The organism is Pseudidiomarina salinarum, from assembly GCF_000753715.1.
Taxonomy (GTDB): domain Bacteria; phylum Pseudomonadota; class Gammaproteobacteria; order Enterobacterales; family Alteromonadaceae; genus Pseudidiomarina; species Pseudidiomarina salinarum.
Genome location: NZ_JPER01000001.1, coordinates 805,468 through 1,036,153, shown reverse-complemented (window position 1 = coordinate 1,036,153; position 230,686 = coordinate 805,468). Strand labels below are relative to the sequence as shown.

At 51.9% G+C, this 230,686-nt stretch carries 216 protein-coding genes, 7 tRNA genes and 1 pseudogene (2 of these 224 running past the window's edge); 139 read left to right on the top strand and 85 right to left on the bottom strand.

The window, feature by feature from the left end:
• On the top strand, positions 1 to 1,401 hold the 3' portion of the coding sequence (pgm, locus tag IDSA_RS04965; protein WP_034774705.1) for a phosphoglucomutase (alpha-D-glucose-1,6-bisphosphate-dependent). Its footprint begins 240 nt before the window's first position; 1,401 of the gene's 1,641 nt are visible here — the last part of the coding sequence; the start codon falls outside the window, past its left edge; the stop codon is at positions 1,399 to 1,401.
• On the opposite strand, the gene IDSA_RS04960 is transcribed toward pgm, so the two are convergent.
• Positions 1,398 to 2,699 carry an MFS transporter gene (locus IDSA_RS04960; protein ID WP_034774703.1) on the bottom strand — a complete coding sequence of 434 codons (1,302 nt, stop codon included), beginning with the start codon at positions 2,697 to 2,699 and terminating at the stop codon, positions 1,398 to 1,400. The genes pgm and IDSA_RS04960 overlap by 4 nt on opposite strands.
• Positions 2,700 to 2,819: 120 nt before the next feature.
• Here IDSA_RS04960 and IDSA_RS04955 point away from each other — a divergent pair, with 120 nt between their 5' ends.
• Together IDSA_RS04955 and hda are read left to right on the top strand one after the other, a co-directional pair.
• Positions 2,820 to 3,920, top strand: coding sequence for a DUF2066 domain-containing protein (locus IDSA_RS04955; RefSeq protein WP_034774700.1), 1,101 nt, complete (start codon positions 2,820 to 2,822; stop codon positions 3,918 to 3,920).
• Positions 3,917 to 4,594 (top strand): DnaA regulatory inactivator Hda, encoded by a 678-nt coding sequence (hda, locus tag IDSA_RS04950; protein ID WP_034774696.1) that lies wholly within the window; start codon positions 3,917 to 3,919, stop codon positions 4,592 to 4,594. Before IDSA_RS04955 ends, hda begins: the two co-directional genes overlap by 4 nt.
• On the opposite strand, the gene IDSA_RS04945 is transcribed toward hda, so the two are convergent.
• The 3 genes from IDSA_RS04945 to arsC are packed head-to-tail and all read right to left on the bottom strand — an operon-like array spanning position 4,591 to position 5,911.
• Positions 4,591 to 4,974: a DUF2069 domain-containing protein gene (locus tag IDSA_RS04945; protein ID WP_034774693.1), complete on the bottom strand. Its 384-nt coding sequence runs from the start codon at positions 4,972 to 4,974 to the stop codon at positions 4,591 to 4,593. The two genes, hda and IDSA_RS04945, sit on opposite strands and share 4 nt — an antisense overlap.
• 11 nt (positions 4,975 to 4,985) lie before the next feature.
• Positions 4,986 to 5,561 (bottom strand): NAD(P)H:quinone oxidoreductase, encoded by a 576-nt coding sequence (gene wrbA / locus IDSA_RS04940; protein WP_034774690.1) that lies wholly within the window; start codon positions 5,559 to 5,561, stop codon positions 4,986 to 4,988.
• Positions 5,558 to 5,911, bottom strand: a complete 354-nt coding sequence (gene arsC / locus IDSA_RS04935; RefSeq protein WP_034774687.1) for an arsenate reductase (glutaredoxin) — start codon at positions 5,909 to 5,911, stop codon at positions 5,558 to 5,560. The genes wrbA and arsC overlap by 4 nt, the downstream gene beginning before the upstream one ends.
• 46 nt (positions 5,912 to 5,957) lie before the next feature.
• On the opposite strand from arsC, the gene IDSA_RS04930 reads away from it, so the two are divergent.
• Positions 5,958 to 6,422: a TlpA family protein disulfide reductase gene (locus IDSA_RS04930; RefSeq protein ID WP_034774686.1), complete on the top strand. Its 465-nt coding sequence runs from the start codon at positions 5,958 to 5,960 to the stop codon at positions 6,420 to 6,422.
• Here IDSA_RS04930 and bepA read toward each other — a convergent pair whose 3' ends face one another.
• Positions 6,423 to 7,859 carry a beta-barrel assembly-enhancing protease gene (bepA, locus tag IDSA_RS04925; RefSeq protein WP_232221260.1) on the bottom strand — a complete coding sequence of 479 codons (1,437 nt, stop codon included), beginning with the start codon at positions 7,857 to 7,859 and terminating at the stop codon, positions 6,423 to 6,425.
• A gap of 141 nt (positions 7,860 to 8,000) precedes the next feature.
• Here bepA and IDSA_RS04920 point away from each other — a divergent pair, with 141 nt between their 5' ends.
• A complete protein-coding gene (locus tag IDSA_RS04920; protein WP_034774684.1) occupies positions 8,001 to 9,077 on the top strand; it encodes an AI-2E family transporter in 1,077 nt (358 codons plus the stop codon).
• 5 nt (positions 9,078 to 9,082) lie between these two features.
• Here the strand turns inward: IDSA_RS04920 and bcp are convergent, their stop codons facing one another.
• A complete protein-coding gene (gene bcp / locus IDSA_RS04915) occupies positions 9,083 to 9,550 on the bottom strand; it encodes a thioredoxin-dependent thiol peroxidase (RefSeq protein ID WP_034774683.1) in 468 nt (155 codons plus the stop codon).
• Between the two features lie 165 nt (positions 9,551 to 9,715).
• Here bcp and dapA point away from each other — a divergent pair, with 165 nt between their 5' ends.
• The 3 genes from dapA to purC are packed head-to-tail and all read left to right on the top strand — an operon-like array spanning position 9,716 to position 12,426.
• Entirely contained in the window at positions 9,716 to 10,591 is an 876-nt protein-coding gene (dapA, locus tag IDSA_RS04910; RefSeq protein ID WP_034774682.1) for a 4-hydroxy-tetrahydrodipicolinate synthase, read from the top strand.
• A gap of 13 nt (positions 10,592 to 10,604) precedes the next feature.
• On the top strand, positions 10,605 to 11,672 hold the full coding sequence (bamC, locus tag IDSA_RS04905) for an outer membrane protein assembly factor BamC (RefSeq protein ID WP_034774678.1): 1,068 nt from the start codon (positions 10,605 to 10,607) through the stop codon (positions 11,670 to 11,672).
• Positions 11,673 to 11,712: 40 nt separating this feature from the next.
• Positions 11,713 to 12,426 carry a phosphoribosylaminoimidazolesuccinocarboxamide synthase gene (purC, locus tag IDSA_RS04900; RefSeq protein ID WP_034775047.1) on the top strand — a complete coding sequence of 238 codons (714 nt, stop codon included), beginning with the start codon at positions 11,713 to 11,715 and terminating at the stop codon, positions 12,424 to 12,426.
• On the opposite strand, the gene IDSA_RS11985 is transcribed toward purC, so the two are convergent.
• From IDSA_RS11985 to IDSA_RS04885, 4 genes are read right to left on the bottom strand one after another with little or no spacing between them, the layout of a single operon-like run.
• The gene (locus IDSA_RS11985) at positions 12,423 to 12,578 is read right to left on the bottom strand and encodes a DUF2897 family protein (protein ID WP_084694038.1); all 156 of its coding nucleotides are present in this window, start codon (positions 12,576 to 12,578) and stop codon (positions 12,423 to 12,425) included. The two genes, purC and IDSA_RS11985, sit on opposite strands and share 4 nt — an antisense overlap.
• Positions 12,566 to 13,291, bottom strand: a complete 726-nt coding sequence (locus IDSA_RS04895; protein ID WP_034774676.1) for a M15 family metallopeptidase — start codon at positions 13,289 to 13,291, stop codon at positions 12,566 to 12,568. The genes IDSA_RS11985 and IDSA_RS04895 overlap by 13 nt, the downstream gene beginning before the upstream one ends.
• On the bottom strand, positions 13,285 to 14,421 hold the full coding sequence (gene dapE / locus IDSA_RS04890; RefSeq protein ID WP_034774674.1) for a succinyl-diaminopimelate desuccinylase: 1,137 nt from the start codon (positions 14,419 to 14,421) through the stop codon (positions 13,285 to 13,287). Before dapE ends, IDSA_RS04895 begins: the two co-directional genes overlap by 7 nt.
• Positions 14,418 to 14,774 carry a Spx/MgsR family RNA polymerase-binding regulatory protein gene (locus IDSA_RS04885; RefSeq protein ID WP_034774672.1) on the bottom strand — a complete coding sequence of 119 codons (357 nt, stop codon included), beginning with the start codon at positions 14,772 to 14,774 and terminating at the stop codon, positions 14,418 to 14,420. The genes dapE and IDSA_RS04885 overlap by 4 nt, the downstream gene beginning before the upstream one ends.
• A 182-nt stretch (positions 14,775 to 14,956) precedes the next feature.
• Here IDSA_RS04885 and yfbV point away from each other — a divergent pair, with 182 nt between their 5' ends.
• Complete coding sequence (gene yfbV, locus IDSA_RS04880) at positions 14,957 to 15,370, top strand: terminus macrodomain insulation protein YfbV (RefSeq protein WP_034774670.1); 414 nt, start codon at positions 14,957 to 14,959, stop codon at positions 15,368 to 15,370.
• Between the two features lie 25 nt (positions 15,371 to 15,395).
• Here yfbV and xthA read toward each other — a convergent pair whose 3' ends face one another.
• On the bottom strand, positions 15,396 to 16,208 hold the full coding sequence (xthA, locus tag IDSA_RS04875; protein WP_034774668.1) for an exodeoxyribonuclease III: 813 nt from the start codon (positions 16,206 to 16,208) through the stop codon (positions 15,396 to 15,398).
• Between the two features lie 163 nt (positions 16,209 to 16,371).
• Between xthA and IDSA_RS04870 the strand changes: the two genes are divergently transcribed.
• The 4 genes from IDSA_RS04870 to IDSA_RS04855 are packed head-to-tail and all read left to right on the top strand — an operon-like array spanning position 16,372 to position 21,394.
• A complete protein-coding gene (locus IDSA_RS04870) occupies positions 16,372 to 17,439 on the top strand; it encodes a patatin-like phospholipase family protein (protein WP_034774666.1) in 1,068 nt (355 codons plus the stop codon).
• 12 nt (positions 17,440 to 17,451) lie between these two features.
• The gene (hemH, locus tag IDSA_RS04865; protein WP_034774664.1) at positions 17,452 to 18,555 is read left to right on the top strand and encodes a ferrochelatase; all 1,104 of its coding nucleotides are present in this window, start codon (positions 17,452 to 17,454) and stop codon (positions 18,553 to 18,555) included.
• Positions 18,548 to 20,014, top strand: coding sequence for a phospholipase D family protein (locus IDSA_RS04860; RefSeq protein ID WP_198024035.1), 1,467 nt, complete (start codon positions 18,548 to 18,550; stop codon positions 20,012 to 20,014). Before hemH ends, IDSA_RS04860 begins: the two co-directional genes overlap by 8 nt.
• Before the next feature lie 24 nt (positions 20,015 to 20,038).
• Positions 20,039 to 21,394: an MBL fold metallo-hydrolase RNA specificity domain-containing protein gene (locus IDSA_RS04855; RefSeq protein ID WP_034774660.1), complete on the top strand. Its 1,356-nt coding sequence runs from the start codon at positions 20,039 to 20,041 to the stop codon at positions 21,392 to 21,394.
• Here IDSA_RS04855 and IDSA_RS04850 read toward each other — a convergent pair.
• From IDSA_RS04850 to IDSA_RS04840, 3 genes are all read right to left on the bottom strand, one after another.
• Complete coding sequence (locus tag IDSA_RS04850; RefSeq protein ID WP_034774659.1) at positions 21,391 to 22,767, bottom strand: SLC13 family permease; 1,377 nt, start codon at positions 22,765 to 22,767, stop codon at positions 21,391 to 21,393. The genes IDSA_RS04855 and IDSA_RS04850 overlap by 4 nt on opposite strands.
• Positions 22,754 to 26,284, bottom strand: coding sequence for a putative bifunctional diguanylate cyclase/phosphodiesterase (locus IDSA_RS11800; protein ID WP_051986068.1), 3,531 nt, complete (start codon positions 26,282 to 26,284; stop codon positions 22,754 to 22,756). The genes IDSA_RS04850 and IDSA_RS11800 overlap by 14 nt, the downstream gene beginning before the upstream one ends.
• A gap of 139 nt (positions 26,285 to 26,423) precedes the next feature.
• Entirely contained in the window at positions 26,424 to 27,035 is a 612-nt protein-coding gene (locus IDSA_RS04840; RefSeq protein WP_157980773.1) for a YceI family protein, read from the bottom strand.
• A 141-nt stretch (positions 27,036 to 27,176) separates the two neighbouring features.
• On the opposite strand from IDSA_RS04840, the gene IDSA_RS04835 reads away from it, so the two are divergent.
• Positions 27,177 to 27,377 (top strand): sll1863 family stress response protein, encoded by a 201-nt coding sequence (locus tag IDSA_RS04835; protein ID WP_051986067.1) that lies wholly within the window; start codon positions 27,177 to 27,179, stop codon positions 27,375 to 27,377.
• On the opposite strand, the gene IDSA_RS04830 is transcribed toward IDSA_RS04835, so the two are convergent.
• The gene (locus IDSA_RS04830; RefSeq protein ID WP_051986066.1) at positions 27,374 to 28,576 is read right to left on the bottom strand and encodes a cation:proton antiporter; all 1,203 of its coding nucleotides are present in this window, start codon (positions 28,574 to 28,576) and stop codon (positions 27,374 to 27,376) included. The two genes, IDSA_RS04835 and IDSA_RS04830, sit on opposite strands and share 4 nt — an antisense overlap.
• A 258-nt stretch (positions 28,577 to 28,834) precedes the next feature.
• Between IDSA_RS04830 and IDSA_RS04825 the strand changes: the two genes are divergently transcribed.
• The 7 genes from IDSA_RS04825 (at position 28,835) to IDSA_RS04795 (ending at position 36,590) form a co-directional block, all read left to right on the top strand.
• The gene (locus IDSA_RS04825) at positions 28,835 to 29,593 is read left to right on the top strand and encodes a mechanosensitive ion channel domain-containing protein (RefSeq protein ID WP_232221259.1); all 759 of its coding nucleotides are present in this window, start codon (positions 28,835 to 28,837) and stop codon (positions 29,591 to 29,593) included.
• Positions 29,594 to 29,709: 116 nt separating this feature from the next.
• Positions 29,710 to 30,393 carry a GntR family transcriptional regulator gene (locus tag IDSA_RS04820; protein ID WP_034774656.1) on the top strand — a complete coding sequence of 228 codons (684 nt, stop codon included), beginning with the start codon at positions 29,710 to 29,712 and terminating at the stop codon, positions 30,391 to 30,393.
• Between the two features lies 1 nt (position 30,394).
• The gene (prpB, locus tag IDSA_RS04815) at positions 30,395 to 31,276 is read left to right on the top strand and encodes a methylisocitrate lyase (protein WP_034774655.1); all 882 of its coding nucleotides are present in this window, start codon (positions 30,395 to 30,397) and stop codon (positions 31,274 to 31,276) included.
• Between the two features lie 40 nt (positions 31,277 to 31,316).
• Positions 31,317 to 32,441 carry a bifunctional 2-methylcitrate synthase/citrate synthase gene (gene prpC, locus IDSA_RS04810; RefSeq protein ID WP_034774654.1) on the top strand — a complete coding sequence of 375 codons (1,125 nt, stop codon included), beginning with the start codon at positions 31,317 to 31,319 and terminating at the stop codon, positions 32,439 to 32,441.
• Between the two features lies 1 nt (position 32,442).
• Entirely contained in the window at positions 32,443 to 35,034 is a 2,592-nt protein-coding gene (gene acnD, locus IDSA_RS04805) for a Fe/S-dependent 2-methylisocitrate dehydratase AcnD (RefSeq protein WP_034775043.1), read from the top strand.
• A 3-nt stretch (positions 35,035 to 35,037) separates the two neighbouring features.
• Entirely contained in the window at positions 35,038 to 36,228 is a 1,191-nt protein-coding gene (prpF, locus tag IDSA_RS04800) for a 2-methylaconitate cis-trans isomerase PrpF (RefSeq protein WP_034774652.1), read from the top strand.
• Positions 36,228 to 36,590, top strand: coding sequence for a YchJ family protein (locus IDSA_RS04795; protein WP_084694036.1), 363 nt, complete (start codon positions 36,228 to 36,230; stop codon positions 36,588 to 36,590). The genes prpF and IDSA_RS04795 overlap by 1 nt, the downstream gene beginning before the upstream one ends.
• Here the strand turns inward: IDSA_RS04795 and IDSA_RS04790 are convergent.
• The 3 genes from IDSA_RS04790 to IDSA_RS04780 are packed head-to-tail and all read right to left on the bottom strand — an operon-like array spanning position 36,587 to position 39,108.
• Positions 36,587 to 37,555, bottom strand: coding sequence for a hypothetical protein (locus IDSA_RS04790; protein ID WP_126760525.1), 969 nt, complete (start codon positions 37,553 to 37,555; stop codon positions 36,587 to 36,589). The two genes, IDSA_RS04795 and IDSA_RS04790, sit on opposite strands and share 4 nt — an antisense overlap.
• A 35-nt stretch (positions 37,556 to 37,590) precedes the next feature.
• The gene (locus IDSA_RS04785) at positions 37,591 to 38,553 is read right to left on the bottom strand and encodes a hypothetical protein (RefSeq protein ID WP_034774648.1); all 963 of its coding nucleotides are present in this window, start codon (positions 38,551 to 38,553) and stop codon (positions 37,591 to 37,593) included.
• Positions 38,554 to 38,577: 24 nt separating this feature from the next.
• Positions 38,578 to 39,108: a hypothetical protein gene (locus tag IDSA_RS04780; RefSeq protein WP_034774646.1), complete on the bottom strand. Its 531-nt coding sequence runs from the start codon at positions 39,106 to 39,108 to the stop codon at positions 38,578 to 38,580.
• 199 nt (positions 39,109 to 39,307) lie between these two features.
• On the opposite strand from IDSA_RS04780, the gene IDSA_RS04775 reads away from it, so the two are divergent.
• Together IDSA_RS04775 and IDSA_RS04770 are read left to right on the top strand one after the other, a co-directional pair.
• The gene (locus IDSA_RS04775) at positions 39,308 to 39,739 is read left to right on the top strand and encodes a hypothetical protein (protein WP_034774644.1); all 432 of its coding nucleotides are present in this window, start codon (positions 39,308 to 39,310) and stop codon (positions 39,737 to 39,739) included.
• Positions 39,740 to 39,785: 46 nt separating this feature from the next.
• Positions 39,786 to 40,058 (top strand): TFIIB-type zinc ribbon-containing protein, encoded by a 273-nt coding sequence (locus IDSA_RS04770; RefSeq protein ID WP_034774641.1) that lies wholly within the window; start codon positions 39,786 to 39,788, stop codon positions 40,056 to 40,058.
• A 24-nt stretch (positions 40,059 to 40,082) separates the two neighbouring features.
• On the opposite strand, the gene IDSA_RS04765 is transcribed toward IDSA_RS04770, so the two are convergent.
• A tRNA-Val gene (locus tag IDSA_RS04765) sits at positions 40,083 to 40,159 on the bottom strand.
• 161 nt (positions 40,160 to 40,320) lie between these two features.
• The gene (locus tag IDSA_RS04760) at positions 40,321 to 40,542 is read right to left on the bottom strand and encodes a hypothetical protein (RefSeq protein WP_034774639.1); all 222 of its coding nucleotides are present in this window, start codon (positions 40,540 to 40,542) and stop codon (positions 40,321 to 40,323) included.
• Between the two features lie 95 nt (positions 40,543 to 40,637).
• Between IDSA_RS04760 and IDSA_RS04755 the strand changes: the two genes are divergently transcribed.
• Entirely contained in the window at positions 40,638 to 41,108 is a 471-nt protein-coding gene (locus tag IDSA_RS04755; RefSeq protein WP_051986065.1) for an Rrf2 family transcriptional regulator, read from the top strand.
• Here IDSA_RS04755 and IDSA_RS04750 read toward each other — a convergent pair.
• From IDSA_RS04750 to IDSA_RS04735, 4 genes are all read right to left on the bottom strand, one after another.
• Positions 41,035 to 42,234, bottom strand: coding sequence for a vWA domain-containing protein (locus tag IDSA_RS04750; RefSeq protein WP_034774637.1), 1,200 nt, complete (start codon positions 42,232 to 42,234; stop codon positions 41,035 to 41,037). The two genes, IDSA_RS04755 and IDSA_RS04750, sit on opposite strands and share 74 nt — an antisense overlap.
• Before the next feature lie 3 nt (positions 42,235 to 42,237).
• On the bottom strand, positions 42,238 to 43,071 hold the full coding sequence (locus IDSA_RS04745) for an AAA family ATPase (protein ID WP_034774635.1): 834 nt from the start codon (positions 43,069 to 43,071) through the stop codon (positions 42,238 to 42,240).
• Positions 43,068 to 43,454, bottom strand: coding sequence for a DUF6746 family protein (locus IDSA_RS04740; RefSeq protein ID WP_232221258.1), 387 nt, complete (start codon positions 43,452 to 43,454; stop codon positions 43,068 to 43,070). The genes IDSA_RS04745 and IDSA_RS04740 overlap by 4 nt, the downstream gene beginning before the upstream one ends.
• Before the next feature lie 106 nt (positions 43,455 to 43,560).
• A complete protein-coding gene (locus IDSA_RS04735) occupies positions 43,561 to 44,616 on the bottom strand; it encodes a DUF3080 family protein (protein ID WP_034774633.1) in 1,056 nt (351 codons plus the stop codon).
• Between the two features lie 17 nt (positions 44,617 to 44,633).
• On the opposite strand from IDSA_RS04735, the gene IDSA_RS04730 reads away from it, so the two are divergent.
• Positions 44,634 to 45,269 carry a riboflavin synthase gene (locus tag IDSA_RS04730; protein WP_034774631.1) on the top strand — a complete coding sequence of 212 codons (636 nt, stop codon included), beginning with the start codon at positions 44,634 to 44,636 and terminating at the stop codon, positions 45,267 to 45,269.
• A gap of 6 nt (positions 45,270 to 45,275) precedes the next feature.
• On the opposite strand, the gene IDSA_RS04725 is transcribed toward IDSA_RS04730, so the two are convergent.
• Complete coding sequence (locus IDSA_RS04725; protein WP_034774630.1) at positions 45,276 to 45,485, bottom strand: zinc ribbon domain-containing protein; 210 nt, start codon at positions 45,483 to 45,485, stop codon at positions 45,276 to 45,278.
• A 98-nt stretch (positions 45,486 to 45,583) separates the two neighbouring features.
• Positions 45,584 to 46,498: a DMT family transporter gene (locus IDSA_RS04720; protein ID WP_232221257.1), complete on the bottom strand. Its 915-nt coding sequence runs from the start codon at positions 46,496 to 46,498 to the stop codon at positions 45,584 to 45,586.
• 99 nt (positions 46,499 to 46,597) lie between these two features.
• On the opposite strand from IDSA_RS04720, the gene thrS reads away from it, so the two are divergent.
• From thrS to IDSA_RS04685, 7 genes are all read left to right on the top strand, one after another.
• On the top strand, positions 46,598 to 48,514 hold the full coding sequence (gene thrS / locus IDSA_RS04715) for a threonine--tRNA ligase (protein WP_034774628.1): 1,917 nt from the start codon (positions 46,598 to 46,600) through the stop codon (positions 48,512 to 48,514).
• Between the two features lie 19 nt (positions 48,515 to 48,533).
• Positions 48,534 to 49,076 (top strand): translation initiation factor IF-3, encoded by a 543-nt coding sequence (gene infC / locus IDSA_RS04710; RefSeq protein WP_051986063.1) that lies wholly within the window; start codon positions 48,534 to 48,536, stop codon positions 49,074 to 49,076.
• 76 nt (positions 49,077 to 49,152) lie between these two features.
• Positions 49,153 to 49,350, top strand: a complete 198-nt coding sequence (rpmI, locus tag IDSA_RS04705) for a 50S ribosomal protein L35 (protein ID WP_034774613.1) — start codon at positions 49,153 to 49,155, stop codon at positions 49,348 to 49,350.
• Between the two features lie 15 nt (positions 49,351 to 49,365).
• Positions 49,366 to 49,722 carry a 50S ribosomal protein L20 gene (gene rplT, locus IDSA_RS04700; RefSeq protein ID WP_034774610.1) on the top strand — a complete coding sequence of 119 codons (357 nt, stop codon included), beginning with the start codon at positions 49,366 to 49,368 and terminating at the stop codon, positions 49,720 to 49,722.
• A gap of 103 nt (positions 49,723 to 49,825) precedes the next feature.
• On the top strand, positions 49,826 to 50,806 hold the full coding sequence (gene pheS, locus IDSA_RS04695) for a phenylalanine--tRNA ligase subunit alpha (protein WP_034774607.1): 981 nt from the start codon (positions 49,826 to 49,828) through the stop codon (positions 50,804 to 50,806).
• Between the two features lie 15 nt (positions 50,807 to 50,821).
• On the top strand, positions 50,822 to 53,209 hold the full coding sequence (pheT, locus tag IDSA_RS04690; RefSeq protein ID WP_034774604.1) for a phenylalanine--tRNA ligase subunit beta: 2,388 nt from the start codon (positions 50,822 to 50,824) through the stop codon (positions 53,207 to 53,209).
• Between the two features lie 4 nt (positions 53,210 to 53,213).
• Positions 53,214 to 53,510 (top strand): integration host factor subunit alpha, encoded by a 297-nt coding sequence (locus IDSA_RS04685; RefSeq protein WP_034774601.1) that lies wholly within the window; start codon positions 53,214 to 53,216, stop codon positions 53,508 to 53,510.
• 21 nt (positions 53,511 to 53,531) lie between these two features.
• On the opposite strand, the gene IDSA_RS04680 is transcribed toward IDSA_RS04685, so the two are convergent.
• The 3 genes from IDSA_RS04680 to IDSA_RS04670 form a co-directional block, all read right to left on the bottom strand.
• Entirely contained in the window at positions 53,532 to 54,203 is a 672-nt protein-coding gene (locus IDSA_RS04680) for a ChrR family anti-sigma-E factor (protein ID WP_034774598.1), read from the bottom strand.
• Complete coding sequence (locus tag IDSA_RS04675) at positions 54,196 to 54,816, bottom strand: sigma-70 family RNA polymerase sigma factor (protein WP_034774595.1); 621 nt, start codon at positions 54,814 to 54,816, stop codon at positions 54,196 to 54,198. The genes IDSA_RS04680 and IDSA_RS04675 overlap by 8 nt, the downstream gene beginning before the upstream one ends.
• Positions 54,817 to 54,878: 62 nt before the next feature.
• Positions 54,879 to 55,478 carry an LON peptidase substrate-binding domain-containing protein gene (locus IDSA_RS04670; protein WP_034774593.1) on the bottom strand — a complete coding sequence of 200 codons (600 nt, stop codon included), beginning with the start codon at positions 55,476 to 55,478 and terminating at the stop codon, positions 54,879 to 54,881.
• Between the two features lie 171 nt (positions 55,479 to 55,649).
• Between IDSA_RS04670 and IDSA_RS04665 the strand changes: the two genes are divergently transcribed.
• Genes IDSA_RS04665 through IDSA_RS04620 form a run of 10 tightly spaced genes read left to right on the top strand, consistent with a single transcriptional unit; the run spans position 55,650 to position 64,083 of the window.
• On the top strand, positions 55,650 to 56,588 hold the full coding sequence (locus tag IDSA_RS04665; protein ID WP_034774590.1) for a YbgA family protein: 939 nt from the start codon (positions 55,650 to 55,652) through the stop codon (positions 56,586 to 56,588).
• The gene (locus IDSA_RS04660; RefSeq protein ID WP_198024034.1) at positions 56,585 to 57,997 is read left to right on the top strand and encodes a cryptochrome/photolyase family protein; all 1,413 of its coding nucleotides are present in this window, start codon (positions 56,585 to 56,587) and stop codon (positions 57,995 to 57,997) included. The genes IDSA_RS04665 and IDSA_RS04660 overlap by 4 nt, the downstream gene beginning before the upstream one ends.
• Positions 57,998 to 58,023: 26 nt before the next feature.
• Positions 58,024 to 58,509, top strand: a complete 486-nt coding sequence (locus IDSA_RS04655) for a nuclear transport factor 2 family protein (protein WP_051986062.1) — start codon at positions 58,024 to 58,026, stop codon at positions 58,507 to 58,509.
• Positions 58,506 to 59,222 (top strand): SDR family NAD(P)-dependent oxidoreductase, encoded by a 717-nt coding sequence (locus tag IDSA_RS04650; RefSeq protein ID WP_034774588.1) that lies wholly within the window; start codon positions 58,506 to 58,508, stop codon positions 59,220 to 59,222. The genes IDSA_RS04655 and IDSA_RS04650 overlap by 4 nt, the downstream gene beginning before the upstream one ends.
• 12 nt (positions 59,223 to 59,234) lie before the next feature.
• Positions 59,235 to 60,515: an NAD(P)/FAD-dependent oxidoreductase gene (locus tag IDSA_RS04645; RefSeq protein ID WP_034774585.1), complete on the top strand. Its 1,281-nt coding sequence runs from the start codon at positions 59,235 to 59,237 to the stop codon at positions 60,513 to 60,515.
• Positions 60,505 to 61,254, top strand: a complete 750-nt coding sequence (locus IDSA_RS04640) for a DUF1365 domain-containing protein (RefSeq protein WP_232221256.1) — start codon at positions 60,505 to 60,507, stop codon at positions 61,252 to 61,254. Before IDSA_RS04645 ends, IDSA_RS04640 begins: the two co-directional genes overlap by 11 nt.
• 28 nt (positions 61,255 to 61,282) lie before the next feature.
• Complete coding sequence (locus IDSA_RS04635; RefSeq protein ID WP_034774583.1) at positions 61,283 to 62,521, top strand: SAM-dependent methyltransferase; 1,239 nt, start codon at positions 61,283 to 61,285, stop codon at positions 62,519 to 62,521.
• Positions 62,512 to 63,063 (top strand): DUF2878 family protein, encoded by a 552-nt coding sequence (locus IDSA_RS04630; protein ID WP_051986061.1) that lies wholly within the window; start codon positions 62,512 to 62,514, stop codon positions 63,061 to 63,063. Before IDSA_RS04635 ends, IDSA_RS04630 begins: the two co-directional genes overlap by 10 nt.
• Positions 63,029 to 63,565 carry a chalcone isomerase family protein gene (locus IDSA_RS04625; protein ID WP_051986060.1) on the top strand — a complete coding sequence of 179 codons (537 nt, stop codon included), beginning with the start codon at positions 63,029 to 63,031 and terminating at the stop codon, positions 63,563 to 63,565. Before IDSA_RS04630 ends, IDSA_RS04625 begins: the two co-directional genes overlap by 35 nt.
• Positions 63,562 to 64,083 (top strand): DUF3833 domain-containing protein, encoded by a 522-nt coding sequence (locus IDSA_RS04620; RefSeq protein ID WP_034774580.1) that lies wholly within the window; start codon positions 63,562 to 63,564, stop codon positions 64,081 to 64,083. Before IDSA_RS04625 ends, IDSA_RS04620 begins: the two co-directional genes overlap by 4 nt.
• A 40-nt stretch (positions 64,084 to 64,123) precedes the next feature.
• On the opposite strand, the gene IDSA_RS04615 is transcribed toward IDSA_RS04620, so the two are convergent.
• Positions 64,124 to 64,483: a hypothetical protein gene (locus IDSA_RS04615; protein WP_034774577.1), complete on the bottom strand. Its 360-nt coding sequence runs from the start codon at positions 64,481 to 64,483 to the stop codon at positions 64,124 to 64,126.
• Positions 64,484 to 64,580: 97 nt separating this feature from the next.
• Between IDSA_RS04615 and IDSA_RS04610 the strand changes: the two genes are divergently transcribed.
• From IDSA_RS04610 to IDSA_RS04595, 4 genes are read left to right on the top strand one after another with little or no spacing between them, the layout of a single operon-like run.
• Complete coding sequence (locus IDSA_RS04610) at positions 64,581 to 65,336, top strand: Nif3-like dinuclear metal center hexameric protein (RefSeq protein WP_034774574.1); 756 nt, start codon at positions 64,581 to 64,583, stop codon at positions 65,334 to 65,336.
• Positions 65,333 to 66,109: a methyltransferase domain-containing protein gene (locus tag IDSA_RS04605; protein ID WP_034774572.1), complete on the top strand. Its 777-nt coding sequence runs from the start codon at positions 65,333 to 65,335 to the stop codon at positions 66,107 to 66,109. The genes IDSA_RS04610 and IDSA_RS04605 overlap by 4 nt, the downstream gene beginning before the upstream one ends.
• A complete protein-coding gene (locus IDSA_RS04600; protein ID WP_034774570.1) occupies positions 66,102 to 66,968 on the top strand; it encodes a diacylglycerol/lipid kinase family protein in 867 nt (288 codons plus the stop codon). Before IDSA_RS04605 ends, IDSA_RS04600 begins: the two co-directional genes overlap by 8 nt.
• A gap of 35 nt (positions 66,969 to 67,003) precedes the next feature.
• Positions 67,004 to 67,876, top strand: a complete 873-nt coding sequence (locus tag IDSA_RS04595; protein WP_034774569.1) for an NAD(P)-dependent oxidoreductase — start codon at positions 67,004 to 67,006, stop codon at positions 67,874 to 67,876.
• Between the two features lie 64 nt (positions 67,877 to 67,940).
• On the opposite strand, the gene IDSA_RS04590 is transcribed toward IDSA_RS04595, so the two are convergent.
• The gene (locus IDSA_RS04590) at positions 67,941 to 69,296 is read right to left on the bottom strand and encodes a DUF1329 domain-containing protein (protein WP_034774568.1); all 1,356 of its coding nucleotides are present in this window, start codon (positions 69,294 to 69,296) and stop codon (positions 67,941 to 67,943) included.
• Positions 69,297 to 69,525: 229 nt separating this feature from the next.
• Between IDSA_RS04590 and IDSA_RS04585 the strand changes: the two genes are divergently transcribed.
• Both IDSA_RS04585 and IDSA_RS04580 read left to right on the top strand, forming a co-directional pair.
• Positions 69,526 to 70,656 carry a YCF48-related protein gene (locus tag IDSA_RS04585; protein ID WP_051986059.1) on the top strand — a complete coding sequence of 377 codons (1,131 nt, stop codon included), beginning with the start codon at positions 69,526 to 69,528 and terminating at the stop codon, positions 70,654 to 70,656.
• A gap of 19 nt (positions 70,657 to 70,675) precedes the next feature.
• On the top strand, positions 70,676 to 73,012 hold the full coding sequence (locus IDSA_RS04580) for an efflux RND transporter permease subunit (RefSeq protein WP_034774567.1): 2,337 nt from the start codon (positions 70,676 to 70,678) through the stop codon (positions 73,010 to 73,012).
• Positions 73,013 to 73,023: 11 nt separating this feature from the next.
• On the opposite strand, the gene IDSA_RS04575 is transcribed toward IDSA_RS04580, so the two are convergent.
• Positions 73,024 to 74,634, bottom strand: a complete 1,611-nt coding sequence (locus IDSA_RS04575; RefSeq protein WP_034774566.1) for a GMC family oxidoreductase — start codon at positions 74,632 to 74,634, stop codon at positions 73,024 to 73,026.
• Positions 74,635 to 74,636: 2 nt separating this feature from the next.
• A complete protein-coding gene (gene sbcB, locus IDSA_RS04570) occupies positions 74,637 to 76,070 on the bottom strand; it encodes an exodeoxyribonuclease I (RefSeq protein WP_034774565.1) in 1,434 nt (477 codons plus the stop codon).
• 219 nt (positions 76,071 to 76,289) lie between these two features.
• Here sbcB and IDSA_RS04565 point away from each other — a divergent pair, with 219 nt between their 5' ends.
• Genes IDSA_RS04565 through hrpA form a run of 3 tightly spaced genes read left to right on the top strand, consistent with a single transcriptional unit; the run spans position 76,290 to position 81,574 of the window.
• Positions 76,290 to 77,294, top strand: coding sequence for an isoaspartyl peptidase/L-asparaginase family protein (locus tag IDSA_RS04565; protein WP_034775033.1), 1,005 nt, complete (start codon positions 76,290 to 76,292; stop codon positions 77,292 to 77,294).
• 54 nt (positions 77,295 to 77,348) lie between these two features.
• A complete protein-coding gene (locus IDSA_RS04560) occupies positions 77,349 to 77,768 on the top strand; it encodes a CBS domain-containing protein (RefSeq protein ID WP_034774563.1) in 420 nt (139 codons plus the stop codon).
• A 41-nt stretch (positions 77,769 to 77,809) separates the two neighbouring features.
• A complete protein-coding gene (gene hrpA, locus IDSA_RS04555; RefSeq protein WP_269623722.1) occupies positions 77,810 to 81,574 on the top strand; it encodes an ATP-dependent RNA helicase HrpA in 3,765 nt (1,254 codons plus the stop codon).
• Here the strand turns inward: hrpA and IDSA_RS04550 are convergent.
• The 6 genes from IDSA_RS04550 to ubiG form a co-directional block, all read right to left on the bottom strand.
• Positions 81,564 to 81,833, bottom strand: coding sequence for a GrxA family glutaredoxin (locus IDSA_RS04550; RefSeq protein WP_034774560.1), 270 nt, complete (start codon positions 81,831 to 81,833; stop codon positions 81,564 to 81,566). The two genes, hrpA and IDSA_RS04550, sit on opposite strands and share 11 nt — an antisense overlap.
• A 107-nt stretch (positions 81,834 to 81,940) precedes the next feature.
• Entirely contained in the window at positions 81,941 to 82,201 is a 261-nt protein-coding gene (gene yfaE / locus IDSA_RS04545) for a class I ribonucleotide reductase maintenance protein YfaE (RefSeq protein WP_034774559.1), read from the bottom strand.
• 7 nt (positions 82,202 to 82,208) lie between these two features.
• Positions 82,209 to 83,339 carry a class Ia ribonucleoside-diphosphate reductase subunit beta gene (gene nrdB, locus IDSA_RS04540; protein ID WP_034774558.1) on the bottom strand — a complete coding sequence of 377 codons (1,131 nt, stop codon included), beginning with the start codon at positions 83,337 to 83,339 and terminating at the stop codon, positions 82,209 to 82,211.
• 17 nt (positions 83,340 to 83,356) lie between these two features.
• Positions 83,357 to 85,699 (bottom strand): class 1a ribonucleoside-diphosphate reductase subunit alpha, encoded by a 2,343-nt coding sequence (nrdA, locus tag IDSA_RS04535; protein ID WP_034774556.1) that lies wholly within the window; start codon positions 85,697 to 85,699, stop codon positions 83,357 to 83,359.
• Positions 85,700 to 86,027: 328 nt separating this feature from the next.
• Positions 86,028 to 86,687 carry an HAD family hydrolase gene (locus IDSA_RS04530; RefSeq protein ID WP_034774554.1) on the bottom strand — a complete coding sequence of 220 codons (660 nt, stop codon included), beginning with the start codon at positions 86,685 to 86,687 and terminating at the stop codon, positions 86,028 to 86,030.
• Positions 86,681 to 87,394 carry a bifunctional 2-polyprenyl-6-hydroxyphenol methylase/3-demethylubiquinol 3-O-methyltransferase UbiG gene (gene ubiG, locus IDSA_RS04525; protein ID WP_034774553.1) on the bottom strand — a complete coding sequence of 238 codons (714 nt, stop codon included), beginning with the start codon at positions 87,392 to 87,394 and terminating at the stop codon, positions 86,681 to 86,683. Before ubiG ends, IDSA_RS04530 begins: the two co-directional genes overlap by 7 nt.
• A 154-nt stretch (positions 87,395 to 87,548) precedes the next feature.
• Between ubiG and gyrA the strand changes: the two genes are divergently transcribed.
• The 11 genes from gyrA to IDSA_RS04470 all read left to right on the top strand — a co-directional run bounded on the left by gyrA (position 87,549) and on the right by IDSA_RS04470 (position 99,233).
• Positions 87,549 to 90,179 (top strand): DNA topoisomerase (ATP-hydrolyzing) subunit A, encoded by a 2,631-nt coding sequence (gene gyrA, locus IDSA_RS04520; protein ID WP_034774551.1) that lies wholly within the window; start codon positions 87,549 to 87,551, stop codon positions 90,177 to 90,179.
• 6 nt (positions 90,180 to 90,185) lie between these two features.
• On the top strand, positions 90,186 to 91,274 hold the full coding sequence (serC, locus tag IDSA_RS04515) for a 3-phosphoserine/phosphohydroxythreonine transaminase (RefSeq protein ID WP_034774550.1): 1,089 nt from the start codon (positions 90,186 to 90,188) through the stop codon (positions 91,272 to 91,274).
• A 16-nt stretch (positions 91,275 to 91,290) separates the two neighbouring features.
• Positions 91,291 to 92,406, top strand: coding sequence for a histidinol-phosphate transaminase (gene hisC, locus IDSA_RS04510; protein WP_034774548.1), 1,116 nt, complete (start codon positions 91,291 to 91,293; stop codon positions 92,404 to 92,406).
• A gap of 2 nt (positions 92,407 to 92,408) precedes the next feature.
• Positions 92,409 to 93,701, top strand: coding sequence for a 3-phosphoshikimate 1-carboxyvinyltransferase (gene aroA, locus IDSA_RS04505; RefSeq protein ID WP_034774547.1), 1,293 nt, complete (start codon positions 92,409 to 92,411; stop codon positions 93,699 to 93,701).
• A gap of 116 nt (positions 93,702 to 93,817) precedes the next feature.
• Entirely contained in the window at positions 93,818 to 94,522 is a 705-nt protein-coding gene (gene cmk, locus IDSA_RS04500; protein WP_034774546.1) for a (d)CMP kinase, read from the top strand.
• Between the two features lie 108 nt (positions 94,523 to 94,630).
• The gene (gene rpsA, locus IDSA_RS04495; protein ID WP_034774545.1) at positions 94,631 to 96,310 is read left to right on the top strand and encodes a 30S ribosomal protein S1; all 1,680 of its coding nucleotides are present in this window, start codon (positions 94,631 to 94,633) and stop codon (positions 96,308 to 96,310) included.
• 67 nt (positions 96,311 to 96,377) lie between these two features.
• Positions 96,378 to 96,659 (top strand): integration host factor subunit beta, encoded by a 282-nt coding sequence (locus IDSA_RS04490; protein ID WP_034774543.1) that lies wholly within the window; start codon positions 96,378 to 96,380, stop codon positions 96,657 to 96,659.
• A 72-nt stretch (positions 96,660 to 96,731) separates the two neighbouring features.
• Positions 96,732 to 96,989, top strand: coding sequence for a lipopolysaccharide assembly protein LapA domain-containing protein (locus tag IDSA_RS04485; protein ID WP_034774542.1), 258 nt, complete (start codon positions 96,732 to 96,734; stop codon positions 96,987 to 96,989).
• Complete coding sequence (gene lapB / locus IDSA_RS04480) at positions 96,989 to 98,146, top strand: lipopolysaccharide assembly protein LapB (protein WP_034774541.1); 1,158 nt, start codon at positions 96,989 to 96,991, stop codon at positions 98,144 to 98,146. Before IDSA_RS04485 ends, lapB begins: the two co-directional genes overlap by 1 nt.
• Positions 98,147 to 98,845: an orotidine-5'-phosphate decarboxylase gene (gene pyrF, locus IDSA_RS04475; RefSeq protein WP_034774539.1), complete on the top strand. Its 699-nt coding sequence runs from the start codon at positions 98,147 to 98,149 to the stop codon at positions 98,843 to 98,845.
• An 85-nt stretch (positions 98,846 to 98,930) separates the two neighbouring features.
• The gene (locus tag IDSA_RS04470) at positions 98,931 to 99,233 is read left to right on the top strand and encodes a ComEA family DNA-binding protein (protein ID WP_034774538.1); all 303 of its coding nucleotides are present in this window, start codon (positions 98,931 to 98,933) and stop codon (positions 99,231 to 99,233) included.
• A 40-nt stretch (positions 99,234 to 99,273) separates the two neighbouring features.
• Here IDSA_RS04470 and rrtA read toward each other — a convergent pair whose 3' ends face one another.
• Positions 99,274 to 99,873 carry a rhombosortase gene (rrtA, locus tag IDSA_RS04465; protein ID WP_034774536.1) on the bottom strand — a complete coding sequence of 200 codons (600 nt, stop codon included), beginning with the start codon at positions 99,871 to 99,873 and terminating at the stop codon, positions 99,274 to 99,276.
• Positions 99,874 to 99,982: 109 nt separating this feature from the next.
• On the opposite strand from rrtA, the gene ggt reads away from it, so the two are divergent.
• Positions 99,983 to 101,731: a gamma-glutamyltransferase gene (ggt, locus tag IDSA_RS04460; RefSeq protein ID WP_034774535.1), complete on the top strand. Its 1,749-nt coding sequence runs from the start codon at positions 99,983 to 99,985 to the stop codon at positions 101,729 to 101,731.
• 8 nt (positions 101,732 to 101,739) lie between these two features.
• Here ggt and msrB read toward each other — a convergent pair whose 3' ends face one another.
• On the bottom strand, positions 101,740 to 102,930 hold the full coding sequence (gene msrB, locus IDSA_RS04455) for a peptide-methionine (R)-S-oxide reductase MsrB (protein WP_051986058.1): 1,191 nt from the start codon (positions 102,928 to 102,930) through the stop codon (positions 101,740 to 101,742).
• Positions 102,931 to 102,940: 10 nt separating this feature from the next.
• Complete coding sequence (locus IDSA_RS04450) at positions 102,941 to 103,669, bottom strand: DUF1499 domain-containing protein (RefSeq protein WP_051986057.1); 729 nt, start codon at positions 103,667 to 103,669, stop codon at positions 102,941 to 102,943.
• Between the two features lie 149 nt (positions 103,670 to 103,818).
• On the opposite strand from IDSA_RS04450, the gene IDSA_RS04445 reads away from it, so the two are divergent.
• From IDSA_RS04445 to IDSA_RS04420, 6 genes are read left to right on the top strand one after another with little or no spacing between them, the layout of a single operon-like run.
• The gene (locus tag IDSA_RS04445) at positions 103,819 to 106,197 is read left to right on the top strand and encodes a TonB-dependent receptor (protein WP_126760526.1); all 2,379 of its coding nucleotides are present in this window, start codon (positions 103,819 to 103,821) and stop codon (positions 106,195 to 106,197) included.
• A 22-nt stretch (positions 106,198 to 106,219) separates the two neighbouring features.
• Positions 106,220 to 108,385, top strand: a complete 2,166-nt coding sequence (locus IDSA_RS04440; RefSeq protein WP_034774533.1) for an FAD-dependent oxidoreductase — start codon at positions 106,220 to 106,222, stop codon at positions 108,383 to 108,385.
• On the top strand, positions 108,370 to 109,461 hold the full coding sequence (locus IDSA_RS04435; RefSeq protein WP_034774532.1) for an ABC transporter substrate-binding protein: 1,092 nt from the start codon (positions 108,370 to 108,372) through the stop codon (positions 109,459 to 109,461). Before IDSA_RS04440 ends, IDSA_RS04435 begins: the two co-directional genes overlap by 16 nt.
• Entirely contained in the window at positions 109,458 to 111,050 is a 1,593-nt protein-coding gene (locus IDSA_RS04430; RefSeq protein ID WP_034774531.1) for an ABC transporter permease family protein, read from the top strand. Before IDSA_RS04435 ends, IDSA_RS04430 begins: the two co-directional genes overlap by 4 nt.
• On the top strand, positions 111,050 to 111,706 hold the full coding sequence (locus IDSA_RS04425) for an ATP-binding cassette domain-containing protein (protein WP_051986055.1): 657 nt from the start codon (positions 111,050 to 111,052) through the stop codon (positions 111,704 to 111,706). The genes IDSA_RS04430 and IDSA_RS04425 overlap by 1 nt, the downstream gene beginning before the upstream one ends.
• The gene (locus IDSA_RS04420; RefSeq protein WP_034774520.1) at positions 111,699 to 112,334 is read left to right on the top strand and encodes a CDP-alcohol phosphatidyltransferase family protein; all 636 of its coding nucleotides are present in this window, start codon (positions 111,699 to 111,701) and stop codon (positions 112,332 to 112,334) included. The genes IDSA_RS04425 and IDSA_RS04420 overlap by 8 nt, the downstream gene beginning before the upstream one ends.
• On the opposite strand, the gene IDSA_RS04415 is transcribed toward IDSA_RS04420, so the two are convergent.
• From IDSA_RS04415 to metG, 4 genes are read right to left on the bottom strand one after another with little or no spacing between them, the layout of a single operon-like run.
• Positions 112,303 to 113,115 (bottom strand): sterol desaturase family protein, encoded by an 813-nt coding sequence (locus IDSA_RS04415; protein ID WP_034774519.1) that lies wholly within the window; start codon positions 113,113 to 113,115, stop codon positions 112,303 to 112,305. The genes IDSA_RS04420 and IDSA_RS04415 overlap by 32 nt on opposite strands.
• On the bottom strand, positions 113,116 to 113,487 hold the full coding sequence (locus IDSA_RS04410) for a histidine triad nucleotide-binding protein (RefSeq protein ID WP_034774516.1): 372 nt from the start codon (positions 113,485 to 113,487) through the stop codon (positions 113,116 to 113,118). It abuts the gene before it with no gap.
• Between the two features lie 49 nt (positions 113,488 to 113,536).
• Entirely contained in the window at positions 113,537 to 114,727 is a 1,191-nt protein-coding gene (locus tag IDSA_RS04405; RefSeq protein WP_034774514.1) for a class I SAM-dependent rRNA methyltransferase, read from the bottom strand.
• The gene (metG, locus tag IDSA_RS04400; protein WP_034774511.1) at positions 114,728 to 116,761 is read right to left on the bottom strand and encodes a methionine--tRNA ligase; all 2,034 of its coding nucleotides are present in this window, start codon (positions 116,759 to 116,761) and stop codon (positions 114,728 to 114,730) included.
• 120 nt (positions 116,762 to 116,881) lie between these two features.
• Between metG and apbC the strand changes: the two genes are divergently transcribed.
• Positions 116,882 to 117,931, top strand: a complete 1,050-nt coding sequence (apbC, locus tag IDSA_RS04395) for an iron-sulfur cluster carrier protein ApbC (RefSeq protein ID WP_034774509.1) — start codon at positions 116,882 to 116,884, stop codon at positions 117,929 to 117,931.
• Positions 117,932 to 117,955: 24 nt separating this feature from the next.
• A complete protein-coding gene (gene dcd, locus IDSA_RS04390; protein WP_034774506.1) occupies positions 117,956 to 118,546 on the top strand; it encodes a dCTP deaminase in 591 nt (196 codons plus the stop codon).
• Positions 118,547 to 118,567: 21 nt separating this feature from the next.
• Here the strand turns inward: dcd and IDSA_RS04385 are convergent, their stop codons facing one another.
• Positions 118,568 to 121,240 (bottom strand): M14 family zinc carboxypeptidase, encoded by a 2,673-nt coding sequence (locus tag IDSA_RS04385; protein WP_034774503.1) that lies wholly within the window; start codon positions 121,238 to 121,240, stop codon positions 118,568 to 118,570.
• 27 nt (positions 121,241 to 121,267) lie between these two features.
• Positions 121,268 to 122,227, bottom strand: coding sequence for a uridine diphosphate-N-acetylglucosamine-binding protein YvcK (yvcK, locus tag IDSA_RS04380; protein ID WP_051986054.1), 960 nt, complete (start codon positions 122,225 to 122,227; stop codon positions 121,268 to 121,270).
• 37 nt (positions 122,228 to 122,264) lie between these two features.
• Here yvcK and IDSA_RS04375 point away from each other — a divergent pair, with 37 nt between their 5' ends.
• From IDSA_RS04375 to IDSA_RS11795, 6 genes are all read left to right on the top strand, one after another.
• The gene (locus tag IDSA_RS04375) at positions 122,265 to 123,689 is read left to right on the top strand and encodes a protein adenylyltransferase SelO (protein ID WP_034774501.1); all 1,425 of its coding nucleotides are present in this window, start codon (positions 122,265 to 122,267) and stop codon (positions 123,687 to 123,689) included.
• 212 nt (positions 123,690 to 123,901) lie between these two features.
• Positions 123,902 to 124,780, top strand: coding sequence for a DUF4382 domain-containing protein (locus tag IDSA_RS04370; RefSeq protein WP_232221255.1), 879 nt, complete (start codon positions 123,902 to 123,904; stop codon positions 124,778 to 124,780).
• Positions 124,781 to 124,929: 149 nt separating this feature from the next.
• Positions 124,930 to 125,397 (top strand): DUF192 domain-containing protein, encoded by a 468-nt coding sequence (locus tag IDSA_RS04365; RefSeq protein ID WP_051986052.1) that lies wholly within the window; start codon positions 124,930 to 124,932, stop codon positions 125,395 to 125,397.
• 16 nt (positions 125,398 to 125,413) lie between these two features.
• A complete protein-coding gene (locus IDSA_RS04360; RefSeq protein ID WP_034774500.1) occupies positions 125,414 to 127,087 on the top strand; it encodes a M28 family metallopeptidase in 1,674 nt (557 codons plus the stop codon).
• Positions 127,088 to 127,170: 83 nt separating this feature from the next.
• Positions 127,171 to 127,731, top strand: a complete 561-nt coding sequence (locus tag IDSA_RS04355) for a YgjV family protein (RefSeq protein WP_034774494.1) — start codon at positions 127,171 to 127,173, stop codon at positions 127,729 to 127,731.
• A gap of 55 nt (positions 127,732 to 127,786) precedes the next feature.
• Positions 127,787 to 128,125 (top strand): hypothetical protein, encoded by a 339-nt coding sequence (locus tag IDSA_RS11795; RefSeq protein ID WP_051986051.1) that lies wholly within the window; start codon positions 127,787 to 127,789, stop codon positions 128,123 to 128,125.
• On the opposite strand, the gene IDSA_RS04345 is transcribed toward IDSA_RS11795, so the two are convergent.
• From IDSA_RS04345 to IDSA_RS04335, 3 genes are read right to left on the bottom strand one after another with little or no spacing between them, the layout of a single operon-like run.
• On the bottom strand, positions 128,122 to 128,637 hold the full coding sequence (locus IDSA_RS04345; protein ID WP_034774492.1) for a DUF2937 family protein: 516 nt from the start codon (positions 128,635 to 128,637) through the stop codon (positions 128,122 to 128,124). The two genes, IDSA_RS11795 and IDSA_RS04345, sit on opposite strands and share 4 nt — an antisense overlap.
• A gap of 57 nt (positions 128,638 to 128,694) precedes the next feature.
• Positions 128,695 to 131,802, bottom strand: coding sequence for an efflux RND transporter permease subunit (locus IDSA_RS04340; protein ID WP_034774490.1), 3,108 nt, complete (start codon positions 131,800 to 131,802; stop codon positions 128,695 to 128,697).
• Between the two features lie 3 nt (positions 131,803 to 131,805).
• Positions 131,806 to 132,957, bottom strand: coding sequence for an efflux RND transporter periplasmic adaptor subunit (locus tag IDSA_RS04335; protein WP_034774485.1), 1,152 nt, complete (start codon positions 132,955 to 132,957; stop codon positions 131,806 to 131,808).
• Between the two features lie 153 nt (positions 132,958 to 133,110).
• Here IDSA_RS04335 and IDSA_RS04330 point away from each other — a divergent pair, with 153 nt between their 5' ends.
• Positions 133,111 to 133,554, top strand: coding sequence for a hypothetical protein (locus IDSA_RS04330; protein WP_034774484.1), 444 nt, complete (start codon positions 133,111 to 133,113; stop codon positions 133,552 to 133,554).
• A 15-nt stretch (positions 133,555 to 133,569) separates the two neighbouring features.
• On the opposite strand, the gene IDSA_RS04325 is transcribed toward IDSA_RS04330, so the two are convergent.
• A complete protein-coding gene (locus IDSA_RS04325; protein WP_034774483.1) occupies positions 133,570 to 134,586 on the bottom strand; it encodes a zinc-binding alcohol dehydrogenase family protein in 1,017 nt (338 codons plus the stop codon).
• Between the two features lie 106 nt (positions 134,587 to 134,692).
• Between IDSA_RS04325 and IDSA_RS04320 the strand changes: the two genes are divergently transcribed.
• On the top strand, positions 134,693 to 136,063 hold the full coding sequence (locus IDSA_RS04320) for a M28 family metallopeptidase (protein ID WP_034774481.1): 1,371 nt from the start codon (positions 134,693 to 134,695) through the stop codon (positions 136,061 to 136,063).
• A 23-nt stretch (positions 136,064 to 136,086) separates the two neighbouring features.
• Positions 136,087 to 136,677 carry a YqaA family protein gene (locus IDSA_RS04315; RefSeq protein WP_034774480.1) on the top strand — a complete coding sequence of 197 codons (591 nt, stop codon included), beginning with the start codon at positions 136,087 to 136,089 and terminating at the stop codon, positions 136,675 to 136,677.
• On the opposite strand, the gene IDSA_RS04310 is transcribed toward IDSA_RS04315, so the two are convergent.
• The 3 genes and pseudogenes from IDSA_RS04310 to IDSA_RS04300 all read right to left on the bottom strand — a co-directional run bounded on the left by IDSA_RS04310 (position 136,662) and on the right by IDSA_RS04300 (position 139,637).
• Positions 136,662 to 137,675: an ArsA family ATPase gene (locus tag IDSA_RS04310; protein ID WP_034774479.1), complete on the bottom strand. Its 1,014-nt coding sequence runs from the start codon at positions 137,673 to 137,675 to the stop codon at positions 136,662 to 136,664. The genes IDSA_RS04315 and IDSA_RS04310 overlap by 16 nt on opposite strands.
• A gap of 11 nt (positions 137,676 to 137,686) precedes the next feature.
• Positions 137,687 to 137,959: a cory-CC-star protein gene (locus IDSA_RS04305; RefSeq protein WP_034774478.1), complete on the bottom strand. Its 273-nt coding sequence runs from the start codon at positions 137,957 to 137,959 to the stop codon at positions 137,687 to 137,689.
• Positions 137,956 to 139,637: pseudogene (locus tag IDSA_RS04300) on the bottom strand (carbon starvation CstA family protein). The gene IDSA_RS04305 and the pseudogene IDSA_RS04300 overlap by 4 nt, the downstream one beginning before the upstream one ends.
• Before the next feature lie 110 nt (positions 139,638 to 139,747).
• Here IDSA_RS04300 and IDSA_RS04295 point away from each other — a divergent pair.
• The 3 genes from IDSA_RS04295 to IDSA_RS04285 are packed head-to-tail and all read left to right on the top strand — an operon-like array spanning position 139,748 to position 144,411.
• Entirely contained in the window at positions 139,748 to 141,574 is a 1,827-nt protein-coding gene (locus IDSA_RS04295) for an ABC transporter ATP-binding protein (RefSeq protein WP_034774476.1), read from the top strand.
• Between the two features lie 21 nt (positions 141,575 to 141,595).
• Positions 141,596 to 143,002: a DUF2868 domain-containing protein gene (locus IDSA_RS04290; protein WP_034774475.1), complete on the top strand. Its 1,407-nt coding sequence runs from the start codon at positions 141,596 to 141,598 to the stop codon at positions 143,000 to 143,002.
• Positions 142,999 to 144,411, top strand: a complete 1,413-nt coding sequence (locus tag IDSA_RS04285) for a GTPase/DUF3482 domain-containing protein (RefSeq protein ID WP_034774473.1) — start codon at positions 142,999 to 143,001, stop codon at positions 144,409 to 144,411. The genes IDSA_RS04290 and IDSA_RS04285 overlap by 4 nt, the downstream gene beginning before the upstream one ends.
• Here the strand turns inward: IDSA_RS04285 and IDSA_RS04280 are convergent.
• Positions 144,402 to 144,950 (bottom strand): YaeQ family protein, encoded by a 549-nt coding sequence (locus IDSA_RS04280; RefSeq protein ID WP_034774471.1) that lies wholly within the window; start codon positions 144,948 to 144,950, stop codon positions 144,402 to 144,404. The genes IDSA_RS04285 and IDSA_RS04280 overlap by 10 nt on opposite strands.
• Before the next feature lie 100 nt (positions 144,951 to 145,050).
• Here IDSA_RS04280 and IDSA_RS04275 point away from each other — a divergent pair, with 100 nt between their 5' ends.
• Positions 145,051 to 146,922, top strand: coding sequence for a DUF885 domain-containing protein (locus IDSA_RS04275; RefSeq protein WP_034774468.1), 1,872 nt, complete (start codon positions 145,051 to 145,053; stop codon positions 146,920 to 146,922).
• Between the two features lie 30 nt (positions 146,923 to 146,952).
• On the opposite strand, the gene dbpA is transcribed toward IDSA_RS04275, so the two are convergent.
• The gene (dbpA, locus tag IDSA_RS04270; protein WP_034774466.1) at positions 146,953 to 148,338 is read right to left on the bottom strand and encodes an ATP-dependent RNA helicase DbpA; all 1,386 of its coding nucleotides are present in this window, start codon (positions 148,336 to 148,338) and stop codon (positions 146,953 to 146,955) included.
• Positions 148,339 to 148,506: 168 nt separating this feature from the next.
• Between dbpA and IDSA_RS04265 the strand changes: the two genes are divergently transcribed.
• Positions 148,507 to 149,019 (top strand): DUF1772 domain-containing protein, encoded by a 513-nt coding sequence (locus IDSA_RS04265; protein ID WP_051986050.1) that lies wholly within the window; start codon positions 148,507 to 148,509, stop codon positions 149,017 to 149,019.
• Here IDSA_RS04265 and IDSA_RS04260 read toward each other — a convergent pair.
• A complete protein-coding gene (locus tag IDSA_RS04260; RefSeq protein ID WP_034774464.1) occupies positions 149,000 to 150,337 on the bottom strand; it encodes an MBL fold metallo-hydrolase RNA specificity domain-containing protein in 1,338 nt (445 codons plus the stop codon). The genes IDSA_RS04265 and IDSA_RS04260 overlap by 20 nt on opposite strands.
• A gap of 104 nt (positions 150,338 to 150,441) precedes the next feature.
• Between IDSA_RS04260 and IDSA_RS04255 the strand changes: the two genes are divergently transcribed.
• The gene (locus IDSA_RS04255) at positions 150,442 to 151,038 is read left to right on the top strand and encodes a biliverdin-producing heme oxygenase (protein WP_034774460.1); all 597 of its coding nucleotides are present in this window, start codon (positions 150,442 to 150,444) and stop codon (positions 151,036 to 151,038) included.
• Entirely contained in the window at positions 151,038 to 153,110 is a 2,073-nt protein-coding gene (locus IDSA_RS04250) for a sensor domain-containing diguanylate cyclase (RefSeq protein ID WP_034774458.1), read from the top strand. The genes IDSA_RS04255 and IDSA_RS04250 overlap by 1 nt, the downstream gene beginning before the upstream one ends.
• Positions 153,111 to 153,153: 43 nt before the next feature.
• On the opposite strand, the gene IDSA_RS04245 is transcribed toward IDSA_RS04250, so the two are convergent.
• The 3 genes from IDSA_RS04245 to IDSA_RS04235 all read right to left on the bottom strand — a co-directional run bounded on the left by IDSA_RS04245 (position 153,154) and on the right by IDSA_RS04235 (position 155,175).
• Positions 153,154 to 153,230, bottom strand: a tRNA-Pro gene (locus IDSA_RS04245).
• A gap of 84 nt (positions 153,231 to 153,314) precedes the next feature.
• On the bottom strand, positions 153,315 to 154,916 hold the full coding sequence (locus IDSA_RS04240; protein ID WP_034774456.1) for a DUF3413 domain-containing protein: 1,602 nt from the start codon (positions 154,914 to 154,916) through the stop codon (positions 153,315 to 153,317).
• Positions 154,917 to 154,929: 13 nt separating this feature from the next.
• On the bottom strand, positions 154,930 to 155,175 hold the full coding sequence (locus IDSA_RS04235; RefSeq protein WP_051986049.1) for a DUF1414 domain-containing protein: 246 nt from the start codon (positions 155,173 to 155,175) through the stop codon (positions 154,930 to 154,932).
• 53 nt (positions 155,176 to 155,228) lie between these two features.
• Between IDSA_RS04235 and yejK the strand changes: the two genes are divergently transcribed.
• Entirely contained in the window at positions 155,229 to 156,269 is a 1,041-nt protein-coding gene (yejK, locus tag IDSA_RS04230; protein WP_034774453.1) for a nucleoid-associated protein YejK, read from the top strand.
• A gap of 71 nt (positions 156,270 to 156,340) precedes the next feature.
• Here the strand turns inward: yejK and cspD are convergent, their stop codons facing one another.
• Positions 156,341 to 156,553 carry a cold shock domain-containing protein CspD gene (cspD, locus tag IDSA_RS04225; RefSeq protein WP_034774451.1) on the bottom strand — a complete coding sequence of 71 codons (213 nt, stop codon included), beginning with the start codon at positions 156,551 to 156,553 and terminating at the stop codon, positions 156,341 to 156,343.
• Between the two features lie 227 nt (positions 156,554 to 156,780).
• Here cspD and clpS point away from each other — a divergent pair, with 227 nt between their 5' ends.
• Both clpS and clpA read left to right on the top strand, forming a co-directional pair.
• Positions 156,781 to 157,095, top strand: coding sequence for an ATP-dependent Clp protease adapter ClpS (gene clpS, locus IDSA_RS04220; protein ID WP_034774449.1), 315 nt, complete (start codon positions 156,781 to 156,783; stop codon positions 157,093 to 157,095).
• A 27-nt stretch (positions 157,096 to 157,122) separates the two neighbouring features.
• Positions 157,123 to 159,396 carry an ATP-dependent Clp protease ATP-binding subunit ClpA gene (gene clpA, locus IDSA_RS04215; RefSeq protein WP_034774448.1) on the top strand — a complete coding sequence of 758 codons (2,274 nt, stop codon included), beginning with the start codon at positions 157,123 to 157,125 and terminating at the stop codon, positions 159,394 to 159,396.
• 51 nt (positions 159,397 to 159,447) lie between these two features.
• On the opposite strand, the gene infA is transcribed toward clpA, so the two are convergent.
• The 4 genes from infA to ald form a co-directional block, all read right to left on the bottom strand.
• Entirely contained in the window at positions 159,448 to 159,666 is a 219-nt protein-coding gene (gene infA / locus IDSA_RS04210) for a translation initiation factor IF-1 (RefSeq protein WP_008489926.1), read from the bottom strand.
• Between the two features lie 108 nt (positions 159,667 to 159,774).
• Positions 159,775 to 160,485 (bottom strand): leucyl/phenylalanyl-tRNA--protein transferase, encoded by a 711-nt coding sequence (gene aat, locus IDSA_RS04205; RefSeq protein WP_034774446.1) that lies wholly within the window; start codon positions 160,483 to 160,485, stop codon positions 159,775 to 159,777.
• Positions 160,486 to 160,510: 25 nt separating this feature from the next.
• Positions 160,511 to 161,470, bottom strand: coding sequence for a thioredoxin-disulfide reductase (gene trxB, locus IDSA_RS04200; RefSeq protein WP_034774444.1), 960 nt, complete (start codon positions 161,468 to 161,470; stop codon positions 160,511 to 160,513).
• Between the two features lie 52 nt (positions 161,471 to 161,522).
• A complete protein-coding gene (gene ald / locus IDSA_RS04195; RefSeq protein WP_034774442.1) occupies positions 161,523 to 162,650 on the bottom strand; it encodes an alanine dehydrogenase in 1,128 nt (375 codons plus the stop codon).
• A 154-nt stretch (positions 162,651 to 162,804) separates the two neighbouring features.
• Between ald and lrp the strand changes: the two genes are divergently transcribed.
• From lrp to serS, 6 genes are all read left to right on the top strand, one after another.
• Positions 162,805 to 163,296, top strand: a complete 492-nt coding sequence (gene lrp, locus IDSA_RS04190; protein WP_034774441.1) for a leucine-responsive transcriptional regulator Lrp — start codon at positions 162,805 to 162,807, stop codon at positions 163,294 to 163,296.
• A gap of 87 nt (positions 163,297 to 163,383) precedes the next feature.
• Positions 163,384 to 165,774, top strand: a complete 2,391-nt coding sequence (locus IDSA_RS04185; protein ID WP_034774438.1) for a DNA translocase FtsK — start codon at positions 163,384 to 163,386, stop codon at positions 165,772 to 165,774.
• Positions 165,775 to 165,789: 15 nt separating this feature from the next.
• Positions 165,790 to 166,434, top strand: coding sequence for an outer membrane lipoprotein periplasmic chaperone LolA (lolA, locus tag IDSA_RS04180; protein WP_051986048.1), 645 nt, complete (start codon positions 165,790 to 165,792; stop codon positions 166,432 to 166,434).
• Between the two features lie 45 nt (positions 166,435 to 166,479).
• A complete protein-coding gene (locus tag IDSA_RS04175) occupies positions 166,480 to 167,760 on the top strand; it encodes a replication-associated recombination protein A (protein ID WP_051986103.1) in 1,281 nt (426 codons plus the stop codon).
• Positions 167,753 to 168,142 carry a fluoride efflux transporter CrcB gene (gene crcB, locus IDSA_RS04170; RefSeq protein ID WP_034774431.1) on the top strand — a complete coding sequence of 130 codons (390 nt, stop codon included), beginning with the start codon at positions 167,753 to 167,755 and terminating at the stop codon, positions 168,140 to 168,142. The genes IDSA_RS04175 and crcB overlap by 8 nt, the downstream gene beginning before the upstream one ends.
• Before the next feature lies 1 nt (position 168,143).
• Positions 168,144 to 169,445 (top strand): serine--tRNA ligase, encoded by a 1,302-nt coding sequence (serS, locus tag IDSA_RS04165; protein ID WP_034774428.1) that lies wholly within the window; start codon positions 168,144 to 168,146, stop codon positions 169,443 to 169,445.
• Positions 169,446 to 169,487: 42 nt separating this feature from the next.
• Here the strand turns inward: serS and IDSA_RS04160 are convergent, their stop codons facing one another.
• Genes IDSA_RS04160 through IDSA_RS04140 form a run of 5 tightly spaced genes read right to left on the bottom strand, consistent with a single transcriptional unit; the run spans position 169,488 to position 171,521 of the window.
• Entirely contained in the window at positions 169,488 to 169,817 is a 330-nt protein-coding gene (locus IDSA_RS04160) for a TusE/DsrC/DsvC family sulfur relay protein (RefSeq protein WP_034774427.1), read from the bottom strand.
• A gap of 5 nt (positions 169,818 to 169,822) precedes the next feature.
• A complete protein-coding gene (locus IDSA_RS04155; protein WP_034774426.1) occupies positions 169,823 to 170,125 on the bottom strand; it encodes a hypothetical protein in 303 nt (100 codons plus the stop codon).
• Positions 170,126 to 170,130: 5 nt separating this feature from the next.
• A complete protein-coding gene (locus IDSA_RS04150; RefSeq protein WP_034774424.1) occupies positions 170,131 to 170,478 on the bottom strand; it encodes a hypothetical protein in 348 nt (115 codons plus the stop codon).
• Complete coding sequence (locus IDSA_RS04145) at positions 170,478 to 170,834, bottom strand: DsrE/DsrF/TusD sulfur relay family protein (protein ID WP_034774421.1); 357 nt, start codon at positions 170,832 to 170,834, stop codon at positions 170,478 to 170,480. The genes IDSA_RS04150 and IDSA_RS04145 overlap by 1 nt, the downstream gene beginning before the upstream one ends.
• Positions 170,835 to 170,846: 12 nt before the next feature.
• Entirely contained in the window at positions 170,847 to 171,521 is a 675-nt protein-coding gene (locus IDSA_RS04140) for a Bax inhibitor-1/YccA family protein (protein WP_034774419.1), read from the bottom strand.
• 219 nt (positions 171,522 to 171,740) lie between these two features.
• Between IDSA_RS04140 and IDSA_RS04135 the strand changes: the two genes are divergently transcribed.
• From IDSA_RS04135 to IDSA_RS04100, 8 genes are all read left to right on the top strand, one after another.
• A tRNA-Ser gene (locus IDSA_RS04135) sits at positions 171,741 to 171,832 on the top strand.
• 137 nt (positions 171,833 to 171,969) lie between these two features.
• Positions 171,970 to 172,761: a thioesterase family protein gene (locus tag IDSA_RS04130; protein ID WP_034774418.1), complete on the top strand. Its 792-nt coding sequence runs from the start codon at positions 171,970 to 171,972 to the stop codon at positions 172,759 to 172,761.
• A gap of 168 nt (positions 172,762 to 172,929) precedes the next feature.
• Complete coding sequence (locus tag IDSA_RS04125) at positions 172,930 to 173,595, top strand: LuxR C-terminal-related transcriptional regulator (RefSeq protein WP_034774415.1); 666 nt, start codon at positions 172,930 to 172,932, stop codon at positions 173,593 to 173,595.
• Positions 173,576 to 175,429 (top strand): excinuclease ABC subunit UvrC, encoded by a 1,854-nt coding sequence (uvrC, locus tag IDSA_RS04120; RefSeq protein ID WP_034774414.1) that lies wholly within the window; start codon positions 173,576 to 173,578, stop codon positions 175,427 to 175,429. Before IDSA_RS04125 ends, uvrC begins: the two co-directional genes overlap by 20 nt.
• A gap of 92 nt (positions 175,430 to 175,521) precedes the next feature.
• On the top strand, positions 175,522 to 176,070 hold the full coding sequence (pgsA, locus tag IDSA_RS04115) for a CDP-diacylglycerol--glycerol-3-phosphate 3-phosphatidyltransferase (protein WP_034774413.1): 549 nt from the start codon (positions 175,522 to 175,524) through the stop codon (positions 176,068 to 176,070).
• Between the two features lie 79 nt (positions 176,071 to 176,149).
• A tRNA-Gly gene (locus IDSA_RS04110) sits at positions 176,150 to 176,224 on the top strand.
• 8 nt (positions 176,225 to 176,232) lie between these two features.
• Positions 176,233 to 176,306 (top strand) — tRNA-Cys (locus tag IDSA_RS04105).
• Between the two features lie 26 nt (positions 176,307 to 176,332).
• A tRNA-Leu gene (locus tag IDSA_RS04100) sits at positions 176,333 to 176,419 on the top strand.
• An 80-nt stretch (positions 176,420 to 176,499) separates the two neighbouring features.
• Here IDSA_RS04100 and IDSA_RS12115 read toward each other — a convergent pair.
• Positions 176,500 to 176,790, bottom strand: a complete 291-nt coding sequence (locus tag IDSA_RS12115; protein WP_157980775.1) for a site-specific integrase — start codon at positions 176,788 to 176,790, stop codon at positions 176,500 to 176,502.
• A 183-nt stretch (positions 176,791 to 176,973) separates the two neighbouring features.
• Between IDSA_RS12115 and IDSA_RS12095 the strand changes: the two genes are divergently transcribed.
• The gene (locus IDSA_RS12095) at positions 176,974 to 177,204 is read left to right on the top strand and encodes a hypothetical protein (RefSeq protein ID WP_126760527.1); all 231 of its coding nucleotides are present in this window, start codon (positions 176,974 to 176,976) and stop codon (positions 177,202 to 177,204) included.
• On the opposite strand, the gene IDSA_RS04090 is transcribed toward IDSA_RS12095, so the two are convergent.
• Entirely contained in the window at positions 177,160 to 178,074 is a 915-nt protein-coding gene (locus IDSA_RS04090) for a hypothetical protein (RefSeq protein ID WP_034774412.1), read from the bottom strand. The genes IDSA_RS12095 and IDSA_RS04090 overlap by 45 nt on opposite strands.
• Before the next feature lie 290 nt (positions 178,075 to 178,364).
• On the opposite strand from IDSA_RS04090, the gene IDSA_RS04085 reads away from it, so the two are divergent.
• The 5 genes from IDSA_RS04085 (at position 178,365) to IDSA_RS04065 (ending at position 180,668) form a co-directional block, all read left to right on the top strand.
• Positions 178,365 to 178,874, top strand: a complete 510-nt coding sequence (locus IDSA_RS04085) for a hypothetical protein (protein WP_034774411.1) — start codon at positions 178,365 to 178,367, stop codon at positions 178,872 to 178,874.
• Positions 178,871 to 179,098: a hypothetical protein gene (locus IDSA_RS04080; protein WP_034774410.1), complete on the top strand. Its 228-nt coding sequence runs from the start codon at positions 178,871 to 178,873 to the stop codon at positions 179,096 to 179,098. The genes IDSA_RS04085 and IDSA_RS04080 overlap by 4 nt, the downstream gene beginning before the upstream one ends.
• Positions 179,099 to 179,105: 7 nt before the next feature.
• Entirely contained in the window at positions 179,106 to 179,363 is a 258-nt protein-coding gene (locus tag IDSA_RS04075; protein WP_034774409.1) for a hypothetical protein, read from the top strand.
• 154 nt (positions 179,364 to 179,517) lie between these two features.
• On the top strand, positions 179,518 to 179,961 hold the full coding sequence (locus IDSA_RS04070) for a hypothetical protein (protein WP_034774408.1): 444 nt from the start codon (positions 179,518 to 179,520) through the stop codon (positions 179,959 to 179,961).
• A gap of 245 nt (positions 179,962 to 180,206) precedes the next feature.
• Positions 180,207 to 180,668, top strand: a complete 462-nt coding sequence (locus tag IDSA_RS04065; protein WP_034774407.1) for a hypothetical protein — start codon at positions 180,207 to 180,209, stop codon at positions 180,666 to 180,668.
• A 268-nt stretch (positions 180,669 to 180,936) separates the two neighbouring features.
• Here IDSA_RS04065 and dkgB read toward each other — a convergent pair whose 3' ends face one another.
• The 6 genes from dkgB to IDSA_RS04035 all read right to left on the bottom strand — a co-directional run bounded on the left by dkgB (position 180,937) and on the right by IDSA_RS04035 (position 187,455).
• On the bottom strand, positions 180,937 to 181,728 hold the full coding sequence (gene dkgB / locus IDSA_RS04060; RefSeq protein ID WP_198024033.1) for a 2,5-didehydrogluconate reductase DkgB: 792 nt from the start codon (positions 181,726 to 181,728) through the stop codon (positions 180,937 to 180,939).
• 71 nt (positions 181,729 to 181,799) lie between these two features.
• A complete protein-coding gene (locus tag IDSA_RS04055) occupies positions 181,800 to 182,261 on the bottom strand; it encodes a GNAT family N-acetyltransferase (protein ID WP_051986046.1) in 462 nt (153 codons plus the stop codon).
• A gap of 82 nt (positions 182,262 to 182,343) precedes the next feature.
• Positions 182,344 to 184,395, bottom strand: a complete 2,052-nt coding sequence (locus tag IDSA_RS04050) for a nitric oxide reductase activation protein NorD (RefSeq protein ID WP_034774405.1) — start codon at positions 184,393 to 184,395, stop codon at positions 182,344 to 182,346.
• A gap of 18 nt (positions 184,396 to 184,413) precedes the next feature.
• Positions 184,414 to 185,208, bottom strand: a complete 795-nt coding sequence (locus tag IDSA_RS04045) for a CbbQ/NirQ/NorQ/GpvN family protein (protein ID WP_034774404.1) — start codon at positions 185,206 to 185,208, stop codon at positions 184,414 to 184,416.
• Positions 185,205 to 186,572 carry a cbb3-type cytochrome c oxidase subunit I gene (locus IDSA_RS04040; RefSeq protein WP_034774403.1) on the bottom strand — a complete coding sequence of 456 codons (1,368 nt, stop codon included), beginning with the start codon at positions 186,570 to 186,572 and terminating at the stop codon, positions 185,205 to 185,207. The genes IDSA_RS04045 and IDSA_RS04040 overlap by 4 nt, the downstream gene beginning before the upstream one ends.
• A 25-nt stretch (positions 186,573 to 186,597) precedes the next feature.
• The gene (locus IDSA_RS04035) at positions 186,598 to 187,455 is read right to left on the bottom strand and encodes a c-type cytochrome (RefSeq protein ID WP_034774402.1); all 858 of its coding nucleotides are present in this window, start codon (positions 187,453 to 187,455) and stop codon (positions 186,598 to 186,600) included.
• A 376-nt stretch (positions 187,456 to 187,831) separates the two neighbouring features.
• Here IDSA_RS04035 and IDSA_RS04030 point away from each other — a divergent pair, with 376 nt between their 5' ends.
• Complete coding sequence (locus tag IDSA_RS04030) at positions 187,832 to 189,346, top strand: FMN-binding glutamate synthase family protein (protein WP_034774401.1); 1,515 nt, start codon at positions 187,832 to 187,834, stop codon at positions 189,344 to 189,346.
• A gap of 7 nt (positions 189,347 to 189,353) precedes the next feature.
• Positions 189,354 to 190,556 carry an MFS transporter gene (locus IDSA_RS04025; RefSeq protein ID WP_034774400.1) on the top strand — a complete coding sequence of 401 codons (1,203 nt, stop codon included), beginning with the start codon at positions 189,354 to 189,356 and terminating at the stop codon, positions 190,554 to 190,556.
• Here IDSA_RS04025 and IDSA_RS04020 read toward each other — a convergent pair.
• Positions 190,553 to 191,449, bottom strand: coding sequence for a LysR family transcriptional regulator (locus tag IDSA_RS04020; protein WP_051986045.1), 897 nt, complete (start codon positions 191,447 to 191,449; stop codon positions 190,553 to 190,555). The two genes, IDSA_RS04025 and IDSA_RS04020, sit on opposite strands and share 4 nt — an antisense overlap.
• 75 nt (positions 191,450 to 191,524) lie before the next feature.
• Here IDSA_RS04020 and IDSA_RS04015 point away from each other — a divergent pair, with 75 nt between their 5' ends.
• The 3 genes from IDSA_RS04015 to IDSA_RS04005 all read left to right on the top strand — a co-directional run bounded on the left by IDSA_RS04015 (position 191,525) and on the right by IDSA_RS04005 (position 193,969).
• The gene (locus tag IDSA_RS04015) at positions 191,525 to 192,172 is read left to right on the top strand and encodes a LysE family translocator (protein ID WP_034774399.1); all 648 of its coding nucleotides are present in this window, start codon (positions 191,525 to 191,527) and stop codon (positions 192,170 to 192,172) included.
• Between the two features lie 68 nt (positions 192,173 to 192,240).
• Entirely contained in the window at positions 192,241 to 193,122 is an 882-nt protein-coding gene (locus tag IDSA_RS04010; protein WP_034774398.1) for a 6-carboxytetrahydropterin synthase, read from the top strand.
• Positions 193,115 to 193,969, top strand: a complete 855-nt coding sequence (locus IDSA_RS04005; RefSeq protein WP_034774397.1) for a M23 family metallopeptidase — start codon at positions 193,115 to 193,117, stop codon at positions 193,967 to 193,969. Before IDSA_RS04010 ends, IDSA_RS04005 begins: the two co-directional genes overlap by 8 nt.
• On the opposite strand, the gene IDSA_RS04000 is transcribed toward IDSA_RS04005, so the two are convergent.
• Complete coding sequence (locus IDSA_RS04000) at positions 193,941 to 195,716, bottom strand: M61 family metallopeptidase (RefSeq protein WP_034774396.1); 1,776 nt, start codon at positions 195,714 to 195,716, stop codon at positions 193,941 to 193,943. The two genes, IDSA_RS04005 and IDSA_RS04000, sit on opposite strands and share 29 nt — an antisense overlap.
• Positions 195,717 to 195,867: 151 nt before the next feature.
• On the opposite strand from IDSA_RS04000, the gene IDSA_RS03995 reads away from it, so the two are divergent.
• Genes IDSA_RS03995 through IDSA_RS03985 form a run of 3 tightly spaced genes read left to right on the top strand, consistent with a single transcriptional unit; the run spans position 195,868 to position 198,636 of the window.
• Complete coding sequence (locus IDSA_RS03995) at positions 195,868 to 196,947, top strand: sensor histidine kinase (protein WP_126760528.1); 1,080 nt, start codon at positions 195,868 to 195,870, stop codon at positions 196,945 to 196,947.
• Positions 196,944 to 197,771 carry a LytR/AlgR family response regulator transcription factor gene (locus IDSA_RS03990; RefSeq protein WP_034774394.1) on the top strand — a complete coding sequence of 276 codons (828 nt, stop codon included), beginning with the start codon at positions 196,944 to 196,946 and terminating at the stop codon, positions 197,769 to 197,771. Before IDSA_RS03995 ends, IDSA_RS03990 begins: the two co-directional genes overlap by 4 nt.
• A 16-nt stretch (positions 197,772 to 197,787) precedes the next feature.
• Positions 197,788 to 198,636, top strand: a complete 849-nt coding sequence (locus tag IDSA_RS03985) for a DUF6279 family lipoprotein (protein ID WP_034774393.1) — start codon at positions 197,788 to 197,790, stop codon at positions 198,634 to 198,636.
• Here IDSA_RS03985 and pyk read toward each other — a convergent pair.
• Positions 198,629 to 200,065, bottom strand: a complete 1,437-nt coding sequence (gene pyk, locus IDSA_RS03980; RefSeq protein ID WP_034774392.1) for a pyruvate kinase — start codon at positions 200,063 to 200,065, stop codon at positions 198,629 to 198,631. The genes IDSA_RS03985 and pyk overlap by 8 nt on opposite strands.
• A gap of 162 nt (positions 200,066 to 200,227) precedes the next feature.
• On the opposite strand from pyk, the gene IDSA_RS03975 reads away from it, so the two are divergent.
• The 16 genes from IDSA_RS03975 (at position 200,228) to IDSA_RS03900 (ending at position 222,918) form a co-directional block, all read left to right on the top strand.
• Positions 200,228 to 201,673: a glyceraldehyde-3-phosphate dehydrogenase gene (locus tag IDSA_RS03975; RefSeq protein ID WP_034774390.1), complete on the top strand. Its 1,446-nt coding sequence runs from the start codon at positions 200,228 to 200,230 to the stop codon at positions 201,671 to 201,673.
• A 64-nt stretch (positions 201,674 to 201,737) separates the two neighbouring features.
• Positions 201,738 to 202,868: a M14 family metallopeptidase gene (locus IDSA_RS03970; protein WP_034774388.1), complete on the top strand. Its 1,131-nt coding sequence runs from the start codon at positions 201,738 to 201,740 to the stop codon at positions 202,866 to 202,868.
• Positions 202,869 to 202,925: 57 nt separating this feature from the next.
• Positions 202,926 to 204,608 (top strand): alanine/glycine:cation symporter family protein, encoded by a 1,683-nt coding sequence (locus tag IDSA_RS03965; protein ID WP_034774386.1) that lies wholly within the window; start codon positions 202,926 to 202,928, stop codon positions 204,606 to 204,608.
• A 136-nt stretch (positions 204,609 to 204,744) separates the two neighbouring features.
• Positions 204,745 to 205,074 carry a Zn-ribbon protein gene (locus IDSA_RS03960; protein WP_034774384.1) on the top strand — a complete coding sequence of 110 codons (330 nt, stop codon included), beginning with the start codon at positions 204,745 to 204,747 and terminating at the stop codon, positions 205,072 to 205,074.
• The gene (locus IDSA_RS03955; protein ID WP_034774383.1) at positions 205,075 to 205,362 is read left to right on the top strand and encodes a YeaC family protein; all 288 of its coding nucleotides are present in this window, start codon (positions 205,075 to 205,077) and stop codon (positions 205,360 to 205,362) included.
• A 6-nt stretch (positions 205,363 to 205,368) separates the two neighbouring features.
• Positions 205,369 to 205,833, top strand: a complete 465-nt coding sequence (locus tag IDSA_RS03950; RefSeq protein ID WP_034775009.1) for a GAF domain-containing protein — start codon at positions 205,369 to 205,371, stop codon at positions 205,831 to 205,833.
• Between the two features lie 8 nt (positions 205,834 to 205,841).
• Complete coding sequence (locus IDSA_RS03945) at positions 205,842 to 206,132, top strand: hypothetical protein (RefSeq protein ID WP_034774382.1); 291 nt, start codon at positions 205,842 to 205,844, stop codon at positions 206,130 to 206,132.
• Positions 206,125 to 206,799 (top strand): RNA chaperone ProQ, encoded by a 675-nt coding sequence (gene proQ / locus IDSA_RS03940; protein WP_034774381.1) that lies wholly within the window; start codon positions 206,125 to 206,127, stop codon positions 206,797 to 206,799. The genes IDSA_RS03945 and proQ overlap by 8 nt, the downstream gene beginning before the upstream one ends.
• A 5-nt stretch (positions 206,800 to 206,804) precedes the next feature.
• Positions 206,805 to 208,880, top strand: a complete 2,076-nt coding sequence (gene prc, locus IDSA_RS03935) for a carboxy terminal-processing peptidase (protein ID WP_084694031.1) — start codon at positions 206,805 to 206,807, stop codon at positions 208,878 to 208,880.
• Between the two features lie 75 nt (positions 208,881 to 208,955).
• Positions 208,956 to 210,338: a sodium-dependent transporter gene (locus IDSA_RS03930; protein WP_034774380.1), complete on the top strand. Its 1,383-nt coding sequence runs from the start codon at positions 208,956 to 208,958 to the stop codon at positions 210,336 to 210,338.
• Between the two features lie 32 nt (positions 210,339 to 210,370).
• A complete protein-coding gene (gene nhaC / locus IDSA_RS03925) occupies positions 210,371 to 211,837 on the top strand; it encodes a Na+/H+ antiporter NhaC (protein WP_034774379.1) in 1,467 nt (488 codons plus the stop codon).
• Positions 211,838 to 211,857: 20 nt separating this feature from the next.
• Positions 211,858 to 214,482, top strand: a complete 2,625-nt coding sequence (gene pepN / locus IDSA_RS03920; protein ID WP_034774378.1) for an aminopeptidase N — start codon at positions 211,858 to 211,860, stop codon at positions 214,480 to 214,482.
• A gap of 164 nt (positions 214,483 to 214,646) precedes the next feature.
• Positions 214,647 to 219,482, top strand: a complete 4,836-nt coding sequence (locus IDSA_RS03915; RefSeq protein ID WP_034774377.1) for an NAD-glutamate dehydrogenase — start codon at positions 214,647 to 214,649, stop codon at positions 219,480 to 219,482.
• Positions 219,483 to 219,485: 3 nt separating this feature from the next.
• On the top strand, positions 219,486 to 220,493 hold the full coding sequence (gene pyrD, locus IDSA_RS03910) for a quinone-dependent dihydroorotate dehydrogenase (RefSeq protein WP_034774376.1): 1,008 nt from the start codon (positions 219,486 to 219,488) through the stop codon (positions 220,491 to 220,493).
• A 68-nt stretch (positions 220,494 to 220,561) separates the two neighbouring features.
• Positions 220,562 to 221,125: a cell division protein ZapC domain-containing protein gene (locus IDSA_RS03905; protein WP_034774375.1), complete on the top strand. Its 564-nt coding sequence runs from the start codon at positions 220,562 to 220,564 to the stop codon at positions 221,123 to 221,125.
• Positions 221,122 to 222,918, top strand: a complete 1,797-nt coding sequence (locus IDSA_RS03900) for a bifunctional 2',3'-cyclic-nucleotide 2'-phosphodiesterase/3'-nucleotidase (protein WP_084694029.1) — start codon at positions 221,122 to 221,124, stop codon at positions 222,916 to 222,918. The genes IDSA_RS03905 and IDSA_RS03900 overlap by 4 nt, the downstream gene beginning before the upstream one ends.
• Position 222,919: 1 nt before the next feature.
• On the opposite strand, the gene IDSA_RS03895 is transcribed toward IDSA_RS03900, so the two are convergent.
• Positions 222,920 to 222,996, bottom strand: a tRNA-Met gene (locus IDSA_RS03895).
• A 191-nt stretch (positions 222,997 to 223,187) separates the two neighbouring features.
• Between IDSA_RS03895 and rlmKL the strand changes: the two genes are divergently transcribed.
• The 5 genes from rlmKL to rmf all read left to right on the top strand — a co-directional run bounded on the left by rlmKL (position 223,188) and on the right by rmf (position 229,592).
• Positions 223,188 to 225,323: a bifunctional 23S rRNA (guanine(2069)-N(7))-methyltransferase RlmK/23S rRNA (guanine(2445)-N(2))-methyltransferase RlmL gene (rlmKL, locus tag IDSA_RS03890; protein WP_034774372.1), complete on the top strand. Its 2,136-nt coding sequence runs from the start codon at positions 223,188 to 223,190 to the stop codon at positions 225,321 to 225,323.
• On the top strand, positions 225,316 to 225,552 hold the full coding sequence (locus tag IDSA_RS03885; protein WP_034774370.1) for a glutaredoxin family protein: 237 nt from the start codon (positions 225,316 to 225,318) through the stop codon (positions 225,550 to 225,552). Before rlmKL ends, IDSA_RS03885 begins: the two co-directional genes overlap by 8 nt.
• The gene (uup, locus tag IDSA_RS03880) at positions 225,549 to 227,474 is read left to right on the top strand and encodes an ATP-binding cassette ATPase Uup (protein WP_034774369.1); all 1,926 of its coding nucleotides are present in this window, start codon (positions 225,549 to 225,551) and stop codon (positions 227,472 to 227,474) included. The genes IDSA_RS03885 and uup overlap by 4 nt, the downstream gene beginning before the upstream one ends.
• Before the next feature lie 7 nt (positions 227,475 to 227,481).
• The gene (locus IDSA_RS03875) at positions 227,482 to 229,224 is read left to right on the top strand and encodes a DUF3466 family protein (protein ID WP_034774367.1); all 1,743 of its coding nucleotides are present in this window, start codon (positions 227,482 to 227,484) and stop codon (positions 229,222 to 229,224) included.
• A 194-nt stretch (positions 229,225 to 229,418) separates the two neighbouring features.
• The gene (gene rmf, locus IDSA_RS11980) at positions 229,419 to 229,592 is read left to right on the top strand and encodes a ribosome modulation factor (RefSeq protein WP_084694028.1); all 174 of its coding nucleotides are present in this window, start codon (positions 229,419 to 229,421) and stop codon (positions 229,590 to 229,592) included.
• Positions 229,593 to 229,665: 73 nt separating this feature from the next.
• Here rmf and fabA read toward each other — a convergent pair whose 3' ends face one another.
• Both fabA and IDSA_RS03865 read right to left on the bottom strand, forming a co-directional pair.
• Positions 229,666 to 230,178 carry a 3-hydroxyacyl-[acyl-carrier-protein] dehydratase FabA gene (fabA, locus tag IDSA_RS03870; RefSeq protein WP_034774365.1) on the bottom strand — a complete coding sequence of 171 codons (513 nt, stop codon included), beginning with the start codon at positions 230,176 to 230,178 and terminating at the stop codon, positions 229,666 to 229,668.
• Between the two features lie 92 nt (positions 230,179 to 230,270).
• Positions 230,271 to 230,686: the 3' portion of a Lon protease family protein gene (locus IDSA_RS03865; RefSeq protein ID WP_034774363.1), read on the bottom strand. Its footprint extends 1,501 nt past the window's final position; only the last 416 of its 1,917 coding nucleotides appear in the window; its start codon lies off the right edge, out of view; it ends in the stop codon at positions 230,271 to 230,273.

The following is a 230,686-nucleotide window of genomic DNA, read 5'->3' as shown; positions in this document are numbered from 1 at the left end:
TTGCTGCTTGGCAAGGACACCCACGCGCTATCCGAAGCGGCTTTTATGACTGCGCTGGAAGTATTCATCGGTAATGACATTGAAGTTCATATTCAGTCAGCTGATGGCTATACGCCGACACCGGTAATAAGCCACTCCATATTGCGCTACAACCGTGGACGCAGCAGTGGTCTGTGCGATGGCGTGGTGATAACGCCATCGCATAACCCGCCTGCTGACGGCGGCTTTAAATACAACCCGCCCCATGGCGGACCAGCTGATACGGATGCCACTAAGGTTATCGAAAAGTACGCGAATGCCTTGCTGACGTCCGAGCTGGTCGGGGTGCAGGCGGTGTCCTATGCGGAGGCACGTAGTAGCAAGTTACTGCGTGAAGTTGACTGGCGTCAGGCCTATATCGACAGCCTGCCGGAGGTCATTGATATGGAAACTATCGCCAAAGCCGGCATTCGTATCGGCGTTGATGCATTAGGCGGAGCCGGTGCCAGTTACTGGGCGCTTATCGCCGGGCAATATGGCCTGAATATTGAAGTGCATAACGAGAACGTGGACGCCAGTTTTCGTTTTATGACGCTGGATAAAGACGGAAAAATCCGTATGGATTGTTCATCACCTTACGCGATGGCGTCTCTGCTCAAGCTTAAAGATCACTATGCCGTTGCCGTAGGTAATGATCCTGATTACGACCGCCATGGAATCGTCACCCCAAGTCATGGTCTGCTGAATCCGAATCATTATCTGGCGGTCGCTATCGATTACCTGTGCCGGAACCGAAACTGGTCCGCGGACCTGGCAATTGGTAAGACGCTGGTATCCAGCGCGATGATCGATCGGGTCGTGGCCGCAAATAACCGCGAACTGCGGGAAATGCCGGTTGGCTTCAAGTGGTTCGCGCAGGAACTCCATCAGGGCGTAACTGCCTTTGCCGGCGAAGAAAGTGCTGGTGCTACCTTTCTGGATAAGCAAGGCCAGCCCTGGTCAACGGATAAAGACGGTATCATTCTGGCGCTGCTGGCTGCCGAGATCTGTGCCAGGACGGGTAAAAATCCCGGCGAATATTATGATGATTTGTGTGCGCAACATGGCACTTCATTTTATCAACGGGTGGATGTGCCGAGTTCAGCAGAGCGGAATGCGGCCTTTAGTTCAATTCGTGCCGATAAGCTGAAACTGGAATCGCTGGCGGGCGATGAGGTCAGGGAAGTGATGACCAAGGCCCCGGCAAACGGCGCCTTAATTGGCGGCGTGAAAGTGACTACGGACAATGGCTGGTTTGCCGCGCGGCCCTCTGGCACCGAGCCGGTTTATAAAATCTATTGCGAGAGCTTTGTCAGTGCCGGGCATTTACAGCAACTGGCGGACGAAGCTGAGCAGCTAGTCAACCAGTGGCTGCAGGGCTAACCCGGTTTAGCCTCTTCGCCTTCGTCGTGGGTATCGACTTCCTGGCTGGCAAGTTCGTCAATATATTCCTGTTCATCTGCCAGGGTCGTCAGCAGCTCTTCCGAAGTCTGTGACGGCCCCAGCATGGCAAAGCTTGAAGATGCCTGATCTTCAGGTTTAGCCCGGCGGGTGATCCGGAACAGCGAGTAGCCACAGACGATCAGCGCCAGCACCATAATGAGCAGGAAGAAGTAATTAACCGCCCCGAACTGCATTAACGCCGCCACCGCTGGTGCGCCGATGATTGAGCCGATTCCGCCCACCTTAATAATGGCGCCGGTGGCACCAACCATCTGGTCTTTTTCAAGAAAATCGTTAGTGTGCGCCATGCCCAGTGAATAGAGCGGCAGCACGGCCGCGCCAAACAGCGCCACACAGACATAGATCAGCCAGACGACCGACGGGCCAAGTTGCGATAAAATGAACGCCATGACAGCCCCCGCACCGGCACAGACGGCCATAATCATGCGTCGGTCATGACGATCCGAGAGTAGTCCGATGGGAGCCTGCGCCAGCATACCGCCAAGAATGAACGACGCCATAAAGATCACGACCTGCATGACGCTCAGCCCGATATAGGTGGCATACATGGGCCCGATGGCGTAAAACATGGCGTAACAAGCCTGCATGATAAAGGCATTTACAATGCCCAGAGGCACCAGTTTCAGCAGGCTGAAAATAGGGACTTTGCGGCTCTCATGGGTTGTTGGCTCTACCGTAACACTGATTAAAATCGGAATAAGTGCCAGGTTGAGCAGCAGCGCAGCAATACCAAACGCAATAAAGCCAGTGGGGTCGGCAACGCCAAGGACGAGCTGTCCGGCAACTAGTCCGCCGTAGATAAGCACCAGATAGACCGACAGCAGGGTGCCCCGGTTTTTATTATCCGCCATGGTATTGAGCCAGCTCTCGACGATAACGAATATGCCGGAAATCGCGAAGCCGGTTAAAAAGCGCATAACAAACCAGACGGTCGGGTCAACCCAGATAGCTTGCATCAGGATGGATACCGCAGCTAAGGCGGTAAGTCCGCCAAAGGCGCGAATGTAGCCGACCCGTTTAATATCTTTGGGGGCGCGGGTGGTGCCAAATAGAAAGCCAATAAAATAGGCTGACATAATGACACCCGTGGTCAGGGTGCCAAAGTCTTCAATCGTTGCTCTCAGACTAAGCAAGGTACTGGTCATGCCGACACAGATACCGATCAGCGTAATACTGCTTAGTAATGAACTAATAGCGCGGAGTTGTTGCTTGAGCATGCCTGATGGGTCCCTGGTTCGATTCTGTTTAAAAAGTTTAGCACGTTCGTGGGGCTGTCGAAACGGTGAGAGCAGATTCCTGGGGGATGTAGCTTGCTCCGCAGCAGGTGGGTGTTTATTATGTGGCTAACGATAAAAATTGGGGTTGATATGCGTTTTGTTCTCTTATGTTGTGGTTGGCTTACGCTTGCCCTGATAGCTGGCCCGGCGAATAGCGCCGTTGAGCTGAAACAACTGTATCAGAGTAGTGTGGCGGTGAGTTCACAGGCTGCGACAGAGCGTGATCAGGCTTTGCAGACGGCCTTGCGCCAGGCGCTGCTTAAGATCTCCGGGGATGATAGTTTACTGGAGCATGCGTCGGTTCAGCAGGCGCTGCGAAACGTTCGCGATTATGTGGTGCAATACGGCTACCGGCAGGAAGACGAACTTCAGTTATGGGCGCAGTTCGACCAGCAAAAAGTTAATCAGCTTATTCAGCAGGCGGGCTCCGGGATCTGGAGCAATCTACGACCGGAACTATTAATTTGGCTGGCCATCGAAGATGAGTCGCTGCAACGTCGGATGATTGCCAGTGGCGATGAAACCGTATTTGTGCAACAGCTGAAGAATGCCGCAGCCAGTCGCGGCCTGCCAATAAAACTACCGCTACTGGATCTCAACGACACCATGAGCGTATCGGTGCTGGACGTGTGGGGCCGGTTTGATGATCAATTAGCATTCGCCAGCGCCCGTTATAGTCCTGACGGTATAGTTATAGCCCGTGTTTACCAGGCGGATTCTGCCGTGACCAGTGATCGCTGGATGCTCGACTGGACCTTGCAACTTGGTGAGATGCGTTGGCGCGGTGAAGTGACCGGCATGGATCTCAGTAGCTTAGGTGCCAAGTTGATCAGTGATTTAAGCAATCGTCTGGCCCAGCGCTACCGTATTGGTACCGATGTTGAACAAGTTAACCGGTGGCGGCTGGAGATTTATGACCTGGCTGATTTAATTCAGGTGATTAACGCTGAGCAACTACTGAATTCTTTGCCTTCGGTCAACGCGGTACAGCTGGTTGCGTTCGGTGCTAATAAAGCTGAGTTTGAACTTAGCTTGCAAGCTGATCCGGCGCGCATCATGCAGGCCATTGACCTCAGTAAGCAGTTGCGACCAATGACAGCCCCTGACGATACCCTTGAAGAGCTGCGCGCGCCTCGTTACCGGTGGGTTCAGCCTGAATGAGTTCTCCGCAGTTGCCGTTGGCAGTTCAATTACCTGATGACCAGACTTTTGCCACCTTTGTTGTTGGTGATAACCGCGAAGTTACCGGATTACTGCAACAAACCAGGCAGCCCTTTGTGTATTTATGGGGTAGCCCGGGGGTAGGGAAAAGCCATTTGCTCTACGCGCTTTGTGCGGCTGAGACAGGCACGGTGATGTACCTGCCAATGGCTGAACTGGTCGCCATGCAGCCAGAGATGCTGCGGGGCATTGAAGTGTATGATTTGATCTGTATTGACGATATTGACGCGGTAACCGGCAACGAAGCCTGGTGTTTTGAACTTTTTGCCTTGTTTAACCGCATTCAGGATGCCGGGCGCGGGCAGTTAATTGTCACCGCATCGGGTTCAGCTGCGCACATTGATGTCGCGGTGCCCGACCTGAGGTCGCGGTTGCAGTGGGGCGTGTCCTTTCAGTTAAAGCCGCTGAGTGATACCGATAAAGCCCGCGCACTGCAGCGCCGGGCCCGCACCCTCGGGTTAGTTCTGCGCGATGATACCGCGCAGTTTATGGTGCAGCGGCTGGGCCGTGATTTAGGCGAATTAATGCAATGCCTGGCGCAGCTCGACCGGGCCTCAATCACAGAACAGCGTCGGCTAACTACGCCTTTTGTAAAACACGTACTGGGTATTTAACTGGTTTTCTGTTTTTTCAGACCCAGGCCCAGAGCGCGACCCTGATCGCGGGCATAACCGGTACAGCCGATGAAAGCCAGGGTGGTCAACAGCAATTCGCCGATAGCCAGATGGCGCTGCTCAGGTGCAACGTACAGCAGTGTCAGGCTATGGAGAAAATACCACATCAGGATAAAATTCGCCCAGGCATGGGTGTAAGCTTTACCACGGATAATCCCAACTAGGGGGAACAGCAGGGGAACCACCCATAGCACCACGCGAAACAGCGGGCTAAGTTCACTGCCTTGATTCCACCAGATCTGCCACACCAACATCAGTGCCAGCAAGGCAAGGTATGCCGTTACAGCGAGTGTGCGAAATAAACGTATGCGAGAAGTCATAAACGGCCTTCTTATGGATTAGCTGAACGCAGGCTTGCGGCAATACGCGTCACACGCTCACCAAGAGTAATAGCGGCATCTTTTTCCGAACGGTTCAGGTTGCTACCTGCCGCATGGTCGACATGGCTGGCCCCGTAAGGCGTGCCGCCAGCATCGGTATTTTGTATGGCCGGCTCGGTGTAAGGAATACCGCATAACACCATACCCTGGTGTAATAACGGAATAGCCATAGACAGCAACGTACTCTCCTGCCCACCGTGCATGGAACTGCTCGAAGTAAAGACTGCTGCCGGCTTATCAACCAGGCCGCCACGCACCCATACTGCTGACGTGGTTTCCCAGAATTTCTGGAGCGCGCTGACCATATGGCCGAACCGGGTCGGACTACCCATGATGAGGCCATCACAGGTGCGTAAATCATCCTCACTGACGATCATGTCGCGGGCACTGGCCGGCTCACCTTCGCTTGGTACGGTGCGCATAATGGCTTCGCCGCCGGCACTGGTGATGCCCTGTGCAATAGCATCAGCTAACTGCCGGGTCGCGCCGGTGCGGCTGTAATACAGCACCAGAATCCGGGGTGTCATGGCAGGATATCCAACACGGCTTCTGGTGGCCGGCCTAAACGCGCTCTACCGTTACAGACGACCACTGGCCGTTCCATCAGCTTCGGATGGGCAGCCATGGCGTCCAGTAATGCCTCTTCGTCGGTCACTGAAGCCAAGTTCATTTCTTTGTAAATGGTTTCTTTGGAGCGCATAAGCTCGCGGGCAGAGATAAACCCTAACTTATGCAGCAGGTCCTTCAATTCGTCAGCAGCAAGGGGATTATTCAAATAATCGATAACCTTCGGCTGAATATCACGTTGTTCAAGTAACTGCAGCGTTTGGCGGCTTTTGGAGCATCGGGGGTTATGGTAGATTGATACTTCAGACATGCGAATACCTCATTTGAATTTATAAACATAGCTTAAGGGATCCTCTATGCGTTGTCGATTTTTACGGGGGCTCTGCGGAGCGCTGGCAGCACTGATTATACTTGGTGGTTGCACGCCGGCAGCCGATTTTCAGACCGATACGCAAGGTTCGATGCGCTGGGATGAATTACGCGGTAGCTACGTGGTAGTAAATTATTTTGCTGAGTGGTGTGCGCCTTGCTTGCGTGAGTTGCCAGAACTCAATGCTTTTCACGAGCAGGCGGGGGACAACGTGCGGCTGTTCGGCGTTAGTTTTGACGGGCTCGACAATGAGGCGCTGGCATCGCTGCGGGAAAAATATGACATTCGCTTTCCGCTGATTCAGAACCAGCCGCTGCCCAATCTGCCCTTTGCGACGCCACAGATGTTGCCAGCCACTTATATCATTACGCCGGAGGGTGAAGTAAAAGGCCCCTTGCTGGGCGAGCAGACCATTGAATCGCTGCACCGGGCAACCGGCGGCAGTGACTAGTTATCTGAGTTGCTCGAGTTGACGTTTTTGTTCCATCAGCTGCTCAACCCGTGCCTGTAAGCGACGCTGCTCAAGTTCAGTGCTGCTTTGCTTATGGGCCCGATGCAGGCTGTTAATGGCTTCATCAAAACCGCCATGCAGGGCATATAACCTGGACTGGTACTCAAACATGGAACTGGAATCGCCCTTGCGCCGATAGGCGTTAATAATTAAGTCGATGGCCAGAACGTTGTCATCGTCGCGCGACAGATAATCACGCAGTAAGTTAATCGACAGATCAGGTTTGCCCGCTTCCAGCGCCGCATTGGCAAAGTTCAGCGTGATGGTCTGCTCGTTGGGTTCCCTGATATAGGCTTTTTCCAGCATGGCCAGCGCTTCATCATAGCGCTTCAGCGCCAGCAGAATATCCGTCTGTACATCCAGATAAAACGCGTTCATCGGATCGCGTCTGAGTAATGGCGCCAGGGTGGTCAGAGCTTGCTCTGGCTGGCTCTGGTCGAGCAGCAGAATTGCCAGACCGTAACGTCCGGCGTTGGCTATATCACTGTTTGAATTTGCCATGGCATTGGTTAATGCCGCCTGGTTCAGCTGCTTGAGATGACGGGTCTGCACCCGGTATTTAGCCAGCCAGTAACGGCTTTCGTCGCGAATAAGCGGGCGCGGCATCTGTTCGGCACGCTGACGGGTATCGGCGATGCGGGCCTCGCTGACGGGGTGGGTTTGCAACATGGCCGGCATTTTGCTGGCGTAGCGGTACTTTTCGGCCATGCGACCAAAGAAGTCGGGTGCTCCCTGCGGATCAAAGCCCGCCCTGGCAAGCATTGTCAGGCCGATCCGGTCAGCTTCCTGTTCATACATCCGGGTATAATTGATGCCAACTTGCTTAACCCCGGCCAGGGTGCCTGACATTGCTGCCATTCCGAGATCCGGACTGACCATCGACAGTAACAGGGATCCGATAACCGCAGCTATAGTGGCCGGTCCGGAGTTTTGCATGCTGCCCATATTACGCACCAGATGGCGCTGCGATACGTGGGCAACCTCGTGGGCAATGACTGATGCCAGTTCCGACTCGCTGCGGGTTTCTGCTATCAGGCCGGTATTGATGCCGATATAACCACCGAAAAATGCGAATGCATTAATCTGATCCTGATTAACCCAGAAAAAAGAAAACGGAAAGCGTACATCGTCGGCCTCGCGGACCAGCCGGTTGCCCAAGTCTTTGAGGTACTCCTCAAGCACCGGGTCAGCGGCAATAGGGGCAGTTGCACGCACCTGGCGCATGTACAGGTCGCCAAAGGTTTGCTCTTTTTCGATGGACATGATGCTGGCGCCGGTTGTACCTATTTCAGGTAACCGGTTCTGCGCGCTGGCGCTGGCAAGCATTAAACTGAGCAGCACCGCTGCCAACATTACTGTAATTCTGGAAAGCTGCATGATTACTACCATTCCCGGATACTGCTGATTAGGATAGACAATGTTCTGAAAGGTTCCCTATTATGACGAGTTTAAACTGTAACTCAAAAGCATTCACAGCTATGATGTCGCTAATTGATCAAGCATGGAGATTACCCGCGTATGTGGGAGTATCTGAAAAACTGGTATAACCGAAAATTCTCCGACCCCGATGCGATCACTTTATTTCTGTTGTTAGCCATTACGTTTACGCTGATTGTTTTGTTCAGCAATATTATGGCTCCGATTCTGGTCGCTGTGGTATTGGCTTATTTGCTTGACTGGCCGGCGCAACGCCTGCAGCAGGCCGGATTGTCCCGGCTGGTCGCCGTTATTCTTGTCTTCCTGTTGTTTATCGCAATTAATGTGGCGCTGTTGCTGTTTCTGGTACCGGTGATCTGGCAGCAGAGCGTAGCACTGTTTAATGAACTGCCGCAGATGTTTACCCAGACCCGCGTTCTGCTTGATCGTTTACCTGAAATGTTCCCCGGTTACATAAGCCAGGCGAATATCAATGAATTTATTGAATCGATAACCCAGCGTGGATTGATTTGGAGCGAGCTATTCCTGAGCCAGTCATTGCCTCGTTTAGTTGGTATCATGGCATTGCTGATTTATTTAATCATAGTGCCACTGCTGATTTTCTTTATGCTAAAAGATAAACAGCTATTGACCAGTCACCTTGGCCGTATTTTGCCGAGCAACCGGCGCCTGATTGCTCAGGTCGGCGATGAAATGAACCTGCAGATCATGAATTATATTCGTGGCAAAGCGCTGGAAATAGTCATTGTTGGCGTTGTGACTTACATCGGCTTTGCGCTATTTGATCTGCGCTATGCGGTGTTGCTGGCAGTGCTGGTAGGCCTGTCGGTACTGATCCCCTATATTGGTGCCGCGGTGGTTACGCTGCCGGTGTTTCTGGTGGCCTTGTTCCAGTTCGGCTGGAGTTCGATGTTCGCCTACGTGATGATCACCTACTTAATTATTCAGGCTCTGGACGGTAATTTGCTGGTGCCGCTGCTGTTCTCCGAGGCAGTAAGCCTTAATCCGGTTTACATTATTGCTGCGGTGCTCGTTTTTGGCGCCATATGGGGCTTCTGGGGCGTATTTTTCGCAATTCCCCTAGCCAGCCTTGTGAAGGCAGTCCTGACCGCGCTATCAGCTCCTGATGAGCCGATAACGCAGGATCGGATTGAGTAGCGACCTTAGTCGGACAGGGCGTCCAGTACTACCTGGTGATGATCTTTGGTTTTGAACTTATCAAATACTTTGGCAACAGTACCGTCCTGATTAATCAGAAAACTGATCCGGTGAATGCCGTCGTATTCTTTTCCCATAAACTTTTTAGGGCCCCAGACACCGAAGGCTTCGGCTATTTTGTGATCTTCATCACCTAGCAGGGTGAAGTTAAGTTCATCGCGTTCAGTGAACTTTGCCAGCCGCGCCGGCGCGTCGGGACTGATCCCTACGGTAATCACGTTGCGCCCGGTAAGTTCCGGCTGATGATCCCGTAGCTGCTGTGCCTGCACGGTACAACCGGGGGTCATTGCCTTCGGGTAAAAATAAACTAATACCTGACCCTGTTTTAATAAATCCTGTAAGGCTACAGGCTGATTATGCGCGTCTGGTAGTTCGAAGGCTGGTGCTTTATCGCCTGTTTTCAGGGTTTTCATGTTTATTCCTCGGTTTGGTCTTATGGATTCGATCTTGTGGCGCTCCTGAGCAAGCTGTTTATCATGGTATGGGAAGCACGCAAAATCTGCAAAAAAGCTATTATCCTTGTGTTTGATAAGTACTAAAAGTACCATTGTAAACTTGGTAAAAAATGGGGAGCAAGCATGTTAACAGGCAGTATTGTCGCACTGGTGACTCCATTCACAGCGCAAGGCAATGTGGACTACTCTGAACTTGAAGATTTAGTTAACTGGCACTGTGAACAGGGAACCGACGCAATTGTTGCAATGGGAACCACAGGCGAGTCGGCGACCATGAGCCATGATGAGCACATTCTGGTTGTCAGCGCGGTGGTTGAACTGGCGGCAGGGCGTATCGCGGTGATTGCCGGGAACGGCTCGAATTCAACGGCCGAAGCGGTGCATCTGACAGAACGGATGAGCCATCTTGAGCTGGCCGGTTTTCTGAATGTGAACCCCTATTATAATAAGCCGTCGCAGCGCGGCCTCATCGCTCATTATCGTGCCTGTGCTGAAGCCAGTGATATTCCCCAACTGCTTTATAATGTGCCCGGCCGTACCGCCGCTGATTTGCTGCCGGAACAGGTGGCTGAACTGGCGGAAATTCCGAATATTGTTGGTATCAAAGAAGCCACCGGTGATGTCACCCGGGTGCGTCGTCTGCGTGAACTTTGCGGCGATGATTTTATTTTATTAAGCGGTGACGATCCTACCAGTTGCGAGTTTTTGTTAGCGGGCGGTAACGGCGTCATCAGCGTGACTGCCAATGTGATGCCCGATATCATGAAAGAAATGGTTACTGCTGCGCTTGCCGGTGACCGGGATCGCGCTGAAGAACTGGATAAACAAATGGCACCAGTTCATGCCGCTATGTTTGTACAGGCCAACCCAATTCCGGTGAAGTGGGCGCTGAGCCTGATGAACAAGATCAAAGCTAATTATCGGTTACCTATGACAGAGCCGGAACTTAAACAGCAAGAGCATATCGAACAAACATTACAACAAGCTGGATTAATCTAAGCCCGGAGTACGAATGAAATCTATTGTAGTCAGTTTGACCTGCCTCAGTGTCGCAGTGATAGGAGGATGTAGTTTTACTCCTCAGGAACAAGCCGAAGGCGATTTTCGTTATACCGAGGCCGCTTTGCATGATGGTCTGGAGGCAGCTCCCGGGCTGACCCTGCCGGAAAGCCGCTCACAGTATCGGGTGCCGGACGTGCAGGCCAACACCCCCGTTGGCAAAAGCGTAAATATAAAATCGCCAATCTTAGTATGGCCAACCGCGGCGGGCAGCCGCGTCGAAGAGACTCAGGACGACGTAAAAGTCTCCTTCGATGAGCTTGAAGGTATGGCCAATTTAGCTGAGTTTGTGTGGGGCAGCGCGTTGGCGGAATTGTCAGCCCGGCAGATCCCGGTAACCAGCGAACAGCCGCAACAACGCCTGGAAACCGGTTGGGTAGTCGATGAGCGTGAAGTCGGCGAGGACGATCTGTTGCTACGCACTGAACGCCGCTTTGAGCTCGTCATGGAAACGCCGGATCACGGTCGCACTACGTCGCTGAGCGTGGATATGATTGAGAAACAGGAGTCAGGCCCGGGTAAAGGCTTTAGCTCTGGTTTGGTTGCTGATCGTAATGCAGAAGCGCGCTTTCTCAACAGCATCATCAACGAAGTTGCGGTTCGCCAGAACACCAATCAGGGTATTGTTGCCACGGACGACAGCATTGATGTGACCGCGGGCTTCAACGAAGAAGGTTACCCCGCGCTTACCCTTGATACCAGTTTCCAGAATACCTGGGGTCTGATGGGCGCCGTACTGCCTGAGCTGGGCTTTGCTATTGATGATTTAAATCAGTCCACTGGCCGTTACTATACGACCTATGCGAAAAGTCAGAGTGGTCTGTCGAAGCTGGCATTCTGGCGTGATTCAGCCGAAGGCAAACTGGATATTCCAGAGGGCGACTACGAAGTTCAGGTAACCGGTAATCGCGAACTGACCACAATAACCTTCTATTTTGATGGCGAGGCTTTGTCGGCCGCTCAGCTTAACCGGCTTTATGGTCCTGTTGCTGCCGAAATTCGTCGCCAAAACCAAGGTTAAGTTATCTACTTTTTTAAACTAGCTGGAGATTATGCTGCTCATGGAAAAACGTACTGAACTTTATCGGGGTAAGGCAAAAACTGTATACACCACCGATGATCCGGAGCGTTTGATTTTACTTTTTCGGAATGACACCTCAGCGTTTGATGGCGAAAAAGTTGAGCAGCTGGATCGCAAGGGCATGGTGAACAATAGGTTTAATAACTTCATCATGACCACGCTTGAAGAAGCTGGCGTTCCAACTCAGTTGGATCAGGTTCTCAGTGATACCGAAACCTTGGTGAAACGGCTGACGATGATTCCGGTTGAGTGCGTGGTGCGTAATTTCGCCGCGGGTTCACTGTCACGTCGGTTGGGAGTAAAAGAAGGCCAGGCGCTTGAGCCGCCGACGTTTGAACTCTTTCTGAAGAACGATGCGCTGCATGATCCTATGATTAATGAATCCCACGCGGAGACGTTTGGCTGGGCGACTGCTGCGCAACTAGCCAAAATGAAAGAGTTAACCATGAAGGTCAACAGCGTATTGCGCCGGCTGTTCGATGATGCAGACATGATGCTGGTTGATTTCAAACTGGAATTTGGTACCGACGCTGAGGGCAATCTGGTGCTGGGTGACGAGTTCAGCCCGGACGGTTGCCGTCTCTGGGATAAAGAAACCGGCAAAAAACTGGATAAAGATCGCTTCCGTCAGGGGCTTGGCGGCGTGGTTGAAGCCTACGAAGAAGTTGCTTCGCGGTTAGGCCTTAAACTCTAGTCCGACTTGTTTTCGGGCGGATCACCGTCGGAATCATCATCTGCATGCCGTCGCTTATTAAGCGACGGCATTTTCATATTGGCAGTATGCTTGAGCAGTAATAAATTACCGATAACCACGCCGAACACCAATGCCAGTGCTAGCCAAACCATATTGTTTCTCCGGGCGGTCCGGGCGGGCAGATGGCATCAATATAGTTGCGCTTAATTTCGGGTAACTGCTCGAGAATCAATTCTTTACCCGCCAATTCCTGCTCGTCGATAGCAGCAAGGGTTTGGTATAACAGATCCACGCTCAGGTGCTCCAGCGCCGGTTGCGCCAAATCAATGTAACTCAGATGCCAGGGCTCGGCGGCGACGCCGCCCTGATAACGTGCGTACGGGAAGAAAAATCCGTAACTGGCAGCGTGTTGCTGCAACCAGGTATATAAATCAAAGCAGGGACCACCATCCTGGTATTCATCTGCAATCAGCTCCAGGCGTCGCGACCCATGCGCAAAGGGTCGCGGGTCATAGACGTCAAAATCGGTTCCCCAGTGGTGCCGGCTGGCACCGGGCAGGGCAGACCAGGTCAGTATGGCCTGAATTTTTTGCGCCGCGGAAAGCTGTTGCGGATCCAGCCGTTCACCCCGGTCGCTGTACAGCGGCAGTTCACCATTAAATTTTTTATTCCAGATCAGGCGCTGGCGATCAAAATCGCGGAACGCCGATGCTATGGCCATATCGATACCATCATCGCTGGCCGCTTTGCGCATAAGTAAAAACGCGCCCCAGACGGTTTCCTGCAACCGAAGTTTATCGCTCAGACCCGGCGAGGTGGTTACATGAGCGGTGCTGCGACCAGTGAGCTGATTCGGGGTTAACATAGCAATTCTTCCAGAATCTGTTGGTAAATATCCACGAGGGTCTCCAGATCGTCGGTATGGACACATTCATTAATTTTATGGATGGTGGCATTGACCGGTCCCACTTCAATTACCTGTGCGCCGGTGGGAGCTATAAAGCGACCATCTGAAGTACCGCCAGCGGTAGAAAGTATCGGTGATCGGCCGGTCCTGGCTTTTATCGCTGTTACTGTGGCGGTAACCAGGTCGCCATCGGCAGTCAAGAACGGGTCGCCGTTAAGCTTCCAGCTGATACTGTAATCCAGTTGATGGCGATCGAGGATATCAGCGACCTGAGTTTTTAACTGTTCAGCCGTGGTTTCGGTACTGAACCGGAAGTTAAACTGGACCAGCAGCTCGCCGGGGATCACATTCCCGGCGCCGGTGCCGCCATGGATATTGGCTATCTGAAAACTGGTTGGCGGGAAAAATTCGTTGCCTTGATCCCAGCTCATGGCAGCTAGCTCAGCAATTGCCGGCGCGGCTTTATGAACCGGATTTTCTGCCAGGTGCGGGTAGGCGACATGGCCCTGAATACCAAAGACGGTTAAGTCACCAGTGAGGCTACCCCTTCTGCCGTTCTTAACGACATCACCCAGAGTTTCAGTGCTGGATGGTTCGCCAACCAGGCACCAGGTGATTTTTTCTGCTCTTGCCTCAAGCGTTTCGACAACTTTCGGCGTACCATTAATGAACGGGCCTTCTTCATCGCTGGTGATCAGAAAAGCGATGCTGCCACGATGATTCGGATGTTGCGCCACAAAGCGCTCGGTAGCCACTACCATGGCGGCTAAACTGCCTTTCATATCGGCTGCGCCACGGCCATATAAATAGCCACCGCTGAGCGTGGGTTCAAAGGGTGGAAAGGTCCAGGCGTGTTCCGCCCCGGCTGGCACCACATCGGTATGGCCAGCAAAGCAGAACACCGGGCCTTCGCTGCCGCGCCGGGCCCAGAGGTTGGTGGTATCGGCAAATAGCATGGGCTCCAGCGCGAACCCCATACTCGCCAGCCGTTGGCCGATAATGAGCTGACAGTCTTCGTCGGCAGGGGTGACAGAGGGCCGGCTAATTAACTCGCGGGCCAGCGCAATAACCGGGCTATCTGGGCTCATTCTGAGACCTCCAGTTGCTGTTGCCACTGCTGCTGATTGAAGCCAACCAGCAAGCTATCTGCAGCGACAAGCACGGGCCGTTTAAGCAATATAGGGTAAGTTTGTAACAACCTGATGACATCGGCAGTAGCGGTCGTCTGCTGTTCTGCCGGGCTTAGCTGGCGCCAGGTGCTGGAGCGTTTATTGAGCAGAACATCGCTGCCGGCAGTTGCCAGCCAGCCGGCCAGCAGCTCTTGCGAAAGTGGTTCTTTGCGAATGTCACAAAAGCTATGAGTGATGTTATTCTGGGTTAACCAGTTCCTTGCTTTACGAACGGTATCGCAATTTGGAATTCCGTAGACAGACACTGACATAGGTTTGTTTTGACCTGATTTTAATAGTTATCGGGTAGGTGTTGTCATTGTGACAAATCAACTGTGAATTCTCCACATTTTATGTGGATAAGTCTGTGGGTTAGCTGGTCTGAACTATCTAACCTTATGAATTTAAACAAAATAGCACTCTGGTCGAAGAGTGTGCAGGTTGCCTGTTAATTATGCGAAAATCGATTTTTCAGATCTTTAAGGATGGCCAGCGTTATGCGCATACCTGGCCGCGGCATGCGGTGGTTGCGGCGATGACGGAATCGGCGGTGGTGCCGGCCGTGAACTTTGCTGCCCGCTGGCTGCCACCGGTAGCGGTGATTAACTTTGTGGTGCAGTGGCAATGGCAGGGCGACGCTTTGTTGCCGCAGGCCATTGTGACATCGCTGTTTATATTGTCATTACCGTTACAGGGGTGGTACTGGCTGGGTCGTCGGGCCAATACGCAGCTGACGCCGCAACTAAAACACTGGTACCTGCAACTGGCCACTAAATTAAAGGCTGAGCCGCGAAACCAACCCAATTATATGGATCTGGCGGTGATGTTACGAAAAGCGTTGAGAGAATTGCCGCCAGATGAGCACTGACGGCATCAGTGCGCGGGAACAGAACTTAACCGAGCGAGAAGGAGCTCCAGACCGGGGCGTGGTCTGAGGGTTTTTCGATACCGCGGAGTTCGTAGTCAATCCCGCTTTCGACACAGCGCTCAGCGAGCTGCCCGGTAGCCAGGATGAGATCGATGCGCAGCCCCCGGTTATCGTCAAAGCCGCGTGAACGATAGTCAAACCAGCTGAACTGATCCGTTAATTCAGCGTTTTGTATGCGGTAGGTATCAACCAGTCCCCAATCCAGAAGCTTATTCAGCCATTCCCGCTCTTCTGGCAGGAAGCTGCATTTACCGGTGCGCAGCCAGCGTTTGGCATTGTCTTCACCAATACCGATGTCGCAATCCTGATGGGAAATATTCACGTCGCCCATCACGATAACCGGTTGCTGCGGGTCAAGGTTCGTTTCAAGGTAGGTCATTAAATCGGCATAAAACTGGCGCTTTGCCGGAAATTTGGTGGCATGGTCGCGGCTTTCGCCTTGCGGGAAATAACCGTTCAGAACACGTACTTTTTCGCCGCTTTCAGTTACGTAGTCGCCCATAATCATGCGGCGCTGCGCGTCGTCCAGATCGGTAGCGAAGCCGTACTGCGGGTTTTCCAGGGGTTTTTTGCTAAGTAAGGCCACGCCATAATGCCCTTTCTGGCCATGGAAAATAACGTGATACCCCAGCGCTTCTACCGCTTCTTGTGGAAATTGCTCGTCGTGGACTTTGGTTTCCTGCAGACCAATCACATCAGGCTGGTGTTTGGCGATAAGCGCTTCAAGCTGATGCAGACGGGCGCGAATACCGTTGATATTAAAGGAAATGACTTTCATGAATAGGTGTTTCCGCTTTGTTTTTGCTAATAAATTCAAGACCGAAGTAGCATAGCATGGTCGCCCCGGCGGTGCGATAATAGGCTCAGGCTGACAGGCTGCTGTAGCCTCATTTTTACAGTATACTGATGAGAAATAATTCGTAAAACAGGGAAACTTCTTCATGGCTGCCGACTGGCTTCAAATTCGGGCAGGGCGCGAAGCGTGGTTGCATATACAGGAACAAGGACTGAAACCCGCAGATATAGGTCTGTTGATGGGGGCGTCCGGAGGTCCGAAATGGTTTATTTTACAGGGCTTGGATCGTTATCTCTTCGGTGATTTTCTGGCGCGCCGTGAGCAGCCGCTGGACATGCTGGGAACGTCCGCCGGCGCCTGGCGCTTTGCCAGTTTAGGCCAGACTGACCCGGTAGCGGCCAGTGATTTATTCTGCCGGCTCTACAGCCATCAGACCTATAGCGAAAAACCTGATGTGCGTGAGATCACCGATGAGGCCCGGAAACTGCTTCACGAATACATTCCGGACGATGCTGTCGCTGACATTCTGGCGCAGGACAAATTCCGGCATCACTTTATTGTGACACGGTGCCGCGGGCTCGCCGCCAAAGAGGGGCGATCACAGTTACTGGGCTTATTAGGATCGGCGGCGGCAAATGCCGTTAATCGCCGCTGGCTGGGCCGTTTTTATGATCGGGTCATATTTCACCATCCGAAATCGGATGCAGCTTTTACCCGGGGCTGGAATGACTTTCCGACGCACCATGTGGAATTATCCGCCGCTAATTTCAAATCAGCATTGCTGGCGACGGGTTCTATCCCTATGGTGATAGAGGGCGTCCGTGATATTCCCGGAGCGCCTCCGGGTATTTATCGCGATGGTGGGATTACCGATTATCATTTCGATGTCGACCTGAGCGCGGTCAACGGCCTGGTACTTTATCCACACTTTCATCAGGAAGTGGTACCGGGCTGGTTTGATAAAAGCCTGCGATGGCGGCGCACGCAGGGAAAAATTTGGCCGAAAGTGATCCTGATGACACCGACGGACGAATTCATCAGGACGCTACCTTACGGGAAAATACCTGATCGCAAAGATTTTTCTAACCTTTCTGCTGCTGAGCGACTGAAATACTGGCAGCAGGCAGTTGAACAAGGCAAGCGTATGGCCGATCAGCTTCATGAGTGGATCGAAACGGATAAATTACGCGAGAAAGTTCGCCTCTGGAAATAAGGTTTTAAACTAATGGAATTTCGTGGCAGCCCTGAGTTCAGTCATAAACAAAAAGATCGGGTCGGGGTACTGATTACCAACTTAGGTACCCCGGACACTCCCACGCCACCTGCGCTACGCACTTACCTGCGTGAGTTTTTGTCTGATCCCCGTGTTGTCGAAGTGCCGCGGCTGCTCTGGTGGTTGATTCTGAATGGCGTGATTTTGCGGCTACGGCCGCGCCGTTCAGCCGCCGCATATAAAACGGTCTGGACCGATAGGGGCTCGCCCTTGCTGTTCTATACCGAAGATCAGGCTGCGGCATTGCAGCAGGTGTTACGGCAACAGCATGGAGATGACGTGATCGTCCGCTTTGCCATGCGCTATGGTCAGCCGAGTATTGCTGAGCGTTTACAGCAGTTGTTTGATGAGGGCGCGCGAAAATTAGTCGTGCTGCCCCTGTATCCGCAGTACTGCGCCGCGACAACGGCTTCAACTTTCGATGCTCTGGCGCGGGATTTTACCAAACGCCGCTGGTTACCGGAGTTGCGCTTTATTAATCACTATCATGATTACGAACCTTACATCGAAGCTTGTGCCGACAGCATTTCGCGGTTCTGGAACGAGCATGGCAAGCCGGATAAACTTATTCTTTCGTATCATGGCGTACCCAAAAAATTCCTGCTTAAAGGCGATCCCTATCACTGCGAATGCCATAAAACATCACGGCTTATCGCTGCCCGGCTGGGACTGGATAAAAGCGAATATATGACGACCTTTCAGTCGCGCTTCGGCCGTGAGGAATGGCTGACACCCTATACCGATGAAACCCTTAAGGCACTTCCGGCGCAGGGGACAAAAAACGTCCATGTGGTATGTCCGGGCTTCGCCGCCGATTGCCTGGAAACAATCGAAGAAATTGGTGAAGAAAACCGCGCGTATTTTATCGAGGCTGGTGGCGAAGGTTATGCCTATATTCCCGCGCTGAATGCCGAGCCTCAGCATATCCAGGCACTCGCCAGCCTGATCAACCGTACTGTACAAGACTGGCTGCCACTGACTCATGACGAAGAACAGCGTGCCCGTCTTGCCCAGCAGCTCGGCCAACAGCCAGCGACGCCAAAGGCCCATGAGTAAAACGGATACCGGGCGCATCGCCGAAAGCATCGGCCCCTTGCTGGCTGAACATCCGGATGAAACTGGCGTGTTGCCGCTGACCGATAGTCAGGAAGCTTTTGCTGCGCGTATCCAACTTGCTGAACAGGCCGAGTTCACGCTGGACCTGCAATATTATATCTGGCGCAATGACCGTACCGGCGCCCTGATGTTTGAGGCGATTCATAAAGCCGCAGATCGTGGCGTGAAAGTTCGTTTGCTGCTCGATGACATCAACACTGCCGGTATGGACTCGGTATTAACTGGCCTGCAGTCGCATGCCAATATTGAGATCCGATTGTTTAATCCGCTACGCATCCGCTGGCCCCGGTTTATCAATTACCTCTACGATTTCCCTCGTATCAACCGGCGCATGCACAATAAAGCCTTCATCGTTGACGGGCAACTGCTGATCAGCGGCGGTCGCAATATCAGCGATGAATATTTCGGCGCCACGGATGACTTACTTTTTGCCGATCTTGATGCGCTGATGATTGGTGATGTCGTTACCCGGGTGGCAGACCTGTTCCAGCAGTTCTGGGATTGCGACTCCGCGGTACCGCTTGGTGAGCTGATGACCCTGGTGCGGCCGCAATCGTTAGCAAAATTAAGCGAGCGCGCTTCGGTGGTGGAGTCTGATCCCGGCGCCCGCGACTATGTCGAAGCCATCGAGAAACTGTCATTTTTTAAAAAAGTGCGTGAACACGAGTTAGATTTCGTCTGGGCTGAAACCGAAATGGTTTGTGATGCGCCCAGCAAAGGGCTGGGTAAGGCAAAGCCGCATCAGCTGATTGGCCATCAACTGCAAAAAGCGGTAGGTGAGCCGGCCTCGCACATCAACCTGGTTTCGCCCTATTTTGTGCCGACACGCGTCGGCGTGGATCAGCTGGTAAAATACGCTGAGCAAGGTATTGAGATTGCGATTCTGACGAACTCGCTGGCGGCGACTGATGTAGCGGTAGTGCACGCGGGCTATGCGAAATGGCGTAAGCGCCTGCTGCGCGCTGGCATCCAGTTGTTTGAGTTACAGCGGTTATCGCCGCTTGCCCGGCGGCAGGAACGCAAACAACGGCGGCAGCGGATGAAAGGAAAAAAAGGACGCTTTGGTAGTTCGGCCTCCAGCCTGCATGCTAAAACCTTTGAGATTGATCATGAGCGGGTGTTTTTTGGATCCTTTAACTTTGATCCGCGCTCAGCTCAGCTAAATACTGAACTTGGTTTTGTTATTCACAGCTGCAAGCTGGCACGTATGATTGCTAAGGAATTTTCGAAAACAGTACCGCATTACGCCTATAAGATCGCACTCGTTGATAATAAAATCGTCTGGGAAGAGCGGCTTGGCCGGGAGGTGACTCGCTATCACCAGGAGCCCTCAGCCTCACTGTGGCGTCGGGCTGCGACACGCGTACTGGAACGGTTACCGATTGACTGGTTGTTGTAATAAACAGGATGAGGATTAAGGATAATGCGGCTGATATTTCTGGGTGGATGTGAAACGGTTACCGGCTCTAAGTACCTGTTGGAGACCGAAACTACGCGGGTTTTGATTGATTGCGGACTATACCAGGGCTATAAGTGGCTGCGGCAACGTAACTGGCAGCCGTTACCATTGGGAATCGACAAGGTGGATGCTGTGGTGCTGACCCATGCCCATCTCGATCACTCGGGTTTTTTGCCGGTGCTTTACCGGCACGGCTACCGTGGCCCGGTATTTGCCCATAGTGCCACGGCTGACTTGTGCGGATTACTCTGGCCTGACAGTGGCCGCATTCAGGAAGAGGACGCAAAGTTCTATAAAAAGCATCAGCTAAGCCGTCATCAAAATCCAGAGCCCCTCTATGATGAAGCAACCGCCCGGGCAGCGCTGGAACTATTTGAACCGGTGGATTTTGAACAGCACTTTGCGGTTGGTGATATCGAATTTCACTTGCAGCCAGCTGGCCATCTGCTGGGGGCTGCCAGCGTTATTGCCAGCGGTGGTGGCCGGCGGATCGGATTCAGCGGCGACGTTGGACGGCCCGACGATATCCTGATGCATGCACCCAAACCACTTCCTGATGTCGATGTGCTGTTACTGGAGAGTACCTACGGCAATCGTCGCCATGAGGCGGAAGAGCCCTGGCAACAACTTGCCGAGGTAGTGAATGAAACGGCACAAGCTGGCGGGGTGTTGCTGGTACCGAGTTTTTCCATTGGTCGCGCCCAGCTGTTGCAGCACATGCTGGTTACATTAATGGATGAGCAGGTTATTCCGCGGCTGCCGATATTCCTGGATAGCCCTATGGCGATTAACGCCTCGGGCATCTACAATCGCTTCCATGAATTTCACCGGTTGACTGCAGAACAGTGCGCAGCAGCAATGGAACAGGTCATTTACACCCGCGATGTGGAACAGTCAAAAGCGATAGCGAATCAGGTTGGGCCGCATATTATTATTGCCGGCAGCGGAATGGCGACTGGCGGTCGAATATTGCATCACTTCAAACATTGGCTGGGCGATCATCGCGCGACTGTACTCTTTGCCGGACACCAGGCGGGGGGAACCCGGGGCGCTAAACTGCTGGGTGGTGCTGATCGTGTCAAGGTGCATGGTCAGTGGCTACCGGTTAAGGCACGTATACGGCGCCTTGACGGTTTGTCCGGGCATGCCGATTATCAGGAGCTGAGTGACTGGCTAAAAGCCTCAGAACTGACTTCAGCGACCCGTATCTATCTGGTACACGGCGAGCCCGATGCGCTGGAAACCTTATCGGATCACTTAAAACAGACCACTGATTATGACGTCAATATCGCCGATTATATGGGTGTGTTGCAGCTTTAACTGACCAGCAGCATGACCAACACCGTGGTTATTGCTGCCAGCATCAGATTCAGTACTAAGCCCTCGCGGACCATTTGTCTGATAGTCAGGCGTTCTGCCGCGAAAACAATTGAGTTAGGCGGTGTCGCCACGGGTAGGCAGAAGGCGCAGCTACAGGCGATCGCGGCCGGTATCATGAGTAGTTCAGGCGGCAATTGCAGCGCGGTAGCAGTTGCCGCCATAACCGGCATTAGCAGGGTGGCGGTCGCGGTATTTGAGGTTACCTCGGTTAACAGGGAAACACTCAGCGTAATAGCGAAGACCAGCAGCCATAACGGCAGATAGCTAAGCCCCGTCAGCGCATTGCCGATCTGATCGCTGAGCCCGCTACTCATAAATCCCTGCGCGAGGGCTATGCCACCGGCAAACAGCAGTAAAATACCCCAGGGAATCGAAACCGCCTGTTGCCAGGTGAGAAGCGGTTGCCGCTGTTGGTCCTTCACGATAAACATCAGGAGTACCCCGCCAAGCGCCACCGTAGCGTCGCCAACGCCCCCTAGATTTAACCAGGCGGACCAGCCACCAAAGGGCGCAGTGCGGGTTATCCAGAGCACGATCACCAGACCAAAAATTGCCAGTACGCAGCGCTCGCCCGAGCTGACCGGGCCAGGTTCATCGATCTTCAGGGCAGTCCGCTGGGTAACCGACCTTGTTAGCCACCACGCCATTAAAGGGATACTGACGATGACCAAAGGAAGCCCTATTTTCATCCAGTCGAGAAATCCGAAGCTGGTACCGGTATAGGTTTGATAGACCGAGGCGAATATCAGATTGGGCGGAGTTCCTACCAGGGTGGCTACACCGCCTACGGAAGCCGAATAAGCAAGGCCCAGTAGCAGGGCGCGCTGGAATGTCTGATCATCACTGGCATCAGCTAGTGCCAGCGCTACCGGTAACAGTGCAAGCACCGCGGCAGTATTTGAAATCCACATCGACAGCACCGCAGTCGCCACCATGAAGGCAAAAATCATCCGCCTGCCATTGGTTGCGCCAATGCGGGTAACCAGACCTATAGCGATGCGTTTATGCACGCCGCTGGCTTCAACTGCTTTGGCGAGCATAAATGCGCCCATAAACAGCAGGATAATCGGATTGCCTAGCGCTGCCGACGTCTCGCTGACTGATGCGACCGAACCCAATGGGAGTAGGACAAAAGGTAATAACGAAGTAACAGGTAGGGGCAATACTTCGCTTATCCACCACCAGGCTACCCAGAGTGTCGTCGCCAGTGTCCAGGCTGCCGGTGGTGAGAATTGCCAGGCATTCACGGCTACCAGGTAGCCTGTTAGTGCAGTTGCAGGGCCCAATAAGAGATGGAGCTTAGCTGAACTCACCTGTTACTTCCTCCTGCCGGCGCAGCAAGGCTGCAAGGTCAGCATGAGGCATTGGCCGGGCAAAGTAGTAGCCTTGCGCCATATCACATCCGAGGTCGCGGATAACATCTGCTTGCTCCTTGGTTTCGATACCTTCAGCAACTACTACCAGATCGTGCTGATGGGCCATTTCAATAATGCATTTCACGGTAGAGCGGGCTTTACTGCTACTGACGATATCTTTGATAAAAGAGCGATCAATCTTTAATTTATCAGTCGGCAAATTGGTCAGGTAACTTAAACTCGAAAAACCGGTACCAAAGTCATCAATCGCTATTTTTATACCGTTGCTACGAAGCCGTTGCAAGATCTCGATGGCATGCGCGGTATCATCCATCAAAATACTTTCAGTCAGTTCCAACTCAACCTGGTCAAAGTTGACCTGTGCCTGACCGATTATATCGGTGATATGCTCAACAAAGTTCGCGCGACTGAACTGCATTGCAGACAAGTTCACGGCAACTGAAATAGTGCTGTATTGCTGCAATGATTTAAGATCTTTACAGGCTTGCCGCAGTGCCCAACTGCTGGCAGGAATAATTTGTCCGGTCGCTTCGGCCAACGGAATAAACTGGGCCGGGGAAATAAAGGTACCGTCTGCCAGTTGCCAGCGCATCAAAGCTTCGACTGCACATATTTCATCGCTTTGCAGATCAATAACAGGCTGATAGTGCAACTGCAGTTCATCATTATCAATCGCTTGCTGGAACTGGCTGCGTAAAGTCACTCTCGCTTCAAAACCCGCGCGGTTAGAGGCGGCGTAAAACTGATGGTGGTTACGACCATGCCGCTTTGCCTGTGTGGTTGCCATACCGGCTTGTTGCACGAGTTCAACAGGGTTGTTGATTAATTCGTTGCATAAGGTAATTCCTATACTCGCAGTGAGATAGATCTTGTGTTCGTCAATTTGATAGGGTTCCGCAAGGTAATTAAGCACTTCGTTAACCAATTCGGTCAGCTCAGCGGTATCACTTAAATCTGGGATAATAGCGACGAACTCATCGCTGCCAAATCGCGCAGCCGTTTGCATGCCCCTGATCTTCCGTCGCAAACGATGAGCTACCTCGATTAATAAGCGGTCGCCGATTGCAAGCCCCATGGCATCGTTGATAGGTTTAAAGCCATCGAGATCGATAACGAGGACAGCCAGCTGCGATGCGCCGTCAGTTTGACGCCATATCCCGACCTGACGAATGAGCTCAGCCTCAAGCGAGGTGCGGTTTGGCAGCTCAGTTAAGAGATCATGGCTGGCCTGATAACTTAGCTGCTGTTGATTTTTTACGCTCTCGGAGACATCGTTCTGGACGCCGATATAATGGGTAACTACCCCGGATTCATTAAAGACAGGGGCTAACTGCAATTCGTTCCAGAACGGGGTGCCGTCCTTACGGTAATTGAGGATTTCAGTTCTCAGCTCGGAATTGTCAGCCAGCGCGGATCTTATCTTTTCAAGGCTCTCTGGGGACGTTTCCGGGCCCTGCAGGAATCGACAGTTGATGCCTAGTATTTCGCGCTCGGAGTAGCCGGTGATTTGCTGAAAGCGTTCGTTGACATAAATGATTGGAAGATCATGCTGTTGCGCATCACAAATGATGACACCGTTGGTGGATACGTTAATGCTGCGATCAAGAATAAGCCGGTGGGCCTCGTCAGCTTTACGTTGAGTAATATCCTTAGCGATCCCGTAGCAGCCGGTGATTTTACCGCCCACCTTGATTGGCAGATTAGTGATATCCAGGTGCAGAACGTTATGGTCAGCGTCATAAATGCGAACTTCATAGCGGCGGGATTCCCCCGCAAGTACCGTTTGAAATTCACCGACAGTGAACTCCAAATCTTCGGCAACCACCAGGGTGCTGAAGTGCTGGCCTAGAATTTGACTTTTTGGCAGCTTCAGCAGGTCAAGCACCGCCTGATTGGCGCTTATGAATACGCCACTCCTGTCCAGGGCGAAGACCGCATCCGGATTATTACTGTAGAGCGAGCGATATTGCTGCTGACTGAAGTCCAGCTGTTGCTGTTGCGCCTGCATACGCTGCTGGGTGCGGGTGAGTCGCCGACTGTGTTGCAGTACCTGGCGGTTTTGTTGCGTCATGACCAGGAACATGCAACAGAAAATAAAGCCAAGGAAAACCAGAGCTACGCGCAGGTTTGACGCGTTTAGTAGCTCGTCGAAACGGTAAAGATAGGCTGATAACTGTATCGTCGGACCAGATGGAACTGAAAACTCAGTCTGTGACAGAAACAGTTCCTTGTCTTTGCTGGGTTTCGCTTGCTCAAGAGGAAATCTGGCACCACCGTGTACTGCGGCATAGATCTTGAGATCCGGTGGCAATAATTTGGTTTCTACTCGAATTAACTGCTGCAGGTCAATTACGGCCAGAAGATACCATTGCTCACCAAACTTATACTGCACCGGTGTCATCACCAATATGGGTACCGCTTCGGTTGCCGGCGTTTCGAACCCCGGGATAAGCATGTCGGTGTAGCGGATTTGCGAGTTGAGCCAGTTCTGCACATGCGGTTGTGCCAGGAGGTTAGTCGGGATCTGGATTTCAGCTTGCTGTTGCTGCCGGATAGCGCGTCCGCTGGAATCAATTACGTAGAGTGCCTGGATATAAGCCATGTCGCCTAGCAGCATAGTCATATCGTCTTGCACTAATTCCGCTTGCGGTTCAAGGCCAAGGGACTCCCATCGCGCGACCACCCGGTTAGTCAGCTGAATATTACGGTTCGCTGACTCAGTAAGGGCTTCAGCGACATTATTGACGATATTTACCGCCCCATTTTGTACTGTGCGGATCTGGTTTAGGCTCAGCAGGTACCAGCTACCACAGGTAATAAAAATGAACAGAAATGCTGCGTATAGTAGTTTTCGGCAAGGAAAGTTAGCCAGGTTACTATTTGGCGTAGTGACCAACATCATCGTGATGCTTATCAGAAACACAAACAGGCCCGCCATTGAAGTCACCGGGGGATGCGGCCCCAGGTAAGCAAAGCCGTGTTCGGTTAAGTGCAAACCCAGAATAATTAAAGAGCCGATCAGCAATGCAGCGGATAATGTGCGCAACCACAGCCGCTGAAGGTTGTGCCGCGGATTCAGCATCAGGCTGGCGCCAAGTATCAAAAAGATAGCCGCAATGGGAGAGTTGAATTGCGCATCAACATTGCTCAGCCAGTTCAGATTAAAAACCCGGATAGCCGACAGATTGGTCGCCAGGCTATGCAGGGCACTAAGAACGACAATACCCCCGCCGACTATCTGCAGCCAGACCTGGCGCTTGACCATACCCATGAAGGCCAGGCTGACTGCCAACGCGACCACCGCGGAAGTTGTTGAAATGACACGCTCAAAAGCGTGTTCTGGCTGAGTGAGCCAGTTAACCAGTAAACCAATAAGACCGATGGAGAAGCTCGCACTTATAGCTACAACCAGCGCCGCATTAATGACTGCTATCAGAGAGGAGCGTTTCATCATAAGGAAATGTTATTTTTTTATAATATACGTACTATATGCAGTTAAAATCGGCAGGTCAATCGGGGATCGCAACAAAAAAGAGATGTCCGGCCTGTTGGCCGGACATCTCTATAGAGGGTACAGAAAGGTCACCTGAAATTTACTGTGGTGGTTGACGCTCGAACTGTACGCTAAAGGTAACAGGGACGACATAATCTATGGCTTCCAGATTAGCAATCTCGCGAAGCCTGTTTACGCCTTCGACCAGTTTAAAGTCTTTGGTGCTGATAAGCACCGGCTGGGCAGTGGTTGCCAGAAAGCGCTCGACATCGAGGCGGGTAATTTGCACAACGCTATTTACTCGCTGGGCTTCGCCGGCAATAAATACTTTAAAGTCAACTTCCAGCGGCACTGTGGTTAATACCGGGATGTCAGTTATGCTCGAATGCGGGATAGTTGCTTTCGCCGTAATAAAAGGGTGCTCTTTCGCATTGAAAAGATGCTCACGCATCCGTTCATCCCGAATCGCTATCTGCGTATCCAGACTTTTAACCGGAATCTGGATAGTAAGCTCTTCGCCCAGCAATTCGCCCTTTAACTCATTGAACCGATGTAATTCAGCGACATGATCGTTTTTGACGGAAACGAAATTCAGCACTGAGCGATTTTCGTCAAGCTTCCACTCCAGTTCGGCTTGTGCCGGCGAACTAAGAAATAAACTTGCCGAAAAGATTACCACTGAGGGAATCATTAAACGTATCAAAGACATCATGTTACTCCTGTTTTTATGACCTGCTATGAGCATAGCATAAATCAGCTCTGTATGTTTTCGCTACAGCCTGTTCACAGCATAGCCGGATAATTTCGACTATGGTTATTAAGCGATGAATAAATTTATTAAAAGGAGGATGTTATGAGCGAGCAAGAAGCCTATAAAAAAGAGTATGAAGGACAAATTGAGGAGTGGGAGGCGAAGCTGGAACAGCTCAAGGCAAAGGCCAAAAAGGCCACCGGTGAAGCTGAAGTGAAGTACCGCGAACAAATCGAGGAACTGGAACATAAGCTGGACGATACAAAGGAAAAATTGTCAGCGTTGAAAAAGTCCGTTTATTAACGCAATACTTTTTGCGTAAGGAAAGGGCCGGTCAGTTCGAATAAAACCGTTGAAGCCACAACAACCGGTAAAATCAGCTGGCTGGCCTCTGGAAAACGTTCGACCGCAAGCAGTGCCATGCCGATAGCGACGCCAGCCTGCGGGGTCAGGGCAAGACCAATATCGGATGGTAACTGTCGGGCCTGCTCAATGGGGGTATAGCGCACAGCTAAGATGCCACCGAGCAGCCGGCCCGCTATACGCAGCACAATGTACGCCCCCAGTAGCATCATCGAATCGTTTAGCTGAAAGAGATCGATACTAGCCCCCGACAGTACAAAGAAGAACACCAGGAATGGCCATTCAATATGCTCAATTTCCCTGAACGAACGGGTATGGTGTCTGGACACATTAGCTACCACGGCGCCGGCGAGCATGGAACTGAGCAGTTCAGAAACGCCAAGCAGCGAAGACAGCCCCGCCAGCAACAGCATGAGTGCTAATGCCTCAATAAGTATGGGTTTTCCGGGCTTAAGGCGTCCGGTTAACCAGGCTGCGGGAAATCCAATTGCCAGGCCAAGTAAAACCGCGCCACCCAGTTCCCAGCCAGCATGTAGCAAGCTCATACCGCCTTCACTGCCAACGAACAGACCCAGCACCGCCATACTGATACCGAACAAAATAATGCCCCAGGCATCATCAACGGCCACAACCCCCAATAGCACTTTGCCGGTGAGGCTCTGGTCATCTTTTTCGTCGATGGATTCTTTTACCGCCGCGGGATCTGTGGCAACTGAAATGGCCGCCAGCGCGACCGCAACCACTATCGGGAAGCCAAGCGCCAGCAGCCCGAGGCTAACAAACAGGTAGCCGGATATTACTACTGCCAGTGACACCAACAGAATAGGCGGGCCCAGGCTGCTCATACGCTTTAGCGTAAATTCGCTACCAAGCAGAAAAGCGACCATCACCAGCGCCAGTTGAATTAAAGGCTCGCTAAGATCACCAGGCAGGATGCCTGGTGACTGTCCCAGCACCAGCTGCTGAACAGCGGCGATACCCAGCCCGAGGATGACCAGCAACGAGATACGGGGCATCTGGGTGCGCTTGGCGATGGTATCCGCGAGCATACTAAGTGAGAGGATAAGACCCAACAGCAAAATAGTGGTGATCTGATCATTTATAGTCACTGGCAGCCACGATGGTAAGTATGCGGTCATGTGAATCCTCTTGCGCCTGAGAATAGAGTTAAAAGACAGATTTGTTTAGCAGTATAGCCAACAGAAGGAATTCCAAAGACCGGCGAATAGGTTTATCCTAATAAACATAAAAATAGCGCTACATAAAAGGTAAACCGGCAACCTATGATGTCTGCAATTCAAGATTTTCTAAATTCGATCACCTTACCTGACAGCGGCTTCAGGATGATAGCGGCATCTATATTGCTAATAATCATAGTATTTATTAGCAGGGCGCTGTTGGCACGCTTTATCCGTCGTACTGTGTTATCCAGCGACTTACGCCGCCGCTGGCTGGTCCAGACTCGCAACGGCCTGCTGCTGGTTATGCTGCTGGGGCTGACGCTGATCTGGGCGCAGGAGCTGCGGACCCTGGCGCTTTCTATAGTCGCCATTGCCGTTGCTTTTGTGGTGGCCACCAAAGAGCTGATCCTATGTGTAATTGGCTCCATTATTAAATCCGGCGCACGCGCTTTTACAATTGGTGACCGTATTCAGGTCAAGGATTTTCGGGGGGACGTGATCGACCAGAGTCTGCTGGCAACCACTATTCTGGAAGTGGGCCCGGGCAAGCTAGCGCATTCGCGCACCGGCCGCATGACGGTTATCCCGAACTCTATCTTCGTTTCAGAACCGGTAATTAATGAGAGCTTTACGCACGACTATGTGCTGCATGTATTCACCGTACCATTTAAGCGGGAAGACGATTGGCGTAGCGCCCGCCTGAAATTCCAGGACGTAGCGGCGCGCAATTGCCAGGACTATCTCGAGCAGGCCAGAAAATATATGGCTCGCCAAAGTGATATCAGAGGGGTCGATGTTCCGTCGGTTGATCCTCGCGTAACCTTGCAGGTACCGACAGCAGGTGAGATCCATCTTATTGTCCGGTTCCCGGTGCGCGCTGATAAGCGCAACTTCATTGAACAACAGATTCTGGCAGACGTTTTTCTCGATCATGACTTTTCCGCTAAAAAAATCGCCGAAAAGGCCAGTGAGTAATAGCCAGTAAAAAAGTTAGTCAAGAGCTGATTGTCGACAATACTTCCTTTTAGAGTCTTGCTAACTGGCTTTTCAGCCATTAAAATAGCGCCTCACTCAAACATCTGTCGACAAAAATGAGCGTTAAGAGTCCCCTTTGGCGAAGCCCGGTAACTTCTTCTGATCGCGTATTGCTGGAAATACAGCGCGCGATTGTTGAAGGTGATATCCCTGCGGGCAGTAAAATCAGTGAACTGGATCTGGCCCGTCGCTTTGACGTTAGCCGGGCGCCATTACGTGAAGCCCTTGCGCGGCTTGAGCGGTGCCGGTTAATTGAGCGCACCCCGAACGCCGGAGCGCGGGTGGTGACCTTATCGACGGATGGGCTGATATCCCTCTATCAGATCAGAGAAGAACTGGAAGGCCTGGCATGCCGGCTGGCGGCTGAACAGATGAGCGATAGCGAAATTGACGAGCTGCGCGAACTGCTTGATCAGCATTTGTCTTCGCAACGGGTTCGCGAGGGCGAAAGTTATTACCAGGAAGAGGGCGATCTGGATTTTCATTATCGGATTATTCTTGGCAGCAAAAACCCGTACCTTATTAATATGCTCTGTGATGAGTTGTATTTCTTAGTGCGCATGTACCGTGTGCAGTTAGGTATGAATGGTCCGCGGGTGTCCCGCGCCTTTGATGAACATAAAGCAATTATTCAGGCGATTGCTAACCGTGACGGTGAACTCGCCGACCTTCTGATGCGCAGGCACATCAGCGCATCCCGCCGCAATATTGAATTTCAACTGAACCAATTAGGAAAGTAACATGACACACATCCAAAGTGCAGGCGCCAAGCTGCGTCAGGCGATAGCCCAGGAAAGTCCACTGCAGATTGTGGGCACTATTAATGCCTATACCGCTATGATGGCGGAACGCGTTGGCCATAAAGCGCTCTATCTGTCAGGCGCCGGTGTTGCCAATGCCTCTTTCGGTCTGCCGGATCTGGGTATGACGTCCTTAAACGATGTTTGTGAAGACATCCGCCGCATTACCGGTGCTTCTGACCTGCCATTGCTGGTTGACGCAGATACCGGCTGGGGCGGCGCTTTCAACATCGCGCGCACAGTAAAAGAAATGACCCGCTCTGGTGCTGCCGGCTTTCATATTGAAGATCAGGTGGCCCAGAAGCGTTGCGGTCACCGTCCGAATAAAGAGATTGTTTCTCAGGCCGAGATGGTTGATCGGGTAAAAGCCGCGGTTGACGCGCGTACCGATGAGCAATTTTTTATCATGGCCCGTACCGACGCACTTCAGCAAGATGGCCTGGATGCCGCAATCGAGCGCGCATTAGCCTGCGCCGATGCCGGCGCTGACGCCATTTTCGCTGAAGCGGTTCATACCCTGGAACAATACGAAGCCTTCACTAAGGCGCTGGATATTCCGGTGCTGGCAAATATCACTGAGTTTGGCGCGACGCCACTGTTCAATAAAGATGAACTGGCGAAGGTTGGCGTCGATATGGTGTTGTATCCGTTGAGTGCCTTCCGGGCGATGAATAAAGCAGCGCTGAATGTGTACCAAAGTATTCTTGAGCAAGGTGATCAGAAGGCCGTTATCGATACCATGCAGACGCGCATGGAGCTATACGATTTTCTTAATTATCACGAGTTTGAAGCCAAGCTCGATCAGCTGTTTAACAAGAAATAACCAACAGATAATTTATAACAACTAATTACCGGAGTAGAGAATGGTAGATAAAGCATTAGGTGGCGCTGGTTTACGTGGCCAGGTAGCGGGACAGACCGCACTTTGTACTGTGGGTAAAACGGGTTCAGGCCTGACTTATTGTGGTTACGATATTAAAGAACTGGCCGATAAGGTCAGTTTTGAAGAAGTCGCTTACCTGCTCGCGCACGGCGAACTGCCCAATAGCAGCCAGCTCGCTGACTATAAAGCGCGGCTGAAGTCACAGCGCGGCCTGCCGCAGGCGTTGAAAGATGTACTGGAGCGGATTCCTGCTGATGCCCATCCAATGGATGTGATGCGCACCGGCTGCTCGATGCTGGGTAACCTGGAGCCAGAGGCTGATTTCAGCCAGGCCGATACAGCCATTGAGCGGATGCTGGCAGTATTCCCAAGCATTCTGTTGTACTGGTATCGGTTCAGCCATGACGGCGTGCGTATTGAAACGCAAACTGATGATGATTCTATCGGTGCACATTTCCTGCGTCTGCTGCACGATAAAAAACCGTCGGACCTGCACACCGCGGTAATGAATACGTCACTGATCCTTTATGCTGAGCACGAGTTTAACGCCTCGACCTTTACCGCGCGGGTTTGTGCTTCAACCTTATCGGATATTCATTCCTGTGTGACCGGTGCTATCGGCTCGTTGCGTGGTCCACTGCACGGTGGCGCTAATGAAGCGGCGATGGAACTGATTGAAGATATGAAATCACCGGAAGATGCGGAACAGACGCTGCTGGCGATGCTGGCCCGTAAAGACAAAATCATGGGCTTTGGTCACGCGGTCTATCGCGACAATGATCCGCGTAACGCCATTATTAAAGAATGGTCAGAGAAGCTGGCTGACGAGTTCGGTGACACCCGTCTGTATGATGTTTCAGTCCGCTGTGAAGAAGTGATGTGGCGCGAGAAGAAATTATTCCCGAATGCCGACTTTTTCCACGCCTCTGCTTATCACTACATGGGCATCCCGACCAAGCTGTTTACGCCAATCTTCGTGATGTCGCGGGTGAGTGGCTGGACTGCGCATGTGAAAGAGCAGCGGGCAAACAACCGTATTATCCGTCCGAGCGCTGACTATACTGGTCCTGAAGCGCGGTCGGTTCCTGCAATTAATGAGCGCTAATATGAATCAAGATTTTCGTAAATCGCTGCCGGGTACGTCATTGCAATACTATGACGCCCGTGCAGCAGTTGATGCTATTGAGCCTGGCGCCTACGCCAGGCTGCCTTACACCTCGCGGATCCTGGCTGAAAACTTAGTCCGCCGCTGCGATCCATCGATGCTGACGGATAGTCTGAAGCAGTTGATCGAGCGTAAACGCGACCTGGACTTTCCGTGGTACCCGGCGCGAGTGGTTTGTCACGATATCCTTGGACAAACCGCATTGGTTGATCTTGCTGGCCTGCGCGACGCGATCGCGGAGCAGGGCGGTGATCCGTCAAAAGTTAACCCTGTGGTTCCGACCCAGCTGATTGTTGACCATTCGCTGGCAGTAGAACACGCGGGTTTCGAAAGCGATGCTTTTGACAAAAACCGGGCGATTGAAGATCGGCGCAATGATGATCGCTTCCACTTTATCAACTGGACTAAAACGGCATTTAAAAACGTTGATGTGATTCCTCCGGGGAATGGCATCATGCACCAGATCAATCTGGAGAAGATGTCCCCAGTTGTTCAGGTACGTGACAATGTAGCCTTCCCTGATACCTGTGTCGGCACTGACAGCCATACGCCTATGGTCGATGCCCTTGGCGTTATCTCGGTGGGCGTTGGTGGCCTTGAAGCTGAAAGCGTCATGCTGGGCCGGGCTTCGTACATGCGCCTGCCGGATATCATCGGTGTGGAGCTGACAGGCAAGTTGCAGCCGGGTATCACAGGGACTGACCTGGTACTCGCTCTGACAGCGTTTCTTCGTAAGCAACGTGTGGTTGGCGGTTATCTGGAGTTTTACGGTGAAGGCGCTGCGAATTTATCCGTTGGCGACCGCGCAACCATCTCCAATATGACGCCTGAGTATGGCGCTACCGCGGCGATGTTCTATATCGATGACCAGACCATTGATTACCTGAAGATCACTGGTCGTGATGACAAGCAGGTTAAGCTGGTGGAACAGTTTGCCCGCCATACCGGTTTATGGGCGGACAGCCTGGATACCGCTGAATATGAGCGCGTGCTGAACTTTGACTTATCGTCGGTGCAACGTAACCTGGCCGGACCATCGAACCCCCACGCATTGTTGCCTGCTTCTGAACTCGCTGCGCGCGGCATTTCTGGTGTGGTGGAAAATGAAGAAGGCAAAATGCCTGATGGCGCGGTGATCATCGCTGCGATCACCAGCTGTACCAACACCAGTAACCCGCGCAACATGATTGCGGCAGGTCTGATAGCGCGTAACGCCAATAAACTGGGCTTACTGCGCAAGCCGTGGGTGAAAACCTCGCTGGCGCCTGGCTCGAAAACCGTCAAAATGTATCTTGAAGAAGCCAACCTGCTGCCGGAGCTTGAAAGCCTGGGCTTCGGTGTGGTCGGTTTTGCCTGTACCACCTGTAACGGTATGAGCGGCGCACTGGATCCGGTTATTCAGCAAGAAATTATCGACCGTGACCTTTATGCAACCGCCGTACTTTCCGGAAACCGTAACTTTGATGGCCGTATTCATCCGTACGCGAAGCAGGCCTTCCTGGCCTCACCACCACTGGTAGTTGCTTATGCTATTGCTGGTACCATTCGCTTTGATATCGAGAAAGATATTCTTGGTTATGACCAGCAGGGTAATGCCATCACGCTGAAAGATATCTGGCCGGATGACGCTGAGATCGACGCTATTGTGAAGCAAAGCGTAAAACCTGAGCAGTTCCGCGAGGTTTATGATCCGATGTTCAGTCTGCAAGTTGATTTTGGTGATCAAATCGACCCATTGTATGACTGGCGGCCGATGAGTACCTATATTCGCCGTCCACCGTACTGGGAAGGCGCACTGGCTGGTGAGCGCGCCCTTAGGGGTATGCGTCCGCTGGCAGTGCTCGGCGATAACATCACCACTGATCATTTGTCTCCGTCAAACGCCATTATGCTGGATAGCGCAGCTGGTGAGTATCTGGCGAAGATGGGTGTACCGGAAGAAGATTTCAATTCGTATGCAACGCATCGAGGTGATCATCTGACTGCGCAGCGCGCGACCTTCGCTAACCCGAAACTTCTTAATGAAATGGTTCAGGAGAACGGCAAGGTGAAGCAGGGCTCACTGGCCCGGGTCGAACCCGAAGGCAAAGTGACCCGCATGTGGGAAGCAATCGAAACCTACATGGAACGCAAGCAACCGCTGATTATCATTGCTGGTGCTGATTATGGTCAGGGCTCGTCCCGCGACTGGGCAGCCAAAGGCGTGCGGCTTGCCGGGGTGGAAGCCATTGCGGCTGAAGGTTTTGAGCGGATCCACCGCACGAACCTGATCGGTATGGGCGTGCTGCCACTGGAATTTGATCCGGGCGTGACCCGCCATACGCTGGGCATTGATGGCACCGAAACCTTTGATGTTGTCGGTGAACCTACTGCCGGTGCGCGACTGATATTGGTAATTAATCGTGCCAACGGCGAGCGCATTGAAGTTCCGGTGACCTGCCGCTTAGATACTGCTGAAGAAGTGAATATCTTTGACGCAGGTGGTGTATTGCAGCGCTTTGCTAAAGACTTCCTCGAACAGGCCGGGGTCTGAGTTATGACACATGCTCCGCAAATCAAAATCGCCGCCACCTATATGCGTGGCGGCACCAGCAAAGGCGTATTCTTCCGGTTGCAGGATTTACCGGAAGCCGTGCAGGTGCCGGGCCAGGCGCGGGACAATTTGTTACTGCGGGTAATCGGCAGCCCCGATCCTTATGGTAAGCATACTGACGGCATGGGGGGCGCAACCTCAAGCACCAGCAAGACGGTGATCCTGTCAAAAAGCAGCAAAGCTGACCACGACGTAGATTATCTGTTTGGTCAGGTATCTATTGATAAGCCTTTTGTGGACTGGAGTGGTAACTGTGGCAACTTGTCTGCTGCCGTTGCGCCGTTTGCGATAAGTAACGGGCTGGTTGACCGCAGCCGCGTTCCCGAAAATGGGATGGCGACTGTGCGTATCTGGCAGGCAAACATTGGCAAGACCATTATTGCTCATGTCCCTGTTGTAGGCGGCGAAATTCAGGAAACCGGTGATTTTGAACTTGATGGAGTGACCTTTCCGGCCGCGGAAATACCCGTTGAGTTCATGGACCCTGCCTCGGATGAAGATGGCGAAGGTGGTTCAATGTTCCCGACCGGCAACGTGACGGACGATCTTGAAGTGCCGGGTATTGGCACTATCAAAGCAACCATGATCAACGCGGGTATCCCGACCATTTTTGTCAACGCTGAAGCTATCGGCTATACCGGCACCGAACTACAGGGCGCTATTAATGAAGATGCTGACGCGCTGGTGATGTTCGAGAACCTGCGCGCTCACGGCGCTGTGAAGATGGGTTTAGTGAATAGCATCGATGAAGCTGCCTCGCGCCAGCATACGCCGAAGATAGCCTTTGTGGCGCCACCTGCTGACTATGTGTCATCCAGCGGCAAAGCCGTTCACGCAGCCGATGTGGACCTGCTGGTGCGGGCTATGTCGATGGGTAAATTGCATCACGCTATGATGGGTACGGCTGCGGTTGCAATCGGAACCGCAGCTGCAGTGCCAGGAACCTTAGTCAATATTGCTGCCGGCGGCGGCGATCGCAATAGCGTCCGCTTCGGTCATCCTTCCGGGACCTTGCAGGTAGGGGCTGAAGCGAAGCAAGTTAACGGCGAGTGGACGGTAACCAAAGCCATCATGAGCCGCAGTGCGCGGGTATTGATGGAAGGCTGGGTTCGGGTTCCGGGCGACTGTTTTTAATGGCTAAGTGCCCGTGTGGAGCAGGGAAGTACCACAAATGCTGCGAGCCCTATCATCGCGGCGCGCGGTTACCGGCCAGCCCTGAAGCACTGATGCGTTCGCGCTTCAGTGCTTTTTCTTTAGGTCTGCAGGATTACTTGCTGGAAACCTGGCACCCTGACACCCGCCCTGAGCTGGATCTTACTGATAATCCCCGCTGGCTGCAGCTGCAGATTGTCGAGTCCTGGCAACGCGGCAACCGGGGCTATGTCCATTTCCGGGCATTCTTTGAGGCTGATGGGCAGCATGGCAAGCTGGAGGAAAAATCGGACTTTCTGAAAGAGGGCCCGCGCTGGTATTACCTTAGCGGTGAGATTCTTTAATCTTCTGTTTGATTCAGCTCGCGCTGTAAGCGTCCATAGGTATCGTTAACCAGCTTGGCCTGCGCCTCTGGTTCTAATGGCCATCCAGGTATCCGTTCCAGAACCTTGTTTTCGTGTAAAAAGTAGAAAACCGGATAGTGGTGAAAGTAGATTTCCTGCGGCCAGTTATCCTCATTGTTTACGAAGGCAAAGTCATAGTCGCTCATCAGCTGCGAGGCATTCGCTAAATCAAAGGGGTTGGCGACCGAAGTCTGAGAAAATAAGAACAAGATTTTATCTACTTTCGAGAATAATTCCGGATCCTGACGAACATGATCGAAGAGCCGGCGCGACGCGCCGTCCAGCAATTCAACCAGCACCACCAGCTGCAACTTTTTGGGGTCGAGATTTTCGCTATAGGTTTCGAGCTCCGCGCCCGCAGTAAAACGGGCTTTGAATAGCATGTCGTCTTCATTTAAAGACGCGCCAATGTCCGCTGGGTAAAAGTCAGTTGTTTTGGCACTTACCGGGAACTCATGCTTTAAGTCTTCAAGCTTCTCGAAATTACGGGCCTGCCAGTTCATTAAGTAAAAATCATCGCTGAAGTTCAGATACTGTTCTTTTGTTAGCTGAGTAGTTCGCAGAAAATCTTCGTAGAGCGCTAACAAGCGTTCGTCTTTATGCGTTAAAAACAGGAATGCTACGCTATCACGGAACAACTTAGGTACACGTGCGTCTTGGCACGACACGGCTAATGACTTCAAGGATTTGGTTAACTGAAATAGCTCTTCTGAAAGGTTATTCTCAGTAATAACATTGCCTGCTTTACTAGCAGCATGCAGTTGCGATGATTGGGCACTAAATAAACTATTGATCTCATAGGCATCGCGGGCGCAGTTCGTTTGAGCAAAAAGCGCCGATGGGAAGAGGGTGCATAAAGCTAGCGTCAGTACGCAGAACCGCACTATTATCGGGCGAGAAATCATAAGACTGGGAAACTCCAGGCACTTTAGCCGGTAACTTACCGTATAGTGTTAGTTAAACCAATATCCAGTTGTACTTTGGTGTAAGCATCCGCAATCACTTTCGCCTGTTCTTCTGATGGCCACCCAGAAATTCTATGAACTACTTGGTTGTTATGAAGAAAATAAAACATCGGGAACTCGTGAAAATAGATATCAGTTGGCCATGCCTTTTCGTTATTAATGATAGCGAATTTCATGTTGCCTATGTCATTAGATAATCTAGCAACATCTCTTGGGCTGGCAAAACTTGCTTGAGGAAATACAAATGTAATATTTTTAACTGAATCAAATAATGACGGATCCTCTTGTAAGGTTTCTAGCAGCGTGCGGGAAAATCCGCAGCTAAGATCGATGACTGCGACAACTTGTAGAGACTCTTCGTCTAGATCGTAACTGCTAACCTCTATATCTGTTTCCGGTGTCACTCTAGATTTTAACAACATATGAGTATCTAGAGTATCTGAACTCAAAACAAGTGGGTAGTGAGAGATAGCATGTTCACTGACAGGGAAACTCGATTTAATTCTTTCTAACTCGGAAAAGTTCCGTGTTTGCCAGTGCATTTGAAAAAGATTGTCACTATATTCAGCCTTTTGACTATCGGTTAAATAGGCGTTTTTAATAAAGGCTTCGTATATTTTAAGCAAATCCTGACTTTTGTTGGTTAAAAATAGAAAATCTACCGTTTGGCTAAATAGCCTGGGCAAACGCCTATCAGGGCATGCAACCACTTGAGTATAGAGCTGATCGACCAAGTCGAATAACTCATGAGAGATTTGCTCCTGGCTCTTGGTATCCGGAGCTAAACCTTCAACATGTAGACCCTTGGACTTATCCGCAAAGGCATAATACAGAGGGAAACTACTATCTGCACAGTCTGTTTGCGCTGCAAATGATGGGGGACTTATCAAAACTAGAGTTAGCGTCAACCAGATGCCGCGCAAAAATGTTAAAAGCATAATATTTTCAACTCCTGGCCAATCTTATTCAGTTTGCTGAGCACCGCATAAACATGCCATGCAGATGTCGGTGAAAGATGCTCTGCAACTCGCTGGGAGTTGGCACCGATAATTTTCTAAAACAAGGCAGTGGTGCAACATTGGAGCAACTGTATCATCAGCGGCGTTGGCCGATACGCCGTTGTTTGAATTATCTTTCATAATTGTTGAGGTTAAGTCCTGCAATCCAAAAAGCGTCAGTACATTTTTTGCCTGCGGTGTTGAAAGCTCAATCTGCAGCGGATAGGTATTGAGACTTCCAACGCCTTCGCCGGTCCAAATCAAACCTTTAATAAAGGTGTGTCGGCCAGCTTCAGATAACTTCATCAAAGGATTTTCTTTACGCGGAGTCACGTCCATATAAACCTGGAGTTCTTCGGGGTTACGAATCTGTGATTCGTATATATTAATCGACCCTGCATGTTGCGCTTCCTGCGCTATAGCCATGTTGTTCGTGAGTACTGCAGCGAAGAACACGGCAAAACTACCAAGTAGCGCCAGTTTAATTTTTGACATTGTTTTTCCCCTTAAAAGAATAGGTTAAGCATGCGCTGCTATAGCATATTAATTTACAGGAGGGTAACGACATGTCAACAAAATTAAGCCCGCAAATTCAAGTTTAACGGGCTTGAAAAAAGACCGGATAGTTGTAATGTGAATTCCGGAGTTGAAATTTTATTCATCTTTGTTGAAGCTTTAGCTATGGAGAGCGGATATGAGCAGTGACATGATACCACCCGTAACAGGACGTCATCTGGCGATGCTGGTGCAAAAACGGGATGAACATAGTACCTATGGACGTTACGCTAAAATAGCATTGGGTATTGTCATCCTGATTGGCGTGACAGGCATGCTAACAATGAAGGGCATGAGGGCAAATATTGGCTCGTTTTCCGATTGGTATTGGGCAATACTGCTAGCCAGATTCGCTGCGGAACTATTTATTTTGGCTTCCGTCAGCGCGGTTCTCTGTATCCTATGGGAACGTCATAAAGTCGAGCAACTTGAGTTTATCGACGAGGAAAAACTTGAACCCCAGCAGTATGAATTGCTTGAACATCCTAATTATCGGGCGTTGAGGGATGTTCAGGGAGGTGTCTATAATTTTCAGTTTCAGAAATTAAAGCTTAAAAAACTTTTTTCCTGAGTTTAGATTTTGCTTAACGCTATCGTATGTATAAGGAGTTAGCTAAATGAAATGCCCAATTTGTATTACCGAAAATCTGGTGATGACTGACCGCCAGGGAATTGAGATTGATTATTGCCCGAACTGTCGTGGGGTCTGGTTAGACCGTGGTGAGCTGGACAAAATCATTGAGCGTTCCAGTACGGTTGCCGCACAGCCACAAGTGCAGCCGCAGCAACAACCACGCCCTGAGTATCGTGATCCGGGCAGGTATTCGGATGATTACGGCTATCGAAAGAAAAAGAAGAAAAGTTTGCTTGGGGAGTTGTTTGATTTCTGACAGAGACTGAATGTTTCGGGAAGATGGTGCGTCCGAGTAGACTCGAACTACCGACCCCCACCATGTCAAGGTGGTGCTCTAACCAACTGAGCTACGGACGCACATTTTTCAGAAAAGTGTCGCAATTGCGAACGGCCGCTATAGTAGTAATTCCGCGTATTGGGTGCAAGTATTTTTTCTAATGGAACGAGTAAAAATGTGCCGTCCGCTGGCTTTTTAAGCGTTTCGTCCTATCCTTTCTGTGACGGAGTCTTCAACTGGCTTAGCGCAAACTTTGGCCGAGCTGGCTCTGGGCGATCAGGCGGAACACATAAGAGAGCTTAAACAAGCCCGCCAGAACGATTTGGGATAAGTGCAATACGGCTACCACCATCAACGGGAACTCGGCCTCAAGGCCCCAGGCCAGATAGGCCACCACCACAAACAACAGAAGTGTTATACCCATTGAAGAATTGGCCGCGCGAAGCATGGTTTCGGCTTTCATATAAAATACATCCTCAATGCATGTTTTATAAAGTGCATTATTGATGTATCTTTTGAGAAATTCAAGGGTAATGATTCAGTTTTACGGGATTACCAATGCAATTAAAAAAATATACCGATTACGGGCTGCGCATTCTGATGTATCTGGGGAGCGTTCAGAATTCCGAACTGCCGGATAAGCGGGCAACCATCAAAGAGATCTGCGAAACCTTTAAGTTGTCTGCGAATCATGTCAATAAAGTGGTGCATCATCTTGGGCGGCTTAAGCTGATTGAAACCAGACGGGGTAAACATGGCGGCTTTTTGCTAGCTAAGGCGCCAGACGAAATCCGGTTGGATTACGTGATTCGGGAGCTGGAAGGCGATGAGGCCTGGATTGACTGCCACAATCCGTACTGCGTGGCATTGCCGGCCTGTGAACTGAATAGCATTGTAGGGCGGGGCAAAGAACTCTTTTATGAGCACCTGAGCCGCTATACATTAAAGGACTTGCTTAAGAACTCGGCACAGCTGCAGCAGATTTTCTTAACAGCTGGTCAATCGCCTGCGTTAAACCGTTCAGCGTAAGCGGATACATGCGCTGACCCATCAGCTGCTGCATAATGTCGATTGACTGGTGCCAGCGCCAGCGCTCAGGCGGCTGCGGATTCAGCCAGACCGCGTGATGGAAATGGTTTAACAGCCGCTGCATCCAGGCGGCCCCGGGCTCTTCATTCCAGTGTTCGACACTGCCCCCGGGATACATGATCTCGTACGGCCCCATAGTCGCGTCGCCGACAAAAATCAGTTTATAGTCTTTGCCATATCTGTTTATCAGCTCACCGACCGGGATCTGCTCAGCGAACCGGCGACTTGGATCTTTCCAGACGCCTTCGTACACGCAGTTGTGGAAATAAAAGAACTCAAGGTGCTTAAACTCAGATCGGGCCGCGCCAAACAGCTGCTGGCACTCATAGATAAAATCATCCATGGAGCCGCCGACATCGAACAGGATCAGAACTTTTATCGCGTTATGGCGTTCACGCTGCCATTGCAAATCCAGCAGCCCGCCTTTTGATGACGTCGCCCGGATGGTGCCGGGCAGGTCCAGTTCTTCGACAGCACCGCTGCGCGCAAAGCGACGGAGCTTACGCAAAGCGAGCTGGATAGTACGGTTATTTAGTTCGCCTTCGGTATCCAGCTCACGAAACTCCCGTTTGTCCCACACTTTTACTGCGCGGCGGGCATTGCTGCCTTCCTGGTTGATTCGAATGCCTTCGGGATTATAACCGTAAGCCCCAAAAGGGGAGGTGCCGCCGGTGCCTATCCATTTACTGCCACCGGCGTGGCGTTTTTGTTGCTCTTCCAGACGTTCGCGGAAGGTTTTTAGCAGTTCATCAAGCCCGCCCAGGGCTTTTAGTTTCTCTTTATCTTCGTCGCTAAGCTGGCGTTGCAGGCTTTGTTCAAACCACTCTTTGGGAATAGCTGAGGCCAGATCAACCTGTTCGACACCTTCGAAGTACTCAGCGAAGGCGCGGTCGAACCGATCATACTGGCTTTCATCTTTGACCAGAATCAGACGCGCCAGGCTATAAAAAGCCTCGACGTCAGCAAAAATCAGCTGCTTATCCAGTGCATTTAATAAGTCCAGCAATTCGGTCAGGCTGGTTTTCAGGCCGTGGCGGCGCAGGCAGAGAAAGAACTCTATGAGCATGGATTAGCTCTGCCGGCGCGCCATAAACGCGAGTTTCTCGACCAGTTGTACATCCTGTTCGTTTTTCAGCAAGGCTCCGAACATGGGCAACAACTGACCTTTTTGTTGTAAATCTTCCGGGCGGATTTGCTCGGCCAACAGGAGTTTCAGCCAGTCAATAAGTTCTGACGTCGATGGCTTCTTCTTCAGGTTGGGCACCGCGCGAAGATCAAAGAACACTTCAAGGGCCGTGCTTAACAGGCGTTGCTGGATGGCCGGGTAATGTACCTTGACGATTTCGGCAAGAGTATCGGCATCGGGGAATTTAATATAATGAAAAAAGCAGCGCCGTAAGAAGGCATCGGGCAGCTCTTTTTCATTGTTCGACGTGATAATGACGATGGGCCGGTGCTCAGCACGAACCTGCTCGCCGGTCTCGTACACATGAAATTCCATCTGATCCAGCTCGTGGAGCAGGTCGTTGGGGAATTCGATATCGGCTTTATCGATCTCGTCGATTAACAGCACCGGGCGCTCAGGCGCGGTAAAGGCCTGCCAGAGCTTACCGGGTTTAATGTAGTTGGCGATGTCATGGACTTTATCGCTGCCCAGCTGGCTGTCCCGCAGCCGTGATACCGCATCATATTCATAGAGGCCTTGCTGGGCCTTGGTGGTGGATTTGATCTGCCAGCGCAGTAATGGCACCCCAAGGCTGGCGGCTAGTTCTTCCGCCAACCTGGTCTTACCGGTACCGGGTTCACCTTTGAGTAGCAAAGGCTTCTCGAGAGTTACCGCAGCGTTTACCGCCAGCGACAGATCATCGGCGACGATGTAGCTTGAAGTGCTGATGAAACTCATTGATTAACTATCTTCGCTGCTTTATCTAAGTAGGCTTTGCCGGTTTCTTTTACGTCGTCGTAACTCATTTTTTCAGAGCCAAGATGGACTGTTTCAACTTGTTCCTGCATGGTTTCAACTTCGTCTTTCAGTTTCGCAAGCGCTTCTTCGAGGGTATAGGTCAGCTGATGGATTTCACCCATTTGCTTAGGGGTTAAGTCGCCGTTTGCCAGCATGGCATGCAGTTTAGCATTGTATTCAGCAAGATTACTCATAGCCTGTTCCAGGGTTTCTGAAGACTTGCCTTCAAAATGGTCAGGGCGCTCTTCGCTTAGTGGGGCGGCTGCGGCTGAAAAGCTGGCTGCTACCAGAGCACTGACGGCTAACTGCGTAAACAACTTCATACTGAACTCCTTGGACTTAAGACCTTGATGGAAATTCTCAAATGAGAATGGTTCTCAATAAGTTACCATAAGTTGGTGAAAAGTCCAACGCTTCACAGCTAGCTTTTTAACCGCCCGGAGTGAAATCACAATCATGGAAAAATGTCTGCCAGTGTTGCGCATGGGCGCGTGTAGCCCGGTTTAGCCGGGTGGGTAATTGCTGCAGTTGATCAAGGTAAACATTCATTGGTGCCAGCTCAGACTGATCACGCAGGCGTTGAAGAACAGGTGCCAGTTGATATGCCTGGGTGGTAAAGCCAGCCAGCAGTGGTTGTAGTTCATCGGCAAAAAAGCTCATGAAAATCGTTTTCAGTATTTCAGCCCGCCGGGGTGTGCCGGCACTTAAGCAGCCGGCGCGCTGGCTTAGGTTATCAACCAGCGGTGTTAACTGCTCAAGGTAGGCCTGCTGATCGTGCAACGCGCGCCAGAAACCGGGCAGGTAGGTACTTTGCGCTACGGTTCGCAGGGCTGTTTCTAATTGCTCTTCATTCGGAAGTGGATCCTCTTGATCGCGGTATTCAAGCACCTGAACCACGATTTCCAGCGCCGCGAGCGCCGGAGCAAACGACTCTACTGCGGCGCTCGCCAACGGCGTGCCAGCTGGCGTCAGCGCATGACGAAGCGCATCGTCGGTTGCTATAGCTTGTTGCCGGGCATCGCTCATGGTTGCTGATTTATCCCGGACTGCTTGCTGCAGGCGGTTCTGCAGATCGGACGCGCCGGCGTCTTCGAGCTGGCGGATGCACTGCTTCATCGCTTCGACTAAGCGAATATCCCCGTAGTAGCGTGACAGGCCCTCGGTCAGACGCCCCAATGCGCTGTTGCGTTCGGCAATCAGAGCGCCGGCGGGGCAGGCATCAAGCCGCATTGAATCAAGCAAAGACAAGGATACCCGCGGGATATCCAGCCGCAGATCGCGAACCGCTGGCGGCCGCTCTGGGGCTGGCAGACTGATATCAGGGGTGTCGACATTCTGGGTGTTAGCGAGGCGCTGCTGGTAGTCATCCCATTGCCGCAGCAATTTGGGCCGCTCGCTGCAGGCGCTAAGCGTTAGCAGCAGGACCAGTCCGCCGTAGCCAAGGCGTCGCAGAAAAAGTACAATCGAAATTGTTATCTGTATCACGCGGTTGGAACCTCATTATGTTTACTGGAATCGTGCAAACCCAGGCGGTTGTCGCTCACATCGACCTGCATCCTGAATTCAGGCATCTACGTTTGAATGTTGCGCCGCAATTTCTGCAGCAACTTGAGATTGGTGCAAGTATAGCAATTAACGGCTGCTGTCTGACGGTCGTTGGCTTTGAGCTGCCAGCCGGGCAGAAGAATGAGCCGGGCAGTGTGGAGTTTGACGTTATTGATGAAACATTGCGGCTCACCAACCTGGGTGATCTGGCGATCAATGACAAGGTGAACTTTGAACGTTCACTGAAAGTTGGCGACGAGATCGGTGGCCATCACGTATCCGGACATATTCACTGTATCGGCCAGGTGGTTGAGCGGCAGCATGATGAGTTTAACTGGACATTATGGATTGTGTTTCCGGAAACCTTCGCACGGTTTGTGTTCAGTAAGGGTTTTATCAGTGTAAACGGTGCCAGTCTGACTATCGGCGAGGTGAAGGGGAATCGTTTTTCGCTGCATCTGATCCCAGAAACGTTGCGCCTGACGAACCTGGAGCAGGCGAACTGGGTAAATCTGGAGTTTGATCAGCAGACCATGACTATCGTGGAGACCGTTGAACGCGTTCTCGCGCAGCGGAACCCGGCCAACGGCTAACGTGTTTTAGTAGTAGTTCTCGTCATCGCTCTTAACGCGAACGATGATTTTGTTGTGCTGTTCGTCGACATCAACCACCAGGCGAATATCCGAACCACAATTGCGGCACTCATCCTGATAATCCTGATTGCCCATTGATGGGTCAATGTCCAGATGTACCGGGTGACCGCAGAACGGACAACTGACGGTGGCATCGCGCAATTTATCGGTATCCATAAGGACCTCCTGTAATTGAATTTATTTTAAAGCGATTGTTTTACAGTATGGTCGAAGTTGCAGATTTTTCCTGTCCGCCAGTGGATTTTGCGAAAACTTTAGTTAAACAGCATGGCGATACCGCCGAGCGCAATCACTGCACCCAGCAGGGCCCGCCCGGACAGCGGTTGCCCGCGTAGCCACTGAATCGGTACCAGCCATAATGGCGCGGTCGCGAGCAGCGTCTGCGCAACCCCCGGATTGATATAGGCAATGGCTATTTGTTGCAGCCAGATCGCCAGAAAAGTGCCCATCACGATGGCGGTCAGTAACCAGGGAATTGAGGTGTGGCGTAGCGCTGAGCGGGTCGCGCCAATAATACTGGGTTTAAGTAATAACAGCGCAACGGTAAGCGCTACGGTGCCGGCAAAGAGCCGCAGTAAAGCTGCGCTTACCGGCGAGACTTCAAAGCTTGCCAGCGCATGAAATGACATCACCAGACCCAAGGCCTGACAGAAGGCCGCGCCGGTGCCTGCCAGCACCCCGCTGATACTTATTTTTGCCGCTGGCTCGGCATGCTGGCGTCGCCGTTCGCTGAGTACCACCAAAATACCCATGATAGTTACTGACGCCGCGGTGACTTCGAGCCAGCTCATTCCTTCTGCAAGTAACAGCCAGGCGAGTACCGCAGCGAACGGCGGCGCCAGGTATTCAAGCAACATGGTATGCCAGGGCCCGAGCCGGCGCAGGGCGGTGAAGTAAAGCGTATCGCCAATGGTGATGCCGATCACCCCGCTGGCCAGTAATATCCACGCCGCGGTGCTGCCATCAAACTCCAGCAGGTTACCGGTAAGCCAGGCGCCAAGCACCAGCAAAGGGCAGGCTACGGCACCTTTGACCATATTTAACTGGGCGGCATTCAGGAAGCTTCCGGCCTGACTGTAAAGTACAGTGGCCAGGGCCCAGAATAATGCAGCGGTGAGAGCGGCCAGCGGGCCTATAAAGGTTTCCATCAGCGGCATTCTAGCGGCCATTTTGGATTGCAGCAATGGCCGCTGTGGGCTATAGTGGCGCCTTTAAAATGAACAAGTGACACTTGGTAGGTGCCACCACTGTAAATAAGGATTTAAGTCATGCCTGTAGTAACGCTTCCCGATGGTAGTCAACGCGAGTTTGATAAGCCGGTTTCCGTGCTGGAAGTCGCCCAGGATATCGGCCCCGGTCTGGCAAAAGCCACCGTGGCTGGTCGTATTGACGGCGAGTTAGTCGATGCCTGTGAACTGATCACCGAGGATGCCACGGTCCAGATCATTACGCCGAAAGATGATGATGGCGTTCATATTATCCGTCACTCGTGCGCGCATTTGCTGGGACATGCTCTGAAGCAACTGTACCCGGAAGCCAAAATGGCAATCGGACCGGTGATTGATAACGGTTTCTACTACGATGTGGATCTCGATCGGCCGATTACCCAGGATGACCTGGCGGCGCTGGAAGAGCGCATGCTGAAACTGGCCAAGACCGAATATGAGGTGGTGCGCCATAAAGTAAGCTGGCAGGAAGCGCGCGAGACCTTTGTCGAACGGCATGAGCCTTATAAAGTTGAAATTCTTGATGACGACATCAGCCAGGATGCCCGTCCGGGTCTGTATCATCACGAAGAATACATTGATATGTGCCGCGGTCCGCATGTGCCGAATATGCGTTTCTGTCAGCATTTTAAGGTAATGAAAGTTGCCGGCGCCTACTGGCGTGGTGATTCTGATAACAAGATGCTGCAGCGCATTTATGGTACGGCCTGGGCTGACAAAAAGCAGTTGAAAGCCTATTTGCAGCGCCTGGAAGAAGCCGAAAAACGGGATCACCGTAAGATTGGTAAAACCCAGGATCTGTTTCACTGGCAGGAAGAAGCGCCGGGAATGGTGTTCTGGCACCATAACGGCTGGGCTATATTCCTGGAGCTGGAGCGCTTTATTCGTGAGAAACTGCGCGAATACCGCTATCAGGAAGTGAAAGGCCCGCTAATGATGGATCGGGTCTTGTGGGAGCGGTCTGGTCACTGGGAGAAGTTCTCGGACCTGATGTTCACCACAGCCTCTGAGAATCGTGAATATGCGATTAAGCCGATGAACTGCCCGGGACACGTACAGATATTTAACCAGGGCCTTAAATCATACCGTGACCTGCCATTACGTATGGCGGAATTCGGTAGCTGTCACCGGAATGAACCGTCTGGCGCCTTGCACGGTCTGATGCGGGTACGTGGCTTCACGCAGGACGATGCGCATATCTTCTGTACTGAAGATCAGGTGCAGGCTGAGGTCAGTGGCTGTATCAAGATGGTCTATGAAACCTATAAGACCTTTGGTTTTGATGAAATCGTAGTGAAGCTGTCTACCCGGCCGGAAAAACGTCTGGGCACCGATGCGACCTGGGATCATGCCGAACAAGCTTTAGCCGAGGCGCTGAAGAACAACGGTATTGATTTTGAGTATCTGCCGGGCGAGGGTGCTTTCTACGGACCGAAGATTGAATTTACTTTACATGATTGTCTGGGTCGTGCCTGGCAATGTGGTACTGTGCAGCTGGATTTCGCGCTGCCAGAGCGTTTAGGCGCTACTTATGTCGGCGAAGACAACGATCGCCATACCCCGGTAATGATTCACCGGGCGATTTTAGGCTCCCTGGAACGTTTCATGGGGATCCTGATCGAAGAATATGCCGGATATTTCCCATTATGGCTGGCGCCAACTCAGGTTGTGGTGATGAATATTACCGATAATCAGGCCGATTACGTAAAAAATACCGTAAAAGAGCTGAATAAACTCGGATTCCGCGCGACAGCCGACTTGAGAAATGAGAAAATAGGCTTTAAAATTCGTGAGCATACGTTAAAACGTGTTCCATATTTACTCGTAGTAGGCGATAAAGAAGTCGAAAACGAGTCGGTTGCGGTGCGTACTCGTCGTGGTGAAGACCAAGGTGTCAAAGGTCTGCAGCAGTTTATGGCAGAGCTGAACGACGAAGTAAACAGTCGCAAGATTAGTTAATTGATTGGAGGAATGACCCATTAAAGGCGGAAAAAGAACTCAGAAAGCTGGTGATAAAAATCGGATCAACGAAGAAATTCGTGAAAAAGAAGTACGATTGATCGGAGTTGAAGGCGAACAGATTGGTGTCGTGAGTATTGACGAGGCCATGAAAGCTGCCGAAGAGGCGGGCGTCGACCTGGTCGAGATTAGCCCGAATGCCGAGCCACCAGTCTGTCGCTTGATGGATTACGGTAAATTCCTGTACGAAAAGGCGAAAAGCCAGAAAGAGCAAAAGAAGAACCAGAAACAGATCCAGGTTAAGGAAGTTAAATTCCGGCCTGGCACTGACGAAGGCGATTATCAGGTAAAACTGCGCAACCTGAGTCGTTTTCTGGAGGGAGGTGACAAAACTAAAGTCACCGTTCGTTTCCGTGGCCGGGAAATGGCGCACCAGGAGATTGGGATTGAATTGCTAAATCGGATTAAAGAAGATTTAGCTGAAATCTCAGTACTTGAATCGTTCCCAAGACGTGCTGAGGGTCGCCAGATGATTATGGTTCTGGCCCCTGCTAAGAAGTGACTGTGGTCCACAAGTAGGGCGGCGTAAGCCAAACTCACCCTGTCACACTGTTATATACCAATGCGGAGTATTTTCAATGCCGAAAATAAAATCCAACCGAGGCGCTGCGAAGCGCTTCAAGAAAACCGCTTCAGGCGGCTTTAAGTGCAAGCAATCCCACTTGCGTCACATTCTGACTAAGAAGAGCTCTAAGCGGAAACGTCACCTGCGTGCAAAAAGCATGGTTCACGTCGCCGATGTTCCATTAGTCGCTCGTATGTTACCGTACGCGTAAGGAAGGAGACAGCAAATGGCACGAGTAAAACGTGGTGTGACAGCGCGCGCGCGTCACAAGAAAGTCCTGAAGCAGGCGAAAGGTTATTATGGTGCTCGTAGTCGCGTTTATCGCGTCGCGAAACAAGCCGTCATTAAAGCAGGTCAGTATGCATACCGTGACCGCCGCAACAAAAAGCGTCAATTCCGTCAATTATGGATTGTTCGTATTAATGCTGCAGCACGTCAAAACGGTCTGTCGTACAGCCGCTTTATCAATGGCTTGAAAAAAGCATCAGTTGAAATCGATCGTAAGATCCTGGCAGATATCGCAGTGCATGACCAAAAAGGTTTTGCTGCGCTGGTAGAGAAAGCGAAAGGTTCACTAGTATAAGTAAACTGAAAATGTGAAAAAGGGAGCTTATAAGCTCCCTTTTTTTATGGGTTTTCGCTATCATAGGCGCTTTCCCAGCCATTGGTCATCATTGAGGAAGGTCATGGAGTTAAATGACATCGTTGCCGCTGCGCAAGCGGCCGTTGCAAAGGCGAATACGCCGCAGGAACTGGATCAGGTCCGGGTGGACTATCTGGGCAAGAAGGGCCAGTTAACCGAGCAGCTGAAAAGTCTGGGTAAACTGAGCGCCGAAGAGCGCCCCGCGGCCGGCCAGGCAATCAATCAGGCCAAGCAGGATGTGCAGCAGGTTATTAACGCGCGCAACGATGAACTGAAGCAGGCGCAGCTGGCCGAGAAGCTTGCGGCCGAGCGCATTGACGTCAGTCTTCCTGGCCGTCGTCCGCAACTGGGCGGCTTCCATCCGGTCACGAAGACCATCCAGCGCATTGAAGCCTTCTTTGGCGATTTAGGTTTCCGCGTGGTGGAAGGGCCTGAAGTCGAAGATGACTTTCATAATTTTGATGCTTTGAATATACCGGCTAACCATCCGGCCCGCGCTGATCACGATACCTTCTACTTCACGCCGAAGACCATGCTGCGTACCCAGACCTCCGGGGTTCAGATCCGTACCATGGAAACCGAGCAACCGCCGTTGCGTATCATTTCGCCGGGGCGGGTATACCGGAACGACTACGATCAGACCCACACGCCGATGTTCCATCAGGTGGAAGGGCTGATGGTCGACACGGATGTCAGCTTTACCCAGCTAAAAGGGATTCTGGAAGATTTTCTGGTTAACTTTTTTGAAGAATCACTGGAAGTGCGCTTCCGGCCTTCTTATTTCCCGTTCACTGAACCTTCCGCCGAAGTCGATGTGCGGCGTAAAGACGGCCAGTGGCTTGAAGTGCTCGGCTGCGGCATGGTGCATCCGAGCGTGCTGACAGCAGTTGGTATCGATGCGGAGAAATATACCGGCTTTGCCTTTGGTATGGGCGTTGAGCGTTTAACTATGCTCCGCTACGGGGTGAACGACCTGCGTGCATTCTTCGAAAACGATGTACGTTTTCTGAAACAATTTAATTGATCGTCGGGTGAGCAGATGAAATTTAGTGAACAGTGGCTACGAACCTGGGTAAACCCGGCTCTTGATAGTACCGAACTGGCAGAACAGCTCAGTATGGCTGGCCTGGAAGTCGATGATATTACCCCCGTTGCTGAAAGTTTTAGCAAGGTCGTAGTGGGCGAAGTGGTCAAATGCTGGCAGCATCCTGATGCGGATAAATTGCAGGTAACCGAAGTTGATATCGGCACTGAAGAGCCGGCGACTATCGTTTGCGGCGCACCAAACTGCCGTACCGGAATCAAGGTTGCGGTGGCAACAGTCGGTGCGGTACTGCCTGGCGATTTTAAAATTAAGAAGGCCAAGCTTCGCGGCCAACCCTCACTGGGCATGCTGTGTTCAAGTTCAGAACTGGGTCTGACTGACGATCACGAGGGTATCATTGAGCTGCCGGCCGACGCACCTGTCGGTATGGACTATCGTAAATATCTGGAACTGGACGACGTAACCCTGGATGTTGATTTGACGCCAAACCGGGCAGATTGCCTGGGTATTCGCGGCATCGCCCGCGAAGTTGGCGTACTGAACAAACTGGCGGTCACTGAACCTGCGATGGCGCCGGTATCAGCAACAACCGATAGTAAACGGGCGGTGGTACTTGATGCGCCGGCGGCTTGTCCACGCTATTTGGGACGGGTGGTCGAAAATATTAATATCGATGCGCAGAGCCCTTTGTGGTTAACCGAGCGTCTGCGCCGCAGCGGTGTGCGCAGTATCGATCCTGTGGTCGATATTACTAACTATGTGTTACTGGAGCTCGGTCACCCCATGCACGCCTTTGATCAGGATAAGCTGCAGGGCGCGGTGCATATCCGCCACGGCCATAAAGATGAAAAGCTGACCCTGCTAGATGGTAATGAAGTGACTCTTGATGGCGATGTACTGGTTATCGCAGATGAGCGCCAGGCACTGGCCATGGCCGGGATTTTTGGCGGTGAAGCAAGTGGCGTAACCAGCTCTACGAAAAACGTGTTTCTGGAAAGTGCGTTTTTTGCCCCGGATGCAATAGCCGGGCGCGCCCGTCGCTTCGGCCTGCATACCGATGCGTCCCATCGCTATGAACGCGGCGTCGATCCACAGTTACAACGTACTGCAATGGAGCGGGCAACAGCTTTGTTGCTCGAAATTTGCGGCGGTGAAGCGGGTCCGATAGTGGAAGCCGCGGCTGAAGAATATATCCCGAAACCGGTTACCGTTACGTTACGCGAAGAGCGTCTGGCGCGGGTACTGGGGATCCGGATTGAAAATAGTGAAGTAACGGAAATTCTTGAGCGCCTTGGTTTTACTGTAAAAGCAAACGACGCTGGCTGGCAGGTGACAGTGCCGACTTTCCGTTTTGACATCAGTATTGAAGAAGACTTAATCGAAGAAGTGGCGCGTATCTATGGTTATCACCGGATTCAGGCGTCAGCGCCTGCGGCCCGGCTACAGATGATCCCACGCCAGGAGCGCCTGATTCATGCGACCAGTTTTAAACGTGTGCTACTCGATCGTGGTTATCAGGAAGCCATTACCTATAGCTTTGTGGATCCTAAGCATCAGGCCACACTCTTTGGTGATATTGAGTCGCTGATTTTACCATTTCCGATTTCAGTTGAGATGTCTGCCATGCGGGTCAGTTTGTGGCCAGGCCTGTTAGGCGCTGTGGCGCATAACCAGAAGCGTCAGCAGCAATCACTGGCGTTCTGTGAAACCGGCCTGCGGTTTTTACCCGACAGCCAGGCTGAAAATGGCGTCAGACAACAGCCGATGATAGGCGGGGTGCGCGCCGGTAAAGCTTTCGGTGAACACTGGAGTGACGCGGACCGCCCGGTCGACTTTTATGATATTAAAGGCGATGTTGAAGCCTTGCTGGCACTGACTACTGACGCCAAACAGTTCCGCTTTGTTGCCGAGCAACATCCGGCCCTGCACCCAGGTCAGTCAGCCGCTATTTACCGCGGCGGCGCCCGCGTCGGCTACATTGGCGCAGTGCATCCGCAGCATGAGAAAAAGCTCGGACTGAACGGGCGTACCTTCGTATTTGAACTGGAACTGGATGCGATTAGCCAGCGGCCGGTGCCCAAAGCCCAGCCGGTTTCGAAATACCCGATGATACGCCGTGATTTAGCGCTGGTAGTAAAAGAACAACACGCTGCCGGTGAAATCCTCGCTGCAATCGAAAATATTGGCGTTAATCATTTGGTTGGCCTAAACTTATTCGACGTTTATCAAGGTCCTGGCGTAGCAGAGGGACATCGCAGTTTAGCGCTGTCATTAACCCTGCAACATGCCGAACGTACCTTAGAGGAACAAGAAATCAACAACGCAGTAGCTGCGATTGTTGAGATGCTGACATCTGAATTTGGGGCAACCCTAAGAGAGTGATGACATGGCGCTGACCAAAGCTGAACTGGCTGAACATTTGTTTGATAAGTTCGGGATCAACAAAAGCGACGCAAAAGAATTGGTCGAGAACTTTTTTGAGGAAATCCGCCGCTCTTTAGAACAAGGTGAAGCGGTGAAGTTGTCCGGATTTGGTAACTTCGAATTGCGCACCAAGAATGAAAGACCGGGGCGCAATCCCAAAACCGGTGAGGATATTCCAATTTCAGCCCGGCGGGTAGTGACCTTCCGGCCCGGGCAAAAACTGAAACAGCGGGTTAGCGGCGCCAAGCCTCAGAGCTGATCCGCATAAGGGGCCCGAATATTACTTAAAAAACAGGCTGCTGAAAGGGTTTAACAGCCTGCTCAAACCTGATGTAAAATGCAGCGGCGCGTCCAGCGTCGCCAGCGTCAGACAGTCTTCCTGCTGAGTTTGCGGCGTATGCTTATGACTGCCGTCCAGCAGTACAAAGTCCCCGTCCCGGTACTCGTCAGTCTCATCAACAAAGACACCGTTAATTACCAGCGTAGCTTCATGGCCTTTATGGGTGTGTTCGGGTACCTGGGCACCACTTCCCATGTAAATAAAATTCAGTACTTCGTCACTACCCAGATTTACCGGGGCGCGCCACATTTTGCCAAGCATTTTGTGCCAGCTACCAATGCGATGGTAATTACGGGCAAGGGTAGCCGGTAATTCAAAGCGCTTTCCTTCCAGGAACAAATAGTTGTCGCTATCGTCAAGACTGCGGTGGGCAGGTGCTGGTGATTTGATAATGGCATCGACCATCATATCCAGGTTTGCAGACCAACTGGCGGGTGCAGCCATGGGGTCGCCGAAAAGCCGCTGTGAGAGCTGCTCTTCAATATCCTGGACGTGGCCCTGGCAATGCGGACACATATCGATGTGCGTACCGACAGTGATTAACATCGCCGCGCTCAGATCGCCGGCAACGTACTCAACTAATTGTTGCTCTGAAGGGTGGAATTTAATCATCGCTGTGTATCAACTCTTTTAATTTCTGAATAGCGAGCCGTGTACGCGATTTGACCGTACCAAGCGGAATTGACAGGGCATCGGCAACTTCTTGCTGGGATTTTCCCTCAATATAAATAAGCTGGATAGCAACCCGCTGAGCGTCCGGTAGTTGGTCACAGTAGACGGCGAGCTGCTGCATCAGCAGGTCCTGATCTAATGCGTAGTCATCATCAAGGCTTTCATTTTGTTCGGCCAGTACCGGCCATAGGTCGTCTGCGCTTAAATCATGCTGGCGATATTTGTTCTTGCGAAGGATATCGAAGCGAATGTTTCGGGCAATGGTAAATATCCAGGTAGCCGCTGAACCGCGATCTGGTTTGAATAAGTGCGCTTTATGCCACACATTCGCCATGGTTTCCTGAACCAGATCCTTAGCGGTCTGTTCATTGCCAAACTGGCGCGTGGCATAGGCTTGCAGGCGCGGAGCAAAATGTCGAAAGAGTTCACTGAACGCTGCTCGCGACTGGTCGGCCGCTATTCTGGCGAGCAAATCGGCAGCATGCTCTGGATCTTCCGGCCGGGCTGAGGACATAGTTTTCCGTGATGTTATCGCTTCAGTTACTAACTGCATAGTCTATACCTGCTGGAATATTCCTCAAGTTAAGATTACTACGTAAGTTCCTATTGTCCGGATCACCCGTCGCTTTGTGCGACTAGTTTGCGCAGATACGCCAGCGCTTCCTGGCAGTCGGGCTGTGCTACGAGACGCTGCTTGATGCTTGCGCAAACGGGGAGTAGCTCAAGCCACCGCAGGCATATCCAGTCGGCCCGCGCTAGGTTTTCAGGCAACGGATCTATGCCTAAATCGGGATAACTGGAATAAACGGCGCTAAGGTGTTCGGCAAGAATCTTATCGTCGGCGGGTAATGCTGTAGCTGCCCAGCCGTCAATGGGTTCGGCGGTGCCAGTGCGTAAACCGTCGATTGCGTTGTCAATATGATTGATTTTAAAAAGCTGTTCGCCTACCACCGTGATGCCCAGCAGACCGTCTGGCAACGCATCAAAATCGATAATCCGACAGAGGGTTCCGAATTGATGAATATGGCTGTTATCAGCGATCTGGCCGTCTTCATTTACCATACAGATACCTATCGGTGCTGCCGGTGACTGGCCGCATGCCTCGCGCACCATGCGCAGATAACGCGGCTCAAAGATCCGCAAGCGCATCTGCCCACCGGGCAAAATATGACCGGATAGTGGAAACAGTGGAACCTTAATGGGCGCTGCAGACATTTTTATCCCCTAAAATCGTTAGCTTGTGCAATCAGATAGTGGTCTATTGATATCTGCATACGGAAATAATCCGATGGCGGTTCATTACGCTGAACTTTTACCGACATTTTTCGTAAACTCAATTAGAGAGTCAGGTAATCAGGAACGCAACTGCACGAACGAAGGGACGTTATGACGCGATTAAAAGTTGGGATCAGCGCCTGTCTGTTGGGCGATCAGGTACGCTATGACGGTGGTCATAAGCGATCATCTTTTTGTGCCGACGAATTAGCGCGGCATGTGGAGTTTATCCGGCTGTGTCCGGAAGTAGGTATTGGTATGCCGGTACCGCGGCCGACTATCCGGCTGGAGCAGCACGGTGATGTCACACGCGCCGTTATACCCAAAACTGGCGAGGATGTGACCGGGGCGTTACAGGCTTTCGCCGACAGGGCGGTAGCGCAGACCGATAAAGTGAGCGGCTATGTGTTATGCGCTAAATCGCCCAGTTGCGGCATGGAGCGGGTAAAGGTTTATGACCCGGACACCGGACATGCTCAGAAAACCGGCCAGGGCTTATTTGCGGCCCGGCTGCAACAACGCTATCCGGCCTTACCGTTGGAAGAAGACGGGCGTTTAAACGACCCCGGACTGCGCGAAAACTTCATCATGCGGGTGTACGTTTATCACGGCTGGCAGCAGCTGGTGGCGCCTGTCAGTAAAGCAGCATTGCTCGAATTTCACACCAGCCTTAAGCTTTTGCTACTGGCCCATAGCCAGCAGGTTTACCGCAAGCTTGGTCGGGAGTTGGCGCAAACTGAAGTGATTACCAGCGAGTTCTGCAGGTATTACATTGAAATCTTAATGCAGGCGCTGGCTACGCCGGCATCGCGAGCCAATCACACCAATGTGCTGCAGCATATTCAGGGCTATTTTAAGCAGCAGCTCACTGTCGCCCAGAAAGCGGAACTTACCGAGCTGGTGCTTGCTTATCATGCCGGACATCAGCCATTACTGGTACCACTGACCCTGATTAAGCACTATTTACGGGAGTATCCTGACGCTTATCTGAGCGGTCAGCGTTATTTGCAGCCTTACCCATTGGATCTCAAATTGAGGTATGCACTGTGACCAACGCTGGAATCTGGTTCAGGGGCGATCTGCGCCTGACCGATAATCCCGCCGCTACCGCCGCTTTGGCGGAGCATTCGGGCGAGGGGCCGGTGCATGCGATTTATCTGGCGGCCGGCGGGCAATGGCAGGAACATGACTGGGCGCCGATTAAAGCCGATTTGCTGTGGCGACACCTGGACTGCTTTCGTCAGGATGCGGCCAAACATGGCGTGCTGCTGCACATTGTGGTAGCGGACACCTGGCAGGACGCACCGCGACACCTCCTTGAGTTCTGCCGTGCGCACAACATCGACGCCGTGCATTTTAACCGGGAATACCCGGTTGACGAACAGCGGCGGGATCACGCGGTTTGCGCCTGCCTGGCTGAGCATGATATCAGCTGCCAGAGTTATCATGGTCTGCTGCTGGTACCGCCGGTGCTGTCGCCAACAACGGATAACGCCTATTACCAGAAATTCACACCCTTTAACCGGGCGTGGCGCGAACACATAGCCTTAGCAGGAATACCCGGGCCGGTTGCGCTAACAGAACAGGATTGTCGATCACAGCTGCAGCCCTTGCCGGATTGCCCGTATGAACGACGGGACAGTAGTTCCTGGCAGGTTGGCGAAGCAGCGATTCAGAGCCAGCTGCAACAATTTATTGATGAGCAGATTGACGATTATCACGAGGATCGCGACCGGCCAGCGCTCGATAACACCTCAAGGCTTTCGCCTTACTGGGAACTCGGTGTGCTGTCGCCGGTAACTGCAGCACGTAAATTACAGCAGCTTAGCCCTGATTTTCCCGATGGGCTGAATAAGGGGGCTGATACCTGGCTAACCGAACTGGCCTGGCGCGAATTTTATCAGCACTTGATGCATCACATTCCCCGACTAAGCTATAAGAAGGCATTTAAACAATATACGGATGAATTCCCCTGGCGTGACAGCGATGATGACTTCCAACGTTGGTGTGAAGGACGCACGGGATACCCGATTGTTGATGCCGGTATGCGGCAGTTGGCAGCGGAGGGATGGATGCATAACCGACTGCGCATGATAGTTGCGAACTTTCTGGTAAAAGATTTACGAATCGACTGGCGTAAAGGTGAGCAGTTTTTTATGCGTCATTTAATTGACGGCAGCTTTCCGGCCAATAACGGCGGCTGGCAGTGGAGTGCCTCAACAGGAACGGACGCGGTGCCGTATTTTCGGGTGTTTAATCCAACCCGACAGAGTGAAAAGGTTGATCCGGACGGCAGCTACATTCGTAAATGGGTGAGTGAGTTAAGCGATTGTCCGGCCAGTTGCATTCATGCGCCGGCGTCGTGGCTGCGTAGTCAGCCGGATAATGACTACCCTGCGCCAATGGTGGATCACAGTAAGGCGCGGGAAGAATTTCTGAAAGCTTTTAAGCAACTCTAACTCACAATGGTGAAACGGAGATCAGTATGAGCAGCGATAGCAGCCCTGAAAGAAAAGACGAAAAAGTCGAAAGCGAGGATCGCCCTGAAATTGTTGAGCGATTAGCAAAATTCTACGATGAATTCAGCGAGCAGGATTTTGATGATTTAGACGAGCTTTACGACGAAGAAATTACTTTCTCTGATCCTGTGCATCAGGTGTACGGTATTGATGACTTAAAGGAATACCTTAAACACAGCATGGAAAATGTGGAACAGTGTCATTTCGCTTTTACCGAGTTCATGCTGAACGACAATCAACTCTTTATCAGCTGGCAGATGCGATTTGTCCATCCGAAGGTGTCTGCCGGTCGCGAAGTGGTCATTCCGGGAGTTAGTCACTTTAAGCTCAGGGACGACAAAATTTGTGAGCAGGAAGATTTTTACGATCTGGGCGTGATGCTTTACGAGCAGATCCCTGTACTCGGCTATTTTGTTAAAAAGGTGAAGCAACGTATGGTACCCGAATCATGAATATTCTTATTACCGGTGGAACCTCCGGCATCGGCCGCCAGCTAGCAATGGATTACGCAGAAGCGGGCCATAATGTGATCGTCTGTGGTCGTACAGAAGCAGCCTTGCATGAGTTGCAGGAGCGCTATCCCAAACAGATCGCTGGCCAGCAACTCGACGTGACCGATGCCGAAGCGACCTTGCAGGCATTGCGCAGCTATATCGACATTGACCTGGTGATTTTGTCTGCGGGAGTAGCTGAGTATGTCGACATTGAGAACTTCAATACAGCGCTGTTTGAGCGTGTCTACGAGGTCAATGTATTCGGTACGGTGCGGTGTATCGAGGCGGTGCTGCCCAATCTGAAACGGGGCAGTAAACTGGTGATTGTTGGCAGTACCGCCAGGCTGTTGCCGTTTACCCGGGCTGAGGCTTACGCGTCATCCAAAGCGGCTTTACATTATATAGCCAGAAGCCTGCAGGTTGATCTTGCCGATCGCGGAATTAAGGTATTGACCGTATCGCCCGGCTTTGTGAAAACGCCGATGACAGATAAGAATGATTTTGAGATGCCGATGCGCGTTTCGGTTGAGTTTGCGTCGAAGTCCATCCGCCGCGGTATTGAGAAGAATAAAACGGATATCAGCTTTCCACGAATTTTTAGTTTTTTCCTGAAGTTTATGGCGTTATTGCCGCAACGCTGTCAGGTTGCTATATCGAAGCGACTTGCGTAACAAGGCTGATATATGAAAATAGCGATTATTGGTAGTGGTATTTCCGGGCTAACAAGTGCCTGGCTTTTAAATGCTGATCATCAGGTTGAGGTGTTTGAGAAAAACGATTATATCGGCGGCCATACGCGAACAATTAAGATCAATAAACAAGGCCATGATTATCATGTTGATACCGGGTTTATTGTCTTTAACGACAAAACCTATCCGAACTTTCGGGCGTTGCTGAGAAAGCTGGATGTAAAGTGGCGTGATACCGAAATGAGCTTCAGTGTCCGCGATCCAAAGTCAGGCCTTGAATACAACGGACATAACCTGAATACGCTTTTTGCGCAGCGGAAGAATTTATTCAGTCCTGAATTCTACCGTCTCATCTCCGGCATTCTGAAATTCAATAAAGCCGCCAAGGCGGCCTATGATGAAGGGGATGATCTGAACGATTTGACCCTTGGTGACTTTCTCAGAAAGCAGGACCTGCCGCAGTCGGTTGCGGATCTGTATCTGTTACCTATGGTTGCGGCTATCTGGTCGGCTAGCCTGGAAGACGCCGAGGCCTATCCGTTAGGATTTTTTCTGCGATTCTTTAATAACCACGGTTTACTGAATATTGCTGATCGGCCCCAATGGCATACGGTTATAGGCGGATCATCCGCTTATATCGAGCCGCTGATTGCCGGCTTTCGCGAGCGTATCCATTTAAACAGCAGGTTACAGGCTGTGCATCGTAACCACCCCGACCGGGATAAAGCGGTCACCCTTGAGTTTGAAGACGGTCAGCTGGCTGATTTTGACGAGGTGATTTTTGCCTGTCACAGCGACGAAGCGCTGGCGTTGTTAGCCGAGCCTTCAGCCGCTGAGCGAGAAATCCTGGGTAGCATTCCGTACCGGCTGAATGATGTGGTGTTGCACACCGATTTACGCTTGTTGCCACGAAATAAAAGAGCTTGGGCCAGCTGGAATTATCTGCTGCACTCCGGACCATCGGCGCGTGAGCGTCCCAGTTCAGTTACCTATAACATGAATATATTGCAGGGGATAAAAGCGCCGGATACCTTTTGTGTGACACTGAATAATACCGAGGCAGTGCACCGCGAAAAAATCATCGGCAAATATGAGTACGCGCATCCGGTTTACAGCGTTGAAGCGCTGGCCGCGGCGGCTCGCCGGGCAGAAATTTGCGGGCAGCAGCATACCCATTTCACTGGTGCCTATTGGTACAACGGGTTTCATGAAGACGGTGTATGCAGTGCCATTGACGTAGCACAGCGACTGGGAGTTATCTGGCGTGCTGACTAGTGCAGTTTTGTGGGGGCAGCTTTATCATCAACGCTATAAGCCGACCAAACACGGCTTTTCATACCCTATAGCGCAGTGGTGGCTGGCTCTTGATGAACTTGAGCAGGTTGACGGGCTGAGTCGTCTGCTGTCTACCCGCGGGTTTGCGCCCCTGTGGTTTCGCCGCAGTGATTACCTTCGCGGCAGCAGTGGCGATCTGGCGACGGCAGTGCGGGCTAAAATGTCCGAACTGGCAGGAAAGTCCGTCAGCGGCAGAGTATTTTTTCTGGGCGGGCTGCGTACCTTTGGTTGTTATTTCAGCCCCATCAACTGCTATTTTGTGCAACCAGTGGGTGGTACCGGTTATTCGCATATGCTGGCAGAGGTGAGTAATACGCCATGGAATGAACGGCATTACTACTTGCTTGATTTAAGCGAGTCAATGCGTGAACAGGCAAGCCATGATAAAGCATTCCATGTATCTCCTTTTAACCCGGTCGATATGACCTACCACTGGCAGTTGCAGCCCCCCCGCAATACTCCTGATAACCGCAGCATGATTCACCTGGAAGCACACAAAGAAAGCCGTCACTTCAGCGCGACGATGAAATTAATGCGCCACGAACTGAACCCTCGGGCAATTCGTCGCGTATTAATGAGATTCCCGGTAAATACACTCACAACTCTGGGTGCTATTTACTGGCAGGCAATGCGGTTATGGTTAAAGAAAACCCCGATTTATAACCATCCGCAGAAGTAACCCGTTAGCAACATAAGGACTTATTACAATGGCTGATGGTAATTCCGTTACCATGACTTCGGACGATCTGAGTCTGCTTGATAACCTGGCGCGTAAAGCCGTATTGAAGCTGTTGTCCGGTATTCGCGAAGGATACCTGGTCATCAGGGAAGAGGGGAGCCGGGTTGCTGGTTTCGGCAACAAAAATGATGAACTACGGGCGGAAGTGGATGTGCTTAAGCCTGAGTTCTATCGAAAAATGCTGCTTGGTGGCAGTATTGCCTCTGGCGAGCTGTACATTGACCAGGCCTGGACAACGCCTGATCTGACGGCCGTAATTCAGATTTTCGCGCGCAATCTGCCAGCCCTGGACGCTTTTGAAGCCAAGTTCAGCTGGGTGCTACTGCCAGTTCAGCGCCTGCAACATTGGCGCCGCAGCAACAGTAAGCAACAAGCCAAAGAAAACATTTCGTCGCATTATGATTTGGGCAATGACCTTTATGAGGCTTTCCTGGATCCTGAGATGCAATACTCAAGTGCCGTTTACCCGGATCCGACTGCCAGCCTGGAAGAAGCACAGCATAACAAGCTGCGCCGCTTGTGTGACAGCCTTGAACTGAAACCAGAAGACCACTTGCTCGAAATCGGCACCGGTTGGGGTGGGCTGGCGATATTTGCCGCCAAACATTATGGCTGTCGCGTAACCACTACCACCATCTCCGAAGAGCAGTACAAGTATGCGAAAGAGCGGGTGGAGCAAGAACAGCTAAGCGATCGCATTACTCTATTGAAGAAAGACTATCGCGATCTCACGGGGCAGTACGACAAGTTAGTTTCGGTTGAGATGATTGAAGCGGTAGGGCGTAAATACATGCCGACATTCTTTCGCACCTGCAGTTCACTGCTCAAGCCAGACGGAAAGATGGCGCTGCAGGCGATTACTATCGCTGACCAGCGGATGAGTAGCTACGCCTATTCCGTCGATTTCATTCAGAAGCATATCTTCCCCGGTGGCTTTCTGCCCTCACTGACCATGATGACTGAAATGTATACCAACCATACCGATCTGGTTGTGCGGCAGGTTGATGATATTGGCTTTGATTATGCGCGGACCCTGCGGCACTGGCGGCAGCGTTTTAACGCCAGCCATCCGAAGTTAAAAGAGCACGGCTACGATGAACGATTTGGTCGCTTGTGGAATTACTACCTGGCGTACTGCGAGGGCGGCTTTCTGGAGCGTACCGTGTCCGCCGTGCAACTGGTTGCGAGTAAGCCACAGTGTCGCTAGCTTCATCCTTAGCACGCCCCTTCGGCCGCCGGCTGTTCGGCATTCTCTGGTTCGATCTGGTGTGGCTGAGTGCGGTTGCCGGCCGCCACGACTGGTTGCTGGTCACGCTCGGGCTGGTGCTGACCCAAATTGTTGTTAGTGCCCGCACTAAAATTTTTAACTGGACGTTGTACCTTGGCTTACTCGGCTGCGGAATACTGCTGGAATGGCTGGTTGTGGCGCTGGATGTGCTGAGCTTTACCGGCGGCCTTGTGCCGTTATGGCTGGTGCTGCTGTGGTGCGGCTTTGCGGCGATGATTATTACCACGCTCGACTGGCTGGCAGGGCGCTATTTTGCCGCAGCATTGCTCGGGGCCATCTCAGGTCCGGTTACCTACGCCGTTGGCGTGCGCCTGGGTGCCGCTGAATTAATCCGGCCGGAATGGCAAATGTGGCTGATATACGGGACGCTGTGGGCACTCTATATGATGCTCTATGCGTGGGCGATAAAACGATTTGGAGGTAGCGATGTTAAAGATCTCGACAATCAGTCAGCCGATTAAAGCGCTGGCGACAATCCTGCTGCTGGCACCGGCCAGCGTTATGGCTGCCTGTAATCCACCGGTGACGACCGATATGCAGCAAGTAGGGAGTACGCGTCTGTCAGTGCTGTTCTGGGACCTTTACGATGCTGAACTACTTACCGACTCGGGCTCGTACGACAATTATGAGCAACGGGCACTGCGATTAACCTATCTGCGCGATATTGAGTCTGCAGAACTGGTCGAATCGACCCGCGAAGAGTGGCAGCGGCTGAATATTGAAATCACCGAGCAGCATGAACAGTGGCTGGATCGGCTGAACAGCATATGGCCGGATATTACGGAAGGCGACTGCCTGCTGCTGGTAGAAAATAATGCGGGCCATGGCGTTTTCTATAACGGCCAGGGCAAGCTTGGCAGCATTGAGAACCAGACCTTTACGGATCAGTTTTTTGCGATCTGGCTGGACAAAGATTCACGCTTCAAAGACGAACGCGACGAACTGCTAGGAGTTAACCAATGAAAAAGTTAATCACGGTATTACTGACGTCCATCAGCCTGTGGGGCTGCTCAGCAGGTATTTCTGATTATGCCGGCGAGTCACCGGAGTTGAAGCTGGAAACCTTCTTTAACGGCGAACTGGTCGCTTATGGCACAGTTCAGGACTATAGCGGTAAGGTCATCCAGCGTTTTCGCGCAGATCTGACCGGCACCTGGGACGGCAATGAAGGCACCCTCGATGAGCAGTTCTATTACGCCGATGGTTCAACTCAGGAGCGCATCTGGCGTCTGACCAAAACCGGCAGCGATACCTATGAAGGCAGAGCAGGTGACGTCGAGGGCGTAGCTTACGGTAAAGTTGCAGGAAATGCGCTGAACTGGAGCTATGTACTGAATATCGAAGTTGATGGCGAAGCCATGTCGATTAAGCTGGACGACTGGATGTATCTGGTTGACGAAAACAACATGATAAACCGTAGCCAGATGTACAAATACGGCCTGCCGGTTGGTGAAATAACACTTTATATTGGTAAAAAATAAGAGAAGTGAAACCGCCGGCTCAGAAACCGGCGGTTCATTATTAGCTTTTTTGCCCTCTGGGCAGGCGTGATATTGTCATACCTTCTTCAAGCTTTCTGCGCCATAATTCGCGCGCTGTCATGCCGCTACCAGAACTTCTGGCTTTAGCCTTCTTATTAACTTTAGGCGCGTCGGGCGACTGTGCCGGGGTCTTTTTACCGGCCTTAGGCGCTGTGGGCTTATCTTTGCTGCTGCCTTTGAGCGTTTTCAGTTCTTCAGCGACCTGAGCCAGGCGCACATTTTTGCCGCCATCAATGCTATACCAGCCTCCTTTTGCTTCAATTTTCGGTTTTTTACCGTAAGCTTGCTGGTAAGCTTCAGTGAAATCAGCAAGAACCTGTTCTTTATCAAGTTTGCTCATGCATTGTATCCTATGGTTTAGGCTGTTAATGGTTAGCTTTTTTATACCGTTTTTTCACGATATTGTCTAATTTTGCCGCTAATTAACGAGGTATTCCGTGCGCCGTACAGAGTTAGAAGGCTATATAAACGAATTATTATCCGTCGATCAGATCGGCGATTACTGTCCCAACGGGCTACAAGTTGAGGGCGGTGACAGCATCAACACCATTGTCACCGGCGTTACCGCCAGCCAGGCGCTGATTGACGCTGCTGTGAAGGCTGATGCCGATGCACTGCTGGTGCACCATGGTTACTTCTGGAAGAGCGAACCGGCCGCTATCGTCGGCATGAAAAAGCGGCGGATTCAAAGCCTGTTGCAGCATGAGCTAAATTTATTCGGCTACCACCTGCCGTTAGACGTACACCCTGAGCTTGGCAATAATGCGCAGCTGGCACGGCTAATGGGGTGGGATGACTACCAGCCGTTAAGCGGTATTACACCGAATGGGGTGGTGATGACAGCCACGCTTAGTGATGAAATGTCGGCAGAGAGCCTGGCCGGGCAACTGGAGCAGGTGCTGCAGCGCGCGTTAACCTGTTTTGTGTCAACTGCGCAGCCAATTAAGCGGCTGGCGTGGTGTACCGGCGGTGGGCAGGGCTATATTGACGCTGCCGCGGCGGCGGGCTGCGATGCCTTTATTACCGGTGAAGTCTCTGAACAGACGGTTCACAGTGCCCGTGAACAGGGCATTGCCTTCTATGCCGCCGGCCACCATGCCACTGAGCGCTACGGCATCAAAGCATTAGGAGAGCACTTAGCTAAGCGTTTCAACTTAACGCATCATTTTATCGATATCGATAACCCGGCATGAGCAAAAAAATCACAAGCGATCAGAGCTTCGCCGGTATTGGCAAAAAATTTAGTCGAAACATTTACGATACCGCTAAAGGGAAAATCCGGCTGGCCGTACTGGAGCGGGATTTGCAGGATCTCATCAAGGCAGAAAAACCATTGAAGGTGCTGGATATAGGTGCCGGGCTGGGGCAGTTCTCAGAACGGCTCGCTGCAGCCGGCCATCAGGTTGTTCATACTGATATTGCCGCTGATATGGTGGAGGCGGCGCAAGCCCGTCATCAGGAACTGCAACTGAGCGAGCAGTATCACTACTATGTGGCGCCATTACAGGAACTACCCCAACTGTTGCAGCAACAACACTATGATCTGGTGCTTTGTCATGCCGTGCTTGAATGGCTTGCTGATCCCGAATCAGCAATCCGGCTGCTGAAGGGTTTTCTGAAGCCAGAGGGTACGCTATCACTGATGTTTTATAACCGCGACGCGAAAATACTGGCGAATGTTATCTACGGTAATTTTGATTATGTCGAGGCCGGACTGGAAGTTAAAAAGAAAGTGCGTCTTAGTCCGCAGCGGCCGGTGGCGCCCGCTGACGTCGAGCGCTGGCTACAGGACTCAGAACTACGGATTAACGCCCGAACAGGGGTGCGTTGTTTTCATGACTATCTGCGCAACCAGGACGATCAGCAACGTTTCGAACAGTTGCTCGGGCTGGAGTTGAAATACAATCGGCAAAGTCCGTTTAATCAGATTGGGCGATATCTTCACTGGCGGATTCAGCATGGTTAGCAATTCGATAGTTATTTACTTCAACAGTCTGCTGAAGGGCGCAAGCAAAACCGCAGAACAGTATCGCGCTTATTTGGAAAAAGAGAATATTCATCGGGTAGTGGCGGTGCTTGCCAGCACCCCGGATCGTGAGAAAGATCTGACCATGTTGCGGCAACTGCAGGATCAGGCTGGTGAATATATCGCTATCGGCGGTGATGGTACCGTTAATATTGTTGCCCAGGTAGCCGCCTTTACTGAGATAACCGTAACCGTGATACCTTTAGGTACGGGTAATGACTTTGCCCGTGACCTTGGTATTAAAGGCGCGCGCTGGCGTATGTCGCAGGACATTAAGGCAACGCCGATAGCTATTGGCCGGGCCGAAAATATCTTCTTTATCAATCATGCCGGCACCGGACTTAGCGCGGATCTGAAAGCGCTTCAACCGCGTTGGCTGAAGCGCTTTGCCGGCAATTTGAGCTATTTACTGGCGATTTTACGTTATCTGGTGGGGCCGATTGACCGCCGCTCGGCCATTCGCCGGGATAGTGGCATTGATGACTTTCAGGTCGCTACCATCAGTAAGTATATTGGCGGCGGTATTCCGGTTAATCCGGAAGGTTCAAGGCAACACTGTGAATTGCATTGGCTGGCAGTGCCCAGACGCTCCCGCTGGCAACAAACCAAAGCGTTAATGTGGGTTATGCGGGGCCAGCCACAGCGCTGCAGCTGGCTGGCTCGTGATTGCGCGGTATCATTCAGCCTTGGCGACAATGACCACGATATTGAGCTCGATGGGGATATTCTCGGTAAAGGGCCGATGTGGGTTACCTGCTGCCCTGGCGCATTGCGGGTTAACTTACCCCTTAGTAACTAATTTTTTGAAATTCAGAACCACAGAGGACAGGTAAAATGACAATACGCTGTGCATTTATTGGCTTGGGCGTTATGGGCTATCCTATGGCGCGTCATCTGCAACAGAACAACTTCCCGACCACGGTCTATAACCGCACCAGCGACAAGGCCCGCAAGTGGGCCGACGATTATCAGGGTAAGGCCGCTGGCACACCGCGCGAAGCCGCTCACGAAGCTGATGTGGTATTAATCTGTGTCGGTAACGATGATGACGTTCGCAGCGTTGTCTACGGTGATGACGGGGTGTTGGCCGGCTTACGTGAAGGCGCCATAGTGATCGACCATACCACGGCCTCTGCCGAGCTGGCCCGGGAGCTGGCCGAAGCGGTATCGGAGCAGGGTGGTCGCTTTCTTGACGCACCAGTGTCAGGCGGGCAACAAGGTGCCGAAAATGGCGTTTTGACGGCTATGATTGGCGGGGACAAGCAGGCGCTTGAAGAGACCGATAAGGTACTCGCCGCCTATGCCAAAACCCGCGAATATATGGGCCCGGCCGGCCATGGGCAGCTGGCGAAAATGGTCAACCAGATCTGTATTGCCGGAGTGGTGCAGGGCTTGTCCGAAGGGTTGCAGCTGGCCCGTAAGGTTGGGCTGGATGCCGACACGCTGATCAAAGCGATTAGTCAAGGCGCAGCAGGCTCCTGGCAGATGCAGAACCGTTACCGGACTATGTGGGATCAGCACTATGAGCACGGCTTTGCTGTTGACTGGATGCGCAAAGATCTGAAAATTGCGCTGGCTGAGGCGGACCGTCAGGGTTTAAGTATGCCGTTAACTGCGCTGGTTGATCAGTTTTATGCCGAGGTGCAAAAAATGGGTGGATCGCGCTGGGATACCTCGAGTCTGCTGGCGCGCCTTGAGCGCGAATGAATTAGCGGCCAATAAAAAAGCCAGCATCAGCTGGCTTTTTTGTGTGCTTAGCTCGTGTCAGGTATTAACGGATACCCATACGACGCAGAGCTGAGGTCGTGAAGTCGCTGCGACGTGGCTCAATGTCGAAGTCCATATATTCACTTTCTTCGTTGGCCAGGCCTAATACGATATAGCGGCCAGAAGTCAGGTCATACAGGGCTTCAGCAGCCATCCACGGCGTGTCGTGATAGTAGAACTGTGTGTTGTAAGCTTCTGCTACGCGCCACAGTGAACCACGGTCATCATAATGATCGATAACTGAGGCAGTCCAGGTATCTTCGTCAATGAACATGTGACGGACTGCATACTGGTGACGCTCACCTTCTTTAAGGGTTGCTTTCACTTCCCAGACACGGTGTTTTTCGTAGCGGACATAGTCCTGATTCATATGACCGGCATTGATAATGTCGTCATAACTCAGTTCCGTATCCATCAGCTTATAGTTGTTATAGCCGATGTACATCTCGCGCTTACCAACCAGTTCCCAGTTGTATTTATCCGGGGCACCATTGTACATATCAAGACCATCAGAAGTACGCAAGCCATCTGAAGCTGTACCCGGACCGTCGTAGGCTACGTTAGGAGCGCGGCGAACGCGACGTTGGCCGGCATTGTACAGCCATGCGCGGCGGCCTTCTTTAACCTGGTTAATGGTTTCATGAACCAGCAGCACAGTACCTGTCATACGTGCAGGAGCTAAAACTTCCTGCAGGAAGTAGAAGAGGATATTGTCATCGGCAGCTTCGCGGCCGCTGGCCATATACTCAGGGAATACCAGGCTTTCACGTAACAGTACTGGTACGAAGTTACCGTTTTGCAGTACCGGGAACTGGTTTACTAAACGGGTTACAGCACCACCACGGTAGCGGGTAATGTGGTTCCAGATCACTTCAATGCCTGACGTCGGAATCGGGAATGGTACGTGCTTATCAAAGTTATCCAGACCGTTACCGCCAGCGACTAACTCGGCATTTAGAGCATTCTTCTTCACCACGTCGTAAACTTCCTGCGGGTAAGCAGCGGTACGACGGGTTGGATAGATATGCATTTTGTATTCAGGGTATTTCTCAAACATGGCAACCTGACCAGGCGAGAGCATGTCTTTATGCTCGGCAAGGTTAGCGCTGGTGATGGTAAACAGGATTTCATCATCAGCGTAAGGATCAGCTGGCCGCTCAGGAACTTCACCTGTGGCGTCAACACTGTAGCCACCGGTCCAGGCTGGAATTGAGCCGTCGGCATTACCCGCCATCTCAGCACCAACAGGAGTTAAATCATTGCCCAGACGTTGTGCTTCTTCCGGACTCACTTTCGCCAGTACGCTGGCTGAAATTACAGATAGCGCAAACACCCCAGCTTTCAGCATCATTTTATTCATCGTTGCTTTTCCTTGTTTGTTCTTTGTACTTGTTTCGTTGTACCAGCTAAAGCTACATCAAAACCTGACTAAGTTAAATGACCAACTGCTACTAGCGTTAAATTCGATCTCGCGTTAAGGTATCAGCTGGTTTGACCTGCTACGGAATAGTCATAGCATGTATTGCCTGCAGAAAATTTGCAACAGTTACGGTGACAATTCTAAGACTACAAATTTGCAAGAGGGTTCCATGATAAAAGCGACTGCTTATGCTGGTACTTTGTTGGCGCTGTCATTAGCGTCCATACCAGCCACAGCACAAGTGCAGGACTACGAAGTAATTACCGCCCCGGCGATGATTGCGCCCGAAGCAACCAGCGCTGTACTAACTGAAATCACCCTGGCCGGCGATCGCCAGATTGCAGTGGGTGACTACGGGCTGGTTATCTCCCGTGATAGTGCCGACGTCGAGTGGCAACAGGCATTGGTTGATACCAGTGTATTCCTGACGGCAGTCGATTTCGCTGATGATCTGAAGGGATGGGCGGTAGGCCATCATGGTGTGATCATGCACACCAGCGATGGCGGTCGTACCTGGCAACGTCAGCTGGATGGCTTTCAGTATATTGAACTGCAACAGCTTTATTTTGCCGCTCAGGTTGAACGTCTGACTGAGGCGTTGGATAACGACGAATTATCAGAAGATGAACGCTACGAGTTAGAACTAGAGCTGGAAACTGCTGAGTTCCAACTCGAGAATGCTGAATTTGCCGTACAGGAAGGGCCCACTAAGCCATTTTTGGACGTGCTGGTGCTTTCCGAACAGGTCATTTTAGTCAGTGGCGCCTACGGCAGCTTGTTGCGTAGTATTGATGGTGGGGTTACCTGGAACCTGCTTGATGCCGCTGTTGAGAATCCCGACAACTTTCATCTGAACGCACTGGAAGGCGGTGAGGAGTTTACGTTTCTTGCCGGAGAAGCTGGCCAGTTATTCCGTAGCAATGATCAGGGCACAAGCTGGGAAACCCTGGAGTCACCTTATTATGGTTCGTACTTTGGTCTGCATATAGATGCTAAAGACCGGCTCTGGGTGTTTGGTTTGCGCGGCAATATTTTTGTCAGTGACGATCAGGGGAATAGCTTCAGGCAGATCAAGCTTGAGGATCCGGTTAATATTAACGCTGCGGCCGATGCGCCCAATGGTGGCGTGTATTTAGTCGGCAATGCCGGCGCGCTGGCCTGGGTGAATGCTGCCGGGGAGATTATTGAAACCCGCCATGGTAGCGGTGCCGCCTTAACCGATCTGGTCATTAACAATGATCAGTCGCTGACCCTTGTTGGTCAACTTGGTGTTTTAACATTGCCTGCTTTCGCGCAGTAAACAGGGGATTTCCAGATCAATGTCTGACCAATTAGAAAAATCAAAAAGCGTATTTCTTGAACGCCTGTTATTCAACTTTCGCCCAATCTGGCTGGTAATCTTTGCCCTGATTACGGTAGTTCTTGCCTGGAATGCCAGTCAGGTTCGCCCGGAAGCCAGCTTCACGAAAATGATCCCCACCAATCACGAGTTTATTCAGAACTATTTCGATCATCGCAATGATCTGGCGGGGATGGGAAATGTCATCCGGATTGCGGTTGAGACCACCGAAGGCAACATTTTTACCGCGGATTTCCAGCAGACCCTGCGCGACGTAACCGATGAGGTGTTTTTCATACCCGGCGTTGATCGCAGCGGTTTACGCAGTATCTGGACCCCGAACGTGCGCTGGAGTGAGGTAACGGAAGAAGGTTTTGTGGGCGGACCGGTGATCCCGGACACCTGGGATGCTTCAGATGAGTCACTGGAGCAACTGCGCACCAATGTGCTGCGTTCAGGTGAACTCGGCAACCTGGTTGCCTCAAACTTTAAGTCGGCGCTAATTTTTGTGCCACTCAATGAAATTAATCCGGACACCGGTGAAGCGCTGGATTACCAGGATTTTTCGCAAAAGCTCGAAACCCTGATCCGCGATAAATATGAAAGTGACACCGTCAAAATTCATATTACCGGTTTCGCTAAGGTTATCGGCGATCTGATTGAAGGCGCCGAGCAGGTCTCACTGTTTTTCCTGCTGGCCATTGTGATTACCCTGCTGATGCTGTTCTGGTACAGCCGCTGCTGGCGGAGCGCGTTTGCCGTGCTCTCTTGTTCGATTATTGCGGTGGTCTGGCAGTTGGGGATCATTGAGCTTATCGGTAGCGGCATTAATCCTTACTCCATGCTGGTGCCGTTTCTGGTGTTTGCTATCGGGGTCAGTCATGGCGTTCAGATCATTAATGCCATCGCCAATAACTGCGTCGACGGGCACGATAAGCTAAAAGCATCGAGACTGGCCTTCCGGGGACTCTATATAGCCGGTCTTACGGCACTGGTGTCCGACGCTATCGGTTTTACTACCCTGATGGTCATTGATATCGCGGTTATCCAGGAACTGGCTATCGCCGCCAGTATCGGGGTTGCTGTGGTGATCCTCACGAACCTGGGTCTGCTGCCTATTCTGATGTCCTACATCGGTGTGTCGGCAACGGGTACGAAGTACACCGCGCAGGCACGGGCCGAATCGCATCCGGTGCTGGCGTGGTTTAGTCACTTTTCGCGGCCGAAATGGGCCTACAGCGCACTGTTTCTGGCGCTGATTGGTTTGACCTGGGGGCTGGTCTACAGCCAGCAAATGAAGATTGGTGATTTAGACGCGGGCGCCCCTGAGCTGCGCCCCGATAGCCGCTACAATCTGGATAACGAGTTCATTGTCGATAACTACTCTTCGAGTACCGATATCTTCGTGGTTATGGCGGAAACGGCGCCCAGCCAGTGTATCGCCTACGATAACCTTGAACTGATGGATAGATTCAGCTGGCATATGCAGAATACGCCGGGCGTGCAGGATGTGAAATCGGTCGTCTACGTGGCCAAAATGGGGTCCTTCGGACTGAACGAAGGGAACCTCAAATGGTTCAGTCTGAATCGTAACCAGTATGTACTTAATGCCAATACCAGCCGGACCCCGTCGGGGCTGATTAATCCGGACTGTTCAATGGCCCCGATTATCATTTACCTGAATGATCACAAAGCCGAAACGCTGAAAACGGTTGTGGCATCGGTGCGTGAGTTCAACAGCAACTATCAGGAAGATGGTCTGAAATTGCTGATGGCGGCCGGTAACTCCGGTATTGAGGCGGCGACCAACATGGTTATTGAAGACGCCCAGTACAAAATGTTGTTATGGGTATACGGCGTGGTGATTGTGCTGGTGTTCATTGCCTTCCGCAGTATCCCTACGGTGATCTGTATCGTGCTGCCGCTGGCGCTGACCACAGTGATGAGTCAGGGGCTGATGGCGGTACTGGGTATTGGTGTTAAGGTCGCAACCTTGCCAGTTATCGCCCTCGGCGTGGGTATTGGTGTCGATTATGGCATTTATATCTACACCAAGATCAAAGAAGCTCTGGAGCAGGGTATGTCACTGGATGACAGCTATAAGTACGCTCTGGAGAATACCGGTAAAGCGGTTGGCTTCACCGGGCTGACGCTGGCTATTGGTGTGGCGACCTGGATCTTCTCGCCAATCAAGTTCCAGGCGGATATGGGTATTTTGTTAACCTTCATGTTCCTGTGGAATATGCTTGGAGCCTTAATTCTTATCCCTGCGCTGGCGCGACTGTTCGTTAAAGCAGGTGGCAAGAAACTGATGTAAATCGAGATTGATCAGGCGTCGGCAAGAATAAAGTCGGCGCCCTGATCAGCTATCGCAATAGTTGGCGCATTGGTATTGCCGCTAACCACCCGCGGCATAACAGAAGCATCCACCACGCGCAGCCCCTTTACGCCCCGTACTCTTAATTGTGGATCAACCACTGAATCTGCGTCATTGCCCATGCGGCAGGTGCTGGTGGGGTGATAGATTAATCCGGCCTGTTGTTGCAATTTCGCCAGTAGTTCTTCGTCTGACTCGCAGGATCCAGGAAAAACTTCGCCGCCATTATGCGCCGCCAGCGGTTGCTGCTGCATAATACCTTGCGCCTGTTTTACGCCGGCCAGTAGTACCTCGCGATCCTCCCGGTGCTGCAGGAAGTCGTAGGAAAATCCGGGTGGCTGGTTAGGGTCCGCGCTGCGCAGGTAAACCTTACCGCGGGCTTTGGGCCGCAGTACGCAAACATGGCAGCCAAACCGGTCACGCAGTGCCGGGGTTAAGTCATAGCCGCTGTCGTTAAAACAAGCCGCGATAAGATGTAACTGAATGTCAGGGGTAGTCACCGCCGCTGAACTCTTCAGAAAGGCCCCCACTTCAACGGGGGGCTGTGCCATTGGGCCGGTGCGGTGGCGGGCATATTGCCAGCAGCCCGCTGCTAATTTGAGCAGGCCCCTGAAATTCAGGCTGATGCCATCCCGCTTGCGGTTACGATATTGAAGCAGAATATCGACATGCTCCTGCAGGTTTTCGCCGACCTCAGGACGGTCAGCAACCAGCGGGATACCAAAGCTGCTGAGTTCGGCCGCGGGACCTATTCCGGAAAGCTTCAGTAAATGGGGCGAATTAAATGCGCCGGCGCTGAGGATAACTTCGCGTTTAGCCCGAGCGAGGAAGCTATCCCGGCCGCGTTGCACTTCAATACCCGTTATCAGCCCCTCGGTTGAAGTAATTTTCCGCACCAGGCAATTGGTATGTACTTCAAGGTTGGAACGCTTTAACGCCGGCTCAAGAAAGGCTTTGCGGGCGCTCCAGCGTTGCTGGTTGTAAATAGTAAACTGATACGGGCCGGCGCCATAAAGTTCAGCGCCGTTAAAGTCCGGATTAAGTGGGATTCCTGCGGACTCAGCCGCTTTAAGAAACTGTCGGGCCACCGGAAAATGTGGCGGACAATCACTGACATGTATGGGCCCGGAATCACCATGATAGCCATCGGCGCCGCGCTGATTCGCTTCCAGCTTACGGAAGCGCTGCAACATATTACGCCAGTTCCAGTCCTCGCTGCTTAAGCGCGCCCATTCATCATAGTCAGACGGGGCGCCGCGGGTATAGATCATGGCGTTGATCGCGCTGCTGCCTCCCAGCCCTTTACCCCGGGGAGTATAAAGGCCGTTACCATCGCGCAGCGGCGCTTTATCCTGACTGCGATAGCGCCAGTTGAATTTGCGGCTATGCATGAAACGGGCGACGCCGCCGGGCATGGTACTAAAAGGCGATTGCCCTGAACCACCGGCCTCAAACAGACCTATGCTAAAACGGCCATCGGCGCTAAGGCGCTCAGCAAGCACACAGCCGGCGCTGCCGCCACCGATGATGATGTAATCGTATTCATAGCGATGGCCGGCCATAGCTACAGGCTTTCCACATAGCGATAGAGATCGTTGAGCAAGCGTAATTTTGCCGGGTTCGCCGCATGGCGCTCTGAGGCTTCCTGCAACGCCTGAATAAACTGCTCAGCAGAAAGTGCGCGGCCCGGCGGATGCAGCAGGCGCTGCTGACAAAAGTGCTGCCACTTCTGCAGTTCACTATCGCTCAGCGTGGCCGGGAAATTACGGGCGCGGTAGCGAAACAGCATTTCAGGTAAGCGCGGATCGCTGAAATTCAGCTCCAGACCAGCCAGTTGCTCAGGCGCGGTTTGCCGTATAATTCGCATCGATGACTTATCTTGTTCAGAAAAGAAATCGCCGCTATAGAGCATCAGGTCCGGGTCGGTTTCCGGCGGATAGTCATGGCTGCTGAGGCAGGCCTGGATGATGCGTTCACGCAGTTCAGAATTGGCGATTAGCCGTTGTCTGCGCTCTTCGAACCGGGCCAGATCCAATTGCCAGCGTTCCGCCACCTCGGTGGTTATCACTTTAGCGTTAGCAACAAAGGGGCAGCGATTTATCTGCAGGGTCTGCCCGCCAAAGAAGGGTAGCTGCTGTTCGGTAAGCTCCGCACGTCGGGTGAAGCGTCGCTCGACCAGTAGCTCAGGCGTCAGATCCAGGAAGTCATCAGGGTCACAACGCAAATCCCAGTAAATCAGGCTATTGGGTTGTTCCGGGTGGAATGCCAGCGGCATGATCACGCTCAGATAGCCATTTTGTGCGCCGTAAAATCCGCAAACATGGGCGAGTGGCTGAAACTGGACCAGATCAATCAGCGGTTTTACGGCCTGTTTTCGTCTTAGTCCGTAGGCGTAGTCAAATAGCTTCGGCTGCGCTTTGCGAACCAGCCTGGCCACTTCGATGGTGGCATAAACATCGGCCATGGCATCGTGCGCCTGGCCATGGTCAATGCCATTGGCGCGCGTCAGATCCTCAAGCTTCATACTCACCCGGCCGTCATCGTGGTAAGGCCACTCAATGCCTTCCGGGCGCAGGGCATAGCAGGCTCGCATCAGGTCAATCAGGTCCCATCTGGAGTTATTGTTCTGCCAGGTATGTTCATAAGGATCAATAAAATTACGGTAAAACAGATTGCGGGTTATCTCATCATCGAAGGCAATATTATTGTAGCCGACGATGGTGGTTTCCGGCTGCGCAAATTCAGTCGCGATACGGGCCGCAAAACTGCTTTCGTTCATTCCCTGATTCAGCGCATGCTGGGGCGTTATGCCGGTAATCATTACCGCTTCAGGGTGGGGCAGGAAGTCTGGTGTCGGCTGCGCAAAGAGCGTCAGGGGGCGACCCACGGGTTCCAAATCCAGGTTGGTGCGCAAGCCGGCAAATTGTGCTGGCCGGTCAAGCTGAGGGTTGGCTCCCCATGTTTCATAATCGTGCCACAAAAAGGTGGGTTCTTTCATGCGCCTGAGGGTATCCGTTTAAAGTAATTTGTTGTTATTGCATCAGCCTAACCGATTGCGATATATGCCGCAATTAATACGCTTGATAACCCGCTGTAAGGGTGGCGTGACGGGGTGAACAATGGCAGGATAGAGGCCTTCTGTAACTGAAAAAAGAGAATAACAATGAAACAGACACGCTATTCAGGGCTGGCCACAACGACCGGTAAATTCGCTGTTATGGGTGCGGCACTATTGCTGGCTGCCTGCGCCGAGCAGAAAACCACGGTTGATATTACCGATGAAGCCGAGTTTGCCATTGCCATCCATGGCGGGGCCGGCACTATTACCCGTGCCAGCCTGACGGCTGAGCAAGAGGCTGAGTACAAAGAAAAGCTGGCAGAGGCGGTCAACGCTGGCCATGCCATTCTTGCCGCAGGTGGCACCAGTATGGATGCGGTGGTTGAAGCCGTGCAGATTATGGAAGCGTCACCGCTGTTTAACTCCGGAATTGGCGCGGTTTATACGTTTGACGGCGAGCATGAACTGGATGCCTCGATCATGGACGGAGCCACCCTGGAAGCTGGTGCCGTAGCCGGTGTGAGAACGGTAAAAAGCCCGATTGAGCTGGCCCGTACCGTAATGGAAGAGTCGGTGCATGTGATGCTGAGTGGCCGTGGCGCGGAAGTCTTTGCTGCCGAGCAGGGCCTGGCACTGGTTGAAAATAGCTATTTCAATACCGAACGACGTTACCAGCAACTGCTTGACGCCAAAGAAAAGCTTGGCGTGGCGGATAAACAGGCCTGGATTGAACTGGATGATCGCTATAAGTACGGTACTGTAGGCGCTGTGGCCCGCGATCAGCATGGTAACCTGGCGGCAGCAACCTCAACCGGCGGTATGACCGCGAAGCGCTATGGCCGCATCGGTGATTCCCCTATCATTGGTGCCGGCACCTGGGCTGATAACGACAGCTGCGCGGTATCCGCTACCGGACACGGTGAATACTTTATCCGCTACCATGTCGCCGCAGATATCTGCTCGAGAATGAAGTATCAGCAGGTAGATGTTGTAACTGCCGGTGATACCGTGATTCACGATGTATTATTACCCGCTGGTGGCACCGGCGGCGTCATTATCGTTGACCACCAGGGCAATATTCATATGCCATTTAATACCGAGGGCATGTACCGCGCATCCCGCAGTGGTGATGGCGAAGCTGAGGTTGCGATCTATAAAGATTGACTATACTTACTCCTATGATTGAGGCACTGGTATAAATCGTAGGAGTAAGGCGCTATGCAATCACACAAAATCGCTGATTATATGAACCCCCGGCCGGTAATATTTACGGCCAGAATGTCGATTGAAACCGCCGTGGAAAAGCTGTTGAGCAGTGGGCAGCGGGGCGGGCCGGTGGTTGATGACAATAATCGGGTCATCGGCTTTATTTCAGAACACGATTGTCTCGAAGCCATGCTGCGGGATACCTATCACAAAGAGCAAAGCGCAACGGTCGGTGACTGCATGTATGGTGGGGATGTGCTGACCGTAGCAAGCTACGAGAATATTACGGATCTTGCTCAGCGCATGGATCGCAAGCGGCCCAAAATTTACCCGGTGCTTGATGAGAACCGCAAGCTTATTGGCATTATCACCCGCACCGACGTGTTAAAAGCAATCAATCTGCAGCTACACGACAGTTATAGCAAGAACTAGACATTGATTTCGGATTAACTTGGCAAGCTGACGCTGGTAAACTGGCGTCAGCTTTTTTTCATCGCTTTTTTAATAGGGCTTACGTGCAGTCAATTCAGTTTCCAGATGACCTCCCGGTTGTCCAGGCCAAGGCCGAAATTCAGCAGGCGATTACTAGTCATCAGGTGGTGATTATCGCCGGTGAAACCGGTTCCGGCAAAACCACGCAACTTCCGAAAATGCTGTTGGAACTTGGTTATGGTGATCCGGAGCGCGGCGTGATGATCGGCCATACCCAGCCGCGGCGACTTGCTGCCCGCAGTGTCGCGCAGCGAATCGCCCAGGAACTCCAAAGCGAGCTGGGACAGCTGGTTGGCTTTAAGATTCGTTTTCAGGATCAAACTGCGCCGGGCACCCGGATCAAGCTGCTCACCGACGGTATGTTGTTAGCGGAGCTGCAGACTGACCCGCTGCTCAGTAAATACGACGTCATTATTATTGATGAGGCCCATGAACGCAGCCTCAATATTGATTTCCTGTTTGGCGTGTTGTCGACCCTGCTGGTCAAACGTCCCGAACTCAAGTTAGTCATCACCTCAGCGACGATCGAAACCGAGCGCTTTGCGAAGCATTTTAATAATGCGCCAATCATTACCGTCACCGGCCGCACCTATCCGGTTGAACTGCGTTATCGCCCACTTAGCGGCGAAGAGGATGGCGGCGATGTTGTGCAGGGTGTCTGCGATGCGGTGGGTGAACTGCAGCGCGAAGGGCCGGGCGATATCCTGATATTCGCCAGCGGAGAACGGGAGATCCGTGATTTCGCCGAAGCCATCAATGACCTGAAACTGCATGACACTGAAGTACTACCGTTATTTGCCCGCCTGTCGTCCGCTGAGCAGAACCGGATTTTTCAGCCTCACAGCCAGCGACGGGTGGTTATCGCTACCAACGTGGCGGAAACGTCCCTGACTGTGCCTGGCATCCGTTACGTGGTGGATCCCGGCACCGCCCGCATCAGCCGTTATAGTTACCGCACTAAGGTGCAGCGTCTGCCTATCGAGAAGATCTCCCAGGCCAGCGCTAACCAGCGTATGGGCCGTTGTGGACGGATTGCGCCGGGCATCTGCATCCGTTTGTATGACGAGGACGATTTTTTAGCGCGGCCTGAGTATACCGAGCCGGAGATCCTGCGGACCAACCTGGCGGCCGTAATTTTGCAGATGACTTCAGCGAAGCTTGGCGATATCCGGCGTTTTCCGTTTATCGAACGGCCCGATGAACGCTATATCAAGGATGGCCTCAGTCTGCTTCAGGAACTGCACGCGCTGGCGCCTGGCAAAGGTAAACGCAAGAGTCAGCAAGGCCCGCGGTTAACGCCCATTGGCAGGCAACTGGCGCAACTGCCGGTAGATCCGCGCCTGGCGCGTATGGTGCTTGCCGCTAATGAATTTGGTTGTATGCAGGAAGTACTGATTATCGCTGCTGCCCTTAGTATTCAGGATCCGCGCGAGCGACCACAACAGGCGCAGCAAAAAGCGACCGAGTTCCATCAGCGTTTTCACGATAAAGATTCTGACTTCGCCAGTTATCTGAAACTGTGGGATTACCTTGAGGACTTGCAGAAAGAGCTTTCCAAGAGCCAGTTCCGCAAGCGTATTAAAGATGAATTTATTCACTTTTTACGGGTTCGCGAGTGGCAGGATGTTTATACGCAGTTACGCCAGACTGTCCGCGGGCTGGGCTATCGAATTAATCAGGAGCCGGCAACCTATGAGGCGGTTCACCGGGCGTTGCTGACCGGTATGCTCTCGCAACTGGGACAGAAACAGGAAACCCATGAGTTTCTTGGCGCGCGCAACCGGAAATTTTATGTTTTCCCTGGGTCAGGCTTGTTTAAAAAGCCGCCGAAATGGCTGATGTCGGCTGAACTGGTTGAAACCTCACGGTTGTTTGCCAGAGTGAACGCCCGCATTGAGCCGGAGTGGATCGAGCCATTAGCCGGGCATCTGGTTAAGCGCAGTTATTTCGAGCCGCATTTCTCTGCCAAATCAGGTTCGGTGGTAGCAACCGAGCAGGTGACTTTATTTGGACTGATTATCGTGCCGGGTCGTACGGTTCAGTACGGGCCGGTTGCGCCAGTAGCCGCGCGCGAACTCTTTATCCGCGAAGCCTTAGTACAAGGACAGCTTAAGCGGCAGCTACCTTTTGTTCAGCATAATCGGGCACTGATTGAATCGGTACGCGAGTTAGAAGAGAAATCCCGCCGGCGCGATATCCTGGTTGACGACGAGGCTTTGTTTGCCGCTTATGAAGCCGTTATCCCGCCGGACATATACAACGAGCAATTATTGGCAGGATGGTGGCATAAGGCCGTGAAAGAGCTGCCCCGGCTACTTTACTTTGAACGTGATGATTTGATGGCGCAAAGCGCCGCGCATGTGACCAAGGCCGACTATCCTGAATTCTGGCGACAGGGTAATTTAAAATTGCCGCTGACGTATCGTTTTGAACCCACCGCCGAAGATGATGGTGTTACCGTCCACATTCCGGTGGCTCTGTTGAACCAAATTAACGGTCAGGGCTTTGACTGGTTGATCCCTGCGCTCCGGGAACCGCTGGTGGTGGCCTGGATTAAAAGCCTGCCGAAAACCTATCGGCGTAATTTTGTGCCTGCACCCAACTATGCTGCTGCGTTCTTAGCTGATTGTGACGAACAGACCATCGCCGGTTCATCATTACTGGAGGCCCTCAGCGCTAAATTGCGACGTATGACCGGTGTGACGGTACCAGCAGATGCCTGGGATGCCAGCCAGTTACCCAGGCATCTGCGTATGCATTTCGCGGTGACTGATGATCAGGGTAAGGTGCTTGCCAGCGGTCGCGATCTGGAATCGCTGCAACAGGTATTGCAGGGCAAGGTAAAACGGGCACTGCAGAGTGCGGTGGATAAATCTGCCAGCGATGAACCCGTAGTAAGCAGCGAATGGACCTTCGGCTCGCTGCCACAGACGCTTGAGAAGCCTCAACAGGGTTTCACCATTAAGGCTTATCCGGCCATTGTGGCGGCCAGCGGTGGTGTTCGTCAGGAACTCTTTGATACGCCCGAACAGGCGGCGTTAGCACATCATCGCGGGGTACGCTCGTTGCTGTTGCTGCAACTGCCGTCGCCGGTACGCTATTTACAGCAGTCGCTTTCTAATAAAGCGAAGCTGGCGATGTACTATAACCCCTGGGGAAAGATCAATGATCTGGTCGAGGACTGTATTGTAGCGGCGCTGGATGACTTTATTGCGGCACAGCCTGTGCGTGACGAAGAAAGCTTCCGCGCGCTGTATGAGCAGGCCAGGGCGCATCTTAATGAGCGGGTTACAGATATTGCGCGGCAGGTTGAGCCTTGCTTAATATTAAGCCACAGCATTCGTAAGCGGCTGAAAGGTAAGGTGGGTCTGGATCAAATTCAGGCGCATGGTGATATTAAGCAGCAACTGGATAAGCTGATTTATTCTGGTTTTGTCAGTGATGCCGGCGCGTCGCGGCTGCCGGATATTGAGCGCTACCTGAAAGCGATTGAACGGAGGCTCGATAAGTTGCCGGTTGATCCGAACAAGGACCGGTTACATACGCTGACCCTGGATAGTCTGCAACAGGCGTATCAGCAGCAATTAAGTAAGCTACCTAAAGGACAGAAGGCGCCGCCTGAACTGCGGGAAGTGCGTTGGATGATTGAAGAACTGCGGGTAAGTTTCTTTGCCCAGACGCTGGGAACCCGCTATCCGATATCGGAGAAGCGGGTTCGCCAGGCACTGACTGAGCTTAGTCGTTAGCGTACAGGCCTAGTTTGGCCTGGGCATAAGCTTCAAATTCAGTGCAGCCGCCAATATGCTCTTCATCGACAAAAATCTGCGGCACGGTATGAACCGGTGCGCCTACTGTTTTTTCCAGATCAGCCTTGGTAATACCTTCCTCATGCATGTCGATATAGCGAAATTCGAAGTCATCACGATCCCGACTTAGTTTTTCCGCAAGTTGATTGGCCCGAACGCAGTAGGGGCAACCAGGACGGCCAAAAATAACAGTAAACATAAAGACTCCTTACTTTTCATTAGTCGGAAATTAATTCAGATCATTTTCTTATAGTTTAGCTGATTTCGCTAATGAGTTTAAAAAATGGGGTTTATCGGTAGAACCGATTAATGATTTATTTCTAAGTCACTGGCGGCGATACAACAGCAGGCAAGGCATTCGCCCGGGCGAACGAAAGCGAGCGGCTCATTAATATAAGTCACCTCGCCTTGTATCAGCTGTGTCCGGCAGGCGCCGCAGAAACCGTTACGGCAGTGATAATGGGTCTCGATTTCGGCAGCCTCCATCGCTTCAAGTAAAGTACTTGTGGAAGCGTCAACGGCCAGCTCATGCTGACCGTTGACTTTGATCTTGTAGCTTTTGCTCATGGGCCACTCAGAGTTCAAAGTCTCCTAAATCAGAGGCACTCACTTCGCTGTCAATCTGACCGACCAGGTAAGAGGTGATTTCTGCTTCCTGCGGTGCAACCTGAACGTTATCGGATACCAGATACTTGTTCATCCAGGGCAGGGGATTGCTGCGTTGCTTGAACGGCGAGTCATAGCCGATGGCTTCCATACGCATATTGGCGATGTATTCCACGTACTGACACAGGATTTCTTCGTTCAGACCGATCATAGAGCCGTTGCGGAACAGGTAATGAGCCCATTCTTTTTCCTGCTCAACGGCCTTCATAAAGATGGCCAGGGCTTCGTCCTGCAACTCATCCGCAATCTCTTTCATTTCCGGATCGTCATGGCCGTATTGCCATAAGTTTATAATTTGCTGGGTTGATACCAGATGCAGGTTTTCGTCCCGCGCAATCAGACGAATGATTTTTGAATTGCCTTCCATCAGGTCCCGCTCGGCAAAGGCAAAGGTACAGGCAAAGCTCACATAAAAGCGGATGGCTTCGAGTGCATTAACCGAGTTCACGCACAGAAAGAGTTTCTTCTTCAGGTTTCGCATGGTGACATTGTGGGTTTCACCATCAATGGTAATTTCACCTTCGCCATGGGTCTGCCATAACTGAGTGTAGAAAATTAAGTCATCGTAATAAGACGAAATATCCGTAGCGCGCTTCTGGATCTCGGTATTAATCACGATGTCTTCAAACACTTCGCTGGGGTCGGTGAATAAATTACGCAGGATGTGGGTGTAAGAACGCGAATGAATGGTTTCAAAAAACGACCAGGTTTCAACCCAGGTTTCCAGCTCCGGAATAGATACAATCGGCAAAAATGCGATGTTCGGGCTACGGCCCTGTACTGAATCAAGCAGCGTCTGATATTTCAGGTTCGAAATAAAAACATGCTTTTCGCTGGCAGTCAGATTTGCGAAGTCAACCCGATCACGGCTTACGTCAACTTCTTCCGGCCGCCAGAAAAAGCTGATTTGTTTTTCAATCAGCTTTTCAAAAATGCTGTGCTTCTGTTGATCATAGCGGGCCACGTTCACAGAGTTTCCGAAAAACATCGGTTCCGTCAGCGGATTACTCTGCGTCTTATTAAAAGTTGAATAACTCATAAACTACCAAATCCTTCTTATATTTTGCAGGCGCCGCCGGCGCAGTCATCGTCTTCATCTTCAACAACAGTGACAGTTGCTGCCTGGCGTTCAGCCATTCGCTGTTTATCGTCAATCTTATCGCGCAGGTCGACCTGATTGTCTGCAGCTCCATCGCGGGTATTATGGTAATACATGGTTTTGACACCCAGCTTGTAAGCATAAAGCAGGTCTTGTAACAGCTGCTTCATTGGTACCTTGCCGGCATCAAATTTATTCGGGTCATAGTTGGTATTGGCAGAAATAGTCTGGTCAACAAACTTCTGCATGATGCCAACCAGCTCCAGATAGCCCTTGTTATTGGGAATGGTCCAGAGCAACTCATAAGCGTCTTTCAGGTTTTCATAATCAGGGACAACTTGCTTGGTCACACCATCTTTGGAGGCCTTGATACTGATATGGCCGCGTGGTGGCTCAATACCGTTAGTGGCATTAGAGATCTGTGACGACGTTTCTGATGGCATCAGCGCTGACAAGGTGGAGTTACGCATACCATACTGCTTGATGTCTTTACGCAGTTGATCCCAGTCAAGCTGCAATGGCTCGTTGCAGACGGCATCCAGATCTTTCTTGTAGGTATCGATTGGCATAATACCCTGCGAGTAAGTTGTTTCGTTAAACTTAGGGCAGGCACCCATTTCTTTCGCCAGATTCACTGAGGCTTTCATCAGGTAGTACTGAATCGCCTCAAAGGTCCGATGTACCAGGCCGTTGGCTGAACCGTCGGAATAACGGACACCATTTTTGGCCAGATAGTAAGCAAAGTTGATGACGCCGATACCCAGGGTACGGCGGCCCATAGTGGCATTGCGGGCGGCTGGTACCGGATATTCCTGATAATCAAGCAGGCTGTCGAGGGCACGCACGGCCAGATCGGCCATTTCTTCAAGGTCATCAAGTGAATTGATAGCGCCTAAGTTAAATGCCGACAGGGTACAAAGGGCAATCTCGCCTTCTTCATCGTTTACATGTGACAGCGGCTTGGTTGGCAAGGCAATTTCAAGGCATAGATTGCTCTGGCGGATCGGTGCGACTTTAGGGTCGAACGGGCTGTGGGTATTACAGTGATCGATGTTCTGCAGATAGATACGGCCGGTACTTGCGCGCTCCTGCATAAACAGGCTAAAGAGTTCGATCGCCTTGATACGTTTTTTACGGATAGAGTCATCTTGCTCATACTGAGTGTAGAGCCGCTCAAACTCTGCCTGGTCAGCGAAAAACGCGTCATACAGGCCGGGTACATCAGACGGGCTGAACAAGGTAATAAAATCGTCTTTAACCAGGCGCTGATACATCAGCCGGTTGAACTGCACGCCGTAATCCAGGTGACGCACCCGGTTTTCTTCAACACCGCGGTTATTTTTCAGTACTAACAGGCTTTCCACTTCAAGGTGCCAGAGCGGGAAGAACAGGGTGGCTGCGCCACCACGAACGCCGCCTTGTGAGCAGCTTTTTACCGCGGTCTGGAAATACTTGTAGAAAGGAATACAGCCGGTATGGAAGGCTTCGCCGCCACGAATAGGGCTACCCAGCGCGCGAATACGGCCGGCATTAATGCCGATGCCAGCGCGCTGAGAGACATATTTAACGATGGCGCTGGCGGTTGCATTGATCGAATCCAGACTGTCGCCGGCTTCAATAAGTACGCAAGAGCTGAACTGGCGTGTTGGTGTGCGAACACCAGACATAATCGGCGTTGGCAGCGAGATTTTAAATAACGAGGTAGCATCGTAGAAGCGCTTCACATAGGTCATACGCGTTTCTTTCGGATAGTTCGCAAACAGACACGCAGCGACTAACACATATAAAAACTGTGCACTCTCGTAGATATCACCGGTAACCCGGTTCTGTACCAGGTATTTGCCTTCCAGCTGCTTTATTGCTGCATAAGAAAAATTCAGGTCGCGCCCGTGGTCCATGAATTCGTTCATTTCTTCGAATTCTTCTTTGCTGTAGTCAGTCAGCAGATGCTTATCATAGCGGCCTGCCTCGACCATGCTCTTTACCTGGTCATACAGGTGCGGTGGCTCGAATTTGCCATAGGCCAGCTTACGCAGGTGAAATACTGCCAGCCGGGCAGCCAGATACTGGTAATCGGGAGCTTCTTCAGAAATCAGGTCGGCGGCTGCCTTAATGATGGTTTCGTGAATGTCTTCAGTCTTAATACCGTCATAGAATTGAATTCGCGACTTGATCTCAACCTGCGAAACAGAAACGTTATTCAGGCCTTCGGCGGCCCAGCTGATTACGCGGTGAATTTTCTCTAAATCCAGCGGTTCACGTTTACCACTGCGTTTAGTCACGAAAAGCTGTTGGTTCATGCGGTTCACCCATCGAAATTGTCGTTATGTTTGTTTTGTGTCGCCACAAGATGTTGTGTAGATAGTGGTATTTTAGTGTGAATTTTACACAATATCTTGGGTTGGCTGATGTAGCTGTATCCTATGCACTATTGGCGTCAGGATCAAGCAGGAAAGTGGACCGGCCAGGTAAAAATAGCGGATTTTTATCAGGTGATTTAGCTAAAACACGTGTCGGTATGCGCCTTTAGCCAAAGCAAATATTTCTTATGATTTTTTGCTCTTTAACGGTGCTTTGTCAGACTTCAATGCTCTAAGCCATTACTATCAAGGCCTGCAACCCTTTACCTTACTTTTGTTCCAGCAAATCAAGCAACGCCAGTGGCTGTTCGATATGCGCGTCGGCACCCCAGTCAGCTGTTTGCTCTTCTTTGGTCAGGTAGCCGTAGCGTGCCAGCACAGTAAACATCTTCGCTGCGAGTCCGGCTTCGATATCGCGCTGCGCGTCACCAACGTACCAGCACTGATGCGGCTGTACCCCAAGTAGTTCAGCGGCGTGCAGTAAGGGCTCCGGACGGGGCTTGGCAACCTGCAGGGTATCACCACATACCACGGCTTTAAGTGCCGACAAGTCAGGGAAGTGGGGCAGCAACTGGCGGGTCAGGGCCAATGGTTTGTTGGTCACTATACCTACAGCGATATCCCGCTCCGCCAGCGCTTTGATTAATTCATTCACCCCCTGATACAGCCGGGTATTCACCATGATGTCTTTGGCATAGGCCGCCAGGAAGGCTTCCCGTAATTCGTCGCGGCGGGTATCGAACTCTTTGCCATAGGCGTGACGCAGCAAGCCGGTCGAGCCATGGGATGCCAGCGGCGTGTACGCCTCGGCAGCGACTTCAGCGCGTTGTTCACTGCGCAATACGGTATTCAGCGCAGCGCCCAGATCCGGCGCCGTATCAAGCAAAGTGCCGTCAAGGTCAAACAAAATGGCCGTGGGTTTTAGCATGGCTTCTCTAATACCACGATATAGTTCACGTCAACGTTACGGTCGTCCAGGTAGAACCCCCGCAATGGTGAATAGTGCATGCCGGTCATATGCAGCGGATTCAGCCCAGCTTCATCAGTCATCCGCAGCAACTCGGCAGGCTGAATGAATTTTTTGTGTTGATGGGTACCCTGGGGAACCCAGCGCAAAACATATTCGGCCGCAACAATACCCAATAACCAGGACTTCATATTGCGGTTCAGGGTAGAAAAGAAGATTTTACCGCCGGGCTTCAGTGCCTGTGCGGCGGCGGCCACTATAGCGGACGGATCCGGCACATGCTCAAGCATTTCCAGGCAAGTCACTACGTCATACTGCTCCGGGTGCTGCGCGGCGAAATCCTCTGCTGCGATACACTGATAATCAATATCCAGGTTACTCTCTTCGCGAGCATGCAGTCTGGCCACCTGTAATGATTGCTCGGCCAGATCAATGCCAGTTACCCGGGCGCCGGCCTGGGCCAGTGCTTCCGACAGCAAGCCACCGCCACAACCGATATCAAGCACCTCAAGATCAAAGACGCCGTCGCAGTGTTGCTGGATATAGCCAACACGTAGCGGGTTGATTTTATGCAGGGGCTTAAATTCACCTTCCGGATCCCACCAGCGTGAGGCAAGGGCGCTGAATTTCTCGATTTCGGCAGGATCAACATTCGAAGATAAGGTCATAGTACTTCTGCTCTGGCTGAAAACTAGGTACAGTGTACTCAACCTGGCGGTGTAAAAAAAGCACCGGAAAAAAGGATGCGGTAGGGCATGGCTACGGGTACAATGCTGCTATCTGTAAAATTATAAGAAAGTTAGTTCGTTTAGGGATATAGCTATGAGTGATCTCGCCAGAGAAGTCAGTCCGGTAAACATTGAAGATGAGTTAAAGAGTTCGTACCTCGATTACGCCATGAGTGTAATTGTCGGCCGGGCGCTACCGGACGTTCGTGATGGACTCAAACCGGTTCATCGGCGCGTGCTGTTCGCGATGAATGAGCTGCGCAACGACTATAACAAGCCTTATAAAAAATCAGCGCGTATCGTTGGTGACGTAATCGGTAAGTATCACCCTCATGGTGACAGCGCCGTGTACGACACCATTGTACGTATGGCGCAGCCATTCTCGTTGCGCTACATGCTGGTCGATGGTCAGGGTAACTTTGGTTCTGTTGACGGCGATTCGGCCGCCGCAATGCGTTATACCGAAATCCGCATGGCAAAGATTGCCAGCGAGCTGCTGTCTGACCTTGATAAAGAAACCGTCGACTTTGTACCGAACTACGATGGTACCGAACAAATTCCTGACGTACTACCAACCCGCGTGCCTAACCTGTTGGTTAATGGCTCCTCGGGTATCGCAGTTGGTATGGCGACCAATATACCGCCCCATAACCTGACCGAAGTGGTAAACGGCTGTCTGGCAATGATCGACAACCCGGATATCACCGTCGAAGAGTTAATGGAATATATTCCCGGCCCGGATTTCCCGACTGCCGCGAGTATTTCCGGGCGTGCCGGCATTGTTGAAGCCTACAAGACCGGGCGTGGCCGTATCCATTTACGTGCTAAAGCTGAAATTGAAACTGACAGCAATGGCCGTGAAGCCATTATCGTCAATGAGATCCCGTATCAGGTTAACAAAGCCCGTCTGATTGAAAAGATTGCTGAGCTGGTAAAAGAAAAACGCCTTGAGGGCATCAGTGGCCTGCGCGATGAGTCTGACAAAGATGGCATGCGCATCGTTATAGAACTGAAGCGCGGTGAAGTTGCTGAGGTGGTGCTGAACCATCTGTACGCAAACACCCAGATGCAGGTGGTATTCGGTATTAACATGGTTGCGTTGGATAAAAACCAGCCGCGCCTGTTTAACCTGCAGTACATGCTTGAGTGCTTTATTCTGCACCGTCGTGAAGTGGTTACACGGCGTTCAGTTTACGAGCTTCGTAAAGCCCGTGAACGTGCCCACATATTAGAAGGCCTGGCCATTGCGCTGGCGAATATCGATGAAATTATTGAACTGATTCGTCGCTCGCAGACTGCCGCTGATGCCAAAGCCGGCCTGACGGCACGCTCCTGGGTGCTGGGCGATGTATCCACCATGCTAGAACGTGCTGGTGTTGATGCCGCGCGTCCTGATCATCTGGATCCGCGCTACGGTATCCGCGAGGGCGAGTACTACCTGACCGAAGAACAGGCGCAGGCTATTCTCGACTTGCGTTTGCACAAGCTGACCGGTCTGGAACATGAAAAGATTCTTGATGAATATAAGACGTTGCTGCAGCAAATCGAAGAGCTGCTGCACATTCTGAATAGCTCAGAGCGACTGATGGAAGTCATTCGCGAGGAGCTGGAAAAAATCAAAGCTGAATATGGCGATGCGCGCCGCACCGAGATCACGGCGGCCGCACACGACATCAGCATGGAAGATCTGATTAACGAAGAAGATGTGGTGGTTACGCTTTCGCATCATGGTTACGTGAAGTATCAGCCACTAACCGAATATGAAGCGCAGCGCCGCGGCGGTAAAGGCAAGTCAGCGACGCGGATGAAGGAAGAAGACTTTATCGAACGGCTCTGGGTGGCTAATACCCACGATACGATTCTGTGTTTCTCAACGCGCGGTCGTATTTACTGGATGAAGGTTTACCAGCTGCCGCTGGCAACCCGCATCTCGCGTGGTCGCCCGATTGTGAACCTGCTACCGCTTGAAGCCGATGAGCGGATTACCGCGATTCTGCCAACCCGGGATTATCCGGAAGATAAATTCGTGGTGATGGCAACCCGAAACGGCACTATCAAGAAAACCCCGCTGGTTGACTACTCGCGGCCACGAAACGGCGGCATCATTGCGTTGAATCTGATGCCCAACGATGAATTGATTGGCGTTGATCTGACCAGTGCCGGTGATGAGATCATGCTGTTCTCTGATGGCGGCAAAGTGGTTCGCTTCAGCGAAGATCAGGTCCGTTCAATGGGCCGTACCGCCACCGGTGTTCGCGGTATTCGCCTGGCCGATGATCAGCGCGTGGTATCACTGATTGTGCCACGGACGATTGAAGATGAAGTGCCGACTATCCTGACGGTAACTGAAAACGGCTTCGGTAAACGGACTCCGATAACGGATTACCCGGCGAAGAGCCGTGCCACCAAAGGTGTGGTATCGATCAAGGTCAGCGAGCGGAATGGCAGTGTGGTGGGAGCGATGGAAGTTATCGATACCAACCAGATCATGCTGATCAGTAATAAAGGCACGCTGGTACGTACCCGGGTGAGTGAAGTCTCCGTGGTCGGGCGTAATACCCAGGGCGTGCGGCTGATTCGTACCGGTGCTGACGAGAAAGTTGTCGGCATGCAGCGAATCGATGAAATCGATGAGCTGGAAGACGTCGAATCGGTTGATGAACTGCTTGATGATGAGCTGGCACCCGATTTACCTGCCGCTGACGAAGCTGACGACAAGGAATAATAGCCAATGACTGCCCCGTTTAATTTTTCCGCGGGGCCGGCGATGTTGCCGGCAGAGGTTATGCAGCAGGCGCAGGAAGAGTTCCGCAGCTGGCGCAATAGCGGGATTTCGGTGATGGAAGTTAGTCATCGCGATCCTGCCTTTATGCAAATGGCCGCTCAGGCCGAGCAGGATCTGCGCGAGCTGATGGCGATTCCGGCTAACTACCAGGTGCTGTTCATGCATGGCGGTGGTCGCGGCCAGTTTAGTGCGGTTCCGCAAAACATTGCGGGTCCGGACGACACCGTCGATTACCTGAACTCAGGGATCTGGTCCGATTTTGCGATTCGCGAAGCGGGCAAATACGTCGGCCGGGTCAATGTCGTTGGTGGTACCGAACAGACTTCCCGCGGTAAAGCCATACAATCCCCCGTATCCTGGAAACTGTCTGAAAAGCCCGCTTATTTCCACTATTGTCCCAATGAAACGGTCGACGGCATTGCGCTGCATGACATACCTGAAGGCATCAGCGCGCCCTTGGTTGCTGATCTGTCATCAACTATCCTGTCCGAACCTCTTGATGTGAGTCGTTTTGGTATCATCTATGCCGGCGCTCAGAAAAATATCGGACCCTCGGGGTTCGCCATTGCCATCATCCGCGATGACCTGCTGGGCAGGGCGCAGGGCAATACCTCTACTATTATGGACTACAGCGTCCAGGCCAGAGAACGGTCGATGTACAATACCCCTAATACCTTTGCCTGGTATCTGTCAGGGCTGGTATTTACCTGGTTGAAGGGCAAAGGCGGTGTGCATACGATGGGCGCGATCAACCGCGAGAAAGCCGCTTTACTGTACGATTACATTGACGCTTCTGACTATTACTCGAACCCGGTTCATCCGGATTTCCGATCGCGCATGAATGTACCGTTTTTACTTGCCGATGACCGCCAGGATGGGGCGTTTCTGCAGCAGGCAGAGAAACGTGGCCTGGTCGGGCTGAAAGGCCATCGCTTCGTGGGTGGCATGCGCGCAAGCATTTACAATGCAATGCCGCTGGAAGGCGTAAAGGTATTGCTCGACTTCATGAAAGATTTCGAAAAAACACACGCTTAAAAACAAGAGTGAATCTATGACTATTTTTGATGCGAAGACCTTAGCTAATGAAGGCGTCCGTAATTTGAGCCCTTATCAGGCCGGCAAGCCTATTGAAGAGCTGGAGCGTGAGCTCGGTATTCGCAATATCGTGAAATTAGCGTCCAACGAAAATCCGCTGGGGCTCAGTGCCAAAGTTAAACAGGCACTGCAGGATCAGTTAGCCGGGCTGGCCCGTTATCCGGACGCAAACGGCTATTACCTGAAAACCTGTATTGCTGAAAAATTTAATATTAAGGCAAATCAGATCACTCTGGGTAATGGCTCAAATGACGTTCTTGAGCTTATCGCCCGCACCTTTGTCAGCGACAAAAACGAAGTGATTTACTCGCAGCATGCTTTTGTGGTTTATCCGATAGTGACCCAGGCCATTGGCGCTAAAGGGATTGCCGTGCCAGCGAAAGATTATGGGCATGATCTGGATGGCATGCTGGATGCGATCAATGACCGGACCCGGATGATTTTTATTGCGAACCCCAACAATCCGACCGGTACCTTTCTCGCGTCTGACGCACTCCATAATTTTTTGAAGAGCGTCCCCGCTAACGTGCTGGTGGTGCTGGATGAAGCCTACTCGGAGTATGTCGCTGAAGAAGACCGGGCGCCATCTTTCCAATGGGTTAACGAGTTTCCGAATTTGCTGGTTACCCGCACTTTCTCCAAAGCCTATGGGCTGGCTGGCCTGCGCGCCGGGTTTGCGGTAACAGGAGCAGAGATTGCTGATTTGCTGAACCGTGTACGCCAGCCGTTCAATATGAACAGCCTGAGCTTGCGCGCGGCAGAAGTCGCGCTTGGCGATACCGGATATCTGGAAAAATCTGTCATCGTTAATGACACAGGTATGGCCCAGCTAACCCTGTTTTGTGATGAGCAAGGGCTTCGTTATATCCCGTCACGCGGTAATTTTCTTACTATAGAAGTAGGGGAGGATGCCGCCGGTATCTATCAGAAATTGCTGCACGCCGGGGTGATTGTCCGCCCTGTCGCTGGCTACGAACTGCCGCGTCACCTGCGGGTGAGCATTGGTCTGCCGGAAGAAAATCAGGTATTCATTGAAGCCATGAAAAAGATTCTGGCGGAGCAGGTCGGCTAAATATGACCGCAGCGCTGGAACTGGCAGGTTTGCAGCAGTGCCGGGGCGAAGTGACCTTGCCTGGTTCCAAGAGTATTGCCAACCGGGCCTTGTTAATGGCGGCCTTATGCCAACCGGGTGAGCGCACGCTACTTACCAATGTGCTGCGCAGCGATGATACCGAGCGTATGCTTGAAGCCCTGGCTGGGCTCGGTGTTGATATCGATATTGACGCTGCTGATGCAACCCGGATCAGTATTTCGGGTTGTGGCGGCAAATGGGCGCAGGTTCCCGCAGAATTAAACCTCGGCAACGCAGGCACGGCCATCCGGCCGCTGACAGCGGTGCTGAGCGCTACCTTAAACGATCAAAACTGCGTACTGACCGGTAACCAGCGCATGCAGGAGCGGCCGCTGGCAGCGCTGACCGAAGCGCTGTGCCGTGGCGGGGCGGATATTTGCTACCTTGAAAACCAGGGCTACCCGCCGGTGCGATTAGCAGGCGGATTACGGGGCGGCCATCTGACTATCGACGGCAGTGAATCCAGCCAGTACATCAGTGCCTTACTGATAGCCTTACCTTTACTACCCAATGACAGCGTGCTGCAGTTGCAGGGCCAGGTGGTGTCCTGGCCTTATATTGAGCTTACGCTCGCTATGCTGGAGCGGTTTGGCATTCAGATCCATCGCATCAGCGGGCAGGAGTTCATGATACCCGGGCAACAAGGCTATCGCTCACCCAGTACCTACTGGATTGAGGGCGACGCCAGCGCCGCCTCGTACTGGCTTGCCGCTGGCGTACTGGGCGGCGGACCACTACGGGTGCATGGCATCGGCCAGGCGAGTATCCAGGGCGATTTAGCCTTTGCCAGTTATCTGGCGGATATGGGCGGTAACCTTGATATTGGTGAAACCTTCATTGACGTAAGCGGGGGCCGGTTGCGGGCCATTGACGCCGATCTTAACGCGATCCCCGATGCGGCAATGACCTTTGCTACGCTGGCACTGTTCGCTGAAGGAACAACACACATCCGTAATATCGGTAACTGGCGGATTAAAGAAACCGATCGCCTGCACGCGATGGCAACTGAACTTCGTAAAACTGGTGCGGTTGTAGATGAGTTTGCTGACAGTATTCGTATCACTCCCCCGGCTGAAATAGCGCACGCCAGCATAGCTACCTACGATGATCACCGTATGGCTATGTGCTTTGCGCTGCTGGGCTTCGCCGCCGCTGGTGTGCGTATTATCGACCCCGACTGCTGCCGTAAAACCTATCCTGGTTTCTTCTCTGAATTTAAGCGCTTATGCCGCTGAACGGCTCGTCCGGGTGGCAATCAGGTTCTAGCCTACGCAATCAGCTTGCCGAATAAAGGTGCAATTTTCCGCAAAATCCGTATAATTGCGGCGCTTTTATCTGGTAGAGGATGCCCATGACCCAAAACATTCCCGTTATAACTATCGATGGCCCGAGTGGGGCCGGCAAAGGTACCATAAGTCGTATTCTCGCTGAGAAACTAGGGTGGCACTTGCTGGATAGCGGGGCAATTTACCGGGTTCTGGCGTTAGCTGCTTTGCATCACGACTTTGATGCCGACGATGAAGAAAGTCTGGTGGCACTGGCAAGTAATCTTGACGTGAAGTTTGAGGTCGAGGAAGAAAAGTCGCTGACTCATATCATCCTGGAAGGCGAAGACGTCACCATGTCGATTCGCGCGGAAGCGGTTGGCAACATGGCATCCAAAATCGCCGCCTTGCCGCGCGTGCGCGAGGCGCTGCTGCGCCGTCAGCGCGCTTTTAAAGAGCTGCCGGGCCTGGTCGCTGATGGTCGCGATATGGGCACTGTAGTATTTAAAGATGCCGCCGCTAAGGTTTATCTGACCGCCAGTGCCGAAGAACGGGCACGCCGGCGCTATGAACAATTGCTAGAGAAAGGTTTTACTGCTAAAATCGACCAATTAATCGCCGAAATCCAGGAACGGGATGAACGTGATACAAACCGCTCGGTTGCCCCTTTGCAGGCTGCTGAGGGTTCGTTGTTTGTGGATTCAACTGATTTATCGATCAATGAAGTGGTCGAGCAAATACTCGAGTTTGCCCATGGCAAGCTCTCGAATACTGAGAAGGTAGGCTCTTAGGGTCGCCGGCTTAGCGGTCTGCAGTAAGGATGCGAGCAGATTATTTATAACAACCCCGCCTCACAGGATTGTCTGGTGGACGTACTTAACTGAAGATAGCCAACTCATATGTCAGATAATTTTGCACTACTGTTTGAAGAAAGCCTTAAAGAGGTAGAAACACGCCCGGGTTCAATCGTTAAAGGTACTATCGTTGCTATTAACCGTGACGTTGTATTAGTTGACGCTGGCCTGAAATCTGAAAGTGCTATTCCTGTTGATCAATTCCGTAACGCTGAAGGCGTGTTGGAAATCCAGGTGGGCGATCAGGTTGACGTTGCGCTAGATGCTGTGGAAGACGGCTTCGGCGAAACGATTTTGTCGCGTGAAAAAGCTAAGCGCCACGAAGCATGGTTGCAACTCGAGAAAGCTTACGAAGACCAGGAAACTGTTATCGGTGTTATCAGCGGTAAAGTTAAAGGCGGTTTCACCGTAGATTTAGGCGGTGTACGTGCGTTCCTGCCAGGCTCTCTGGTTGATGTGCGTCCGGTTCGCGAAACTGCGCACCTGGAAAATAAAGATTTAGAATTTAAAGTTATCAAGCTGGATCAGAAGCGCAACAACGTGGTGGTTTCACGTCGTGCCGTGATCGAGACTGAAAACAGTGCAGAGCGCGATGCGCTGCTGGAAAACCTGCAAGAAGGCCAGGAAGTTCTTGGTATCGTTAAGAACCTGACCGACTACGGTGCATTCGTAGACTTAGGCGGCGTTGACGGCTTGCTGCACATCACTGACATGGCCTGGAAACGCGTTAAGCATCCAAGCGAAGTCGTGAATGTCGGCGACGAAATCACTGTTAAAGTACTGAAGTTTGACCGCGAGCGTACTCGTGTATCTCTGGGTCTGAAGCAATTAGGCGAAGATCCATGGTCAGATATCGCTAACCGTTACCCTGAAGGCCACCGCCTGACTGGTCGGGTTACTAACCTGACTGATTACGGCTGCTTCGTAGAAATCGAAGAAGGCGTTGAAGGTCTGGTACACGTTTCTGAAATGGATTGGACGAACAAAAACGTTCACCCATCTAAAGTCGTGAACCTGGATGACGAAGTTGAAGTGATGGTGCTGGAAATTGACGAAGAACGTCGTCGTATTTCACTTGGCCTGAAACAATGTAAACCTAACCCTTGGGAAGAGTTTGCTAAGAACTTCAACAAAGGCGACAAAGTTTCCGGTAAAATCAAGTCAATCACTGACTTCGGTATCTTTATTGGCCTGGACGGCGGAATCGACGGTCTGGTTCACTTGTCAGACATCAGCTGGGAAGCTACCGGTGATGAAGCTGTACGTGAATTCAAGAAAGGCGAAGAAGTTACTGCTATCGTCCTGCAAGTCGACGCCGAGCGTGAGCGTATCTCTTTAGGCATCAAGCAGCTGGAAGAAGATCCGTTTAACAATTATCTGGCAGCCCACAAAAAAGGTGCTATCGTTACTGGTAAGGTCACAGAAGTTGACGCTAAAGGTGCGAAAGTTGAACTGGCTGACAGCGTTGAAGGTTATGTTCGCGCTTCAGATATTTCACGTGACCGGGTTGAAGATGCGACAACTGAACTGAAAGTTGGCGACGAAATTGAAGCTCGTTTCATGGGCGTTGATCGTAAAAACCGCGTACTGAGCCTTTCAATTCGTGCGAAAGACGAAGTTCAGGAAAAAGAAGCGATTGAGTCGGTGAACAAGCAGCAAGATGAAGGCGATAAGTTCTCCAGCGCAATGGCTGAAGCTTTCAAAGCAGCTAACAAAGACGATTAATTACGGATTCGTTTAGCTGCCTGATAACATGGATCGTGCGTGCAACAGCACGTTAGAGGAGCTTAAGATGACAAAGTCAGAACTGATTCAACAGTTGGCAACGTTGTATCCTGAGCTTTCTCCGCGACAGGTTGAAGATGCGGTGAAAGAGATTATCGAACAGATGGCCCAGCAGTTAGCGGGCGGCGGACGAATCGAAGTTCGTGGGTTTGGTAGTTTTTCACTGCATTATCGGGCGCCACGAATTGGTCGCAACCCGAAAACCGGAGAGCAGGTTGAACTTGAGGGCAAATACGTCCCTCACTTTAAACCGGGTAAAGAGCTACGGGAACGGGTCGACAAGATTTAACGTCGAGTAAACGAAAACGGCATGCTATATTATGGCATGCCGTTTTTTTATGAGTGTCAGACAGGAAACATTATGATCCGATTTGTTTTTGTCAGTCTGCCGTTATTAGTTTTATTTCTTATTGCAGTTTTTTTCGGGGCGCTTAACAAGCAGGTCGTCACTATTGACCTTTTTGTAGCCGACTTCAGTTTGCCGGTATCCGGTATTGCCGCTGGTTTTCTGCTGCTGGGCTTTGTTATCGGTTTGCTGAGTATGGCCGGACGACAAGTCTTATTGCGAAGCGAAAACCGTAAGCTGCGCAAACAAGTGATTAAAACGAGCCAGAACTAATGCTTGAACTTTTGTTTCTGCTGCTACCAGTTGCTGCCGCTTATGGCTGGTTTATGGGGCGTAATAGTGTCCGTAATGAAGGACGCCGTGAGCAGGAACAGTTTTCCCGCCAATATGTGACCGGTCTGAATTTACTGCTTTCCGATCAGCCTGATAAGGCGGTCGATCTATTCATTGAACTCCTCGATGTTGATTCTGATACCCTCGAAACCCATTGGGCCCTTGGCAAATTATTCCGACGTCGGGGTGAGGTTGATCGCGCAATAAAAGTACACCAGAACCTGACTTCGCGGCCGAATATCTCTGAGCAGGAACGTCGCGAGGCGATGTTCGAATTAGGCCTTGATTACCTGGCCGCCGGTATTTATGACCGGGCCGAAGATATGCTATTGGCGTTGCAACAAGACAAAGCATTCCGTGAAGCTTGTCAGCGTCACTTACTTGAGCTCTATGAAGCCACCCATGAGTGGGACAAAGCAATAAAAGTCGCGTTGAAGCTGACCCGTACCGATAAATCAGCAGAACGGGTGGTAGCCCAACTCTATTGTGAACTGGCCGAAAAGCAGGAAAGTCCGGAACTGGCTGGCAAGTATTACACTAAAGCGCGTAAACATGATCCGGGCTGCGCCCGCGCGGCGCTGGCCCTCGGCCGTCTGTGGTTCAACCAGGGGCATTATCGTAAGGCGCAACAGATTCTGGCTGGTATCCTCCATGAAGATCAGGCCTTTATCGCCGAAGCCTTGCCTTTAATTAAAGCCTGTTTTGAGACTCTCGAAGACGAAGCCGGGCTTATTCATTTTCTGCACGACTGTGTGAAGACCAGCCAGTCAACCAGCGCTGCCGTTTTGCTGTCGGAATTAATCGCACGGGAAAACGGCATCGAAGCCGCGGAAAAGTTTATTCAGACCACCTTAATTAAGCACCCCACAATGAAGGGCTTTCACCAACTTATGGCATTCCACATCCGGGCTGCTGATGTTGGCAAAGCCCGTGACAGCCTGCGGATGTTACAGAAACTGGTTCAGCAGCAATTGCAGCAACGGCCCAAGTATCGCTGTCGTCACTGCGGTTTTGCCGGCAGCACACTTTACTGGCATTGCCCGTCGTGTCGTAGCTGGGGAGAGATCAAACCCATAATCGGTTTAGATGGAGAATAGATGAAGCATAAGTCCCAGATTTTTGTCGCGCTGGATTTTCCGGATGCGGCCTCAGCATGGCCATTAGTGCGCAGGCTGAACCCTGATATGTGTGGCCTGAAAGTAGGCAAAGAGCTGTTTACCAGTGCCGGCCCTGAGTTTGTTAAACGGCTGGTAGATGAGGGCTTCAGAGTCTTCCTGGATCTTAAATTTCACGATATCCCGAATACCGTCGCAAAAGCGGTTCGTGCTGCGGCCGAGCTTGGCGTATGGATGGTTAATGTCCATGCCAGCGGTGGCCGACGGATGATGGAAGCGGCGCGCACGGCGCTGGCAGATTTTCCTGAGCCGCCGTTACTTATCGGTGTCACCGTTCTGACCAGTATGACAGCTGATGATCTGGCCGAAACCGGAATCGCTGTGGAGCCGGCAGATCAGGTGCAGCGCCTGGCGCGCCTGGCGGCGGTCAGTGGCCTTGATGGTGTGGTTTGTTCCGCCTGGGAAGCCGAGCAGTTGCAGGCGGAATTTGGTCGTGATTTCGTTCTGGTCACACCCGGGATCCGTCCGCTTGGAAGTGAGCAGGGTGATCAACGACGGATTATGACGCCGGAACAGGCGCAGGCGCTGGGCATCCAGGTGCTGGTGATTGGCCGTCCGATCACCCAGGCTAATGACCCTATGGCAGCCTTACAGGCAATTAATCATAGTCTTACGCTATAGTCCGCCCCTGTAACTGGCGTTGGCCGGGTCACAACAGCTAGACTCCTGATTGCTGCATTTCGCAGTTTATATCAGGAGAGACGCTATGTTACGGAAGACACTTATTTTTGCCTCTATGCTATCGCCGCTGGTATTGCTTCAGCCGGCTACCGCTGAACCCATGCCGCTTTGGGAGCCGGGGATGCAGCAGGTGGTGCAGGTTAACCTGAATACCGCATCAGCTGAACAATTGGCGATGAACCTTACCGGGGTGGGCCTTAAACGCGCTGAGGCGATTATTGATCTACGCACGAAATTAGGCAGCTTCAGCGACCTGAATCAGCTATTACAGATCAAAGGTATTGGTCCGCGGGTACTCGAGTTAAACAAAGAACGAATTACCTTCTGACTCACAGCAGGCGCGGCTGTCTGGTCGCGCCTGTCCTGTTTTATCTACCCTCAGCCAGCGCTGCCAGCCGGCGTTGATGCAGCCACCAGGCAAGCGCGCCGGCCAATAACCCACCCGAATGCATAACCCAGACCTGGTCACCGGTACTTAGCAGCACCGTACTGGCGATGAGTCCCATGGCTTCAAGCGCAACTTTGCCAATGATAAAGAAGAGCCCGATTGCCAGCGTCCAGTCCCAGCGGTAGTTACTGGCTGACCATTCCAGGAAAATGCCGCAGAGAAATAAGCCATGGATAAGCCCTGAGAGGCCGACAAAGCGATCCGGAAAACCCAGCAGCCAGACCCAGAGACTGATACCGACCGTGATAATGGTCACGGCGTTGAGCCAGGTACGCACGGAAAAATGCCGTGCGAATAAAACGGTGACGATAATCAGACCAGCGCCGTTCAGCATGAGGTGTTGCAGATTAAGGTGCATGACATGGGCTGTCAGGATGCGCCAGGGTTCATCCCAGATCCGTTCACGGTCAAAGTCAAAGTGATCGAGCAACTGAGGAAGCTCAGTCTGATAGAAATGCAGCCAGGTCGCAATGACGACAACCAGAAGCGCACAAATTATAACCTGAAGCTGTTGGGGCATATCAAAGGATTCCCTGAATCATCCATTGCCGGTGGTTGCTGAGGTCTTTATCATAGGGACAACAGTGAGTTCCTGTAAACCGTAAAATCACCAGAAAAAGGAAATCAGCATGCGCCTTAGCGGATTGCTACTGATCGGCAGTATTTTTTTGATCTCCGCCTGCGGTGCAGAAGCACCACCTGAGCAGACCCAGCAACCCGAAGCGGCGACTGGCTTTATTGCGAAAACCGGGAAACTGGCTGAAGATTATCTGGTGGTGGCAGCGACGCCGCCTGCGGCTAAGGCTGGCGAAGCAGTGCTGGCTGCCGGCGGGAATGCCATTGATGCGGCAATTGCGGTACAGGCGATGCTGACCCTTACTGAGCCACAATCATCGGGCATTGGCGGCGGCGCCTTCATTCTGTACTGGGATGACGCAGCGCAGCGATTATATACCATAGATGCGCGCGAGCAGGCACCGCAGGCCGCTGGCCCTGATCTCTTCCTTGACGCGCAGGGGCGGCCACCGGAAAGTTTCTGGGACGCCGTGATCGGCGGCCGTTCGGTGGGTACTCCCGGCGTGCTAAGGGGGCTTGAACTGGCGCACCAGCGCTGGGGTAAGCTGCCATGGTCGGATCTTTTTACACCAAGCATAACCGCAGCACGGGAAGGCTTTGTGGTGTCGCCACGGCTGCAACGTTTACTTGAGCTCGAAATCAATCCCGGCTTGCCGGAACTCGAGCCGGCGCGCAGTTACTTTTATCCGCAAGGGCAAGCGCTGCAGGCGGGACAGACGAAGCGCAATCCGGCGTTAGCGGATACCTTCCAAGAGATCGCTAAGGGTGGGGCAGATGCCTTTTATACCGGTGCTATTGCCGCTGATATTGTCACTGCGGTGCAACATAGTGGCGGCGCTCCGGGCTTACTGAGCAAGGCCGATCTGGCGGGCTACCAGGCCGTTATCCGCCAGCCTGTATGCTCTGCGTACCGGGTCTATCAGATTTGCGGTATGGGACCGCCAAGCTCGGGTGGCATTTCGGTATTGCAGATCCTTGGCATACTGGAAAACTTCCCGGTAAGCGAGTGGGATCCCACCGGCGCCGATGCATTACATTATTTTACCCAGGCATCGCGCCTGGCTTTTGCCGACCGGAACCGATATATAGCTGACAGTGATTACGTTGCAGTGCCTGTCGCCCAAATGCTGGATGAAGGCTACTTAGCGCAGCGCGCCAGTTTGATCACTAACCGCGATATGGGAAAGGCTATGGCCGGTGAGTTGAGACTGACCGAACAAGCCGACGATCAATCGCCGGAGTTTCCCAATACCAGCCACCTTTCGATCATTGATGCCGAGGGCAACGCCATCGCCATGACGACCAGTATCGAAATGGGCTTTGGCTCAGCGGTAATGGCTCGCGGTTTTTTACTGAATAACCAGTTAACGGATTTCTCGCTGGTCCCGGAAGTCAATGGTATGCCGGTCGCGAATCGGGTTGAGCCTGGCAAGCGTCCACGCAGTTCGATGGCGCCCACTATGGTCTTCGATGAACAGGGCGAACAATTAATCCATGTTGTGGGTTCGCCAGGTGGTCAGAATATTATTCTTTATGTGGCGCAAGCGCTGCTTGGCCTGCTGGACTGGAATATGAACATGCAGGAAGCCGTTAATCAACCGCATGTAACCAATACCAACAGAATGACGGTGCTGGAGGCGGAAACGACACTGGTACCTGTAGCCGATGAACTCAAGGCGCGTGGCCACGAGGTTCGGATTGGCGAGCTCAATAGCGGGTTGCATGGAATTACGGTATTGCCGGATGGGCGTTTATTTGGGGCGGCAGATCCCCGTCGCGAAGGTCTGGCGACGGGGAATTAATGCCGTACTCAGGACTCGCTGTTGTCTTTTACCGCTGGAATGAAGTCACCGTAGCCACGAGCCTCCATATCTTCAAGCGGAATGAATTCCATGGCGGCGGAATTGACGCAATAGCGTAGCCCGGTCGGTTTGGGTCCATCGTCAAATACGTGGCCAAGGTGTGAGTCAGCGTATTTGCTGCGTACTTCGGTGCGGGTCATCAGCCAGGAGCGATCCTTGTGCGTTTTTACGTAGTTATCGCTGATAGGCTGGGTAAAACTAGGCCAGCCGGTGCCGGACTCAAATTTGTCCGCCGATGAAAACAGCGGTTCGCCACTGATGATATCGACATAAATGCCGGCGCGATCTTCGTCGTAGTAAGGGTTGCTGAACGCCCGTTCGGTTTTATCCTGCTGGGTTACATCGTACTGGATCTGCGTAAGTTCCTCTTTCAGCGTACTCTCTGAAGGCTTCTCAAAGTCTTCCATTTGTTCGGGCGACCAGTGATCCGTTAAACCTCTGTTAGTCTCAGCTGAATCATTCATCTTAGCCTCCGTTTCCTGACCTTGTGATTGTTCATTTTCGAACCTGGTAAAATCAACTTCGTAATCATCTTTCCAAACCGATTCGGTAAACTGAAACCGGCCCGAGTTAAAGGTATAAACCCGATAGCGTACCGGGTTCTCTTTATAGTAATCCTGATGATAATCCTCGGCGCGATAAAAGGTATCAAGCGGCGTTATTTCAACAACTATAGGTTCATCAAAGCGCCCGGAGCTGGCCAACTGCTGTTTTTCGTGTTCCGCGATGCGCCGCTGCTGTTCATTGTGATAGAAAATAGCGGGACGATATTGCTGGCCCCGATCGACAAACTGCCCCTGATCATCGGTGGGATCCATCATCCGCCAGAAGGCCTGAATCAGACCCGTATAGGTGACAACTGACGGGTCGTAGTGAACCTGCACAGTCTCGGTATGTCCGGTGTTACCGGCGGCAACTTGCTGGTAGGTCGGGTTGGGCTCGTCACCCCCGGCATAACCCGATACCGCTTCGCTCACTCCCGGCACTTCTTCGAAGGCTTTCTCGACGCACCAGAAACAACCGCCGGCAAAAGTGGCGGTTGCTGATTCGGCGCTCCAGGCGGGGGCACTGAGGCTGAACAGCAAAGTGCCCCAGGCTACACAGATCGTCTTACCGGTTATTATCGGGTTTGTGAACATTAGATCTCCATTATAGTTTAAGTCGCTGATCCAACTTGCTGATAAAGGTGCGGATCCGCTCTGCATTGGCGCCAACATCGCTACGGCCGACCCGTGATTTGCTGCGCACATCAACCTGTGTCTGGCCATTTTCCTGCTGAATACGAATCACCACATCATCTTTAAAGCCAAACCAGGTGGTGGTGGCAGTAGCTTCGATCCGTCCTGCTTCAGAATCGCTGGCTACCAGCTGCCATCCCATATCGCTGGCAACAACCAGGGCCGCGTCAAATACCGTAGCGGGTTCAGCCGAGGTGGTATAGGTTTCAATGTCAGGGTATGCCTGGCGTTGCTGCTCGGCCGTTTCTTCACCCGGATAGGCAACCGGGTTCGGCGCATCGGCACGCAGTGGCGCTATAGCAACAAATTCCGGTGGGTTACTGGTGTTTGTGGTGATGTCATGAATTGGCGGCACGCTGCGAGCTGTCTGCAATTGCGAATAGGGCAGATAGAAGCTGATCAGAGCGGCGATGGTGCCCAGCATCATCAGACCAAGCAAGAGCCCCCGCGGTCGTTTCCAGATCATGTAAACAACTGACAGTACAACGACTGCGGCGCCGAGATAGGCTGCCCAGCGCATGACCGTAAATGCCTGGCCTAAATCCACTATATGCAGCCGATAGAGCGGTCCGGATCCGGCCAGCATCAATATAGCGACAAAACCGGCAATAATAAGAAGTGAACTGATTTTCGTGTGCATGAGTATTCCCTGTTGTTATTTTAATTGTTTACGTTGTACCAGTAGCACAGGATCAAACTGAATAAGCGGATAAAAGGCCAAAAAATTCAGTAGGATCGGCTAAACTGGTGATTATAAGTTACGGTAAATCACCCTATTAAGGATAGTCTATGTTTCGGGTTCGCTCCTCGCGGCTTGTTTTTGCCTCATTATTTGCAGTACCGCTGGTTTCTGCAGCTACAGCACAGGAACCGCCGACCGCTGATTCTGCAGTTGGTCAGGATATAGAAGTAATAGAGGTGACCGGTGAACGTCGTTCGGTTACGGGCCTGTCACCAAAGAATAATCCGGTCGATGGCGTATTTGGTGGTGATAAAGTGCTGGCCGACATTCCCCGCTCAGTGACCCCAATCTCATCGCAGTTGCTTGAGGCGGCAGCGATTAATGATTTGCATGATATCAGTAAAGTCGCCCCCAATACCTATTCGGCGGCGGGCTTTGGCGCGCCAAGTCTGCCTACTATCCGTGGTCAGCTGGGAGAAATATTCCAGCTGGGGATGCGCCGGCAGGGCGGTAATAACGGGCTTGGCATTCCGCTGTCGTTTAACAGTGTGGCCCAGGTCGATGTGGTGCGGGGCGTGGCGCCAGTGATTCTGGGCAGTACCCAGCGTACCGGGGGCTTTGTAAACCTGCAGCCAAAGCAGGCGCAGCTGCAGGAAACGGACAACATAGTGCAACTTTCAGCTGGCCGGTGGCAGCAGTACCGCGCGCAGGTGGACATGAATCAGGTACTCGATAACGGTAAGCAAGCCCTGCGAGCGAGCGTGGAAGTGGTGCGCGAAGACAGTTTCTATGACTATGCCGGTTATGACAGTGACAATATCTATCTGGCCTGGCGCTGGTTGCCGGATGCGTCCTCTGAGCTGAATTTGCACGCCGAGTTTTACGATGTCGACTGGACCGATAATGCCGGTCTGAACCGGCCTACCCAGGATTTAATTGACCACGGCTGGTATGTGCAGGGGCAGGGCGTGCAGCCCAATGGTTCGACCGTTCCCGGCGCTTTTGCAGTGGTCAGCCCCACCGGGCAGGTGAAAATACCCAGAAGCCAGGTTTATACCGATCCACTTGATATCAATAATGCGCAGACCTATCTGCTGTTCGGTGACTACCAGCGTGATCTGGGGGATGGCTGGGAATTTACCCAGACCGCCTATTTTCAGCATTTAGAGCGGGAAGAGATCGCGCAGAACAGTTTTGTAGAAATTATTGACGGTGCTACAACATTTGAAACGCGCAGTACCTGGCAGCGGGAATGGGCACCCGGGCAGGTAAGCTGGTTTGGCGGCAACCTGCGGTACAATGACGTGCTGGGTTTCAGCCAGTTTACCACCGAGGCAGATTTGCCAGTTGATCTGACCGGTCCGCTGAGCAATCGTCGGATTCCGCTGACAGCAGCGCAGAAAGCGCGTCTGGTCGAGCTGCGTCCAGATGTCTGGGTATCGCCGGGTACTCAGTATGATATTGATGGCGATGGTGCCGGTGATTTTAATTTGTCTGATACCACCGACTCGACTAGTTATCAGCTGGGTGTTTTTGTCCAACATGAGCAGCCGCTTAGTGTGGACTGGCTGTTGCAGGTTGGTCTCCGGGCCGACTGGTATGATGTAACAGCGCGTGATCCCATAGCGCCAGCGGGTGTAACACCGGCCGAGGATAGCCATTCTGAATGGCTTTATGGGGCGCAGGCGAGCCTGAGTTATAGCCTTAATCCTGACAGTACCTTTTACCTGAGTACGAATTATACTGAGTCGACTTCCAATAGTATGGCCGGCGGCACGGTGCTGGGTGCTGACCAGCAAATCAATCCGTTGAATTTCGCGACCGAAAACGAAGCAGTTGAACTCGGCTATAAATACGCTCCCGCTAATTCGCCCTGGTATCTGGATGCTGCGGTATTTGAACAAACCCGGAGCCTGCGTAATCGCGATGGCAGTAACTCAGGAATAAAGAACCGCGGTTTTGAAAGTCAGCTGTTCTATACCCAGGATGCGTTGTGGCTGAGCCTTGGTTATACCTATCTGGATGCCCGCTATGATGAATCAGCCAGCTTCCAGGATTCACGCCAGGTCTACGATGCTTTTGATAACTCACGGCCTGATATTGTGCAGGGAACTGGCGTGGGCGCGCCGAATTTCGCGTTTTTTCCGGCATCGTCGGCTCGCGCTCAGGGGCAGCCCGACCATACCGCCGCCATGGCACTTGGCTATCAGCTTTCAGAAGCCTGGGAAGTCGGTGGTCAGTTGAGTTACAGTGGCGACTATAAGCTTGATTACCTGAATAAAGTGCGGATTCGCGAACAACATACGCTGAACCTCTTTGCGCAGTTTCTTCTGAACAATGATCGAACCCGAATCCGCCTGGATGTGTTTAATGTCACCGACCAGGATAACTGGTCGCCGGTTTTCGAAGGCGGCTATTTTGGTTCAACCCTGGTTTTCCCGGAGTTGCCCCGGCACTTTGAAGTAACCCTGACGCAGCGTTTTTAAGGATCAGATAGCAGACTAAATTATGAAAAAAACAACTGGATCGTCCACCAAGCTGATTATTGTTGCTGTTATTGCCGCCTTGGTTGCCGTTATCTTTGGTTTTGATCTGCATCAGTATCTGGAGCTGGATAAACTAAAGGAACACCAACAAACCCTGGCTGAATGGAAAGAGACGCACTGGCTGATGCTATTTGCTGGCTACTTTGTCGCCTATGTGATTGTTACTGCCTTGTCGGTTCCGGGGGCCGCAGTGATGACCCTGGGGGCAGGAGCGCTGTTCGGACTCTGGTGGGGCCTGTTGCTTGCTTCATTTGCCTCTACCTTTGGTGCCACCCTGGCCTTTCTAAGTGCCCGGTACGTATTGCGTGACTGGATAGAAGAACGCTTTAGCAAACGCCTGAAGGCGATTAATAAAGGCATCGACCGCGATGGCAAATACTATTTACTCACCTTACGTCTGGTACCGGTATTTCCGTTCTGGATTATTAATCTGGTAATGGGGCTGACCCGCATCCGGTTATGGACTTACTACTGGGTAAGCCAGGTCGGTATGTTGTTAGGAACGGCGGTTTATGTGAATGCCGGTACCCAACTGGCGCAGGTTGATAAACTCGGCGATATTTTTTCCCTGGAACTAATCATTAGCTTTGGCTTGCTGGCGATATTCCCGTTAATAGCCAAGTGGCTGGTTAATTTTATCAAGCAACGCAAGCTGGTCAGCCACTGGCAGAAACCCAAAAAGTTTGATGATAACCTACTGGTTATCGGCGCCGGCTCCGGCGGGCTGGTAAGTGCCTATATAGCGGCGGCAATTAAAGCCAAAGTGACCCTGGTTGAACAAAATGAAATGGGCGGCGACTGTCTGAATACCGGCTGTGTGCCATCAAAATCTCTATTGCACATCGCCCACGGCCGCCATGAAGCGCTGCGATTAAACGAGCAGGGCGTGTCAGTCACGGCGGATGGGGTCGATTTTGGTGCCGTGATGAAATCTGTGCACCAGGTGATTAAGGATATCGCCCCCCATGACTCGCCTGAGCGTTATGAATCCCTGGGCGTCAATGTTGAAATTGGGCGCGCGCAACTGGTGTCGCCCTGGAAAGTTGAGATTACGGCCGGCGATGGTTCAAAAACCACACGTACCGCCCGTAATATTGTACTGGCAACCGGCGCCAGGCCATTTATTCCGCCAATTGACGGCCTTGAAGATACCAGTTATTTAACCACCGAAACCATCTGGTCGCTTACCGAGTTACCGAAAAAGTTTGTCGTGATGGGCGGCGGACCGGTCGGCGCGGAACTGGCGCAAGCCTTTGCCCGACTTGGTTCTGAGGTAACTATTGTGGAAGCGCAGTCGCAACTGCTGCCCAAGGAAGATCCTGATGTAGCTGATCTGGTGCGTTCACAATTTGAAGCGGACGGCATCAAACTGATGCTGGGCTGGAAAGCTGTTGCCGTTGAGCAGGACGATGATGGTAAGCCCCGATTACGTATTGAGAACAGTGATGAAGAACAGCAACTGCTGGATTACGATCAGTTGCTGGTAGCGGTTGGACGCAAGGCAAATCTCGAGGGCTATGGCCTGAGTGATATTGGCGTCGAAGTAAATAATACGGTTCGTACCAATGACTTTTTACAGACCAGCTCGCCGTCTATTTATGCGGTTGGCGATGTTGCCGGACCTTATCAGTTTACCCATACCGCCAGCCATCAGGCCTGGTACGCAGCGGTCAACGCCTTATTTGATCCGTTCAAGAAATTTAAGGTGGATTACAAGGTCATTCCCTGGGCCACCTTTACTGATCCTGAAGTGGCCACCGTCGGCCTTACGGAGCAGGAAGCAAAGCATCAGGACATTAATTATGACTTAACCACCTATGACATCAGCGACCTGGATCGGGCCATCGCTGATCAGCAGGCTAAGGGTCTGGTAAAAGTGCTGACCAAACCAGGCAGCGATAAAATCCTTGGCGCTACCCTGGTTGGTCATCACGCCGCCGATATGGTGGGTGAGTTTATTCTGGCAATGAAACATGATCTGGGCCTGAAGAAAATAATGGGCACCATACATATCTACCCGACCATGTCGGAAGCCAATAAATATGTTGCAGGGAACTGGCGCCGGGCAAATCAGCCAGAGCGTTTACTGAAATGGTTGGAGCGGTTTCACCGATGGCGTCGAGGTTAATTAAGGTTTTATTATGTTGTGTGCTGTTGCTTGCCAGCAAAGGGGTAGCAGCGCAGGTGTACTTTTATGCCTGGGGTGGCTCCAGTGAAGTGAATAATTATCTGCGCTGGGCCGCTGATGAGCTGAAAGAACGACACGACATTGAACTCATTCATGTAAAGGTTGGCGACATCAGCGAAGCCGTTGCCCGCTTACTCAATGAAGATGCCGGCTCCAGCGCTATTGATTTACTCTGGATCAACGGTGAAAATTTTCACGCACTGAAACGGGCCGGTAAATTGTTAGGTGATCTTCCCGCCCGGGTTGATAACGCCGCGGCAATTAATCCTGAGCTGAACTGGCGAACTGATTTCGGCGTTGCTGTAGATGGCTATGAATTACCCTGGGGGGTAGGGCAGTTTCACCTGTTAGTTCGGGAGAACACCTTGCCAGCCGAGCCTGATCCGGCACAGATTTTAACGTACGCGCAGCAACACCCCGGACGCCTGACTTATCCGAAGCCTCCGGAATTCCACGGCACAACCTTCCTTAAGAGTGTGTTGATCAGCCTGAATAATCAGGATGAGCGCCTGTATACAAGTCCGGACCCTGACACCGCGCGCGAACTGCTAGCGCCGTTGTGGCGCTATCTCGATGCATTGCACCCGCTATTATGGCGACAGGGCAGAGATTTCCCCGGCTCAGCAGTGGTTCAACAGCAACTGCTGGCGAATGGCCAGCTTGATATGGCGGTGAGTTTTAATCCGCAGGAATTGACGGTAGCGCAGCGGCAGCAGCGACTGCCTGCCTCAGTTACTGCCACCACGCTTGGATCCGCGGCGATCACCAACAGCCATTATCTGGCAATACCGGCCGCCAGCCCGCATCAACCTGAGGCGTTACAGGTTATTAATTTTCTGCTAAGCGAGCGGGCGCAGTTGAAGAAAATGGATCCGGCGGGATGGGGCGACCCACCGGTTATTGAGCTGAACGACAGCGGGCCGCAGGCACTGCAGTTGTTTTCGGCGCAGTCAGAGCCTCATGTTGACTGGTTAAGGCTGATTGAGCAGCAATGGCTGGAACGCTATCAGCGATGAGGATTGATCAGGTAAAAGGCCAGGGCGGACTCACGCTTGCACTGCTAGGATTGGGATTGCCGCTCATCGCGGCTCTGACCGGGATATTATTTAGCGCAGAGTTGCTGAACCTGACAGCCTTATTCCGCTATCCCGGTTTGCCCGCTATGGTTTGGCAGGGCTTATTGGTGGCGGTAGTGGTTACCGTTACCGCCACACTCGTGGTGATGGTTTCCAGCTTTTCTATTTCCAGCAAAGGCCTGCGCAGTATTATCGCCATCCCCAATCTGGCATTTACCGTCGGTATTCTCTGGTTAATCACCCCCACTGGCTGGCTATGGCGCTTGCTGCCGGGGATTGAAGTCAATCTCTTTGATCGTCAGTATCTGCTGACCTTTATAGTTATTCTGCTGCTTAAAGAAATTCCCTTTTTACTGTTCATGAGCCATCGCGCGCTGCAGCAGATACCGCATCAGAAATGGCTGCTGATCGGACAGAGTCAGGGCCATAGTAAAACTAAAACCTGGTGGTTGATTGTTATGCCAGCGTTGCTCAAGCGGCTTCGTTTTCCGTTAATGGTGGTGGCGGTTTATAGTTTCAGTGTTATCGATATCGCTTTGCTGGCGGCGCCGAACCTACCGTCGACTCTGGCCGTGCAGGTGTTTGAGTGGCAGCTGAATTTCACTCCTGAGGCACGCCAACTGGCGTATACCGGAGGCTTGTTGCTACTGGTATTAAGTGGTGCGTTATGCCTCGGGGTGATTGCTCAGGAGTACCTGTTTCGTCAGTGGTCGCGCAAGCGTCTCGCCAGTTCGGTAACAGCAGTAGAGCGTACGACACTGAAGCTGTTACAAGGATTACGATCGCTGCCGTTGCTGACTCAGATACTGGGGCTGCTTGCGTTAGCGGCGCTGGTAGCACAATCCGTTAGCCGGGGCTGGTTTTACCCGGCTCTGTTGCCTGCAGACTGGACTTTGCAGGGCTGGCTGCAGGAATGGCAGTATATATGGCCCGGTGTTATCAATGCCTTTGCCATTGCGGCGATAGTGGGCTTATTCAGTGTGCTTCTGGTCATTGTGCTGCTGGAATTAAGGCGCAAATATCAGTGGCGCTACCTGGGGTTATGGGTTCTGCTTCCCTTGTTTATTCCACAGGTTCTGCTGGTTCTTAGCTGGCAACACGCCATTAGCTATACTGGCCCGGTTGGCTACTGGATCTGGGTGATCTGGTCGCATATTCCGTTTTCAGTGGCTTATGCTTATCTGGTGCTGGCACCGCAGGAACAAGCGTTCGATCAACGCTATCTGCTGGTATCCAGGGCGTTAGGCTACAGCTTCTGGCGGAGCTGGTGGCGGGTAAAACGGCCACTGTTGGCAGGCCCTTTGTATCTGAGTCTGGCACTGGCTATGGTTATCAGTATTACGCAGTATGTACCGACGCTAATTCTGGGCGGCGGGCGTGTAGCTACCGTCACCACGGATCTGATGGCGGCCAGTAGTGGCATAAACACGCAACTGGCGGCGATTTACGCATTAATGCAGTGGCTGCTCGCCACCGGTGTATTGATTGGCCTGACATGGCAGCGCGGCAGTTCTGCAGGAGAGCAATAATGAGTAATACCGTATTAAGCACCAGTGATATCAGTATGCGCTGGCCGGATCACCGGGTTGAATTGCCAGCCGTACAGGTGAATGCCGGTGAGGTATTGGGGATTATGGGGCCTAGCGGCAGTGGTAAATCAACCTTATTGCGCTGGCTTATCGGTGAGCAACAGCATTTTGTGCGTACCGCCGGCTCTATCTTCGTGGATGGTGTCAGTGTTGAGCGGTTACCCGTTGAGCAACGAAAAATTGGGATCCTGTTTCAGGATGTCCTGTTATTTCCCCATCTTAATGTGCTTGATAACCTACGCTTTGGTTTACCGGCAGAGCAACGCGCGCTGTCAGCGGCAGAACAGACGGAATGGGTGATGGAGCAGTTACGGGCGATTCAGATGAGCAAATATGCCACTGCAGCGGTAACCAGTCTCAGTGGTGGCCAGCGAGCCCGGATAGGCCTGCTGCGGGCCTTATTGAACAAGCCGCGAGTGATGTTGCTGGATGAACCTTTCGCCGCCCTGGATGCACGCCTGCGGGCCAGGATCAGAGAGTGGACTTATAGCCAGCTGGCCGAACAAGACGTGGCGACCATAGTAGTCAGCCATGATCAGGATGATATTCCCGCTGACGCAAACAAATTGTACTGGCCGGAGGCGCGCGATGTTTGATCCCGTCCTTTCACGCACTATCAGACCGCTTTTAAAGGCTTGTGCACGGCCCCTGGTGAAAGCTGGCATCAGCGCGGATCAGGTGACTATTGCCGGCTTTGTGATCGGCATCCTGGCAGTACCTGCGTTGGCTTACGAGCAGTACACCCTGGCACTGGTGCTGATTCTGATCAACCGGATTAGTGATGGCCTGGACGGTGCCGTAGCGCGTATTACCCAAACAAGTGATGCCGGCGGCTATCTGGATATCAGCCTTGATTTCATTTTCTATTCAGCCATTCCGTTTGGTTTTTTGCTTGCTGACATCCAGCAGAATGCGGTGGCGGCGGGCTTTTTAATGCTGACCTTTATGGGGACCGGCGCCACCTTTCTGGCGTTTGCGGTGCTGGCGAACAAGCGGGGCATTGTTAACCCCAGCTACCCGAATAAGTCGCTGCACTACATGGGCGGCCTCACTGAAGGGTTCGAGACTATAGCGGCTTTTGTCATTTTCTGCCTGTGGCCGCAGTGGTTCTGGTTTACCGCCTTGTTGTTTGCGGGTTTGTGCTGGCTGACCGCCCTGACGCGATTGTGGGCAGGCTACCGGACGTTGCAGACTAATCTGTCTTTGGATCCCGGAAAGGAATAGTCAGCATCCCCTTTAAGCCGGTGGTTTCAGTTACATCCTGGTACTGTTTCAGGCCAATCCGGATGCCATCCGAGCCGTCTTTTGATTCGCGGGTATAACTGCGGAAGACGCGATCCCAGACCGAGAGATTAAAACCATAATTACTATTGGTTTCTTCTTTGCGCTGACTGTGATGAATACGATGCATTTCCTGGGTGACTATCAGGGCCCTGACCGGGGCTTCCCAGGGACGGGGTAGTGCGACATTGCCGTGGGTAAACAGTGAGGTTGCATTCAGCACAACTTCAAAAGTAATTACCGCCCATAGCGGGATTCCAAACGCCAGTACCACCCCGATTTTTATCAGCATGCTGAGCAGGATTTCCAGGGGGTGAAAGCGCAGGCCGGTGGTGGTATCAAATTCAGGGTCGGCGTGATGGACCCGGTGAATGCGCCATAACAACGGGATCATATGAAACAGACGGTGCTGCCAGTAAATGGCAATATCCAGTAGTATCAGGCCGATGATCCCGATAACCCAGACCGGCCAGTCGGTTTGCCGTAACAGGCCAAAGTTATTATCGGCTGACCAGAGTGCTGCACCTACGGCACCGGCCGGAATGAGAATTCGCAGCGCCAGGGTATTTACGACCACCAGGCTCAGGTTACTGCGCCAGCGCTGACTTCGCTTGATTTTATTGTGACGCTTTGGCCGCCGCCACTCCCATAACAGCATCAGTAGCAGAACGCCGAGAAAGCATCCCAGTCGTATCCATACCTCGGCGGCGACCCCGACGCCCATCTAGCCAGCTTTCGGTTTGTTATTCGCGAACGGCGGCCAGCCCATGGTGGTTCCGGCCAGCAGATGCAGGTGAATATGGAATACGGACTGACCGCCATCCTGATTGCAGTTCATTACCGTACGGTAACCGTCTTTTGCAAAGCCATGTTGCACCGCAATGCGGCCGGCCACGACATACAGGTGCCCAACCAGCTCGCGGTCATCTTCAGTAATATCGTTTATGGTGGCGATCGGTTTTTTCGGGATAATTAAGATGTGAATAGGTGCCTGCGGATTTACATCTTTAAAGGCGATACTTATGTCATCTTCATACACGATATCTGCAGGCACTTCGCCGTTAATAATCTTATCGAAAATTGTCTCTGAACTCATAGTCACCTCAATAAGCTACTTAGTTTATACCCTGGTAATACTAGTCAACTCAACCGCGCAGCACCAGCCCTTTAAGGTAGAGCGATTCCGGGAAATTGGTCCGTACCGGATGATCTGCTGACTGGTAAAGATGTTCAATGATATGCATAGGGCGTTTAGCGTCCAGTGCGGCATCGGCAACCACTTTCTGAAACAGCTCGCCCGATAGTAATCCTGAACAGGAAAAGGTGATCAGGGTGCCACCCGGGTTTAAGATCATGCAGGCGAGGCGATTAATGTCTTTATAGCCCCGGCAGGCGTTGATCAGGTTCGCTTTGCTGTCCACGAACTTAGGTGGGTCGAGCACGATAACGTCAAAGCGTTCACCCTGATGATGAAACTTACGTAGCGCCTCAAACACATCAATCTTCATATTCTCGAAGCGCTCAGCAGGCAGATCATTTTGTTGCTGATTACTGACTGCCTGAGTCAGCGCTGGCTCGGATACGTCCAGGTTGACGACCTGGCTGGCGCCGGCTGCGACGGCGTAAATACCAAAGCCGCCGGTATAGCTAAAGGCATTCAGTACCCGCTTATCTTTGGCGTAAGCCTGGATCGCAAGACGACTGTCACGCTGATCCAGGTAGTATCCGGTTTTATGTCCGCCCTGAATATCAACGCCGAGCTGCAAACCGTTTTCGTTAATCCAGACCGTAGCAGGCGGTGGCTCGCCGTCGGCAGAGTAGAGCAGCTGGATGATGGGTTGCAGGCCCTCTTTTTTGCGCACATCGACATCGGAACGTTCGAAAATATTACATTCGGGAAAGTAGCTGCGCAGTGCGGCGACGATACTATCGCGCCAGCGTTCGGCACCGGTGCTGAGTAACTGACAAACCAGCCAGTTATCATATTTGTCTATGGTAATACCCGGTAATTCGTCCGACTCCGCTGCCACTACCCGCCAGGCATTGCTGTTGATGGATAAGCTGTTGCGCAATGCAATGGCGGCACCAATGCGATCAGCAAAAAACTGGTCATTAATTTGCTCAGACTGATTAAAACTCCAAATTCGCACCCGGATTTGTGAGCGCGACGACCAGGCGCCATACCCCAGCCAGTCACCGGTGCTGCTATGTACCGAAACCGTCTCGCCATCGGCCGGCGAGCCTTTGACGCGGGCAATAGCACCGCTGAATACCCAGGGGTGCAGGCGGCGCAAGGATTTTTCTTTGCCGGGACTGAGGTGAATGGTGGCTGGCATCTATTTGACCCGCATGCCCGCACGGGCACCGTCGTGAGGGTTCATAATATATAGTTCGTCACCGCCAGGCCCTGCCGCCAGTACCATGCCTTCAGATAAGCCGAAACGCATTTTGCGTGGTGCCAGATTGGCAACCATAACGGTATGCTGTCCAATCAGGCTGGCCGGATCATAGGCGGCCTTAATGCCGGCAAACACCTGCCGGGTTTCACCACCGAGATCGAGCGTTAGCTTAAGTAATTTATCCGCGCCTTCAACATGTTCAGCATTCACAATCTGGGCGACCCGCAGGTCAACCTTCGCAAAATCGTCAAAGCTTATCTCCGGACTAAGCGGGTCTTGCTGTAATTCATCATTGCCGCTGGCAGGCTTTGCTGCCACAGCGTTCTGTTCTTTTGAATCGTCAATCATGGCGTTCACTTTATCCATTTCAATTCGTTGTAGCAGCGCTTTAAAAGGCGCAATGCCGTGATCTTTCAGCACTACTTTATGGCTGTCCCAGGTGAAACTGTCGTTCAGGAATTCCTGAACCCTGCTGGCCAGTGCCGGAACGACCGGCGTCAGGTAAATCATCAGTAACCGGAACAAATTAATGCCGATGGAGCAGATTTCCTGTACTTCACTGGCTTTAGCGGGATCTTTAATCAGCTGCCAGGGTTCTTTTTCCGCAATATAGAAGTTGGCTTTGTCGGCCAGTGCCATGATGTCGCGCATAGCCTTGGAAAACTCGCGTTTCTCGTAAGCACTGGCAATGCTGTCACCCGCTGCCTGAAACTCATCCAGCAAACTGGTATCGCTAATCTGTGCGGCTAACTTGCCGTCGAACTTTTTGCTGATAAAGCCGGCACAGCGGCTGGCGATGTTGACTACTTTGCCCACTAAGTCTGCGTTCACGCGCTGCGCGAAATCAGTGAGGTTCAGATCAAGGTCATCGATACGGCTGGTGAGCTTGGCGGCAAAATAGTAGCGCAGGTAGTCTGGATCCAGATGATCCAGATAGGTCCGCGCCATAATAAAGGTGCCTTTTGACTTCGACATCTTGGTGCCATTGACGGTAATAAAACCATGGGCCCAGACATTGGTGGGTTGCCGGAAGTCGGCTCCTTTTAGCATGGCTGGCCAGAACAGGCTGTGGAAGTAGATAATATCTTTACCAATAAAGTGATAAAGCTCGGCATCGCTGTCTTGCTTCCAGTAGCTGGCAAAGTCAGCGTTGCCGGTTACCGCGCAGTAGTTTTTAAAGCTACTCATGTAACCAATGGGCGCATCCAGCCACACATAAAAGTATTTGCCGGGGGCGTCGGGAATTTCAAAACCAAAGTAGGGCGCGTCACGGCTGATGTCCCACTGCTGCAGGCCAGACTCAAACCATTCGTTTAGTTTGTTGGCCATTTCATCCTGCAGTGAACCTGAGCGGGTCCAGGCTTTCAGCATGTCGCTGAAGGCAGGCAGGTCAAAAAAGTAATGTTCTGATTCGCGCAACTCCGGCGTAGCACCTGAAACCGCTGATTTTGGATTCTTGAGGTCGGTTGGTGCATAAGTGGCACCGCAGACGTCACAGTTGTCGCCATATTGATCTTCAGCACCGCACTTGGGGCATTCGCCTTTTACGAAGCGATCAGGCAGAAACATTTTCTGTTGGGGATCATACAGCTGTTCAATAACCGACGTCTTAATATGACCCTTTTCGCGTAACCGGGTATAGATGAGTTCCGCCAGTTCGCGGTTTTCCGGGCTGTGGGTTGAGTGGTAATGATCAAAGGCGACATGAAAATTCGCAAAATCGGCCTGATGCGCCTGGTTCATCTGCTCAATCATCTGCTCGGGCTGCATACCTAGTTGCTTGGCTTTAAGCATGATAGGTGTGCCATGGGCATCGTCAGCACAAACATAATGGCATTCGTTACCACGGAGCTTTTGAAAACGTACCCAGATATCGGCCTGAATATAGCCGAGCATATGGCCTATATGGATGGGGCCATTGGCGTAGGGTAAGGCGTTGGTAACCAGAATTTTGCGTGTCGCTTGGGTCATGAATGCTTCCGTTGATTCGGTGATTCTGAAAGCCTGAAGTGTACCCTAATCATCACTGGCAATCCAGCCAGAGTCACCGTATCATGCGGGCTTCAATGGCATTTGCACAGAGGCGTTCTGATGTTTGATCGATTCCGCAAAAGCAAGTCTGACAGCAGTGGCTTGAGCACGGCGCAATTAAAGGCACTCGGGCAGCTACAGCTACCAGGATGGACAGGTGACGTTCCGGCCAGCTGGATTCAGGTCAGCGGTCAGCAGGCGACGCTCACTTTACCTTTTGCTGCCGGCGACAGTATTCTGCAACCCTTCCGGGAAGACCCTGAGCTGGGTCAGCTCAGTTGGGAACGTAAGCTAAAAATTGAAAAACTGCCCAACTCCCAGCCTGAATTACCTCTGATCTACGGCAATGTGATCGTGGTGTCGTCGGGCAAAGGCGGAGTGGGTAAATCCTCGGTAAGCGTGCAACTGGCGCTAGCGCTGGCTGAGTTTGGGGCGCGGGTCGGTATTCTTGATGCCGATGTATACGGGCCCTCGCTGCCGACTATGTTAGGCGGGCTGGAGGACAAGCTGCAGTTCAATGAGCAGCAGAAAATGATCCCGCACCAGCGCCATGGCATTGCAGTAAGCTCGCTAGGGTATCTGACCGAAGCAAAAGATGCGGCAATCTGGCGCGGGCCTATGGCCAGTGCTGCGTTACAGCAGTTGTTTCGTGATACCAAATGGCCCGCGCTTGATTACCTGATCGTTGATATGCCGCCGGGTACCGGCGATATCCAGTTGACCTTCGCCCAGAAGCTGCCAATTACCGGAGTGGTGGTGGTCACCACGCCGCAAACGGTAGCGCTGGCGGATGCGGAAAAAGGCATCAGTATGTTTCGTAAAGTTGGTGTGCCAATTACCGGTTTGATTGAAAATATGAGCTTTTTTGAGTGCGGCCAGTGCGGCCACCGCGAAGCCATTTTTGGTACCGAGGGTGGTGCCCGCGTGGCAGCCGCCGAACAGGTGCCTTTATTAGGGCAATGGCCCTTAGCTTCACGGCTGCGGGCCGGATTGGATGAAGGGCGACCGTTACTGATTAGCGACCCCACTGATCCACTCTGTGAAATCATGCGCAACAGCGCTCAGCAACTGTCTATGCAGCTATACCAGCAAGCGAAGAATCAGGTATAGTTTGCTGAACAGGGAGATTAATAAATGCGTTTAACTGATCGTCAAATCGAAGCTTACCTGGCTGCAGGGAAAATTGGCATTGAGCCGGCGCCCTTATCGGAAGATATCAGCGGTGTAACCGTTGATATTCACCTGGGTAATGAATTTCGGGTATTACAGGATCATGCCGCTGCCTTTATTGATATCAGTGGGCAGCGGGAAGATATTAACCGGGCCATTCAGCAGGTCATGAGCGACCCGATAGTGCTTAGCCAGGAACAGGCATTTTTTATTCATCCGGGTGAATTTGCGCTGGCGGTTACTCATGAAGCAGTCACTCTGCCTGACGATATGGTGGGCTGGCTGGACGGACGTTCGTCGCTGGCACGACTGGGGCTGATGGTGCATGTTACCGCGCACCGGATCGATCCGGGCTGGTCAGGGCAGGTGGTACTTGAATTTTTTAATAGTGGTAAGCTGCCGCTGGCATTGCGGCCACTGATGAAAATCGGCGCGCTTAGCTTCGAACAACTGGATGAAGCCTGCGCGCGACCATACAGTAAACGTGATGACGCCAAGTATAAGAATCAGCGGGGGGCCGTAGCCTCCCGCATTGCAGCTGACGATAATAGCTGAATTGGTTGCTACCGCTGCGGTTTACCGCAGCGGGGTGGCGTGTGAAGCGCCACCAAATATCGCATTCATCAGTAAGATATTCAGCCCGTCCAGATAAGCCCGGTAAGTTGGTTCCTGCGCAAAGCTGATCACCATACCTTTACCTTTGGGTTCCCACATCAGATAAGGCTTGTAAGCGAGCTGGGTTTGATTTTCAGACCACAGATAACCGCTTGCCAACAGCTCCTTCTCACCCGCATAGGTAACAATGTTACGCCCGTTATCAATAGTCAGCGGGCGGTATATCTGGTTACCAACCGTCAGCGCAATCACTTCAGGCTTGACGCCTGCGCTCAGCCAGTGCTCCTGATCAACCTTCATCCGGGTTAACACACCTGAACTCCAGTAAGGCGCTGCGCTGTCAGGGGTAATATAGTGCGAGACCTCTTCAGCGCTTTCAAACAGCATTCCCGGCACCTTGTTCTCATCGCCATGCCCGGGTTCTTTGGTTTGTGCAACTTCTTCCAGGGCGCTGCTCAGCAGCTCATGCTGTACTGCCCAGTTCGTCGCGGTACCTAAGGTAATAAGTACACCGCCGCGCTGAACCCATTGCTGGATATTCTTGTTGCCGTTCTCGCCAAAAGCCGCGCCTAAATCGCCAGCGGTCGCCGGGACAATTAACACCTGATAATGGCTCAGGTCAGAACTGGCTAAGCGGTCAGGGCGGATAGCGGTAACCGGGTAATTAAACTGCTGCTCAATCACATACCGGGTATGACCGGCATTGAGACTGGAGAGAGGTTCATCCCAGGCCAGGGCGATATTCGGCGCATGCACTCGCTGCACATTGCTTGAACCGAAGTTTGGTCCGTCGGTTACCCAGCTACTGTCCACGCCTTCGATACTCGCGCCGGTGCTCAGAGCAAGCTGTTGCAGGGTAGAGGAAAGGCCATCGCTGTTGTCAGCGCGGGTAAAAATCAGGCTGCCAGCCGGATAACGCTCGCCGTTCGCATGAGTAAATGGCAAGTCAGATTGTTTTACCAGCAAGCCTTCACGAAGCGCGGCAGTAAGCAAACGGCCGCTGTTCATATCACCCCAGGCGGCAATAAAACCAACTTTGGCATCGGGATTTACAACCTTGCCAGGTTCAATCAGCCGTTCATCAACAGCGCTGTAACGAACCGCAGGTGCGGTGCCACAGGCCTTCCGTTCGAGGTTGAACATCAGCGGTAACGACCAGGCGGTTACATCATAGATCTGATCCGGGAGGTTCTGTGCCCGGCGACGCTCCTGTTCCTCGATGAAGTAATCCGCCATCGGTACATCGACGTCCAGCAATGTCCGGACCATGAAATGAGCCGGCTGGGCACTGTCGACCACATAGCTGCCAGCGGGGAATTCACTGCCACAGACCATGAAGCTTTCCGTTGCCTGTTGCACTTCGACACCGTGCTGAACCAGCAGGCCGGCCAGTTTGCGTGCGCCGGCAGGGTCACTGGTACCAGGAATAATGGTATAGCGCTCTTTACTGGCTTTACCCTGGGCAATAGCCTGCTGACGATAATTCCAGAAGTTACGTAATAAGCTTTCGCGTTCACGGGCGGTGGTTTCAATGGTGGCCATCGAGGCAACGAAGTGCCGCTGCACGCCATCGCCGTAGGTTAGTATCTCGCCGTCTTTGGTACGAAACTTGTGGCCCCGCGCCGAAGCCATTTCGTAGGTCATCGACAGTGCGCCGTGGTACAGCGGCCAACTGGCACCGTAACCAGGATAAAAGGCATCAAAAATTTCGCGGGTAAAGTAATCGTAGCCGCGCTCGTCAAACCAGGCGCCATTATTCTCACCGATGGTCCAGAGTGCCTTGCGTTGAGCCTCAGTAATCAGCGGATTATAGGGTTCAGCTTCGGGAGTAAAGTAGTAGCTGGTGTCGCCACCCATTTCGTGCAGATCGACAAATACCAGCGGGTAATAGTTCAGCAGGGCATCCACCTGACCGGCGATTTCTGGCTGGGTCAGCGCAATCCAGTCACGGTTGAGGTCAAACAGATAATGGTTGCTGCGCCCGCTGGGCCAGGGTTCATTATGTTCAGCCGAGATGCGATCAGCGCTGTGCTCAATTCCGACCGTCATATAGTAGCGGCTGACAAAGCGCGCACGGCCATCGGGATTCTGTAGCGGATCGATAAAGACAATAGCGTTATCAAGATAGTCGCGGGTTTGCTGATCGTCGGCGGCGAGCAGGTGCCAGGCCGTGACCATGCCCGCTTCAGGCGAGGATATTTCGTTGCCGTGTACCCCGTAGGAAAGCCAGACACTGGCAGGCAGCGAGCTAATCAACTGATCCGCCTCAGCTTTAGATGTGGTGCGGGGATCTGCCAGTTGCTGCATACCTTCTTTAAAGGCGTCCAGTTTGCTGATGTTTTCAGCGCTTGAAATGGCAACATAGTATAACGGCCGGCTTTCCCAGCTGTTGCCGTAATAGTTCAGCTTCACCTGCTGTGGATGGGCCTTCGCTAACGCCTGGAAATACTGATGCATGGCATCAGGCGCAGTAATCTTGCTACCGGCGGGATATCCAAGGGTCGCTTCAATGGATGGCGTCTGGCTGTCATAAGTAACATCCAGACCAATTTGGTCGGCGGCCTGACTTACCGGGGATAATAGCGCACAGCCCAACAGCAGGCTCATGGCAGAAACAAGTCGGGTGGATTTCATTGAGTATCCTTAAACTGAATAATTGCCCTATTTTGAGGGAATCTTTGTGTTTAAAAGTTCGACGGCCGCTTTAATTGCATTAAGCAGGCTGTCGCGATCATGGCGATGGGGTGCATCACTGGCTGCCACGATATGGTCGACATAAGGCACTTTCAGCCCGGCATCCGGGGCATTACTGATAACCAGATCGATTAACTGGCGGCCGAGTTGCTGTTCCAGCCAGTCGATACGCTCCGATAAAGCCAACCGGCCCGCCGGACTATATTCCGGACTTAGATTATCAATAAATAGGACCGGCGCCTGACTGTCTGCGATAGACTGCGCTAAATCAGCCATCAGTAGCGGCGGCATAATTGACGTCAGAAAGCTGCCCGGGCCAAGAATAATGAGATCGCTACGGCGCACATGGCGGATGGCTTCTGGTGTCGCTGATACGGCTGGGGCAAGGCTAAGCGCGGTAGGCATATGGTGAAGCAGGTCAACATCGAGCTCACCGAAACACTCCAGGCCTTCATGGGTGCTGGCGACCAGATCTACAGACGTTTCGGACATCGGCAGTAAGCGGATGTTGATATTAAGCAACCGGCTAAGTAATTGGATACCGTCAAGTGGTCGTGCGCTTAACTCATCCAGCGTATGCAGTAAAAGATTGCCAAAATTATGGCCGTTCAGCTCATGTTCATCACTGAAGCGATAATTTAATACATCGGCTGCTAAGGGCTGCAGCGCCAGTTGCGACAGACAATTGCGGATATCACCCCAGGCAATGGTTTGCTGACTGCGTCTGAGCAAACCGCTGGCGCCGCCATTATCAGTGGTCGCGACGATACCGACCAGGCGGCGCTGTAAAAACGACAGGGTCGACAATACGCGGCCTAAGCCATGACCGCCACCGATCGCGGTGACACAACGTAAATCTTCGAGTTGGCGCCGCGGCTGTTCGCCTGCGATGGCACCGGAGATTTTAGAGTCAGTCGTGTCAGTCATGCTACCATTAGGAAGTGGCCAGAATTAGAGGTACTTTATGACGTTCTGCTTCGACAATCAATTCCTGGAGCAATTTCCCGACCTTGCCAAACCGCAGCATCCACTGGGTTTCGGCCAGGCCAGGGCGGTAATACTAAACACATCACTACGGGATGAGCTTAAGCTGCCTTATTCTGACGAGCAGCTGACCGCGATAGCTGGGGGGCAAAAGCTTGATCCGGCGATGGCGCCACTTGCGCAAAAGTATACCGGCCACCAGTTTGGCCATTACAACCCCTATCTTGGTGATGGCCGGGGTCTGCTGCTGGGCGAATGGCAGACCCCAGCCGGTCGATTCGATCTGCATTTAAAAGGCGCCGGACCAACACCTTTTAGCAGGGGACACGACGGTCGCGCCGTGTTGCGTTCCTGCATTCGTGAATATCTGGCAGGGGAGGCGCTCTATGCCCTGGGTATTCCCACCACCCGCGCGCTGGCTGTGACGCAGGGCGATCTCATCGTATACCGGGAACAACCCGAGCCTGGCGCTATGCTGCTACGTACGGCTGGCACCCATATTCGTTTTGGTCATTTCGAATACTGCTACCATCGCGGCAAGGCAGATGATCTTAAGCAGCTCATTAGTTATGTCACCGATACCCAGTGGCCCGAACTCAAGGAACAGCCCGTTGCTGCTTTCTTCCAGCGTGTGGTGGAATGTACGGCGCGGATGATTGCCTTGTGGCAGGTCTACGGCTTTAATCATGGCGTAATGAATACCGATAATATGAGTATTATCGGTGAGACCTTTGATTTTGGGCCATACGCCATGCTTGATCGCTACCAGCCTGATTTTATCTGTAACCATAGCGATACCACAGGGCGTTACCGTTTCTCAGAGCAACCATCGGTTGGTTTGTGGAATCTGAACTGTCTGGCGCAGGCACTGAGTCCGGTTATTGCTTCGGATAAACTGGTTGCTTCCTTACATACTTACAGCGACCTGTTGCAGGGGCACTACTGGGCGCGCATGACCGCCCGCCTCGGTTTGCCGGACGATATCGCCAGCCAGGACATAGTGCGGCGTTGGCTGGATTTACTTGCCCGCACCAAACAAGACTTCACACTAAGCTTTCGCCGGCTCATCAGCGCGCTCAGCGATTCACCCGGGGTGCTCCCTGCGGAACTGCGAAACCATGGCGACTTTCCGTTGTGGTGGCAGGATTACCAGACACTCTGGAATGGGCAGAACAAGAATCCGGATCAGTTGCTGGAAAACATGCGGGCGGCCAATCCGTTATATGTATTGCGTAACTATCTGGCTCAGGAAGCCATTGCTGCCGCTGAAAACGATGATCTTAAACCCCTGCAGCGGCTCGCTGCCGTGCTGGCTAAACCCTATACCGAACAGGAACACGCCGAGGCCTTTGCTGCTGAGCCGCCCGAATGGGGACGGCATCTGGAAATATCCTGTTCGAGTTAGTTCTGGCTTACCGGGGTAGCCGGGTAAATTGTACGTAAAGCCTTGTCTGAGGCTTGGCTGGTGAGGCGCCTTTCTGCTATAAATATGACACGTATCATATAAGCGAGGGCTTAAAAATGTTAAATAAACGCGATGTGCTTCCTTTCGGAGCCGTAATTTTAGCTAGTACTTTTTTAGCCGCCTGCGGTGGATCCGATTCTGGTCCGATCCGTATGGCAAGCTTTACGCTTGCAGTGAGTGACGCGCCGGTCGATGAAGCAGATGAAGTCTGGGCATGCTTTAACGGCGTTGAACTGGTTGGTAACGATCAGGGCTCACAGGTGTTCACCATTGGTGAAGATACCAATACCATTGCCGCCAACGATGTCTGTAAAGATGAGAACGGCGATACCATTCCAAATACCCGGGGCATTAACCTGCTTGCTTACACCGGGTCCGATTCTGAGAATCTGCTTAGCGGCGTCCAGGTCGAGGCCGGAACTTATGGCCAGTTGCGCCTTGAAATGGCCGATGGCTCATACGTTCAGGTCGGCGAAGATCGTATCCCGCTCAGCGTTCCTTCTAATGAACTGAAGTTTGATGGCGTAACCCTGGATATTACGGGTAATGCTTCCTACACCGTTGAGTTCGACTTGCGGCATGCCCTGGTTAATCCGGTTGGGCAGGCTGGTTACTTCCTTAAACCACGCGGCGTTCGTCTGGTAAATAACCTTGAAGTCGGTCATGTGGAAGGAACTATCGCAGAGTCGCTACTGATTAATACTGAAGGCTGCACAGTCGCTCCGGCTGACACATCGAATCCAGTTGCCTCAGTATATTTCTACAGCGGCGCTGATTTAGCAGCTGCGACCCTGGCTGATATTGGTGGCAGCGAAGAAAATGAGCCGTACGCAAGTGCTGGCGTATTCTTCGACGGTGCTACCGAATATAGCTTTGAGATCGGTTATGTTGCTGCCGGCGATTATACCGTCGCCTGGACCTGTAATTTAAACGATGATCCTGAAGCTGATGATGAAATTATCTTCAATGGTCAGCAAAACGTCACCGTAAATGATGGCGAAGAGGTCACTACGGTTACTTTCTCAGAGTAATCTGATCGTTATCATAAGAACCGTAAAAGGCCCTCAATATTGAGGGCCTTTTTTATGCGTCGAATGACAGCTTTCAGTCAGGTCTTTTTTTCGGACGCTAATCAGGACATACTAAGCTAACCATCGTAGTCCGATATCGAGAAAATATAATGAAAATCGCATTCTCATCATCATTAGCCGTGGTGTTCGCGGCGGGTTTCCTGTCGGTTGGCAGTGCTGCTGCCAACGCAATGAAGACCACCTCACTTTGCCTGGCCGATCATCCGCATGAAATTCAGGTTGAAGTTGCCGAAACCCCGCAGCAAAAGGCGCGGGGGCTGATGATGCGTGAATCCTTGCCGGAACATACTGGCATGTGGTTCAGATATGATCAGGAGCGGCCAGCGGACGCCGGGTTCTGGATGTTTAATACCTGGATCCCGTTGGACATCGCTTATATGGACAAGGATATGCGGATCGTAAAGATAATCCAAATGCAGCCGTGCGAAACCATCATTCGTGAAAATTGTCCGGCTTATGACCCCGGCGTGAGCTACCACAGTGCGCTGGAAGTGAATCATGGCTATTTCGACCGTTTCGGTATCGAAGTTGGCGACCAACTAAAACAATGTGAATAACAGGAGAACCATCCCCATGAGATATCTATCGGTGTTGGCTGCGAGCATGCTTGTCGTGGCATGCGGCCCGGCCCCTGAGCCAGAATCAGAAGCGCGAGCCACCCCGGAGGTTGCCGTTGATCCCTATAGCTTTAATGAAAACTACCGGGATTATCTGAAAACCCTGAGTTCCGATGAATTTCTTGGTCGGGCCCCGGCGAGTGAAGGTGAAGACAAGACAGTCGCTTTTGTTGAGAGCAAGTTTCGTGAATGGGGCCTGAAACCCTATAACGCAGAGGATAACAACTACCGGCAGCAAGTACCGCTGGTGAAGATGTTGCCAAGTCAGGTAACGGATATGCAGCTGGACAATGATGATGTCAGCAGCCTGGCTTACCGCACCGATATGATGGCGTGGACGCCACGGGTTCAGGAAGAAGTGGCTATTAGTGACAGCGAACTGGTATTTGCCGGGTTTGGCATCGTCGCCCCGGAATATGGCTGGAATGACTACGAAGGCCTCGACGTAGAAGGGAAGACTGTGGTGGTGTTGGTAAACGATCCTGGCTACTACACCAAAGATCCTGAGCTCTTTAAAGGCATTGCGATGACCTATTACGGGCGCTGGACCTATAAGTTTGAAGAAGCTGCGCGGCAAGGAGCGGAAGGCATTATCGTGATTCACGATACCGGACCAGCTGGTTATGGTTGGGGCGTGATTGCTGGCGGTTCACCGCTGCGCTTTGATCTTGCCCGGGATAATAAAAATCTTGATCGGGTAGCCATTGAAGGATGGATCACCAGAGACAGCGCGGATAAGTTATTTGCCCGTCTGGGTAGCAGTTATGAAGAGATGCAGATTGCCGCGTTAAGCAATAACTTTGTACCGGTATCACTGGAAACATCGCTTTCAATAAAGGTGAATACCAAGTTCGAATATCTCGATTCGCCTAACCTGATTGGTTATATCGAAGGCAAAACCAATCCTGAAGAACATATCATTTATATGGCGCACTGGGATCATATGGGGGTAAACCCGATTGACCCGGATGACGGTATTTTCAATGGTGCGCAGGATAACGCAACGGGTACCGCCGGGGTGATGGCATTAGCAGAGTTTTTCTCCAGCCAGCCGCAGCCTGAACGTACTATTGTCTTTGCGCTGGTCACTGCTGAGGAGCGCGGCCTGCTGGGTTCCGACTGGTATGCCAATAATCCGATGTTGCCGCTGAGTCATGCGGTAGCGGGTATTAATATGGATGTACTGAACGTATATGGCCCGATGAAAGACATGGTGGTGGTAGGCTACGGCAATTCTGAGCTGGAAGAATACCTGGCCAAGTACGTCGAACGGCAGAACCGCTATGTAGCGCCTGAGCCGAGCCCTGAAGTCGGTTCGTTCTATCGCTCGGATCACTTTAATCTGGCCAAACGCGGTGTGCCTATGCTGTATGCGAAGGGCGGTATTGACCACATTGAATTTGGTAAAGAATATGGTCAGGAAAAACGTGCCGAATACTTGCGTGAGGCCTATCATAAGCCGGCTGATGAATATAACCCGGAGTGGGATTTACGCGGCGTACAAAGCGACCTGTGGCTGTATTACTGGATTGGCGATGAGCTGGCGAACAGCACTGACTGGCCAAACTGGTACGAAGGTAACGAATTCCGCGCTATTCGTGATGCCACTGCAGGTGCACGTAACGAATAGATTGCGTTAAACTATGTTGTATACCACGGCGATGTCGGGTTAGCTCGATATCGCCTTTTTTATGGCTGGAGAATGATCTTCCTGTGAATTATCTTGCAGAGTTTTTTGGCGTTATTGCGTTAATTACCAATTTTATCGCCTACCGCCAGCCCACGGGCGATCGGTACCGTATTGTGTCAGCGCTGGGTCTGGCTGCGCTATCCACCCACTTTTTCATGCTGGGTGCGGTTGCCGGTGGCATAGTTACCGGTATGGCGGTGCTGCGCAACTTTGTCGCGCTTCGCTGGCAGGGGCCAATCGTATTATGGGGCTTCGTGCTGCTAAACTTTGTGTTCCTGGGGATAGAATGGTTCAGTCCGATTGCCGGTATTGAATTAACCGGGGCGGGCGTTGTGGTCAACTGGTCAGAATCACCGGTTCACTGGTCCATTCTGGTGGCTTATGCCTCGTCGTTAATTTTCACCGTGGGCTCGATCAAACTTAATGACCCTGCCGCCATCCGGCGTTGGTTTTTGCTCGCTGAGTTGTTAGGGCTTATTTATGCGGTACTGGTGGGAAGTATTTCCGGAACGGTATTTAATATTGTTAACCTGACCAGCATTTTACTCAAATTGTTACAGGATCGCCGCGCGCAAACCTTGTAAGCGTGCTCATGATCCCAATATAGTACCTATATCTTTTAAAATAACGCGTGTAACTATGTTGATTTATATTCGCCGATGGCAGCAAAAACTTACTCCTCAGCCGGGCGCAAACCCATTAGCGGTTTTGCTTGGCTGGTTATTGTTTGGCGTTTTCCTGCTGGTGGCTTTAACCCTAGGCCTACTGTTTTTGCTGGTGGGCTGGATTCTGTTATTACCCCTGATGTGGCGCCGTCGCCGGCAGATGCGGCAGATGTGGCAGTTCACTAAAGCCAGTCGCGCGGCCCAGCAACAGGCGCGGGAGCGTTATCAACAGCAACGTGAGCAGAGCAGCAACCGCGGCGACGATAATGTTATTGAAGGGGAATACGAAGTAAAAGATAAAGACAAAAATTAACGCCGTTGTCGTTTCGGCCGCCGCAAGCGATGCACGCAAGCTTTCAGCAATCCGCCGCAGCAGTCGAGCAAAAGAACCAGCAGCAAGGCAAAGAGGGCGCCGGTGATGACCGCTTGTTGTGTCAGCGGCACATTAAAACTATACATACGCCAGGTGCTGGCCCGTAGCTCAGGATCGGCCTGAGTGGCAATAAACCATATTTGCTCTGGATAACTGGTATCAAGCTGGGCTTGTTGATAACGGAATCGGGCGACCCGCTCTACTAACTCCCGCAGGGGCCTGGCTTCGGCCCGGAATACATCTTCAGTGCTGGTTTCGTGTTTACGGATCAGCGCCTGCATATCGCCATCAAAATATTGTTCTGCTATTTCTTCAAATTGCACATAGTAAACCAGCGCTTCGGTCAGCTGGGCGTCGAGGCGTTGCTGATACTGAGTAACAAAATTTGGGATCTGTACACCGATCAGCAGGGCGCTGGCACCGATCATCAGAACAAAATAACGATAGAGCATGGCTATGGTTGAGTTGGTTAAGGTTGCTCAACCATAGCATGTCTGTGAAAGAAGCAGTTAGTCTTGTTCGCGGACTTTTGGCGGGAACCGGCGGCGTACCAGATAAAACAGTAGTGGTACGAAGAATATCGCCAGTATCATCCCTGCCAGCATACCCCCGATTACCGCTGTACCTATAGCCTGGCGGCTGACCGCGCCAGCGCCGGTGGATAGTGCCAGCGGCAGTACGCCGAAAGTAAAGGCCAGTGAAGTCATCAGAATTGGGCGCAACCGCAGGCGTACGGCTTCCAGAGTCGCATCGAACAGTTCCTTGCCCTGAGCTTGCAGATCTTTAGCAAACTCAACGATAAGAATAGCGTTACGGGTAGAAACACCAACGGTAGTCAATAAGCCGACCTGAAAATAGACATCATTCTCAAGACCCCTCATAGTCGCGGCAACAACCGCCCCCAATACACCTAAGGGAACGACCAACATGACCGCGAACGGTATTGACCAGCTCTCGTAAAGTGCCGCCAGGCAGAGGAACACCACCAACAGCGACAGGGCGTAAAGTAACGGCGCCTGGGCACCGGATTTTTTCTCTTCCAGAGAAATACCGGTCCACTCAAAGCCGATCCCCGGAGGCAGCTGGCTGATAAGCTGTTCCATGGTATTCATGGCTTCGCCGGAGGAATAACCCTCTGCCGCTTCACCTTCAATATTCATGGCGGGTACACCGTTGTAGCGACTTAGCCGTTGTGGACCGAAGTCCCAGCTGGTGGACGAGAAGGCGCTAAAGGGCACCATGTCGCCACTATTATTGCGAACGTACCATTTGTCTATATCTTCGGGCACCATCCGGGCTTCGGCTTCGCCGCGCATATACACCCGTTTGACCCGGCCCCGGTCAATGAAGTCATTGATATAAACGGTACCAAAGGCAGAACTGAGGGTGCTGTTAATTGCCTCAATGCTAAGCCCCAGAGCTTTCGCTTTATTGAAATCAATATCGATTCGGAACTGCGGCGTATCTTCCAGGGTATTGGGGCGCACACCAACCAGCGAGGGTTCCTGCGCAGCCATACCCAGCAACTGGTTGCGGGCATCCAGCAAGCCCTGATGGCCGAGTCCGCCACGATCCTGCAAATAAAGGTTAAAGCCACTGGCGGTACCTAAGCCCGGAATAGCTGGCAGGTTGAAAGCAAAAGCATTTGTCTCCCGGAGCTGGCTCAGGAACCCCATTGCCTTGCCAATAATCGCATCGATCTGTAGCTCTGGCGTGGTTCGCTCTTCCCAGTCTGTCATGCGCACGAACGCCAGGCCGGCATTTTGCCCCTGTCCGGCGAAACTAAAACCGACCACTGAGAACACTGAGCGAATCCCTTCGGCCTCATCCAGATAGTAATTTTCAATTTTCTGCATGGTATCCAGCGACTGCTGCTGGGTAGAACCCGCAGGAAGCTGCATCATGGTCAGAAATACGCCGCGATCTTCGTTCGGAATAAATGAGGTTGGCATGCGGACGAATAGCAAGCCCATCACTACAAAGAGGGCCAGATAAATAATTACAAAACGGGCACTGCGCTTGATAATACCCTGAACGGACTGAGTATATTTGCGGGTAGTGCGATCCAGCATACGATTGAACCAGCCTAGCAGCCCTTTGGGTTCATGATCTTCCGGGATCGGTTTAAGAATAGTGGCACAAAGGGCTGGTGAAAAGATAATGGCGACCAGCACCGATAACCCCATCGCGGAGATAATGGTGATGGAGAACTGCCGGTACACCGCACCAGTGGAACCGCCGAAGAATGCCATTGGCACGAATACTGCGGCCATAACCAGGCCAATAGCGACCAGCGCACCGGTAATTTGCTGCATCGATTTAATGGTCGCTTTACGCGGCGATAAGCCTTCCTCGCTCATCAGTCGCTCGACATTCTCAACCACCACAATCGCGTCATCGACCAGCAGGCCAATGGCGAGCACGATACCAAACATGGTCAGGGTGTTAATTGAGAAGCCAAATGCCGCCATGATGCCAAAGGTACCCAGCAGGACTACCGGAATAGCAAAAGCGGGGATCAGGGTCGCCCGGAGGTTCTGCAGGAAAATAAACATCAGCAAAAACACCAGCACCACGGCTTCAAACAGGATTTTCACTACCTCAGTAATAGAGATTTCAACGAAGGGGGTAGTGTCATAAGGCACGACCAGCTCAACGCCGTCAGGAAAAAACTGCTCTAACTCGGCAACGGTAGTTTTGATCGCTTCGGCTGTTTCCAGAGCATTGGCGCCAGTGGCCAGATTGACCGCGAGCCCGGCTGCGGCCTGACGGTTATAGCGGGCAATGGTACTGTAATTCTGACCGCCCAGTTCGACGCGTGCCACATCCCCAAGACGAACCGTTGATCCATCAGGGTTTACGCGTAACAGAATATCTCTGAATTCCTCGGCACTTTCGAGCCGGGTCTGGGCGATTATGGATGCCGTAAGGCGCTGGCCTTCAACCGCAGGGGTACCGCCAAGCTCGCCGGCGGCTATTTGGTTGTTCTGGGAGCGTACCGCCAAAACAACATCCTGGGCTGTCATCTGGTATTCAACCAGTTGCGCCGGATCCAGCCAGATCCGCATCGCATAAGGAGAGCCGAAGATCTGGACATTACCGACACCAGTGGTGCGGCTAATGGGATCCTGCAGGTTACTTACCGCGTAATCACTGAGATCGATCTGGTCGATCTCGGGGTTGCTGGAAATCAGCGCCAGCACCATCAGAAAAGCGTCATTCGACTTAACGACAGATAACCCCTGTTGCTGCACTTCCTGGGGCAGCAGTGGTAGTGCCAGCTGCAGTTTGTTCTGTACCTGCACCTGCGCAATGTCGGGATCGGTACCGGCCTCAAAGGTAAGGGTGATGCTGGCGTTACCGGCAGAAGAGCTGGTTGATGAAAAGTACATCAGGTTATCAATACCAGTGAGGTTCTGTTCAATAACCTGGGTAACAGACTCTTCCAGCGTTTCAGCGTTTGCCCCCGGGTAGCGGGCATTAATCTGCACCGAAGGTGGCGCGATCTGGGGATACTGCTCAACTGGCAGCGTCGTTATCGCCAGGCTGCCGCCTAACATAATCAGTATGGCGATAACCCAGGCGAAAATAGGGCGGTCAATAAAAAATCGTGCCATCGTTTATTTCACTTCTTCGGTTGTAACGGTATCGCCGGGTTTAATTTTCTGTAAGCCCTCTATTATGACCTGATCACCGGCGGTCACCCCGTCAGTTACCAGCCAGTCACTGCCGATGGTCCGATCCACAGTAAGATAGCGCTGCTCAACAACACCGTCCTGATTAACGAACATGGCTGTCGCCCGGCCACGTGGGTCGCGCGTAACACCTTGCTGAGGTACCAATAGGGCTTGCTGCAATTCGCCGCGCGCTACTTCAGCGCGTACATACATGCCAGGCATAAGAACATGGTCGGGATTAGCAAATTGTGCGCGCAGGGTTATCGAGCTGGTCTGCGGATCAACGGTCACTTCGTTAAACAGTAACTTACCGGTTTGTGCAAAGTTAAAGCCTTTACCGACAGTCAGCGTCACTGCGGCCTGGTTATTTTTATCGGTGGTTATCCGACCGGTGCGAATGTCGCGTTGCAACTCGGCATATTCCTCGCTACTTTGGGCAATGTCGACATAGATCGGATCGAGCTGATGAATATAAGTCAGCGGCTGCGCTTGGCCAGTAGTCACCAACGCCCCTTCGGTAAGTACAGAGCGGCTGATGCGGCCGCTTATTGGCGCTTCCACCCGGGTATAGCGAAGGTTGAGTTCGGCTCGGTTTAAGTCGGCCTGTGCGACTTTATATTCCGCTTCCGCCTGCAGATAAGCAGCTTCTGCTTCATCGTAATCCTGCTGACTGATGGCGTTTTCTTTCAGCAGTTGCTGGAAGCGATTAAAGCGGGCTTCGGTTGATTTAATCAGGGCTTTGGCACGGGCTACCGCCGCCTGGGCACTCGCGACTTCAGCTTGATATACACCAGGTTCGATCTGATACAGCTGTTGACCGGCTTCGACCACTGAGCCTTCTTTGAACAGCTGCGACTGCAAAATGCCGCTGACCTGCGGGCGGACTTCTGCTACTTTAAAGGCAGAAACCCGGCCAGGTAATACTGTAGTTACGTCAACTGTTGCAGGTTCGATTGTTACCACACCGACAGTGATAGATTGCTGCTGTTGCTGTTCTTGGGCAGCACCATCACTGGCATCACTACAGCCGGCCAGTATCAATGAGAGACCGGCCATTAATGGAAGAAACAACGATACACGAACGCGTTGTTGCATTGAATTACCTCACGGTTTTTATATGTAGCCCGGACATCGGCCGGGCATGATTAACTGAACGATGGCAGCAATTATACATACATGCGTGAATGTTTGTAAGGATGATTGCTATAATTTTTAGCTATGCCCACTGGAAATCATCAGGAAATAACCATGACAAAATCTGGACGAAAACGCCTCACAACTGCGGTAAGTGCCTTAGTTATCGGGCTTTTGCTGATATGGCTGTTCCAGCAGTGGCAGCAGGGGTCGTTAGTAAAAAATCGTAACCAATTGTATCAGGAGCTACTTGAGCGTTCGGGCAAGCTAAACCGCGACGTACCTAAACTACTGGACGAACAAACCCGGTTTGAACGAGCTGAGGTGGCAAATTACGGCATGCGCTTTATTTATTCACTGATTGCTATCGACAAATACCGGAACGATATCGACAGTATCCGCGCTCAGCTTGAAGGGCCGATGCAACGCCACTATTGTACCAGCGAAAGCTTAGCTTTCTACCGCAACCACGCTGACTTCGCAGAGTTCCGCTACCTTGACCAGAGTGAAAATTTTCTGTTTAACCTGCGTTTTACGCCAGCTGATTGTATTGAGTAGCTTTGCCGTCCGCGGTTAGCTGCCAAACCCGGCCAGGACGATTTTGCCAATCGTATGCTGAGATTCCAGCTGGCTGTGGGCAGTGCGCAAATTTGCGGCATTTATGTTCCCCAGGTTGGTCGTCATAGTCGTTGTTATGGTCCCGGCATCGGTAAGCTCGGCAACTTTGGCGAGAATTTCACCTTGCCGGCCCATGTCGGCGGTCTGAAACATGGAGCGGGTGTACATGAACTCCCAGTGCAGCGACAAGCTCTTTTGTTTCATTTTGCTAACGTCTAGCGGCGTTGCCGGATCATCAATCAGCGCCAGCTTGCCCTGTGGCTGCAACAGCTCCACTAAATCATCAAAATGCTGATCACTGTGCGTGATGCTGGCAACATGAGTCACGTCGGACAAGTTAAGCTTGCGATAGGCCTCGACCAGCGATTTGCTGTGGTCAATCACATGGTCGGCGCCGAGTTGTGTAACCCAGTTGCGGGATTCCACACGCGATGCCGTGCCTACGACCGTGGCTTCGGTTAACGCTTTAGCCAGTTGAATCAGCGCCGAACCCACACCGCCGGCAGCGCCGGTGACCAAGATGACAGCATGCTCATCATCGTGCTTCACATCCAGCCGATCAAAAAGTAACTCCCATGCAGTCAGGAAGGTCAGGGGCATTGCCGCCGCCTCAGCAAAACTAAGAGATGCTGGCTTGCGGCTAATGATGCGGGCATCGACAGCGTGCAGTTCCGCATTGCAGCCCGGGCGATCCACGGCGCCGGCGTACCAGACTTCATCACCTGCCTGAAACTCAGTCACCTTGCTACCAACCCGGGTGACAATGCCTGCGGCGTCCCAGCCCAGAATGGCGGTTTCACCGCGCGCTGGCTCTTTACGCATGCGGATCTTGGTATCAACCGGATTAACACCGACGGCCTGCACCTTCACGATAACATCGTTCGGCTCCGGCTCCGGCTCGGGCAGGATAATGTCCAGCAGCGCTTCATTGTGGCTGGCTGGTAGTGATTTTTTATAACCTACAGCTCGCATTCTAATTCACTCCTCGTCTAAATCAGGCTCTTGGGCGTGTTATTTTGACCTGGCCGCTACTGAAACCTTATAGTAGTTCGCATGCTTTTCACAATAAGGATAACTCATGAAACCATTTATGCTTCCATTTACGGTCAGTGCTTTGCTGGCATCAGTGCCGGCGCTCGCTGCTATCGAATACGAAGATCAGCAAAAGTTGCACGACATTGCTGCGGCGGTTTCGCCGGATCGGATTGAGCAGGATATTACCAAGCTCGTGAGTTTTGGCACCCGCCATACCTTGTCTGAGACTGAATCCGATACCCATGGCATTGGTGCTGCGCGACGCTGGATCAAAGCAGAGTTCGATGCTATTTCAGCAGCCTGCGGTGGTTGTCTGGAAGTGTACTACCAGTCCAAAGTTATTTCTGGTGAGCCTCGTATTCCCAACCCGACAGAAGTGGTGAGTGTAATTGCCATTCAGCGCGGCGAAGTGGATCCCGATCGCTATGTGATCATGTCCGGCGATATCGATTCGCGGGTTTCTGATGTCATGGACTACACCTCAGAATCACCAGGCGCGAATGATAATGCCTCTGGTGTTGCCGGTACCCTTGAAGCGGCTCGCGTGTTAACCAAGCACAAGTTCGCCGGTTCTATTGTTTATGCCGCGTTGGCAGGTGAAGAGCAGGGCTTATTCGGCGGTAAGATCATGGCTGAACAAGCGAAAGAAGATGGCTGGCGGATCAAAGCCGTACTGAATAACGACATGATTGGCAACATCGAAGGTGTTAACGGCGTTATCAATAATACTACCGCCCGTATTTTTGCCGAAGGTACGCGGATGGATGAAACTCCGGAAGACGCACGCCGTCGCCGCTTCACCGGCGGTGAGGTGGATTCACCCGCGCGTAACCTGGCGCGTTACATCGACTGGATGGCTGATCGTTATATCACCAACCTCGACACCATGGTCATTTACCGGCTCGATCGCTTTGCCCGTGGCGGCCATCACCGGCCGTTCAATGATCTTGGCTATCCGGGCGTACGGATTATGGAAACCAATGAAAACTACAACCGCCAGCACCAGGACTTACGCGTTGAAGACGGGATTGTCTATGGGGATACCATTGACGGGGTTAACTTCGACTATGCGGCGAAGTTAACCGCACTTAATGCGGTAACCCTGGCGAGCATGGCCTGGGCCCCAACCCCACCAACTAAGGTAAGTATCAGTGGCGCCGTGTCGCCAGACACCACCCTGACATGGGGCGCGACTAGTCCGGAAGAAGAAGAACTGGTTGCCGGTTATCGGGTGTACTGGCGTCATACGGATGCGCCGAACTGGGAATTCAGTCGCTATGTTGGCGATGTAACTGAATATACGCTGGAGAATATCGTGATCGATAACTACTTCTTCGGCGTGGCCAGCGTCAGTGAAGACGGCTTCGAAAGCCCAGTGGTATTTCCCGGGCCGGCCGGCGCTTTTGGAGAGTAAGCCACTGAGAGGGTAGCCCATTAGTGAAGAAGACAGAAGACACGCGCGCTAACCGGCTGGTAGCGCGCATTCTCAATTCCGATTATCTGCTGACGTTGGTGTTTCTGGCATCGCTGCTGGAATCCCTTGTGGTACCCATCCCGCTGGAACTTATTCTGATCCCGATCATGTTAAGCCAGCGGCATCGGTTGTGGGCTATTTCCTCAATGGCACTCGCCGGGTGTCTGGTGGGTGCCATGATCGGTTACGGCATTGGCTTCTTGTTTTTTGATGATCTCGGGCAGATGTTGCTCAGTTGGCTGGGCTATGACAACGGCTTTGCTGAGTTTAACCGGCAATTTGAAGAGCATGGCTTCGCCACCGTGTTATTTATCGGTATCTCGGCAGTACCTTTTCAGATCGCCATGCTGGCGGCGGGCAGCACCGGCTATCCGCTCTATTTGTTCCTGATTGCCGCGGCTATTGCGCGCGGCGTTCGCTACTATGGCCTGGCGCTGCTGGTGCACTGGTTTGGCGACTATGCCCTGCAATGGTATGAGCGTTATGATCGTCGGGTTGCATGGCTGATTTTGGTTATTGCGGCAATGCTTTACGGTGTTTACCTCTGGCTTTGATCCCATCTTAATTCCGCTGCCATCGCGCGCAGCCCTTCGATACCTTCCAGGTCAGTTGCGAATAACGGCACATAAAGCTTAGCTAAACCAGCAAAGGTACTATTGATTTCGTCGCGGTAGCGCACTTCCTGCTGTCGTCGCTGAGCGAGGAATGCACCATCTGCCGTAGCGGGCAGGTTACGGTTGATAACCAGGCCTGCCACAGGGAGTTGTTCCGCCTGCAGTGCTTTAATCGCGCGCTGAGTTTCCAGAATGGGTAGTTTCTCCGGCGTTAATACAAACAACATGGCAGTCTGGTCGGCATCGGTGAGGGTGCGGCGCACGCGTTGGAATAGTCGCTGGCGTTGTAGCAGGCTATTGGTAATGGCCGCTGTCCGGTCATCCATATCAGCAGTTTCGTGTTCAGCGGGATCAGCCATAGGATTGCTGATATCCTTTCCCGCTTTCGGGCTCAGATGGTCAAGCACACCCGCCAGTTGTTGTGAACGCGCGGTCTGGCGCAGCATCCCCTGAGTCCAGGCAGCCATGGCTTCAGGCAGGGTTAGCAAACGCAAGGTATGGCCGGTTGGGGCAGTATCAAATATCAGCAGGTCATAGTCTGCGGCTGTCTGATCAATCAAACCGGCGATGCGCTCCAGTAAAGCGGCTTCCTGCGCGCCGGGAGACTGCTGGGTCAGCCGCATCTGCCGCTCAATTTCGGGATACATATCGGGCCGGGTGAAGCGTTTCATCGACGCCATCACCCGTTCAATATGCGCCGTCACTTCGTGATCGGGATCAATCTCGAGCGCGTCAAGGTTCTCAGCTACCCGGGTTGTGTTATCGCCGATTGGCCGGGCGAACGCATCGGCCAGACTATGTGCCGGATCCGTTGAAACCAGCAAGGTTCGCTTACCCTGCGCGGCAGCCTGAAGCGCGGTCGCAGATGCGACCGTGGTTTTTCCGACACCACCTTTACCGCCGACAAAAATGATTCTTTTCGTGTACAGCTTATCCATTAATCTTCCTGTCAGCAGCAGCGAAACCCGTCAAGCGGAGAATGCTCCATGCCCATGCGCTGATGCCAGGCATGAAAGCGTTCAAGCATTAAGGGCTGTAACTCAAGCGTGTAATAGGCGGCCGGGTTGGGAACGCCCATCACTTCAGAAAACACCAGCAGCATAAAGAGGTCGTCTTCTTCGCGCTTAGCCCGCGCAATTGCGGAGCGGTAGGGCGCATTATAAACCTCAGTCGCAAATGCGTTAGCCTGACTGAGCCATTGGCGAATCGCAGAAATCTTCACGCGCTTTGCTGCCTTCTGTTTTCGCGACGCAGCCGGGTAACGGTACTGGAAGCCTCCAGCGCAATCCAGACGGCAGCAATCAGCACCACCAGGTCAAGACCGAACAGGAACCAGTCTGATTTCTGGTAAAAACTCATAAGCTGAATCAGCAGGGCGTAAATGGTCATAACCAGCAGAAATACTAAGGGAATGAGGGTGTAGTACATGGGCCGACCCAGTTTCACCAGCATGGTGGTAATGACCAGCAGGGTCAGACCTGCCAGTAACTGGTTGGTGGTACCAAATAGGGGCCAGATCAACAAGCCACCTGTACCATCGGCACCGCCAGCACCAAAGGCCAGTATCAGGCAGGTGCCAACGGCCAGTAACGTAGCCGGCGCGGCCTTACTCATCCACTTGATATTATAAATCTGCGCCCATTCCTGGAATATATAACGCTGTAATCGTAGGCCGGTATCCATGGTGGTCCCGGCAAAAAGTACCGCCATCACAGTGAGCAACGTCTGTGATATTGAAACATCAAGCCCGATACCGTTTTGCAGGATATTTGCGCCACCTTGCACGAAGGCCGCAACACCGCCCTGGCCAAAGCTGTGATAAACCGCCTGCCAGTCCGTCAGGGTGGCAAAGCCGGCGGTGGCGGCGATAATGGTTGCCAGCGACAGCGCGAACCCTCACCGATAGCGCCAAAATAACCGACAAAGCGCGCGTCCGGCTCTTTATCCAGCTGCTTCGATGTGGTGCCCGACGCGACCAGGCCATGGAAACCGGAAATAGCGCCACAGGCGATGGTAACGAACAGTAGCGGGATCATTGACGGCGTGCCCTCAGGGGTATTGGTATTAAACGCTGGCGCAACGAGCTCCGGGCCACTGATAAGTACCGCCGCGTAGACCAGAATGAGGCCGATAAACAGCTGTAGTCCGTTAATATAATCACGTGGCTGCAGCAGCACCCATACCGGCAGCAGGGACGCAATCGCGGCATAACCGAATAACACTAATATCCACTGTGCATTATCACTGACGCCCATAATGGTTTCAGGCAGTGCCAGCGGAACTGCGGGGCCGCTCCAGATCAACGCGTAAAGCGCGATCACGCCAAGAATCGAAATGGTTCCCAGACTCATCCATTTGCGGAAAATAATCTGGCCGATGATTAAAGCGACAAAAATTGCGCCCCATACCGGTAATACTGAGCTCGGGAAGCTGATCAGCAGCCCCGATATTGCGGTGGCGAAAACAGCATTGACCATCAACAGCACCAGGGAAATGACAATCATAAAGAGGCTTTGCGATTTTTTGCCCACCACATCGCCGGTTAACGCCCCGATTGACCGTGCTTTATTGCGGTTACTGGCCCAGATGGCGCCAGCGTCATGTACGCCGGCAAAAAATATGGTGCCGAATATGACCCACAAAAACGCGGGCACCCAGCCCCAGATCACCGCTATTGCAGGGCCAATGATGGGCGCCGCGCCAGCGACCGAAGTAAAATGATGACCCCAGAGGACAAACTTATTGGTGGGCACAAAATCAACGCCGTCTTCAAACTCATGGGCCGGAGTGCGAAAGTTGGGATCAAGCTTAAATATTTTCTCAGCTATAAATTTTGAATAAAACACATAACCGAGAAACATCGCGCCTAAACCCAGCAGCATCAGTAGAATAGCGTTCATGGAATGACCCTTTTAGTTTATTATGGGGTAATCGTAACCGGTAATCGTACCGCATAATTAGTAAAGCCTGACATGCGACGAAAGTCTAGGCTCACCAGACAAGGACCTATATGTTTCGCTGGTTTGAAAATCGCCTGAACCCATTTCCTGAAGGTAAGCCTGAACAGCCACCAGAAGGGCTGATACGCTTTTGCCTGCACTACAGTCGCGGTGCCTGGCCTTATATTCTCTCGGCCGGCGCGCTGATGATGCTCATCGCCATTACTGAAGTCTGGTTATTCAGCTTCATTGGCAATATTGTCGACTGGCTGACAGCACAAAGCCGGGAAACCTTTCTCGAGAAAGAGTTCTGGTCGCTGACGGGCATGGCGGCTGTCGTACTAATCGGCTTGCCGTTGTTGGTGATCCTGCACTCGCTGGTGACCTTTCAGTCATTGCTTGGCAATTACCCGATGCGGATCCGTTGGTTGGTACACCAGTACTTGCTGAACCAATCGGTAACCTTTTATCAGGATGAGTTTGCCGGACGTATCGCCACCAAAGTGATGCAAACCGCTCTGGCCGTGCGTGAGTGCGTGATCAAGCTGTTTGATGTACTCAATTACGTCACCGTTTACTTTATTGGTACCGTGGTTATCGTGGGTGCCGCTGACTGGCGTTTAGCTATGCCGCTAATGGTCTGGCTGGCGTTTTATGTGCTGTTACTACGCTATTTTGTACCCCGCCTGGGGGCAGTAGCAGAGCTGCAGGCCGACGCCCGCTCGGTGATGACCGGGCGCATCGTAGACAGCTATACCAATATTCAGACGGTCAAATTGTTTTCCCATGCCAAGCGCGAAAGTCGCTTTGCTAAAGAGGGGATGTCTGATTTTCTGGGTACCGTACACCGGCAGATGCGCCTTGTTACTAAGCTCTATACCTGTTTGTATCTGATCAATTCACTCCTGCTATTTAGCGTCGGGTTTTTAGCTATTAAGCTATGGCTGGATGCGGCTATCACCGTTGGAGCCATTGCGGTCGCCTTAAGCCTGGTGTTGCGGCTGTGGGGGATGAGCCAGTGGATTATGTGGGAAATCTCGTCACTGTTTGAAAATATCGGCACCGTTCAGGATGGTATTAAAACCGTTTCCGTTCCACAGCAGATTCAGGATGCGCCGGATGCGAAGCCGCTGGTTGTTAGCCAGGGTGAAGTGCATTTCGATCACGTTGATTTTCATTACAGCGCGGATAAGCCGGTGCTGCGTGATTTTGATTTACGTATTGCCGCGGGCGAAAAAATTGGTCTGGTAGGGCGCTCGGGGGCGGGTAAATCCACATTAGTAAATGTACTGCTGCGCTTCTACGAAGTATCTGGCGGCGCCATTCGCATTGATGGGCAAAACATCGCTGAGGTAACCCAGGATAGCCTGCGTGAGCAAATTGGCATGGTCACTCAGGACACCTCACTGCTGCATCGGTCAATTCGCGGGAATATTGCTTATGGCCGCGAAGATGCCACCGAGGAAATGATTGAAGAGGCGGCAGAGCGAGCGGAGGCGGACACCTTTATCGGTGATTTAAGTGATGCCAAAGGGCGCAGGGGTTACGATACCCATGTCGGTGAGCGGGGCGTTAAGCTATCGGGCGGTCAGCGCCAGCGCATCGCCATTGCCAGGGTGATGCTGAAGGACGCGCCCATCTTGATCCTCGATGAAGCGACTTCAGCGCTCGACTCTGAGGTGGAAGCCGCGATTCAGGAAAATCTTTACCGGTTAATGGAAGGGAAAACCGTTATCGCTATCGCCCATCGGCTGTCCACTATAGCCGCCATGGACCGGCTGATTGTAATGGACGAAGGGCGTATCATCGAGCAGGGTAGCCATGACGAGTTATTGGCCAGAAAAGGGCTTTATGCACAGCTCTGGCAGCGGCAGTCAGGCGGCTTTTTGCAGGACTAGCGACGAAAAGGAAGGAAGCCTATGGCGCATTCGCGCTTTCAGAAGTTATGGGTAGCCGAATTAGTACGGCAGTATGAACTCACGCATGGCGCGCTGGATGATACGCGGGTGCTACCACTGGCACGGCGCGAGTCGTCGCTACCAGCGCGGGTGCTGAAACGTGCCCAACTACTTGCTGAGGATGCGCCGCCAGAAACGGCGCTGCCGCGGCCTGATTTTTCGCTATGGCGGAGCGCGCAGCGCTGGTTGGCGGGCTTACTTTTGATTCTGGCGGTAGCCGGCGGCTATGGTATTGCTACGGCAACCCTTCAGGGCGATCAGCCGGTGTCGTTGCTACAGGCACTGGTTACCTTATTGGGACTGCATATTATCATGCTGCTCCTCTGGCTGCTGTCACTGTTTACCGGTAGCGATAAGTCCGGAATCGGCGGGATGGCAGTGGATATTGCCCAGCGCCTGAGCCAGCGGTCGCAGCACGCCCATACTTTGCGCAGTGCGGTGCAGGTCGCCCGCTCGCAACAACTATTAAAGCCTCTGATGGCAGTGATCACGCACAGTTTCTGGACAGCGTTATTAGTCGCTGCCTGGATAACCTTACTGACCAAGCTGACCGTTAACACCTACGCCTTCACCTGGGCCACCACCATTCTCGACAGCGAAAGCGTAAAAGTACTGGCGCAAATATTGAACTGGCTCCCGGCTTTAGTTAACTATGCGGCGCCATCGGTTGAATCATTGCTGACCAATCCGTCACCTGAGCTGTATCAGCAAGCTGGCAACTGGGTGCTGGTTTGTCTTGCTGTCTATGGTATTGGCGTGCGCCTGTTATTACTGATAGTTGCAGCAGCTGTGTTCTGCTGGCGCTGGCGCAATATGCGGCTGGAACTGGATAAGCCCGGTATGGCCTATGCTCTGCGTGCGGTAACTGAGGGAGATCATTCAGTTACTCTGGTAGATGCGGATAACGCGAAGGGCGATAGCTGGCTGAGCAGTGTGCGGAAGCGCGCTGTGGCGTTGGTTAAAGGCAAAGGCGCGGTGTTACTGAGCCTTGATTTTGAACCCACCCCAGCGGCACTGGAGCAGTTTATCAGCCAGTATGCCGAGCTGAATTATCTGGGAGTGGCGGGAACAGGCGCTGAAAAACAGCGACTGACAAAGCAACTGGCCGCCAATCCTGCGGCTCTGGTGATCGTCAGAATTGATGCGAATCTGTCGCCTGATCGTGGCAGTCTGCGTTTTCTTGAACAACTAAAAAGCTGTGGTGAACAGATTGCTGTCTGGCTGGTAGCTGATAAAAATTCAGCGCCGCAACATCAAGCGCATTGGTACGATGCATTGGCCGCGGCAAGGATACCTGTGACTGACGCTGAGGTTGAGGTTGGTGAATGGCTGACAAGTGCCGGACAAAAGAAGGGTGACCGGATATGAATGCAAGCGACCCAATAAAAATTGCCGTGGTTGGACACACTAATGTTGGCAAGACATCGCTGCTGCGAACGCTCCTGCAACAAACAGATTTTGGCGTTGTTGCCGCCAGCCCCAGCAGTACCCGCGAGGTTATCAGCTCCGGTATCGTCGTTGACGGCGAGCCGGTGCTGGAATTCTTTGACACGCCTGGTCTGGAAGCTGGTACCGATCTGTACGATTTGTTTGCCCGGGAGTTTCAGCCGGAATACCGCCATGACGGCCCGGCTCAGGTGCAGGCTTTTCTGCACAGTCTCTACGCCCGCGACGATTTTGAGCAAGAAGCTAAGGTGCTGCGTCAGTTAACACGCAGTGATGCGGCGTTCTATGTAATTGATGTCAGAGATCCGGTACTGGCCAAGTTTCAGGACGAACTCACTATTTTAATGCGTTGTGGCAAACCTCTGGTCGCGGTTTTAAATTTCACCGGCGCTGCGAAAGCTTACACCAGAGAATGGAAGCAAGCACTGGCGCGGGTAAATTTGCATACCCTGGTTGAGTTTGACACCTTCAGCCCGCCACCCGGCGCGGAACAAGAGCTCTTTAACAGCCTGGTAGCGGTATTACCCGCGGCTCGTGCGCAACTGGATGCGGTAGCAGCGGTTCGCCGCGAGCAGCGCCAACAGCGGCGGCGCGAAGCCTATCTACAGTTGGCGGAGCTGCTTGTTGATGTTGCCGCCTATCGCAAGCTGGTCGCCAGTGGCGACAAACAGTTGCTGAACCGTGCCGTAGCCACTATGCAACGGGAAGTGAAACAGCGGGAACAGACCTGTCTGTCAGAGATTATCGCGTTATATGCCTTCCGGCTGGATACAGCAGTACTTGCTGAACTGAATATTGAAGCCGGCTACTGGCAGGATGATTTGTTCTCGGCGCATACCTTAAAGGACTTCGGTTTGAAGGCGGGGCTGGGCGTGGGAACAGGTGCCGCGGCCGGAGCCGGCGTCGATCTGATGGTTGGCGGTTTAAGTTTAGGGGCGGCCACAGCCATTGGTGCTTTGGTTGGTGGCGTCTATCAGGGCTGGCAAAATTATGGCTCAAGGCTCAGGGCACGGTTCAGCGGGGCACAGGAACTCATGGTGGAAGACACTATTGTTGCTTTACTTGCCACCCGTCAGTGTTATCTGATTGAACAGCTGGCCAGGCGTGGTCATGCGGCATCGGGACAATTGGTGGTCGGTGCCGAAGCCGGCGACCAGCCAAGTGCGTTAGTTTGCTGGCAGCCAGGTAAGGAGCCTGCGGCATTGCGTGAAGCACGCAAGCGTCCGCAATGGTCTGCCATGATGGTTGAGGAGTTTGAACCTTCTTCAGCCCGCCAGCGGCAGATTAGCGCTCTGCAACAAGCGCTGATGAACCAGGCTGATCAGCTGTAGTCTTTGAGTATTACTGGCTCGATTAGCACGCTGTCGATGCCGTCGGAAACCCAGATCTGTCCTTCGTTAATGGTGTACTGAAGGGTCATGGCCCGGTTAATTAGTTTCCCCATCGCCTTGACGGACGGTTCGGGTATTTCAATAACCTGCAAATTTTTGTAACGGGCGAGGTTTTGTTGGTTTTGCTGCCACCAGACCGGCACACTGCGCCCACCATAACAAACCAGTTGTACTTGCCGGGCCCGGCCACTTGCTTTGCGTAGCCACTTCTCATCAACCTGACCAAATTCAATCCAGCGATTAATTACGCCGCTGTAATCGCGATCCCAAAGTTCAGGCTCGTCCTCGTCAGAACTCAAGCCTTTAGTAAATGCCAGCGTCGGTGAACTGTTGATGGCAAAAGCCAGCAACCGGACCATCAGCCGCTCGTCAGTCTCTGAGGGGTGCTGTGCAACGGTTAGTTGATGATCCTGATAGTAATTACGATCCATGTCAGCAATTTGTGCCTCGACTTTAAACACCGTTGATTTTAAGGCCATTCTCAAGCTCAAAAAGGGGGACGAACTTGATATTACCACAAGCTGGTTTAGTATCATTTATAGCTGAATAAAAAATTTCACATTGAGAAGGATGGTTGTTATGCGTTATTCACTTATTACGCTTGCGGTACTCGCCCTATTAACCGGTTGTGGGCCGAACCCGGGCGTTGATCAGCAACAGCAGCAGAACGGCCAGGCTACCGAGTTGGTGGAACACCCGGATAAGAGTGAATCCGAGCGCCTGAACGCCTGGTTCGACATCCAGTATCAGCGGCTGCTGCAATTAAGTCCGATGACGATTACCCGACTTGGCGGCAAAGACAGTTACGGTGAAATCGATGATTTCAGTCGCGAAGCTCAACAGCGCGAGCTGAGCATGAGGGAAGCTTCGGTTAATGAACTTAAACAACAGTTCAATTACGATGCGCTGACGCCCGAGGCGCGCGAGTCCTATGACATCTGGGTATACCAGTATAAGTTGCAGAAACAGGAGGATGAATTCCAGCACATGGACTATGTTTTCGATCAGATGCGCGGCCCGCACTCCTACCTGCCGCAGTTTTTAATTAATTTTCATAAAGTTGAGACTGAAGCTGATATGGAGGCTTATAACTCCAGAATCGAGGGGATTGCGCGCGCCATGGGGCAGTTCCTCGAGCGCGCAAAGCAACAGACAGAAGAGGGGATACGGCCACCTCGTTTTGCTTACGAAAAAGTTATCAGGGTGTCTGAAAATTTGCTGAACGGGTATCCGTTCGAAGACAGCGAAAAAGCATCTACCTTGATGGCGGACGCCAGCATGAAAATCGATCAGTTGTTAGCTGATGGCGTAATTGACAACGAACGCGCTGATGAACTTCGTCAGGCGACCAGCACCGCGTTAACTGAGCACTTTCAGCCAGCCTATCAGGAAGTGATAAACTGGCTCGAAAGCGACATTGAAAACACGCCGGAAATCGCTACCGGCGTACATCGTTTTGAAAATGGCAATGTTTATTACCAGGCGCGTTTAGAGGCGTCGACGACCACCGATTTAACCGCAGAAGAGATTCATCAGATTGGCCTTGATGAAGTGGCCCGAATCACTGACGAGATGAATGAAATCCGCGAACGCGTCGGGTTTGAAGGCGATTTGCAGGCGTTTTTCGAGTTTATCCGCACCGATGAACGTTTTTTCTATCCCAATACCGATGAAGGCCGCCAGGCCTATCTCGAACAGACCAGGGATTATCTGGATTTCATCAATCAGCGCTTACCTGACTATTTTGGCGTTCTGCCCCGGGCGGAGCTGGTGGTCAAACGGGTGGAAGCCTTCCGTGAGCAAGACGGCGCGCCGGCGCATTACTCTGCCGGCACGCCTGATGGCGAGCGACCAGGCGTTTATTATGTGCATCTGTCAGATATGAGCGCGGTGCCGAAAAACGAAATGGAAGCCATTGCCTATCATGAGGGCAACCCGGGGCACCATATGCAGATATCAATTGCCCAGGAACTTGAAACGCTTCCCAGATTCCGTACTCAGGCACGGTTTACTGTGTACTCAGAAGGTTGGGCGCTGTATTCGGAGAAACTGGCAAAAGAGATGGGTGCTTACCAGTCTGATTACTCAGACTTTGGCCGGCTAACTACAGAACTATGGCGTGCCGTGCGGCTGGTGGTGGATACCGGACTCCATGCCAAAGGCTGGACCGAGCAGGAGGCAGTAGACTATTTCAAAGACCACAGTCCTATTGCTGAGGAAGCGATTCGGGCTGAGGTTCAGCGTTACCTGGTTATGCCCGGACAGGCAACGGCTTACAAGGTCGGAATGCAGCGGATCCAGGACTTACGCGCCAGAGCCGAAGCTAAACTTGGCGAGCATTTTGATATCAAGGCGTTCCACGATACGGTATTAGGTGGCGGCGCCTTACCCTTACACCTGCTGGAGCGACGTGTTGATCGTTGGATTGAAAACCACAGTCGCCAATTGTAAGTAGTCGGGTGAATTGGCCGGGACGGGCAATTAAATTGCCCGGGCCCGGAAACTCCGGCCTTTAATTTTACCGTTATTGAGAATGCTGAGCGCTTGTTTGGCTTTATCCCGGGTTATCGCCACATAACTCCACATCGGCTGCAGCTGAATCTTACCAATATCGGTTACCTCTAACTGTTGCTCTTTAGTCAGAGCGCCGACGATATCACCTGGTCGCAGTTTGTGTTTTTTGCCACCCTGAATCTGGATGGTCACCATAGGTGCCTGCAGCGGCCGGTTTTGCAGTAGTTCAGAGCCAGGTAATGGCTGTAGCGCTACTTTTTCATCCAGCCGATCTTCGATAAGCCGGAATTTATAGTCATCGGCGGGGCCTACCAGAGTCAACGCCAGACCGGCTTCGCCGGCCCGGCCGGTGCGACCAATGCGGTGGATGTGGGTATCGGTATCATGGGCCGGCTGTAAATTGATAACTAAATCCAGCCCATTGATATCAAGGCCACGGGCGGCGACATCGGTTGCCACCAACACACAGGCGCTCTGATTGCTAAACTGAACCAATGTCTGGTCACGATCTTTTTGCTCCAGATCACCATGTAATGCCAGCACGCTGAACTGATTGTATTTAAGGCTGTCAGCCAGCTCCTGAGCTTCACGCTTGGTATTGCAGAATACCAGGCAGCTCCCGGGGCGATAGTGTTGTAGTAAACGCATCGCGGCTTCGTCGCGGGGGACGCCATCAAGCGCAAAGAAACGTTGCTGCGTCGCTGACTGCCCGCTGTCATCAGTGACCGTGATGCGCAACGGCTGCCGCAGCAAGCTAGCCGCCATACGTTCAATCCCGGCCGGGTATGTCGCACTGAATAACAACGTCTGGCGCTCAGCTGGGGTGGCGTCAATTAACGCTGCCAGCGGCTCCTGAAAGCCCATTTCGAGCATGCGATCGGCTTCATCAAGCACCAGGGTATGGAGTTCTGAAAAGTCGAGGCGTTGCTGCTCAAGGTGATCCAACAACCGGCCTGGCGTACCCACCAGGATATGAGCTCCATGCTCGAGCGAAATAATCTGTGCTTTAACCGGAACACCACCACAGAGTGTGAGTACTTTGACATTATGCATGGTACGACACAGCTTGCGGATCTCTTCAGCGACCTGTTCCGCCAGCTCGCGGGTAGGGCAGATCACCAGACCCTGAATACGAAAGCGTTGTACGTTCAGCTTAGCAAGCAAACCTAAGGCAAAAGCGGCGGTTTTGCCGGAGCCGGTTCTGGCCTGCACGATGACATCGCGCCCCGCCAGTATTGCCGGCAGGCTCTCAGCCTGTACCGGTGTCATTTGCTGATAATTGAGGTCAGTCAGGCTGACCAGTAATTCTTCCGGAAGTTTAAGCTGATTAAATTCATTGGTGAGTATAGTCAAGGGCGTGTCCTGCCGGTGCTGGCATTTAAAATTTCGATGGGGTTAGTATAGCAAATCCGCCTTCCCGGGTAATGGTCTGATTTTTGGGAGGAAAAAATACAAGATCCTGACTATGTTTAAGGACAGGACAAAAAAAGTACAAATAAACGCATAATCAGAGGAGCGCATATGCTTGCTTATATTCAGTTTATTACGGTATTCGCGGCCACGCTGTATGCCGGCGTAGCAATTTATATCAACTTAGTAGAGCATCCGGCGCGAATGAATCTTAAAACCAAGCCCGCAGCGCAGGAGTGGGCCCCAAGCTATCGGCGCGCAACAATACTTCAGGCGGTGCTGGCGGCGTTTGCCAGCGCAGGCGGGGTAACCGTCTGGCTATTGATTGGCGGCACTATGTGGGCAACGGGCACGATCATTATGTTGCTGGTTATACCGGTATCTCTGTTACTCATTTTGCCGGTTAATTACCGGCTGACGGATCCGGACCGCGATAAGAGCTCTGATCGCACCCGTGAGTTACTTGAGCAATGGGGCTATCGCCATACCCTGCGGACCATACTGAGCGTGGTGGCAGCAATTATCTTTACCTGGCAGGTGGTGTCGGCATTGCCAAAGGCTGATGTTGTAGACCCCATTTTGAACTCGGCCCCTATTTCAAATTCTATTCAACCGGAATCTTAAAACGTTCCCGGATTTTCCGGCTCAGTTCCCGTTGCGCCGTGGGTTCACCGTGCGTGAGGCGCACGGCGCCGACCGGTTTCGCGGCGCTGCCGATAAAATCCAGCAGTCCGGCCTGATCAGCATGGGCTGAATAGCCGCCCAGGGTATGAATCTGTGCTTTGATGTGGATTCGCTGGTGGTCGATATCAACATAACCGCCATCAGGACCATATTGCTGAATCGTGCGGCCGGGAGTCCCTTGTGCCTGATAGCCGACAAACAAAACATCAGTGCGGGGATCAGGCAACAATGCTTTGAGATAGTTGGTGATTCGCCCTCCAGCACACATGCCTCCGGCAGCCACGATAATAACCGGCTCAGCGCTTGTCTGCAGCCGGTTAACCAGCTGTTCATGCTGACTATGACTTTCGATAACATGCAATTCATCAAAGGCCAGCGGGTGCCTGCCGGCAACAAGTCTTTGTTTTGCCTCGGCATCCCAGAGCGCTTTCAGATCGCGGTATTTTTCTGTAAAACGGGCCGCCAGCGGTGAATCCAGCACCACCAGTGGAAAGTCTTCTGCCATATTTTGCTGCTTGAGATCATGAATGATGTCTTCGAGTTCATAAAGCAGTTCCTGAGTTCGTCCGATGCTAAAAGCTGGGATCAGAATGGCACCACGATCCCGGACACAGCGCTCGATAATTGCTTGCAGCCGCGCCTGCCGCTGGCTTCTGTCTTCATGCAGCCGGTCACCATAAGTGCTTTCCAACAACAGTAGGTCGGCATATTCAAGCGGCGTCGGATCGGGTAATAATGGCGTATCCTTACAACCGATATCACCAGAGAAAACAATCCGCTGGTCGGCCAGCTGGCATTCAATATAAGCTGATCCCATGATATGACCCGCCTGGCGAAAACGCACCGACAGGCCGTCGAATACCGGCTGCCATGAATCGTACGCGACCGGTCGTAATAGCCGCCGAAGTACTGCCAGTACGCCGTCGATAATATCGTCGCTGCGGGTTATACCGACTTTGATAGCATCTTCAATCACCAGTGGCAGCAAGGTTGCGGTCGCTTCAGTACAATAGATTGGGCCACGGAATCCGGCGGCCAGCAGCCAAGGGAGACGGCCAACATGATCAATATGGCAGTGGGTGAGCAACAGCGCTTTAATTTGTTCGGCGCTAAAACCGATTTGCTGCTCATCGGCAGCGGGGACGTCCGCCCCTTGTAGTAGACCGCAGTCGATAAGGACCGCCATATCAGGGGCTACCCGTAACTCATGACAAGATCCTGTCACGCCAAATCGTCCACCATGATGTAGAATTTCCATTGCGTTGTTCCCTGCGCAAACGTAAAGTAGTGAGCATAATTGGAAATCTTTGATCTGAAAAGAAAAAGGCACCTTTATCATTCAGTTGGGTGAGGAGGCTATAAATGGACGACGCAGCAATCCTGCAACAGCTCAGAACCCATACAGCGGATTTACACCGCGAAGTTGAGTCCGGTTCCGTTATGTCAAGATTATTGCAGCCGGACTTGACGGCAAATCAGTATCTTGCTGCGCTGCAGGTTTTAGCCGCCTTCATTACCCGCTATGAGACGCAGCTCATCCAAGCCTTTGATCGACCTCATGGCTACCAATATATTCCGCGTCTACCATTGCTGATGGCTGATATTGAAGCCGTTGGCAATGCCCCTTCCGAAGTCAGCGAACCAGCAGAAAAACCGCCATCACCTACTAGGTGGGGCCTAATTGGCGCGGCCTATGTAATCGAGGGATCGACCCAGGGCGGGCGAATCCTGGGACGACGGATAGAGAAAACCCTTGGGCCAGAATTAAGCTTAACCAGCGAGCACGGAATAAGCTATTTTAATCTACATCAGCGGGGAAGCTGGATTGAGTTCACGGATTGGCTAAGCCAACTTGAACATACTCCGGCCCAACGTAAAGAGATAGTTGGCGGTGCGCAGTCTGCGTTTCGTTATTTGTCCGAAATGCTTACGACCACGCCATTTTATGAGGTTCACTGATGAATGATGTAACTGCAGCCAAACTTGCGGAAGCCTTGAATAACTGTGCCAACGAGCCGGTGCATATACCCGGGACGATTCAGCCCCACGGTTACCTGCTGGCGTTTTCGGCTGATTTTTCGGCCGTGGTGGCGGTAAGTGATGGTGTTCAGAAGTTACTGAATGCTGAACCTGCAGACATTTTTAACAGTACACCCGCAGATCTGTTGCCATCGTCTTTATTTGAGGGCGTTAATAATGCTCTGAAGCGGCTAAAACATGGTGTGCCTAACTGGAGCTTTGACTGTCATTTAGCTGAGGCAGAACCGAAAAATTGTTTTTGCACCTGTTATCTTTCGGATTCAATAGTGATCCTGGAAGTCGAACCGGTAGTGCGCAGACCTCCTGACGACTATATCGCTGAGATAACGGATCAGCTCGACCGGCTGCGGGAGACCACAACGGTTCAGGAGACCTTAGAACAACTGACTAAGTCTGTGGCTGTATTGTCCGGTTATGAGCGGATTCTGGTTTATCGGTTTGATAATAACTGGAACGGCGAGGTAATTGCTGAGCATCGCACCGCTGAAGATATTCACAGCTATCTTGGTCACAGCTTTCCGGCCAGCGATATCCCGTCTCAGGTGCGAGCGCTTTATCAAAAAAATGTGTTGCGGGATATTGTTGACGCAACCGCATCACCAGCGAAAATTCTGTTAAATCCGGACATTGAGCACAGCGCTAAACTGAATCTGACAGCCGGTGTACTCCGTGGCGTATCGCCAATACATCTGAAGTACCTTGCCAATATGGGCGTTAAAAGGGCTCTCTCGGTGGCTATGTTTGAAGATACTAAGCTGTGGGGATTGCTGTCTTGTCACGGATTAGAGCCGAGTCAGGTTCATCCCTATCAGCGCCACGCCATTAAGGCACTGGTCGCTGTTGCCAAAGAACGCATGCTGTTACAGCGCCAATACGCTGCTGAACGTTTTTATGCGGCGACAGAAGAAAGCCGTAAGGCATTACTGGATCCGCAGAAAGAAATTATGGCGCCCGATGAGTTACTTAGCGCTGAGGGTGACCGCTGGCTAAAACTATTTAATGTCGAGTCCGTAGCCCTGGTACATGGGCGGCAGACCACAGTGGTCGGCGAGGACTGTGATAAATCGGTATTGGTGGATGCTGCGAACTGGCTGGTCGATAAACACTCCGCAACCGGGCTGTTCAGTACATCTGAATTAGCTGCGACCAAACTCGAGGCGGTATTTGCAGAGACGGATTTTTGTGGCTTGTTGGCGGTTGCTTTGCCATATGATCGATCTAAAACCGGTTGGCTGCTATTTTTACGTAAAGAAGTACTGGAAGTCAGGAACTGGGCTGGTCACCCGGAAAAGACAACGATAGAACATTATAAGGGGGTGGATGTTCTGTCGCCCCGCAAATCCTTTGCCAGCTGGCAGGAAATCGTCCGTGGTAAATCCAGGGAATGGCAGCGAGAAGAGAAGCAGGCGGCCCGATTTCTGGCGGAAGATCTTGCCATTGGTGCCTCCGCCTACCAAATCGAACAACTTAATGAAAAATTAAAAAAAGCTAATAAGCGACTGAAGCATCTGGTGCATACCGATGCGCTGACACAAATCTGGAATCGTTACCATCTTGAGCAGAGCGTCGATGAGCAAATAGCAGTAGCTAAGCGTTATGACCGGTGCCTAAGCGTGATTATCTTCGACATTGACAATTTCAAAGGGGTAAATGACACCTATGGTCACGATATTGGTGATACGGTGCTGCAGAATCTTGCCCTCAGCATAGAGGATGAGATGCGCGATGGCGATATTTTTGGCCGGTGGGGCGGGGAGGAGTTTTTGATCCTGGCGATTGAATCTGATCTGGAAGATGCTGAGAAGCTTGCTGAGCGTTTGCGTAAAAAGCTGCTTTCGGTTGAATTTGAAAAAGCCGGTACCATTACCGCCAGTTTTGGCGTTGCGGAAATGCAGGAAGGCGATACCCGCAGCAGTTTAATAAAACGGGCGGACGAGGCTCTTTATAAAGCGAAGAATAGCGGCCGGAATCGGGTAGTCAGTGCTGGTTAAGGTTGAACCGACTACCTGAAGCCGCTTTTTAACAAGAATTTGTTGGTCGGCGTGAGAGGATTTGAACCTCCGACCCCTGACACCCCATGACAGTGCGCTACCAAGCTGCGCTACACGCCGACCGAGCCCGCTATATTACTGAAATATCCTGATTTCGCAAGGCGAAAGCCCTTTTCAGTTGCAAAAACCTGTGCGACTGATGCTTTATTCGCCATTAGGCTGGCTAAAGCGTTTGAGTTTACGTAATCCATCTACCAGCACCGGGGTTGCCGGCACTGCACCGGTTAACGCTGCATGATCTTCGTTGGAAAAAACACTGATCATCGCATTGGAATCTATGACTGTGGTGCGCGATTCTTCATAGATAACCAAGTCGCGCCCATAGCTGGTCATCAACGGCAACTGGCGCTGTTCGTCCGTCAGATCAATCCCTACTGAATAGTTCGATGTACCGTCAGCGCACGAAATATACTGGCTGAGAACGGTTGGCATGATATCCGTTAGTAACGTCAGTGGTTGTTCCTGAATAGTGAGATTGGAACTGGTCCACAAGGGTACCTGCATCGCTTGAACAGAGTACGCCGGATGCGCGGACGCGGCTGGCGTAAGAGCGGTGATCACTACCTGGTAGCCGTCCTTCAGGGCGCGGCGGATTTGTGCCATGGCTGTCACATCAAGGGTTTCACGCAGGCTCAGGCCGATATAAGCGGACGGCGAACTGATGTCAAAGCGCTGAAAATCAGCTATAGCTTCAGGTAAGTTGGGCACAGTACTGGCAACCTCGGCAACCAGTTCAATCCGATAGTCCCGCAACGGCGCAAAATAGGCAGGCTCCTGATCCTGCTCGGCGATGGCAGTCATGTATAAGTCGGGCAGCCCGTAGATGAGTTCAAATAATCCGCTCTGGGTATCAAGCTGGCCAAGCATGGGCGTCTGGAACCGTTCTAACTCAGGGAATAATGCATTTAACTGGTCTTGTTCCGCGGCATCGAGCGATGAAAAGGCGACGATGAGCGTAGTCGGCGCTTGTGGCACCCTGGCGCACAGCAGGGGCGCCGCAGGATAATTCAGATTGACGTGGGTGGTTTCGCGCAGCAGGCGGCCGGCGGCTTCAGTACGCTGATCAACCAATAGCCCATGCTTGCTCATCAGCGTTTTGGCGGTAGTCGGATAGGATACCGGGAACAAATCATCCTGTTTGGTAATCGGCGTATAGACTACGGCGTCGGCCCATACATGTACGCTGTGGCTGGCCAGAAAGCAGAGCACAAATACCGAGCTGAAGGCTGGGCCCCAGTGCTTCTCCTGCAATTTATCCAGGCGTTTCCACGCCAGATTGGCGAGCGCCAGTTCAAACACCAGCAACACCACAAAAATCAGCAACATGCCGATTAATATAAGGAAGCTGGCGCCGGCAAATACAGTTTCGGCATCAATTGCCAGCTGCGATAGTGAATAGGTATTGAGATGGTAACCGTACTGCCGGAAGAACAGGGCATCAGCAACCAGTGCGATCAGTCCGATTGAGGCAACCAGGGTAGCGATACCGCGCAGCACCCGCGAATAAGGAACGATCAGACAGAACGGGAATATCAGGATAATAAAAACGACAAACGGCAGGAAGGCAAAGTGGCCTAACCAGCTGATCAGCAAATAGATAACGCCAAGCGCAGAGCCCGGAGGCTCGGCAGCTTCGACATATAAGGTGCCGATAGCCAGAACGAGCAAAATATTGAAAAACGTAAACCAGTGTCCCCAACTAATGAGGCGGGCAATCTTATCGCGGCGTTGCTTGCGTTGTTTCATAGCTTGCTCGTTGTTATTGGACTGATTCGCTTTTTAACGATTGTAGCAGTACTTTACCAAATTGTTCAGCTATCTTCGGCGCTACCTCGGGCTTGTACCGGGTTTGAATAACATGAGTTACAGCATTGCCCAGGGTCATTAGCGCCAGGTCAGCGGGAACGTCTTCTGATTGCACTACAGCAAGAACCTCTTCCAGCAAGCGCTGTTGGGTATTTACGTCGTATTTTGAGACAATCGGCATGGTTTTTTTTCTCTGCATGTTAGAATGCGCGTCATCTTATCACAGGGAACCGGACAGGACACAGAGACACCATGCAAGCTGATGTTAAGCACAGTATTATTCACCAGTTCTATACCAGTGACGGCCAGATTGGCCTGCGTGTGGCGCCCGCCACGCTAGCGATTAATGATGAAGTCGGGTTACTGCTGACAGAGCTGACCGATGTCTATAATGCCAAGCCGACTAAAGGCTACGCGCGCTTTATTACCGCGGAAGACGATGTCGATGAGCAGCAGATAAGCGAGTTTCCGAACCACCTGCGTGACTGGCGCAGCGGCGCACTCGATTTCATCGGGCTCACGCAGCAGGGCGCAAAATTACTGCACGCTCAACTGCAGCATTACGGCATCCTCGAGCCGGGTTTCCTGTTGTTCGCCGCTTATACGCAGTTGGGTCAGGATTACCTTGTGGTAGCGTTTTTGCCAAGTAAAGAAGGCGTGACTATAGCCCCTGATTTGTCCGTGGACCGTTCGTCGCAGCTCGATATCAATAAGGTGCAGCTGGCGGCTATGATTAATCTGACGGAACTGGCAGAGCAGCCTGACTCCAACTCGTACATCTCCTTTATTAAAGGACGGGTGGGACGCAAAGTTTCAGATTTCTTTCTGGATTTTCTTGGCTGTGCCGAAGGCGTTAATCCGAAGCGACAGTCACAACAGCTGGTCGATTCAGTCCAACAATATGTGAAAGAGCAGGAACTGCAGCCGGAACAGGCTAGTCTGGTGCGCAAATCTGTGTACGAGATCTGTGACAACCAGTGGCAGCAGGGTGAACCTGTCCGGATCCGGGACTTGTCCGAGCAATTGCAGGCAACGGTTCCCAGCGAACGTAGCTTTGCGGACTTCAGTTCAGCCCAGAACATTGGCCTGGCTGAGGAATTTCCGGCGGATCGCACCACCATGCGCAAATTAATCAAATTCCAGGGGCAGGGAGGCGGCGTCAGCGTTGGCTTCGACCAGACTTTGTTGGGCGCGCGGGTGGAATATGATGCCAGTACCGATAAGCTCACCATTCATGGTACGCCGCCGAATCTGCGGGACCAATTACGACGCTATTTTGGTATTGATAGCTGAATACAGAATAAAAAACGCCAGCGGAAGCTGGCGTTTTAGTTGTCCTGTTGACTCCAGTTCTGCAGCGGCTGTTACTTTGCCTGCACTGGAGTAATGTTCGTGGCGTGCAGGCCCTTAGGACCTTCTTCAAGTTGGAATTCGACATCCTGACCTGCTTTGAGGGTACGATATCCTTCCATTGCGATGGTTGAATAATGCGCAAAGATATCGCCTTCACGATCTTCCGCCTCAATAAAGCCGAAGCCTTTTGAGTTATTGAACCACTTCACTTTACCGGTAGCCATACTTCTACTTCCTTTATTCTATGATTTAATTATTGTTAGAATGACATCACACCACAGTAAAAATGTGCGCAGCTTGAAAAACTGCATCGGTGACGCCATGTTTTACTCTAGGTGAGATCTACTGATAGTCAAGCCTATTTTGTTTAAATTATGACCGCAACTTCACACTGAGCAAATTTCTTAAGCTATTTTCATCAATAACGACTATATATAACTAAAGGGACGTCATGAGTGCAGCCAATCAACAGCAGCAGGGGGCAACGAAGCAGCAGGAAAAACAAGCACTGCAACCGCCGCCGATGTATAAAGTGATTTTGAGCAATGATGACTATACGCCGATGGATTTTGTGATCGAAGTGTTGGTGAAGTTTTTTCGAATGGACGAAGAGCGGGCAACGGATACGATGCTCACCATCCATTATAAAGGTCGCGCTATATGTGGGATCTTTTCTGCCGAAGTGGCAGAAACCAAAGTAGTACAAGTTAACCAGTATGCCCGGGAACATCAGCATCCATTGCTGTGCTCCATGGAAAAGGCATAAGGGGTCTGGTTCTTAAGAGGGGTGCCTATGTTAAATAAAGCGTTGGAAATTACTTTAAATGACGCATTTCGGTTAGCGCGTGATCGCCGCCATGAACTCATGACAGTTGAGCATCTCCTCCTGGCTTTACTTGAAAATCCGGAGGCTGCGCAAGCTTTGCGTGCCTGCGGGCTTGATTTTGAGCAACTTAAAAATGAGCTTATCAGCTACGTTGATCGTAGCACGCCAAGTTTTGACGCCGAAACAGTCGATAGTGATACTCAGCCCACGCTGGGCTTTCAGCGGGTATTGCAGCGTGCTGTATTTCACGTGCAGTCGTCCGGCAACAGTGAGGTGTCGGGTGCTAACGTGCTGGTCGCTATATTCAGCGAGCAGGAGTCGCAAGCCGTTTACCTGCTGAATAAACATGACGTCACCCGCCTGGATGTCGTGCATTTCCTGTCACATGGTTTATCCAAAATTGATGACGAGGCGATTCGGCCGGATGACAGCGAAACGAACAGTCCGGATGGCCAGCCTGAAGAGCAGCCGAGCTTTCTGAAACGGTTTTGCACGAACCTGAATAACCGTGCCCGCGAAGGTCGGATCGATCCGCTGATCGGCCGCGAACTGGAACTGGAACGCTGCGTACAGATCCTGTGCCGGCGACGGAAAAATAACCCGTTGCTGGTGGGTGAAGCGGGCGTGGGTAAAACCGCGATAGCCGAAGGCCTTGCTTATCGCATCGTCAATAAAGATGTTCCTGAGGTTATTGCCGAGTCGGTTATCTTTTCACTCGATATGGGCGGCCTGCTGGCGGGAACTAAATATCGTGGTGACTTTGAGAAGCGCTTTAAGCAGTTGCTGAAAGAGATCACTGAACATCCTGATGCAATTCTGTTTATTGATGAGATCCACACTATAGTCGGTGCCGGTGCTGCCAGCGGCGGAGTGCTGGATGCATCTAATCTGCTGAAACCTATGTTGAGTAATGGTGAACTGAAATGCATTGGCTCGACCACCTACTCAGAATTTAAGAATATCTTTGAGAAAGACCGGGCCTTGGTTCGTCGTTTTCAGAAGATCGATGTCCTGGAACCGTCGGTCGATGATACCACCCGGATTTTGCAGGGTTTAAAAGAGCGCTATGAAAGCCATCATGGCATTCGTTATACCCAGCCGGCGATTCGCGCTGCGGCAGAACTGTCTGCGCGTTACATTAATGAGCGCCATCTGCCGGATAAAGCGATCGATGTACTCGATGAAGCCGGCGCCAGTCAGCGCCTGCTGCCACCGTCGCGCCGCAAAAAGACCGTGGGTGTCAGCGATATTGAAGCTATTATCGCCAAAATCGCGAGAATTCCGGAGCAATCGGTTTCCCGCTCTGACCAACATATACTGCAGCAGCTGGATCGTAACCTTAAGCTGGTTGTGTTTGGTCAGGATCAGGCGATTGATCAGCTGACCTCGGCTATCCGGCTGTCCCGTTCGGGCTTAGGTAACGAAGCTAAGCCGATTGGTTCATTCCTGTTTGCCGGACCCACCGGGGTGGGTAAAACCGAAATCACCCAACAGCTGGCAAAAGCACTGGGGATTGAGTTCCTGCGCTTTGATATGTCTGAGTATATGGAGCGTCATGCGGTAAGCCGTTTAATTGGCGCACCACCGGGCTATGTCGGCTTTGATCAGGGCGGCTTATTAACTGACGCTGTTACCAAGCATCCGCACAGCGTGGTCCTGCTTGATGAAATCGAGAAGGCGCATACAGATATCTACAATATTCTGTTGCAGGTGATGGATCACGGAACCTTAACCGACAACAGTGGCCGTAAAGTTGATTTCCGTAACGTGATTCTGGTGATGACGACGAACGCAGGGGTGCAGGAAACCACGCGTCAGTCTATTGGCTTCCGGCAACAGGATCATGCGCCGGACGCTATGGCTGAAATCAACCGTACCTTTTCACCGGAGTTCAGAAACCGGCTGGACAGCATCGTCTGGTTTAACCATCTGAGTCCTGAAATTATTGAGCAGGTGGTTGATAAGTTTATCTGTGAACTGCAGGCACAGCTGGACCGTAAGCAGGTTTCCTTAGAACTGGATCAGGAAGCAACCTTGTGGCTGGCAGCCAAGGGTTACGACAAAACCATGGGCGCCCGGCCCATGGCGCGCGTCATTCAGGGACATCTGAAGAAACCGCTGGCAAACGAGATCCTGTTCGGCCAACTGGCGCAGGGCGGCTCAGTGCAAGTGACCGTAGTCGACGGTGAACTCAAGCTGGACATTAAGGAACGCGTAGCCCGTGGTTCTACCACGGGTTAAATACGACGTAGCCCGTGGTTCTACCACGGGTAACGTTAATCGGGTAGGGGTTTAGCGGGCGCGGAACACGATACGACCTTTGGTCAAGTCGTATGGGGTTAGCTGAACAGTAACGGTGTCACCGGTTAAAATGCGGATATAGTGTTTCCGCATTTTGCCGGAAATATGCGCAGTCACCACATGACCGTTTTCCAGTTCAACGCGAAACATTGTATTAGGCAGTGTATCTAACACTGTGCCCTGCATTTCAATACTGTCTTCTTTTGCCATTCAAATCCTCGGAATATAGTAATTATAATTAATTCAGCGCCCTGATAGATTATAGCAGCGCCGCTAAAGTGGTCAGAATTTTAGCTGTTTTCCGACCTGATTGCCACTTCAAATACCAGTTAGCGTCCGTTTTAGCCAGAAATCAGCGGCTAATGTCGATGAATCAGACTTATTCTGGCGCTCCAGCGCTGCCAGATATCGGATTCGCGGTAGTGATAACGCGCCCAGACTCTGTAAGTGGCTATTGTCCACCTGTGCATCAAGCAACTCGCCACCGGCCGCGAAAAAGTTCTGGCAGAATACCAGCAGCGCCAGCTTCGAAGCGTTGGTGCGGGTATGGAACATACTTTCGCCACAAAATATTCTGTCGACGGCAACACCGTACATACCACCAACCAGTTGCTGTTGATCCCATACCTCCACCGAATGCGCATGGCCAAGCTCATGTAACCGGATATACGCTGCGATCATTTCCGGATGAATCCAGGTGCCGCCAGCCTCGTCATGAACATCGGCACACTGCCGGATAACTCCGGCAAAATCCTGATTCAGGGTAACCTGCAGCGTGGTCTGACGCATAAACCGGCGCATTGACCGACTGCAATGGAGCGAGCTGGGGGTAAAGACAGTGCGGGGGTCGGGACTCCACCACAGAATTGGATCGGAGGGCCCATACCAGGGAAATATTCCGCGTTGATAAGCTGCTTGCAGGCGTTCGGGGCTTAAATCACCGCCAAACGCCAGCAAACCATCGGGATCCACCAGCGCTAAAGTGGGGCTGGGGAAGTAAAGGTTATTATCACTAAGCTGAAATAACACCCTGACTACCCCGGGTAAGCCAACATCAGGCTTTGGTCAGACCGTCAAGATAACGCTCAGCATCAAGCGCAGCCATACAGCCAGTGCCGGCTGAGGTGATTGCCTGGCGGTAAATATGATCCATCACATCACCAGCCGCAAATACACCGGGTACGCTGGTGGCAGTGGCATTACCCTGTAAGCCTGAACTCACCAGAATATAACCATCAGCCATATCTAACTGACCGGCGAAAATTTCAGTATTAGGCTGATGCCCGATAGCAATAAAGCAGCCCATTACCTCAAGCTCCTCAAAGGCGGTACTCTGCGTATCTTTAATGCGCACGCCCGTTACACCCGAGTCATCACCCAATACTTCATCCAGGGTCTTATTCAGATGTAGTTTCACATTCCCGTTAGTCGCTTTATCAATTAAGCGATCGACCAGAATCTTTTCGGCACGGAAGCTATCGCGACGATGGATAACGTGTACTTCACTGGCGATATTTGCCAGATACAGGGCTTCTTCAACAGCAGTATTCCCGCCGCCAACCACGCAAACCTTTTGATTGCGATAGAAGAATCCGTCACAGGTTGCGCAGGCAGAAACGCCTTTCCCCATAAAGGCCTCTTCTGACTCAAGGCCCAGGTATTTAGCTGAGGCACCAGTTGCTATCACCAGCGCATCGGCAGTGTATTCACCATTGTCACCGAAGAGTCTGAGTGGCCGGGCGCTGAAATCGACCCGGTTAATGTGATCAAAAATAATCTCGGTATTAAACTTTTCCGCATGCTTCTGCATCCGCACCATCAGATCAGGGCCAGTCAGACCTTCAGGGTCGCCCGGCCAGTTTTCGACTTCGGTGGTGGTGGTCAGCTGACCACCTTGCTGCATGCCGGTAATCATCACCGGGTTCAGGTTAGCGCGCGCCGCATATACCGCGGCGGTATAGCCGGCCGGGCCCGAGCCCAGGATCAATAAACGGCAGTGTTTGGCTTCAGCCATTAGTTTCCTACTCCATTATTCATTAATAGTGGCATTGTCTGTCGGCAAAAGGCTAGCTCTTAACGGCTTCCAGCGGATCCATATAATCCAGACCCAGTTGCTTGCCTAAATCGTCATGCACAGCTTTGTAAGTGATCTTACCTCTATGCATGTTCAGACCATTCAACAGGTGCGGATCGTCCGCCAATGCTTTCAGGCCTTTGTTGGCTAATGCCAGACCGAAAGGCAAGGTAGCATTATTCAGAGCAATTGTTGAGGTCCGCGCAACGCCACCTGGCATGTTGGCCACACAATAATGAATAACATCTTCCACTACATAGGTTGGATCCTGATGGGTTGTCGCTTTTGAGGTCTCAAAGCAACCGCCCTGGTCGATCGCAACGTCAACCACCACCGAGCCGGGCTTCATGTTCTTCAGATGAGTACGGGTCAGTAACTTAGGTGCTGCAGCACCCGGGATCAGCACCGCGCCGATAACCAGATCAGCTTCGCGGGAAAACTTGTCGATTGCATCTACAGTAGAGTAAATGGTTTTGATGCGGCTGCCGAAGATGTCGTCCAGCTGACGCAGACGGGGCAGAGAGCGATCAAGGATAGTTACTTCAGCGCCCATGCCGACCGCCATTTTCGCTGCCTGAGTACCTACCACACCACCACCGATGATCAGCACTTTAGCTGGCTCTACGCCGGGTACGCCGCCTAATAAGGTGCCGCTACCGCCATTGGCTTTTTCCAGGTTGTGGGCGCCCGCCTGAATAGACATGCGGCCAGCGACTTCGCTCATTGGCGCCAATAGCGGCAGACCGCCAGCGCGATCGGTTACAGTTTCGTAGGCAATGGCAGTAACGCCAGCTTCGGCCAGTAATTTAGTTTGCTGAGGATCCGGAGCCAGATGCAGGTAGGTATAAAGGATCTGACCTTCACGCAGTTGTTTACACTCGTCAGGCTGTGGTTCTTTCACCTTAATGATCATCTCGGCGCGGGCAAAGATCTCTTTGGCATCAGCAACGATTGACGCGCCGGCTGCTTCGTAATCTTCATTGGTAAAGCCGATAGCCGCGCCACCGTCGTGCTCAACGATAACTTTATGGCCGTGCGCAACGTACTCACGTACCGCAGCAGGGGTCAGGCCGATACGGTATTCGTGGTTTTTAATCTCTTTAGGTACACCTATTAACATGGACTTTGCCTCTTAATGTAAGCTGTAACAGTGCGTTCAGGTCGATAATTGGATGGCGGGCATTATAGCGAATTCAGACGCTTATTTTCGTACTTTTTTTATCCATTTAAATAGCGTATAAATAGGTTATTGCTATCTAAAACTGGACAAATCAATGTTTAACCCTGAAGAACCGGTGAAAATAACTATTGACCGAATTGACCGGAAAATTCTCCGGATCTTACAGGACGATGGTCGCTTAAGTAACGTTAACCTGGCCCGCAAAGTTGGCCTGAGTCCGACCGCCTGTAACGAGCGCGTTCGTAAACTTGAGCGCGAAGGCATTATCGAACGCTATCAGGCCCGGCTGAACCCGGCCAAGTTAGGGGCGAATCTGATGGTGTTTGTTGAAATTACTCTCAGCCGAACGTCGCCCGATGCTTTTGCTGACTTCAGCGAGGCAGTGCGTAATACTCCCGAAATACTTGAGTGTCATCTGGTTGCCGGCGACTTTGATTTTTTAATTAAGGCGCGCGTTCCGGATATGCCGGCCTATCGTAAGCTGTTAGGCGAGACCATCCTGACCATGCCGGGCGTTAATGAATCGCGTACCTATGTGGTTATGGAAGAAGTTAAAAACGAAAATAAAGTTCTCATTAAAGGTTAAGAAAAGAATGCCAAAAGTACTGAATAACCCCGTTAGTCAGGCTACAATGGGCGAAAATTATAACAACACCAGGGAGCCAAGTGCCTTATGAGCGGTATACAACGTATGCTTGAAGTGGGCCTGATCCTGTGCGGCGCTTTCGCAATATTTCTGTTCCTGGCACTGGCCAGCTTCAGCCCGGCGGATCCCAGCTGGTCACAGACCGGCTACGAAGGCACTATTGAAAATGCCGCTGGTGCTATTGGCGCCTGGTTCGCTGATGCCTTGTTGTTTGCCTTTGGCTTTGTCGCTTACCTGATCCCCTTTGGCTTTGCTGGCCTGGGCTATATGATGTTCCGCCAGCCCCGCCGGTTACTGGAACTCGATTATCTCGCCGTTGGTTTGCGGGTGATTGGCCTGCTGCTGACCCTGGTGGGGGCCTCAGCGTTAGCGTCGCTGAATTTCAACGATATTTATTCCTTTTCTGCCGGTGGTGTAGTGGGGGACATGATTAGTTCTTCACTGTTGCCTTATTTCAATTTAATCGGCACTACGCTGCTGTTACTGACCTTTTTGTGCACCGGCTTAACCTTAGTTACGGGGATATCCTGGGTCTGGTTAGCTGACAGCTTAGGTGCTGTTACCATCAGGGCTACCCAGTGGCTGGTTAAGGCCAGCCGGCAGCTTGCTGATTGGGTTATGACGAGCCGACGCGAACCACCGGACAGTGACGATGCCGCGCCGGCGACTGGCCTTAAAGCCAGGCTTAAGAGTCGCCGCAATACTGCCGAAACCGTTGAACCGCGCCGGGAACCCGCACTAACGCTACCGGCCGACGATGCCGATGATTTTGAGCTGCCATCGGTTCGCTTCGATGATGAAGATGAACCCGCGCCCCGACCGAACCGCTTTAGCCGTGAGGCCCGTAAACCCAAAGCAGTGGCAACAAAAGCTGACGACGAAAGTGATGATACCGACGCCAGCAGCTCATCTCCTGCGCCAATCGACCCGCTGCCATCCATCGAACTGCTGGATCGCCCCAATAAAACCGGTAACCCTCTGACTCCGGCCGAGCTCCAGCAAATCAGTGATACGGTTGAAGCCGTACTGCAAGACTTCGGTGTTGAGGTTAAAGTAGCTAACGTTCAGCCAGGCCCGGTCATTACGCGGTTCGAGCTGGACCTTGCCGCTGGCGTAAAAGTGTCGAAGATCTCGAACCTGGATAAGGACATTGCCCGTTCGTTGTCAGCGATTTCTGTGCGCGTTGTCGAAGTCATCCCGGGTAAGTCTTATGTTGGCCTTGAGCTACCGAATAAGAGCCGTGAAACCGTATTTTTCCGCGAAGTTGTCAGCTGCGATGCATTTCAGCAAAGTACCTCGCCGCTGACCATGGTGCTGGGCAAGGGTATTGCCGGACAGCCGGTGGTCGTGGATCTGGCGAAGATGCCGCACCTGCTGGTAGCTGGTACTACCGGCTCAGGTAAGTCGGTCGGCGTTAACGTGATGATCCTGAGCTTGCTGTACAAGAGCTCACCGGAAGATGTCCGCTTGATCATGATCGATCCTAAAATGCTCGAGCTTTCCGTTTATGAAGGCATTCCGCACTTGCTGACCGAAGTGGTCACCGATATGAAAGACGCAGCCAATGCGCTGCGTTGGTGCGTAGGGGAAATGGAACGCCGCTATAAACTGATGTCGTCACTGGGCGTCCGTAATCTCAAAGGTTACAACACCAAGGTGCTGGAAGCGAAAGAAGCCGGTGAACCCCTGCGTGACCCGCTCTGGAAGCCGGGTGACTCGATGGATGAATTGCCGCCATTACTGGAGAAATTACCCAGTATCGTGGTGGTAGTCGATGAATTTGCTGACATGATGATGATTGTCGGTAAGAAAGTCGAAGAGCTCATTGCCCGCATCGCGCAAAAAGCCCGTGCTGCCGGTATCCACCTGATCCTGGCAACCCAGCGTCCGTCAGTGGATGTGATAACCGGTCTGATCAAGGCCAATATTCCGACCCGGATTGCTTTTCAGGTACAGTCGAAAATCGATTCCCGCACCATCCTGGACCAGGCTGGTGCGGATCAATTACTGGGGCAGGGCGACATGCTATACCTGCCGCCGGGCAGCGGAGTGCCAACGCGGGTTCACGGCGCTTTTGTAGATGACCATGAGGTTCACGCCGTAGTGGCCGACTGGAAGAAGCGCGGCCGGCCGAATTATCTGGAAGAGATTCTTAAAGGCGACGCTGGTGAGGATAGCCTGTTACCGGGCGAACAACTGGAGTTTGGTGATGATGAAAGCGATGCGCTGTATGACGAAGCCGTGGCTTTTGTAACCGAAACTCGGCGGGTTTCAATCTCCAGTGTGCAGCGCAAATTCAGAATTGGTTACAATCGCGCCGCCCGCATTGTGGAACAAATGGAGATGAGCGGTGTCGTTAGTAATGCCGGACATAACGGCCAACGTGAAGTGATAGCCCCGAAGCCACCGAAAGATTAACCAAGAGATAAAACCATGATGAAGTACAGTGTTGTATCAGGTTTGACCCTGGCCCTCAGCCTGATGCTGAGTAGTTTTAGTACCGCCCAGGCAGCCACCGCTGACCGTGACGCGCTGATTGAGCGTCTGTCGGGCTTATCTACATTGCAGGCCGAGTTCAGCCAGCAGGTTACTGACCCTGACGGCGAACTGGTGCAGCAATTGCATGGCCGGATGGCGTTGGCGCGGCCTAACTACCTGTACTGGCAGACTGATGCGCCCGATGAAACCCTGATGGTGGCAGATGGCAACAACCTCTGGTATTACAATCCTTTTGTCGAGCAGGTTACGGTTTACCGGCAATCTGAAGCGATGGATCAAAGCCCGCTGCTACTGTTGCTGGACGCCGATGCGCAGGCCTGGAGTCATTACACCGTAAAGCAGGAAGGCAATAGTTTCGCACTGCAACCAAAGCCCTCAGCAGATACGCAACAGAGCCTGCAACTGATGTTTGCTGAAGATAAAAACAGTGCGCGCTTACAGCGTATTATTCTTGACGATGGTCAGGGCCAGATTAGTACCATAGATCTGGAAAACGTTCAGCTGAATCAAGTGGTAGAACGGGGCTTGTTTGAATTCAATCTGCCTGAGGGCGTTGATCTTGATGATCAGCGCAACTAATTAGTGCTCGATTTTACCCCTGACTTCCGCCCGCTGGCGGCGCGGATGCGACCGCGTAACCTGCAGGAATATATCGGCCAGAGCCATATTCTCGGCGCTGGCAAGCCACTGCGCGAAGCCATCAGCCGCGGCCAGCTGCACTCTATGATCCTGTGGGGCCCGCCGGGTACCGGTAAAACCACCCTGGCTGAACTATTGGCTATCAGCGGTGCCGCAGAGCTGTCGCGCATCAGCGCCGTAACCGCCGGCGTAAAAGACATCCGGGCCGCCATCGAAGAGGCAAAATCTCAGGCAATTCAGCGGCAGAAGCGCACGGTGCTCTTTGTCGATGAAGTGCATCGTTTCAATAAGAGTCAGCAGGATGCGTTTTTACCCTACATCGAAGACGGAACCGTGATATTTGTCGGTGCGACGACGGAGAATCCTGCTTTTGAGCTGAACAATGCCTTACTTTCAAGAACCCGCATCTATCGTTTGCAGTCGCTGACCGACGAGGATATCCGCGAAGTTATCATGCAGGCGTTGAATGATAGCGAGCGGGGCCTTGGCGAGCGGCAGCTGCAATTGCCGCAGGAGGCGATGGACTACCTGCTGCATTCGGCCGCCGGGGATGCCCGGCGCGCCCTTAATTACTTAGAGATCAGCGCTGACGCTACGGACGACAAGGTGCTGTCGCTGGAGCTCATCAAAAATGCGGTTGGTGGCCGCCAGGCTTCTTTTGATAAACAGGGCGATGTATATTTTGATCTGCTCTCGGCTTTACATAAATCGGTGCGCGGTTCGAGCAGTGATGGGGCGTTGTACTGGTATGCCCGGATTCTGAACGGCGGTGGCGATCCCCTGATTGTCGCCCGCCGGCTGCTGGCAATCGCTTCTGAGGATATTGGCAATGCCGACCCACGGGCCATGCAGTTAGCATTAAATGCCTGGGATACGTACACCAGGGTAGGGCCGGCCGAAGGCGAACGTGCCATTGCCCAGGCGCTGATTTTTTGTGCCTGTGCGCCGAAAAGTAATGCCGTTTACCAGGCATTCAATCAGGCCAAAAAGCTTGCTGCGGATTATCCGGATTTGCCGGTACCCAAACACCTGCGCAATGCCCCGACAAAACTCCATAAGGCCGAGGGCTACGGCGCCGATTATCGCTATGCCCATAGTTACCCGGGTGCGGTAGTGCCGGGTGAGCGTTATGTGCCCGCTGAAATCAAAGATGTACGCTTGTACCAGCCCAGCGACCGCGGCCTGGAAAAACAGTTAGCTGAAAAAATGAACTGGCTGCGGCAACAAGATGAGGCCAGCGACTGGCGCCGGGGGGATGATGAATAACTTGGTGTGGGTTGCTGCCGGCGGCGCGCTGGGTGCGATGGCGCGCTACGGCATGAACCTCTGGCTGGTTGCTGAGGCCGGCAAAGCATTCCCTTTGGGCACCTTAATCGTTAACATAACAGGGTCGTTCTTACTGGCTGTATTGTTTGTCTGGCAACAACAGCACCAACTGCCAAATCAGCAGGCGTGGTTGTTTCTGGGCGTGGGTGTACTGGGTGCCTTTACCACGTTTTCGACGTTCTCGCTGGAAGTGGTATTACTGGCGCAGGCCGAAGAATACCTGAAGGCCGCCCTGCATGCTGGTCTGAACCTTGTATGTTGCCTGGCTGCAGTGGCTTTGGCACTGTGGCTAAAACCCTATTATTTATGGATCTGGGATTAACATGTTAGACGCTAAGTTATTTCGTAGTGAACTCGGTGATACTGCCGCCCGTCTTAAACACACCCGTAATTATCAGCTGGATGTTGAGCGGCTTGAGTTGCTCGAACAACAACGTAAAGACATTCAGGTACGTACCGAAACCTTGCAGGCCGAGCGGAACTCACGCTCGAAGGTGATTGGCCAGGCGAAGGCCAAAGGCGATGACATCGGGCCATTGGTTGCGGAAGTGGATGAACTAAACGTGCAGCTTGATGTAGCCAAACGCGAACTGGCAGAAGTTCAGGACGAACTGCACGCCATCATCTCCGGCGTGCCTAACTTGCCCGACGAAACCGTCCCGGTTGGCGCTGATGAAGAAGATAATCAGGAAGTCAGCCGCTGGGGTGAATGCCGGCAGTTCGAATTCACACCGAAAGACCACGTGGATGTCGCTAACCACTTCGTTAACGGCATGAACTTTGATCAGGGTGCCAAGTTAGCCGGCGCCCGCTTTGTGGTCTTACAGGGCCAGATAGCGCGCCTGCACCGCGCCTTAGCGCAGTTTATGCTGGACTTACACGTTAGTGAACATGGCTATACCGAAGCTTATGTACCTTATCTGGTCAATCACGATACCTTGTATGGTACTGGTCAGCTGCCGAAGTTTGGTGAAGACCTGTTTCATGTGCAGGGCGCGACTGAAAATCAGGTGGCATTATCGCTCATCCCCACCGCAGAAGTTCCGCTGACGAACTTATGGCGTGATGAAATTGCCGATGAGGGCCAGTTACCTGTTAAATATGCAGCACATACACCGTGCTTTCGCAGTGAAGCGGGTTCCCATGGGCGTGATACCCGCGGCCTGATCCGGCAGCATCAGTTCGACAAGGTCGAATTAGTGTGGCTGACAAAACCTGAAGCATCCATGGAAGCGCTTGAAGCACTGACAGGGCACGCTGAGAAGGTGTTGCAGCTACTCGAACTGCCATATCGTAAGATGCTGCTATGTACCGGTGATATGGGCTTTGGCGCGGCTAAGACCTATGATCTTGAAGTGTGGCTGCCATCGCAGCAAAAATACCGGGAGATCAGCTCCTGTTCAAACATGCTGGATTTCCAGGCGCGGCGGATGCAGGCACGCTTCCGTCGTCAGGGCGCGAAGAAACCTGAGCTGCTGCATACACTAAATGGTTCCGGGCTGGCGGTAGGGCGTACATTAGTCGCCATACTTGAGAATTTCCAGCAGCAGGATGGTTCCGTGGCAATACCAGCGGCGCTGCAACCCTACCTTGGTGGCAAATCAGCCTTAACACCGGCTGAGTGAGTAACTAAATAAACAAAAAAAAGCCCGCTGTTGCGGGCTTTTTTATATGCATTTGGCGGGTTTTGGCAGCCCCGCGATTCGGGTCGCTTGTTTGGCCGGGCCTTTAGGGAACAATCGATACAGATAGCGGCTATTGGCCTTATCTGGGCCCAGTCGCTTGCCGATCGCTTTTACCAGTACCCGCATCGCCGGGCTGGTGTCGTATTCCTGATAGAAATCGCGGACAAAGTGAATCACTTCCCAGTGCGCGTCGGTTAACTCGATCTGCTCCAGCCCGGCTATATGACGGGCCAGTTCAGGCGACCATTCCGAAAAGTCCGCAAGGTATTCGTGTTTATCGGTTTGGTATTCCCGCCCGGCCACAATGAACATGGTTGTTACTCCGTTTTATCCCAGGTAATTACCGGCGCGCATTGCAGGGTGAGCTCAACCCAGCGGGTATCGCTAATCTGAATCAGTGACAGAGGCAAATCTTCGGTCATCACACCTTGTTCCGCCAGCAGGGCTAACTCGGTAATCAGCACATAAGTTCGACCCGGTAACAATTCCGCCAGATCGGGCTCGAGCAGACAGAGCTCCAGTGCTTTCTCACTGAGCAAAAAGACGCTGTCGTCATGCTGCCAGTGTTGCAGCCAGTCAGCTGAAGGCCAGTCACGGATAAAATGCAGGGGCGTCGTCATCGCGGCTAATACCTCAATACTTTTTGCAGGCCTTGCAGCCGCTCATGAAGTTCAAGCCGGTCAATTACCTCAGCGGGCGCAATAAAGTCACTGACCTGCCAGGCGCGATCGGCCAGTTCGGTATCAAGCACCCAGGGAGGCGGGCACTCATAGAGCTCCAGCAGCCGGTAACGTTTATGCAGCGATCGGTTATTCCGTTCAACATCAAAGTCTTTATGCCAGAGGCTGAGGCCATGACCACTGAGAATAAGCTGCGGGTTCAAATCGATGCTTGCCAGTGCCAGTAACATATCCTGGCCATGCCAGCAGTCTGGATCATCGGGCAAGGTCGTCTGAATTATCGCGATAGCCATCAGAACTGTACCACCTGATCGGCGAGCGCGGTGGCCTGCGCAAATTCCGTCAATCCACCATTATGAAACCCGGGCCGAAGCGTTTCTTCGCCAATACTGTATTCGGTTTCAGCCACAGTCGCGCAAAGCACCAACGGAATATTGTGATGCGCCGACAGTTCCAGCCACTTATCGGTTAACGGGTGCTTCTCATCAGCGCCGCCAAAACGTACGCCGGACTGATAGAAGAACACCATATCGATCTGATGACCACTGGCTACCGCAGCCTGAGCATAATGATAAGCCAGCAGGCTGCGGTAAGAAGGGGATGAAGCGCTGTCATCGAATGAATGCAGCGCTAAGACAAGACGAGCCAATTGCGGCGCCTGTTACTCGTCGCCGCCGAAGGCCGTGAGCAGGTGAATCAGGCTCAGGAAGATATTGTACAGTGACACAAACAGGGTAACTGTTGCCAGGATATAGTTACGCTCACCGCCGTTAATAATGGCGCTGGTTTGCATCAGAATCGCACCTGCTGAGAACAGAATGAACATTGCTGACAGGGCCATACCCAGTGCCGGAATATTCAGGAACAGGTTAGCGATAAACATAACAATAATGGCGACGAAGCCGGCCATCATCATGCCACCTAAGAAGGACATATCCTTTTTAGTCGTCAGCACATAAGCGGATAACGCAAAGAAAATCAGGGCTGTGCCACCCAGTGCCATCATAATGATTTCACTGCCGCGCGGGCCAATGGCATTAACCATTCCCAGAATCGGGCCCAGGGTATATCCCATAAAGCCGGTTAGCGCGAATACTGAGAGCAAGCCCACCGCGCTGTCTGAGGTTTTATGAACCAGAAACAGTAAGCCGTAAAAACCGACCAGAGTAATAATCAAACCAGGATGAGGAAGGTTCATGCTGGCTGAAAGGAATGCGGTAAACGCACTGAATGCCAGTGTCAGACCGAGCAACATATAAGTGTTGCGTAAAACTTTGTTGGTCTGCAGAGCCGATTCGCTGCGCTGCGTAGTTGAAATGTGAGCTTGATTACTCATCGCTATCTCCGTGTTGTGGTACTGCTAAGTTATACTGCACCTAGTCTAACCCAAAATGGGGACGAACAGGCAATGATTTCAAGGCCTGTCAGAGCGAAATACCGGGCTAATTGCTTAAAATCACAGCAAACAGTATCACTGAGGTGATTTTTTGCTTTACAAGGCGGTTTCCGCTCTTTATCATTCGCATCGTCTTAAGGCATTGAGCTTAATGACCGCGGAGAGATGGCAGAGCTCGGTTTAATGCACCTGACTTGAAATCAGGCGTGGGTTTGCGCCCACCGGGGGTTCGAATCCCTCTCTCTCCGCCACATTCCAGAAAACCCGCTGATTCGTCAGCGGGTTTTTTTTTGCCTGTCCGGCAATCTAGCCATCTGGTCGTACCTGTGTATAATTACGCCGTCCAATAGCAACCGATAAAAATAAAACGAACCGCACAGAGGTCGCCATGCAGTTTTCGGAAATTCTTGCTCAAATTACGCCCGCAGCAGATCAACAACTCTTGTTGCCTGACGGGTGGGGACAGGGCCGCGCGCTATTTGGCGGTATTACCGCCGCCATTGCCTGGCAACACGCTCATTACGGCGCTGATCCTGAGCAACAGCTGCGCGCCTTTACCGTATCTTTTGTCGCACCCATCCAACCTGGTGAAGCCAGGCTGCAGCGGCGCATTTTGCGGCAAGGTAAAAATGTCACCCAAATTGCCGTAGAGATAATTCAGGATAGCGAGGTTGTGCTTATCGCCCTTGCCAGTTACGGCCGCAGCCGCGCGTCATCGATATCGGTGCCAGCTACGGTAACAGCTGACATGCCAGCTCGGGAACAGGGTATAAGCTTTCCGCCACTGGATATTCTGCCGGAGTTTACCCATCATTATGATTACCGGATTTGTACCGGGAACCTGCCGTTTAGCGGCGATACATCACGTGAATTCGGGGGCTGGATGCGCTACCGCCATGAAGATAAGCCGATTGATATCGGTTTGCTGTTGGGCCTGGTGGATGCCTGGCCGCCGGCGTTGCTGCCGCACTTATCAAGTCCGGCTCCGGCCAGCTCATTAACCTGGACCATCGAATTCCCCGATCAGCTTCCTGCTGACAGACGCTGCAATAGCTGGTGGCAATACCTTGCGACTATCGATCATGCAGAAAACGGCTATGGCCATACCCACGCACATATCTGGGACGATGCCGGCCGGCTGGTTGCTATTAGCCGGCAGACGGTGACAGTGTTCGGCTAAATCTGTCAAATTGACAGATTTTTGCTGTCATTTGACAGCAAACAACAGGGAGATCGCCGAATTCAACATAATTTATTAATTTATACTTGCCAAAAGGTTAAAAATTAATGATATCTGTTCATCTCTGGAATGGTTTCAGAGCATGAAATTCACTATGGATAAGTGGATATGACAGACTTTATTGTTGCTGTATCGAGTGATTTAGTGCGGGTTGGGATGTACGCCACACTCAAAGCGAATAACTATCGCGTTGTCTCCAGTGCGACTAATTTTAATCAGTTGCGCGATGCGGTAAAGGAATCTCCTTGTGCCACCGTTATATTGTGTAGTCATCTGGCGGGCGACGGGACCATCGAAACCTGGCGGCGTTTGCATAAAAGGTACTGCGATTTACAGGTACTCTTATTTGCCAAATGTTTTCAGGATATTCTTGATTTTCAGTGCAATCTGAAACAAGTCGATGGGTATTTGCTGGAGAATTCGTCAGAACAAGAATTTCTTGCTGCCACGGCATCGCTTAACCGCGGCCATATGTTTGTCGCGACAGCTGTTGCTGAGTACCTCGCACGCAATCCCCGCCAGACCGAGCAAGTGCGCTTGCTGAAGTCACTCAGTGACCGTGAAGTGCAGGTCACGCAAATGCTGGGGCGGGGAATCCGGGTTGCAGAAATTGCTAAACACCTTAATATCAGCAGCAAAACTGTGAATACGTTCCGCTATCGCATTTTTGCCAAACTAGGCGTAAATGGCGATGTCGAACTGACACATATCGCGATACAAACAGGGTTAGTTGAACTTGACCTGCCAGGAGTTTATGAACGAAAAGCCGTTTGATTCAAAATCGTTCTTAAAACACCTGACTCATCAGCCAGGCGTTTACCGCATGTATGATGAGTCAGGTGAAGTTATTTATGTGGGCAAGGCTAAAGACCTGTGTAAACGGGTAGCTAGCTATTTTCGCGCGAATGTTGATACCCCCAAGACCCAGACCCTGGTCCGGCAGATTGCCACTATGGATGTCACGGTGACCAATACCGAAGCTGAAGCGCTCATCCTGGAAAATAATTTCATAAAAAAATACCGGCCGCGTTATAACGTACTGCTGCGCGACGATAAATCTTATCCCTACATTCTGGTCAGTCAGCATGAACACCCGCGACTGGCATTCCACCGCGGTACGCGGCGCGAAAAAGGCGACTATTTCGGACCTTTCCCCAATGGGGTCGCAGTTCGTGAAAGCCTGCGGCTGATGCAGAAGCTGTTTCCGGTTCGTCAGTGCGATGATACCTATTACCGGGCTCGTAGCCGTCCCTGCCTGCAATATCAGCTGAAACGCTGTTTGGCGCCCTGTGTGAAGGGCTATTGCACCGATGATGAGTATCAGGAGCAGGTAGAACTGGCAAAGTCGTTCTTACAGGGCAAAAACCAGCAGGTAATTGATAAGTTGGTACTGCGCATGGAACAAGCCAGTGGCGATCTTGATTTTGAGCGGGCGGCCCGGTTCCGTGACCAGATCAGTGCGTTGCGAAAAATCCAGGAGCGCAACGCGGTTACCGGCAATCAACAAGAAATGGACGTCATTGGCTTTGCCCGCCGCGGTGGTATTGCCGCAGTGCATCTGCTATTCATCCGCGAAGGCACAGTGCAGGGCAGTCGTAGCTACTTTCCCAAGCTGCCGGCGAACACCGATGACAGTGAAGTATTGCTGGCCTTCATGCTGCAGTTTTATCTGAATGACCGGATTGGCCGGCGCCTGCCACGCGAGATCATCCTGCCGACGGAAACCGCTACGCAGCTGCTGGATCCCGAACGCGAGCTGCAACTACTTGAACAGGCGCTGGCACAGCGCGTTCGTGTGACCCACCGGGTGCGTGGTGAACGGCGACAGTACCAGACGCTAGCACAGAAGAACGCGCTCAATGCGCTGGACAGCCGGGTTAATCAGGCGTCAACGATGTCGATGCGGGTGCAGGAGTTGGAAAAAGCTCTGGATCTTGGCTTTCCGGTGCAACGCATGGAATGTTTTGATATCAGTCATACCATGGGTCAGGAAACCGTCGCATCATGCGTGGTATTTGATCAGCAGGGGCCGAAAAAAAGCGATTACCGCCGCTTTAATATTAAAGGAATTACCCCTGGCGATGATTACGCCGCTATGGCACAGGCCCTCAAACGCCGCTATGACCCGTTACGCGACAGTACCGATGCGGATGCGCCGATGCCGGATATTTTATTTATTGATGGCGGCAAGGGCCAGCTGACCCAGGCGGAGAACTATTTTGCCGACTGGTCGGCGAGGGTGCCTCTGTTAATCGGTGTGGCAAAAGGCGAATCGCGCAAACCCGGGCTGGAAACACTGATCATGGCGGGCAGTCATGCGACCCTGCCGCTACCGGCCGATTCACCGGCGTTGCATCTGGTGCAGCATATTCGTGATGAGTCACATCGCTTTGCAATTACCGGGCACCGTCAGCGCCGGGCTAAGGTGCAGCGTAGCTCGCGGCTGGAGGATATTCCGGGAATCGGTGCCAAGCGCCGGCAAAAAATTCTGCAGAACCTTGGCGGGCTGCAACAGGTTAAGCAGGCTAGTATTGACCAGTTAGCGGCCGTGCCGGGGATCAGTCATGATCTTGCCGAAACAATTTATCACGCATTTCGCGACGAATAAGCGGTTAGCAGTAGATAACATTGGGCAAAACAAGCTAGTATTGGCCTAATGTGTGATGTGTTTCGGAATGAACAGAGGAACTACCGGCTATTATGTGGACTATCCCCAATCTCCTGACGTACTTTCGAATTCTTTTAATTCCCGTATTCCTGGTTATTTATTACTTGCCGGGGCAGGAGGCGCATTTCTGGGCGGCAGTTGTATTTGCCATAGCAGGCCTGACCGATGGCCTGGATGGTTACATCGCCAGGAAGTTTGATCAATACAGTAAGTTTGGTGCGTTTTTAGACCCAGTGGCCGATAAAGTCATGGTGGCGGCCTCGCTGGTAGTGGTCGTCGAAGACTATACCGCCTGGTGGATCAGTATCCCGGCACTGACAATTATCAGCCGCGAGCTGGTGGTATCCGCCTTGCGTGAATGGATGGCGCAGATTGGCCGGCATGAACAGGTCAAAGTATCGAATCTGGGTAAGTGGAAAACCATCGCACAGATGGTCGCCATTACCGGCCTGATCTGGGAAGCCAACGCCTTTGTTACCATTACCGCAACCATTCTGCTGTACGTTGCTTTCGTGCTTACGCTCTGGTCTATGTGGGAATATTTACGGGCTTCGTGGGCCGACTTAAGCAAAGTGGAGTAAAAATAGGCAATCGGTCGGGTTAAGCCAAGAAAATCGTTGACCTTGCTGAAATAGGCAGTAAAATGCCTCGGCACTGGATGCGGGAATAGCTCAGTGGTAGAGCACAACCTTGCCAAGGTTGGGGTCGCGAGTTCGAATCTCGTTTCCCGCTCCAAACTCGAAGGCGGGTTGGCAGAATGGCTATGCAGCGGATTGCAAATCCGTGGATCTCGGTTCGACTCCGGGACCCGCCTCCAACGAGTTTCCTCAAAATATCTGTAATGCCCGGGTGGTGAAATAGGTAGACACAAGGGATTTAAAATCCCTCGCTGGCAACAGCGTGCCGGTTCAAGTCCGGCTCCGGGCACCACTTCTAGCAAGGCTTTCAGCAATTCAGTAGTTTTCGCGTTACCCCCTATTAGAAGATACTTAGAAGATAATCTTAGAAGATTAACCGCCTTTTTTGCGGTCATTAAAGCCATCCACTGCCGGCACAATATCGGTTTTCCGATCGTAACGCGCAGTCTGTGATGCACTCTTATGCCCACTTACGCGCTGCTTCTCATGCAGCTCACCATCCAGATCTGAAATACCCTTGGCTTTGATGTCGTGAAAGGTGAAATCGAGCGGCAGGCCGGTCTTCAGTCGAGCCTCGCTGCGAGCCTTCGACCACATCGTATTAAAGCCATTGCGCGTGTACCTGCTACCATCGGTCTTATGAATGACGAATTGGCTGGCCATCCCGCTCTTGATCGGCAATCGTTTCGACATGGCCATGGCTGCATGCAGGCGAGGGGACCAGGACTTTACCTGCTCTTTGCCGGTCTTACCCTATGTGATGAACAGCCCTTCTTCGAGAATATGCGATTTACGCAGTGTGAGAACGTCAGACTGGCGCGCACAGCATAGGTAGGCGAGTTCCTGGTGGACCATATCAAGCGTCAGAAAGAACAGTCAGCTTCAGCGGGTGGTTGGGTTGGTGGTGGTATTCGGGTCGAGATCGCTAACCAATACACCTTCGAGGGTGGTGCCGGTGGCAACCGTGCCGAAGTGGAGCAGGCCGTGGAAGCTGCGAACGAGCGCTTCAGGGCCGAGCTCATCGATGATTTCTCATCCGGCGGACGAATCTACCAGACGTTGAAGTCGAAGGGATAAACTTGTAGCACCTTCGTCTCCAAGCCATTCTGAGATTTGTGATTCAGCTTGCTCCAACCTTTCAGCTGTGCTTTTTAAGCCCGGCCTGAGGGTGGTGGTAGCGGCTAAAGTATAGATGTCGACTAATGGAGATAGATGCTCCCTTAACCACTCCAAGTAGCCGGTCAAATAGATGAGAGGAATATTTAAATTAACATGAAGTCTGTGCGTTACCTTGTAAACGGAAATTACTCGCTTTGACAGTGATTCAAAGTACTTATAGATTTCCTCGTTGCTTATATGATGTTCATAATTAGCGACAGACTTAGCAACCTTATACGCAAACATGTCCGCAGCTTCTTCATTCGAAAGAATGTAATCACCATGATGTTGGTAATCTCGCAATGAATTTATCGTGGGTAACGGTTCAATTGTCGTTCTAATTCTCAGGTGGAAAGCCGTTAAAAATAGACTTGGATTGCCGCTTCCTTGGAACTCAAAAAGCATTTTTTTAGGGTCTGGAGCGGGTAAAGATTTGCTTGTATACCAAAGGACTATATCTTTACCAAATGCTTCTTCTATTTTTGACTGCAAGTCAGGAAGATGATTTTTAGCTATTGCAAATTCCACCTCCTGCTGAGTAAGAGCTAGCTGCTCTCGCTGTGACGTAAAGGTTTTGAAAAGCAATATAGCCGAAACGATACCGAATAAAGCACCTGCCGTGCCTCCTATATACGCTCCGAAATTCCCAAACCCCTCTGGCGAGGGCTCACCGAACAGCGGGTTTTCGTATGCAATATACGCGTATACACTAATAATGACTGTCGCAATCAATATGAAAATGAGCGCCAAAAACCAGGTGCTTTTTAGAAATGAGTTACTTTTTTCCATTAGTTCATCCTATGAAATATTAAATTACTCCCGTGTAAAGCTGTTAGCTGAAGCCTGAGCCTGTTCAGCACTGTAAGACGAAACGCAGGTAAAGCCAACCCATCACGCTCGCCGGCTGAGTAGGCGCCGGAAAAAACACGGGTAGTTTGCTGCCCTAACGAAACACACAATCCCTGCTAACACGATGTTGAGGGATGCGCCTGATAGTCCAGTTTCCTGATCTGCCGGTATCCCGCTCCGGCTTTTAAATTGTCACCGCGACCGAGCTTCTTTTCTCGCCTTACAACAAGATGGAAGAAGTCTGGGAAGAGCCTGGTGATAAATGGCGTTGCTCCCTTACGTTCAACTTCCTGACCCGCGATGAGTTCCGCATTCTCGATGCGCACCTGGCATCTTTGCGTGGCCACGTCGGTATCACCATGATCCCGGATACGGCGCACCAGAACGCTGCGTTGCAGTCCACAGGCCTGGTCTGTGATGAAGAAGGGCAGTACGGCACCTCATTGAAAGTTGCTGGCGCCACACCAGGTGAACTGGTAGCTAATGCTGGCGACCGATTTCAGGTCGGCAATCAGCTATTCAAAGTCACCGAGGATACCACTGCCGACTGCACCGGCCGGACAGTCTTTAAGGTCATGCCAGAGATCCGTAATCCGGTAACACTGAACCAGCCCATCATTACCCATAATACCCGAGGGGCCTTTCGCATTGAGAATCCATCAAGCCTACCTAACCGGTCTGGCAATAAGAAGATCGTGCGCGGTATTCAGATCGACTTCATTGAGGCAATGAATATATGAGGTTTGACGACCCAAGCATCACAGAGCTAATCGAGAACACGCCGGAGAAGCGCCTGGCGCTGTTCGGTGAGTTCAAGTTCCCGAACGGTAATGATTTTTTTGCTAGTAACCCGAACAAACGCCAGATAGGTTCACTGGCGGATCGGGCCAGCTTCTTAACGAAGCAATCAAGCAAATCGAATACGAAACAACCGCCGTTTCTGACGCCCGTTTACAGGAGTTAAGCACGTTATGATCATTCAACCCGATGTAATTGGGCTGATCCTTGAACAGCCTGCGACCGAAACAACCGATGCAACCTATATCAACGGTTGGCATATTAACTTCCCTGCAGAGGTGCCTGAGCTTGCTACTTTAAGCTTAACCCGCACAACGTCACATCGGGGTTATGGCGATGGCGGCGCAGTTCCTGTCTGTTATCAGTTCGCTGACCAGGCGACTTGGGAAGCGCGGGAAGCGACGCTCTGGCCTGAACCGGCTGAAGTGTAGCCATCATCGAAAGCGTAAAAGCTCGGCTCCGGCCGGTTTTTTTGAATGAAAAGACGCCAGAGGATTTTTAAATTCGAATATTACTAAATAGAGGTAAGCAAAATAATTTCTTTGCTTGGTTTAATTTTCAAATCCAACTAATAGGAATATTTTTATGACGATAGAAGAACTGAATGAAGCACAGGGCGACTTGGAAACATTTTTCAAAATGCTCACAAAAGTAATTGCCACTTACAGGGGCGAACGGCAATACATTAGGATCGATAATGCGAACCCAGATCAACTCGAAATTACCGCCTTCGGAATGCGCTTACTGCTGGAGCCTTACCTTTTAATTGATAAGGAAAAAGGCGATATACGACAAGCGATATTTCTTAAGGCGCAGTCTGGAGTCGATGGTGACCGGTTGGTTCGGATCGCTACGCTTTACCCAAAAGAAAAGCGCAAGCTGATAGTCCCAGCCATCAAGCAGTCCAATAATCCGATTACTGTAGATATGTGGGGGGCTACTTTCAAAGGACGATGGCCCACAATCAGCGGTGAGGTTATCTCAGCGATCGTGGGGCTAGCTCTAACGAAGCGTGAAGAGCTCCATTAATAGAGCAAGGTAAGCTACGGCTTTTTAGGATTGCTAAATTGCTGGCGCGATAGCAGTATTTACCTGCGGTTACTGTCATAGCCGCAACTATCCGATGTGAACTAAAAGTCCCGGCTTCGGTCGGGCTTTTTTATTAAGGCGAGTAGGCGGTACCGAACGACTTTTTAAATTTGCTAAACAGACAGAAGTGGAGCACTATTTTTTTACATAATAACCACAATATAGCAACCGCAGGGAGCATAGTTATGGGTTTGTTAAATGAATTAAAGAAAAAGCAGGATCAGATAGATAGAGAATTTGAACACTTTAAAGAGATTCTGACGCATTTTCCTGCCGAAGAATATGGTATTGAAATTCCAAATATCAAGGAAAAAAACAAAACCGAAATAAGAGGGTTTGGAGTTCTATTAGTATTGCACGGCCAGCTTTTGCAATCTGAAAATGAACTTCATAGAACTCTTACGATTACGATGCGGGAAGAACCTAGTTCCGATATTATCGAACTAGAAAGATTCGTTGTCGATAGAAATTCTCACATTGTAATTCCCGAAGCCGAAGGTTATGAAGGAAACATCAATATTCGACTTGCAGAATATAAGGATAAAAGTGATCTAGGATTATATAGCGAGATTATTTTGACTTACTTTATGAAACTAGCATTCAGTAAACTTGATGAATTACGCAAAGCCCCGAAACAGAATCCATAGTGAAGAAGTAAAGCCCCGGATTCGGCCGGGCTATTTTTACAGCAGCGCATGCTCAAAAATCAGACTAAAATTGTTAGAAGATTAAGTCGGCCGGGATCAGCAAATCAACAGCTTACAAAACCTAAAAGGGTGGAAGTCTTCTAAAAAAGAAGCGTAAGCTGCTGATAAACCTAGATGCCCGACATGATTTAAAATCCCTCGCTGGCAACAGCGTGCCGGTTCAAGTCCGGCTCCGGGCACCACTTCCAATTCTAATCTAAAGCTTTTATCAATCCCATTCCGGCGCGAAATCCGGATCAATTATCCGTTCATTTCGATCCAGGCCGTCAATGTCGGCCATGTCCTGATCCGTTAGCTCGATCTTTTGCGCCTTAAAGTTACTTCGCAAATGGTCGGTTTTCGTCGTTGAAGGAATACTGACAAAGCCCTTTTGCAGCTCCCAGGCGATCGTAACTTGCGCGGCAGTCACGTTGTGCTGGGACGCAATGGCACGCAGCGTATCGTTTTCAACTACTTTGCCTTTGGCAACAGGCAGATAAGCGGTGACCCTGATACCCTTGTTTTTACAGGCTTCGGTCACTTTACGGTTCTGCATAAAGGGGTGGACTTCAATCTGATTGGTCATAATGTTGTCGGCCCCGACATGCTTAATGGCGCGCTCCATTAAACCGATGGTGAAGTTGGATACGCCAAAGTGCTTAATCAAACCCTGCTGACGGGCTTCAGCCAATGCATCCAGAGTCTCTTCCATTGGCACTTCGTTGTTGGGGGAAGGCCAGTGAATGAGCGCCATGTCGATACAGTCGCGTTGCAGTTTATCAGCGCTTTGCTTAAGGCTATCCAGTACTTGCTGGTGTTTAAAACTGTCAAACCAGACCTTAGTGGTGACAAATACATCGTCGCTCCTGGTTTGCGCGAGACCTCTGCCAACGTCGGCTTCATTTTCGTAAGCCTGAGCGGTATCGATATGTTTGTAGCCCATCTCAACCGCTTCTGTAACCAGTTCAGTCAGTGTCGGACCTTTGAGACGAAAGGTTCCCATTCCAAAATCAGGTATCACAATGCCTCCTGTTTATGAGTTTCAGTTCAGGGTAAGCATAGTAAAAAATCGCTGACTTTACTTCCCAGGCGTTAAAGTAACAAAACCATTACCAGGCGATCCTGACCAGGTCCAAGATAATCCCGTACGCTCTCAGCCTCTTTAAAGCCTAAACGGTTATACAGCGCAATCGCTGATTCGTTATCTGGTGATACGCTCAGTTCTATTCTCTGGTAATTCAGAGAGCGCGCAAGCACAAGCGATTCACGTAACAGTTTTGCACCAAGCCCTTTGCCCTGATACTGCTTACCGACCAGCACCGACATAAGTGACAGGGCGGAGTCAGAAACCGGTACCAACAGGCTATAGCCTGCGACTAGTTCTTTGCTTTTCACGATAAGGAAGGTTTCAGGCCATTGTCTCAGCGCCTGATAAAAAAAGAGGGCAGGATAAGCATCTTTTGGATAAACGAGCTTTTCCAGAACCGTTATGTCGGCGATATTCTCATAACGCGCTGGTGCAACTTTAAATTCCTGAGAATCGATTATGCTCATAGTCTTATTCGGTACTTACGGCTGATTGATAGTATGAATGTACGCTAATTTATCAAGATAAGCGGTAATAGCTACCGTTGCGTCACATCGTAACCAGATGCTTCATCCATTCCAGCAGCACAGTTGACAGCCGCTCAGGCCTGGTCAGCATTGCATACTGGTGGGCGCCGAATACGCGGGGCAGGTAGTTTGCCGCCTGGCGATCAATAGTCAGGCAAAAAGGGGAGATTCCCTGTAACCGGGCTTCGGTGACGGCCTGGCGCATATCTTCGACGCCGTAACGGCCTTCATACTCGTCTTTGTCGCTTGGCTTACCATCGGAAAGTACCAGTAATAACCGGTGCACCGCGGGTTGTTTCATTAAACCTGCAGTCGCATGGCGGATGGCAGCGCCAGCCCGGGTGTAATGCTGGGGTTCCAGCGAGCTGATCCGCAGCGCGATGTCGTTACTGAAGCTTTCTTCAAAGCCTTTGATTTGCTGCACGGTGACCGCGTGCGGCCCTTCACCGGAAAAAGCCTGTACTGAATAGGGCTCACCCAGCCCCTCTAACGCTATACAGACCAGCAGCAGCGCCTCGCGCTCGACATCTATGATGCGGCGATTTTCTGAAATCCAGCTGTCGGTTGAGCCGCTGATATCGATCAGCAGTGTAATCGCCAGGTTGCGGTCGGCGGTGCGCTGAATCTGATAGAGCGCATCAGACATTGACTTACCCGCGCGAAAATCAGCGTAACTTTCAATGTAGGCATCAAGGTCGATTTCGTCGCCATCCTGCTGCCGCCGGTGGCGGACACGTCGTGCCTGTAACATTTCAAATCGCTTGCGGATGGTATTCAGCATGGATTCATGTTCACGGCGCGTGTCATCAACCCATTGCTGTGATCCCTGCTGCGATGACAGCAGGCGCACCGTGGCACCGGATTCAATATACGAGCTGGTGCGATAATCCCACTCGGGGTAGACAATGCCTTTGCCTTCAGCAATAGCGGCTTTCAGTTGTTGTCGCGCTTTTGCGTCGGGCGGATCATCGGATATCAGAACTTCCTTTGGTTGACCTGGCGTTGAAATTAATCGGGCTTCGGACAACTCAGAGACCATCTCGCCAAACTCTTCGGCACTGGTTTCATCATCACGGTCAGTAGGGCGCTGCAAACCAAAAGGATCCTCAGCATGCTGGTGGGGTTCATCGCCCTGAACCATCCAGATGCCATCTTCTTTTTCACCATCATCTTCATCTTCAACGGGATCGCGTTCTTCCGGCCGGCGGTTTAGCCGGGCTCCGCGTGGCACTTCTGTAGGCTGTGAGTGGTCATCCGCATAGACTGAGGATTGCGGTACCGCGATCTCATCCACAGGCATGCGAAAATCACCCGTCCACCAGTCACGAACCAGCGGCCGGGGGCCCAATTTTTTCTCATGCGTGGCCGATGCCAGCAGCGCACCACTGCTAATGATCTGGCGCGCATAGGCCAGAGACTCTTCAGGTGTTGGGGTCACCGCAATCTCTGAGCTCGCAGCATGGTAATCCAGGCTCAGAAGTGTCCGGGCAAATTCCTCCAGAGGTTGCCGTACACGCGGAAACTGTGCCAGCGGCGGTCGGCTATCGAGGCAATGCTGGCGGAATCGGTTGAGCTGTTCTTTCATGCCCGGCAGTAAATCGATAAGTTCATGATCAGCAGACCAGGCTTCAAGCAGCAGGTACACATCGGCGAGCAGGGGCGACATCGCGGTTTGTTGATAAGTGGTCGCGCTGCCACGCCGGGCGCGGATAACCTGCTGCAAAGCCATAACCCGATAGAAACTTGTGACTAGTGCGTGATCACTACTCTCTGCTGCAGGCGGCAACCATATGGAGGTGCCGTTGGTGGCGGGCACCTTGACCTGTTGTCGCGGTTTTTTGTGGTTGCGAAACAGGATAGCGAGCAAGGTTGCCCGGGCAGGGTACTGCGCTGGCCGGATGGGGTAGCTTAAACCCACAGCTGCGTGAATGAATAAATCCAGGCGCGCCGCAATATCGGTCAGATGAAGCCTGGGCGGGCCGTCGGGCTGGCGCCTGTGGCGGTGCCAGTACCGCCGGATATAGACGGTCGCATGGCGGATAACGTCGCTGACAACTTCTTCGGGTTCAGCCATCGCAGGCTTCCGGTATTATCATAAAAAGGTCGCGTCAACGAGATCACGCATCGCGCTCACCAGGGATTCATCATCAGACAGTGGCGAAATGAGCCCTGCATAACAGGCTTCTTTTACGGGGATGCCGTTTTTTGCCAGTAGTGCCGTGGCGATGAGCAGGCGGGTACTGGGCACTTCCGCCAGCCCGCGATCGCGAAGCGACCGGATACGGTGCGCTAGCGTTACCAGCGCGTGAGCAGTGGCGTGGTCCGTGCCGCTCTCCTGTCGGATGATTTCCATTTCCTGTTCGGCGCCGGGAAAATCCAGGTCCATCGCGACAAAGCGCTGCCGGGTACTGGGTTTTAAATCTTTCAGCATGCGTTGGTAACCGGGGTTATACGAAACGACCAACTGAAAGCCCGGGGCCGCCTGAACGATCTCTCCGGTTTTATCGATGGGCAGGATACGCCGGTGATCCGTAAGCGCATGCAGGATAACGACGGTATCCTGCCGCGCTTCGACTACTTCATCGAGGTAACAGATCGCGCCTTCGCGCGCCGCCCGGGTAAGGGGACCGTCCTGCCACTGAGTACCATCATGCCGGATCAGAAAACGACCAATCAAATCACTGGCAGCCAGATCATCATGGCAGGCAATGGTAATAAGTGGCCGCTTCAGCCGCCAGGCCATATGTTCGACAAAGCGAGTTTTACCACAGCCGGTCGGGCCCTTTAGCATCACCGCGAGACGCTGTTCGTGACAGCGCTCAAAGATATCGATCTCGTTGCCGGCAGGCAGGTAATAGGGCTCTGCCTGCGCCGCGGTCTCCGTCATCGTTTCCTCGTCACAGTGGGTTCAGTCTCGATGGCTTCTTCACTGGCTTCAAAACGCGGCCGGTAGCGGAAGAAATCATAGATGAATAAAGCGACCCCAAGCGCGAACAAGGAACCGGTAGCAATCAACATCAGGAAGTGCACCTGAATTTTCAGCTGCGCATCCAGATAGCCCATGCCCATAATACGCTCAAGGTAAACCTGACCGAGGCCGGCAGTAGCAAAGGACAAGGTCATGCCGAACATCCCGGAAACCTGTAGCCAGAATGCCCAGTAACCCAAAGTACTACCTTCTTCGGAGCGGCCATGGGTGAGTTTTGGTAAGGCATAAACAATCATCGCCAGCACAATCATGGCATAAGCGCCGTAAAAAGCGGCATGACCATGCATGGCAGTGATCAAGGTGCCGTGCGTCCATTTGTTCACCGCCGGGAAGGTATGGGCGAGCCCAAGCAAGCCAGCACCGAATAACGCGAATATAGCGCTGCCTACAGTCCAGTGTAGGGCGAGACTATTCGGATGGGCCAACCCGGAGCGCCGCATTGCCGAATAAGCATAGATTGCCATACCTGCCAGGGCCGCTGGTTCCAGTGCACTAAAGAAGCCGCCGATCGGTAGCCAGTATTGCGGGACACCAACCCAGTAATAATGGTGGGCAGTACCCAGAATACCGGCGATAAACACCAGTCCGACAATCACGTACAGCCATTTCTCCATAACTTCCCGATCAGCACCAGAAAGCCGGATCAGCAGGTAGGCGAGAAACGCGCCCATGATCATCATCCAGACGCCTTCAACCCATAAATGAATGGTCCACCAGCGGTAGAAGATCGACACCGTATAGTTTTCATAATAGAGCAGGGCCGGGAAAAAGAGCACCGCAGAACTCACCAAGCCTATCAGCAGCACTCCTTCGGTGGTGGTAAAGCGTCCCGATTTTTTAATTGTCATGCCAATGTTGTACAAAAAGATCAGCATACAGATGACGATCACAATCTTATGGGGCAACGGCTGCTCAAGCAGCTTGTTACCGGTGCCGTAACGGAATAAATAGCCGATAATGGCGCTGACACCCATTAAGGTCCATAGGATCAGCTGAATGTAAGCGAGTTTTACGCTATGCAATTCAGTCCGGGACTCATCGGGTATCATCCAGTAGGTGGCACCCATAAAACCGGTCAGCACCCAAACGATGAGTAAGTTCGTGTGTATGACTTTGGTGACGTCAAAAGGCAGGATGTAAAGCAGTGGATCCGGACCCAGGTATTTAGCTGCTGATAACAGGCCAAATACCAGTTGCAGGCCGAACAGCACCATCGCCACAGCAAAGTACCAGTATGCAACTGACTGCGATTTATACCGCATTGTTATTCTCCCTAATTTTTACCGGTCATTTAAGTGTTGCCAGGTAGGCAACGAGCTGATCGATTTGTTCTTGTGTCAGACTTTCGTCATACCCCTGAGGCATGAAGGAAGTGCCACCAGCCGAATACATGCTGCCCGGCACCAGATAGGCGCTGGGCGCTACGATGGATTCACGGATATAGCCTTCAACATCTTCCGCTTCACCCTGATAATCTGCTGAGGTAATAATGGCCTGAGCTCTGGTGGCGAGTCCTGCCAGCGTTGGACCGGCCATATCAGCCCCTGGGTGCGTTGAGTGACAGGCCGTGCAGGCTGGTGAAATAGTGCGATAGAGGTACTCACCTTTGGCGCGCGGATCATCCGCTTCGGTAACTGGCGTCGTGTCGTCGGCTACACCAGGGATATCTTCAATATCCCTGGTAGTGTCAGCCACAAATGCTGAGGATACTGCGGCGCCTGTAACCATAATAGGGCGTGGTGGCCAGCCCTGATTGTCGACGTTCGCTACCCAGTCAAGAAATTTAATCAAGTCAGAAATTTCCTGTTCACTGAGATCCTGGGTGGGCATTAACCGGCGGTGTTTCTGTTCGTCATAAAACTGTGAGGGGTCACGCATATAGGCTTTGAGATAGGCTTCGCCCCGGTGTTGCGTAATCTTGGTGAGATCCGGCGCGTAATAAGCGCCTTCACCGAACAGGGTATGACAGTTGATACAATTGTATTTATGCCAGACATCCTTACCACGGGTTACTTCAGGCGTTATATTTTCAGCATTTGTCAGTTCGCCGAACTGCCGGTGGCTATCAAGGGTTAATACCAGGAATATCAGTGCCGCGATTAAGGTTGATGCAACAGCAAAAATTCGAGCTTGCCGGTTAGTCATGATGTAGCCCTCGAACTTAAACGTTAATTCCTGTCCAGTGAAGGACAGAAATGGAGCCCGCATAAATAACAGCGATGGCCATGAGGAGCAGTACGATAAAGCTCAGAATCCTGAGTGGCGTGTACAGTTTTTTCTGGTGCATAAGACCTCCTATCTTGAGCAGTCAATGGCCTGTTGTTTATATAAGGCAATGAAGGTTACGGCTGTACAATTATCGAGCATTCCATAGTAATTGCATTGAGAGTAGTCAAACTTTATGTAAAAAACCAAATATAATCATTTATGTAATTTGTTAATGAGCAGCGACGGGCTTGTTGAAACCTGTTGAGGGCAGTAAAGTAAAGGGAACAGGGCAATTCACCGGCATGGAGAAGGTATGACTGATAACCCATGGATGAATGCAAATACTTTGCTACTGGTCGCACAGTGGTTGTTCGGAATATTTGTTTTATTACTATTCGCGGGAATCGTTGCGGTTGTGGTGATGTACATTGTTGACCGCACCCAGGTTAAACATACGGTACGGCGCAACTTCCCGGTTATCGGGCGATTTCGTTACATATTTGAAAGTTTAGGTGAATTTTTCCGTCAGTATTTCTTTGCTATGGACCGTGAAGAGATGCCCTTTAACCGGGCGCAACGCTCATGGGTATACCGCGCCGCTAAAAATGCCGATCGCACCTTGCCCTTTGGGTCGACGCGCGATATCGGCGCCAGTGGCACCATTATTTTTGCTAACGCGCCGTACCCACCGCAGGCAGAAGATCAGACATCTCCCGAACCGGTAACCATCGGGCCTGACTGCCGTGAACCTTATTCTCCGGTTTCTTATTTTCATATTGCAGGCATGAGCTATGGCGCTTTGTCAGCGGTAGCGGTGCGCGCGCTTTCCAAAGGCGCTAAGCAGGCTGGCTGCTGGTTCAATACCGGTGAGGGCGGTCTTAGCCCATACCATCTGGAAGGTGGCTGTGATCTGGTGTTTCAAATCGGTACTGCCAAATATGGCGTACGTACCCCTGACGGTAAGCTTGATGAAGGAAAGCTTGAGGAGCTTGGCAATAACGAACGTATAAAAATGTTCGAAATCAAGCTCAGCCAGGGTGCCAAGCCTGGTAAGGGCGGAATCCTGCCCGGCATTAAGGTCACTGAAGAAGTTGCAGCTATCCGGCTTATTCCGGCAGGACAGGACTCGATCAGCCCAAACCGGCATCCGGAGATAAGTAATAATTCTGAGCTCCTCGATTTTATCGACAAGGTACGAAAAATCACCGGCAAGCCGACGGGCATCAAATTTGTGATGGGTGATCCAAGCTGGATGGATGAGTTAGTGGACGAGATCCATACCAGAGGCATGGAATGCGCACCCGATTTTATTACGCTCGACAGTGCAGACGGTGGCACAGCAGCATCACCACAGCCACTACTGGATTATGTCGGGCTTAAATTATCGGAAAGTTTACCGGTACTGATCGACAAACTAATCGCCGCGGATTTGAAAGAACGGATAAAAGTTGTTGCCTCCGGTAAAATGATTACGCCGTCAGATGTTGCCTGGGCGCTGGCTGTTGGCGCGGACTTCATTGCTTCAGCACGGGGCTTCATGTTTTCCATCGGCTGTATTCAGGCGATGCAGTGTAATCGTAATACCTGTCCGACGGGCGTAACCACCCATGATAAGAAACTGGTGCGCGGTCTGGATCCACAAGAAAAAAGTGTCCGTGTCGCCAATTACCATAAATACATGGAATACGGCGTAAACATTATTGCGCATTCCTGCGGCGTTTCGGATCCACGGCAGCTCAACCGCCGCCACGCCAGGGTCGTCACCCATACCGGCGACAGTATTAGTCTGGCCGAACGCTATCCACCTGTAGTCGCACGCCGACAGTAGAGGGTTCATGAAGCAATACCTGCGGTTACTGGCTAAGTATCCGGCATTTTTAGCTTTTGGCTTTCTGGCGACCTTCGCTTCAAGTTTCGGACAAACCTTTTTTATCGGCTTGTTTAACGATGCGCTGCGCCAAAGCCATGATCTGAGTTACGGCGATTTTGGCGCGCTTTATGCCGCGGCGACCTTTATCGGCGGTGTGCTGTTGATGCGCATTGGCAAAAAGCTGGATGTGGTGCCGCTGTCGGGATTTACCTGCTTTACGTTTATCGGGTTAATCGTGTCAGCGTTGCTGGCAGCAATAGACTGGCATGTGACCCTGTTGTTTGTCGCGCTGGCTGGCCTGCGGCTGTTCGGGCAGGGCTTTATGGGTCATATCGCGATGACCAGTATGGGGCGCTATTTCAGCACTGATCGCGGCAAAGCCATCGCTATTGCTGGCATGGGCTTCCCCTTAGGTGAGATGATTCTGCCAATCATTGTCGTCATGCTGTTTGCCAGTATCGGCTGGCAATCCACCTGGCTGGTGTTTGCGGGCCTGCTGTTGCTGATGCTGCCATTAATGCTCAGATTGCAGCGTGTTAAACCCGATCAGGCCGAACATACCCATGGCATCCATAAAGATGAACTGGCCACGCTGATCCGTCAGCGCGATATCATTCGAGAGCATAAATTCTGGGTGGTTCTGCCCGCAATGTTGGGGCTGCCATTTCTGGTTACCGCACTGCTGTTAAATCAGTTGTGGATAGCACAGGAAAAAGGCTGGTCGATTGCTGCCGTTGCTGCCGGCATACTCATGTTTTCGGTTAGCCGGGTGAGTGTTTCATTGATCGCGGGCAGTCTGATCGATCGTATCGGCTCGACGCGACTAATCGGTGCCAATATTTTACCCGCCACTCTTGGAGCGGCATTGCTACTGGTTCTGCCTGAGGTATGGGCCTGGTGGTTGTTTCTTGGCCTCGCTGGCGTCAGCGCCGGGATCAATTCAGCGCTATCAGGTACGCTCTGGGCCGAACTCTATGGGGTTACGCGGCTGGCGACGGTGCGGGCGCTGGTGCATGCACTGATGGTTTTTGCTACCGCGCTGTCGCCGTTGTTAATGGGGCTGATGATAGACGCAGGCCTGGACAGCACCGCGGTTATCAGCTTTTTTGTGGTGCTGATGCTGCTCGCCTGGCTTAACGCTCAGCGGCTTGGTAAGCAGAACGGCTAGCGCAGGCTCGCCTGCAGCCGGCTTTCCAGCCATTTGCTAAAGGCCACCACAGCCACCGGCTGGCGCTGGCGGCTTTTAACCGATAACTGGACAGCTTCAGGTAAAGAGACCTGGTAGTCGGTAAACTGCTGGTAAGGCTGTAAGTCGGGGTGCTGCAGGAACAGACGGTCGAGCAGGGTGATCTGAGCCGTCCCCTGTACCAGATCGACGGCGATATTGCTGTTACTTACCGGCAATACGGGCACGCGCTTGCTTAGCCGCGCCTGTACTTTACTGAATTGCTGCCAGTACGCCGACTGCGGATCGATTAGCCAGTTACGCTCATCAAGCTGCGAAGACTCAGCTAAGGGGGCCACCGGAATATATACCGGTGTATATAAAGTGCTCTGACGAACGCTCTTGTCGCGTAAGCCGCCATAATGAATAGCGAGATCAAGGCTTTCATGTTGTAACGCATTGCTTAACAGGGATTTCTCGGTGCTGTCAGGAAATAATGCTACAGTACTGAAGTGCAGTCGGATGTGCGGGTAGAGCGCATAAAAGTCCGCTAAACGGGCCGACAGCCACCAGCGTAAGAAGCTCTCCGGCACCGCTAAACGCAGGGTGGTTAACTCACTGTCACCCACGTCGCGGGTCCGTTCAACAGTGCGCTCGAGCTCGCGAAAAATACGCTGTAGCTCAGGGGCAAGGGCCTGGCCTGCCGGAGTCAGCGCATGGACACGGTTATCGCGTTGAAATAACCGCGTTCCCAGCTGCTCTTCAAGCGCCTGCACCTGGCGGGTTACGGCAGATTGAGACACCCCCAGCTGTTGGGCGGCCTGTTTAAATGACGCTGCATGAGCGGCTACTGAAAATACCCGTAACGCATTGAGTGATGGTGATTTTGTCCGCATAATGATGACTCCGGGCGCCGAACCATAAAGTTAATCAGAATTAATTAAAACTAAAGCTAACAGAGTTATTAATCAATGTATTTAGAAGAATTTATGATCATTGCGCTCTACCATTTAATGGCGGTCGCAAGCCCGGGGCCGGACTTTGCCGTAACCATCAGATATAGCCTGAGCTACGGCCGGCGGATTGGCCGCTGGGTGAGTCTCGGCATCGGTACCGGCATCCTCCTGCATGTTGCTTATTCAGTACTTGGAATTGCTTTAGTTATTCACCGTTATCAGTGGGTGTACGCCAGCCTGTTGCTGCTTGGTGCGGGCTATCTTGGCTGGCTGGGCAGTCAGGCGATTCGCTCGGCGCCAAAGGGCGAGCTGGAACCGGGCTCGGCGCCGGCAGCAGGTGAGTTTTCCGCCGGCAAGGCCTTTCGGATTGGTTTTTTCACTAATGGTCTGAACGTGAAAGCGACGCTGTTTTTTCTGGTTCTTTTTAGTACCGTCATCGCGCCGGAAACACCAACCAGCATCAAGATTGGCTATGGCTTGTACATGGCCGTCGCTACAGCTGTCTGGTTTGCGGGGCTCGCGACCCTGATCAACTGGCCACCATTATTTCGCCGGCTCTGGCGCATCAGCCACTGGATTGACCGGGTGATGGGTGTGGCTTTACTAGCACTAAGCCTGAAATTAATTGTCGACTGGCTGCGGTTAATCGAAGTTCTCGCCTGAGTGCTGGTAGTGGTATACTACGGGCTATTGGTTAACACCCTTATTTCCATAAAACGACAGAGCAGGTTATGCAGTTATTTGTAAACGATCTGACAGTGATCGACTTTTCCTATTTGTGCCCGCAACGCGGGATTGTCGGTGAAAGCTGGATCGTTGATATTATTTTAGATGGTTCACTGAATGAGCAATCCATGGTGCTTGATTTTGGCCGTGTCAAAAAGCAAATCAAGCGCATTATTGATGGTGCTGTGGATCATAAACTCGCGATTCCTGCTGAGCATCCCTATACCCAGGTCAGCTATCATCCTGACGGCAACAGTTACTGGGTAGATTTTATGCGCCCTGATGATCGCAGCATCCATTTATTTTGTCCGTCTGACGCTTTCGCTTTTATTGATGCTCAGGAAGTTACACTCGAGTCCATCACCGAGTACCTGCGTGCTGTTATTAAACGTGAATTACCTGAAAATGTTGCCGGTCTGAGCCTGCAATTGCGGCCTGAGGAGATTCCGGGTGCTTTTTATCACTACACGCACGGGCTCAAAAAACATGATGGTAACTGCCAGCGCATCGCGCACGGCCATCGCTCGCGTTTGTATATAACCCTCGACGGTGATCGTAACAGCGAGCTTGAAAGTCAGTGGTGCGAGCGTTGGCGTGATATTTACCTTGGTTCAGCTGAAGATGTTGAACCATTAGATAACTTGTTGCGCTCATCATCAGCGGTCGCACTGACCGAAGAAACGCATATAGGGTATAGCTACAGCGCAGATCAGGGCTTATTTGAGCTGATCGTGCCACGGCCTGAGAACTATGTGATTCCCACAGACTCAACGGTTGAATGCATTGCCGTTTATCTGGCCACCAAGGTAAAACAACAATGTGCTGACGCTGAAGTGCAGGTAACTGCATTTGAAGGGGTTGGTAAGGGAGCGATTGGGTATGCGTAAATTATTTAGCCTGGCTGCGTTATCCGTAGCATTTATTATCCTCAGCCCGACGATCGCGGCAGCAAAAACAGATCCGGTTATCCAGTTTACCGGTGCCTTTAGTCCGGGCGCTCTGATCATAGGTAAAACCGCCAGTGTTAACGAAGTAACACTGGATGGCGAATCTTTAAAAGTCACTCCGGCTGGCCGGGTGGTATTCGGCTTTGGCCGCGATGCTCAGGGCAGTAAAACTATTAATGTGAAGACCCCGGCAGGCGTGGTGCATGAAGTTATTATTGAGCTTGCCCCGCGTGAATACGATATTGACCGCGTCGATGGTGTGCCGCAACAAACTGTCACTCCTGATCCGGCTCAGGTTGCCCGAGCGCGCGAGGAGGCAGCCAAAGTATGGCAGGCGCGGCAGGTATTCAGTAATCGTGAAGACTTCCTGCTGCCCGTGGTGAAACCAGCTGAAGGGCGCATTAGCGGTGTTTACGGTAGTCAGCGAATTTTTAATGGTGAGCCAAGAAATCCGCATTTTGGCTTAGATATCGCCGCTCCGACCGGTACCCCGGTAAAAGCCCCCTGGCCGGGCGTGGTGGTATTGGCTGAACCGGATCTGTTTTACTCAGGTGGAACCCTCATTATCGATCACGGCTATGGCATTACCAGCACCTATATTCACTTGCACAAGTTACATGTGCAGCCCGGCGCTGAGATCCGTCAGGGCGATGTGATTGCCGAAATTGGTGCCACCGGCCGGGTGACCGGCCCGCATCTTGACTGGCGTATTAACTGGCAGCAGGAGCGTCTGGACCCGGCGTTGGTGCTGGAGCACTTCAGCGCTTCGGATTCAACCAGCCCTTAAGCTGCTCAGGCCGCTTAACCCGTAGCACCCGGTTGTTGGCCCGGGGCTTGTCCCAGACCAGCTTCAGGCTTAACAGTTCATCCCGGCGAAACGCGTGTACCGTCACTTGCTGATCCGGCTGGTAACGGTCGAATACTTCTTTAACGCTTTGTTCGGTTACCTGCAGGCGGTCGATAGCGATAATACGATCCTGCGCACTCAGGCCAGCCCGTTCAGCCGCCTCGCCGTTATAGACGGTTTGCAATTCAAGCCCCTGGGGCGAGGCTTTATATTTCGCGCCCAGCGCCACCGGGATATTGTTGCTGGCTGGTTTGCCACCGATCGTATTGTCATCGGCTGCCACTTCATGGCTCAGTTCGACGCCAAATTCACTGAGCAGCTCGTTAAGCGGTAGCGGGTCGGTGCTATATAACGCGCGTTCCAGAAAAGCCGCTAATTTGACTGAATATTTTTGCTCGACAAAGCTGGCGAAACTTTCATCTTCAGTACCCTTGCCGGTCGCACCGTACTCCAGCCAGTAGTCACGCATTACAGTCCCGAGGGTGACCTGGTGATCGCTGTCCCGCCGCAACAGCAGATCCAGGCATAGCGCGATAAGACCACCTTTGGCGTAATAACTCACAATACTGTTGGGCGAGTTTTCATCCTGCTTATAAAACTTCGTCCAGGCATACAAACTGGAGTCGGTAACCGTCTGCCGGTTCGCGCCAGTGCTGCGCTGCACCCGCGCAATGGTGTCACCGACCAACTGCAGGTAAGTGGCGGCGTCAATAAGACCGCACTGGTGCAATACATAGTCATCAAAGTACGAGGTAATACCTTCGTAAAACCAGAGCTGGCGGGTATATTGTTCTGCGGCCAGGCGATAGGGAATGAACTCGCGCGGTTTTAGGGTTTTGATGTTCCAGCTGTGAAAGTACTCATGGCTGCAAAGGCTAAGAAAGCCACGGTAGTCATTATCAATAGTTTGCTTGCCAGGCAGAATCAGATCCTTACGGCTGCAGAGCAGGGCTGTCGAGTTCCGGTGCTCGAGGCCACCAAAGCCTTTGCCAACCACAATGGTCAGGAATAAGTAACTCTCAAAAGGCACCTGGTGATCGAACAGATCAATCTGATACTCACATATTTGTGCCAGATCGCCACTGATCCGCCCCAGATCGCCGTAGTGGTGTCCGGCTACCACCAGCCCGTGCTTGAGACCACCGGCAATAAATTCCTGAATCGCCAATTGGCCCATCAGCACCGGGTAATCGATTAATTCTTCATAACTACCGGCAGTAAATACGCCACTGCCAAACTGATCGCCTGACTGGCGCGGCATACCCGTAGCAAGCTGCCAGGGCGTCTCGGTATCGGGTAAGCTAATGGCCAGGGTGCATGACCGATCCGCCTGGCCCTGTACCGCCAGACACAGACTGCTGTTATTAAAAAAACCAAAATACTGGTCGAGATAGGCGCTGCGTACCGACAAATCAAAGGCATAGACCTGATAGTGGACGGTAACCGGGCCGTCGGTAGCAGCCAACTGCCAGGTCTGTTTATCTACTGAGGTAACCTTCAGCGGCTGCCCGTTTGCCTCAGCGCGCAAATCAACGACATTGCGGGCGAAATCGCGAATCATGTAGCTACCGGGGATCCAGGCTGGCAGGGTAAGTTGCACACCATCGCTGGCTGGCTCACTGATCTCCAGCGAAACACTGAATAAGTGGGCATGTAAATCACTCGGCGTTATCGAATAATGCAGCACAGGAACCTCGTCAGTAACAATCAGTTAGTTTTTGAATACTAACATGGCTGGTTTCGGCTATACAGCAGGCTAAGTGCGATAAAAGGTCGCCCTTGATGGTCCGGTTAGCGGTATAATTCCTGACTGAAAGATTCCACAGATGCGAGACGGTATGAATAGCAACTGGAAAGTTATTTTTGACGATCGGAACCGGTTTTTCTGGATGCTGCAATGTGCAGGCTGGTTCGGCTATGCGTTGGTGCATTACATTGGCTCACTGATGCATGAGATGCGTGACATCTATGTGCTGGTCATTCTGCTGGGCGCTTATGCTGGTTTGTTACTGACACTGCCGTTGCGTTATCTATACCGCCGCATCTGGGATAGCAGCCCCTGGCAGCTGATTCTGGTGGTGCTGGTGGCCTCTTATCTGTCCGCCGCTGCCTGGGCAGTGATCGACAATGCCACCTACTGGGAAATCTATAAGTTCGGATTTCGCCCCGAAAGTAACTGGTTCTACTTTAAGAATACCATTGCCAAGTTCTATATCATGCTGAGCTGGAGCGGCCTCTATTTTGGTATTAAATATTACCAGATGCTGCAGGACGAAAAGCAAAAAGCCCTTATGGCCACGTCAATGGCACACCAGGCACAGTTAAAAATGCTGCGCTACCAGCTGAATCCGCATTTTTTGTTTAATACCCTCAATGCCATTTCGACCTTAATCCTGATTAAAGAGAACGACCTGGCCAACAAGATGATGTCAAAGCTCAGCCTGTTCCTGCGCTTTTCGCTGGATAATGAGCCGATTAAAAAGATTCCGCTGGAACAGGAAATTGAAGCCTTAATGCTTTATCTGGATATTGAAAAAGTGCGCTTTGATGAACGTTTGCATGTTGTCATCGACATTGATGAAGAGGTTAAGCGGGCTTTGGTTCCCAGCTTATTTCTGCAACCACTGATTGAGAACTCGATTAAATACGCCATTGCCCGCATGGAAGAGGGCGGACGTATTGTTATTGCTGCCCATCAGGTCGACGATGACTTGCTGGTAAGCGTAACCGATAACGGCCCTGGCTGTCCGACACCGGCGCGGGAGCTTATTGAACGCGGCGGCGTCGGACTATCAAATACACGGGATCGACTTCAGGCCTTGTACGGAAAGAATTACTCCTTTACATTAACCGATAATGATCCGCACGGTATGCGGGTCGAAATCCGTATCCCGTTGGAGCAAATTGAAACCACATGATTAATAAAATTCGCACGCTGGTCGTCGACGACGAAGCACTGGCGCGCCGCGGCCTGATTGTGCGCCTGCAGGACTTTCCCCAGGTTGAGTTGCTGGATGAATGCCAGAGCGCACGACAAGCACTCGAAAAAATCATTGAGCTCAAACCTGACTTGGTATTTCTGGATATTCAGATGCCGGGTATGAACGGCTTTGAATTGTTAAGAGAAGTTCAGGCGCGTGGCGCGCCATTGCCCTTAGTCATTTTCGTAACCGCATATGACAACTACGCGATCAAAGCCTTTGATGTAAGAGCCATCGACTACCTGCTTAAGCCCGTTGACCATGAGCGCATAGCGCGTAGTCTGAAACGCATTGAAAATAGCCTTGCGCAACGTGAACAAAATACCCAACAGCAGCGTATTCTTAATTTGCTCGCGGATGCGACCGGTGAAGATTGTGAGGCCATTTTAAAGCGGCTCGCCAGTGGCGAAGATATTGGCATGGCCCGCTATCCGGAGCATATCGCCATCAAGGAAAGCGGCGAAATTACCCGCGTGGCAATCAATTCGATTGAATGGGTGGATGCTGCGGGTGATTACATGTGTATTCATGCCTGCAATGAAACCCATATTCTGCGGCGCACCATGAAGGAACTGGAAGAAGAGCTTAATCCAAAGCGTTTTCAGCGCATTCATCGCTCAGCCATAGTGAACCTTGAGCATGTCGAAAAGCTCTGCAGCAGACAGAACGGTGAATACCATCTGGTATTAAAAAACGGGAAGGAACTGAAAGTAAGCCGCAGTTACAAAGATCGGATAAAGAAACTTATTCTTACATCGTGACAGGGAGTCCAACTTTATGAAGCAGCTGTTCGCATCGGTTTTGATCCTACTGCTGGTAACAGGCTGTTCAAATCGGCTCACCTACCGTTTTGCTGATACTCTGGTTGAGTGGAAACTCAACAAGTATGTCGATTTATCCGGTCAGCTTGAGCGCGATGTCAGTGCCAGCACTGATGAGTTGCATCGCTGGCATGCGCAAACCCAATTACCTGCTTACCGCGACCTGTTACTTAAAATTCGTGCTGACCTGACCCGCAAAGACCTCACTCAGCAAGATCTGCTACTCACCAGCTATTCCGTTTACGCTTTATGGGAAAATATACAGCTACAGATAGAGCCTTATGCGCAAGTGTATTTACCGCGCTTGTCGGCATCACAGCGAACCCAACTCATTCAGGCGATGCAGGAAGATATCGATGAGGACCTCGAAGAAATTCAGGAAGAGTCGTACGAAAAATCCCGTAAAAAGCGTTACGAGCGAATGGAAGAAGCCTTTGAGGATCTACTTGGTGAGCTGACCCCGGCGCAGCACAAGCATGTTGAACAATGGCTTGAGCAACGGGATGACGATATGCGGATGGCCTGGATTGATTACCAGCAAAGCTGGCTTGATGCGTTTGCTGCAGTGCTTACTGATCCGGCGGTACCAGACTATCAACAGCGTGTTTATAGCCTGATTGTGGAACCCGAGAAATTACGCAGTGCAGAACTGCAATCCCGCCTGGATGCCAACAGAGCCGCTTCGCTTAAACTGATTCATAAAATTTATCAGTCAATGACAGATAAACAAAAGCGGCATCTGCTGGATGAGATCGACAGCTTCCTCGCAGATTTAAATAACCTTATCGAAACCTATTCTACTTAACCTCAATAATTTTACAGGTATTGGTAGAGCCCACGGTCTCCATGACATCACCGTGGGTCAGTACCACCAAATCACCGGCGCCAACATGGCCGCGCACTTTAATTTCATTGATGGCTTCATAGACCAGCCTATGCGGTTCGCTTTTGGTCGAATCAAAGGCGATAGGATAAACGCCCCGATACAGGGCACAGCGTGAACGACTTTCCGCATGACGCGACAGGGAAAAGATCGGCAGCGTAGTATTGATGCGTGACATCAGCTTCGCGGTAGAGCCGGATTCGGTCAGGGCAATAATTGCTTTCACCCCGGCCAGGTGGGTTGCCGCATAAATTGCGGTAATCGCGCTGGCTTCCTGAATGGTCGTGAAGGTCGCTTTACTGTCGCCGTTTTCCAGCGGGGTGATCGGATGTGTTTCGGCGCCAAGACAAATTTCAGCCATAGCCTTTACTGTCGCCACGGGAAATTTACCGGCCGCTGTTTCAGCAGATAGCATGACCGCATCGGTCCCATCAAGTACCGCATTGGCCACATCCATCACTTCAGCACGAGTTGGCATCGGGCTTTCAATCATGGACTCCATCATCTGGGTCGCGGTTATCACCACTTTATTTAATTGCCGGGCACGGGCAATGATCTTTTTCTGCTTACCGACCAGCTGGGCATCGCCAATTTCGACACCCAGGTCACCGCGGGCGACCATGACTGCATCTGAAGCGCGGATAATATCGTCAAGTGCGTTATCTGTGGCTACGGCTTCGGCGCGTTCAATTTTAGCGCACAGCAGGCCACGACCGTCCGCATCACGCAGTAGCCGGCGAGCTTTCTGCATATCAGCGCCACTGCGCGGGAAAGAAACAGCTAAGTAGTCGACGCCGATTTTGGCGGCGGTGGCTATATCACGGTAATCTTTTTGTGTCAGCGCAGCCGCCGATAACCCGCCACCCAGACGGTTAATGCCTTTATTGTCAGACAATTTGCCCGCCACAGTGACCGTGGTGGTGATCTTAGCACCGCTGACGTCCTCAACCTTCAGTTGAATGCGGCCATCGTCGAGCAGCAGAATATCGCCTACCCGAACATCCTGAGGCAGCTCTTTATAGTCAATTCCGACCCGTTGCTGGGTACCGGCGGTCTCGCCAAGCTCGGCATCCAGTACGAATACGTCACCCACGTCCAGCGTAATGGCACCGCTTTCAAATTTGGATATGCGGATTTTCGGCCCCTGCAAATCACCGAGAACCGCTACATATACGCCCAGCCGCTGGGCAATTTCGCGTACCTGGTTGGCCCGGCGAATATGATCTTCAGCCTTGCCGTGAGAAAAGTTCAGCCGAACCACGTTAGCACCGGCCTGAATCAGTTCTTCAAGAACCTTAGGGTTATCGGTGGCGGGGCCCAGAGTGGTAACTATTTTGGTACGACGTAACATGTGCTGACTCTCCTGACAGGCTGAACGACTTAATTATCGTAAAATTATATCACGGCTATCAGGTGTATACAGAGAATCTGGCACTGAGAGCCGCTTTTCAGTACAATACGCGCACTTGAATTGTTCACCTTCATTTTCAACGCAAAACTTAAAGGTAACCGAATGAGTGATCAGCAGCAGGATCTGACTTTACGCAGTTGGCAGGAACGCCAGGAATATGCCGAAATGATGCAGCCGTTAATTGGTCGTCTGTACCGGAATTATGGTGTAGAGACTGTTATTTATGGTCGCTCGATGCTGAATGTCGATACCATTAATATTATTAAGGCGCATCGTCTGATCCGTCGTCACGAAGGCGTAAAGCTGCGTCTGCGTGAGAGTTTCCCGTTTCTGGAAGCATTGAGCAAAATGAAACTTGCTCCGGCACGGGTTGATGTGGGTAAGCTGGCCTTTAATTATCTGCACAAAGATGCAGGTAACGGCGACTCGATTGAAACCTACCTGAAGCGCGAGCTGGCTGACATTGTTGATAAAGCGGATGAAATTCCGGCGCAGGATGTGGTGCTTTACGGTTTTGGTCGTATCGGCCGCTTACTGGCGCGGTTACTGATTGAACGCAACGGCAGTAATAACAAGATGCGGCTGCGGGCGATTGTTGTGCGCGGCGGACGTGATGGCGATCTGGAAAAGCGTGCCAGCTTACTTCGTCGCGATTCCATCCATGGGGCTTTCAACGGTTCGATCACCGTAGATCATGAAAATTCAGCGATCAAAGCCAACGGCACCAGTATTAAAGTGATTTACTCCAATGGTCCGGACCAGGTGGATTATACTCAGTACGGTATTAACGATGCGATTGTCATTGATAATACAGGCATCTGGAAGGACGAAGCTGGCCTTGGTTTGCACCTGAAATCCAAAGGTGTGAAGAAAGTACTGCTGACCGCTCCGGCCAAAGGCGACATCAAAAATATCGTGTTTGGTGTGAACCATGAAACCATCAAGCCGGAAGACTTCATTGTCTGTGCCGCAAGTTGCACCACCAACGCCATTACTCCGGTGCTGAAAGTCATTCACGATGAATATCAAATCCGTAATGGCCATGTTGAGACCGTGCATTCTTATACCAATGACCAGAACCTGATCGATAATTATCATTCAGCCGAACGTCGTGGTCGCTCAGCGCCATTGAACATGGTACTGACCACTACCGGTGCGGCAAAAGCGGTGGCCAAAGCACTACCGGAACTGAAAGGCAAACTGACCGGCAATGCGATCCGTGTGCCAACGCCTAATGTTTCTATGGCGATCATGAACCTTAACCTGACTAAGGCGACCACCAAAGAAGAGTTAAACGAGTTCATCAAGCACGCGGCGCTGCATTCTGAATTGCAGGCGCAGATCGATTACACTGCGTCAACGGAGATTGTTTCCAGTGATTTAGTTGGCTCACGCTACGCTGGCATTGTCGATTCACACGCGACTATCGTGGAAGATGATCGTGCCGTGGTTTATGTCTGGTATGACAACGAATTTGGTTACAGCTGCCAGGTAATCCGTGTAGCCGAACAGATGGCTGGTCACCAGCTGTTAAATTTACCGCGTTAAGAATAAAAGTGTTTATAAAGCGCCATTCGTGGCGCTTTTTATTAACCAAAATAAGGAAGCGCAGATGTTTATTACTGCCCAGTTTGATAGTGGCAACATTGAAGTACTCGAAGCCAGCCAGCCCGATCAGATAAAGCTAGCAATCCGCAAAGACCACCAGTCGGACTTCTATCAGTGGTTTCATTTTAAACTCTATGGCGAAGCCGGTGTAGAGCATACTATGCAGATCACCAATGCCGGTGATTCAGCTTACCCTGACGGCTGGAAAGAGTATTCAGTGGTTGCTTCTTATGATCGGGATACCTGGTTTCGCGTTCCCTGTGAGTTTGACGGCAAGACCCTGACTATTCGCCACACGCCGGAACAGGAAAGCATCTATTACGCCTATTTCACTCCGTATTCTTATGAGCGCCACCAGGATCTGGTGCAATGGGCGCAGCAATCAATTGAATGTGAACATGTGCTGTTAGGCCAGACGCTCGACGGCCGTGATATGAACCTGCTGGTTATTGGCGAGCCAGACGAACAAAAAAACAAGATCTGGGTTATTGGTCGTCAGCATCCGGGTGAGAGTATGGCCGAATGGTTCATTGAGGGCCTGCTAAGCCGGTTACTTGATGATGAGGACGGCGCGGCGCGTAAGCTGCTGGAAAATAATGTTTTCTATGTTGTCCCCAATATGAACCCGGACGGCAGTGTCCGCGGTCATTTGCGCACCAATGCGGTAGGTACCAACCTCAACCGCGAATGGGCGGAACCAAGTCTGGAATCAAGCCCTGAGGTTTATTACGTACTGAACGCAATGGAAGAGTCTGGAGTCGACTTTTTCCTTGATGTGCATGGCGATGAAAACCTGCCTTATAACTTCCTGGCCGGTAGTGAAGGCGTGCCCAGCTACAGTGACTTACATCAGCAGCTAGGCGCCCGGTTCAAAGAGACATTGCTGGCGATAACTCCGGAGTTTCAGGTCGAGCACGGCTATCCGGTGGATGAGCCTGGTGAAGCGAACCTGACCATTGCCAGTAATTCAGTGGCGGAACGTTTTAAGTGCCTCGCATTTACTCTCGAAATGCCATTTAAAGACAATGCTAATCTGCCGGATCCGGATTTCGGCTGGTCAGCTAATCGTTGTCAGCAACTCGGTGCAGACGTATTAAGTGCGATTTATGCGGTGGCAAATAACTTGCGCGGTTAATCCGCGCAGGTTAGCTTAAGCAAAATATAATAATAACAAACTCGCAAGGGGGTCACCTTGGACTACATCAATAACTTTTTGCTGCTACTCGATAGCTATTTAGGCTCGGCAGTTTATTTCCCGTTTATTCTGTTGGGTGTCGGCCTGTTCTTCACCTTATACCTGGGTTTTCCGCAAATCCGCTTCTTTAAACATGCCTGGAAAGTTGTTACGGGCAAGTTTGACCGAAAGGGCGCGAAAGGGGATACCAGTCACTTCCAGGCACTTTCTACCGCGTTATCAGGAACTGTCGGTACCGGTAATATTGGTGGCGTGGCGCTGGCGATATTCTTAGGCGGCCCGGCAGCCCTGTTCTGGATGTGGATTACTGCGTTTTTAGGCATGACTACAAAGTTTGTCGAAGTAACCTTGTCGCATAAATACCGTGTACAGACCGAAGACGGCACTATGGCCGGTGGTCCTATGTATTACATGGATCGGCGCCTGAATATGAAATGGCTGGCGGTGATCTTCGCAGTGGCCACTATTATCAGTTCGTTTGGTACCGGCAACATGCCGCAAATCAATAACATCGCGCAAAGCATGGAAATGAGCTTTGGTATTGATCGTATGCTGACAGGTGGTGTGCTGGCGGTATTATTAGCCATGGTTATCATTGGCGGCATCCATCGCATCGCGGCGGTAACCTCAAAAATCGTTCCGATCATGGGGCTGCTTTATATCATCGGCGCCCTGAGTGTGATCCTGTATAACTTCGATCAGATTGGTCCGTCATTTGCGGCGATATTCTCGGATGCCCTTACTGGTTCAGCCGCTACCGGCGGATTCCTCGGTGCAACCTTCGCCTACGCGTTTAACCGTGGGGTAAACCGCGGCCTGTTCTCAAACGAAGCCGGCCAGGGTTCTGCACCTATTGCCCACGCCTCGGCCCGTACTGATGAACCGGTTTCAGAAGGTATGGTTTCAATTCTTGAGCCATTCATCGATACCATCGTCATCTGTACCTTAACCGGCCTGGTTATTTTGTCGTCCGGCGTATGGTCAGAAAAGCATGAGAATATATTCTCGCGCACTGACCTGGAAGTGGTATCCGGACAATATGACGACCAAACCGACGCTGATCGACAGGCGCTCTATCATTACCTGAACAGTACCGATCAGAACTCCATTGAAAAGTATACCGGTACCATAGTGGTAGAAAACGGCGAACCCGTATCTGACAGCTATACCTTACTGCATGCCCGTTCGGTGGCTGAAGATGTTAAGTTTATCGTGGCCGGAGAAGATCCCTATTCAGGTACGTTGCGGGTCGAGAACGGCCAGATCTTAAAAGAAGACATTACTATTATCGGCGATTCACTGGTGCACTCGGCCGCATTGACCTCGCTGGCGTTCAGTCAGGGTTATTTTGGTGCCAATGGTGAATATATAGTACCAATCAGCCTGTTACTGTTTGCCTTCTCGACAGCGATTGCCTGGTCATATTATGGTGACCGGGCGGTTGTCTATCTGGTGGGACAGCGGGGGGTGATGCCATACCGGATACTTTATGTCAGCGGCTTCTTTGTTGCCTCTTTCGCGGACACGACGCTGGTATGGACCATGTCCTATGTCGCCATTGTATTGATGACCTTGCCCAACTTGCTGGGTATCATCCTGTTACGTCGCGAAATGAAAGACACAGTGAAAACTTACTGGCGTCATTTCGATGCTGAACAGGCTAAGAAAAAGACCGACTAGTTGTTTTACCACATGTTCCCGCATAACGAACCCGCCACCCGGCGGGTTCATTTTTTCCGCAAAGCCGTTGCTGCGCTTGAATTTGCGCCGGAAACCCTTATATTGCTAGATCTGAACGAAAAACCGAGAGGAATCCATGGCACTGACGAATTGCCCATCCTGCAATAAGCGAATTTCTGATAAAGCTGAGGCGTGTCCGCACTGTGAATTCAGGCTGTCCGGATTGTCGGAAGAAGAACTGAACCGGGAGTGGTCGCACGCCGTGCAGGCTCGTCGGGATAAGTTGATCAGTCAGTCCATGCTGGCTTTATTGATCGCCATCGCTGCATTTACTTATTTTTTTATTGAACAGCCGATACCCGGCACCTGGCAATCTCATACCGCCAACGCACTCATGTTGATTGGTGTGGTCTGGTTTGTGATTAATCGTGTGCGCATTATGTTTTTAAAACGGAGCAGGCGATAAATGCAGTTTGATGATTTAGTCGCAAGTATTACGCCGGCAACCTTTGAACGGCTGCTGCAGGCAGTTGAAACCGGTAAATGGCCTGATGGCGTAGCCTTGTCAGAGGCCCAGAAAGAACACTCGGTGCAATTAGTTATGGCCTATCAGGCCCGTTACTGCCCGTCAGACGAGCCATTCCGCATTGGTGCTGATGGCTTACTGGTTACCCGAAGCAAGCGCGAAATGAGGGAATCGTTCAAAGCCGATACTCAAATCGCAAGTTTTTCCCTCCAAACTGATGAGTCCTGAATGGCTATGCAGCATACCGATTACGCGTTACTGATTGAACAGGCCAAGGCGATCACTGACGGTGAGCCCGACCTGATTGCCAATCTGAGCAATATCTCCGCTTTGGTTTACGATAACCTCGATGATGTAAACTGGGTTGGATTTTATATCACCCGTGAGCCTGAAACGCTGGTATTGGGTCCGTTTCAGGGGAAGGTCGCGTGTTTACGCATTGCGTTTGGCCGTGGGGTCTGCGGTACTGCGGCAGCCAGCCGCGAAACCCAGCTTATTGTCGATGTTCATGAGTTCGACGGGCACATTGCCTGTGATGCGGCCTCCAATTCAGAAGTAGTGGTACCCATAATAGTGAATGACCAGGTGGTTGCCGTATTTGATCTGGACAGTCCTTCGGTAGGCCGTTTCAGTGAAAGCGATGCCGCCGGCCTGACCAGCCTTGGCCGTTTTATTGAAACCCTCAACTGGTCAGTGTAGCTATAGCTATGTATAGTGAATTCGACGTTTATGCCTATTTAGTGAGTCGCTCCGATACGGTCTTTTTTGAAGAGCATGAAGAAGAAGCCGCTGATCAGATAAATGAAATGCTGCACTATATAGCGGCAGAGCTGGAACCTGACGATACGCTTGAACAACTGGAAGAAGTTGTCCGCCGTACACTTTACGAGTGGATTGAAAACCCGGTTTTACTCGAATTAGACAGTGACGAAATGCGGGCTTATATAATCGAACAACTGGCTGAAGTTCGCCAGCAGGATAATAATGACGATGACTGAAGTAACCAAACTGACAAAGAATAAAGACGTGCTGGCTTATCTGGCAGAGAAGTTCCCACAGAGCTTTTCGTTACAGGGCGAGCCCCAACCTCTGAAAATAGGTATTTTCGATGATTTAGCGGCGCGTCTGGCTGAGGATGATAAAGTTAGTAAAACCCGGTTGCGGACAGCTTTACGTCACTACACCAATAGCTGGCGTTACCTGCGGGCGGTAAAAACCGGCACGCCACGCATTGATCTTGACGGCAATGCGGTGGGTACTGTTGAAGCCGAACATCAGCAACATGCCGAAGAAACCCTGGCGCAATCCAAATCAGTAGCCGCTGAACGGGCGGCAAAGCGTAAACAGGAAGAAGCCAGCAAAAAAGCGTCTGAAGCACCAGCATCGGCCAAACCATCACCGCGTACTACCACTCGTAAGCAGCCACCCAAGCGTGGTCCTGGTCCGGGTAAATCCGCACGCCAGCAAAAGCCCGCAAAACCGGATCTTGAACCGGCCACCGGCAGTCAGCTGAAGGTTGGGCAGAAAGTACACGCGCGCGTTGGGAACTCATTAATCAGCGGTGAGATTGTCGAGTCGGATCGAAATGACGTGCAAGTGCAACTTCAAAATGGTTTGACGGTCAAAGTGAACACTGAAGCAGTGTTTATAGCCAAGCAGGAGTAGGTCGTATGCTTAAAAAATCGATAATTGGGGTTGCTATTGGTGCATTGGTCGGCCTGGGTGCTTTCAACCCGGTTATGGCCTTGCCGCCGGCACATACGCCAGATGAGTTACCGGTACTTACTCCCGGCGAACAACATGGTACCGCCAGCCAGCGCATTACTGGTTACTTTACCCGTTATCATTTCAAGCATATGGAACTCAATAACGACCTGTCTGAAAAGATCCTGGATCGTTATCTGGAAATGATCGATTACAACAAAATGTTCCTGCTTGAGGAAGATGTTGAGCGCGCGGCCGAATATAAGCACCTGTTTGATGACATGATCAGCTCAGGCAAGCTGCAACCGGCATTTTCGCTCTATGATGCTTTCCTCGATCGGCGTTTCGAGCGCTATACCTATGCGTTGTCCATACTTAATGAAGATGAGCCGTTCGACTTCGCCGAAGCAGATGACCGTTACTATTTTGACCGCAGCGAAGCCGAATGGGCCGACTCGACTGAGCGCCTTAATGAGTTATGGCGGCAGCGGGTTAAGTATGACGCGCTGAATCTCACGCTTGCCGGGAAAGAGTGGCCGGAAGTGGTTGAAACCCTTGGCAAGCGCTATAACAACGCGCTCAAACGCTTAACCCAGACCAATAGTGAAGACGTATTCCAGACCGTTATGAATGCTTTCGCCCGTAGCGTCGAGGCCCATACCAGCTATTTGTCGCCAAGCAACTCCGAGCGCTTTGAGCAAAATATGAATCTGTCGCTGGAAGGGATCGGCGCCGTACTGCAGTCCGAATATGACTATACGGTTATCCGCAGTCTGGTTCCTGGTGGTCCCGCTGATAAAAGCGGCGAAATCGCGCCTGATGACCGGATCGTAGGTGTAGCTCAGGGCGATGACGAAGACGCCGAGTTTGTCGATGTTGTGGGGTGGCGGCTTGATGATGTCGTTGAGTTAATTAAAGGCCCGAAAGGCTCGACCGTGCAGCTGCAGGTGCTGAAAGGTAGCCAGGCCGGTGCCGCCGCGCCAAAAGAAATTTCTATCGTGCGTGATAAGGTCAAACTTGAAGACCGGGCTGCTAAAGCTGAAATCAAAACGCCGGCGGGCGACGACTATGCCGACCGCAAAATGGGCGTTATAAAAATCCCCGGCTTTTATAATAACCTGACGAATGATGTGATTACCCTGATCAAAGAACTGGAAGCAAAAAATACCGAAGGTTTAATTATTGATTTACGCGGTAATGGCGGCGGTTCTTTGCAGGAGGCCATTTCACTGACCGGACTCTTTATTGATAAAGGGCCAGTGGTACAAGTCGCGCACGGCGGTGGTCGTAAAGAAATCAGCGGTGATCGTGATGGCAAAGTTTATTACGATGGTCCGGTAGTGGTCATGGTGGATCGTTATAGCGCCTCAGCCTCGGAAATTTTCGCTGCCGCATTACAGGATTACGGCCGGGCCGTTATTGTAGGCGAGAATACTTTTGGCAAAGGAACCGTGCAGCAACACCGTGGTCTGGCCCGTCGTTTTGACTTTTTCGATGAGCCACTTGGTAGCGTGCAGTACACGATCGCCAAGTTCTATCGTATTGACGGTGGTAGCACGCAGTTGCGTGGTGTCAGCCCGGATATTTCGTTACCGGCCTTCACGGATCCGGAAGAGTTTGGCGAAAGCAGCCAGGATAACGCGCTGCCGTGGGATAAACTTGATGCGGCGCAATATGACAAAATTGCCGACCTGAACGAAGAGCGTCTGGCTCGTTGGCAGGTCACTGTCGATCAGCGGGTACAGGAAAATCCTGAGTTCCAGTTTGTGCTGCAGGATATTGCTGAGTATCAGCAGGAAAAAGACAAAACCTGGGTTAGCCTGGTATTAGCTGAACGCAAAGCAGAACAAACGGAAGCTGATGCCCGCAAACTAACTCGCCTGAATCAACGTCTTCAGCGCGTTGGCATGGAGCCGGTCGAATCACTGGAAGATGCGCCCGAAGAGCTGCCTGAAGCCATTAGTGAGCCTGATCCCTATTTACAGGAAACGGTCGTTCTGGCATTGGATATGATTGATTCAATGAAGCTTGCGATGCACTAACTGCAGATTTTGCAGAAGCCGCCTCTGGCGGCTTTTTTATACCTATAAAAACAATAATAATGGAATCTACTGGTCATGACACAACCTCATAGTATTGCCAGCCGCTGGTCAAGCCGGATGGCCTTTATATTGGCTTCCACAGCGGCTGCAGTCGGTTTAGGTAATATCTGGAAGTTCCCCTACATCACTGGCGAGAATGGTGGTGGTGCCTTTGTCTTAGTCTATCTTTTATGTATTGCCCTGATCGGCATCCCGGTGATGATGGCCGAGATCATCATTGGCCGGCGCGGTCGGCACAGTCCCGGCTTTGCTGCGCGTCGGGTCGCGCTTGAATCAGGCCGCAGTTCGTTCTGGCAGATAACGGGTTGGCTTGGTATGGCTACCGGTTTTCTGGTTCTCAGCTTTTATACGGTAATCGCCGGCTGGGCGCTGGCCTATGTATTCGAAGCCGGTTCAGGCGCTTTTAGCGGTGCCTCGGTAGCGGACATCTCGCAAGGCTTCAATGATCTGGTCTCATCTTCGGCCCGGTTAACCCTTTGGCACGCGGCAATTATTATTGGCGTGGTGCTGGTGGTCGGCAATGGAATTAAGGACGGCCTCGAGCGGGCAGTGGGCCTGATGCTGCCGCTGATGATCGTACTGCTGGTTATTATCGCTGTCTACGCCGGCTATACCGGTGATTTTGGCGCGGCGTTCAGCTTTATGTTTGCGCCCGATTTTTCCGAATTATCGATAAACGGTGTGATGCTGGCACTGGGCCATGCCTTTTTCTCGCTGGGTCTGGCTTCTGGTGTGGTGATTATGTACGGCGCTTATCTGCCCCGCAGCACCTCCGTGGTGCAAACGACGCTATGGATAGCATTGGCGGACACACTAGTGGCGCTGCTGGCGGGAATGGCTATATTTCCTATAGTATTCGGCAACGATTTGATCCCTGGCGCAGGCCCGGGCCTGATTTTCCAGACCCTGCCCGTGGCCTTTAGCACTATGCCTGCCGGCACTTTAATTGGTACGCTGTTCTTTGTCATGCTGGTAATCGCAGCTTTTACTTCAGCTATCGCAATGATTGAATCGGCTGTTGCGTTTTTAGAAGAGAAGCTTAAGGTAGGTCGCTGGCCGGCCACCGTTGGCGCCGCTGCTGTATTATGGCTGTTAGGGCAAATCACTATCTACTCGTTTGCCGGCGCAGAATGGACCCGCCTCGACTGGCAGGTTTCCGGCAAACAACTGCTGTCCTGGTTTGATGTCATTGATTACAGTACAGCAAATATACTTTTACCACTGGGTGGCTTGTTACTGGCGTTATTTGCCGGCTGGGTGATGAAACGCTCAGCAAGCGAAGATGAACTGGACAGCCAGCCAGCAATCTTTAAGCTTTGGTTATTCTGTGTACGCTGGCTGGCCCCGGTTGCCATTGGCCTGATTTTTTTGCAGCTGATCGGTGTGATCACGTTGTAATCAGTATAATAATGAAAATATAGAGACCATCTATGCAAACCACATCAAAACCTGACTTTCGTGAACCCAGCTTATTGCAGGCTGCCGCTCCGCTAATAGCCCTTATCATCACTCTGGCTGCCTCTGTGTACCTGTTCGGTGAAGACTCATCCTACGGCCCGAATCAGATCGCACTCTGGGTGGCCGGTGGCATTGCCGTGATGATCGGATTTTACAACAGGTACAGCTGGCCCGACATGGAAGAGGGGATAAAAGAGGGGATCTCAGTAGCCCTCGGTGCCATGTTGATTATTCTGGCGGTCGGCTCGCTGATTGGCACCTGGTTATTGTCGGGTACCGTACCAACCATGATCTATTATGGTCTCGAACTACTTAACCCCAATCTGTTCTATGCTGCCACGGCGCTGATTTGCGGCATCGTCGCGCTATCCATCGGCAGTTCATGGACTACCGCCGCAACCATCGGTGTTGCGCTCATGGGCGTAGCAGCAGGGATGGAGTTATCGCCGGTGATCACCGCTGGTGCCGTCGTATCCGGGGCCTATTTCGGCGATAAAATGTCACCACTTTCTGATACCACCAATCTGGCACCGGCCGTTGGCGGCAGTGAGCTCTTTGAACATATACGCTACATGGTTTATACCGCAGGCCCGGCCTTTCTGATTGCGCTGGCACTGTTTCTGATTCTTGGCCTGAATGCTGACGCCACGACCAGCCTGGTAGAACTTGAGCGCATGCAACTCGAACTGCAGAACACCTATAACATCGGCTGGGAGATGCTGGTGCCGCTGGCTATCCTGCTGTATCTGGCGGCCACCGGTAAACCGGCGCTACCGACAGTGTTTTTCGGGGCGCTTATCGGCGGCTTATGGGCGGTACTCTTTCAGGGTGATTTAATCACCAATATAGCCGGGGGCGATGCGTCAGCGGTTGCCAGTTTAAAAGTTGTGTGGCTGGCTCTTAGTGATGGCGTGGTGATAGAAACCGGCGCTGACCAGCTCGATTCGCTGCTTAGCGGCGGCGGCATGTCGAGTATGCTGAATACTATCTGGCTGATTCTGAGCGCCATGACTTTTGGTGCGGTGATGGAAAAGCTCGGCTTACTTGAGCGACTCATACGCGGCGTGCTGGGGATGGTGAAAAGTACCGGCAGCCTGATCGCCGCCACTTTGTTCACCTGTTTTGGTGCCAACGTGCTGACTGCTGACCAATACATGGCAATTGTCATTCCTGGCCGTATGTATCGTGAAGAATATATGCGCCGCGGGCTGGATCCACGTGTTCTGTCCCGTACCCTGGAAGATAGCGGTACGCTGACCTCAGCACTGATCCCCTGGAACACCTGTGGTGCCTTTATGATGGGCGTATTGGCGGTAAGCCCGCTGGAGTACGCTCCTTTCGCTTTCTTTAACTGGATCACGCCGCTGATTGCGCTGATTTACGGTTATACTGGGTTCCGTATTCTGCGCCTCGCGCCGCAGGAGAAACCTGCAACTTAAACAAATTTTAGCGGTAAATTATGCTTACAACTGAACACCAGGCGAAATACCGGAGCGATTATCGCGCTCCGGCTTTTACCATTGAAACAGTCGAACTGACCTTTCACCTGCACGAAAAGCAGACGCGCGTTATTAACTCTATGCGCATTCAGCGGCAGACGCCCGGAGCGTTTGAGCTTGACGGCGAACAGTTAAAGCTGGTGCGGATTGAGCTTGATGGTAGCCCTCTGACCCCCGACGACTATCAGCTTACTGCCACAGGCCTGATCCTTGACGGGGTTCCGGATAGCTTCCTGCTAACCATTGAAACCGAGATCGATCCGGCCAGCAATACCGCGTTAGAAGGGCTGTATAAGTCGGATGGGGCCTTTTGCACCCAATGTGAGGCTGAGGGCTTCCGGCGCATCACCTACTATCTTGATCGCCCTGATGTACTTGCGGTGTTTACTACCACAATTATTGCCGATAAAGCCCGTTACCCCTACTTATTAAGTAATGGCAACAGGGTTGGGCAGGGCGAAGGCGAAAATGGCCAGCACTGGATCACCTGGCATGACCCTTTTCCTAAGCCAGCCTATCTGTTTGCCTTAGTCGCCGGCGATTTTGATGTGCATAAAGATACCTTCAAAACCGTTTCCGGACGCACCATCGATCTGCATATATTTGTCGATCGTGGCAATCTTGAGCGCGCCCGCTACGCTATGACCGCGTTGCAGAATTCGATGCGCTGGGACGAGCAGCGGTTTGGTCTGGAATATGATCTCGACATCTATATGATCGTGGCCGTTGATTTCTTCAACATGGGCGCCATGGAAAACAAAGGATTGAATATTTTCAATTCCCGCTACGTACTGGCTGATCAGCAAACCGCCACCGATCAGGATTTTCTCGCTGTTGAATCGGTTATCGGCCATGAATATTTTCACAACTGGACCGGCAACCGTATTACCTGTCGTGACTGGTTCCAGCTTAGCCTGAAAGAAGGGCTGACCGTTTTCCGCGACCAGGAATTTAGTTCGGATCTGGGTTCGCGGGCGGTTAACCGCATTCAGGATATCCGCATTATTCGCAGTCACCAGTTTAATGAAGACGCCAGCCCTATGGCGCATCCCATTCGCCCTGACAAAGTTATTGAAATGAATAACTTTTATACGGTGACCGTGTACAACAAAGGCGCTGAAGTTATTCGCATGCTGCACACCTTGCTTGGCGAAGAAGGCTTCCAGCGAGGCATGCGCCGTTATGTCGAATGTCACGACGGGCAGGCGGTGACCTGCGAAGACTTTGTCGCGGCGATGGAACAGGCGAACAACCGTGATTTTAGCTTATTCCGGCGTTGGTACAGTCAGGCAGGTACGCCTATGGTATCGGTGCGTAGCGAATTTAATTCCGCTACCGGGCAGGTCACTTTAAGCCTACAGCAGCAGACGCCGGCAACTGCCGGTCAGACTGATAAACATCCGGTACATATTCCATTACTGCTCAGTGCTTATGATAAGGAAGGTCAACCTCTGACATTACAAACTGATAGCGGTAGCCTGACGCGACATGAGTCTGGCAGCTATTTGCTTGAACTAACTGATGCCGAACAGACCTTTGTCCTTACCGGCCTGAGCGAAGCGCCGGTATTTTCTTTGCTGGAAAACTTCAGCGCGCCGGTTCGGCTCAACTATCACCAGCCACTCAGCGAGTTACTGGTACTGTTAGCGCACGCCGAAGCTGAAGTCACCCGCTGGGAAGCGGCGCAGAGCATCTATCTGCAGCTACTCAAAGAGGCGATAACCAGCAATCAGGACATTTGCCTTACCGATGAGCTGATCGCTGCTCTGAAACGCCTGGCCCGGGCTGACATTGATCCGGCCCTGCGGGCCCTGGCATTAAGCCCGCCCACCGCGGAGGAGTTAGCCGAACACTATCCGGCTGAGATTCCGGTAACTGCTATCGCGGCTGCCTGTCGGCAACTGAAACAGGCGATTGCCACCGCGTTACAGCACGATTTTAAGGCTTTATATGAAAACTACTGCCAGTCGGACTATGAGCTTAGCGGCACAGCCATAGCTGCCCGGAGCCTTTGTAATCTGAGCCTGTACTATCTATGCCTGGCGGCGCCGGACCAATATAGTAAGCAGTTGGTTCAGCACTTCCGCGGGGCCAACAACATGACCGATCAGCAGGCTGCCCTGCAAACCGCTGTCCATCTTAACTTGCCCTGTAAACAAGAATTGCTGTCCGCTTTCGGGCAACAATGGCAGGACGAGCCGCTGGTACTGGATAAATGGTTCGCCGTTCAGGCCAGCAGCCCCTATGAGGCAAGTGTAGAGCAGGTGAGCGAACTTCAGGGGCATCGGCGTTTTACCCTGACGAATCCGAACCGGGTTTATTCTCTGCTAGCGACCTTCAGCCGTAACCTGGTTGGTTTCCATCATCCGGATGGTACCGGCTATAAACTGATCGGCAATGTCATTGCCCAGTTAAACAGCACTAACCCGCAGGTCGCCTCACGTCTGCTAACCCCGTTCACGCAGTGGCGCCGGTTTGACAGCAGTCGGCAAAAGCTGATGCGCCATGAACTGGAGCGGCTACAACAACTACCCGATCTGGCTGCCGATCTGGCAGAAAAAATCGAATCGAGTCTGGAACCATAGCGCACAGGTTCAGGCCACGGATTTCGTGGTCTGAACACTATCATTCCGCGCAATAAACATTGAATACCTTTGACAAATGTCCGACAATAATGCGAGCTACTTTTTGTCGTCAAAATCAGTTTTGATGACATCGCTACTTCTAAATGGGTTACAAGGACACAAGCATGAATTCTTATGGCCAAGGCCAGCTCCCCGTAATTTTACAGAAAGTGGCCGATCTGATACAAAAACGCGCAACTGATCGACCCGATTTAATCCAGGATTTCGCGCTTCGGTTATTCAGAAACATTTCCTCCGATGATCTCGCAGAGCGTAACGACAGTGACTTGTACGGTGCTGTTATGGGCCTCTGGCACAGCTTCAATCAATACAAGCCCGGCGAAAAAGCACTTATTAAAGTCTATAACCCTGAAGTAGCCCGTCATGGCTGGGAATCAGCCCATACCATTATTGAAATTATTCAGTCTGATACGCCGTTCATGGTTGATTCCGTGCGCATGGCGTTATCGCGACTGGGAATCAGCGCCCACTTGTTACTGCATTTGCCCATCAGCCACCGGCGTGACGACGAGCAGGGCATTACCGAGCTCTTGAAGCCGGGTGTCCGTGACGGCAACGAAGTGGATACGGTGTTCCTGATTGAAGTAGACCGGCAGACATCTCAAGAAGCCCGGACTAAATTAAAGACTGAACTGGCTTCCGTGATGGATGAAGTGAATTTGTCGGTTTCAGACTGGCGGCCAATGCGTGAAAAGCTCAAAGAAGTGGCCGAAAGCCTCAGTGAAATTAAATATCCCGGTCCGGCTAAAAAACTGAAAGAAGCACAACGCTTTCTGAGCTGGCTGGCAAAAGACAACTTTACCTTAATGGGCTACCGCCGTTACGACCTGGTGGCTGTTGAGGGTGATCACGTTATTCGTCAGCAACCCGACTCCAGTCTGGGCCTCATGCGTAAGTCAGCAACCAATAAAGAGCGGCCTGTTTCATCGCTGCCGGAAGTTGCCCGCGATCTGACCTTTAACGACAGCTTGTTGCTGGTGACCAAAACCAATTCAAAATCGCGTGTCCACCGACCGGCGTACGGCGATTATATTGGCGTCAAGCGCTTTGACAAGAAAGGCAAAGTGATTGGCGAAGATCGTTTCATCGGCCTGTATTCAAGCAGCTTTTATAATAACAGTGCGCGCGATGTGCCACTGGTTGGCGAAAAAATCAAGCGGGTAATGGATGCTTCAGGTTTTGCACCCAATTCCCATGCGGCCAAGGCGCTGCTTAATATTCTTGAGACCTATCCCCGCGATGAGGTCGTTCAGGCCGACGAAGACGACTTATTGGAGATAGGGCTAGGCGTACTGCAAATGCAGGAGCGGGATATGACCCGCCTGTTTGTAAGACGCGACATTTTTGGTCGCTTTGCTTCATGCATGGTGTACGTGCCCAAAGAGCGATATAACACCTTATTACGGCAACGAACTCAACAGATCCTGGCTCGTTCTTTAGACAGTCCAAGCGACGTTGATTTTACCACTTATTTTTCAGAATCATCATTGGCACGGACCCATTACACCGTGCGCCTTGGCGACCACGTACAGGACATTGACGTGAAAGAACTCGAACAGAATCTGGTTGAAGCAGCCCGCACCTGGGAAGACAATTTTGAGCGCATTCTTCGTAGTACTTTTGGTGAAGCGCGAGCTAATGCACTTAATAAGAAATATGCCAACGCGTTCCCGCGCGCCTACAAAGAAGAAGTACTGCCATCGGTCGCCATTGCTGACTTACAGCAGTTGGAAGCGCTGGATGATGATCACAAACTGGGGATGCTGTTTTACCGCTCACGCGAAGAAAACGAGCAGAGCAAAAAGATCCGGTTAAAGCTATTCCATAAAGATGAGCCGATTCACCTGTCGGATGTATTGCCGATGCTGGAAAACTTCGGCTTGCGGATCATTGGCGAAAGCCCATATCAGATTAAAGCCACGGATAACCACGTTTACTGGGTACTGGATTTCCAGATGCTGCACAGTAACGTTAAGCTTGATCTGGAAGCCATACGTGATGTCTATCAGGACGCCTTTGCCAAAGTATGGCAAGGCCACTATGAAGATGATGGCTTCAACCGGCTGGTATTAAGTGCCGGTTTGACTGGCCGTCAGGTGGTTATTTTGCGGATGTTTGCCAAATACATGCGGCAAATTGGTACGACATTCAGCCAGAGCTATATCGAAAGTGCCTTTAACAAATATCCATTAGTCGCCAAGCTGATTGTTAAGCTGTTCTACAGCAAATTCGAGCCGTCGATCAAATCGCGCACGAAGAAAATTGCGGCGCTGGAAACACGTATCAATACTGAATTAGACAACGTCGCGAACCTGGATGATGATCGTATTATTCGTCGTTATGTGGAGCTTATCCTTGCGGCGCTGCGGACGAACTTCTTCCAGCCTGATCAGAACGGCAATGAGAAGCCTTATATTTCCATTAAGTTCCTGCCTGAAATGGTACCGGAAATGCCGCTGCCACTGCCCAAGTATGAGATCTTCGTGTACTCGCCGCGGGTAGAAGGTGTGCATCTGCGTGGCGGCAAAGTTGCCCGTGGTGGCTTGCGCTGGTCAGATCGTCGTGAAGACTTCCGTACTGAGGTGCTTGGTCTGGTTAAAGCGCAGCAAGTTAAGAACACCGTTATCGTCCCTGTGGGGGCAAAAGGTGGGTTCTACTGTAAGAAACTCCCCGCCGAGCGCGAAGCATTCTTTGAAGAAGGAAAGGCCTGTTACCGGACTTTTATCCGGGCACTGCTGGATATCACTGATAACATCGTTAACGGTGAGGTCGTTCATCCGGACCAAGTGGTGCGCCACGACGAAGATGACACTTATCTGGTAGTTGCGGCGGATAAAGGTACCGCGACGTTCTCAGATATCGCCAATGGCATTTCAGCTGAATATAATTTCTGGCTGGGCGATGCTTTTGCCTCCGGTGGCTCGGTCGGTTATGACCATAAGAAAATGGCGATTACCGCACGCGGTGCCTGGGAATCAGTTAAACGCCACTTCCGTGAAGTTGGTATTGACTGCCAGTCCACTGATTTTACTGCTATCGGCGTTGGCGATATGGCGGGTGATGTATTTGGTAACGGCATGCTGTTATCCAAACATATCCGTCTGGTCGCGGCCTTTAACCATATGCATATCTTTATCGACCCTGAGCCGGATGCGGCTTCAAGCTATAAAGAGCGTGAGCGGCTGTTTAACCTGCCTCGCTCCAGTTGGGAAGATTACGATAAAAAGCTGATCTCTTCCGGCGGTGGCGTGTTTGCCCGCAGTGCTAAGGCGATTGAGCTGACGCCAGAGATGAAAAAGCTGTTCGGTACGCAGAAAAAATCTCTGACGCCAACAGATATGATCAAAGCCATCCTGCAGATGCCGGTTGACCTGCTCTGGAACGGTGGTATCGGTACCTATGTGAAGAGTACCAAAGAGAGTGACAGCGATGTCGGCGACCGTGCCAACGACGCGCTGCGTATCAATGGTAGCGAGTTACGGGCGAAGATTGTCGGTGAAGGCGGCAACCTGGGCTTCACCCAGTTAGGTCGTATCGAGTATGCCCGCAATGGCGGACGCATTAACACCGACGCCATCGATAACGTGGGTGGCGTTGACTGCTCTGATAACGAGGTCAATATCAAAATTCTGCTTAACGGCGTGGTCGCAGAAGGTGATCTGACCCGGAAGCAGCGGGATAAACTCTTATTTGAAATGACTGATGAAGTTGCGCAGATCGTTGTCAAAGACTGCCATCGTCAGTCTCAGTCGATTTCAGTTACCGCTATCCGCGGACCTGATCAGATCAAAGAGCTACAGCGCTTTATCCATCACCTTGAGCGGGAAGGGCAACTCAACCGTTCGCTCGAATACTTACCTGATGACGATGAGCTGGCTGAGCGTCAGGCCAACGGCAAGGGGCTTACCCGGCCAGAGCTGGCAGTATTGACTGCCTACGGCAAAATGGTTCTGAAGGAACAGCTACAGGATGAACTGGTGCTTAACGACCCGTTCCATGCACGTTCCCTGATTAACGCGTTTCCTAAGCCGTTGCAGGAGCGCTTTGCCGATGCCATGCAGACACACCCACTGCGTGGACAAATAATCGCCACGCGTCTGGCGAACAATATTGTTAACGACATGGGTCCGAACTTCGTTTATCGCAAGCAGGATGCTACCGGCGCAACGGGCGCTGAGGTTGCCGCGGCTTATGTGGTCGCCCGGGAGTGCTTTAATCTGCGTGGCCTGATGGAGCAAATTGAAGCCCAAAACAATAAGGTTTCGGCAGAGATTCAGAACCGCATGCTATTCCAGGTGCGTCGTGTGGTACGTCGCGCAACGCGCTGGTTCCTGCGTCATAAAAACCCGTCGCTTGGCACTATTCAGGAACATCTGGATTTTTACCAGGCAAGTTTCAATGACCTGCGGAAAAACGTTCTGAAATACGTTGTGGCAGATGAACGTGCGGCACTTGAGAAAGAAATTGAGAAGCTGCAACTGCAAGGTGTGCCGAAAGATTTAGCACATCAGATTGGCATATTATCGACGCTGTTCTCGGCTATGGATATTGCCGACATTATTCATCAGACCAACTGTAAAGTGGGTCTGGTGGCGGAAGCCTACTTTAGCCTGGGCGCGCGGATGTCACTGCACTGGTTCCTTGAGCAGATCAACAACCAGCCGGTCGACAACCACTGGCAGGCGCTGGCTCGTGCGGCATTCCGCGAAGAGCTGGACTGGCAACAACGCTCACTGACGCTGAGTATGCTTAAGGGTGCGGATTTGAAGAAGGATGCTTCGGCGATCCTCGACGCCTGGCTGAACCATAACAATGTCTATGTAGAGCGCTGGTTACAGACACTCAATGACTTCAGAACGACCAAGACCCATGAATTCGCCAAGTTCTCAGTGACCTTGCGTGAACTCATGCTGCTAAACCATAACTGTACAACGGCATAAGCCATGTATAGCTGGGTAAGGGCATGGTTATTCCGTCAGGACGCCGAGAAATCGCATGATTTTACGATGGGGCTGTTGCGTCGCTACGCGCATACCCCTTTATCTTTGACCTGGCGACAGCAGGTTGAGCCGCACCCGGTCCGGGTTATGGGAATTGACTTCCCGAACCCGGTCGGTCTGGCCGCAGGTCTTGATAAAAACGGCGAAGCGATTGATGCCTTCAGTCAGATGGGGTTCGGTTTCATTGAAGTGGGTACGGTGACGCCAAAGCCACAGCCTGGGAACCCCAAGCCGCGGATGTTCCGTATCCCGGAGCGGACCGCACTAATTAATCGCATGGGGTTCAATAACAAAGGCGTGGATTATTTGGTCGAACAGATCAAGGCGGCCCGTTATCGGGGTATATTAGGAATAAATATAGGTAAGAATAAAGATACACCTGAGGATCAGGCAGTAAATGATTATCTGCACTGCATGCGCAAAGTGTATCCTTATGCCAGCTATATAGCGGTGAATATTTCATCGCCGAACACCCCGGGACTGCGTGCGTTTCAGCATGGTAACGCATTTGATGACCTGCTGGCAGCGCTGAAAGAACTGCAGTACGAATTGCACGGCAAGCATGGCCGCTACGTCCCCCTGGCCGTAAAAATAGCACCTGATCTTAGCGATGAGGGTATTGCTGACATCGCTCAGGCTTTATTAAAGCACCAGATTGACGGTGTGATCGCCACCAATACCACATTAAGCCGGGAGCAGGTCGCCGGGCTACCAAACTCGGATGAAGCCGGGGGGCTTAGTGGCTCAGTTTTGTTTGATGCCAGCACCCGCGTGGTTCAGCTATTGCATAGCCACCTGGGAGATAAAATTCCGGTGATTGGGGTAGGCGGCATTGATAGCCCCGAACGCGCGAAAGCCAAGCTGGCAGCCGGCGCACAGCTTATACAGATATATACTGGTTTCATCTACGAAGGGCCGACACTGGTTCAGCGGATTGTCAAAAACTTGTAAATTAGCTGGTTTTTGGTTAGTTTAGACAACTGCTTTTATCAGGCAGCTTTTGTTAAAGGATCAACTTAGTGCAAGCTTCACAGAACTGGCGGTGGGTGTTTAACCCCGAAACCCAACAGTTATCAATAGAGCTCGGCGACGGGCTTATGCACGCGTGTCCTTATAAAACTTCCAAATTAGTCTCGATGCACGCAATGAATGCGGCCTTCACTCTGGAAGACGCTGCTGAATTTCAGGAAATTTTCGACGTGCTGAGCGGTTATGATCACTGGGCGCCGATGCAGATTGTTCAAATCGCTTTAAATCACACCATTATCCGACGTTTCGGACGGCCGCAAATGCCACAGAGCTGGCATTTTCAGCAGCAGACCCATTGCCCGGGATACCATTTACAGAAGGGCGTATTGGTTGAGCTGAATTCAGGAATGGCGTCAGCGACTTTTGTGATCTTAGGTATTGATGGTGAATTTGCCGAGTGCATGCTACTCGACAAACAGATGGAACTGTCGGAAATCAAATCGTTGTCAGAATTTGACGTGGTTAAAGTGCTGACCAATCGCCTGCAATCCAGCCGCATTATTCAGCCAGAGAATAAACAAACCTCTGGCGGCTCTTTTCGTCAGCGGGCATGACAAGACAGTCGCCATTACTGGCGATGTATCTTTTATTTATCATGATGCTAACCGCCTGCCAGCCTTCAGGACCCGTTGAACCCTCCCGGGCAACCCTGCGCATCATGGAAACCAGTGATGTGCACGCTCAGTTAACCGGCTACGATTATTTTTCCAATCAGCCCGTTCAGCGTGGCTTAGTTCATACCGCCAGCGTGATTCATGCTGCGCGCACAGAAGTTTCCTTATCAGTGCTCATTGAAAACGGCGACCTGCTGCAAGGCTCGCCAGTTGCAGACTGGATTGTGGCCGGAGGAGCAGGGGATGAACACAACGGCAATCCGTTCATTCAGGCGCTGAACTACCTTGACTATGACGCGGCCAACCTGGGCAATCATGAATTTAACTATGGGCTGGAATATCTTGCCGAGGCCTATAGCCAGGCCCAATTTCCGGTACTTAGTGCAAATATTCACTGGCTGGATGACGCGCCGGGCAGGTTGCGTAAGCAAATTCAGCCGTACACCATTCTGCATCGCGTGGCTGTTGATCAGCACTGTAATGAACTACCGGTCAACATTGCTGTAATTGGCGTGATGCCACCCCAAATTATGCAATGGGATGCCCGTTACCTGAGCGGGCGGGCGACCATGACTGATATGGTCACCGCTGCTGCGCTGCAGGTCAAAACAGCCCGCGCGCAAGGCGCCGATATTGTCATACTGGCGGCGCATACCGGCATGCCAAAGCAGACGCAGAACCCGAAAGACACAGAGCAAGCCGGCTGGGAGCTGGCCGGAATACCAGGCATTGATGCCTTGCTGTTGGGTCACCAACACGAGGTGTTTCCTGGCACCGGAGCCTATGATGACTTGCCCGGAGTCGATAGCGGAGCAGGTCGCATTCGCGGTGTGCCAGCAGTACAGCCCGGCGCTTATGGTGAGCACCTGGGTATTATTGATCTTGATCTGGAATTCAGCGATCAACAGTGGCGCGTGGTATCGACCCGAAGCAGCATCCGTGCGACTGATTCCGGCTATGATTCAGGTTTTGCTGACAAGCTACAAGCGGTCCATCAGGCGACCAAAGCCTTCGTTGCTCAGCCTGTCGGTTATACCGCTCAGCCTTTAAGTTATCGCCGCGCGCGACTACAACCGGAGCTGGCAGTTCAGCTTATTCATCAGGCCCAGCTATGGTACGCACAACATCATATTCCGGCTGAACGGCTGGATGATTTGCCGTTACTGAGCGCGACAGCACCTTTTAACGCTGCGCTAAGTGCTGAAGACGAACAGCAGGGCCGTTATACCGAAATCAACGCTGGGCAAGTAACCTTGGGCGATATCGCTGATCTCTACCGTTATCCGAACACCCTGGACGTCGTTAAGCTCAATGGCGCGCAAATAAAGCGCTGGCTGGAGTTTAGTGCGCAGGCCGTTAGCGAGCCAGAGGCCAGCAAGCGAGAGCAGTCCTGGGCCTGGGTGAACACGGATTTCCCTGGCTATAATTTTGATAGTTTGTTTGGTTTGTCGTACCGGATTGATCCGAGACGCGCACAGGGGGATCGAATACTGGCTTTGCATTATGGCAAGCAAGCAGTAACTGACGACATGCTGTTTCTGGTGATGGTCAATAGTTATCGCGCAACCGGTGGCGGCGATGTGCCTGATCTGGACGGATCAACTCTGGTTTATCGGAGTCCCGATCAAATACAGGATATTTTAGTGCGTTATTTCAGATATCTGGGAGAAAACGGCTATCAGGAAGAATTAGTAAAACATTGGAATATTGAGGGTATACCGACATCGGATTAAATGGTTGCGGGGGCAGGATTTGAACCTACGACCTTCGGGTTATGAGCCCGACGAGCTACCAGACTGCTCCACCCCGCGTCCGATTGATGCGCATACTACCAGTATCTGTTGAGAACGCAAGAGGCATTCGTGCTGACTGCTTACTTTTCCGGCGATTCATGCCGATTCACTAAGGTTATCACCCATTTCATCCTCATTTCCCCCAATACAGACGGCTCTGAGTTCGGTATAATCGCCCCCTGATTATTGGATATGGGTCTACTACTCACATGAGTGAAAATCTGCAGTTATTTGCCACCTGCGCCAAAGGCCTTGAGCCTTTACTTTTTGACGAGCTGAATGAAATCGGTGCGACCGACGTTCGTCAGACTCTCGCAGGATGCTGGTTTCGGGGCGACCTGGCATTGGCCTATCGCGCCTGTCTGTGGAGCCGCCTGGCCAGCCGGGTGCTGCTGAAGCTGGGTGAATGCGAAGCTTTGCGCGCCGACGCAGTGCCCGAAGCAGTAGCAGCTACTGAATGGGAAACAGTCTTCAGTTCGAACCGAACCTTTATTATTGATTTTCGGGGGCAAAACCGCGATATACGCCATACCCAGTTTGGCGCGCAGCTGGTCAAGGACGGTATTGTCGATCGCTTCCGGGAAATTGGCGAATCGCGCCCGTCGGTGTCGAAAGATCAGCCCGATATCCGCATTAATGCCCACCTCAATAAAGATAAACTAACCTGGTATCTGGACTTATCCGGTGACAGCCTGCATCGTCGCGGCTATCGCCAGGAGCAGGGCACAGCACCGTTACGCGAAACCCTGGCTGCAGGCGTTGTACTACGCGCGGGCGTAACCCGCAACACCCAGGTCATCATGGATCCTTTTTGCGGTTCAGGTACGCTGTTGCTTGAGGCTGCGATGATTTGCTATGACCGCGCACCCGGCCTGACCCGGCGTGGGTGGGGCTTTGAAGCCTGGCTTGCTCATGATGCGCAGCTATGGCAGCAACAACTGGAACAAGCCGAGCACCGCCATCAGCAAGCGCTGGAGGAATCTGCGGTACGCTTTTATGGCTCCGATACCGATCCGAAGATGCTTGCTATCGCCGAACAAAATGCGGTCCGTCTTGGCCTCGCTGGCAAATGTGAGTGGCAGATGAAGGCAGCGGATCAGATAACCAGTCCGGTTATCGCCGCTGAACAAGAACAGCCACCACTACTGGTCTGTAACCCGCCTTATGGCGAACGCTTAGGCGAAGAGGTGGAGACCCTGCTACTTTACCGTCGGTTTGGCCAGCAGTTACGCCAGCAGTTTCAGGGTTGGCATGCGGCGGTACTGGCGGGCGATGAACAACTGCTGAAGCGCATGAAGCTGCGTAGTAGCAAAAAATATAAGCTCTACAACGGTGCGCTAGAGACCGTTCTGGCTCTTTATGACCTAACTAAAGAGCAACCAGAGTTTACTCAATCGCAATCCAATGATCTGGCTAACCGGTTACGTAAAAATTACCAGAAACTTGAAAAATGGGCGGCGAAAGAAGGGGTTAGCGCCTGGCGGCTATACGACGCCGACATGCCTGAATACAATGCGGCAGTAGATGTCTACAATGATTTTCTGGTCATTCAGGAATATGCTGCGCCAAAAGATATACCGGAAGCAATTGCCAAGGAACGGTTATGGTTTTTACTCGATACCCTGGCCCAGGAGCTGCCGTTCAACGCGGATAAAATGACGCTGAAGGTGCGCCAGCGCCAGTCGGGCAAGCAGCAATACCAGAAGCAGCAACCACGCGGCCTGACCACTGTGGTTAACGAATATAACGCCCAGTTTGTGGTCAATCTGAGTGACTACCTGGATACCGGCCTGTTCCTTGATCACCGCTGGGCGCGCCGTGAATTAGCCCGGCTGAGTGCAGGTAAAACCGTACTGAACCTGTTCGCCTATACCTGTACCGCCTCGGTACACGCGGCACTGGCCGGTGCAAGCCAGGTTGTTTCCGTGGATCTGTCGAAAACTTACCTGAACTGGGGTGAAGACAATTTCCAACTCAATAAGATACATAGCCGGCAGCATCAGTTTATTCAGGCCGACTGTCTGACCTGGTTGCGCGAGCAACGTCCGCAGCAACGCTTTGACGTTATTTTTCTTGATCCGCCGACTTTTTCCAATTCGAAACGCATGGATGATGTTCTGGATGTGCAGAAGGATCACCCGTTATTGCTCAAACTTGCCGCGCGCTTGCTGAAAGATGATGGCGTTATCCTGTTTTCTAACAATAAACGGCGATTTAAGCTTGATGAAGAAGCGCTTTCGGAACTTTACCTCAAAGCGGAAGACTTAACGCAACGTTCCATTCCCCTGGATTTCAGTCGGAATAAGAATATTCACCATTTATATCGGATCACCAGCTTTGACTGATTTTTATCTGTTAACCAAACCCGAGTGCCCGTTGTGTAACGAAGCCTTGCTGGCAATCCATCATAGCGAACCGGATGAGCCGGTGCGCCTGCACATAGTGGATATTAGCCAGCAGCCTGCATTACTGGAAGAGTACGCCTGGTTAGTACCGGTATTAGTACGGGACGGAGATGACGCCGAGCTACGCTGGCCTTTTGGTAACGAATTAGAGGAGTTTTTGAATTCATGAGTATTGTGCGCTTGCAGAATGCCCACCTGGCGTTTGGAAATGACGCTATTCTGGATGGTGTTGACCTGGTTATCGAAGCGGGTGAGCGCCTGTGTCTGGTCGGCCGTAATGGGGCAGGTAAATCGACGCTACTCAAGGTATTGGACGGCCACACCCAGCTTGATAACGGCGCGGTTCAGATCGTAGGCGATACGGTGATTACCCGGCTGCCTCAGGATCCACCGGCGAACTCGCCACAGACAGTGTTTGACTATGTGGCTGAAGCACTTGCGGATGTCGGCGATATTTTAAAAGAATACCATCATATTTCCGAGCAGCTCACTGAGAATACCAGCGGCCAGTCGATGGATCAGTTGATGGATCGCTTCGGCAAACTACAAACTCAGCTTGAAGCAGCCGATGGCTGGCAGTTGCAGACCCGTATTGAACAGGTTCTTACGCAGCTATCCCTGCCTGCTGACGCGACCATGGAGTCACTCTCAGGGGGCTGGTTACGGCGCGTTGCGCTGGCCCGGGCATTAGTGGTTCAGCCCGACTTACTGTTACTTGATGAGCCTACCAACCACCTTGATGTAGATATGGTTCGCTGGCTGGAAACCATGCTGAAAGAGTTTCGCGGCGCGGTTCTGTTTATCAGCCATGACCGGGCATTTATCCGGGCCCTGGCAACCCGCATCATTGATCTGGATCGCGGCCATTTGGCCAGCTATCCCGGCAGTTATGACAAATACCTGCAACTCAAGCAGGAAAACCTTGAGATAGAAGAGGCCCATAACGCCGAATTCGATAAAAAATTAGCCCAGGAAGAAGTATGGGTTCGTCAGGGCATCAAGGCGCGCCGTACGCGCAATGAAGGTCGTGTACGAGCCCTGCAGGAGCTCCGTAAGCAGCGCGCCCAGCGGCGTGAACAGCAGGGCTCTGCGAAGCTATCCGTTCAGGAAGCACAGCGATCAGGTAAGCTGGTATTTGAAGGCGAAGGGCTGAACCTTAGCTTTGGCGACCAGGTTATTCTGAAAGATTTCTCGCTGACTTTACAGCGGGGCGATAACGTGGCGCTGGTTGGCCCTAATGGCTGTGGCAAGAGTACGCTGATCCGGGTACTGTTGGGCCAGCAGAAGGTTGATAGTGGCGTCATTAAACTGGGCACTAATCTCGAAGTTGCCTATTTTGATCAACACCGCGCGCAACTGGATCCTGCGCTTTCCGTTGCGGAAAACGTCGGCGAAGGTAAGCAGGACGTTACTTATGGTGGCCGTAGCCGGCATATCCTGAGCTATCTGCAGGATTTCCTGTTTTCGCCAAAACAGGCACGTACGCCAGTGCGCGCGTTGTCTGGCGGCGAACGTAACCGAGCCTTGCTGGCTAAGCTGTTTCTGCAACCCAGTAATTTTTTAATTCTCGATGAGCCGACCAACGATCTGGATATCGATACCCTTGAACTGCTGGAGCAGATCGTCGCAGATTATCAGGGCACCGTTATTCTGGTCAGCCACGATCGGGAATTTGTTAACAATACCGCCACCAGTGTGCTGTTGTTTGAAGGTGACGGAAAAGTAACTGAGATTTTTGGTGGCTTCAGCGAGGTAGAACACTATCTGCAGCAGCAGACGGGAACTAAATCCGTTGCCCGGCAGTCTGACCAATCAACGCCTTCAGCAGCGCCTCCGCGGGCTTCTGAAAAGCCGCGAAAAAAGTTATCCTATAAGCTGCAGCGGGAACTTGATATGCTGCCGCAACGGATAGAAGCATTGGAAGCAGAGCAGGCCGAGTTGCAACAGCAAATTAGCGACCCGGATTTTTATAATCAGTCGCACGCCATAACCAGCAGTGCGCTGGACCGACTAGGTGCTATCGAAACAGAACTGGTAAAAGTTCTGGAGCGCTGGGACGAATTAGAAAACTTACAACAAGAGAGCAGTTAATTCACTTATGAAAAAACTCACTTTAGCCGCGGTCAGCGCGGCTGTCTCCGCATCCTTTGTTGCTGCAGTACAGGCAGACACGTACAATTTTCAGGAATTGCCCACGCCGGCTGAAGTACGCCATTTATTCCCGACAGATATTAACGATACGGGGATGGCTGCGGTATTAGGACGGCTTCCTGAAAATCGCGATATTGACGTAACCGAACTGGTAAACGCTACCCGCAACAATGCCGGCATTCCGGAAGAGATCGATACCGAGACATTTGAACTATCCAGGGAGCAGTATACCAGGCTGGTCAATTTGCTCGAAGATAGCGCCAATGCTTTCCTGCAGAACCCCCGTATAGCCTATAACTTTGCCGGCTCATACAACGGCCAGGGCGTGACTTTCCACGCTCCGTTTAATGATACCGATGAAGCTACGCCGGAAATGGAAGATACTGCGGATCATTATTTTTACGGGATGAACGATAATAATATTTTCGTTGGCTTCGGTACGGCACCTTACCGGCCACTGGAGCATGAAGTTTTCAACGAAGCTGGCGAAGTTACCCAAACCATCGTGTACGCCGAGCGTGACTTTACCAGCCGGGCAATCTGGCATAACGGCAGCAGCTTTAATAGCTATGCGCCACCAGAGCAAGCCCATTTAGGTGGTGAAGCCGTTATGTTTGACATCAATGCCAATAATGTTGCGGTGGGCTTCGCCAGTGTGGCTGTGGCGCCTGAATCGGTTGAAAGCATTCAAAAGTGCGAAGAAGATACAGCTGATCCAACGTCGACAGAGCCGTTTTATGTCTGTGTCTGGGAGCTATGGCACGCTAAACAACGTTCAGCGGCTGCTAACCTTTCCAGCAATATGCAGGGCGGTACCATCAAGGCAAACCGTTCCATTTATGATATCCGCGCTATGCGTTGGCAGCTTGATGCCGCCGGCTCGGTGATATCGGCCACGCCACTGGGAACCCTGATGGATCGTGGTGCAGAGGATGATGGTGATTTCTCCAGCTATGCTTTCGCGGTGAATAACAATGACATCGCGGTAGGGCAAAGCTGGACTTACTTCCGCGGCGACGATACAAACGTCAATAACCGGATTAAGATGCCAGCGGTATTTGTTGGTGACTCTGTTCAGCCGGTTACCGACGATGAAGTTTATATCTGGGGTAGTGCCAATGCCGTGAACGACGATAACCTGGTTACCGGATACTTAATCCGAACCATTCAGGGTGTACGTCGCAATGTCGGCTTCACCTACGATATTGATACTGAAACCTTTGCCGAACTACCGAGCTTCTTTATTGGTTCCAGTATGGTTCCAAATGATCTCAACAACGACGGTATTGTAGTAGGTACTGCTGAGATCGAGCCATCACTGTCAACCACCCGGCGGCGCGTTGGCTTTATGTATGATCTGAATAATCCGGATGCCGGTGTCATCAATCTGAATGACGCCATTCAGTGTGATACAGGCTACTTTATCGTTTCTGCAGAAGCGATAAACGAACAGGGCGATATCCTTGCTACCGCTCTGGTACAGTCCGAATACACTGATGCCGAAGGGAATCAGAAGACCGAGCAAATCGTTAAGACCCTGCGGATGAATCCAATCAGCGGTGAGCTTAATGACTGTGACGTGACGGAACAAAAGATTGAACGTGAAGGCGCCTCGACGTCACTGATTAGTATCTTTTCTATGTTATTGATTGGTGGTCTTATTACAATTCGTCGCCGCTTCCTTAGTTAGGCATAAAACTTGTTCTAAGAAAAGTTCGTCGCAGAATAAGCACGATTTCATCGACTTAGCTTAAGTTAGATGAATCGTGCTTTTTTTTGCCTTGAACTCCCGTCCAGAATTGCTATCAATAGATGTAAGAGCCACGCAGTATTTATCTGGCTCTGTCTTGTCAATACAAGTAAATCTGCACGAGGAAGCTAAAGATGAAAAGACAAAAACGCGATCGCCTCGAACGCGCCCATTCACAAGGCTTTAAAGCCGGTGTATCAGGTCGCTCCAAAGAAAACTGCCCATATCAGAGTCAGGACATACGGTCTCACTGGCTAGGCGGCTGGCGCGATGCGATGGAAGCTCGCGGTGTCGGTTTATACCGATAAATAGAGTACAATCAAAGAGTACAATCAAAAAAGCCCGCTATCGCGGGCTTTGTTCGTTCTGCACGGTAGATAATCAGAACTTAGAGGTGTCCGTAAACAGGCCAACTTTAAGATCTTTAGCGGTATAGATTGTCTTCCCGTCAACTTCAACGCGGCCATCGCCAATACCCATATATAGGGAGCGTTTAATAACCCGTTTCATATCAATGAAATAGCTTACTTTATTGGCGGTAGGCAGGATCTGTCCGCTGAACTTCACGTCGCCCACACCAAGCGCACGACCACGGCCCGGGCCGCCGGCACATGCCAGGAAAAAGCCTGTTAATTGCCACATAGCGTCCAGTCCCAGACACCCGGGCATTACCGGATCACCAATGAAGTGGCACTGGAAAAACCAGAGATCCGGTTTGATATCTAATTCGGCATGGATAAAGCCTTTGCCGTGCTCGCCACCGTGATCGTTAATCTCAACGACACGATCCATCATCAGCATATTAGGGGCTGGTAACTGGCTGTTACCGGGTCCGAACATCTCACCGCGAGCGCATGCCAGCAGCTCTTCACGCGTATAACTAGACTGTTTCATAAATACCTTGTGATTCTCAATGTCAGATTAACTTATCGAAAAGTCCCGCTAGCTTAGCTAACACGTGTACGCTTAACAAGTCCGACTAGTACTTATCGGCCCAGCAAACGTCGCCACCAGTTCGGAACCCGATCCGTATGTTGTAATTCGTCGAGCCGCTGTTCGATACGGGCATATAACTTTTTCTGATCCGACTGAGTCAGCAGTTCCAGCGCTTCAGTGACATGATTGACCGCGTAGATATGATACTGCCCGGCCTTTACTGCTTCGATCACCTCAGGCTCAAGGTTAAGCTGGCTCAGATTAGCAGCCGGAATAATCACTCCCTGATGGCCGGTAAGGCCGCGCGCCTGACAAAGCGAAAAATAGCCCTCAATTTTTTCATTCACCGCACCTATTGCCTGCACCCGGCCAAACTGATCAACCGCGCCGGTTATGGCCAGGCCTTGCTCAATCGGCGCCTCAGCCAGTGCCGACAATAAACAGCAGAGTTCAGCCAGCGACGCGC

Coding starts and splice junctions, on each gene's coding strand:
- IDSA_RS04045 (WP_034774404.1), bottom strand. CDS start 185,208: ATGACGGAGACCGCGGCGCAGGCAGAGCCCTATTACCTGCCTGCCGGC.
- IDSA_RS04580 (WP_034774567.1), top strand. CDS start 70,676: ATGTCTGACCAATTAGAAAAATCAAAAAGCGTATTTCTTGAACGCCTG.
- IDSA_RS04645 (WP_034774585.1), top strand. CDS start 59,235: ATGAAAATAGCGATTATTGGTAGTGGTATTTCCGGGCTAACAAGTGCC.
- IDSA_RS04420 (WP_034774520.1), top strand. CDS start 111,699: ATGTTTGATCCCGTCCTTTCACGCACTATCAGACCGCTTTTAAAGGCT.
- IDSA_RS11800 (WP_051986068.1), bottom strand. CDS start 26,284: ATGATGAAACGCTCCTCTCTGATAGCAGTCATTAATGCGGCGCTGGTT.
- fabA (WP_034774365.1), bottom strand. CDS start 230,178: ATGAAACAGTCTAGTTATACGCGTGAAGAGCTGCTGGCATGCGCTCGC.
- nrdB (WP_034774558.1), bottom strand. CDS start 83,339: ATGAGTTATTCAACTTTTAATAAGACGCAGAGTAATCCGCTGACGGAA.
- IDSA_RS04080 (WP_034774410.1), top strand. CDS start 178,871: ATGAGGTTTGACGACCCAAGCATCACAGAGCTAATCGAGAACACGCCG.
- IDSA_RS04635 (WP_034774583.1), top strand. CDS start 61,283: ATGGCTGATGGTAATTCCGTTACCATGACTTCGGACGATCTGAGTCTG.
- IDSA_RS04285 (WP_034774473.1), top strand. CDS start 142,999: ATGAATGCAAGCGACCCAATAAAAATTGCCGTGGTTGGACACACTAAT.
- IDSA_RS03950 (WP_034775009.1), top strand. CDS start 205,369: ATGCAGCATACCGATTACGCGTTACTGATTGAACAGGCCAAGGCGATC.
- IDSA_RS04655 (WP_051986062.1), top strand. CDS start 58,024: ATGAGCAGCGATAGCAGCCCTGAAAGAAAAGACGAAAAAGTCGAAAGC.
- rmf (WP_084694028.1), top strand. CDS start 229,419: ATGAAAAGACAAAAACGCGATCGCCTCGAACGCGCCCATTCACAAGGC.
- IDSA_RS04295 (WP_034774476.1), top strand. CDS start 139,748: ATGTTTCGCTGGTTTGAAAATCGCCTGAACCCATTTCCTGAAGGTAAG.
- sbcB (WP_034774565.1), bottom strand. CDS start 76,070: ATGAAAGAACCCACCTTTTTGTGGCACGATTATGAAACATGGGGAGCC.
- IDSA_RS03875 (WP_034774367.1), top strand. CDS start 227,482: ATGAAAAAACTCACTTTAGCCGCGGTCAGCGCGGCTGTCTCCGCATCC.
- hemH (WP_034774664.1), top strand. CDS start 17,452: ATGGAATTTCGTGGCAGCCCTGAGTTCAGTCATAAACAAAAAGATCGG.
- apbC (WP_034774509.1), top strand. CDS start 116,882: ATGTTTGATCGATTCCGCAAAAGCAAGTCTGACAGCAGTGGCTTGAGC.
- IDSA_RS04665 (WP_034774590.1), top strand. CDS start 55,650: ATGACGCGATTAAAAGTTGGGATCAGCGCCTGTCTGTTGGGCGATCAG.
- IDSA_RS04030 (WP_034774401.1), top strand. CDS start 187,832: ATGACTGATAACCCATGGATGAATGCAAATACTTTGCTACTGGTCGCA.
- IDSA_RS04310 (WP_034774479.1), bottom strand. CDS start 137,675: ATGGATAAGCTGTACACGAAAAGAATCATTTTTGTCGGCGGTAAAGGT.
- arsC (WP_034774687.1), bottom strand. CDS start 5,911: ATGTCTGAAGTATCAATCTACCATAACCCCCGATGCTCCAAAAGCCGC.
- pheS (WP_034774607.1), top strand. CDS start 49,826: ATGGAGTTAAATGACATCGTTGCCGCTGCGCAAGCGGCCGTTGCAAAG.
- IDSA_RS04625 (WP_051986060.1), top strand. CDS start 63,029: ATGTTAAAGATCTCGACAATCAGTCAGCCGATTAAAGCGCTGGCGACA.
- pyk (WP_034774392.1), bottom strand. CDS start 200,065: ATGTTACGTCGTACCAAAATAGTTACCACTCTGGGCCCCGCCACCGAT.
- IDSA_RS04035 (WP_034774402.1), bottom strand. CDS start 187,455: ATGACTAACCGGCAAGCTCGAATTTTTGCTGTTGCATCAACCTTAATC.
- IDSA_RS04955 (WP_034774700.1), top strand. CDS start 2,820: ATGTGGCTAACGATAAAAATTGGGGTTGATATGCGTTTTGTTCTCTTA.
- lapB (WP_034774541.1), top strand. CDS start 96,989: ATGCTTGAACTTTTGTTTCTGCTGCTACCAGTTGCTGCCGCTTATGGC.
- IDSA_RS04415 (WP_034774519.1), bottom strand. CDS start 113,115: ATGGGCGTCGGGGTCGCCGCCGAGGTATGGATACGACTGGGATGCTTT.
- thrS (WP_034774628.1), top strand. CDS start 46,598: ATGCCTGTAGTAACGCTTCCCGATGGTAGTCAACGCGAGTTTGATAAG.
- IDSA_RS04015 (WP_034774399.1), top strand. CDS start 191,525: ATGTATTTAGAAGAATTTATGATCATTGCGCTCTACCATTTAATGGCG.
- IDSA_RS04870 (WP_034774666.1), top strand. CDS start 16,372: ATGGCTGCCGACTGGCTTCAAATTCGGGCAGGGCGCGAAGCGTGGTTG.
- proQ (WP_034774381.1), top strand. CDS start 206,125: ATGACTGAAGTAACCAAACTGACAAAGAATAAAGACGTGCTGGCTTAT.
- IDSA_RS04855 (WP_034774660.1), top strand. CDS start 20,039: ATGCGGCTGATATTTCTGGGTGGATGTGAAACGGTTACCGGCTCTAAG.
- IDSA_RS04650 (WP_034774588.1), top strand. CDS start 58,506: ATGAATATTCTTATTACCGGTGGAACCTCCGGCATCGGCCGCCAGCTA.
- IDSA_RS04445 (WP_126760526.1), top strand. CDS start 103,819: ATGTTTCGGGTTCGCTCCTCGCGGCTTGTTTTTGCCTCATTATTTGCA.
- yejK (WP_034774453.1), top strand. CDS start 155,229: ATGCAAGCTGATGTTAAGCACAGTATTATTCACCAGTTCTATACCAGT.
- IDSA_RS04005 (WP_034774397.1), top strand. CDS start 193,115: ATGCGTAAATTATTTAGCCTGGCTGCGTTATCCGTAGCATTTATTATC.
- IDSA_RS04140 (WP_034774419.1), bottom strand. CDS start 171,521: ATGAGTAATCAAGCTCACATTTCAACTACGCAGCGCAGCGAATCGGCT.
- IDSA_RS04405 (WP_034774514.1), bottom strand. CDS start 114,727: ATGCCAGCCACCATTCACCTCAGTCCCGGCAAAGAAAAATCCTTGCGC.
- acnD (WP_034775043.1), top strand. CDS start 32,443: ATGAATCAAGATTTTCGTAAATCGCTGCCGGGTACGTCATTGCAATAC.
- dapE (WP_034774674.1), bottom strand. CDS start 14,421: ATGAGCCCAGATAGCCCGGTTATTGCGCTGGCCCGCGAGTTAATTAGC.
- IDSA_RS04785 (WP_034774648.1), bottom strand. CDS start 38,553: ATGCTTTTAACATTTTTGCGCGGCATCTGGTTGACGCTAACTCTAGTT.
- IDSA_RS04290 (WP_034774475.1), top strand. CDS start 141,596: ATGGCGCATTCGCGCTTTCAGAAGTTATGGGTAGCCGAATTAGTACGG.
- dcd (WP_034774506.1), top strand. CDS start 117,956: ATGCGTTTAACTGATCGTCAAATCGAAGCTTACCTGGCTGCAGGGAAA.
- IDSA_RS04410 (WP_034774516.1), bottom strand. CDS start 113,487: ATGAGTTCAGAGACAATTTTCGATAAGATTATTAACGGCGAAGTGCCT.
- IDSA_RS03945 (WP_034774382.1), top strand. CDS start 205,842: ATGTATAGTGAATTCGACGTTTATGCCTATTTAGTGAGTCGCTCCGAT.
- rlmKL (WP_034774372.1), top strand. CDS start 223,188: ATGAGTGAAAATCTGCAGTTATTTGCCACCTGCGCCAAAGGCCTTGAG.
- yfaE (WP_034774559.1), bottom strand. CDS start 82,201: ATGAGCAAAAGCTACAAGATCAAAGTCAACGGTCAGCATGAGCTGGCC.
- clpS (WP_034774449.1), top strand. CDS start 156,781: ATGAGTGCAGCCAATCAACAGCAGCAGGGGGCAACGAAGCAGCAGGAA.
- IDSA_RS04235 (WP_051986049.1), bottom strand. CDS start 155,175: ATGCAGAGAAAAAAAACCATGCCGATTGTCTCAAAATACGACGTAAAT.
- IDSA_RS04150 (WP_034774424.1), bottom strand. CDS start 170,478: ATGGCTATCGCGATAATTCAGACGACCTTGCCCGATGATCCAGACTGC.
- IDSA_RS04550 (WP_034774560.1), bottom strand. CDS start 81,833: ATGTTTACTGTTATTTTTGGCCGTCCTGGTTGCCCCTACTGCGTTCGG.
- IDSA_RS04385 (WP_034774503.1), bottom strand. CDS start 121,240: ATGAAATCCACCCGACTTGTTTCTGCCATGAGCCTGCTGTTGGGCTGT.
- IDSA_RS04720 (WP_232221257.1), bottom strand. CDS start 46,498: ATGGCCGCTAGAATGCCGCTGATGGAAACCTTTATAGGCCCGCTGGCC.
- serC (WP_034774550.1), top strand. CDS start 90,186: ATGACTGCCCCGTTTAATTTTTCCGCGGGGCCGGCGATGTTGCCGGCA.
- IDSA_RS04265 (WP_051986050.1), top strand. CDS start 148,507: ATGCTTGCTTATATTCAGTTTATTACGGTATTCGCGGCCACGCTGTAT.
- IDSA_RS04425 (WP_051986055.1), top strand. CDS start 111,050: ATGAGTAATACCGTATTAAGCACCAGTGATATCAGTATGCGCTGGCCG.
- wrbA (WP_034774690.1), bottom strand. CDS start 5,561: ATGACACCCCGGATTCTGGTGCTGTATTACAGCCGCACCGGCGCGACC.
- lolA (WP_051986048.1), top strand. CDS start 165,790: ATGATGAAGTACAGTGTTGTATCAGGTTTGACCCTGGCCCTCAGCCTG.
- IDSA_RS04670 (WP_034774593.1), bottom strand. CDS start 55,478: ATGTCTGCAGCGCCCATTAAGGTTCCACTGTTTCCACTATCCGGTCAT.
- IDSA_RS04250 (WP_034774458.1), top strand. CDS start 151,038: ATGAATGATGTAACTGCAGCCAAACTTGCGGAAGCCTTGAATAACTGT.
- IDSA_RS04590 (WP_034774568.1), bottom strand. CDS start 69,296: ATGAATAAAATGATGCTGAAAGCTGGGGTGTTTGCGCTATCTGTAATT.
- dapA (WP_034774682.1), top strand. CDS start 9,716: ATGTTAACAGGCAGTATTGTCGCACTGGTGACTCCATTCACAGCGCAA.
- rrtA (WP_034774536.1), bottom strand. CDS start 99,873: ATGCCCCAACAGCTTCAGGTTATAATTTGTGCGCTTCTGGTTGTCGTC.
- IDSA_RS04450 (WP_051986057.1), bottom strand. CDS start 103,669: ATGCACACGAAAATCAGTTCACTTCTTATTATTGCCGGTTTTGTCGCT.
- msrB (WP_051986058.1), bottom strand. CDS start 102,930: ATGTTCACAAACCCGATAATAACCGGTAAGACGATCTGTGTAGCCTGG.
- IDSA_RS04260 (WP_034774464.1), bottom strand. CDS start 150,337: ATGGAAATTCTACATCATGGTGGACGATTTGGCGTGACAGGATCTTGT.
- IDSA_RS04020 (WP_051986045.1), bottom strand. CDS start 191,449: ATGCGGACAAAATCACCATCACTCAATGCGTTACGGGTATTTTCAGTA.
- cmk (WP_034774546.1), top strand. CDS start 93,818: ATGACCCAAAACATTCCCGTTATAACTATCGATGGCCCGAGTGGGGCC.
- IDSA_RS04885 (WP_034774672.1), bottom strand. CDS start 14,774: ATGTCAGTGTCTGTCTACGGAATTCCAAATTGCGATACCGTTCGTAAA.
- lrp (WP_034774441.1), top strand. CDS start 162,805: ATGTTTAACCCTGAAGAACCGGTGAAAATAACTATTGACCGAATTGAC.
- IDSA_RS04090 (WP_034774412.1), bottom strand. CDS start 178,074: ATGGAAAAAAGTAACTCATTTCTAAAAAGCACCTGGTTTTTGGCGCTC.
- IDSA_RS03960 (WP_034774384.1), top strand. CDS start 204,745: ATGGCACTGACGAATTGCCCATCCTGCAATAAGCGAATTTCTGATAAA.
- IDSA_RS04795 (WP_084694036.1), top strand. CDS start 36,228: ATGGCTAAGTGCCCGTGTGGAGCAGGGAAGTACCACAAATGCTGCGAG.
- prpB (WP_034774655.1), top strand. CDS start 30,395: ATGACACACATCCAAAGTGCAGGCGCCAAGCTGCGTCAGGCGATAGCC.
- IDSA_RS04745 (WP_034774635.1), bottom strand. CDS start 43,071: ATGAGTTTCATCAGCACTTCAAGCTACATCGTCGCCGATGATCTGTCG.
- IDSA_RS03915 (WP_034774377.1), top strand. CDS start 214,647: ATGAATTCTTATGGCCAAGGCCAGCTCCCCGTAATTTTACAGAAAGTG.
- IDSA_RS04025 (WP_034774400.1), top strand. CDS start 189,354: ATGAAGCAATACCTGCGGTTACTGGCTAAGTATCCGGCATTTTTAGCT.
- IDSA_RS04050 (WP_034774405.1), bottom strand. CDS start 184,395: ATGGCTGAACCCGAAGAAGTTGTCAGCGACGTTATCCGCCATGCGACC.
- IDSA_RS04280 (WP_034774471.1), bottom strand. CDS start 144,950: ATGGCCTTAAAATCAACGGTGTTTAAAGTCGAGGCACAAATTGCTGAC.
- IDSA_RS11985 (WP_084694038.1), bottom strand. CDS start 12,578: ATGGTTTGGCTAGCACTGGCATTGGTGTTCGGCGTGGTTATCGGTAAT.
- IDSA_RS04040 (WP_034774403.1), bottom strand. CDS start 186,572: ATGCGGTATAAATCGCAGTCAGTTGCATACTGGTACTTTGCTGTGGCG.
- trxB (WP_034774444.1), bottom strand. CDS start 161,470: ATGGCTGAAGCCAAACACTGCCGTTTATTGATCCTGGGCTCGGGCCCG.
- IDSA_RS04725 (WP_034774630.1), bottom strand. CDS start 45,485: ATGGATACCGATAAATTGCGCGATGCCACCGTCAGTTGTCCGTTCTGC.
- yvcK (WP_051986054.1), bottom strand. CDS start 122,227: ATGACTGACACGACTGACTCTAAAATCTCCGGTGCCATCGCAGGCGAA.
- uvrC (WP_034774414.1), top strand. CDS start 173,576: ATGAACGAAAAGCCGTTTGATTCAAAATCGTTCTTAAAACACCTGACT.
- metG (WP_034774511.1), bottom strand. CDS start 116,761: ATGACCCAAGCGACACGCAAAATTCTGGTTACCAACGCCTTACCCTAC.
- infA (WP_008489926.1), bottom strand. CDS start 159,666: ATGGCAAAAGAAGACAGTATTGAAATGCAGGGCACAGTGTTAGATACA.
- IDSA_RS04775 (WP_034774644.1), top strand. CDS start 39,308: ATGAGCAGTGACATGATACCACCCGTAACAGGACGTCATCTGGCGATG.
- IDSA_RS04275 (WP_034774468.1), top strand. CDS start 145,051: ATGCGTTATTCACTTATTACGCTTGCGGTACTCGCCCTATTAACCGGT.
- IDSA_RS04615 (WP_034774577.1), bottom strand. CDS start 64,483: ATGAGCAAACTTGATAAAGAACAGGTTCTTGCTGATTTCACTGAAGCT.
- IDSA_RS04685 (WP_034774601.1), top strand. CDS start 53,214: ATGGCGCTGACCAAAGCTGAACTGGCTGAACATTTGTTTGATAAGTTC.
- IDSA_RS04330 (WP_034774484.1), top strand. CDS start 133,111: ATGACAAAATCTGGACGAAAACGCCTCACAACTGCGGTAAGTGCCTTA.
- IDSA_RS04370 (WP_232221255.1), top strand. CDS start 123,902: ATGGCAAGCTTTACGCTTGCAGTGAGTGACGCGCCGGTCGATGAAGCA.
- IDSA_RS04070 (WP_034774408.1), top strand. CDS start 179,518: ATGACGATAGAAGAACTGAATGAAGCACAGGGCGACTTGGAAACATTT.
- IDSA_RS03990 (WP_034774394.1), top strand. CDS start 196,944: ATGATTAATAAAATTCGCACGCTGGTCGTCGACGACGAAGCACTGGCG.
- ggt (WP_034774535.1), top strand. CDS start 99,983: ATGCGCCTTAGCGGATTGCTACTGATCGGCAGTATTTTTTTGATCTCC.
- IDSA_RS04335 (WP_034774485.1), bottom strand. CDS start 132,957: ATGCAACAACGCGTTCGTGTATCGTTGTTTCTTCCATTAATGGCCGGT.
- IDSA_RS04365 (WP_051986052.1), top strand. CDS start 124,930: ATGAAAATCGCATTCTCATCATCATTAGCCGTGGTGTTCGCGGCGGGT.
- IDSA_RS04565 (WP_034775033.1), top strand. CDS start 76,290: ATGGGTGCGGCACTATTGCTGGCTGCCTGCGCCGAGCAGAAAACCACG.
- IDSA_RS04860 (WP_198024035.1), top strand. CDS start 18,548: ATGAGTAAAACGGATACCGGGCGCATCGCCGAAAGCATCGGCCCCTTG.
- gyrA (WP_034774551.1), top strand. CDS start 87,549: ATGAGTGATCTCGCCAGAGAAGTCAGTCCGGTAAACATTGAAGATGAG.
- ald (WP_034774442.1), bottom strand. CDS start 162,650: ATGTTAATAGGTGTACCTAAAGAGATTAAAAACCACGAATACCGTATC.
- serS (WP_034774428.1), top strand. CDS start 168,144: ATGTTAGACGCTAAGTTATTTCGTAGTGAACTCGGTGATACTGCCGCC.
- uup (WP_034774369.1), top strand. CDS start 225,549: ATGAGTATTGTGCGCTTGCAGAATGCCCACCTGGCGTTTGGAAATGAC.
- IDSA_RS04325 (WP_034774483.1), bottom strand. CDS start 134,586: ATGCGAGCTGTAGGTTATAAAAAATCACTACCAGCCAGCCACAATGAA.
- IDSA_RS03900 (WP_084694029.1), top strand. CDS start 221,122: ATGACAAGACAGTCGCCATTACTGGCGATGTATCTTTTATTTATCATG.
- pyrD (WP_034774376.1), top strand. CDS start 219,486: ATGTATAGCTGGGTAAGGGCATGGTTATTCCGTCAGGACGCCGAGAAA.
- IDSA_RS04530 (WP_034774554.1), bottom strand. CDS start 86,687: ATGCTAAAACCCACGGCCATTTTGTTTGACCTTGACGGCACTTTGCTT.
- IDSA_RS04360 (WP_034774500.1), top strand. CDS start 125,414: ATGAGATATCTATCGGTGTTGGCTGCGAGCATGCTTGTCGTGGCATGC.
- IDSA_RS04680 (WP_034774598.1), bottom strand. CDS start 54,203: ATGATTAAATTCCACCCTTCAGAGCAACAATTAGTTGAGTACGTTGCC.
- IDSA_RS03970 (WP_034774388.1), top strand. CDS start 201,738: ATGTTTATTACTGCCCAGTTTGATAGTGGCAACATTGAAGTACTCGAA.
- yfbV (WP_034774670.1), top strand. CDS start 14,957: ATGCGAAAATCGATTTTTCAGATCTTTAAGGATGGCCAGCGTTATGCG.
- IDSA_RS04770 (WP_034774641.1), top strand. CDS start 39,786: ATGAAATGCCCAATTTGTATTACCGAAAATCTGGTGATGACTGACCGC.
- xthA (WP_034774668.1), bottom strand. CDS start 16,208: ATGAAAGTCATTTCCTTTAATATCAACGGTATTCGCGCCCGTCTGCAT.
- IDSA_RS04960 (WP_034774703.1), bottom strand. CDS start 2,699: ATGCTCAAGCAACAACTCCGCGCTATTAGTTCATTACTAAGCAGTATT.
- IDSA_RS04155 (WP_034774426.1), bottom strand. CDS start 170,125: ATGACGACGCCCCTGCATTTTATCCGTGACTGGCCTTCAGCTGACTGG.
- IDSA_RS04760 (WP_034774639.1), bottom strand. CDS start 40,542: ATGAAAGCCGAAACCATGCTTCGCGCGGCCAATTCTTCAATGGGTATA.
- IDSA_RS04340 (WP_034774490.1), bottom strand. CDS start 131,802: ATGGCACGATTTTTTATTGACCGCCCTATTTTCGCCTGGGTTATCGCC.
- IDSA_RS04755 (WP_051986065.1), top strand. CDS start 40,638: ATGCAATTAAAAAAATATACCGATTACGGGCTGCGCATTCTGATGTAT.
- IDSA_RS04750 (WP_034774637.1), bottom strand. CDS start 42,234: ATGCTCATAGAGTTCTTTCTCTGCCTGCGCCGCCACGGCCTGAAAACC.
- IDSA_RS04945 (WP_034774693.1), bottom strand. CDS start 4,974: ATGACTTCTCGCATACGTTTATTTCGCACACTCGCTGTAACGGCATAC.
- pheT (WP_034774604.1), top strand. CDS start 50,822: ATGAAATTTAGTGAACAGTGGCTACGAACCTGGGTAAACCCGGCTCTT.
- bcp (WP_034774683.1), bottom strand. CDS start 9,550: ATGAAAACCCTGAAAACAGGCGATAAAGCACCAGCCTTCGAACTACCA.
- IDSA_RS04740 (WP_232221258.1), bottom strand. CDS start 43,454: ATGAAGTTGTTTACGCAGTTAGCCGTCAGTGCTCTGGTAGCAGCCAGC.
- IDSA_RS04470 (WP_034774538.1), top strand. CDS start 98,931: ATGTTACGGAAGACACTTATTTTTGCCTCTATGCTATCGCCGCTGGTA.
- IDSA_RS04895 (WP_034774676.1), bottom strand. CDS start 13,291: ATGTTAACCCCGAATCAGCTCACTGGTCGCAGCACCGCTCATGTAACC.
- ubiG (WP_034774553.1), bottom strand. CDS start 87,394: ATGACCTTATCTTCGAATGTTGATCCTGCCGAAATCGAGAAATTCAGC.
- IDSA_RS12115 (WP_157980775.1), bottom strand. CDS start 176,790: ATGGCCAGCCAATTCGTCATTCATAAGACCGATGGTAGCAGGTACACG.
- aroA (WP_034774547.1), top strand. CDS start 92,409: ATGACCGCAGCGCTGGAACTGGCAGGTTTGCAGCAGTGCCGGGGCGAA.
- IDSA_RS04375 (WP_034774501.1), top strand. CDS start 122,265: ATGACGTTCTGCTTCGACAATCAATTCCTGGAGCAATTTCCCGACCTT.
- IDSA_RS04820 (WP_034774656.1), top strand. CDS start 29,710: ATGAGCGTTAAGAGTCCCCTTTGGCGAAGCCCGGTAACTTCTTCTGAT.
- clpA (WP_034774448.1), top strand. CDS start 157,123: ATGTTAAATAAAGCGTTGGAAATTACTTTAAATGACGCATTTCGGTTA.
- IDSA_RS04920 (WP_034774684.1), top strand. CDS start 8,001: ATGTGGGAGTATCTGAAAAACTGGTATAACCGAAAATTCTCCGACCCC.
- rpsA (WP_034774545.1), top strand. CDS start 94,631: ATGTCAGATAATTTTGCACTACTGTTTGAAGAAAGCCTTAAAGAGGTA.
- hda (WP_034774696.1), top strand. CDS start 3,917: ATGAGTTCTCCGCAGTTGCCGTTGGCAGTTCAATTACCTGATGACCAG.
- IDSA_RS04490 (WP_034774543.1), top strand. CDS start 96,378: ATGACAAAGTCAGAACTGATTCAACAGTTGGCAACGTTGTATCCTGAG.
- crcB (WP_034774431.1), top strand. CDS start 167,753: ATGAATAACTTGGTGTGGGTTGCTGCCGGCGGCGCGCTGGGTGCGATG.
- IDSA_RS04780 (WP_034774646.1), bottom strand. CDS start 39,108: ATGTCAAAAATTAAACTGGCGCTACTTGGTAGTTTTGCCGTGTTCTTC.
- IDSA_RS04605 (WP_034774572.1), top strand. CDS start 65,333: ATGAGCAAAAAAATCACAAGCGATCAGAGCTTCGCCGGTATTGGCAAA.
- IDSA_RS04790 (WP_126760525.1), bottom strand. CDS start 37,555: ATGATTTCTCGCCCGATAATAGTGCGGTTCTGCGTACTGACGCTAGCT.
- IDSA_RS04125 (WP_034774415.1), top strand. CDS start 172,930: ATGACAGACTTTATTGTTGCTGTATCGAGTGATTTAGTGCGGGTTGGG.
- IDSA_RS04600 (WP_034774570.1), top strand. CDS start 66,102: ATGGTTAGCAATTCGATAGTTATTTACTTCAACAGTCTGCTGAAGGGC.
- IDSA_RS04085 (WP_034774411.1), top strand. CDS start 178,365: ATGGAAGAAGTCTGGGAAGAGCCTGGTGATAAATGGCGTTGCTCCCTT.
- IDSA_RS03985 (WP_034774393.1), top strand. CDS start 197,788: ATGAAGCAGCTGTTCGCATCGGTTTTGATCCTACTGCTGGTAACAGGC.
- IDSA_RS04575 (WP_034774566.1), bottom strand. CDS start 74,634: ATGGCCGGCCATCGCTATGAATACGATTACATCATCATCGGTGGCGGC.
- IDSA_RS03930 (WP_034774380.1), top strand. CDS start 208,956: ATGACACAACCTCATAGTATTGCCAGCCGCTGGTCAAGCCGGATGGCC.
- purC (WP_034775047.1), top strand. CDS start 11,713: ATGGAAAAACGTACTGAACTTTATCGGGGTAAGGCAAAAACTGTATAC.
- IDSA_RS04620 (WP_034774580.1), top strand. CDS start 63,562: ATGAAAAAGTTAATCACGGTATTACTGACGTCCATCAGCCTGTGGGGC.
- cspD (WP_034774451.1), bottom strand. CDS start 156,553: ATGGCTACCGGTAAAGTGAAGTGGTTCAATAACTCAAAAGGCTTCGGC.
- IDSA_RS04585 (WP_051986059.1), top strand. CDS start 69,526: ATGATAAAAGCGACTGCTTATGCTGGTACTTTGTTGGCGCTGTCATTA.
- IDSA_RS04430 (WP_034774531.1), top strand. CDS start 109,458: ATGAGGATTGATCAGGTAAAAGGCCAGGGCGGACTCACGCTTGCACTG.
- IDSA_RS04185 (WP_034774438.1), top strand. CDS start 163,384: ATGAGCGGTATACAACGTATGCTTGAAGTGGGCCTGATCCTGTGCGGC.
- prpC (WP_034774654.1), top strand. CDS start 31,317: ATGGTAGATAAAGCATTAGGTGGCGCTGGTTTACGTGGCCAGGTAGCG.
- rplT (WP_034774610.1), top strand. CDS start 49,366: ATGGCACGAGTAAAACGTGGTGTGACAGCGCGCGCGCGTCACAAGAAA.
- IDSA_RS04320 (WP_034774481.1), top strand. CDS start 134,693: ATGAAACCATTTATGCTTCCATTTACGGTCAGTGCTTTGCTGGCATCA.
- IDSA_RS04010 (WP_034774398.1), top strand. CDS start 192,241: ATGCAGTTATTTGTAAACGATCTGACAGTGATCGACTTTTCCTATTTG.
- IDSA_RS04840 (WP_157980773.1), bottom strand. CDS start 27,035: ATGATGTCTTTGATACGTTTAATGATTCCCTCAGTGGTAATCTTTTCG.
- IDSA_RS04345 (WP_034774492.1), bottom strand. CDS start 128,637: ATGCTCTATCGTTATTTTGTTCTGATGATCGGTGCCAGCGCCCTGCTG.
- nrdA (WP_034774556.1), bottom strand. CDS start 85,699: ATGAACCAACAGCTTTTCGTGACTAAACGCAGTGGTAAACGTGAACCG.
- IDSA_RS04065 (WP_034774407.1), top strand. CDS start 180,207: ATGGGTTTGTTAAATGAATTAAAGAAAAAGCAGGATCAGATAGATAGA.
- IDSA_RS04675 (WP_034774595.1), bottom strand. CDS start 54,816: ATGCAGTTAGTAACTGAAGCGATAACATCACGGAAAACTATGTCCTCA.
- IDSA_RS04730 (WP_034774631.1), top strand. CDS start 44,634: ATGTTTACTGGAATCGTGCAAACCCAGGCGGTTGTCGCTCACATCGAC.
- prpF (WP_034774652.1), top strand. CDS start 35,038: ATGACACATGCTCCGCAAATCAAAATCGCCGCCACCTATATGCGTGGC.
- IDSA_RS04160 (WP_034774427.1), bottom strand. CDS start 169,817: ATGTTCATTGTGGCCGGGCGGGAATACCAAACCGATAAACACGAATAC.
- IDSA_RS03975 (WP_034774390.1), top strand. CDS start 200,228: ATGAGTGATCAGCAGCAGGATCTGACTTTACGCAGTTGGCAGGAACGC.
- IDSA_RS04560 (WP_034774563.1), top strand. CDS start 77,349: ATGCAATCACACAAAATCGCTGATTATATGAACCCCCGGCCGGTAATA.
- IDSA_RS04435 (WP_034774532.1), top strand. CDS start 108,370: ATGGCGTCGAGGTTAATTAAGGTTTTATTATGTTGTGTGCTGTTGCTT.
- pgsA (WP_034774413.1), top strand. CDS start 175,522: ATGTGGACTATCCCCAATCTCCTGACGTACTTTCGAATTCTTTTAATT.
- nhaC (WP_034774379.1), top strand. CDS start 210,371: ATGCAAACCACATCAAAACCTGACTTTCGTGAACCCAGCTTATTGCAG.
- IDSA_RS04440 (WP_034774533.1), top strand. CDS start 106,220: ATGAAAAAAACAACTGGATCGTCCACCAAGCTGATTATTGTTGCTGTT.
- IDSA_RS04930 (WP_034774686.1), top strand. CDS start 5,958: ATGCGTTGTCGATTTTTACGGGGGCTCTGCGGAGCGCTGGCAGCACTG.
- IDSA_RS04595 (WP_034774569.1), top strand. CDS start 67,004: ATGACAATACGCTGTGCATTTATTGGCTTGGGCGTTATGGGCTATCCT.
- rpmI (WP_034774613.1), top strand. CDS start 49,153: ATGCCGAAAATAAAATCCAACCGAGGCGCTGCGAAGCGCTTCAAGAAA.
- IDSA_RS04240 (WP_034774456.1), bottom strand. CDS start 154,916: ATGAAACAACGCAAGCAACGCCGCGATAAGATTGCCCGCCTCATTAGT.
- IDSA_RS11795 (WP_051986051.1), top strand. CDS start 127,787: ATGTTGATTTATATTCGCCGATGGCAGCAAAAACTTACTCCTCAGCCG.
- IDSA_RS04130 (WP_034774418.1), top strand. CDS start 171,970: ATGCAGTTTTCGGAAATTCTTGCTCAAATTACGCCCGCAGCAGATCAA.
- bamC (WP_034774678.1), top strand. CDS start 10,605: ATGAAATCTATTGTAGTCAGTTTGACCTGCCTCAGTGTCGCAGTGATA.
- bepA (WP_232221260.1), bottom strand. CDS start 7,859: ATGCAGCTTTCCAGAATTACAGTAATGTTGGCAGCGGTGCTGCTCAGT.
- IDSA_RS03995 (WP_126760528.1), top strand. CDS start 195,868: ATGAATAGCAACTGGAAAGTTATTTTTGACGATCGGAACCGGTTTTTC.
- IDSA_RS04485 (WP_034774542.1), top strand. CDS start 96,732: ATGATCCGATTTGTTTTTGTCAGTCTGCCGTTATTAGTTTTATTTCTT.
- IDSA_RS04075 (WP_034774409.1), top strand. CDS start 179,106: ATGATCATTCAACCCGATGTAATTGGGCTGATCCTTGAACAGCCTGCG.
- hisC (WP_034774548.1), top strand. CDS start 91,291: ATGACTATTTTTGATGCGAAGACCTTAGCTAATGAAGGCGTCCGTAAT.
- IDSA_RS03955 (WP_034774383.1), top strand. CDS start 205,075: ATGCAGTTTGATGATTTAGTCGCAAGTATTACGCCGGCAACCTTTGAA.
- IDSA_RS04175 (WP_051986103.1), top strand. CDS start 166,480: ATGCGACCGCGTAACCTGCAGGAATATATCGGCCAGAGCCATATTCTC.
- IDSA_RS04055 (WP_051986046.1), bottom strand. CDS start 182,261: ATGAGCATAATCGATTCTCAGGAATTTAAAGTTGCACCAGCGCGTTAT.
- IDSA_RS04255 (WP_034774460.1), top strand. CDS start 150,442: ATGGACGACGCAGCAATCCTGCAACAGCTCAGAACCCATACAGCGGAT.
- IDSA_RS04830 (WP_051986066.1), bottom strand. CDS start 28,576: ATGACCGCATACTTACCATCGTGGCTGCCAGTGACTATAAATGATCAG.
- IDSA_RS04835 (WP_051986067.1), top strand. CDS start 27,177: ATGAGCGAGCAAGAAGCCTATAAAAAAGAGTATGAAGGACAAATTGAG.
- pyrF (WP_034774539.1), top strand. CDS start 98,147: ATGAAGCATAAGTCCCAGATTTTTGTCGCGCTGGATTTTCCGGATGCG.
- prc (WP_084694031.1), top strand. CDS start 206,805: ATGCTTAAAAAATCGATAATTGGGGTTGCTATTGGTGCATTGGTCGGC.
- pepN (WP_034774378.1), top strand. CDS start 211,858: ATGCTTACAACTGAACACCAGGCGAAATACCGGAGCGATTATCGCGCT.